The 221,216-nt window shown below is 63.9% G+C and carries 228 protein-coding genes, 7 tRNA genes and 2 pseudogenes (2 of these 237 running past the window's edge); 119 read left to right on the forward strand and 118 right to left on the reverse strand.

Going from position 1 to position 221,216, the window contains the following annotated elements:
• The 3 genes from E0501_RS04350 to E0501_RS04360 form a co-directional block, all read right to left on the reverse strand.
• Positions 1 to 50: the start of a glutamine synthetase family protein gene (locus tag E0501_RS04350; RefSeq protein WP_137700105.1), read on the reverse strand. It extends 1,267 nt beyond the left edge of the window; 50 of the gene's 1,317 nt are visible here — the first part of the coding sequence; its start codon is at positions 48 to 50; the stop codon falls past the left edge of the window.
• 248 nt (positions 51 to 298) lie between these two features.
• Entirely contained in the window at positions 299 to 877 is a 579-nt protein-coding gene (locus E0501_RS04355) for a retropepsin-like aspartic protease family protein (protein ID WP_137700106.1), read from the reverse strand.
• 17 nt (positions 878 to 894) lie between these two features.
• A complete protein-coding gene (locus E0501_RS04360; protein WP_137700107.1) occupies positions 895 to 1,512 on the reverse strand; it encodes a MarC family protein in 618 nt (205 codons plus the stop codon).
• Positions 1,513 to 1,733: 221 nt separating this feature from the next.
• On the opposite strand from E0501_RS04360, the gene E0501_RS04365 reads away from it, so the two are divergent.
• The gene (locus E0501_RS04365; RefSeq protein WP_137700108.1) at positions 1,734 to 2,276 is read left to right on the forward strand and encodes a hypothetical protein; all 543 of its coding nucleotides are present in this window, start codon (positions 1,734 to 1,736) and stop codon (positions 2,274 to 2,276) included.
• An 18-nt stretch (positions 2,277 to 2,294) separates the two neighbouring features.
• On the opposite strand, the gene E0501_RS04370 is transcribed toward E0501_RS04365, so the two are convergent.
• Both E0501_RS04370 and E0501_RS04375 read right to left on the reverse strand, forming a co-directional pair.
• Positions 2,295 to 4,130, reverse strand: a complete 1,836-nt coding sequence (locus E0501_RS04370; RefSeq protein ID WP_137700109.1) for an ABC-F family ATP-binding cassette domain-containing protein — start codon at positions 4,128 to 4,130, stop codon at positions 2,295 to 2,297.
• An 83-nt stretch (positions 4,131 to 4,213) separates the two neighbouring features.
• Positions 4,214 to 5,137: a LysR family transcriptional regulator gene (locus tag E0501_RS04375; RefSeq protein WP_137700110.1), complete on the reverse strand. Its 924-nt coding sequence runs from the start codon at positions 5,135 to 5,137 to the stop codon at positions 4,214 to 4,216.
• A 101-nt stretch (positions 5,138 to 5,238) separates the two neighbouring features.
• On the opposite strand from E0501_RS04375, the gene E0501_RS04380 reads away from it, so the two are divergent.
• The 3 genes from E0501_RS04380 to ndk all read left to right on the forward strand — a co-directional run bounded on the left by E0501_RS04380 (position 5,239) and on the right by ndk (position 8,085).
• On the forward strand, positions 5,239 to 6,219 hold the full coding sequence (locus E0501_RS04380; RefSeq protein WP_137700111.1) for a sterol desaturase family protein: 981 nt from the start codon (positions 5,239 to 5,241) through the stop codon (positions 6,217 to 6,219).
• Positions 6,220 to 6,378: 159 nt separating this feature from the next.
• Positions 6,379 to 7,584, forward strand: coding sequence for a multidrug effflux MFS transporter (locus tag E0501_RS04385; protein WP_137700112.1), 1,206 nt, complete (start codon positions 6,379 to 6,381; stop codon positions 7,582 to 7,584).
• 78 nt (positions 7,585 to 7,662) lie between these two features.
• A complete protein-coding gene (gene ndk / locus E0501_RS04390) occupies positions 7,663 to 8,085 on the forward strand; it encodes a nucleoside-diphosphate kinase (RefSeq protein WP_137700113.1) in 423 nt (140 codons plus the stop codon).
• Here ndk and E0501_RS04395 read toward each other — a convergent pair.
• Both E0501_RS04395 and E0501_RS21650 read right to left on the reverse strand, forming a co-directional pair.
• On the reverse strand, positions 8,082 to 8,414 hold the full coding sequence (locus E0501_RS04395) for a TfoX/Sxy family DNA transformation protein (protein WP_137700114.1): 333 nt from the start codon (positions 8,412 to 8,414) through the stop codon (positions 8,082 to 8,084). The genes ndk and E0501_RS04395 overlap by 4 nt on opposite strands.
• A 39-nt stretch (positions 8,415 to 8,453) precedes the next feature.
• Complete coding sequence (locus tag E0501_RS21650; RefSeq protein WP_268888876.1) at positions 8,454 to 8,576, reverse strand: hypothetical protein; 123 nt, start codon at positions 8,574 to 8,576, stop codon at positions 8,454 to 8,456.
• A gap of 268 nt (positions 8,577 to 8,844) precedes the next feature.
• Between E0501_RS21650 and E0501_RS04400 the strand changes: the two genes are divergently transcribed.
• The 4 genes from E0501_RS04400 to E0501_RS04415 all read left to right on the forward strand — a co-directional run bounded on the left by E0501_RS04400 (position 8,845) and on the right by E0501_RS04415 (position 10,600).
• Positions 8,845 to 8,921 (forward strand) — tRNA-Asp (locus E0501_RS04400).
• Positions 8,922 to 9,029: 108 nt separating this feature from the next.
• Positions 9,030 to 10,133: an RCC1 domain-containing protein gene (locus E0501_RS04405; protein WP_161594551.1), complete on the forward strand. Its 1,104-nt coding sequence runs from the start codon at positions 9,030 to 9,032 to the stop codon at positions 10,131 to 10,133.
• A gap of 126 nt (positions 10,134 to 10,259) precedes the next feature.
• Positions 10,260 to 10,336, forward strand: a tRNA-Asp gene (locus E0501_RS04410).
• Between the two features lie 33 nt (positions 10,337 to 10,369).
• On the forward strand, positions 10,370 to 10,600 hold the full coding sequence (locus E0501_RS04415; RefSeq protein ID WP_137700116.1) for an RND transporter: 231 nt from the start codon (positions 10,370 to 10,372) through the stop codon (positions 10,598 to 10,600).
• Here the strand turns inward: E0501_RS04415 and E0501_RS04420 are convergent.
• Complete coding sequence (locus E0501_RS04420) at positions 10,585 to 11,361, reverse strand: hypothetical protein (protein WP_137700117.1); 777 nt, start codon at positions 11,359 to 11,361, stop codon at positions 10,585 to 10,587. The two genes, E0501_RS04415 and E0501_RS04420, sit on opposite strands and share 16 nt — an antisense overlap.
• Positions 11,362 to 11,513: 152 nt before the next feature.
• Between E0501_RS04420 and E0501_RS04425 the strand changes: the two genes are divergently transcribed.
• Positions 11,514 to 12,389: a glycosyltransferase family 2 protein gene (locus E0501_RS04425; protein ID WP_137700118.1), complete on the forward strand. Its 876-nt coding sequence runs from the start codon at positions 11,514 to 11,516 to the stop codon at positions 12,387 to 12,389.
• Between the two features lie 20 nt (positions 12,390 to 12,409).
• Here the strand turns inward: E0501_RS04425 and E0501_RS21095 are convergent, their stop codons facing one another.
• On the reverse strand, positions 12,410 to 12,547 hold the full coding sequence (locus E0501_RS21095; protein ID WP_161594552.1) for a hypothetical protein: 138 nt from the start codon (positions 12,545 to 12,547) through the stop codon (positions 12,410 to 12,412).
• A 198-nt stretch (positions 12,548 to 12,745) separates the two neighbouring features.
• On the opposite strand from E0501_RS21095, the gene E0501_RS21655 reads away from it, so the two are divergent.
• Positions 12,746 to 13,132: a c-type heme family protein gene (locus E0501_RS21655; RefSeq protein ID WP_137700119.1), complete on the forward strand. Its 387-nt coding sequence runs from the start codon at positions 12,746 to 12,748 to the stop codon at positions 13,130 to 13,132.
• Between the two features lie 11 nt (positions 13,133 to 13,143).
• Positions 13,144 to 13,314 (forward strand): c-type heme family protein, encoded by a 171-nt coding sequence (locus E0501_RS21660; RefSeq protein WP_268888883.1) that lies wholly within the window; start codon positions 13,144 to 13,146, stop codon positions 13,312 to 13,314.
• 42 nt (positions 13,315 to 13,356) lie between these two features.
• Here E0501_RS21660 and E0501_RS04440 read toward each other — a convergent pair whose 3' ends face one another.
• From E0501_RS04440 to E0501_RS04455, 4 genes are all read right to left on the reverse strand, one after another.
• The gene (locus E0501_RS04440) at positions 13,357 to 14,664 is read right to left on the reverse strand and encodes a pyruvate dehydrogenase complex dihydrolipoamide acetyltransferase (protein ID WP_137700121.1); all 1,308 of its coding nucleotides are present in this window, start codon (positions 14,662 to 14,664) and stop codon (positions 13,357 to 13,359) included.
• 11 nt (positions 14,665 to 14,675) lie between these two features.
• A complete protein-coding gene (locus tag E0501_RS04445) occupies positions 14,676 to 16,043 on the reverse strand; it encodes a pyruvate dehydrogenase complex E1 component subunit beta (RefSeq protein WP_137700122.1) in 1,368 nt (455 codons plus the stop codon).
• Positions 16,044 to 16,070: 27 nt separating this feature from the next.
• The gene (gene pdhA / locus E0501_RS04450; RefSeq protein ID WP_137700123.1) at positions 16,071 to 17,081 is read right to left on the reverse strand and encodes a pyruvate dehydrogenase (acetyl-transferring) E1 component subunit alpha; all 1,011 of its coding nucleotides are present in this window, start codon (positions 17,079 to 17,081) and stop codon (positions 16,071 to 16,073) included.
• Between the two features lie 151 nt (positions 17,082 to 17,232).
• Entirely contained in the window at positions 17,233 to 17,544 is a 312-nt protein-coding gene (locus E0501_RS04455; protein ID WP_137700124.1) for an FtsB family cell division protein, read from the reverse strand.
• Positions 17,545 to 17,703: 159 nt separating this feature from the next.
• On the opposite strand from E0501_RS04455, the gene E0501_RS04460 reads away from it, so the two are divergent.
• On the forward strand, positions 17,704 to 19,326 hold the full coding sequence (locus E0501_RS04460) for an acyl-CoA dehydrogenase family protein (RefSeq protein ID WP_137700125.1): 1,623 nt from the start codon (positions 17,704 to 17,706) through the stop codon (positions 19,324 to 19,326).
• The gene (locus tag E0501_RS04465; protein ID WP_235857745.1) at positions 19,326 to 19,775 is read left to right on the forward strand and encodes a PaaI family thioesterase; all 450 of its coding nucleotides are present in this window, start codon (positions 19,326 to 19,328) and stop codon (positions 19,773 to 19,775) included. The genes E0501_RS04460 and E0501_RS04465 overlap by 1 nt, the downstream gene beginning before the upstream one ends.
• Here E0501_RS04465 and E0501_RS04470 read toward each other — a convergent pair.
• Together E0501_RS04470 and E0501_RS04475 are read right to left on the reverse strand one after the other, a co-directional pair.
• Positions 19,772 to 20,551, reverse strand: coding sequence for an SDR family NAD(P)-dependent oxidoreductase (locus tag E0501_RS04470; protein WP_137700127.1), 780 nt, complete (start codon positions 20,549 to 20,551; stop codon positions 19,772 to 19,774). The two genes, E0501_RS04465 and E0501_RS04470, sit on opposite strands and share 4 nt — an antisense overlap.
• A gap of 81 nt (positions 20,552 to 20,632) precedes the next feature.
• The gene (locus tag E0501_RS04475) at positions 20,633 to 21,817 is read right to left on the reverse strand and encodes a phosphoglycerate kinase (protein WP_137700128.1); all 1,185 of its coding nucleotides are present in this window, start codon (positions 21,815 to 21,817) and stop codon (positions 20,633 to 20,635) included.
• Between the two features lie 120 nt (positions 21,818 to 21,937).
• Between E0501_RS04475 and E0501_RS04480 the strand changes: the two genes are divergently transcribed.
• The 4 genes from E0501_RS04480 to E0501_RS04495 all read left to right on the forward strand — a co-directional run bounded on the left by E0501_RS04480 (position 21,938) and on the right by E0501_RS04495 (position 25,621).
• Positions 21,938 to 22,447 (forward strand): peptidylprolyl isomerase, encoded by a 510-nt coding sequence (locus tag E0501_RS04480; protein WP_137700129.1) that lies wholly within the window; start codon positions 21,938 to 21,940, stop codon positions 22,445 to 22,447.
• Entirely contained in the window at positions 22,437 to 22,985 is a 549-nt protein-coding gene (locus tag E0501_RS04485) for a peptidylprolyl isomerase (RefSeq protein WP_137700130.1), read from the forward strand. Before E0501_RS04480 ends, E0501_RS04485 begins: the two co-directional genes overlap by 11 nt.
• Before the next feature lie 85 nt (positions 22,986 to 23,070).
• The gene (locus E0501_RS04490) at positions 23,071 to 24,033 is read left to right on the forward strand and encodes a DUF3179 domain-containing protein (RefSeq protein ID WP_137700131.1); all 963 of its coding nucleotides are present in this window, start codon (positions 23,071 to 23,073) and stop codon (positions 24,031 to 24,033) included.
• Between the two features lie 199 nt (positions 24,034 to 24,232).
• The gene (locus tag E0501_RS04495; RefSeq protein WP_137700132.1) at positions 24,233 to 25,621 is read left to right on the forward strand and encodes a phenylacetate--CoA ligase family protein; all 1,389 of its coding nucleotides are present in this window, start codon (positions 24,233 to 24,235) and stop codon (positions 25,619 to 25,621) included.
• A 253-nt stretch (positions 25,622 to 25,874) separates the two neighbouring features.
• Here the strand turns inward: E0501_RS04495 and E0501_RS04500 are convergent, their stop codons facing one another.
• Positions 25,875 to 26,348, reverse strand: a complete 474-nt coding sequence (locus E0501_RS04500) for a hypothetical protein (protein WP_137700133.1) — start codon at positions 26,346 to 26,348, stop codon at positions 25,875 to 25,877.
• Between the two features lie 26 nt (positions 26,349 to 26,374).
• On the opposite strand from E0501_RS04500, the gene E0501_RS04505 reads away from it, so the two are divergent.
• From E0501_RS04505 to E0501_RS04515, 3 genes are all read left to right on the forward strand, one after another.
• Positions 26,375 to 27,991, forward strand: coding sequence for a winged helix-turn-helix domain-containing protein (locus E0501_RS04505; RefSeq protein WP_137700134.1), 1,617 nt, complete (start codon positions 26,375 to 26,377; stop codon positions 27,989 to 27,991).
• A gap of 230 nt (positions 27,992 to 28,221) precedes the next feature.
• A complete protein-coding gene (locus E0501_RS04510) occupies positions 28,222 to 29,040 on the forward strand; it encodes a class I SAM-dependent methyltransferase (RefSeq protein ID WP_137700135.1) in 819 nt (272 codons plus the stop codon).
• 96 nt (positions 29,041 to 29,136) lie between these two features.
• Positions 29,137 to 29,601 (forward strand): MaoC family dehydratase, encoded by a 465-nt coding sequence (locus tag E0501_RS04515; protein WP_137700136.1) that lies wholly within the window; start codon positions 29,137 to 29,139, stop codon positions 29,599 to 29,601.
• Here E0501_RS04515 and E0501_RS04520 read toward each other — a convergent pair.
• Positions 29,546 to 30,070 (reverse strand): P27 family phage terminase small subunit, encoded by a 525-nt coding sequence (locus E0501_RS04520; RefSeq protein ID WP_328591465.1) that lies wholly within the window; start codon positions 30,068 to 30,070, stop codon positions 29,546 to 29,548. The two genes, E0501_RS04515 and E0501_RS04520, sit on opposite strands and share 56 nt — an antisense overlap.
• A gap of 531 nt (positions 30,071 to 30,601) precedes the next feature.
• A complete protein-coding gene (locus tag E0501_RS21100; protein WP_161594553.1) occupies positions 30,602 to 30,922 on the reverse strand; it encodes a hypothetical protein in 321 nt (106 codons plus the stop codon).
• A gap of 29 nt (positions 30,923 to 30,951) precedes the next feature.
• On the opposite strand from E0501_RS21100, the gene E0501_RS04525 reads away from it, so the two are divergent.
• Positions 30,952 to 31,155 (forward strand): YgaP family membrane protein, encoded by a 204-nt coding sequence (locus E0501_RS04525; RefSeq protein ID WP_137700138.1) that lies wholly within the window; start codon positions 30,952 to 30,954, stop codon positions 31,153 to 31,155.
• 108 nt (positions 31,156 to 31,263) lie between these two features.
• Positions 31,264 to 31,551 (forward strand): DUF1330 domain-containing protein, encoded by a 288-nt coding sequence (locus E0501_RS04530; RefSeq protein WP_137700139.1) that lies wholly within the window; start codon positions 31,264 to 31,266, stop codon positions 31,549 to 31,551.
• A gap of 325 nt (positions 31,552 to 31,876) precedes the next feature.
• Here E0501_RS04530 and E0501_RS04535 read toward each other — a convergent pair whose 3' ends face one another.
• The 4 genes from E0501_RS04535 to E0501_RS04545 all read right to left on the reverse strand — a co-directional run bounded on the left by E0501_RS04535 (position 31,877) and on the right by E0501_RS04545 (position 34,998).
• Positions 31,877 to 32,095: a cupin domain-containing protein gene (locus tag E0501_RS04535; RefSeq protein ID WP_137700140.1), complete on the reverse strand. Its 219-nt coding sequence runs from the start codon at positions 32,093 to 32,095 to the stop codon at positions 31,877 to 31,879.
• On the reverse strand, positions 32,096 to 32,230 hold the full coding sequence (locus E0501_RS21665; RefSeq protein ID WP_268888878.1) for a hypothetical protein: 135 nt from the start codon (positions 32,228 to 32,230) through the stop codon (positions 32,096 to 32,098).
• A 188-nt stretch (positions 32,231 to 32,418) separates the two neighbouring features.
• Positions 32,419 to 33,348, reverse strand: coding sequence for a dienelactone hydrolase family protein (locus tag E0501_RS04540; RefSeq protein WP_137700141.1), 930 nt, complete (start codon positions 33,346 to 33,348; stop codon positions 32,419 to 32,421).
• Between the two features lie 159 nt (positions 33,349 to 33,507).
• Positions 33,508 to 34,998 (reverse strand): winged helix-turn-helix domain-containing protein, encoded by a 1,491-nt coding sequence (locus E0501_RS04545; RefSeq protein WP_205123444.1) that lies wholly within the window; start codon positions 34,996 to 34,998, stop codon positions 33,508 to 33,510.
• A 207-nt stretch (positions 34,999 to 35,205) separates the two neighbouring features.
• Between E0501_RS04545 and E0501_RS21105 the strand changes: the two genes are divergently transcribed.
• Positions 35,206 to 35,376: a hypothetical protein gene (locus E0501_RS21105; RefSeq protein WP_161594554.1), complete on the forward strand. Its 171-nt coding sequence runs from the start codon at positions 35,206 to 35,208 to the stop codon at positions 35,374 to 35,376.
• A gap of 236 nt (positions 35,377 to 35,612) precedes the next feature.
• On the opposite strand, the gene E0501_RS04550 is transcribed toward E0501_RS21105, so the two are convergent.
• Positions 35,613 to 36,956 (reverse strand): amidohydrolase family protein, encoded by a 1,344-nt coding sequence (locus E0501_RS04550; protein WP_161594555.1) that lies wholly within the window; start codon positions 36,954 to 36,956, stop codon positions 35,613 to 35,615.
• Between the two features lie 269 nt (positions 36,957 to 37,225).
• Here E0501_RS04550 and E0501_RS04555 point away from each other — a divergent pair, with 269 nt between their 5' ends.
• Positions 37,226 to 37,972 carry an MSMEG_1061 family FMN-dependent PPOX-type flavoprotein gene (locus E0501_RS04555; RefSeq protein WP_205123445.1) on the forward strand — a complete coding sequence of 249 codons (747 nt, stop codon included), beginning with the start codon at positions 37,226 to 37,228 and terminating at the stop codon, positions 37,970 to 37,972.
• 158 nt (positions 37,973 to 38,130) lie between these two features.
• Here E0501_RS04555 and E0501_RS04560 read toward each other — a convergent pair whose 3' ends face one another.
• The 4 genes from E0501_RS04560 to E0501_RS04575 are packed head-to-tail and all read right to left on the reverse strand — an operon-like array spanning position 38,131 to position 42,847.
• Positions 38,131 to 39,903 carry an SLC13 family permease gene (locus E0501_RS04560; protein WP_137700145.1) on the reverse strand — a complete coding sequence of 591 codons (1,773 nt, stop codon included), beginning with the start codon at positions 39,901 to 39,903 and terminating at the stop codon, positions 38,131 to 38,133.
• 17 nt (positions 39,904 to 39,920) lie between these two features.
• A complete protein-coding gene (locus E0501_RS04565; RefSeq protein WP_137700146.1) occupies positions 39,921 to 41,453 on the reverse strand; it encodes a tripartite tricarboxylate transporter permease in 1,533 nt (510 codons plus the stop codon).
• A 9-nt stretch (positions 41,454 to 41,462) separates the two neighbouring features.
• Positions 41,463 to 41,882: a tripartite tricarboxylate transporter TctB family protein gene (locus E0501_RS04570; RefSeq protein WP_137700147.1), complete on the reverse strand. Its 420-nt coding sequence runs from the start codon at positions 41,880 to 41,882 to the stop codon at positions 41,463 to 41,465.
• Positions 41,883 to 41,902: 20 nt separating this feature from the next.
• On the reverse strand, positions 41,903 to 42,847 hold the full coding sequence (locus E0501_RS04575) for a tripartite tricarboxylate transporter substrate binding protein (RefSeq protein ID WP_137700148.1): 945 nt from the start codon (positions 42,845 to 42,847) through the stop codon (positions 41,903 to 41,905).
• Positions 42,848 to 43,020: 173 nt separating this feature from the next.
• Here E0501_RS04575 and E0501_RS04580 point away from each other — a divergent pair, with 173 nt between their 5' ends.
• Positions 43,021 to 43,767, forward strand: a complete 747-nt coding sequence (locus tag E0501_RS04580) for a YebC/PmpR family DNA-binding transcriptional regulator (RefSeq protein ID WP_137700149.1) — start codon at positions 43,021 to 43,023, stop codon at positions 43,765 to 43,767.
• A 128-nt stretch (positions 43,768 to 43,895) separates the two neighbouring features.
• Here E0501_RS04580 and E0501_RS04585 read toward each other — a convergent pair whose 3' ends face one another.
• Entirely contained in the window at positions 43,896 to 44,591 is a 696-nt protein-coding gene (locus E0501_RS04585; protein ID WP_137700150.1) for a dienelactone hydrolase family protein, read from the reverse strand.
• A 128-nt stretch (positions 44,592 to 44,719) separates the two neighbouring features.
• On the opposite strand from E0501_RS04585, the gene E0501_RS04590 reads away from it, so the two are divergent.
• Together E0501_RS04590 and E0501_RS04595 are read left to right on the forward strand one after the other, a co-directional pair.
• A complete protein-coding gene (locus tag E0501_RS04590; protein WP_137700151.1) occupies positions 44,720 to 45,319 on the forward strand; it encodes a LysE/ArgO family amino acid transporter in 600 nt (199 codons plus the stop codon).
• A gap of 88 nt (positions 45,320 to 45,407) precedes the next feature.
• On the forward strand, positions 45,408 to 46,340 hold the full coding sequence (locus tag E0501_RS04595) for a pirin family protein (RefSeq protein WP_137700152.1): 933 nt from the start codon (positions 45,408 to 45,410) through the stop codon (positions 46,338 to 46,340).
• Here E0501_RS04595 and E0501_RS04600 read toward each other — a convergent pair.
• The 4 genes from E0501_RS04600 to E0501_RS04615 form a co-directional block, all read right to left on the reverse strand.
• Positions 46,324 to 46,857 (reverse strand): helix-turn-helix transcriptional regulator, encoded by a 534-nt coding sequence (locus E0501_RS04600; protein WP_137700153.1) that lies wholly within the window; start codon positions 46,855 to 46,857, stop codon positions 46,324 to 46,326. The genes E0501_RS04595 and E0501_RS04600 overlap by 17 nt on opposite strands.
• Positions 46,858 to 46,864: 7 nt before the next feature.
• A complete protein-coding gene (locus tag E0501_RS04605; RefSeq protein ID WP_137700154.1) occupies positions 46,865 to 47,389 on the reverse strand; it encodes a cytochrome b/b6 domain-containing protein in 525 nt (174 codons plus the stop codon).
• Positions 47,390 to 47,448: 59 nt separating this feature from the next.
• The gene (locus E0501_RS04610) at positions 47,449 to 47,703 is read right to left on the reverse strand and encodes a PepSY domain-containing protein (RefSeq protein ID WP_137700155.1); all 255 of its coding nucleotides are present in this window, start codon (positions 47,701 to 47,703) and stop codon (positions 47,449 to 47,451) included.
• Between the two features lie 151 nt (positions 47,704 to 47,854).
• On the reverse strand, positions 47,855 to 48,376 hold the full coding sequence (locus tag E0501_RS04615; protein WP_137700156.1) for a DUF6647 family protein: 522 nt from the start codon (positions 48,374 to 48,376) through the stop codon (positions 47,855 to 47,857).
• 117 nt (positions 48,377 to 48,493) lie between these two features.
• On the opposite strand from E0501_RS04615, the gene E0501_RS04620 reads away from it, so the two are divergent.
• On the forward strand, positions 48,494 to 49,399 hold the full coding sequence (locus E0501_RS04620; RefSeq protein ID WP_137700157.1) for a DMT family transporter: 906 nt from the start codon (positions 48,494 to 48,496) through the stop codon (positions 49,397 to 49,399).
• Between the two features lie 55 nt (positions 49,400 to 49,454).
• On the opposite strand, the gene choV is transcribed toward E0501_RS04620, so the two are convergent.
• Genes choV through choX form a run of 3 tightly spaced genes read right to left on the reverse strand, consistent with a single transcriptional unit; the run spans position 49,455 to position 52,298 of the window.
• Positions 49,455 to 50,477, reverse strand: a complete 1,023-nt coding sequence (choV, locus tag E0501_RS04625) for a choline ABC transporter ATP-binding protein (RefSeq protein ID WP_137700158.1) — start codon at positions 50,475 to 50,477, stop codon at positions 49,455 to 49,457.
• Entirely contained in the window at positions 50,474 to 51,307 is an 834-nt protein-coding gene (gene choW / locus E0501_RS04630) for a choline ABC transporter permease subunit (protein WP_137700159.1), read from the reverse strand. The genes choV and choW overlap by 4 nt, the downstream gene beginning before the upstream one ends.
• Positions 51,308 to 51,356: 49 nt before the next feature.
• Positions 51,357 to 52,298 carry a choline ABC transporter substrate-binding protein gene (choX, locus tag E0501_RS04635; RefSeq protein ID WP_137700160.1) on the reverse strand — a complete coding sequence of 314 codons (942 nt, stop codon included), beginning with the start codon at positions 52,296 to 52,298 and terminating at the stop codon, positions 51,357 to 51,359.
• 83 nt (positions 52,299 to 52,381) lie between these two features.
• Here choX and betI point away from each other — a divergent pair, with 83 nt between their 5' ends.
• The 7 genes from betI (at position 52,382) to E0501_RS04670 (ending at position 59,137) form a co-directional block, all read left to right on the forward strand.
• Positions 52,382 to 52,966 carry a choline-binding transcriptional repressor BetI gene (betI, locus tag E0501_RS04640; protein ID WP_137700161.1) on the forward strand — a complete coding sequence of 195 codons (585 nt, stop codon included), beginning with the start codon at positions 52,382 to 52,384 and terminating at the stop codon, positions 52,964 to 52,966.
• On the forward strand, positions 52,963 to 54,474 hold the full coding sequence (gene betC / locus E0501_RS04645; RefSeq protein ID WP_137700162.1) for a choline-sulfatase: 1,512 nt from the start codon (positions 52,963 to 52,965) through the stop codon (positions 54,472 to 54,474). The genes betI and betC (E0501_RS04645) overlap by 4 nt, the downstream gene beginning before the upstream one ends.
• On the forward strand, positions 54,471 to 55,109 hold the full coding sequence (locus E0501_RS04650; protein ID WP_205123446.1) for a glutathione S-transferase family protein: 639 nt from the start codon (positions 54,471 to 54,473) through the stop codon (positions 55,107 to 55,109). Before betC (E0501_RS04645) ends, E0501_RS04650 begins: the two co-directional genes overlap by 4 nt.
• 2 nt (positions 55,110 to 55,111) lie before the next feature.
• A complete protein-coding gene (locus E0501_RS04655) occupies positions 55,112 to 55,771 on the forward strand; it encodes a glutathione S-transferase family protein (RefSeq protein ID WP_137700164.1) in 660 nt (219 codons plus the stop codon).
• Positions 55,771 to 57,429, forward strand: coding sequence for a choline dehydrogenase (betA, locus tag E0501_RS04660; protein WP_137700165.1), 1,659 nt, complete (start codon positions 55,771 to 55,773; stop codon positions 57,427 to 57,429). Before E0501_RS04655 ends, betA begins: the two co-directional genes overlap by 1 nt.
• A 143-nt stretch (positions 57,430 to 57,572) precedes the next feature.
• Positions 57,573 to 58,580: an amidohydrolase family protein gene (locus tag E0501_RS04665; protein ID WP_137700166.1), complete on the forward strand. Its 1,008-nt coding sequence runs from the start codon at positions 57,573 to 57,575 to the stop codon at positions 58,578 to 58,580.
• On the forward strand, positions 58,577 to 59,137 hold the full coding sequence (locus E0501_RS04670; protein ID WP_137700167.1) for a hemerythrin domain-containing protein: 561 nt from the start codon (positions 58,577 to 58,579) through the stop codon (positions 59,135 to 59,137). The genes E0501_RS04665 and E0501_RS04670 overlap by 4 nt, the downstream gene beginning before the upstream one ends.
• An 88-nt stretch (positions 59,138 to 59,225) precedes the next feature.
• Here E0501_RS04670 and E0501_RS04675 read toward each other — a convergent pair whose 3' ends face one another.
• The 3 genes from E0501_RS04675 to E0501_RS04685 all read right to left on the reverse strand — a co-directional run bounded on the left by E0501_RS04675 (position 59,226) and on the right by E0501_RS04685 (position 62,206).
• Positions 59,226 to 59,504, reverse strand: a complete 279-nt coding sequence (locus E0501_RS04675; RefSeq protein ID WP_137700168.1) for an anion permease — start codon at positions 59,502 to 59,504, stop codon at positions 59,226 to 59,228.
• Positions 59,498 to 60,985, reverse strand: coding sequence for an SLC13 family permease (locus tag E0501_RS04680; protein WP_137700169.1), 1,488 nt, complete (start codon positions 60,983 to 60,985; stop codon positions 59,498 to 59,500). The genes E0501_RS04675 and E0501_RS04680 overlap by 7 nt, the downstream gene beginning before the upstream one ends.
• 117 nt (positions 60,986 to 61,102) lie before the next feature.
• Positions 61,103 to 62,206 carry a mandelate racemase/muconate lactonizing enzyme family protein gene (locus tag E0501_RS04685; protein ID WP_137700170.1) on the reverse strand — a complete coding sequence of 368 codons (1,104 nt, stop codon included), beginning with the start codon at positions 62,204 to 62,206 and terminating at the stop codon, positions 61,103 to 61,105.
• A gap of 151 nt (positions 62,207 to 62,357) precedes the next feature.
• Between E0501_RS04685 and E0501_RS04690 the strand changes: the two genes are divergently transcribed.
• A complete protein-coding gene (locus E0501_RS04690; protein WP_137700171.1) occupies positions 62,358 to 62,597 on the forward strand; it encodes a YdcH family protein in 240 nt (79 codons plus the stop codon).
• Here E0501_RS04690 and E0501_RS04695 read toward each other — a convergent pair.
• From E0501_RS04695 to E0501_RS04705, 3 genes are all read right to left on the reverse strand, one after another.
• Positions 62,594 to 63,400 (reverse strand): alpha/beta hydrolase, encoded by an 807-nt coding sequence (locus E0501_RS04695; RefSeq protein ID WP_137700172.1) that lies wholly within the window; start codon positions 63,398 to 63,400, stop codon positions 62,594 to 62,596. The genes E0501_RS04690 and E0501_RS04695 overlap by 4 nt on opposite strands.
• Positions 63,400 to 64,797, reverse strand: coding sequence for a helix-turn-helix domain-containing protein (locus E0501_RS04700; protein ID WP_137700173.1), 1,398 nt, complete (start codon positions 64,795 to 64,797; stop codon positions 63,400 to 63,402). Before E0501_RS04700 ends, E0501_RS04695 begins: the two co-directional genes overlap by 1 nt.
• Before the next feature lie 175 nt (positions 64,798 to 64,972).
• The gene (locus tag E0501_RS04705; protein ID WP_137700174.1) at positions 64,973 to 66,205 is read right to left on the reverse strand and encodes a multidrug effflux MFS transporter; all 1,233 of its coding nucleotides are present in this window, start codon (positions 66,203 to 66,205) and stop codon (positions 64,973 to 64,975) included.
• Between the two features lie 258 nt (positions 66,206 to 66,463).
• On the opposite strand from E0501_RS04705, the gene E0501_RS04710 reads away from it, so the two are divergent.
• From E0501_RS04710 to E0501_RS04740, 8 genes are all read left to right on the forward strand, one after another.
• Positions 66,464 to 67,996, forward strand: coding sequence for an acyl-CoA carboxylase subunit beta (locus E0501_RS04710; RefSeq protein WP_137700175.1), 1,533 nt, complete (start codon positions 66,464 to 66,466; stop codon positions 67,994 to 67,996).
• 9 nt (positions 67,997 to 68,005) lie between these two features.
• Entirely contained in the window at positions 68,006 to 68,494 is a 489-nt protein-coding gene (locus E0501_RS04715) for a DUF6497 family protein (RefSeq protein WP_235857746.1), read from the forward strand.
• A gap of 214 nt (positions 68,495 to 68,708) precedes the next feature.
• Positions 68,709 to 68,849 (forward strand): hypothetical protein, encoded by a 141-nt coding sequence (locus tag E0501_RS21260; RefSeq protein ID WP_170222764.1) that lies wholly within the window; start codon positions 68,709 to 68,711, stop codon positions 68,847 to 68,849.
• Between the two features lie 168 nt (positions 68,850 to 69,017).
• A complete protein-coding gene (locus E0501_RS04720; RefSeq protein WP_137700176.1) occupies positions 69,018 to 69,374 on the forward strand; it encodes a hypothetical protein in 357 nt (118 codons plus the stop codon).
• 60 nt (positions 69,375 to 69,434) lie between these two features.
• A complete protein-coding gene (locus E0501_RS04725; protein ID WP_137700177.1) occupies positions 69,435 to 69,791 on the forward strand; it encodes a hypothetical protein in 357 nt (118 codons plus the stop codon).
• 340 nt (positions 69,792 to 70,131) lie between these two features.
• Complete coding sequence (locus E0501_RS04730) at positions 70,132 to 70,341, forward strand: hypothetical protein (protein WP_137700178.1); 210 nt, start codon at positions 70,132 to 70,134, stop codon at positions 70,339 to 70,341.
• A 135-nt stretch (positions 70,342 to 70,476) separates the two neighbouring features.
• Entirely contained in the window at positions 70,477 to 72,522 is a 2,046-nt protein-coding gene (locus E0501_RS04735; RefSeq protein ID WP_137700179.1) for an acetyl-CoA carboxylase biotin carboxylase subunit, read from the forward strand.
• 5 nt (positions 72,523 to 72,527) lie between these two features.
• On the forward strand, positions 72,528 to 73,055 hold the full coding sequence (locus E0501_RS04740) for a hypothetical protein (protein WP_137700180.1): 528 nt from the start codon (positions 72,528 to 72,530) through the stop codon (positions 73,053 to 73,055).
• Positions 73,056 to 73,095: 40 nt separating this feature from the next.
• Here E0501_RS04740 and E0501_RS04745 read toward each other — a convergent pair whose 3' ends face one another.
• Positions 73,096 to 73,539, reverse strand: coding sequence for a DUF4174 domain-containing protein (locus E0501_RS04745; RefSeq protein WP_137700181.1), 444 nt, complete (start codon positions 73,537 to 73,539; stop codon positions 73,096 to 73,098).
• A 174-nt stretch (positions 73,540 to 73,713) separates the two neighbouring features.
• On the opposite strand from E0501_RS04745, the gene E0501_RS04750 reads away from it, so the two are divergent.
• The 8 genes from E0501_RS04750 (at position 73,714) to E0501_RS04785 (ending at position 80,598) form a co-directional block, all read left to right on the forward strand.
• Complete coding sequence (locus E0501_RS04750) at positions 73,714 to 74,655, forward strand: hypothetical protein (RefSeq protein WP_137700182.1); 942 nt, start codon at positions 73,714 to 73,716, stop codon at positions 74,653 to 74,655.
• Positions 74,618 to 76,747, forward strand: coding sequence for a methylmalonyl-CoA mutase (gene scpA, locus E0501_RS04755; protein WP_137700183.1), 2,130 nt, complete (start codon positions 74,618 to 74,620; stop codon positions 76,745 to 76,747). The genes E0501_RS04750 and scpA overlap by 38 nt, the downstream gene beginning before the upstream one ends.
• A gap of 100 nt (positions 76,748 to 76,847) precedes the next feature.
• Complete coding sequence (locus E0501_RS04760) at positions 76,848 to 77,333, forward strand: MAPEG family protein (RefSeq protein WP_137700184.1); 486 nt, start codon at positions 76,848 to 76,850, stop codon at positions 77,331 to 77,333.
• 10 nt (positions 77,334 to 77,343) lie between these two features.
• Positions 77,344 to 77,958: a VOC family protein gene (locus E0501_RS04765; RefSeq protein ID WP_137700185.1), complete on the forward strand. Its 615-nt coding sequence runs from the start codon at positions 77,344 to 77,346 to the stop codon at positions 77,956 to 77,958.
• Complete coding sequence (locus E0501_RS04770) at positions 77,955 to 78,431, forward strand: GNAT family N-acetyltransferase (protein ID WP_137700186.1); 477 nt, start codon at positions 77,955 to 77,957, stop codon at positions 78,429 to 78,431. The genes E0501_RS04765 and E0501_RS04770 overlap by 4 nt, the downstream gene beginning before the upstream one ends.
• Positions 78,432 to 78,485: 54 nt before the next feature.
• A complete protein-coding gene (locus E0501_RS04775; protein ID WP_137700187.1) occupies positions 78,486 to 79,166 on the forward strand; it encodes a molecular chaperone DjiA in 681 nt (226 codons plus the stop codon).
• Positions 79,167 to 79,172: 6 nt separating this feature from the next.
• Positions 79,173 to 80,204, forward strand: a complete 1,032-nt coding sequence (locus tag E0501_RS04780) for an endonuclease/exonuclease/phosphatase family protein (RefSeq protein WP_137700188.1) — start codon at positions 79,173 to 79,175, stop codon at positions 80,202 to 80,204.
• 31 nt (positions 80,205 to 80,235) lie between these two features.
• Entirely contained in the window at positions 80,236 to 80,598 is a 363-nt protein-coding gene (locus E0501_RS04785) for a hypothetical protein (RefSeq protein WP_137700189.1), read from the forward strand.
• 7 nt (positions 80,599 to 80,605) lie between these two features.
• Here E0501_RS04785 and E0501_RS04790 read toward each other — a convergent pair whose 3' ends face one another.
• The 4 genes from E0501_RS04790 to E0501_RS04805 all read right to left on the reverse strand — a co-directional run bounded on the left by E0501_RS04790 (position 80,606) and on the right by E0501_RS04805 (position 84,846).
• Positions 80,606 to 82,144, reverse strand: coding sequence for a trimethylamine methyltransferase family protein (locus E0501_RS04790; protein WP_137700190.1), 1,539 nt, complete (start codon positions 82,142 to 82,144; stop codon positions 80,606 to 80,608).
• Positions 82,145 to 82,370: 226 nt separating this feature from the next.
• Positions 82,371 to 83,210: a TPM domain-containing protein gene (locus tag E0501_RS04795; protein WP_137700191.1), complete on the reverse strand. Its 840-nt coding sequence runs from the start codon at positions 83,208 to 83,210 to the stop codon at positions 82,371 to 82,373.
• Between the two features lie 63 nt (positions 83,211 to 83,273).
• Positions 83,274 to 84,443, reverse strand: coding sequence for a pyridoxal phosphate-dependent aminotransferase (locus E0501_RS04800; RefSeq protein WP_137700192.1), 1,170 nt, complete (start codon positions 84,441 to 84,443; stop codon positions 83,274 to 83,276).
• Positions 84,444 to 84,495: 52 nt separating this feature from the next.
• Positions 84,496 to 84,846: an MmcQ/YjbR family DNA-binding protein gene (locus tag E0501_RS04805; RefSeq protein WP_137700193.1), complete on the reverse strand. Its 351-nt coding sequence runs from the start codon at positions 84,844 to 84,846 to the stop codon at positions 84,496 to 84,498.
• Positions 84,847 to 85,020: 174 nt separating this feature from the next.
• Here E0501_RS04805 and cysS point away from each other — a divergent pair, with 174 nt between their 5' ends.
• The 4 genes from cysS to E0501_RS04825 all read left to right on the forward strand — a co-directional run bounded on the left by cysS (position 85,021) and on the right by E0501_RS04825 (position 89,689).
• On the forward strand, positions 85,021 to 86,415 hold the full coding sequence (gene cysS / locus E0501_RS04810; protein ID WP_137700194.1) for a cysteine--tRNA ligase: 1,395 nt from the start codon (positions 85,021 to 85,023) through the stop codon (positions 86,413 to 86,415).
• A 190-nt stretch (positions 86,416 to 86,605) separates the two neighbouring features.
• Positions 86,606 to 88,216 (forward strand): citramalate synthase, encoded by a 1,611-nt coding sequence (cimA, locus tag E0501_RS04815; protein WP_137700195.1) that lies wholly within the window; start codon positions 86,606 to 86,608, stop codon positions 88,214 to 88,216.
• A gap of 1 nt (position 88,217) precedes the next feature.
• Positions 88,218 to 88,928, forward strand: coding sequence for a class I SAM-dependent methyltransferase (locus E0501_RS04820; RefSeq protein WP_137700196.1), 711 nt, complete (start codon positions 88,218 to 88,220; stop codon positions 88,926 to 88,928).
• The gene (locus tag E0501_RS04825; protein WP_137700197.1) at positions 88,925 to 89,689 is read left to right on the forward strand and encodes a phytoene/squalene synthase family protein; all 765 of its coding nucleotides are present in this window, start codon (positions 88,925 to 88,927) and stop codon (positions 89,687 to 89,689) included. The genes E0501_RS04820 and E0501_RS04825 overlap by 4 nt, the downstream gene beginning before the upstream one ends.
• Before the next feature lie 36 nt (positions 89,690 to 89,725).
• On the opposite strand, the gene E0501_RS04830 is transcribed toward E0501_RS04825, so the two are convergent.
• The 3 genes from E0501_RS04830 to cobA are packed head-to-tail and all read right to left on the reverse strand — an operon-like array spanning position 89,726 to position 93,166.
• Positions 89,726 to 90,952: an MFS transporter gene (locus E0501_RS04830; RefSeq protein WP_137700198.1), complete on the reverse strand. Its 1,227-nt coding sequence runs from the start codon at positions 90,950 to 90,952 to the stop codon at positions 89,726 to 89,728.
• A 40-nt stretch (positions 90,953 to 90,992) separates the two neighbouring features.
• Complete coding sequence (locus E0501_RS04835; RefSeq protein WP_137700199.1) at positions 90,993 to 92,315, reverse strand: cobyrinate a,c-diamide synthase; 1,323 nt, start codon at positions 92,313 to 92,315, stop codon at positions 90,993 to 90,995.
• Positions 92,312 to 93,166 (reverse strand): uroporphyrinogen-III C-methyltransferase, encoded by an 855-nt coding sequence (gene cobA, locus E0501_RS04840; RefSeq protein ID WP_137700200.1) that lies wholly within the window; start codon positions 93,164 to 93,166, stop codon positions 92,312 to 92,314. Before cobA ends, E0501_RS04835 begins: the two co-directional genes overlap by 4 nt.
• Positions 93,167 to 93,374: 208 nt before the next feature.
• Here cobA and E0501_RS04845 point away from each other — a divergent pair, with 208 nt between their 5' ends.
• The 4 genes from E0501_RS04845 to E0501_RS04860 are packed head-to-tail and all read left to right on the forward strand — an operon-like array spanning position 93,375 to position 96,007.
• Positions 93,375 to 93,590 (forward strand): twin-arginine translocase TatA/TatE family subunit, encoded by a 216-nt coding sequence (locus E0501_RS04845; RefSeq protein ID WP_137700201.1) that lies wholly within the window; start codon positions 93,375 to 93,377, stop codon positions 93,588 to 93,590.
• A 7-nt stretch (positions 93,591 to 93,597) separates the two neighbouring features.
• Positions 93,598 to 94,185 (forward strand): Sec-independent protein translocase protein TatB, encoded by a 588-nt coding sequence (gene tatB, locus E0501_RS04850; protein ID WP_137700202.1) that lies wholly within the window; start codon positions 93,598 to 93,600, stop codon positions 94,183 to 94,185.
• Positions 94,182 to 95,165, forward strand: a complete 984-nt coding sequence (gene tatC / locus E0501_RS04855; protein ID WP_137700203.1) for a twin-arginine translocase subunit TatC — start codon at positions 94,182 to 94,184, stop codon at positions 95,163 to 95,165. The genes tatB and tatC overlap by 4 nt, the downstream gene beginning before the upstream one ends.
• Positions 95,162 to 96,007 (forward strand): ATP-binding protein, encoded by an 846-nt coding sequence (locus E0501_RS04860; RefSeq protein WP_137700204.1) that lies wholly within the window; start codon positions 95,162 to 95,164, stop codon positions 96,005 to 96,007. The genes tatC and E0501_RS04860 overlap by 4 nt, the downstream gene beginning before the upstream one ends.
• Before the next feature lie 165 nt (positions 96,008 to 96,172).
• Here E0501_RS04860 and E0501_RS04865 read toward each other — a convergent pair whose 3' ends face one another.
• From E0501_RS04865 to arsB, 12 genes are all read right to left on the reverse strand, one after another.
• Positions 96,173 to 97,375, reverse strand: a complete 1,203-nt coding sequence (locus E0501_RS04865) for a LysM peptidoglycan-binding domain-containing M23 family metallopeptidase (protein ID WP_137700205.1) — start codon at positions 97,373 to 97,375, stop codon at positions 96,173 to 96,175.
• Between the two features lie 57 nt (positions 97,376 to 97,432).
• Positions 97,433 to 98,086, reverse strand: a complete 654-nt coding sequence (locus E0501_RS04870) for a protein-L-isoaspartate(D-aspartate) O-methyltransferase (RefSeq protein WP_137700206.1) — start codon at positions 98,084 to 98,086, stop codon at positions 97,433 to 97,435.
• A complete protein-coding gene (gene surE / locus E0501_RS04875) occupies positions 98,083 to 98,862 on the reverse strand; it encodes a 5'/3'-nucleotidase SurE (RefSeq protein ID WP_137700207.1) in 780 nt (259 codons plus the stop codon). Before surE ends, E0501_RS04870 begins: the two co-directional genes overlap by 4 nt.
• A gap of 142 nt (positions 98,863 to 99,004) precedes the next feature.
• Positions 99,005 to 99,646: an SDR family NAD(P)-dependent oxidoreductase gene (locus E0501_RS04880; protein WP_137700208.1), complete on the reverse strand. Its 642-nt coding sequence runs from the start codon at positions 99,644 to 99,646 to the stop codon at positions 99,005 to 99,007.
• Between the two features lie 31 nt (positions 99,647 to 99,677).
• Positions 99,678 to 99,962, reverse strand: coding sequence for a hypothetical protein (locus E0501_RS21320; RefSeq protein WP_137700209.1), 285 nt, complete (start codon positions 99,960 to 99,962; stop codon positions 99,678 to 99,680).
• Between the two features lie 123 nt (positions 99,963 to 100,085).
• On the reverse strand, positions 100,086 to 101,570 hold the full coding sequence (purF, locus tag E0501_RS04890) for an amidophosphoribosyltransferase (protein WP_193555873.1): 1,485 nt from the start codon (positions 101,568 to 101,570) through the stop codon (positions 100,086 to 100,088).
• Between the two features lie 113 nt (positions 101,571 to 101,683).
• A complete protein-coding gene (locus tag E0501_RS04895) occupies positions 101,684 to 102,247 on the reverse strand; it encodes a CvpA family protein (RefSeq protein ID WP_137700210.1) in 564 nt (187 codons plus the stop codon).
• Positions 102,248 to 102,276: 29 nt separating this feature from the next.
• Positions 102,277 to 103,641: a DNA repair protein RadA gene (radA, locus tag E0501_RS04900; protein WP_137700211.1), complete on the reverse strand. Its 1,365-nt coding sequence runs from the start codon at positions 103,639 to 103,641 to the stop codon at positions 102,277 to 102,279.
• 113 nt (positions 103,642 to 103,754) lie between these two features.
• Positions 103,755 to 104,540 carry a DNA repair protein gene (locus E0501_RS04905; RefSeq protein ID WP_235857747.1) on the reverse strand — a complete coding sequence of 262 codons (786 nt, stop codon included), beginning with the start codon at positions 104,538 to 104,540 and terminating at the stop codon, positions 103,755 to 103,757.
• 102 nt (positions 104,541 to 104,642) lie between these two features.
• Positions 104,643 to 105,092: a paraquat-inducible protein A gene (locus E0501_RS04910; RefSeq protein ID WP_137700212.1), complete on the reverse strand. Its 450-nt coding sequence runs from the start codon at positions 105,090 to 105,092 to the stop codon at positions 104,643 to 104,645.
• A gap of 425 nt (positions 105,093 to 105,517) precedes the next feature.
• Entirely contained in the window at positions 105,518 to 105,793 is a 276-nt protein-coding gene (locus E0501_RS04915) for a hypothetical protein (RefSeq protein WP_137700213.1), read from the reverse strand.
• A 276-nt stretch (positions 105,794 to 106,069) separates the two neighbouring features.
• Positions 106,070 to 107,077 (reverse strand): ACR3 family arsenite efflux transporter, encoded by a 1,008-nt coding sequence (arsB, locus tag E0501_RS04920; protein ID WP_137700214.1) that lies wholly within the window; start codon positions 107,075 to 107,077, stop codon positions 106,070 to 106,072.
• A gap of 484 nt (positions 107,078 to 107,561) precedes the next feature.
• On the opposite strand from arsB, the gene E0501_RS04925 reads away from it, so the two are divergent.
• Positions 107,562 to 107,939, forward strand: coding sequence for a hypothetical protein (locus E0501_RS04925; protein ID WP_137700215.1), 378 nt, complete (start codon positions 107,562 to 107,564; stop codon positions 107,937 to 107,939).
• A 173-nt stretch (positions 107,940 to 108,112) separates the two neighbouring features.
• Here E0501_RS04925 and E0501_RS04930 read toward each other — a convergent pair whose 3' ends face one another.
• From E0501_RS04930 to E0501_RS04995, 14 genes are all read right to left on the reverse strand, one after another.
• Positions 108,113 to 108,859 carry an ABC transporter ATP-binding protein gene (locus E0501_RS04930; protein WP_137700216.1) on the reverse strand — a complete coding sequence of 249 codons (747 nt, stop codon included), beginning with the start codon at positions 108,857 to 108,859 and terminating at the stop codon, positions 108,113 to 108,115.
• Positions 108,860 to 109,016: 157 nt separating this feature from the next.
• The gene (locus E0501_RS04935) at positions 109,017 to 109,799 is read right to left on the reverse strand and encodes an MlaE family ABC transporter permease (RefSeq protein WP_137700217.1); all 783 of its coding nucleotides are present in this window, start codon (positions 109,797 to 109,799) and stop codon (positions 109,017 to 109,019) included.
• Positions 109,796 to 110,833, reverse strand: a complete 1,038-nt coding sequence (alr, locus tag E0501_RS04940; RefSeq protein ID WP_137700218.1) for an alanine racemase — start codon at positions 110,831 to 110,833, stop codon at positions 109,796 to 109,798. Before alr ends, E0501_RS04935 begins: the two co-directional genes overlap by 4 nt.
• A 41-nt stretch (positions 110,834 to 110,874) precedes the next feature.
• Positions 110,875 to 111,663, reverse strand: a complete 789-nt coding sequence (locus E0501_RS04945; protein WP_137700219.1) for a DUF1194 domain-containing protein — start codon at positions 111,661 to 111,663, stop codon at positions 110,875 to 110,877.
• A gap of 51 nt (positions 111,664 to 111,714) precedes the next feature.
• Positions 111,715 to 112,143 (reverse strand): nuclear transport factor 2 family protein, encoded by a 429-nt coding sequence (locus tag E0501_RS04950; RefSeq protein ID WP_137700220.1) that lies wholly within the window; start codon positions 112,141 to 112,143, stop codon positions 111,715 to 111,717.
• A gap of 3 nt (positions 112,144 to 112,146) precedes the next feature.
• Positions 112,147 to 113,634 carry a replicative DNA helicase gene (locus E0501_RS04955; protein WP_137700221.1) on the reverse strand — a complete coding sequence of 496 codons (1,488 nt, stop codon included), beginning with the start codon at positions 113,632 to 113,634 and terminating at the stop codon, positions 112,147 to 112,149.
• 185 nt (positions 113,635 to 113,819) lie between these two features.
• Positions 113,820 to 114,500 (reverse strand): orotate phosphoribosyltransferase, encoded by a 681-nt coding sequence (locus E0501_RS04960; RefSeq protein ID WP_137700222.1) that lies wholly within the window; start codon positions 114,498 to 114,500, stop codon positions 113,820 to 113,822.
• A gap of 79 nt (positions 114,501 to 114,579) precedes the next feature.
• Positions 114,580 to 115,614, reverse strand: a complete 1,035-nt coding sequence (pyrC, locus tag E0501_RS04965) for a dihydroorotase (protein WP_137700223.1) — start codon at positions 115,612 to 115,614, stop codon at positions 114,580 to 114,582.
• A gap of 41 nt (positions 115,615 to 115,655) precedes the next feature.
• A complete protein-coding gene (locus E0501_RS04970; RefSeq protein ID WP_137700849.1) occupies positions 115,656 to 116,621 on the reverse strand; it encodes a phosphoadenosine phosphosulfate reductase in 966 nt (321 codons plus the stop codon).
• Positions 116,622 to 116,743: 122 nt separating this feature from the next.
• Entirely contained in the window at positions 116,744 to 117,793 is a 1,050-nt protein-coding gene (locus E0501_RS04975) for a glycosyltransferase family 2 protein (RefSeq protein WP_137700224.1), read from the reverse strand.
• A gap of 4 nt (positions 117,794 to 117,797) precedes the next feature.
• Positions 117,798 to 118,511: an FkbM family methyltransferase gene (locus E0501_RS04980; RefSeq protein ID WP_137700225.1), complete on the reverse strand. Its 714-nt coding sequence runs from the start codon at positions 118,509 to 118,511 to the stop codon at positions 117,798 to 117,800.
• A gap of 1 nt (position 118,512) precedes the next feature.
• Positions 118,513 to 120,912 carry a glycosyltransferase family 2 protein gene (locus E0501_RS04985; RefSeq protein ID WP_137700226.1) on the reverse strand — a complete coding sequence of 800 codons (2,400 nt, stop codon included), beginning with the start codon at positions 120,910 to 120,912 and terminating at the stop codon, positions 118,513 to 118,515.
• Positions 120,912 to 121,556, reverse strand: a complete 645-nt coding sequence (locus E0501_RS04990; RefSeq protein ID WP_137700227.1) for a sulfotransferase — start codon at positions 121,554 to 121,556, stop codon at positions 120,912 to 120,914. The genes E0501_RS04985 and E0501_RS04990 overlap by 1 nt, the downstream gene beginning before the upstream one ends.
• Positions 121,553 to 122,584 carry a glycosyltransferase family 2 protein gene (locus E0501_RS04995; RefSeq protein ID WP_137700228.1) on the reverse strand — a complete coding sequence of 344 codons (1,032 nt, stop codon included), beginning with the start codon at positions 122,582 to 122,584 and terminating at the stop codon, positions 121,553 to 121,555. The genes E0501_RS04990 and E0501_RS04995 overlap by 4 nt, the downstream gene beginning before the upstream one ends.
• A gap of 239 nt (positions 122,585 to 122,823) precedes the next feature.
• Here E0501_RS04995 and E0501_RS05000 point away from each other — a divergent pair, with 239 nt between their 5' ends.
• From E0501_RS05000 to E0501_RS05040, 9 genes are all read left to right on the forward strand, one after another.
• Positions 122,824 to 123,732, forward strand: coding sequence for an AAA family ATPase (locus E0501_RS05000; protein WP_137700229.1), 909 nt, complete (start codon positions 122,824 to 122,826; stop codon positions 123,730 to 123,732).
• A 62-nt stretch (positions 123,733 to 123,794) separates the two neighbouring features.
• Positions 123,795 to 125,057 (forward strand): vWA domain-containing protein, encoded by a 1,263-nt coding sequence (locus E0501_RS05005; RefSeq protein ID WP_137700230.1) that lies wholly within the window; start codon positions 123,795 to 123,797, stop codon positions 125,055 to 125,057.
• Between the two features lie 116 nt (positions 125,058 to 125,173).
• A complete protein-coding gene (locus E0501_RS05010; RefSeq protein WP_137700231.1) occupies positions 125,174 to 125,725 on the forward strand; it encodes a YeeE/YedE thiosulfate transporter family protein in 552 nt (183 codons plus the stop codon).
• Between the two features lie 3 nt (positions 125,726 to 125,728).
• A complete protein-coding gene (locus E0501_RS05015) occupies positions 125,729 to 126,319 on the forward strand; it encodes a YeeE/YedE thiosulfate transporter family protein (protein WP_137700232.1) in 591 nt (196 codons plus the stop codon).
• 98 nt (positions 126,320 to 126,417) lie between these two features.
• Positions 126,418 to 127,380 (forward strand): XdhC family protein, encoded by a 963-nt coding sequence (locus E0501_RS05020; protein ID WP_137700233.1) that lies wholly within the window; start codon positions 126,418 to 126,420, stop codon positions 127,378 to 127,380.
• Positions 127,377 to 128,378 (forward strand): molybdopterin-binding protein, encoded by a 1,002-nt coding sequence (locus E0501_RS05025; protein WP_137700234.1) that lies wholly within the window; start codon positions 127,377 to 127,379, stop codon positions 128,376 to 128,378. The genes E0501_RS05020 and E0501_RS05025 overlap by 4 nt, the downstream gene beginning before the upstream one ends.
• A 103-nt stretch (positions 128,379 to 128,481) precedes the next feature.
• Positions 128,482 to 128,967, forward strand: a complete 486-nt coding sequence (locus E0501_RS05030) for a (2Fe-2S)-binding protein (protein ID WP_137700235.1) — start codon at positions 128,482 to 128,484, stop codon at positions 128,965 to 128,967.
• 44 nt (positions 128,968 to 129,011) lie between these two features.
• Positions 129,012 to 131,375, forward strand: coding sequence for a xanthine dehydrogenase family protein molybdopterin-binding subunit (locus E0501_RS05035; protein ID WP_137700236.1), 2,364 nt, complete (start codon positions 129,012 to 129,014; stop codon positions 131,373 to 131,375).
• Positions 131,376 to 131,388: 13 nt separating this feature from the next.
• Positions 131,389 to 132,180 carry an FAD binding domain-containing protein gene (locus E0501_RS05040; RefSeq protein WP_137700237.1) on the forward strand — a complete coding sequence of 264 codons (792 nt, stop codon included), beginning with the start codon at positions 131,389 to 131,391 and terminating at the stop codon, positions 132,178 to 132,180.
• Between the two features lie 49 nt (positions 132,181 to 132,229).
• Here the strand turns inward: E0501_RS05040 and E0501_RS05045 are convergent, their stop codons facing one another.
• The gene (locus E0501_RS05045) at positions 132,230 to 132,823 is read right to left on the reverse strand and encodes an SAM-dependent methyltransferase (protein WP_137700238.1); all 594 of its coding nucleotides are present in this window, start codon (positions 132,821 to 132,823) and stop codon (positions 132,230 to 132,232) included.
• A gap of 69 nt (positions 132,824 to 132,892) precedes the next feature.
• Positions 132,893 to 133,471, reverse strand: coding sequence for a translation initiation factor IF-3 (gene infC / locus E0501_RS05050; RefSeq protein ID WP_456237890.1), 579 nt, complete (start codon positions 133,469 to 133,471; stop codon positions 132,893 to 132,895).
• Between the two features lie 173 nt (positions 133,472 to 133,644).
• Between infC and E0501_RS05055 the strand changes: the two genes are divergently transcribed.
• Together E0501_RS05055 and E0501_RS05060 are read left to right on the forward strand one after the other, a co-directional pair.
• Entirely contained in the window at positions 133,645 to 134,430 is a 786-nt protein-coding gene (locus E0501_RS05055) for a translation initiation factor 3 (protein ID WP_137700240.1), read from the forward strand.
• A gap of 169 nt (positions 134,431 to 134,599) precedes the next feature.
• Complete coding sequence (locus E0501_RS05060; protein ID WP_137700241.1) at positions 134,600 to 134,809, forward strand: hypothetical protein; 210 nt, start codon at positions 134,600 to 134,602, stop codon at positions 134,807 to 134,809.
• A gap of 37 nt (positions 134,810 to 134,846) precedes the next feature.
• Here E0501_RS05060 and E0501_RS05065 read toward each other — a convergent pair whose 3' ends face one another.
• Complete coding sequence (locus tag E0501_RS05065) at positions 134,847 to 135,695, reverse strand: ferredoxin--NADP reductase (protein WP_193555885.1); 849 nt, start codon at positions 135,693 to 135,695, stop codon at positions 134,847 to 134,849.
• Positions 135,696 to 135,867: 172 nt separating this feature from the next.
• A complete protein-coding gene (locus E0501_RS21110) occupies positions 135,868 to 136,122 on the reverse strand; it encodes a DUF2849 domain-containing protein (protein WP_161594557.1) in 255 nt (84 codons plus the stop codon).
• A gap of 143 nt (positions 136,123 to 136,265) precedes the next feature.
• Here E0501_RS21110 and E0501_RS05075 point away from each other — a divergent pair, with 143 nt between their 5' ends.
• Positions 136,266 to 136,727, forward strand: a complete 462-nt coding sequence (locus E0501_RS05075; protein ID WP_137700244.1) for an Lrp/AsnC family transcriptional regulator — start codon at positions 136,266 to 136,268, stop codon at positions 136,725 to 136,727.
• Positions 136,728 to 136,754: 27 nt separating this feature from the next.
• Here the strand turns inward: E0501_RS05075 and E0501_RS05080 are convergent, their stop codons facing one another.
• Positions 136,755 to 137,915, reverse strand: a complete 1,161-nt coding sequence (locus E0501_RS05080; RefSeq protein ID WP_137700245.1) for a cytochrome P450 — start codon at positions 137,913 to 137,915, stop codon at positions 136,755 to 136,757.
• A 59-nt stretch (positions 137,916 to 137,974) separates the two neighbouring features.
• On the opposite strand from E0501_RS05080, the gene E0501_RS05085 reads away from it, so the two are divergent.
• From E0501_RS05085 to E0501_RS05110, 6 genes are all read left to right on the forward strand, one after another.
• Positions 137,975 to 139,717 (forward strand): sensor histidine kinase, encoded by a 1,743-nt coding sequence (locus E0501_RS05085; protein ID WP_137700246.1) that lies wholly within the window; start codon positions 137,975 to 137,977, stop codon positions 139,715 to 139,717.
• On the forward strand, positions 139,714 to 140,943 hold the full coding sequence (locus tag E0501_RS05090; RefSeq protein WP_137700247.1) for a sigma-54-dependent transcriptional regulator: 1,230 nt from the start codon (positions 139,714 to 139,716) through the stop codon (positions 140,941 to 140,943). The genes E0501_RS05085 and E0501_RS05090 overlap by 4 nt, the downstream gene beginning before the upstream one ends.
• 322 nt (positions 140,944 to 141,265) lie before the next feature.
• Positions 141,266 to 142,267, forward strand: coding sequence for a TRAP transporter substrate-binding protein (locus E0501_RS05095; RefSeq protein ID WP_137700248.1), 1,002 nt, complete (start codon positions 141,266 to 141,268; stop codon positions 142,265 to 142,267).
• 100 nt (positions 142,268 to 142,367) lie between these two features.
• A complete protein-coding gene (locus tag E0501_RS05100) occupies positions 142,368 to 143,036 on the forward strand; it encodes a TRAP transporter small permease (protein ID WP_137700249.1) in 669 nt (222 codons plus the stop codon).
• Positions 143,036 to 144,400, forward strand: coding sequence for a TRAP transporter large permease (locus tag E0501_RS05105; protein ID WP_137700250.1), 1,365 nt, complete (start codon positions 143,036 to 143,038; stop codon positions 144,398 to 144,400). The genes E0501_RS05100 and E0501_RS05105 overlap by 1 nt, the downstream gene beginning before the upstream one ends.
• A 130-nt stretch (positions 144,401 to 144,530) precedes the next feature.
• Positions 144,531 to 146,414: an SLC13 family permease gene (locus E0501_RS05110; RefSeq protein ID WP_137700850.1), complete on the forward strand. Its 1,884-nt coding sequence runs from the start codon at positions 144,531 to 144,533 to the stop codon at positions 146,412 to 146,414.
• Between the two features lie 110 nt (positions 146,415 to 146,524).
• Here the strand turns inward: E0501_RS05110 and tpiA are convergent, their stop codons facing one another.
• From tpiA to rimK, 5 genes are all read right to left on the reverse strand, one after another.
• On the reverse strand, positions 146,525 to 147,277 hold the full coding sequence (tpiA, locus tag E0501_RS05115) for a triose-phosphate isomerase (RefSeq protein WP_137700251.1): 753 nt from the start codon (positions 147,275 to 147,277) through the stop codon (positions 146,525 to 146,527).
• Between the two features lie 88 nt (positions 147,278 to 147,365).
• The gene (locus E0501_RS05120; protein ID WP_137700252.1) at positions 147,366 to 147,746 is read right to left on the reverse strand and encodes a HesB/IscA family protein; all 381 of its coding nucleotides are present in this window, start codon (positions 147,744 to 147,746) and stop codon (positions 147,366 to 147,368) included.
• Between the two features lie 28 nt (positions 147,747 to 147,774).
• On the reverse strand, positions 147,775 to 148,137 hold the full coding sequence (locus E0501_RS05125; protein WP_137700253.1) for an SUF system Fe-S cluster assembly protein: 363 nt from the start codon (positions 148,135 to 148,137) through the stop codon (positions 147,775 to 147,777).
• 186 nt (positions 148,138 to 148,323) lie between these two features.
• Positions 148,324 to 149,106: an enoyl-CoA hydratase-related protein gene (locus E0501_RS05130; RefSeq protein ID WP_137700254.1), complete on the reverse strand. Its 783-nt coding sequence runs from the start codon at positions 149,104 to 149,106 to the stop codon at positions 148,324 to 148,326.
• Between the two features lie 64 nt (positions 149,107 to 149,170).
• Positions 149,171 to 150,580 carry a 30S ribosomal protein S6--L-glutamate ligase gene (gene rimK, locus E0501_RS05135; protein ID WP_137700255.1) on the reverse strand — a complete coding sequence of 470 codons (1,410 nt, stop codon included), beginning with the start codon at positions 150,578 to 150,580 and terminating at the stop codon, positions 149,171 to 149,173.
• 69 nt (positions 150,581 to 150,649) lie between these two features.
• Here rimK and tgt point away from each other — a divergent pair, with 69 nt between their 5' ends.
• On the forward strand, positions 150,650 to 151,780 hold the full coding sequence (gene tgt / locus E0501_RS05140) for a tRNA guanosine(34) transglycosylase Tgt (protein WP_137700256.1): 1,131 nt from the start codon (positions 150,650 to 150,652) through the stop codon (positions 151,778 to 151,780).
• A gap of 83 nt (positions 151,781 to 151,863) precedes the next feature.
• On the opposite strand, the gene E0501_RS05145 is transcribed toward tgt, so the two are convergent.
• Positions 151,864 to 152,517 (reverse strand): cysteine hydrolase family protein, encoded by a 654-nt coding sequence (locus E0501_RS05145; RefSeq protein ID WP_137700257.1) that lies wholly within the window; start codon positions 152,515 to 152,517, stop codon positions 151,864 to 151,866.
• Positions 152,518 to 152,790: 273 nt separating this feature from the next.
• Between E0501_RS05145 and lon the strand changes: the two genes are divergently transcribed.
• Positions 152,791 to 155,196 (forward strand): endopeptidase La, encoded by a 2,406-nt coding sequence (gene lon, locus E0501_RS05150; RefSeq protein ID WP_137700258.1) that lies wholly within the window; start codon positions 152,791 to 152,793, stop codon positions 155,194 to 155,196.
• A gap of 74 nt (positions 155,197 to 155,270) precedes the next feature.
• On the opposite strand, the gene E0501_RS05155 is transcribed toward lon, so the two are convergent.
• On the reverse strand, positions 155,271 to 155,462 hold the full coding sequence (locus E0501_RS05155) for a hypothetical protein (protein ID WP_137700259.1): 192 nt from the start codon (positions 155,460 to 155,462) through the stop codon (positions 155,271 to 155,273).
• A 253-nt stretch (positions 155,463 to 155,715) separates the two neighbouring features.
• Here E0501_RS05155 and E0501_RS05160 point away from each other — a divergent pair, with 253 nt between their 5' ends.
• From E0501_RS05160 to E0501_RS05170, 3 genes are all read left to right on the forward strand, one after another.
• On the forward strand, positions 155,716 to 156,072 hold the full coding sequence (locus E0501_RS05160) for an HU family DNA-binding protein (RefSeq protein WP_235857748.1): 357 nt from the start codon (positions 155,716 to 155,718) through the stop codon (positions 156,070 to 156,072).
• A gap of 19 nt (positions 156,073 to 156,091) precedes the next feature.
• Positions 156,092 to 156,166, forward strand: a tRNA-Val gene (locus E0501_RS05165).
• Between the two features lie 173 nt (positions 156,167 to 156,339).
• Complete coding sequence (locus tag E0501_RS05170; RefSeq protein WP_137700260.1) at positions 156,340 to 156,915, forward strand: histidine phosphatase family protein; 576 nt, start codon at positions 156,340 to 156,342, stop codon at positions 156,913 to 156,915.
• Positions 156,916 to 157,061: 146 nt separating this feature from the next.
• Here the strand turns inward: E0501_RS05170 and E0501_RS05175 are convergent, their stop codons facing one another.
• Entirely contained in the window at positions 157,062 to 157,526 is a 465-nt protein-coding gene (locus E0501_RS05175; protein ID WP_137700261.1) for a MaoC family dehydratase, read from the reverse strand.
• 99 nt (positions 157,527 to 157,625) lie between these two features.
• Between E0501_RS05175 and E0501_RS05180 the strand changes: the two genes are divergently transcribed.
• Positions 157,626 to 157,701, forward strand: a tRNA-Val gene (locus tag E0501_RS05180).
• Between the two features lie 188 nt (positions 157,702 to 157,889).
• Here the strand turns inward: E0501_RS05180 and E0501_RS05185 are convergent.
• Both E0501_RS05185 and E0501_RS05190 read right to left on the reverse strand, forming a co-directional pair.
• Positions 157,890 to 158,726, reverse strand: coding sequence for a DUF2182 domain-containing protein (locus E0501_RS05185; protein WP_137700262.1), 837 nt, complete (start codon positions 158,724 to 158,726; stop codon positions 157,890 to 157,892).
• 16 nt (positions 158,727 to 158,742) lie between these two features.
• Positions 158,743 to 159,381 carry a DUF1326 domain-containing protein gene (locus E0501_RS05190; protein WP_137700263.1) on the reverse strand — a complete coding sequence of 213 codons (639 nt, stop codon included), beginning with the start codon at positions 159,379 to 159,381 and terminating at the stop codon, positions 158,743 to 158,745.
• A 302-nt stretch (positions 159,382 to 159,683) separates the two neighbouring features.
• On the opposite strand from E0501_RS05190, the gene E0501_RS05195 reads away from it, so the two are divergent.
• From E0501_RS05195 to E0501_RS05210, 4 genes are all read left to right on the forward strand, one after another.
• Complete coding sequence (locus E0501_RS05195; RefSeq protein ID WP_137700264.1) at positions 159,684 to 161,204, forward strand: class I adenylate-forming enzyme family protein; 1,521 nt, start codon at positions 159,684 to 159,686, stop codon at positions 161,202 to 161,204.
• 185 nt (positions 161,205 to 161,389) lie between these two features.
• Positions 161,390 to 161,833, forward strand: coding sequence for a calcium-binding protein (locus tag E0501_RS05200; RefSeq protein ID WP_137700265.1), 444 nt, complete (start codon positions 161,390 to 161,392; stop codon positions 161,831 to 161,833).
• Complete coding sequence (locus tag E0501_RS05205) at positions 161,821 to 165,777, forward strand: VCBS domain-containing protein (protein WP_137700266.1); 3,957 nt, start codon at positions 161,821 to 161,823, stop codon at positions 165,775 to 165,777. Before E0501_RS05200 ends, E0501_RS05205 begins: the two co-directional genes overlap by 13 nt.
• Before the next feature lie 24 nt (positions 165,778 to 165,801).
• A complete protein-coding gene (locus E0501_RS05210) occupies positions 165,802 to 166,275 on the forward strand; it encodes a calcium-binding protein (protein WP_137700267.1) in 474 nt (157 codons plus the stop codon).
• A 57-nt stretch (positions 166,276 to 166,332) separates the two neighbouring features.
• Here the strand turns inward: E0501_RS05210 and E0501_RS05215 are convergent, their stop codons facing one another.
• From E0501_RS05215 to E0501_RS05225, 3 genes are read right to left on the reverse strand one after another with little or no spacing between them, the layout of a single operon-like run.
• Positions 166,333 to 167,130, reverse strand: a complete 798-nt coding sequence (locus E0501_RS05215) for a TIGR03084 family metal-binding protein (protein WP_137700268.1) — start codon at positions 167,128 to 167,130, stop codon at positions 166,333 to 166,335.
• Positions 167,127 to 169,103 carry an acetyl/propionyl/methylcrotonyl-CoA carboxylase subunit alpha gene (locus E0501_RS05220; RefSeq protein ID WP_137700269.1) on the reverse strand — a complete coding sequence of 659 codons (1,977 nt, stop codon included), beginning with the start codon at positions 169,101 to 169,103 and terminating at the stop codon, positions 167,127 to 167,129. The genes E0501_RS05215 and E0501_RS05220 overlap by 4 nt, the downstream gene beginning before the upstream one ends.
• 3 nt (positions 169,104 to 169,106) lie before the next feature.
• Positions 169,107 to 170,726 (reverse strand): acyl-CoA carboxylase subunit beta, encoded by a 1,620-nt coding sequence (locus E0501_RS05225; RefSeq protein WP_137700270.1) that lies wholly within the window; start codon positions 170,724 to 170,726, stop codon positions 169,107 to 169,109.
• Between the two features lie 295 nt (positions 170,727 to 171,021).
• Between E0501_RS05225 and E0501_RS05230 the strand changes: the two genes are divergently transcribed.
• From E0501_RS05230 to E0501_RS05260, 8 genes are all read left to right on the forward strand, one after another.
• Positions 171,022 to 171,906 (forward strand): tetratricopeptide repeat protein, encoded by an 885-nt coding sequence (locus E0501_RS05230; RefSeq protein WP_161594558.1) that lies wholly within the window; start codon positions 171,022 to 171,024, stop codon positions 171,904 to 171,906.
• Positions 171,875 to 172,153, forward strand: coding sequence for a hypothetical protein (locus tag E0501_RS05235; protein WP_137700272.1), 279 nt, complete (start codon positions 171,875 to 171,877; stop codon positions 172,151 to 172,153). Before E0501_RS05230 ends, E0501_RS05235 begins: the two co-directional genes overlap by 32 nt.
• Before the next feature lie 85 nt (positions 172,154 to 172,238).
• Entirely contained in the window at positions 172,239 to 172,460 is a 222-nt protein-coding gene (locus tag E0501_RS05240; protein ID WP_137700273.1) for a hypothetical protein, read from the forward strand.
• A 450-nt stretch (positions 172,461 to 172,910) separates the two neighbouring features.
• Complete coding sequence (locus tag E0501_RS05245) at positions 172,911 to 173,615, forward strand: NAD-dependent epimerase/dehydratase family protein (RefSeq protein ID WP_328591470.1); 705 nt, start codon at positions 172,911 to 172,913, stop codon at positions 173,613 to 173,615.
• The gene (locus E0501_RS21735) at positions 173,599 to 173,829 is read left to right on the forward strand and encodes a Rossmann-fold NAD(P)-binding domain-containing protein (RefSeq protein WP_328591466.1); all 231 of its coding nucleotides are present in this window, start codon (positions 173,599 to 173,601) and stop codon (positions 173,827 to 173,829) included. The genes E0501_RS05245 and E0501_RS21735 overlap by 17 nt, the downstream gene beginning before the upstream one ends.
• Entirely contained in the window at positions 173,826 to 174,818 is a 993-nt protein-coding gene (gene galE, locus E0501_RS05250; protein WP_137700274.1) for a UDP-glucose 4-epimerase GalE, read from the forward strand. Before E0501_RS21735 ends, galE begins: the two co-directional genes overlap by 4 nt.
• On the forward strand, positions 174,815 to 175,141 hold the full coding sequence (locus tag E0501_RS05255) for a hypothetical protein (protein WP_137700275.1): 327 nt from the start codon (positions 174,815 to 174,817) through the stop codon (positions 175,139 to 175,141). The genes galE and E0501_RS05255 overlap by 4 nt, the downstream gene beginning before the upstream one ends.
• Before the next feature lie 41 nt (positions 175,142 to 175,182).
• Entirely contained in the window at positions 175,183 to 175,890 is a 708-nt protein-coding gene (locus E0501_RS05260) for an IS6 family transposase (RefSeq protein WP_137700276.1), read from the forward strand.
• A gap of 52 nt (positions 175,891 to 175,942) precedes the next feature.
• Here E0501_RS05260 and E0501_RS21470 read toward each other — a convergent pair.
• Positions 175,943 to 176,062 (reverse strand): annotated as a pseudogene (locus E0501_RS21470) (IS3 family transposase); the annotation flags it as partial.
• Between the two features lie 251 nt (positions 176,063 to 176,313).
• Complete coding sequence (locus E0501_RS05265; RefSeq protein ID WP_137700277.1) at positions 176,314 to 177,477, reverse strand: acyl-CoA dehydrogenase family protein; 1,164 nt, start codon at positions 177,475 to 177,477, stop codon at positions 176,314 to 176,316.
• Between the two features lie 186 nt (positions 177,478 to 177,663).
• On the opposite strand from E0501_RS05265, the gene E0501_RS05270 reads away from it, so the two are divergent.
• Positions 177,664 to 178,320, forward strand: coding sequence for a winged helix-turn-helix transcriptional regulator (locus tag E0501_RS05270; RefSeq protein ID WP_137700278.1), 657 nt, complete (start codon positions 177,664 to 177,666; stop codon positions 178,318 to 178,320).
• A gap of 119 nt (positions 178,321 to 178,439) precedes the next feature.
• On the opposite strand, the gene E0501_RS05275 is transcribed toward E0501_RS05270, so the two are convergent.
• A complete protein-coding gene (locus E0501_RS05275) occupies positions 178,440 to 179,333 on the reverse strand; it encodes a LysR substrate-binding domain-containing protein (protein ID WP_205123448.1) in 894 nt (297 codons plus the stop codon).
• A gap of 157 nt (positions 179,334 to 179,490) precedes the next feature.
• Here E0501_RS05275 and E0501_RS05280 point away from each other — a divergent pair, with 157 nt between their 5' ends.
• Positions 179,491 to 179,673, forward strand: coding sequence for a hypothetical protein (locus tag E0501_RS05280; RefSeq protein WP_137700280.1), 183 nt, complete (start codon positions 179,491 to 179,493; stop codon positions 179,671 to 179,673).
• A 235-nt stretch (positions 179,674 to 179,908) separates the two neighbouring features.
• Here the strand turns inward: E0501_RS05280 and E0501_RS05285 are convergent, their stop codons facing one another.
• Complete coding sequence (locus E0501_RS05285) at positions 179,909 to 180,154, reverse strand: hypothetical protein (RefSeq protein ID WP_137700281.1); 246 nt, start codon at positions 180,152 to 180,154, stop codon at positions 179,909 to 179,911.
• A gap of 275 nt (positions 180,155 to 180,429) precedes the next feature.
• Here E0501_RS05285 and E0501_RS05290 point away from each other — a divergent pair.
• Positions 180,430 to 180,763, forward strand: a pseudogene (locus tag E0501_RS05290) (integrase core domain-containing protein); the annotation flags it as partial.
• Positions 180,764 to 180,874: 111 nt separating this feature from the next.
• Here the strand turns inward: E0501_RS05290 and E0501_RS05295 are convergent.
• Positions 180,875 to 180,949, reverse strand: a tRNA-Asn gene (locus E0501_RS05295).
• A gap of 79 nt (positions 180,950 to 181,028) precedes the next feature.
• A complete protein-coding gene (locus E0501_RS05300; protein WP_137700282.1) occupies positions 181,029 to 181,940 on the reverse strand; it encodes an MBL fold metallo-hydrolase in 912 nt (303 codons plus the stop codon).
• Between the two features lie 39 nt (positions 181,941 to 181,979).
• Here E0501_RS05300 and E0501_RS05305 point away from each other — a divergent pair, with 39 nt between their 5' ends.
• Both E0501_RS05305 and betC (E0501_RS05310) read left to right on the forward strand, forming a co-directional pair.
• Entirely contained in the window at positions 181,980 to 183,287 is a 1,308-nt protein-coding gene (locus E0501_RS05305; protein WP_137700283.1) for an ATP-binding protein, read from the forward strand.
• A gap of 88 nt (positions 183,288 to 183,375) precedes the next feature.
• Positions 183,376 to 184,842: a choline-sulfatase gene (betC, locus tag E0501_RS05310; RefSeq protein ID WP_137700284.1), complete on the forward strand. Its 1,467-nt coding sequence runs from the start codon at positions 183,376 to 183,378 to the stop codon at positions 184,840 to 184,842.
• A gap of 45 nt (positions 184,843 to 184,887) precedes the next feature.
• Here betC (E0501_RS05310) and E0501_RS05315 read toward each other — a convergent pair.
• The 6 genes from E0501_RS05315 to speB form a co-directional block, all read right to left on the reverse strand.
• Positions 184,888 to 184,961 (reverse strand) — tRNA-Gly (locus E0501_RS05315).
• 38 nt (positions 184,962 to 184,999) lie between these two features.
• On the reverse strand, positions 185,000 to 186,370 hold the full coding sequence (locus E0501_RS05320) for a T6SS phospholipase effector Tle1-like catalytic domain-containing protein (protein ID WP_161594559.1): 1,371 nt from the start codon (positions 186,368 to 186,370) through the stop codon (positions 185,000 to 185,002).
• Between the two features lie 60 nt (positions 186,371 to 186,430).
• Entirely contained in the window at positions 186,431 to 187,114 is a 684-nt protein-coding gene (locus E0501_RS05325; RefSeq protein ID WP_137700286.1) for a hypothetical protein, read from the reverse strand.
• Between the two features lie 13 nt (positions 187,115 to 187,127).
• The gene (locus E0501_RS05330; RefSeq protein WP_137700287.1) at positions 187,128 to 187,532 is read right to left on the reverse strand and encodes a (R)-mandelonitrile lyase; all 405 of its coding nucleotides are present in this window, start codon (positions 187,530 to 187,532) and stop codon (positions 187,128 to 187,130) included.
• A 53-nt stretch (positions 187,533 to 187,585) separates the two neighbouring features.
• Positions 187,586 to 189,628, reverse strand: a complete 2,043-nt coding sequence (locus tag E0501_RS05335) for an ASKHA domain-containing protein (RefSeq protein WP_137700288.1) — start codon at positions 189,626 to 189,628, stop codon at positions 187,586 to 187,588.
• A gap of 181 nt (positions 189,629 to 189,809) precedes the next feature.
• A complete protein-coding gene (gene speB, locus E0501_RS05340; RefSeq protein ID WP_137700289.1) occupies positions 189,810 to 190,769 on the reverse strand; it encodes an agmatinase in 960 nt (319 codons plus the stop codon).
• Positions 190,770 to 190,903: 134 nt separating this feature from the next.
• Between speB and guaB the strand changes: the two genes are divergently transcribed.
• From guaB to E0501_RS05355, 3 genes are all read left to right on the forward strand, one after another.
• Positions 190,904 to 192,352 (forward strand): IMP dehydrogenase, encoded by a 1,449-nt coding sequence (gene guaB, locus E0501_RS05345; RefSeq protein WP_137700290.1) that lies wholly within the window; start codon positions 190,904 to 190,906, stop codon positions 192,350 to 192,352.
• The gene (locus E0501_RS05350) at positions 192,352 to 193,527 is read left to right on the forward strand and encodes an RsmB/NOP family class I SAM-dependent RNA methyltransferase (protein WP_137700291.1); all 1,176 of its coding nucleotides are present in this window, start codon (positions 192,352 to 192,354) and stop codon (positions 193,525 to 193,527) included. Before guaB ends, E0501_RS05350 begins: the two co-directional genes overlap by 1 nt.
• Before the next feature lie 126 nt (positions 193,528 to 193,653).
• Complete coding sequence (locus E0501_RS05355) at positions 193,654 to 195,957, forward strand: hybrid sensor histidine kinase/response regulator (protein WP_137700852.1); 2,304 nt, start codon at positions 193,654 to 193,656, stop codon at positions 195,955 to 195,957.
• Positions 195,958 to 195,966: 9 nt separating this feature from the next.
• Here E0501_RS05355 and E0501_RS05360 read toward each other — a convergent pair whose 3' ends face one another.
• Positions 195,967 to 196,560 carry a sulfotransferase family protein gene (locus tag E0501_RS05360; protein WP_137700292.1) on the reverse strand — a complete coding sequence of 198 codons (594 nt, stop codon included), beginning with the start codon at positions 196,558 to 196,560 and terminating at the stop codon, positions 195,967 to 195,969.
• Between the two features lie 190 nt (positions 196,561 to 196,750).
• Here E0501_RS05360 and recA point away from each other — a divergent pair, with 190 nt between their 5' ends.
• The 4 genes from recA to E0501_RS05380 all read left to right on the forward strand — a co-directional run bounded on the left by recA (position 196,751) and on the right by E0501_RS05380 (position 201,533).
• The gene (gene recA, locus E0501_RS05365; RefSeq protein WP_137700293.1) at positions 196,751 to 197,827 is read left to right on the forward strand and encodes a recombinase RecA; all 1,077 of its coding nucleotides are present in this window, start codon (positions 196,751 to 196,753) and stop codon (positions 197,825 to 197,827) included.
• 152 nt (positions 197,828 to 197,979) lie between these two features.
• Positions 197,980 to 200,655, forward strand: a complete 2,676-nt coding sequence (alaS, locus tag E0501_RS05370; RefSeq protein ID WP_137700294.1) for an alanine--tRNA ligase — start codon at positions 197,980 to 197,982, stop codon at positions 200,653 to 200,655.
• A 1-nt stretch (position 200,656) separates the two neighbouring features.
• The gene (locus tag E0501_RS05375) at positions 200,657 to 200,944 is read left to right on the forward strand and encodes a DUF1330 domain-containing protein (protein WP_137700295.1); all 288 of its coding nucleotides are present in this window, start codon (positions 200,657 to 200,659) and stop codon (positions 200,942 to 200,944) included.
• A gap of 46 nt (positions 200,945 to 200,990) precedes the next feature.
• Positions 200,991 to 201,533, forward strand: a complete 543-nt coding sequence (locus E0501_RS05380) for a histidine phosphatase family protein (protein WP_137700296.1) — start codon at positions 200,991 to 200,993, stop codon at positions 201,531 to 201,533.
• A gap of 6 nt (positions 201,534 to 201,539) precedes the next feature.
• Here E0501_RS05380 and typA read toward each other — a convergent pair whose 3' ends face one another.
• The gene (gene typA, locus E0501_RS05385; RefSeq protein WP_137700297.1) at positions 201,540 to 203,357 is read right to left on the reverse strand and encodes a translational GTPase TypA; all 1,818 of its coding nucleotides are present in this window, start codon (positions 203,355 to 203,357) and stop codon (positions 201,540 to 201,542) included.
• A gap of 132 nt (positions 203,358 to 203,489) precedes the next feature.
• Here typA and argS point away from each other — a divergent pair, with 132 nt between their 5' ends.
• The 6 genes from argS (at position 203,490) to E0501_RS05415 (ending at position 209,106) form a co-directional block, all read left to right on the forward strand.
• The gene (gene argS / locus E0501_RS05390; protein WP_137700298.1) at positions 203,490 to 205,235 is read left to right on the forward strand and encodes an arginine--tRNA ligase; all 1,746 of its coding nucleotides are present in this window, start codon (positions 203,490 to 203,492) and stop codon (positions 205,233 to 205,235) included.
• Between the two features lie 78 nt (positions 205,236 to 205,313).
• On the forward strand, positions 205,314 to 206,315 hold the full coding sequence (locus E0501_RS05395; RefSeq protein ID WP_137700299.1) for an SPOR domain-containing protein: 1,002 nt from the start codon (positions 205,314 to 205,316) through the stop codon (positions 206,313 to 206,315).
• On the forward strand, positions 206,312 to 207,319 hold the full coding sequence (gene nagZ / locus E0501_RS05400; RefSeq protein WP_137700300.1) for a beta-N-acetylhexosaminidase: 1,008 nt from the start codon (positions 206,312 to 206,314) through the stop codon (positions 207,317 to 207,319). The genes E0501_RS05395 and nagZ overlap by 4 nt, the downstream gene beginning before the upstream one ends.
• Positions 207,312 to 208,094 carry a segregation and condensation protein A gene (locus tag E0501_RS05405; RefSeq protein ID WP_137700301.1) on the forward strand — a complete coding sequence of 261 codons (783 nt, stop codon included), beginning with the start codon at positions 207,312 to 207,314 and terminating at the stop codon, positions 208,092 to 208,094. The genes nagZ and E0501_RS05405 overlap by 8 nt, the downstream gene beginning before the upstream one ends.
• A 4-nt stretch (positions 208,095 to 208,098) precedes the next feature.
• Positions 208,099 to 208,782, forward strand: coding sequence for an SMC-Scp complex subunit ScpB (gene scpB / locus E0501_RS05410; RefSeq protein ID WP_407943399.1), 684 nt, complete (start codon positions 208,099 to 208,101; stop codon positions 208,780 to 208,782).
• 108 nt (positions 208,783 to 208,890) lie between these two features.
• Positions 208,891 to 209,106, forward strand: coding sequence for a hypothetical protein (locus tag E0501_RS05415; protein WP_137700303.1), 216 nt, complete (start codon positions 208,891 to 208,893; stop codon positions 209,104 to 209,106).
• A 146-nt stretch (positions 209,107 to 209,252) separates the two neighbouring features.
• Here E0501_RS05415 and E0501_RS05420 read toward each other — a convergent pair whose 3' ends face one another.
• The 8 genes from E0501_RS05420 to E0501_RS05455 form a co-directional block, all read right to left on the reverse strand.
• Positions 209,253 to 210,332 (reverse strand): 2'-deoxycytidine 5'-triphosphate deaminase, encoded by a 1,080-nt coding sequence (locus E0501_RS05420; RefSeq protein WP_137700304.1) that lies wholly within the window; start codon positions 210,330 to 210,332, stop codon positions 209,253 to 209,255.
• 92 nt (positions 210,333 to 210,424) lie between these two features.
• Positions 210,425 to 210,501 (reverse strand) — tRNA-Pro (locus tag E0501_RS05425).
• Between the two features lie 62 nt (positions 210,502 to 210,563).
• The gene (locus E0501_RS21475; RefSeq protein ID WP_235857749.1) at positions 210,564 to 211,466 is read right to left on the reverse strand and encodes a MerR family transcriptional regulator; all 903 of its coding nucleotides are present in this window, start codon (positions 211,464 to 211,466) and stop codon (positions 210,564 to 210,566) included.
• A 12-nt stretch (positions 211,467 to 211,478) separates the two neighbouring features.
• Positions 211,479 to 211,781: an integration host factor subunit alpha gene (gene ihfA, locus E0501_RS05435; RefSeq protein ID WP_137700305.1), complete on the reverse strand. Its 303-nt coding sequence runs from the start codon at positions 211,779 to 211,781 to the stop codon at positions 211,479 to 211,481.
• Positions 211,782 to 211,889: 108 nt separating this feature from the next.
• Entirely contained in the window at positions 211,890 to 212,864 is a 975-nt protein-coding gene (locus E0501_RS05440; RefSeq protein ID WP_137700306.1) for a beta-ketoacyl-ACP synthase III, read from the reverse strand.
• Positions 212,861 to 213,976: a phosphate acyltransferase PlsX gene (plsX, locus tag E0501_RS05445; protein WP_137700307.1), complete on the reverse strand. Its 1,116-nt coding sequence runs from the start codon at positions 213,974 to 213,976 to the stop codon at positions 212,861 to 212,863. The genes E0501_RS05440 and plsX overlap by 4 nt, the downstream gene beginning before the upstream one ends.
• A gap of 26 nt (positions 213,977 to 214,002) precedes the next feature.
• Positions 214,003 to 214,209 carry a 50S ribosomal protein L32 gene (gene rpmF / locus E0501_RS05450; protein ID WP_137700308.1) on the reverse strand — a complete coding sequence of 69 codons (207 nt, stop codon included), beginning with the start codon at positions 214,207 to 214,209 and terminating at the stop codon, positions 214,003 to 214,005.
• A 179-nt stretch (positions 214,210 to 214,388) separates the two neighbouring features.
• On the reverse strand, positions 214,389 to 214,937 hold the full coding sequence (locus tag E0501_RS05455; protein WP_137700309.1) for a YceD family protein: 549 nt from the start codon (positions 214,935 to 214,937) through the stop codon (positions 214,389 to 214,391).
• 81 nt (positions 214,938 to 215,018) lie between these two features.
• On the opposite strand from E0501_RS05455, the gene E0501_RS05460 reads away from it, so the two are divergent.
• The 3 genes from E0501_RS05460 (at position 215,019) to E0501_RS05470 (ending at position 218,157) form a co-directional block, all read left to right on the forward strand.
• A complete protein-coding gene (locus E0501_RS05460; RefSeq protein WP_137700310.1) occupies positions 215,019 to 215,483 on the forward strand; it encodes an outer membrane protein assembly factor BamE in 465 nt (154 codons plus the stop codon).
• A gap of 79 nt (positions 215,484 to 215,562) precedes the next feature.
• Entirely contained in the window at positions 215,563 to 216,297 is a 735-nt protein-coding gene (locus tag E0501_RS05465) for a GNAT family N-acetyltransferase (RefSeq protein ID WP_137700311.1), read from the forward strand.
• A 36-nt stretch (positions 216,298 to 216,333) separates the two neighbouring features.
• Positions 216,334 to 218,157 carry an ABC-F family ATP-binding cassette domain-containing protein gene (locus tag E0501_RS05470; RefSeq protein WP_137700312.1) on the forward strand — a complete coding sequence of 608 codons (1,824 nt, stop codon included), beginning with the start codon at positions 216,334 to 216,336 and terminating at the stop codon, positions 218,155 to 218,157.
• Positions 218,158 to 218,260: 103 nt separating this feature from the next.
• Here the strand turns inward: E0501_RS05470 and E0501_RS05475 are convergent, their stop codons facing one another.
• Complete coding sequence (locus tag E0501_RS05475) at positions 218,261 to 218,980, reverse strand: winged helix-turn-helix transcriptional regulator (RefSeq protein ID WP_137700313.1); 720 nt, start codon at positions 218,978 to 218,980, stop codon at positions 218,261 to 218,263.
• Positions 218,981 to 219,132: 152 nt separating this feature from the next.
• On the opposite strand from E0501_RS05475, the gene E0501_RS05480 reads away from it, so the two are divergent.
• Entirely contained in the window at positions 219,133 to 219,348 is a 216-nt protein-coding gene (locus tag E0501_RS05480) for a tautomerase family protein (protein WP_137700314.1), read from the forward strand.
• A 71-nt stretch (positions 219,349 to 219,419) separates the two neighbouring features.
• On the opposite strand, the gene E0501_RS05485 is transcribed toward E0501_RS05480, so the two are convergent.
• Together E0501_RS05485 and E0501_RS05490 are read right to left on the reverse strand one after the other, a co-directional pair.
• Positions 219,420 to 220,175 (reverse strand): SDR family NAD(P)-dependent oxidoreductase, encoded by a 756-nt coding sequence (locus tag E0501_RS05485; RefSeq protein WP_137700315.1) that lies wholly within the window; start codon positions 220,173 to 220,175, stop codon positions 219,420 to 219,422.
• A gap of 61 nt (positions 220,176 to 220,236) precedes the next feature.
• On the reverse strand, positions 220,237 to 221,216 hold the 3' portion of the coding sequence (locus tag E0501_RS05490) for an AbrB family transcriptional regulator (protein ID WP_137700316.1). 88 nt of this gene lie beyond the right edge of the window; 980 of the gene's 1,068 nt are visible here — the last part of the coding sequence; the start codon falls outside the window, past its right edge; its stop codon occupies positions 220,237 to 220,239.

The raw sequence follows: 221,216 nt of genomic DNA on the forward strand, positions 1-221,216 counted from the left end.
TTGAGATCGGCCGCGCCGACGCGGAAGGTTTGCAGATGTCTGAGATCCATGGATCGCTCGCTTGCAAAATTTGATCAAAATATCGGGGGGCCGGGCGAAAAAGTCCAGCGCTTTCCTGCCGGAAGCGGGGTAAACGGACCGTTCCGTGAGGTTAATGGCGGCGGCTTGGGCAGAATGAGGGGGGTGACTTGCGTGCACCCCCCGGCTGACATCCGGCTGCCGGGCAAATCTTACGATCGGGTTAACGGAAGAGATTAACATGGCGTGCGCATCCGCTCTGGCGATCAGCGCAAAACGCTTAGCGGGTCAGTGTCAGGGCGCCGCCGGTAATCTCGATCTTTGAGTAGCGCTGAAGATAGCTCATCCCGAGAAGCGAGCCATCCATCTGGCCTTCGTTGACATAGGCCAGGAGCCCGGTGTCGCGGATCGGGCCGATGCTGATGCTGTCCAGCCGCACGGGCGCGGTGCGCACTTCGCCATTGGCGGTGAAGGCGCGGCCGACATAGGCCAGATCGGCGGTGTCGATGCCCGCGGCCTCGGCGTCGGACTGGCTGAGCACGATCTCGCTTGCGCCGGTGTCGACGGTAAAGCGGATCGGAGCGCCGTTCACCTCGGCGGTGATGTAGTAATGGCCGTTGGGGGCGCGGGGCAGTTCGATCACGCCCTGATCGGCAAAGACCGATTGCTGCGGGGTGACCGCCTGGCGGATGTCATCCCAGAGCGCGACGACGGCCAGCGCGCCGGCAAAGATGAGGCCCCAGGCGAGCGCCTGCTGCACCATCTTGCCCAGCTGACGGCGGTTCTGGATGAAAAACCAGAACACCAGCACCGAGAGGAGCAGCACGAGATAGGTGAGGGATGCGGGATCGTTCGACATGACAGGGATATAGGGCGTCAGGCGGCGCTGGCAAACCCGTAGGCGGCAAGCCCGTCGAGGATGAACTGCACCGAGAGCGCGGCAAGCAGCATGCCCAGAAGCCGGGTGGCGACATTGATCCCGGTTTTCCCGAGCGCGCGTTCCAGAAGGCCCGAGAGCAGGAAGAACATCAGCACCACCGCCAGCACCGCCGCGACCGTGCCGATCACGGCGGCGAGCCCTGCCACCCCGGGGCGCTGCCCGGCCAGCAGGATGACCGAGGCGATGGCACCCGGGCCCGCGATCAGCGGGATGGCCAGCGGAAAGACCGACGGGTCGGGGGCGTCTTCCTCCTCGGCCTGGCCCTCGCGGCGCTTGGTGCGGCGTTCAAAGAGCATGTCGAGCGCGGTGAGGAAGAGAAGCGCGCCGCCCGCCACGCGGAAGGCGGGCATCGAGATGCCGACGAAGCCCAGCACTGCCTCGCCGAACACCGTGAAGGCGGTGAGGATGAAAAAGGCGATGACACAGGCGCACAGCGCGATGGCGCGGCGCTGCGCGCTGCCCTGGGTCAGCGCGATGAAAAGCGGCGTGAGGCCGACCGGGTCGATCACCACGAAAAGGGTGACGAAGGCGGTAATGAGAAAGGCGGGATCCATGCGCCCAGTGCTAGGCGGGATCGAGTAGGGGCGCAAGGTTCGTATCGCGCCTGGCAACTCCGGCTCTGTCCGAACTGGCGCGCCTGTTAGGTGAAATGCCGGTTCTTGCTGGCGTCGAGGTCTATGGATTGTGCGGAAATTTTCCGGGTTTCGCCCATTTGTTGCCCAGATCGCGGCCTAGCCTGCCAGGGACGCGGGGCATCGGAAAAAGGACGGTTTGCATGTGGGTTCTGGGACAGTCGGCTGGCATCACGCCGACGGCCATTGTCGCGCTGCAATACGCGTTGACACGCAAGGCGCGGATGGCGCGACAGCCGCAGCCCGACTACGAGCGTTCCGGGCGGATCAACGAGGCCCGGGTCGATCGGTTCGGCGAGGCGCTGGGCGCGGTCTTTCCCGCAGCGCTGGCGCGATCCTATGTCATGATCGAGCGCGCGGTGCCTCAGCGCGACTTCGTGCGGCCCGCAATCAGCGATGCGGGTTTCGTTCTGCGCAGTACGGAAAAGCGGGCCGGTCAGCATCTTTACCGGGTCGAGATCGCGCTGGACGAGACGCGGCGCGACGCGATCGCCCGGGCCGAGGCGCTCGCGGGGCGGTTCGGCGCGGTGGAGCGGACCGAGAAATCCTTTGGCGGTGTCTGGTTCGAAAGCGCCGCCTTCGAGGGCCTTGACGGCGTGCGGGAAGCGGCAGGCGATTTTTGCCGCGATATCATGGGCCTGGATGAGCGCGGGCACGTCACCCTGGGGTGGCACCTGGCCGGGTAGGCATCGCCGCGGTCGGGCTCAGCCCTCCGCGGCCTCGAGTTTTTCCAGCGCCGCCATCCACAGGGTTTCGGCGCGCTCCAGCCCCTCCATCACCTCGGCGTATTTCTTCTGCCAGACGGCGGCCTCGGCCGGGTTGTCGTAAAGCTCGGGCTTGGCCAGCTTCTCGGCCAGACGGTCGCGCATGTCGTTGAGCTTGTCGACGCGATCCTCGCATTTGCGCACGTCGGCGCGCAGTGCCAGCACAACATCGCGCGACGGGCGCTTGGGCTTTTCTTTGGGTTTTTCGGGTCTCGCCGGTTTCTCGGGGGCGAGCAGCATCTGGCGGTAGCTTTCCAGATCGCCGTCATAGGGGGTGACGCGGCCATCGCTGACCAGCCACAGCCGGTCGGCGACCAGGGACAGCAGGTGCATGTCGTGGGAGACGAGGATCACCGCGCCGGAATAGCCGGTGAGCGCCTCGACCAGGGCTTCGCGGCTTTCGATGTCGAGGTGGTTGGTGGGTTCGTCGAGGATGAGCATATGCGGCGCGTCGATGGTGGCCAGCATCAGCGAGAGCCGCGCCTTCTGCCCGCCCGAGAGCTGGCCGACCAGCGTGTCGGCCTGTTCGGCGCCGATGCCGAAGCCGCCCAGCCGCGCGCGCAGCTTGCCCGGTGCCTCGTCGGGGCGCAGGCGGCGGATGTGATCGAGCGGGGTTTCGTCGAGATGCAGTTCCTCGACCTGGTGCTGGGCGAAATAGCCCACCCGCAGCTTGGCCGCGGTGGTCATGCGGCCGGCCATCAGGCCGAGCTTGCCGGCCAGCAGTTTCGAGAGGGTGGATTTGCCCATGCCGTTGCGGCCCAGAAGGGCGATCCGGTCGTCCTGGTCGATGCGCAGGTCGAGCCGCGACAGGACCGGCGTGCCGTCATAGCCGACGGCGCCGCCCTCGATCCGGATGATGGGCGGCGAAAGCTCTTCCGGGCTGGGGAAGGAAAAGGCGCGCAGCGCCGCCTCTTGCGGGGCGGTGATGGGTTTCATCCGCGCCAGTGCCTTCAGTCGCGATTGCGCCTGTTTCGCCTTGTCGGCCTTGTAACGGAAGCGATCGACATAGGATTGCAGATGCGCGCGCCGCGCCTCCTGTTTCTTCGCCTCGGCCTCCTGCGCCAGGAGGCGGGCGGCGCGGGTTTCGGCGAAGGCGTCGTAATTGCCCTGGTAGAGCGTCAGCTTGCGATCCTCGAGATGCAGGATGGCGCCGACCGCGCGGTTCAGCAGCCCGCGGTCGTGGCTGACGATCAGCACGGTATGGGGGTATTTGGCGAGATAGCTTTCCAGCCAGAGCGCGCCTTCGAGATCGAGATAGTTGGTCGGTTCATCCAAGAGCAGCAGGTCGGGCGCGGAGAAGAGCACCGCGGCCAGCGCCACGCGCATCCGCCAGCCGCCCGAGAACGCGCTGCAGGGCATCTGCATCTCGTCGGCGGTAAAGCCCAGGCCGCGCAGGATCGCCGAGGCGCGGGCCTCGGCGCTCCAGGCGTCGATATCGGCCAGCCGGGTCTGGATATCGGCGATGCGCGCGGGATCGTCGCTTTCCTCGGCCATCAGCGCGGCGCGTTCGGTATCGGCGGCCAGCACGGTATCGAGGAGCGACACCTCGTTGCCGGGCACCTCTTGCGCGACGCCGCCGATACGGGCGCGCGGCGGCAGGGAAATTTCGCCGGTTTCCAGCGCCAGTTCGCCCCGGATCAGGCGGAAAAGCGTTGTCTTGCCGGTGCCGTTGCGCCCGACAAGCCCCACCTTGTGCCCGGTGGGGATGGTGGCCGAGGCATGTTCGATCAGCGGCCGGCCCGCCACGGAATAGGATATGTCATCAAGACGCAGCATGGCGGCGGAGTGCCAGAGGGGCAGGGGGCTGTCAATCGCGCGCGCAAGGGGGCGGTGCCGTCGCCAGGGGACAAGTTGCGGATCTAGGGTGCGACGATGTGGCGGCGCCCGGCGCCTTCGCTGAAATAGGACCGGCACCGGGTCACGAAGTGACGGACGATCCGGCGCGGGTTCGACTTGTCATAGCCCAGCGCCAGCGACAATGGCGGCAGGTCATCGCCGATGGGCAGCGCGACAAGCGGGTCGCCCGCATAGCTGACATCCGTTGCGGGCAGCATGTTCAGAACCGCACATCCCAGACCCGCGCCAACCAGGCTGCGCACCATTTCGGTGGAGTTGGCATAGGCGATCCTGGCCGGGTTGTGCCCGGCATCGCGGAAAAGACGGCGATAGTAGTCGACGGCAATCGGGCGGTTCAGGACGATGATCGCCTCGTCGGCGAGATCGTCGAGGCGCACGGAGGCCTGCCGCGCCAGCGGATGGTCGGGCGCGGTCAGGCAATAGGCCGGAGCCTCGATCAGCACGTCGAAGGCGACCTGCGGCAGGGCGGCGTCGGAGACGAAGAGGATCGCGTCGAACTCACCGGCCAGGAACCCCTCCTGCGCGCGGTCATTGTCGCATGCCTCAAGGTGCAGTGTCACCTGGCCCTCGGCCCCGGCAAGCTCGGCCAGGATGTCGGGCAGGAAGACCGGGGCGACCGGGGCGTAATAGCCGATCCGCAACTCGCCCGTGAGGGCGGATTGCAGGTCAGACCCTTCGGCCATCACTGCCGCGTACTCTTCAAGGAGATGGGTGAACTTGCGTTCAAGAATCCGCCCGCTGGCCGTGGCGGTAATGCCCCGCGACCGGAACCGGTTGACCAGTGTGAGCTGGAAATGCGCCTCGATCCTGTCGATGGCCGCCGAAACGGCCGATGCCGCAACGTTCAGCTCGTCCGCCGCCTTGGAGATGCTGCCATGTGCCAGAGCGGTGGTGAAATAGCGCATGGATTGGATGGAGACGGCCATGACACCTCGGGAAAACAGATGAAGATCATCATTTCATTCTGTTTTTCACGGGAAGGGCCTTGTGTCAAACTGCGAGGCAGACCTGCGAACAGGGGAACGCCATGTCCGACACCCAGCTAAAGGGCTGGAACCATCTGCCCGATGTCCCGTTGAAGGTTTCGCCCTTCTTCACCTGGCCCCTGAACCCGGTCGAGATGGTGAAATGGGTCTGGAATTCGTGGTTCCTGATCTCGGAAAAGCTCATCATCGTGGGGATTGCCTTTGCCAGCTTCTACTGGTTCCAGCCGCCGCTTGAGGCATCCGCGACGTTCGCGCCTGGCTGGATCGCGCAGATTTACGTGCGGAATTTCCTGCTGGCCCTCGTCGTCGGGGGGGCCTTGCACATGTGGTTCTACACGTTCTCGGCGCAGGGCAGGAAACTGAAATACGATCCGCGGTCGCTGATGGTGAAGGGCAGGCAATTCACCCTGGGCGGGCAGGTGCGCGACAACATGTTCTGGACGCTTGGCACCGGGGTTGCCATCTGGACGGCCTATGAAGTGGTCCTGTTCTGGGCGCTGGCCAATGGCCACATGCCGATGGTCACCTGGGCGGCCAATCCGGCCTGGTTCGTCGCGATCTTCTTCCTGATCCCGATATGGGAAAGCTTCTATTTCTACATCATTCACCGGGCGATCCATATCCCGTTTCTCTATCGCCACGTGCATTACCTGCATCACCGCAACATCAATGTCGGCCCCTGGTCTGGGATGTCGCAGCACCCGATTGAGCAGATGATCTTTCTCGGCTCGGTTTTCGTGCACCTTCTGGTGGGGGCGCATCCGGTGCACATCCTGTTTCACATGCAGTATTTCTTCCTGACCGCGATGACCACGCATACGGGCTTCCAGGGGCTTGTCATCAAGGATCGCAACAGGCTGGCGCTGGGCACGTTCCACCACCAGATGCATCACCGCTATTTCGAGTGCAATTACGGCAGTCTCGAGATTCCATGGGACAAGTGGTTCGGCACGTTCCACGACGGCACCATCGAGGCCAACGAGAAGATGCAGGAGCGCCGAAAAAGGATCATGGGAAAATAGGCGCATCGTCGCGCCGCGCATGGAAGGACCGGGACGGGCATGTCGCCCCGGGACGGTTGCGCCGGCGGGGAACGCGTGGGCCGGTTTGAAGCCGGGTTGCACATGGTGCGGCGCCGCGATACCGCTTGACCATTCGCATGTTAACGGAAATGGCGCCCCATGGCCCAGGCCACAGCACCCGCGCGCACGCCGCCGAGGATCATCACCCTGATCCTGCTGACCTCGATCAGCGTGCTGTCGCTCAACATGTTTCTGCCGTCGCTGAAGCAGATCGCCGAGGACCTGCAGGCCGATTACGGCCTCGTGTCGCTGGCGCTGGGCGGCTACCTGGCGATGTCGGCGGTGTTGCAGATGATCCTTGGGCCGCTGAGCGACCGGATCGGGCGGCGGCCGGTGATGCTGGCCGGCGTGGCGGTGTTCGCGCTGGCCTCGGTCGGGTGTGCGCTGGCCGAAAACGTCTGGGTGTTCCTGGGGTTTCGCATGCTGCAATGTTCGGTCAGCGTCGGCATGGTGCTGAGCCGGGCGGTGGTGCGCGACATGTGCGAGCCACAGGAGGCCGCGCGCATTCTGGGGGTGATCGGCACGGCGATGGCGCTGGCGCCGCTCTTGGGGCCGGTGATCGGCGGGGTGCTGGACGAGGCCTTTGGCTGGCGGTCGAATTTCTGGGCCTTCGTGCTGATGGGCGCGGCGATGCTGGCGCTGAGCTGGGCCGATCTGGGCGAGACGAACCTGCGCCCTTCGGCCAGTTTTTCCGACCAGTTCCGATCCTATCCCGAGCTGTTCCGCGCGGCGCTGTTCTGGGGCTATTGCGTCGTGCTCGTGTTCTCGGTCGGCGGGTTCTACGCCTTCCTGGGCGGTGCGCCGCAGGTGGCCGAGGCGCGGTTTGGCCTGACGCCGGCGCTTCTGGGGATCGGGATGGGCTCGATCTCGGCGGGGTTCATGGTTGGCAATATCGTGAGCGCACGGATGACGCGGGCCTGGGGGATCGTGAAGCTGATGGTGATGGGGCGGTGGTTTGCCACGGTCGGGCCGCTTCTGGCGATGGCGGCGATCGCGCTGGGGGCCGCGCATCCGGCTGTGTTTTTCGCCGGTGCGATTTTCGTGGGGCTGGGCAACGGGCTGACGCTGCCGGGGGCGAATGCCGGGGTGATGTCGGTGGCGCCGCACCTGGCGGGCAGTGCCTCGGGGCTTTCAGGCGCGCTGACGCTGGCCGGCGGCGCCGCGATTTCCACCGCCGTGGGTGCGCTGGTGGCCAATGCCTTTGGCGTTTACGTTCTGTTGGGTTCGATGGCGGTGACCAGTTTCCTGGGCCTTCTGGGCGCCTATGCGACCGGGCGGCTGGAGCGGTTGCGCCCTGACATCTGATCAGTGGCTTTTCAAAGCTCGCGGCCCATGCTAGCAGGGCGCCAAATTCGACACCCACCACATCAAGGAGCCTGACACATGGCACTGGAACGCACGTTTTCCATCATCAAACCCGACGCCACCAAGCGCAACCTGACCGGCAAGATCGTTGCCATGCTGGAAGAGGGCGGCCTGCGCGTCGTCGCCTCCAAGCGTATCCAGCTGACGTTGGCGCAGGCGCAGCAGTTCTATGGCGTGCACAAGGACCGCCCGTTCTTTGGCGAGCTGTGCGAATTCATGATTTCCGAGCCGATCGTGGTGCAGGTGCTGGAAGGCGAGAACGCCATTGCCCGCAACCGCGAGATCATGGGCGCGACCAACCCCGCCGAGGCCGACGAAGGCACCATCCGCAAGACCTTCGCCCTGTCGATCGGCGAAAACTCGGTCCACGGCTCGGACGGGCCGGACACCGCGAAAGAAGAGATCGCCTTCTTCTTCTCGGGGCTCGAACTGGTCGGCTAAGCCTTCCTTTCGATCACGCCAATTGCATCAAGGGCCGCTTCGAGATCGGAGCGGCCCTTGTCGTGTTTGGCGGCCTTCAGCGCGTCGAATGTCTTGCGAAGGGCGGCCTTTTCCGCGCCCTTGCAATCGTTCCAGGGGCGGCCCTGCAGCCCCATGACCAGAACGTAATAACCGATGAAATGCGGCCGGTGGCCGGTTTCCAGCAGCCGCGCATAGGCGGCATCGGCGCCCAGCGCGTGCAGTTCCTCGGCTGAGTGGATCCCGGCGCGGGCAAAAGCGGCCTCCATCGCGGGGCCGAGATTACGGATGGATGAAACGGGCGTTGGCATGACCCGCAGGTTAGGGCCTGCGCGCCCGGCTGTCACGTCTCAGAGCGAGGCGTAATCGGTGATCACGGGGCGGGGTTTGGCCTGCGGCTTGCGCGGCTGGGCCTGCGATTTCGGGGCCTGGGGCGCGGCGGGGGCCGGTTGCGGCGGTTTCGACGAAGCCATCTTGTGCTCCTTCACAGATCAAAAGGGGCGCCGTCCGGCCTTGCGCCGGGTGGCGCGCTGGGCTGTCGGGTCAGGCTGCGGGTGGATCAGGGCAGCTTTCTGGCGGAAATGTGGCGAAAATCGGGCAGGGGGCTGGGCGTGGTGTTTATGCCACGCCGCCCGGGGTGCATTTTTTCGCCCCGAACCCCGATTCCGGTGCTTGACGCCCCGCGCGCGTGGGCCTAAACACGCCTTCACGCCCGGGCCGACCGGCCGGGGCGGGCAGTGGGCGGTTGTAGCTCAGTTGGTTAGAGTACCGGCCTGTCACGCCGGGGGTCGCGGGTTCGAGCCCCGTCAACCGCGCCACCGCTGCTTTGAGAAAGCGCCTCCCGCAGGGGAGGCGTTTTTCGTTTCGGGACCGGATGCTTTTCCTGTTAGGCTGGTTGGGACGACCACCGGCGAGGGAGGCGCATGATGCGGGTCTTGGGGATCCTCGGCTGGGTTCTGATGGCGACGCTCGCCTCCGCGCAGGAGGCGGTTGAGATCGACGTCTCGGAAACGCTGGGCTGTGTGCTTTACGATGACAAATCGGTCTATTGCTTCGGCGAGTATCCGGGTGACGGGGGCGGTCCGCCCTTTGCCGCCTGGCGGGTCGAGGGGCTGCCGCCGGCTTCGGCCATCGCCGTGGGCCGGTTCGGTGCCTGCGCGGTCGACTGGGCCGGGCGGCTGTGGTGCTGGGGGCTGGATTACCAGCGTTCGATGCGGGCGCATGCGCCGATCGTTTCGCACGGACCGTTCCAGGTAGAGGGCCTGCCGCCGGTGCGCGCCGCGGCGCTGGGGTTCAACCATGTCTGTGCGGTGGCGGTGGATGGCCGCCTGTGGTGCTGGGGCGAAAACCCCTGCGGCGAGGTGGGCTGCGGCAACACGGATCGGGTGATCGAGCCGCTGCAGGTGCCGGGGATCCGCGGCGTGCGGTCGCTTTCGGCGGGTGTCAACAATACCTGCGTGGTGCTGTGGGGCGGGCAGCTGAGTTGCTGGGGATCGGACAACCCTACGGAACCGGGCCGCGCCTTTGTCTATGAATCGACGCGGCCGCTGCTGATGAAGCCCAGCTATTTCGGCGCGTTGTCGAAAGTGGCCAATGGCCGCAACTTTGCCTGCGGGCTGGGCGAAGGCGGGCAGGTGACCTGCTGGGGATCGAACCTGATGGGGCAGTTGGGCACCCAGACGCTTCGGATCACCGGCGGGTCCGAGGCGATCGGGATCGGTGAGGTTGCGGGCGTCGGCCAGGCTACGGATCTGGATGCCGATCTTTTCGCCGCCTGCGCGGTTCAGGCCGGCGCGGTGATCTGCTGGGGCACGCCCACCTACGAGGAGCCGTCGCCCGAAACCGTCGCCCTGCCGCCCGAACCGATCCCGGGGATCGCCGGCGCCACCCGCGTCGCGCTGGGCGCGGCCTTTGGCTGTGCCATCGCGGACGGCGAGGTGCTGTGCTGGGGCCTGTCGGAGTTCGAGGGCAGCCCGGTGATCGACGGCATGGCCCCCGACCGGCCCGTACCGGTGCCGGGGTTGCCGTGATGGCCGAGCCTGCGCCTGCCCGGCGTGCCCGCCCCGGCAAGATCTGCACCGCGCGCCGCGCAAGCGCGCAGGCGCGGCAATTGGGGCATTGACGGGGGCGCGGGCAGGCACTATCTGACCCCCAACGCGGTTGTAGCTCAGTTGGTTAGAGTACCGGCCTGTCACGCCGGGGGTCGCGGGTTCGAGCCCCGTCAACCGCGCCATTTTCCCCCCAAACTCCCGAAAAAGGCGGTGCAATGCGGTTTCTCGACAGTCTTTCCTGGACGCTTCTGATTTTCGCGGCGATTTTCCTGGGGCTGGCGCCGTTCACGCCCGAGCCGCATATCTGGGAAAAGCTGAAGATGCTGGCCGCGGGGGAGTTGAGCCGTCCGATCGACATTTTCGATCTGCTGATGCACGGCACGCCGGTGATCCTGCTCGTCCTGAAAGGCGTGCGCGAGGCCACCAAGCCTCAGCCCGGAGAATAATCGTAACCGAGCGCCGACTCCAGGTCGAGATCGAGCTGGGAGAGCATGAAGGCGCGGTCGTCGTTATTGAGCCTTTCGGGGGTTTCGCCGCGTTCATCGACCGAGAGGTTGAAGCGGTTGCCAAGCCGGCGCTTGACGCCCTTGATCCGCTCGCCCTGCAGTTTCAGATCGAACGTGTCGTTGAACCAGGCGGAAAAGCCCTCGGGGTCGGCCTGCACGCGTTCGGCCTGCACCAGGAGCATGTTGCAGTCGCGGTTGAGCATGCCGACAAGGGCCGCCTGTTTCACCCGGCGCAGCTCGAACAGGTTCTGGAAGGCGCGGCCGGTGATCGGGTGGCGGTCGAACTCCATCTCCAGGCCCTCGACGCGGCCGGCGATCTCGGGGTGGATCTCCTCGAAATCGGCGGGGCGGTCGACGATGCCGCGCCAGGGCGCGCGCAGGAACTCGGAAAAGGTGAGCCGCTGCAGCGCGGGATCGGCGTGCCAGGGGCGTTTGTGCATCGAGAGCGCCCAGTTCTCGGCGTTGCGCACGACGCAGACGATCAGGAAATCGCGCGGGATGGCGACCATGTGGGGCGTGGCATGTTTCCAGCCCAGCGCCTCGGTGCGCATGATCTGGGCGTTCTTGTCGATCACCTTGCGCACGAGGTTGGTGGCGCAGGCGCGTTCGCCCAGCACCTGGAACTGTTTCAGCGGCGTGCGGTCCACGCGCCGGGGGTATAGCCCGGTGTCGCGGAACACCTGCGGGATGGTTGCACTCATAACTGCCCGATCCTTTGATCCTGTTGGGGCCACCGCCCCGGGGACGGGGCCCGGGCGCAGAATATTTCATTTCTCATGACGCGGCAAACCCGCTAGTGTCGGCGCGAGGCAAAAAGGCCCCGGAACGTGGGCTGCAAGGAACGAGTGGGCATATGCAATCGAAAGTGGCGGCCGTCACCATGGTGCGCGAGGACCTGTTTTTCCTGCGCGCGTGGCTGCATCATTACGGCGAGGTGCTGGGGCGCGAGAACTGTTACATCGTGAACCATGGCCGGGGCGAGGCGGTGGCCGATCTGGCGGCGGGCTGCAACATCATCGGCATCCCCGGCGACCCGCACAAGAATTTCGACATGAAGCGCTGGCGGCTGCTGAACAACCTCGTGATGGGGCTGCGCAGCTATTACGACCACGTGATCGTGGGCGATGTCGACGAGTTGGTGGTGGTCGATCCGGCCAAGGGGAAAAACCTGCTGGACTACCTGTGGGATGCGCCCATTCGCCGGGTGCTGACGCCGCTGGGCCTGGAGGTGATCCACCGGATCGACCTTGAGCCCGAGGCGGTGGGCGAGCGTATCCTGGGCCCGCGCCGCCATGTGCGGCTGGCCCCGCATTATTCCAAGCCCTGCGTGATATCGGCGGGGACCAAGATCGCCCGGGGCGGGCATTTCACGCAATATGGCAAGCTGATCGCGCCCGATGACCTCTATCTTTTCCACCTGAAATTCTGCGATTTCCCGGAATACGTGGAGGCGATGAACCGGCGCAACAAGGTGACGGGGGATCTGGGCACCTCGGTGAAGGACACGGCGATCGGCCGGCACTGGTTTGCCGAGGCGCGCGGCGAGGATCGCGCGGTGTTCGAGGCCTTTGCCGATCTGGAGATGGTCGAGGGGTTCGACATGGCGCCCTATCGTGCGCGGATGCAGGACACGTTCCGCCCGCGCGGCGATACCGGGTTCTACGAGTTCGACCGGCCCGAATACGAGTTGCAGTTCGAGCTGCCGGAGCGGTTTTTCGGCATTTTCTGAGCGCTGTGCCGTGGCGCGGCCTAAAGCGTGGTGACCTGCACCGGAGCGGGGGCCTGAAGGCCGGCGCCGGTTTGACCGGGTCGCGCGTTGAGCCCGGCCCAGACGAGCAGGCCCGTGGCGGTGAAAACCAGGCAGATCCCGAGGAGTTTGCGTGTCATGGCGCGCCCTTTCGTTGCTTTGGTGCAAAGATGGGGTGGCGCGGGCATGTCATTCAAAAACGTGGGCCGCATGGCGCGGTGTTATCCGATAACACCCTGGCCTGGGGCGGCGCGGCGAATTGCGCCTTGCCCGGTTGGCGGGCATTCGGGCTAGGATAGAGCTGCGCGCGAACGTCTGTTCCGAAACGGGAGGACGAGATGAAAACAGCATGGATGATGGCCGGGGTACTGGCCCTGATGACCGGTGCGGCATCGGCCGCCGACAAGGCGGCGCTCGCCGAGGAAGGCAAGGGCGTGATCCAGGCCTTTGGCGGCGCGTTGAAGGCGGAGCTGCTGGCCGCGGTCGAGGCCAAGGGCCCGGCGCATGCGGTGGCGGTGTGCAACGTGAAAGCCCCCGAGATCGCCGCGAAGGTGGGCGCCGAGAAGGGCTGGAGCGTGGCGCGATCCTCGCACCGGCTGCGCAACCCGAAAAATGCGCCGGACGCCTATACCGACGCCGCGATCAAGGCGTTCCTGGAGCGCGAGGCGGCGGGCGAGAAGGCCGCCGACATGGCGATGGCGGGGATTGTCGAGGAAGAGGGCTAGCAGGTGTTTCGCTGGTCAAGGCGATCCCCACGGGTGAGCTGTGCCTGAACTGCCATGGCGGAGAACAGGTGAAGCCCGAGGTCGAGGAGGTGCTGAAAACGCTATATCCCGAAGACCAGGCGCGCGGTTTTGCCGTGGGCCAGATGCGCGGTGTGTTCACGCTGAAGAAGGTTCTTGAATAGGGGGGCGGTCAGGGTGGGTTGAAAACCCACCCTACGACGCCGTCAGGCCAGCATCGCCAGCGGGTTTTCGATCTGGTCGACGATCACCTGCAGAAGCTGGGCGCCGAGCGCGCCGTCGATCACCCGGTGATCGACGCTGAGCGTGACGCTCATCACCGTGGCGACGGCCAGTTCGCCGTCCTTGCCCACGACAGGTTTCTTCACGCCCGCGCCGACGGCCAGGATAGCGCCGTGCGGCGGGTTGATGACCGCATCGAAATTGTCGATGCCGAACATTCCGAGATTGGAGATGGCAAAGCTGCCGCCCTGGTATTCATGCGGGGCGAGCTTGCGGTCGCGCGCGCGGGTGGCGAGATCCTTCATCTGGGCCGAGAGCGCCGAGAGCGATTTTTTGTCGGCGTCCTGGATGACCGGGGTGAAAAGCCCGCCGTCGATGGCGACGGCCACCGCCACGTCCGAAGGTTTCAGCTTCAGGATCCGGTCGCCGGCCCAGACGGCATTGGCATCGGGCACCGCCTGCAGCGCGTTGGCACAGGCCTTGATGATGAAATCGTTGACCGAGAGCTTGACGCCGCGGCTTTCCAGCCCGGCATTCATTTCGGCCCGCAGTTTCAGCAGCGCATCGAGGCGGATGTCGCGGCGCAGGTAGAAATGCGGGATGGTTTGCTTGGCCTCGGTCAGGCGCGCGGCGATGGTTTTGCGCATGCCGTCGAGTTTCATTTCCTCATACTCGCGGCCTTCGTACATGCGGGCCACGGCCGAGGCATCGGCACCCTGCGGCATGGGCGCAGCAGTGGGGGCAGCGGCAGGCGCTGCCGGGGCGGCTGCGGCGGGTTGCGCGGCGGGCGCCTCGCCGATCACGTCGGCCTTGACGATGCGGCCCTTGGGGCCCGAGCCGGTGATCTGGCTGAGATCCAGCCCCTTGTCGGCGGCGATGCGGCGGGCCAGCGGCGAGGCGAAGATGCGCGTGCCGTCGCCGCCTTTAGGCGCGGCGGGGGCGGGCATGGCGGCGGCCGGGGCGTCGGCCTTGGCCGGTGCCGGGGCCGGTTCCGCCGCGGCAGCAGGGGCCGCGGCCGGGGCGGCCGCGCCGATATCGTCGGCGCTTTCGCCTTCGTCCAGCAGCACGGCGATGGCGGTGTTGACCTTCACGTTCTCGGTGCCTTCGGGCACCAGGATCCTGCCGATCACGCCTTCGTCGACGGCTTCGAATTCCATCGTCGCCTTGTCGGTTTCGATCTCGGCCAGAAGGTCGCCGGACTGCACCGTGTCACCCTCTTTCACCAGCCATTTGGCGAGCGTGCCTTCCTCCATGGTCGGAGAGAGCGCGGGCATCAGGATTTCCGTGGGCATCTCGTCTCTCCTTACCGGTAGGTGACTTGTTTGACGGCCTCGAGCACCTCGTCGGTGGAGGTGAGCGCCAGTTTTTCAAGGTTGGCGGCATAGGGCATCGGCACGTCCTTGCCGGTGACGTTCAGCACCGGCGCGTCGAGGTAATCGAAGGCATGTGTCATGATGTAGGCCGACAGGTGGTTGCCGATCGAGGCGACGGGCCAGCCTTCCTCGATGGTGACGCAGCGGTTGGTTTTCATCACGCTGGCGATCACGGTGTCATAGTCGATCGGGCGCAGGGTGCGCAGGTCGATCACCTCGGCCTCGATGCCGTCGGCGGCCAGTTTCTCGGCGGCCTCGAGCGCGTAGGTCATGCCGATGCCGAAGCTGACCAGCGTGACATCGCTGCCTTCGCGCCAGATACGGGCCTTGCCGAAGGGCACGGTGAAATCATCCATAACCGGCACGTCGAAGCTGCGGCCGTAGAGGATTTCGTTTTCCAGGAACACGACCGGGTTGGGATCGCGGATCGCGGTTTTCATCAGGCCTTTGTAGTCGGAGGCCGAGTAGGGCATCACCACCTTGAGGCCCGGCACATGCGCATACCAGCCGGCGTAATCCTGGCTGTGCTGGGCGGCAACGCGCGCGGCGGCGCCGTTGGGGCCGCGGAAGACGATGGGCGCGCCCATCTGCCCGCCGGACATGTACAGCGTTTTCGCGGCCGAGTTGATGATCTGGTCGATCGCCTGCATGGCGAAGTTGAAGGTCATGAACTCGACAATCGGGCGCAGCCCGCCGAAGGCGGCGCCGACGCCGATGCCGGCAAAGCCGTGTTCGGTGATCGGCGTGTCGATCACGCGCTTGGAGCCGAACTCATCGAGCAGGCCCTGGCTGATCTTGTAGGCGCCCTGGTATTCGGCGACTTCCTCGCCCATCAGGAACACGCTGTCGTCGCGGCGCATTTCCTCGGCCATGGCGTCGCGCAGGGCCTCGCGCACGGTCTGTTGTTTCACCTCGGTGCCCTCGGGCCAGTCGGGCTCGGGGCGCGCGGCCTGCGGGGCGGGTTCGGCCGGTTTGGCGGGCGCGGCCGGGGCAGGGGCCTGGGCCTGGGCCGGTGCGGCGGCGGGGGCCGGCGTGGCCTCGGCGGGCACCTCTTCGCCCTCTTCGACCAGCACGGCGATGGCGGTGTTGACCTTCACGTTCTCGGTGCCTTCGGGCACCAGGATCTTGCCGATCACGCCTTCGTCGACGGCTTCGAATTCCATCGTCGCCTTGTCGGTTTCGATCTCGGCCAGGATGTCACCCGATTGCACGGTGTCGCCTTCCTTGACCAGCCACTTGGCCAGCGTGCCTTCTTCCATCGTGGGCGAGAGCGCGGGCATGAGAATTTCGGTTGCCATTGTCTGTTTCTCCTCGGTCTCGGGCGCTCAGCCCAGCTGCGGCGTCTCGGTGGCGTAGATGTCGGTCCAGAGCTCTTCCGGCGCGGGCTCGGGGCTTTGACGCGAGAACTCGGCGGCCTCGTTGACGATGGCCTTGATCTCCTTGTCGATCGCCTTGAGATCGTCCTCGCTCGCGTGTTTGCCCGAGAGCAGCAGCTCGCGCACGTGTTCGATGGCGTCGGATTTTTCGCGCACCTTCTGCACCTCTTCGCGGGTGCGGTATTTCGCGGGGTCGCTCATCGAGTGGCCGCGATAGCGATAGGTCATCACCTCGAGAATATAGGGGCCCTTGCCCGAGCGGGCGTGGGCCACGGCCTTTTCGCCGGCTTCTTTCACTGCGAGCACATCCATGCCATCGACGATCTCGCCGGGGATGCCGAAGGCTTCGCCGCGGGTGTGGATGTCTTTGGACGAGGTCGAGCGCGTCTGCGCGGTGCCCATCGCGTATTTGTTGTTCTCGATCACGAAGACCACCGGCAGGTCCCACAGGGCCGCCATGTTGAAGGTTTCATAGACCTGGCCCTGGTTGGCCGCGCCATCGCCGAAATAGGTAAAGCAGACATGATCGTTGCCGCGATACTTGTTGGCGAAGGCAAGCCCCGCGCCCAGTGGCACGTTGGCGCCGACGATGCCGTGGCCGCCGTAGAATTCCTTTTCCTTCGAGAACATGTGCATCGAGCCGCCCTTGCCCTTGGAATAGCCGCCCTCGCGCCCCGTAAGCTCGGCCATGACGCCCTTGGGGTCCATCCCGCAGGCCAGCATGTGGCCGTGATCGCGGTAGGTGGTGATGCGCTGGTCGCCCTCTTTCGCCGTGGCCTCGAGCCCGACGACAACCGCCTCCTGGCCGATGTAGAGGTGGCAGAAACCCCCGATCAGACCCATGCCGTAAAGCTGGCCGGCCTTTTCCTCGAATCGCCGGATCAGCAGCATGTCACGGTAGAATGTCTTGAGTTCGTCACCGGATGTATTTGATTTTTTTGTGGTTTTCTTCGCGGCCATGGGGCGGCTCCTCCTTCCGCGGGAAAGTAGTTTAGCTTTAAACTATTTAATACAGCATTCGGCGGCGTCATGCGAGTGGAAATTGGCGAGCGCGGCATTTCGCGTGGGCGCGCGCAGATCGACTGGCGGGATAGTCGCGGATCGCGGGGGCTCAGCGAATGACGATTTCGTCGGCGCGGATATAGCCCAGCACGCTGCGGGCCTGTTCATCGAGAAGATCGAGGTCGAGATAGCTGTCCGAAAGCCGACGGGTGAGATTTTCCATCCGTGCGACGCGCGCTTCGAGCCGCGCCAGCTCGCGCTCCAGATCTTGCTTTTCGGCGATGATCTCGGCCCGGCGGAAAAGGCCATAATCGCCCTGTACGGCGGCGAACGTAAAATACAGCCCCAGCGAAAACGCCAGTGCGAAATACGCGATGCCGCCAAGGGCGGGCCGGTATCCGTTGGGCCTGCGGAACTTCATTCTGCCTCTGCCGATGCGGGCCTTATTGGCCTCGTCTGCCTCGATGCGTGCGATGTTACGCGACGCAACGGAAATACTGCCACAGGTGATTCGCGATGTGAATCCCCCTTTTGTCCGCCGCGCCGATTTGATCTGATTGGCGCCAGGGGAGAGACAGAAATGACACAATCCGACCCGCGCAGCCACCTGCCGACCCACGAGGTGACGAACCAGCCCACAACGCGCGGCGGCGTCGATCTGTGGGCGAGCGACCCGGTTCTGCGCGATCACATGGCCCATGCCGAGGCGCCCGAAGAGGTGCTTGCGGGCTATGGCGCAACGATGGGCGGCGCGGAAATGCGCGAGGCGGGCCAGGAGGCCAACCGCGTGCCGCCCGTCCTTGTCGGTTTCGATCGCGCAGGTCGGCGGCTGGACGAGGTGCGTTTTCACCCGGCCTATCACGCGCTGATGCAGGCGGGCCTTGCGGCGGGGTTTTCCGCCGCCGCCTGGGACGGCACGCCGGGCGGGCACAGCCAGCACGCCGCGATGTGCTACATGACCAGCCAGGTCGAGCCGGGCGTGACCTGCCCGATGGTGATGACCTATGCCGCGGTGCCCGCGCTGGCGCATGCGCCACAGTTGGCGCGCGACTGGGTGCCGAAACTGACCGCGCGCGCCTATGACACCGCCCGCGCGCCGGTGGGCGACAAGCGCGCGGTGACGCTGGGCATGGCGATGACGGAAAAGCAGGGTGGGTCCGACGTGCGTGCCAACACCACGGTGGCCACGCGCGACGGCGATCATTACCGGCTGCGCGGGCATAAATGGTTCTGCTCGGCGCCGATGTCGGACGGGTTCCTGACGCTGGCGCAGGCCGAGGGGGGATTGACCTGTTTCCTGGTGCCCCGCTGGCTGGACGGTGAGCGCAACAGCCTGCACGTGATGCGGTTGAAGGAGAAGCTGGGCAACCGGGCCAATGCGTCCTCGGAGATCGAGTTTCACGACACGCTGGCCCTGCGCGTGGGCGAGGAAGGGCAGGGGGTGAAAACCATCATCGACATGGTGCATCACACCCGGCTGGGCACTTCGGTCGCGCCCGCGGGGCTGATGCGGGCGGCACTGGCCGAGGCGCATCACTGGGTCAGCCACCGCAGCGCCTTCCAGCGCCGGTTGATTGACCAGCCGATGATGCGCGCCGTTCTGGCCGATCTGACGCTGGATTTCGAGGGCGCGGCGGCGCTGGCCTTCCGCGTGGCGCGCGCCTTTGACGGCCAGGCGCCCGAGGACCGCGCCTTTGCTCGTATCGGTGTGGCTCTGGCCAAGTTCCTGGGCAACAAGCTGTGCCCGGGCGTGATCTACGAGGCGATGGAGTGCCTGGGCGGGGTGGGTTACACCGACGACACGCCGCTGCCGATGCTCTTCCGGGAAAGCCCGCTCAACTCGATCTGGGAGGGCTCGGGCAACGTGATCTGCCTCGACGTGCTGCGCGCGCTGGGCCGCGATGCGGCGGCGCGCGAGGCATTGCAGGCCGAGCTGGACGCGGCCCGGGGCGCAAGCCGCGCCTATGACATGGCACTTGACGCGCATCGAGACTGGTGGCCGGGCCTGCCCGACGAGGCCGAGGCGCGCTGGTTCACCGAGAGCCTGGCGACGCTCCTGACCGCCTCGGTGCTGCTGCGCACATCGCCCGCGGCGGTGTCCGATGGCTATGTGCACACGCGGCTGGTCGAGGCCGGGCGCGGGCGCGTCTACGGGGCGGTGACGGCGCTGGACACGCAGGCCATTCTGGAAAGGTTGGGATGATGAAATTCGAAACTTACGGTGACTATGCCGCGCGAACCCGGGCGAGTTTTGACAGGCAGGCGGCGATGCGGTCGATGGGGATCCGCATCGACGATCTCGCGCCCGGAGAGCTGTGGCTGTCGATGCCGTTCAACGAAGGGTTTACGCAGCAGCACGGGTTCCTGCATGCGGGTGTGATTACCTCGGCCATGGACACGGCCGCCGGGTTTGCCGCCTACACGCTGATGCCCGAGGAGGCGGGCGTGCTGACCGTCGAGTTGAAAAGCAGCTTCCTCGCGCCGGCGCGGGGCCAGCGGTTCAATTTCCATGCCCGCGTTCTGAAACCCGGGCGCACGCTGATCTTTACCGAGGCGGTGGCCACGGCGATCGACGGCGAAAACCCGCGTGAAATCGCGCGGATGACCGCCACGATGATGGTGGTGCAGGGGCGCGCCGGCGTGACGGGCTAGCGCCGCTTGCTCCAATAGGTCTGGGTGCCGCGCACCAGCGCCCCGCGCGGCATGAACCGCGTGGAAAAGCCGATGATCTTGTAGAGCAGGCCCGGCACGACCATGCGGCGGCCCGCCTTGGCCCCGCGCCAGCCCGCGCGCGCCACCACGTCCGCGCGCGCCTTGGGCAGCATCCGCAGCGCCAGCGCGTCCTGCATGCCGCCCGCGTCGAAAAACCCGGTATCCACCGGCCCGGGACAGAGCGCGGTGACACTGACGCCGGTGCCCTGCAAATCCTGCCAGGCGGCTTCCGAGAGGTAGAGCAGGAAGACCTTGGAGGCGTGATAGCGCCCCATGCCCGGGCCGGGCATGAAGGCCGCCGATGACGCGACGTTGAGGATCCGGCCCGCGCCCCGTGCGGCCATGTCCACGGCCGCGAGCTTCATCAGGTCGGCGGCGGCGGTCACGTTCACTGCGACGGTCTCACGCTCGCGCCCCCATGTGTCGCCATCCTGGATGCGGCCATGCACGCCGAGGCCCGCGTTGTTGACCAGCACCGCGATCTCGCGCCCGTCGCGGGCCGCGTGCCAGAGCGTTTCGGCGCCATCGGGCTGGGCGAGGTCGGCCGCGAGGGTGACGACATCGCGCCCCCCGTCGCGCAGCTCCTGCGCCAGCGGTTCGATCCGCGCGACATCGCGTGCGCTCAGGATCAGGTCATAGCCGTCGCGCGCGGCTTCGCGCGCCAGTTCCGCCCCGATCCCGCCCGAGGCCCCGGTGACAAGACACCACCCACTCATATCGCACTCCCTTGCTTCATCTTGCCAAAAATACTCCCGCCGGACGCGGTCTGCGGTGATGTCGCGCCGGACGCGTCGGTCTCAGCTTTCCAGCGCGGCGACGCCCGGCAGGGTCTTGCCTTCCATCCATTCCAGGAAGGCGCCGCCGGCGGTGGAGATATAGGTGAAATCCTCCGCCGCCCCGGCCTGGTTCAGCGCCGCCACCGTATCGCCGCCGCCCGCGACCGAGACCAGAGATCCGGCGCGGGTCAGCGCGGCGGCCTTTTGCGCCGCGGCGTTGGTGGCGGCATCGAAGGGGGCGATCTCGAACGCGCCCAGCGGGCCGTTCCAGATCAGCGTTTTCGCCGCCTCCAGCGCGGTCGCGATGCGCGCCACGCTGAGCGGCCCGGCATCGAGGATCATCGCATCCACCGGGCACTCGGTGGCGGGAACGGTTTCGCTGGGCGCGCCCGCGGCAAACTCGCGCGCCACGACCACGTCTTCGGGCAGGATGATCTCGCAGCCCGCCGTGGTGGCCTTGGCCATGATTTCGCGGGCGGTCCCGGCCATGTCGTGTTCGCACAGCGATTTGCCGACGTCGATGCCCTGCGCGGCCAGGAAGGTGTTGGCCATGCCGCCGCCGATCACCAGCATGTCGACCTTTCCCACGAGATTGCCCAACAGGTCGAGCTTGGTGGAGACCTTGGCGCCGCCGACCACGGCCATAACCGGGCGCGCGGGATTGCCCAGCGCCGCCTCGAGCGCTTCGAGCTCGGCCTGCATCAGCCGGCCGGCGCAGGCGGGCAGCAGGTGCGCCAGCCCTTCGGTGCTGGCATGCGCCCGGTGCGCGGCGGAAAAGGCATCGTTGCAGTAGACATCGCCCAGCTTGGCCAGCCGCGCGGCAAAGGCGGGGTCGTTGGCCTCTTCGCCGGGGTGAAAGCGGATGTTTTCCAGCAGCAGCACATCGGCGCCGGCCTGTTCGTCGGTCATCGCCTCGGCCGCTTCGAGCGTTTCGATGAATGCCACCGAGGCGCCCAGCGCCTTTTCCAGCGCGGGCAGGGTGACGCGCAGGCTCATCTCCAGCACGACCTTGCCCTTGGGCCGGCCGAAATGCGCGATCAGGATGGGCTTGCCGCCCCTGCCCAGGATGTCGCGGATGGTGGGCACGATCCGTTCGATCCGGGTGGCGTCGGTCACTTTTCCGTCTTTCACCGGCACGTTGATATCCACGCGGGTCAGCACGCGCTTGCCGGCAAGATCCATGTCATCGAGTGTTTTCCAGCCCATCTGTCCCTCCGTTTTCTTGCCCGCTTCTTTGGCGATTGGGCGCGCGCCCGTCAATGCCCGGCTTGCCGCCGGGGGCAAGGGCGCTTAGGTATCAGCCAAGATCGAGAAGAGGAGAGCCAGATGGCCGAGATCAAGGACCCCGAAAACACCATCCTGATGGAGCTGAAGGGCGGCACCGTCACCATTCAGCTGATGCCCGACGTCGCACCCAAGCATTGCGAGCGCATGAAGGAACTGGCCCGCGCCGGCGCCTATGACAACGTGGCCTTTCACCGCGTGATCGACGGCTTCATGGCCCAGACCGGCGACGTGCAGCACGCCAACATGGAAAAGGACTACAACCCGCGCCGCGCGGGCACCGGGGGCAGCGATATGCCCGATCTGCCGGCCGAGTTCAGCCGCGTACCGCATGCCCGCGGCACGCTGGGGGCCGCGCGCAGCCAGAACCCCAACAGCGCCAACAGCCAGTTCTTCATCAACTTCAAGGACAATGATTTCCTGAACGGCCAGTACACCGTCTACGGCCAGGTGATCGAGGGCATGGAGCATGTCGATGCCATCACCCGCGGCGAGCCGCCCGCGAACCCCGACCGGATGATCAGCGTGAAGGTGGCCGCCGATGTTGCGTAACCTGGCCGTCATTGCCGCGCTCATGGCCACGCCTGCGGCCGCCACCGGCCTGAAGATCGAGGTCGAGGGCGAAGCCAACGGCGTGATCGAGATCGACCTGCTGGAGGAGGTGGCCCCGGGCCACGTGGCCCGCATCACCGAGCTGGCGCGCGCGGGCGCCTATGATGGCGTGGTGTTTCACCGCGTGATCGAGGGCTTCATGGCCCAGACCGGTGACGTTCAGTACGGCCGGATGGGCCAGGACATGCGCAACGCGGGCATGGGCGGGTCGGACATGCCCGACCTCAAGGCCGAGTTCTCGGACGTGCCGTTCGAGCGCGGCGTGATCGGCATGGCCCGCAGCCAGAGCCCTGACAGCGCCAATTCGCAGTTCTTCATCATGTTCGCGCCCGCGCCGCACCTGAACGGCGCCTACACGGTGGTGGGCCGGGTCACCGGCGGCATGGACGTGGTCGACGCGATCAAGCGCGGCCAAGGCCGCAACGGCGCCGTGATCGGCAAGCCTGACGTGATGAAAACGGTCACCGTGACCGAGTAACGCTCAATCCCTGTCACATCCGCGTGTCGGGGGCTGTGCAGGGGCAGGTGATCTGGGCCATCCTTCCGTCAAGGAGGGGTGGCCCATGTTTTTTCGTGTAGTGTGTCTGTGGCTGGTGCTTGGCGCTACGGCGCTGGCCGATCCATCTTTCTGGCGCCATGAATGGCCGGAGACGGATTTTTCCCGAACCGAGATTCCGAACTGGGCCGAGATCATCTCGGGCGGGCCGGGCAAGGACGGCATTCCGGCGCTGTCGGATCCGCAGTTCCTGCCGGCCGCGCAGGAAAGCCGCATCGCCCCGCGCGAGCCGGTAATCGTGGTCGAGATCGACGGTGCCACGCCGCGCGCCTATCCGATCCGCTACCTGACATGGCACGAGATCGTCAATGACACGGTGGGCGGGGTGCCCGTGGCCGTCACCTTCTGTCCCTTGTGCAATTCCGCGCTGACCTTCGACCGGCGGGTGAAGGGGCGGGTGCTGACATTCGGCGTCACTGGCAAGCTGCGCCATTCGGACATGGTGATGTATGACCGCGAGACACAGAGCTGGTGGCAGCAGGCGCTGGGGCGCGGGATTGTGGGCGAGATGACCGGGGCCGAATTGCGGCAGATGCCCGGCTGGATGGAAAGCTGGGCGCAGTTTCGCGCCCGCAACCCCGAAGGGCTGGTGATGGCCGAGCCCGCCCATGCCCGGCCCTATGGCCGGAACCCCTATGCCGGCTATGACAGCGCCGCGCGGCCGTTTCTCTATTCCGGCGCGCGCCCGCCGCATGGCATCGACCCGCTGGCGCGCGTGGTGCGGGTGGGCGCACGCGCCTGGCCGATGGAGCGGCTGCGACAGGCGGGTCGGATCGAAGAGGCCGGCGTGGTGATCACCTGGGCCGCGGGGCAGGCCTCGGCGCTCGATACCGCGCGGATCGGGCAGGGGCGCGACGTTGGCACGATAAGGGTGCGCGATCGCGCCGGGCGCGATGTGGCCCATGATTTGATATTCGCCTTCGCCTTCCACGCCTTCTGGCCCGATGGGGACTGGATGCTGGGACGGTGAAGCGAAGGAGCCGGTGCTTGCCCTTGGCCTGATGCGAAGTGGGCGCCGGGCTCGACTTTCCGGTCTGAGAGTTGGCATTTGCCGCACGCAGTCCCAAGGTCTGCATCGCGGACAAACCGCCCACTCTTGATCGGGGTCAAGGCAAACGCGCAGTGGCGTTACTAGGTTTGAAATCGGAACCAAGGCACAGAGCACGAAAATGACACAGCATCGCTTCAAGCAACTTCGCGACCTGGCAAGCGCCATGAGACTGCATCTGCATTTTCGTGCAATTGAACACGGTACAACGGCGAACTTGGCAGCCTATCAAGAGGAGCGGCTCAGAGACGTGGTCCGCCATGCGGTCAAGCATTCCAAGGCCTATGCGAGGCTCTGCGACGGGATAGACCTTTCAGGTGATTTTGCACTTCAGGATTTGCCGGTAACTGACAAGCGTATGATGATGGATGATTTCGACGACTGGGTGACGGATCCCAGGCTGCAACTGACCGAAATCGAGCGGCAAATTGTCAAGGATCCTGACGAACAGTATTACTTGGGAGAATACCGGATCGTCGCCACGAGCGGATCAAGCGGTCTTCGCGGAATTTTCGTATATGACCGTCATGAATGGCAGGTCGTTATCGCAGCCGCGCTTCGATGGGCTGAAATGTTCGGTGTTTCCCCGATTGGTCTAAGCACGAAGAAACTTGCTTCGGTGAAGGCTGGCTCGGCCACGCACGCGACCTCCCGGCTAGGTCAAAGCATGGCACTGGGAATGCCAAACCTGTTGATGCTGGACGCGACCAAGCCGCTTGACGAGTTGGTTGATGAGTTGAACGCCTTTCAGCCCAAGCTGTTCATGGGCTATGCCTCACTGATCGGTCTCCTGGCAATCGAGCAAATCGAAGGCCGTTTGAAAATCAAGCCTGAAATGGTCGCCAGTTTTAGTGAAATGTTGGGCCCGGACCGGGTCGCGAGGGCGCAGGAAGCGTGGGGGATCACGCCTTTCAACCATTACGGTGCCGCTGAACAAGTCATGATAGCCGCGGACTGCGACAAACATATGGGGCTACATCACTTCGCCGACATGTCCCTGGTCGAAATCGTGGATGAGGAAGGCCGCCCGGTGCCGCGGGGCACACCAGGGCACAAGATCTTGCTCACAAATCTGCACCGCTATGTGCAGCCAGTCATCCGATACGAGATCACTGACCTGGTGACCGAAAAACCCGGTCTCTGCGATTGTGGAAGACCGTTTCCGCTATTCTCGGAAATCGGAGGTCGAACCGAAGACATTATCAGCCTTCCTGCCGCTGACGGTAGCCGAATTTCAATCTCACCGATGCTGATTTTTGACTGCATGATTGGCGACGCAGACGTGGCAGAGTATCAGTATCACGTTGACGGCGATTGCCTGAATGTACGGATTGTTGCACGCGAAGGGGCGCAGAAGGAACGCATCGCGGCAACCTTGCAAAGCTCGTTGGACAAGGCTTTGAGGACTCAGGGTGCTAGCGGTTTCCAAATCGACATATCCTTTCGAGACCGTTTCATTCGGACCGAAGCAACAATGGGCAAGCTTAAACTGACCGGTGCGCCGAGCTAGGAAACGGTCCCGGTGTAATCCGTGTCTTGATCATGTTCGATACCTGCTCAATGCGCTTTCTGTGCGATCGGGCGGCATCGAAGAAGGTCCGCTCCGGGCTCTGAGCCGCCGTTTGCTGTGGTCGCTTAGAATGACTGCTTTGCGGACCAAGCCGTCATTCGTATCGACTGCCTGACTTTATTGCTGATTGTCCACTCCATCCACAGGCGGACCTCGGTCAAAACCGAGGTCCGCGGCATGAGATTTCCCCGGATCAGCTTTCCTGTGCTATCCTGGCAATCGCTTCGACTGTGTCATCATCGTCGAAACCATAGCTCGGCTTCATCGCTTCGATGAAGATCGCGCGAATGGCGGCGTCGAAGCGATCGCCATGCTTTTGAAGCTCAACCACGCGCGCAGCAACATCCGGCGTCAGGATCGAAAGATCGAGTTCATGCTCTCTGTCCACATAGAACGGTTTCGACCATTGGGCAATCGTGCCCTCAATGGCGGCTTCGTAACGGTCCCCGAATTGCGCGAGATACCATACTCGGGCCGCTACATCGGCTGGAAGCAAGGACAGATCATACTTGATCTCGGGTTCACCAGTTGCCAACGTGGCTGCAGTTGTGATGATTGCGGAAAGTGCGATTGTTTTGAACATGGCATCCTCGTGCGATTGTGTTTGACTTTCGGCGCTGCTTCGATCGATGCGGCGTCTGAGCTCACAAAGCGGGATGGCGTGCACGAAAGTCACGAAACGCGGAACGAAAATTGGCGAAATCCAAAAAAAACTATAGAACTAAAGATGTTAGCTTTGACCCCGAAGCCGGGGTGATAACGAATCCAGACGGAACGAAATCGAGTCTTCGCCCGCAAACAGGCCAGGTGCTCTCGATTTTGGCCGTGAACTCTGGGCAGGTAGTGTCCAAAGAATCGCTAATGGATCAGGTGTGGTCCGACACCCATGTTACGGATGACAGCCTTGTCCAGTGCATCTCGGAGATCCGGAAAGCACTTGGTCCGGAGGCGGGCGCTCTCCTGCGCACTGTGCCGAAACAGGGCTACCGCCTAGATGTGTCGCTCGCGCGGCCACGTCGCCCGTCCCTGCTCACGACAGTCCGGATCGCCGTTCTGGCAATCTTAGCTGCTCTCGCGCTTTCGGCGCTACTGCTCACGCCTCGCCAGCAGGCCGCATCGGAGGTCCAGTCGATCGCCGTTCTACCTTTCGAGAACCTCAGCGGCAGTGCTGGGCAGGCCTACTATTCCAACGGCCTCGCCGAGGAGCTCATCGTAAATCTCTCGAGGATCGCCGATCTTAGGGTCGTGTCGCGCGCAGCGTCCTTCTCGGTCGCGCAGAGTGCGAGCGATCCGCGACAAGTCGCCCGGGAATTGGGAGTGTCCTACCTCGTGGACGGTAGTGTGCGCCGCGAGGGTCAGACCCTACGGATCACGACCGCGCTAATCGACGGCGCGAACGGCGAAAACATCTGGGCTGATAGCTATGCGGGGGCCGAAGCGGATGTGTTCGATTTCCACGAGACGGTCCTCTCCGAACTCGTGCGTGTGTTGTCGGTCCGTCTGTCCCAGCAAGAGCGTGAACGCCTGGGAGTTCGGGGCACGCGCGATGTCGATGCCTTTGACAATTACCTTCGGGGCAAAGAGCTGGCCGGCTTCCTGACCGCGAGCCATAATGAACAAGCGGAAGAGGCCTTTGACGAGGCGATCCGACGTGACCCAGATTATGCCGCAGCCCACGCGCAACTTTCGATCGTACTCAGCATGCGGGCCGAGTACGGCTGGGCAAGCGATGTGACGAACACCTTGGCGAGGGCGGTGCTGCATGCGGAACGGGCGGTGGCCCTTTCACCCGATCTGCCCTTTGCTCATTTCGCGCTCGGACGGCTTTTGTCCAGAGGTTTCATCGCGGACCTTGCAGGGGCCAGCGCCGAGTTCGAGAGGGCCATCGAACTCGACCCAAACTACACGGACGCTTACGCTTTTTACGCGATCGTGCAGTTGGCCAATGGACGGGCAGAGGATGGGTTGAACACCATCGCGGAAGCTTTCGCGCGCAATCCCGTTCCCCCGTATTGGTACTATATGCCGCTTGGACTGGCCAACTTCTACCTCGGCGACTACGAAGCAGCGGAGGCTGCGCTAACTGAACTCCTCCAGCGCAACCCGAGACTCCAGAATGCCCTGCGGATCCTGATCGCAACTTATGGTCATATGGGACGGCTGGACGACGCCGAATGGTTGGTCATGGAATACGAGGCCTTGGGCGTCCCCGCCACGATCACCGACATCATGCAGGTGATCAACATCGAACACCCTCCCTACCGAGAGGCGGTCATTGACGGGCTGAGGCTTGCCGGCCTGCCGGAATAGGAGGTCCAAGTCGGCGCCATATACTGAAACATGGTCGCTGGGCTGTTCTGCTTCGGGCTCAGAGTTGCCGTTCGCGCACCTTTGACGCACGACCGCTGAGCGGAAAAAAGACTTCATGAAAATCAAGCGATCGCTGTGTCTAGCTTGCCATCCCGATGGAAAATTGGCCGCCGTTTTGAGCTTCCCTACAACCGTGGTAGCCTCGGAGTAAGAAAAGAGGGGAGGAAAACATGTCCGACTTCGCAGAGTTCGGCGCACGTGAGAAAGAAGGGTGGGCTAACGGTGGCATTGTAGATGCATACATCAAATACTTCGTTCCCATCACGGACCATGTCGGCAACCACATTGCTGAAAATCACATCGTCGCCCAAGACAAAGTTCTCGATCTTTGTTGTGGACAAGGAACTTTAACAGCTGTGATGTCAGAGAAAGGGGCCAACGTTACCGGTTTAGATTTTTCGCCCGAAATGCTTGCAAAGGCTCGCAGGTCTGCGCCGTCTGCAGAGATTGTCGAGGGGGATGCCATGGCGATGCCCTTTGACGATGCCGTATTCGATAAAGTCGTCTGTAATTTCGGCATGATGCACATACCGGATCAACCCAAAACGCTTTCGGAAATTCGGCGTGTTTTGAAACCAAATGGCGAATTCATCATGGCAACTTGGGTTGGGCCTGCCGCGTCGCCAGCATTTGCAGCAGTGTTTGGGGCATTAAAGGCTCACGCTGATTTTTCTGCGGCACCAGCACAACCAGACTTGTTCGCATTTGCAGGTCGTGACTATGCAGAAGCGACTATGGCCGCAGCGAGGCTGGCGTTACTAAATCACGAAACGGTCGATTCTGAATGGGTTCTGGAACAACCGACCGAGTTGTTTGATATTTTTGTTACCGCAACCGTCGGCGCAGGAATGCTAGTTAGAAGCCAGACTGACGAGACGATTGAGAAGATAGCGGCGTCTATTGCTGAGACTGTCAGCAACAAGTTCAGTGACGGTTCAAAGTTCCATGTGCCGGTGCCGGTCGCTGTTATCTCTGCAAAGGCAAGCTGAACAAAGGTCCCGTCTGGACCCAAAGAGGGGCTAAGGAGCCGCCAGTGTAAGCAAACGTTGTTGACGGGCAACTCCCGGTTCACTTAGTCTTTCGCAATGACTAGCGGCAAGTATCTCGACGATCTGTTGGTCGGAGACACCTTTGAAACCGGCGGGATCACTCTAACTGAGGGCGGGATAGTTGACTTCGCACTGGTACACGACCCACAGCCTTTCCACGTGGACAAGGTGGCGGCGGCGAAGTCAATTTTCGGTGGCCTAATCGCCAGCGGTTTCCAAACCATAGCGCTCACCTTCCGACTATTCCGTGACACCGGCGTGCTTACCGGTACCAACTTAGGCGGTCATGGCATGGACGAGGTGCGGTGGCTCGCCCCCGTGCGCTCCGGCGACACGATCCGCGCGCGTGTTACAGTCGAGGCGATCACGCCGTCACGCTCGAAGCCCGACCGGGGAACGGTTCGGTTCCGCTACCAGTCATACAACCAGGACGACGTCGAGGTGCTTAGTCTGACCATGGACCACGTGATGGCGCGGCGGAAAGCAGGCAAATCGGCTTGAAGCAATGGTAGTTGGGTTCCGAACATTTTGATGTTTTGCGTCGAATTGCAGGAGTGGATGATCTCCGTGCTTTTGTCTGCTTAGGGCTCGAAGCAGCCATCCGAGCCCTTTTGCCCAATGGCGGCTCTGCAGTGGCAGTTAACGCCCGAACGCGGAGTTTTTTTTTGGACGGCTTGTCGAACTGCGCAAAGGGATTTTCTGCCTCGGGAATACTTGCCGAAACCTTGGACCGCGCCGCAGCCGTCTGGCCAAACTCGACAAGCAAAGCATGCGCATGACGCATGGCCTCGGAACGCTGGGCAACCTCTGGCCTGGCTTTCCACAGTCCTGTGTCGGATTGAAACGTGCGGCCCTGGTCCTCGATGATCGCCGTCAGTATCTCGACCTCCTCCAGCCGCGATGCCAGCAGGGCCAGCGGCAGCGCGTCAACAGGCGTCGCAAGGCCCATGGCGTCCAAGATCGCGGACAAGCCGCAAACAACTCCGCAGCGCGCTCAGACAGCCATTTAGGCGGCTCTGCGCAGCCGCTCAGCACCGAAGGCGCGTGCCCTTCACCCGGTCAGGCCGGAACGTGCCCTGGACGATCTTCATCTGGTTCGGAAATGGCTTCCTGCCCTTCACAACGGAACCTCTCGAAATTTATCCTCAATTCTGGCGGCGTAAAATCGTGACCCCCCGCGTCGGTCTAGCGCCCGCCACTGGAGCGATCTGACCCGCCCCCCCCCCTCCCCTTTAGGTCGGAGGTGAACGCCACGCGCCGCCTACTGAAGGCGCTTCGCCCTCTCGGGGTTTTGGGCCACTCACCGAGTTTTCCCAAGCGTTGCGGGTAGAAGAAAAGAAACCCAAATGTGCACCCAGTCTTATCGGCCTCGCCAGTTCTTGTTTGTTATTGCTAGCGAAGGAACTGGCGACCGGTCTGTTTTGCTTTGCATGAACGCCCTCAACTGCGAGGAAGGTATCATTATACCTCTTTAGTTTCAAGTAAGGCGCACCTGTTCATGTCAGAGGAACTGTGCTTGATTCGGGCACTGGCTTTCGTAGCCCCCGGGGATGGAATGCGCCGGTTTACGTTGTGCTTTCCACACTGTCCAAATGCCCATTTCATGACCCTCTTTCTGGACAAATGGACAGATTGGACAGGCGTTCAGGACAGCGGGTCGGGCTTCAGCCTGGATCGCAGCCGCTTTATTCAATACGTTAGCCAATGTGATGGCTTTGTGCTCGAAACGGCCGTGCGCTGTGCTTTGGTCTAAGGACTGCTTGCAAGCCAAGCGTTCGTCGAGCAGACCAGCAATATTGGAGAAATCGCGGTTTCCGAGCATAATGTTCCTGCAAAACAATGGAGGGAATCGTGACAGTCGAGCGTTCGATCCTTTTGATTGTTGGTGTCATTGTTCTGGGAAGCGTCTTGCTGGCAGCTTTGCATAGTCAGAACTGGTTATGGCTGACTGGCATTATGGGCGCGCACCTTATTCAGGCCTCATTCACTGGCATGTGCCCGGTTGTCATGACGCTCAAGCGGCTTGGATTGCCGACCAAGGCAGGGTTCGCCTGAAGCCTTTGGGTGATAGCAGAAGTGAGATTTTCCATTTTTCGATGACTGGTCTCGCGCTCGATGCATCAACCCAGCAAGCTTCAAAATTGAAATCTAGGAGTCTCGAAAATGCCGAAGGGCTATCTCATTGCTCATATTCGCGTTCACGACAAAGATGCTTTTGAGGAGTTCAAACAACTTTCCGGTGCTGCGATCAAAGCTCACAATGGCAAAGTTCTGGTCAGGAACCCGTCGCCCGATCATCGCGAGGGCGGTGCAGAAGGCTTGGCGATCGTAATCGAATTTGAAAGCATCGACGCTGCCCGCACTTTCTATGAGTCTGAAGCTTACACCGAGGCTCGTTCGGTGAGAGAAAAAATCTCGGATACCGACCTGATCCTTGTTGAGGGGCTTTAAGTCAAAGACCTGAATGCCGGAATTTCGAAGTTGCTCGGATCGTCTTCTCCGGGCTCTGAGCTGCCATTCGCTGCAACGGTGCCGAACGGCAGCTTAGCGGACGGAGCCGACACTCGACCAATCAGCGCTAAAGACAGCTTCCGGCCCAAAGCTGCCATTCATCACGTGATCGCGACACCGCAGTGAGCCCAATCATAGCGGACTTTCACCGCAAGCGCATTATTCGAGCGCCGCGCGCAGTCAGCCGTGTGGGACCGTATCAAGCGAGGCCGACCTGAATTATCTCAACCAGTTTGCTCGGGGCTATGTGGACCGAGTCTTCCGGCTATTTGACGAAAATTGTATCGGTAGGACCTTCGAACTGCAGAAACAGGATCGTCTCCTCATCGGTCGGGAAGCTGTCCTGGTGGACAAGGCCGGCCTTCTGATACCAGTAGTCACCGGGGGATTGCAGCCGGGCATCAGCCTCGGATTCGCCTTCGGCCCAATGCTTGGAGCCACCGCGCAAGACAAGGCCGTGATATGCGTAGCCGTGTTTGTGCATTCAGCCGGGAAAATGCGGCGCGAATTTCAGCAGGATGGCAGATTCCGCGTTTTGCGGGTCGCCCCAAAGAACCGCCATTTCGATCGGCAGGTCGCCGATGGGCGCAAATCCCACATCGGAAAGGGACTTTGCCATATAGCTGGCGGGGCTTTCGGCGCATGCTGGGGCGACGGCCAGAGCCGTTGCGACTGCAGTTGCCAACCCTAGCGTTTTCAGTGGGATCATTGCTCTATCTCCATGTTTCCGGGGTCAAAGGTGGGGGATCCGCGAAATCGCGGATTACATTGAACGGGCCAGACATGCGCTTTTCGCATTGAGTTGGCTCAGTCGGTTGCCTGGTCGGGCCCGCCAACCGAACCGAAGAATTCTACGACCTCGCGCTCGGCGTCGGCGCGCGCTTCCGGGTCATAATCGTTCTGGGCATAAAACATCGGCTCGGCCCAGTTTGCGCCTCGTATGTCGGGGTTCTTTGCATAGGCGATATTGTCGAAGAAATGCGTGGCCTGAGGGTAGACCTCGAGCCTGGTTCGCGCGTTGTTCGGTTTATTCAAATCGACCAGAGCACGGCATGCTGCCATCGACATGCGCTTGTCGTTGCCCCCGGCTAGGACGAGTATCGGGGCGCCGAGTTTCATGTCCGGAATGCAATGCGGATAAATCGCGGCGCCGGCATGGAACGAGACACCCTCCGCGCCCCGGCTAAAATCGACGTCGAGAGAGCGTTGCACGAACCATCCGCTCATGCCGATGCCAAGCAGTCCGATGCGTTCCCGGTCGACGGCTTCAAGCGTTGAGAGAAAGACAAGCGCGCCTTGCGCGTCGACCAAAAGATTCATCGGCAGGTCATCTCGCAGGATGGTCTCGTTGCGCGACACGAGGCTTTCGACGATCAGTGTAACAAAACCGTTCTCGGACAGGTGGTCGGCCCACGCATCATAGGATGGGCGCGCTTCGACGCTTTCGGGAAGGATAACAATGGCCGGGTGCGGGCCATCGCCCTGGGGCATTGACAACACGCCACTCAAGGTTATCCCCGGCTCAGGTTCAAGGGTCTTTCCTTGCGCCTTTGCGCGTTTGATCCGAAATGCCGAAGGCTGGACCGGAGGCGTCTCGAAGGTAACGCGCTCACCGGCAGAAACCGGCCCCGCGCCGCCAAGGACAACGCCGAGTGAAAGCATCCCTGCCACAAGCGTCATTGCCGCACCGATGCCGATGAACACAAGGCTTCGGAGTATGTCTTTTTGAATCTGCATCACTTATCCCCTTTTCTGGTTGGTGTTCCTCGCCGGGGATCGGTGACACCGCAGCCGTTTTCGCGGCGCATGCCCGGCACCTTGAAACAATTTCTAGGGCCACTGGTGGCGTGGCGCAGGAAATCGGCCTAAAATTCGCCTGAAAGATTCCGAAACTGCTCAGACGGTGCGGGGATAGCCAGCGCGGGTGAGTCGCTCTTCCAGCATGTCGACTTCGTACTGGTCGGTGAAAGGAAGATCGCGGAAATGGGCCAGAGGCAGGTCGTTGCCGGCGATCATGCGCCGGAAATCCTCCGTTTCGGTGATCTTGTCCCGATCCCCGGCGGCCGCGGCATAGACATAACTGCACCAAGGGTCGCCCGGGGCACGCTCATGACCTTCGCGTGCGGATTGCACGGCAGCATCGGTTTGCCCCGCCAACAGCTGTCCCAGTGCCAGAAGCGACAGGTAGTGCGGGTAGCGAGGGTTTGACACGGTGCCTCGTTCCATGAACGTCTGCACCCGCGCGATTCCGGCAACGTGTTCGCCGGAAAGAATTTCACTGAGGGCAATGGTCTGGTGGGCGAGATGGAACACTGGGCTTATGGCCAGCGCTCGTTCGCAATCGGCTCGCGCGCCTTCATGGTCGGCCCGAAGCCACAGCCGAAGACTGCCGCGCGTTCGCATCACGAAATCGATATGCGGGGCAATTCCGACGGCGCGTTCGGCCAGTTCCATGCAGTATTCCGGAGGATCGGGCAGTTTGGAGCGGCTTTCTTGCAGGATTGAAAGCACCGCGGCCGAGGCTCGCATCGCCAGGGCCATAGCGTTTTCCGGTTCGCGTTTGACGGCCAGCGAAAGCGCGTTGCGCGCGACGTCGCGGTTCTGCATCTGTATGCGCGACATGTGATAAGCCGCCTTCGCCATCAGTTCCTGCGTGTCCAGTTCGTCGTCGTCCCGGTCGAGAAAATCCTCGCCCGCATGGTTGAACATGTGAACACGCAGCACATTGCCGATCTTGTCGGTGATCTGACGCGGCAGGCCCTCGGCCTCGTTGATCGGGGTGTTCCAGGTTTCGGCGAAAGCCACGTCGCCGGATCGCCCCCTGATCAGCTGCACGAACACGCGGAGATTTTCACCCGACAGGCTAACGCGGCCATCGATGGTGTAATGAGATGTTTCGCGCTGCTGTTCATCGGTCGTGACGTTGAGCCCGGCGCGGGGAGAAAGGGCAACGATCATCTCCTCCGTGATGACATCGGCTAGCTCGACGGATTGTGGAGCGTCGCCTCTGACACGAAAGGAGGAAATCAGAAGCTTGGGATGCTCGCCTGGGCCGATGGGTTTTTCACGCACTCCATGCAGGCTGTACCCGCGTCCTACTGCGGTCCGCAAAAATTGCCTGTCACGATCGTCCAAGACAGCACGTATGTCCTTGATGCATTGCATCAGGCTGTCGTCCGAGACGAATTTGCCATTCCACACCGCACTGATCAGATCATCCCTTTCCACGGTTTCGCCGTTCCGTGCGGCCAGTTCGACAAGCACGCGAAGAGATTTTTCGCGCAATGCAACAGGCCGGCCGTCCTGATCAATCAAAAGACACGTGCCCGGGTCAAAGATGACATCGCCAAGGCGCAGGCGATTTTGGCAGGCATCAGAGGCTTTCATGGCTCGGTTCTCAGGCAAGGGGATGATACAATAATGCCCGGAGCAATCATTGGCGGCAACGGGTCTTTTTCGTGTCTCAGGTGAATAGCGGTTCGCTCTCTTGGCCTTTCCCATGGTCTCAGGCCTTCCTTGATTTGAAGCCTCGGGAAAACCTGGAGTGAACCATGCTCGAATCCAGAATTCGTGCTCAATCTCCCTGCAAATGCCATGTTAAAACTTGCCGCACGCGTGCGACTGCGCCGCCAGTTGATGAAACGGGAATGGCGCGCTTTGGATTTGAAAACGATGAAATCTGAGAACAGGATGTCGGCTTTTCGCCGAACCGCTTTTTTCCTTCGCAATCGCAGCGAACGACCGCTTTCCGCCCACCAGGTCTGATGATGCGTCTTGGATAGAGGTCTGGATTGGGCTCTGAGCCGCCGTTCGCTGCAACGGTGCCGAACGGCAGCTTAGCGGACTTTTCCGTCGTTCAGTTCTAACTCTTACATGGCTGCTTTCGGTCCGCCTCGACGCTAGCTATCTACAAGACGGCTTCACTTATACGGCCGACCGTACTGTCCCGCGCTAAACCGGATGTCTATATGCATGTGCAGCACCAATTCGTGGAAGCCACACTATTTCCGCAACAGAATTCGCAGATCATGGACTGCGTATCCGGTTGTTCCACCCACGGCTTCTGCAAACAGGAAACCGATAGTGTTCTTGCCATTGGTTAGCACACCTTCGGGCAGTTCGATGGTGACGGATCGCTCTTGCATGTCCGACACAATCTCGGGCGGTAGCGGTACTTCGGTTCCGTTGATTGTCATCACCGCTTCCTCGGTGGCATCGACATCAAATCCTTTCACCCGCACCGCGGCAGATGTGACGCCACTCAGATCAAGATCAACCTCGACCTCCTCATAGGCCCCGGGCTCTCTCGGCCTGAGTTCGATCGTGCCGCGGATCACCCGGACGATCTTGCCATTCGGACCAACCACGCTCTCTCCGCCCAAGAGAACCTCTCGCTCGAGATCGAAGAAGTTCACGGCGTTTTCGAAGAAAATTTTTCGCTTCTGTTTCGCGGTTAAGAACTTAGCCCGTTCGATGGCGGCGATGGACAGGCGAACTGTCTCGGGCCAGATCATCTGGTCCGTACCGAACATAATCCGGTCTTCCAACCGAGCCTGCACCAAGCGCTTCAAATAAGCATTGAACTCGTCTTCTGTCAGCAGCCAGTCGATAGCAGAAAGATCAACATAGACCTGCTGATACTGCATCATCAACGCAATCGTGTCGTCGATATAGGGGTAGCCGCCATGTGCGATATAGACGCGCAGACGCGGGTATTTGACCAACACGTCCTCCAGCAGCAGCGGGTTGCCGAGCCGCATGCGGAAACCTGGATCGCCCCGCTGGGCCGACATCGGCGGCCCGAAGCCCGAATGAAAACTCACCGGCACGTCCATCTCGGCTGCAAGAGCGAAATAGGCATCGAATTGCGGATCATCAGGCGACAGCCCGGCATATTGCGCCGTGACCTCCCCTAGAATACCCAGCGTGCCGTCCTCGAACTTTTGGCGCAACCCGTCCAGATCGGGCCAGCCCTGACGACGCTGATAGACCGGTGTGGTGTAGCGCGGAAACTCGATCCCGCCGATGAACTTGTCCGGCGCACGCTGGCGCCATTTCTCCACTGTCTCCAACTCGCCCGAACCGATGGCGAGCACAATGTTATGGCGTTCCATCTCGGCGAGATAGGCATCGATGGCTTCATCATCACTGCGTGCAGCGGGCACGTTTCGGGTGATCAGGTTCGGTTCGGGCGGATCACCGTATTTATTCCACTGGTACGTATGCATATGGGCGTCGATGATTGGCATGCTCTTCCCGCTCCAGGCAGGAAACCATGTATAGATCGCTGCTGCGCCCGCCAAAACGACCACGCCGCCCAAACCGGCAACAAGTTTCCACCGCATGATTTCCCCCTTCCGAAAAAAACCAGAAATCCAAGTTTGCTTCATTTAGTTGCGAAAAAATCAGACTTTGCCTTTAAATTCATAAGTGTTTCTGGTCCGACGTGTATTGTCCTCGATCAAATCCGGTTCAAACCGGCCAAACCGCGATAAGCCGTCTGCCGTTAGGCGCTTTTCAAGCATAGCGAACGTCCGCTGCCAGCCCTTTGCAACCGATGCGGCGAGTTGGTCTCAAGGCTATTAAGGGCTCTGAGCTGCCATTCGCTGCAACGGTGCCGAACGGCAGCTTAGCGGACGAAGCACCAATTCGCTTCATCTGCGCTAATTTCGGGTTTGAGAAAATGGGCACCTCGGCTACGCTTTTCCGTGAAAAGTTATCAGAGAGCATTGAAATGGAATTTGATGAAGAGATTGAGAGTATTGAGCGGCTCAGGGAACTGCTGCCGACCGAAGGGTTTACCAACACTTTTCTTAAAGTAGCTGACCGATTGAATGAGACAGCGCGGAGATTCATCGAACTTGCGCCGTTTGTTGTTGTTTCGACGAAAGCGTCCGGAGGTTTGATTGATGTTTCGCCCAAAGGCGACCCAGCAGGCTTCGTGGAAGTCTACGATGACAAAACGCTCATTATTCCAGACAGACCAGGAAACCACCGTGTGGATGGCTTTCAAAATCTGCTAGAAGACCCAAATATCGCTCTTCTCTTCGTTGTGCCTGGGCACGGTGACACGCTGCGTGTCGCGGGTAAGGCTCGCATTGTCCGAGACGCTGCGATCAGCAAGCGGCATGCGATCAACGGCAAGGAACCGTTGCTTGCGCTCGTCGTCGAGGTCGAGGAAGCCTTTATGCATTGCTCGAAGTCTTTCATTCGGTCTCGCTTATGGCATCCTGATCACTGGCCTGAACGGAAGTCCGCCCCGACACTCGCTGAATGGGTAATTTCCACAGTGGACCGCGCGCAGACGCTGAAAGAGGTCGAGGATGATCACGCAGCAGATGAATGCACTAGGCTCTACTGAGTTTGTCAGAAAGCAGTCATTAGCTGCACGCGCAAATGCAGGCAAGAAGGGCTCTGAGCTGCCATTCGCTGCAGGCGGCATGGGCGTCCGGTTACGGGCCGGGAACCTCATGGTATGCGGGTCCGGTCAATAATGGCGCCTTGCCCGGCCATCCCACCTTACATCGGCCAGAAGATCAGGATCAGCGGGATCGACACCGCGACCACGATGATTTCAAGCGGCAGGCCCATGCGCCAGTAATCGCCGAAGCGATAGCCGCCGGGGCCGAGGATCAGCGTGTTGTTCTTGTGCCCGATGGGGGTGAGGAAGGCGCAGGAGGCGGCGACCGCCACGGCCATCAGGAAGGGATCGGGCGAGACGCCGAGAGATTGCGCCATCTGGATGCCGATGGGGGCGGCCACGATCGCGGTGGCGGTGTTGTTGAGCACGTCCGACAGCGTCATCGTCACCACCATCAGCACGGTCAGGATCGCCCAGGCGGGCCAGCCCTCGGTCAGCCCGACAAGACCGCCGGCGATAAGCTCGGTGCCGCCCGACGCCTCCAGCGCCGCGCCCAGCGGGATCATCGAGCCCAGCAGCACCACCACCGGCCACTCGATATGGTCGTAAAGCTCCGACAGCGGCACGATACGCAAGAGCACGTAGAGCACCACCACGATGCCCAGCGCGATGGGCAGGTAGACGAGCCCGAAACTGGCCGCGGCGACGGCGGCGCCGAAAATGCCGATGGCCGCCCAGGTCTTGGTGTTCTCGGTCACCGCGAGGCCGCGATCGGCCAGCGTCAGCGCGCCCAGCCAGTCGGTCACGTCCGGCCCGGTGCCCTTGGGCACCAAGAGCAGAAGGATGTCACCCGGAAGGATGATCGTCTGGCGCAGATGCGAGGTGATACGCCTTCCCTGGCGCGAGATGCCCATAACCACCGCGCTTTGGCGCCAGTGCAGACCGATGGATTGCGCGGTCTTGCCGTTGATGCGGCTTTCCGCCGGGATCACCACCTCGATCATGTCGAGCCCTTCGCCCGCGGCCTTCAGCGCCTCTTCGCGCTTCTCGTCCGAGAAACTGAGCGACAGGGCCGAGCGGAACTCGTCGAGCGCATCTGGTGTCGCTTCAAGCACGAGCGCATCGCCGGCCTGCAGGATCGTGTTGCGCGCCCGTCCATAGCGGCGCTTGCCATCGCGAATGAGGCCCAGGATGGCGACATCGGCCTTCTCGGCCTCCTCGTCCAGCTCGCCCAGTCGCTGGCCCACCACCTTGTTGTCCTCGGGCACCGTCAGTTCGGCCACGTATTGGGACAGGTCCTCGACGGCTTTCAGCGCATCGTCACGCTGCGGTATGAGCCGCCAGCCGATCGCGGCCACGAAAACCAGGCCGATGATCGCGGTCAGCGCGCCGACCGGGGCGAAATCGAACATGTGGAAGGGTGCGCCCAGCGATTCCTCGCGGATCGAGGCGATGATGATGTTGGGCGGCGTGCCAATGAGCGTGGCCATGCCGCCCAGGATGGTGGCAAAGGAAAGCGGCATCAGCGACAGGGCCGGTGGGCGGCCTGCCTTGCGCGCGGTCTGGATGTCCACGGGCATCAGCAGCGCCAGGGCGGCGACATTGTTCATGAAGGCCGAGAGCACCCCGCCGATCCCGCCCATGATGGCGATGTGGCTGCCCAGGCTGCGCGAGGCATCGACCAGCGTGCGGGTGATCAGGAACACCGCGCCCGAGCGTACGAGCCCCGCCGACACCACCAGCACCAGCGCCACGATGATCGTGGCGGGATGGCCGAATCCGTCGAAGGCGTGCTTGGTGTCGACCACCCCCAGCACGACGCCCAGCATCAGCGCGGAAAACGCTACCACATCATAGCGCCAGCGGCCCCAGAGCAGCAGGGCAAAGACCCCGCCGAAGAGCGAAAAGAGGATGATCTGATCGTTTGTCATGGGGGCAGGTTAGCCGGTCATGCGTCGGGTTTCGACGGGGAATTTTCATCCGCGTCATGCCCCCGGTCGCGGCGGCGTGCCAGCATCACAGCCGTGACCGCCGCCAGCGCCATCAGCACCAGCGCCACGGGGTAGTTCAGCAGTTTCAGCGGATCGCCGTTCAGAAGCGCCAGCGTCTGCGACAGAGAGATCTCCAGCCGCGGGCCCAGGAAGAAGGCGATGATGAAGACCACCACCGACAGGCCCAGCGCGCTCATCACGAAGGCGAGCAGGGCAAAGACCAGCATCACGCCGACCCCGAACAGCCCGCCCGAGGCGAGCGAGACACCGACGAAACACATCAAGAGCGCCGAGGCGAAGATGAAGGGTTCGGGCGCGGTGATGACCCGCGCCCAGAAGCGCAGGCCCAACTGGCCCACCAGAAGGTTGAGCATATTTGCGATGATCATCGCGCCGAAGAGGCCGTAGATCAGCCGGCCCTGTTGTTCGAAGAGGAACGGGCCCGGCTGCACCCCGTGGATCATGAAGGCCGAGATGATGAGCGCCGCACTGACACTGCCGGGAATGCCCAGCGTCAGAAGCGGGATCATGTTTGCGCCCATGACCGAGGAATTGGCCGCCTCGGTCGCGGCGATGCCGTGCAGGTTGCCCTTGCCGAAACTGGCGGGCTGTTTCGACGCCGCCTTGGCGCTGGCGTAGGACATGAAGGCCGCCGCGGTCGAGCCGATGCCGGGCAGCGCGCCCAGGATCGTGCCGATCACCGCGCCGCGCGCGATGGTGAAGCGGCAGCCCCAGTATTCCGCCCAGCTGACGCTGCGATCCGCGCGCGGCTGGTGGCGCGGCAGGGCGATGGCGGGGCGCGGCCGGCCGCTGGTTTCGCTCAGCCGCCTGAGCAGTTCGGAAATCGCCAGCATGCCGATGGCGACCGACGCGAGCGGCAGCCCGTCGTAAAGCTCGAAATTGCCGAAGATGAAGCGGGGCGTGGCATGTTCGGGATCGGTGCCCACCATCGCCGCCAGCAGCCCCAGCGCGATCGCGATCGCCCCCTTGATGAGCGAGGCGCCCATCAGCCCGGCAATCACGGCAAAGGCCAGCAGCATCACGCCCAGCACCTCGACCGGGCCCATTTTCAGCGCGAGGATCGCCAGCGGCGCGGAGACGGTGATGAGCACGATATCGGAAAACGTATCGCCCGTGACCGAGGAATAGAGCGCCATCTTGGTGGCCTTGAGCGGCTTGCCCTGTTTCGCCAGCGGATAGCCGTCAAAGGCGGTGGCGGCGGCATCGGGCGTGCCCGGGGTATTCATCAGCACCGCCGGGATTGCGCCGCCCACCAGCCCGCCCTTGTTGACGCCGACGAGAAAGCCGATGCCGGCCAGCGGGTCCATGCCGAAGGTGAAGGGAATGGCGATCGCCATGGCCATCACCGGCCCGATGCCGGGCACGGCGCCGACGAACTGCCCCAGCGCCACGCCCGCCAGCACGAAGAGCAGCGTTACGGGCTGGAAGGCGTCGCCCAGCCCGGCGAGGATGATTTCGATTTCAGGCATGGCGCGCGCTCATGGCAGGGGACGTTCGAGCATAATGGCGACAGTGAACCAGATCAGCGCGGGCATGCCCACGACGCCGAGGACGAGCCAGAGCGCCCGGCGCTCATGCGCCAGCCACATCAGCGCTAGTGCCATCACCGGTGCCGTCCAGACGAACCCCAGGCGGGTCATCAGCACCAGCCCGCCCACCAGCACCGCGGCAAAGGCGATGGCGCGGCCCCAGTGCAGGTTGCCGGGCCGCGCATCGCCCACCGGGCGCCACACCAGGGCAAGGCCGCAGAGCACCAGCACCACCGCCAGAACCCGGGGCAGGGTGCGCGGCCTGAGCCAGCCATACTCGACTGTTTCGGCCTGCCAGGGCACGATCACGGCATAGAGCACCACCCCGAACAGGATGAAGAACAGCCCCGTATAGCGGTCTGTCGCCATTGGCCGCACCGCGCCCGTGCTTACTTGCCGAAGAGCTTGCCGGTATTGACCAGCCCGGCCTTCATCATCTCGGCGGTGCCATCGGGGCCGAGGTTGTCGATCGGCGATTGCAGCGCGTTCTGCACCACGGTTTTCACTTCGTCGCTATCCAGCGCGGCGGCCAGTGCCGCGGCCAGCGCGCTGCGTGCCTCATCGGGCGTGCCGGCGGTGGTGGCGAAGAAATAGACCGGGTCGACATAGATGTCATAACCCTGCTCGATGGCCGTCGGCGTGTCGGGGGCATAGCTGTGGCGCACGTTATTGACCGAGGCCAGCATCTTCACGTCACCCGATTCAAGGAAGGGCAGGTGCTCGCCCGAGGCGAAGCTGGCAAGTGCCTGTCCGCCCAGCAGAAGCTTGCTGCTTTCGGCGCCGCCCTTGGTCGAGAGAAACTGGAAGTCGACCCCGGCCTGCTTGCTGATAAAGCGCATCAACAGCTCCTGCGGCTTGGCGCCGAAGGCGATCGGCGCGCCGCCGGCGTCCTTGGCCGCCGCGATCAGCCCGTCAATGTCATCGAACGGTGCATCGCCCCGCGCCACCAGCGCCAACTGCGCGCGGCCCGCGGTGCCGAGATAGTCGAAGCTGTCGAGGTCGAACTTCATCTGTTCGGGGCGGTTCACCAGGTTGACGAACAGCGGCATGTTCACGCCAAGACCCACGATCGAGCCATCGGCCGGACGGTTGGCGATCGCGGTGAACATCGCCACGCCGCCGCCGCCGGGCTTGTTCTCGGCGATCACGTTCCAGCCGGTCTGCTCTTTCATCACCTGGGCCACCACGCGGCCGATCGTATCGGTCGAGCCGCCGGCGCCGAACCCGATCTGCAGCTTCAGCGTGCCGCTGGGGGCCCATTCGGCGCTGGCCATACCGGCCAGCATCATCGCCGCGGCGGTGGCGGCGGATTTCATCCATGTCATCAGTTTCATCTTGTCCTCCCTTGCAGGCGGGCATCGCCCGCGATGTGCCTTTGCGGCTTGTGCGCCGAGTTAGCCACAGAAACATTAACAGCGCAAATTCCGCATGGCGCCCGAGAGGGATTGAACCCGCCCCGCGCCTTCGCCTATAGACACCAGCGCAACAATTCCGTCGGGAGAGCGACATGGCCGGCCATTCAAAATGGGCAAATATCCAGCACCGCAAGGGGCGCCAGGACGCGGCGCGCTCCAAGCTGTTTTCCAAGCTCAGCAAGGAAATCACCGTCGCCGCCAAGATGGGCGACCCGGACCCCGAGAAGAATCCGCGCCTGCGGCTGGCGGTGAAGAACGCCAAGTCGCAATCGATGCCCAACGACAATATCGACCGCGCGATCAAGAAGGCGATGGGCGGCGAGGGCGACGATTACGAGGAAATCCGCTATGAGGGCTATGGCCCGAATGGCGTGGCGGTGATCGTCGAGGCGATGACCGACAACCGCAACCGCACTGCCTCGACCGTGCGCTCGACCTTCACCAAGCACGGCGGCAACCTCGGTGAAACCGGCAGCGTCGGCTTCATGTTCGAGCGTAAGGGCGAGATCGTCTATCCCGCCTCGGTCGGCGATGAGGACACGGTGATGATGGCGGCGATCGAAGCCGGGGCCGAGGACGTGGAATCGAGCGAGGACGGCCATATCATCTGGTGCGCCGACACAGATCTGAACGACGTGTCGAGCGCGCTCGAGGCCGAACTGGGCGAGAGCGAGGACACGCGCCTGACCTGGCGGCCGACGACGACGACCGAGATGGACTTCGACGGCATGCAGAAGCTGATGAAGCTGATTGACGCGCTGGAAGACGATGATGACGTGCAGCGCGTCACCACCAATTTCGAGGCCTCCGACGAGGTGATGGACCAGCTGGCGGGCTAGGAGAGGCGAGGCCGCGCGGCCTCGCGCTACGCGGGCGCGCGCCCGCGTTCCCGGCGCGGATGGCGGTCCCCGGGTCGCCGCGCCATCGCCGATCCGCCCCACGGGGCGGCGACTGGCTGGGCCTGCGTCTATCCCAGCTTCTCGGCGAAGAACCTCTCCATCGCCGCCCAGCTGCGCGCATCGGCACTTTCGGAATAACCCATGCCGGGGGCGTTGGCGCCCGGGTTGGTGAAGGCGTGGCCGGTATGGCCAAAGGCCAGCATCTGCCAGTCGGGGCAATGCGCGGTCAGTTCCTGCGCCAGCGCCACCTTCGCCTCTGGCGGGCAGAGCGGATCGTCCCAGCCGTCGCAGATCAGCATCGCCGCCTGCATGACCTGCGTGCCTTCGGGTGGCGCGTCATAGACGCCGTGCATGGTGACGCCGGCGCGGAACGCGGCCCCCGTGCGCGCCAGATCCAGCACCGCCTTGCCGCCAAAGCAATATCCCACCGCGCCGGTGCGGCCCGCATCGACCATTTCGAGCCCTTGCAGCGCTGAAAGCGCCCCAGCAATCCGCGCGGCCAGCAAGGGCCGGTCACCATTGAGCGCGGCCATGTTCTGCGCCGCCTCTTCGCGGCTGGCCGCCAGCGTGCCGCCACCATAGTAATCGACCCCCAGCGCCACGTAACCCAGCGCCGCCAGCCGGTCGGCATGGCCGCGTTCCATGTCGGAAAGCCCCATGAAGGCCGGCACCACCAGCACGCCCGGGAACGGGCCATCGCCCTTTGGCAGGGCTAGGTATCCGTGGCATTCGGTGCCATCGGCATCATAGATCATCTCGGGCATCGGTGGTCTCCTTTCCGGTTTCGCCGCAGCGTGGCAGAGCCGTGCAGGAATGCAAAGCCCCCGAAACCCCTCTTGCCGGTTGTGCGCGCCTTGGGCATACCCGGGCGGGACCAGAGAGGGGCAGGGACATGCAGGCCGCCATTGCCGGATTCGCGCTGGGCTTTTCGCTCATCCTTGCCATCGGGGCGCAGAACGCCTTTGTCCTGCGGCAGGGCATCCGGCGCGAGCATGTGTTTGTAACGGTTTTCACCTGTGCGCTGTCGGACGCGATCCTGATTGCGGCAGGGGTGGCGGGCTTCGGCGCGCTGGCGCGGGCGATCCCGTGGTTGGAATGGGCGATGCGCGCCTTTGGCGCGGCCTTCCTGATCTGGTATGGCGCGCGCAATTTCTGGTCGGCCTGGCAGGGCGGCGAGGTGCTGGACGCGGGCGGCGAGGCGCGCCATTCCCTGCGCGGCGTGTTGCTGACGGTGCTGGCGCTGACCTGGCTCAACCCGCATGTCTATCTCGATACCGTGGTGCTCCTGGGCTCGGTCAGTGCGCAATATGACGACAAGATCGCCTTCGCGCTGGGGGCGATGGCGGCCAGTTTCACCTTTTTCTTCAGCCTCGGTTACGGCGCGCGGCTGCTGGCGCCGCTTTTCGCGCGGCCCACGTCCTGGCGGGTGCTGGACGTGATCGTGGGCGCCACGATGTGGTCGATTGCGGCGAAACTTCTGATCGGGGCCTGAGACGCGCACAGGGTCTGTGCAGGTGGGCAGAATTGCCCGGCCCGGGCCGCGGCCCCAGTTTTGGTCCAGCGAACAGGAGGAGCATCCCATGAGCTGGAACCCCGCGATCGAACCGCAATGCCCCGCCGCAGGGCGGCTGGACGATATCGAAACGCTGATCATCCCGCGCGCCCGCGACCTGGGCGGGTTCGAGGTGCGCCGGGCGCTGCCCGCGCCCAAACGACAGATGGTCGGCCCGTTCATCTTCTTCGACCAGATGGGCCCGGCCGAATTCATCACCGGGCAGGGCATCGACGTGCGCCCGCATCCGCATATCGGGCTGGGCACGGTGACCTATCTCTATGAGGGCGAGTTCGAGCACCGCGACAGCCTGGGCACCCACCAGATGATCTATCCCGGCGAGGTGAACTGGATGGTGGCGGGCAACGGGGTGACGCATTCCGAACGCACCAGTGCAGCAACCCGTGCCGGGCAATCCAGGCTGTTCGGCATCCAGACCTGGGTGGCGCTGCCCGAGCAGCATGAAGAACGCCCCGCAAGTTTCGAACATCATGGTAAAAAAGCGCTTCCCTTGATCGAGGGAGAAGGCAAGGCGTTGCACCTGATCATGGGCCGCGGCTGGGGCGAGACCGCACCGGTCAGCACGTTTACCGACATGTTCTATGCCGACGTCACGATGCAGCCGGGTGCCATGCTGCCATTACCCGACGATCACGAGGACCGGGGCGTTTACGTCACCCAAGGTGCGGTGAGCATCGCCGGCGAAACCTTCGCGGCCGGACAAATGATGGTGTTCCGCCCCGGCGACGCGATCACGCTGAGCGCCGGTGAACAGGGCGCGCGGATCATGGCGCTGGGCGGCGAGACGCTGAACGGGCCGCGCCATATCTGGTGGAACTTCGTGGCCTCGAGCCGCGACAAGATCGAGGCGGCAAAAGAGGCCTGGGCCGCCGGCGACTGGGAACACGGACGGTTTCAGCTACCGCCCGGCGACGATCAGGACTTCATTCCGCTGCCTTGAGCCCGGGCGTTTCGCCCGCTTCGGCCCCCATCATCGCATCGACCAGAATGCTCATCAGCTCGGCGCGGTTATGGGTGCCGGACTTGCGGCAGATCGCGTTCAGGTGTGCCTTGATCGTGCCCTCGGCATTGCCGCGCAGTTCGGCCATCTCGGAAATCGACAGGCCCTTGACCAGGAAATTGGCCACGTCGCGTTCGCTGGGCGACAGTTTCCAGGCGTCGAAATGCGCCTCGATCACCTCCTGCACGGCGGCGCGCGCCATGCCCAGGCTTTGCACCAGGTCGGCCTCGCGGCGCAGAAGCCGCAGCATCAGGCGCAGCTCGATGGCGATAGCGGCGATCAGCGACAGGGTGGCGATCGCCTCGATCACCAGATGCTTTTCGGCCAGGATCGCGCCGCCCAGCTCGCCGAAATCGGCGATCAGGTCGCTGAGAAAGAAGATGGCGCAGACCGCCTGCACGGCGATCAGCACCATCAGCGAGAGCGGGGTCGTGTGGTTGGTTCGGGTCGGACTCATGACATGATCAACGCTCGGGAATACTCTTGACACCGGTTAGCATGGCGCGCGGCAGATTGACATGGGTGCGTGCGCTTTCGACGAAAACGGCGACAACATGCACAACCACCGAGATCTCGGCCCAGGCCACCGCGGCCTCGTGCAGTTCCTCGGGCCATTCCACGCCCCAGAACGCATCGGTGGTCATCAACCAGCCAGAGAGCCCGATTGCCAAGAGCGTCAGCAGCAGGTTGTAGATCATCAGCGCCCCCAGCGGCGTGTGGCCCAGGTGGATGCGGCGCCGGCCCCGGGCCATGTCGGCCACCTGATCCATCGCCGCCGCGGCGCTGGGCGGGAAATCCGAAAACCGCGCGTGTTTCGTGCCGATCACGCCCCAGATTATGCGGAGGCCGACAAGGCCCAGGACGAACCAGCCGACCCATTCATGCAGTTTGCTGTCATCGTCGATCACCAGCGCGTTGGCGCCAAAACCCAGCACCAGTGACCAGTGAAAGACCCGCACAAGCGGATCCCAAACGCGAATCTGTTTCATCTCGGGGCCTCCTGTCGTCGGGCCCTGGGCGCACAGGGGCTGCCCCGGGCGATGTTGCCTCAGTCGTCGATCTTGGTGCGCACGACGTTCAGCTGCGCATCGAGGTAGATCTCGTACCGGTTGCCGTCTTTCTTGGCATAGGCCTCGTACATGCCGTCTTCGGTCTTGATCTTGCCGACCTCATAGCCCTCGGCGACCAGTTTTTCGCGGATCTGGTTGCGGGTCTGGTCGGTCAGTTGCGCGCTGTCCGAAGCGAAGGCGGCCGAGGTGGTGGCAATGGCAAGGGCGAGGGCGGCTACGGTTGTCTTGAACATGTCTTGGGTCCTTTCGAGGTTTCGGTCCGGGCGGAGGTGCCCGGGGATGACCGAAACCTGGGGCGGGGGGATGGCCGCGTCCACTCAACCCGGGACCGGGTGGGGAAACCGGAACCGCGGTTCAGGCGGTTTATCACCCGGGTTTAGGCGTTCACGGATGAATGTCCTTCGGGCATTGCGCGCGCATGTAGATATCGAACCAGTTGAAACCGGGGTCGATCCCCTGCTGGCGCAGCCATTCGGCCTGAAGCTGGTAGGCATCCCATTCCATCGCCTGCACGCAGGGCCAGTCCGCGGCACCCATCTGCGCGGCATGCACCAGTTCGTGCAGCAGGGCCGAGCGGTCGCGCGGATCGTCCTCGTGCCAGGGCAGGACAAGGTAGATGCGATTGGCCCGGGCGTCATAGGCGGCGCGGAGGAGTTCATCGACGATCAGGTCCTGGCCTTCGTAGGTGATCTCCTGCCCGGTGCGGCAGAAGGATACCGAGGGCGGGGCGGCGTGCAGCGCGCGCACGTCATAAGGGCTGTTCGCGCCGATCCAGTGGATCAGCGTGTCGATGACCGTGTCCGAGGGCGGCGCGCAATCGCCCGGTACCTCGGCCAGGCCGTCCGCCACCACCGCCGGGGCCGGCAGGGCAAAGAGCAGGACGAGCAGGGCAAGGGCGCGGCGCATGGGCCTACCTTCGCAAGCCATGCGGGATTGTCAAACCCGCTTTGCAAATGCCGGGTGGGCGGGGATGTTAACAAGTTATCGCTTGCGGCATTTCGCACTTCATGCCCAGATGCCGCCATGGGAGAGGTTCCGTCAGCGCGCCCCGTGATCGGGGTCATGTGGATGATCGTCACGGGCGTCCTGTTCGTGGGCGTCACGGCGGTGGTCAAGGTGCTGGGCACCCGAATCCCCGCGCCCGAGGCGGCGTTCCTGCGCTACGCGATGGGCCTGATATTCCTGATCCCGATGATCCGGCCAATGCTGCGGGTGCGGCTGAGCGCACGGCAGCTCAAGATCTTTTCGGTGCGCGGTATCGCCCATACGGCGGGTGTGTCGCTGTGGTTCTTTGCCATGGCGCGCATTCCGATCGCCGATGTCACCGCGATGAACTATCTCTCGCCGGTCTATGTCACGCTGGGGGCGGCGCTGTTCCTGGGCGAAGCCCTGCACCTGCGGCGCATCCTCGCGGTGGTGGCCGCGCTGGTGGGCGCGCTGATTATCCTGCGCCCGGGGTTTCGCGAAATCGGGCCGGGGCACCTGGCGATGCTGATCGCGGCGGTGTTCTTTGCCGTTTCCTACCTGACGGCCAAGCGGATGGCCGATGAAACCGGCGCGGCGGTGACGGTGACGATGCTGTCGATCACGGTGACGATCGGGCTGGCGCCGCTGGCGATCGCCAACTGGGTGACCCCCACGCTGCACGAGCTTCTCTTGCTGCTGGGCGTGGCCTTTCTGGCCACGACGGGGCATTACACCATGTCGCTCGCGCTGGAGGCGGCGCCGGTGACGGTAACCCAGCCGGTGGGCTTCCTCCAACTGGTCTGGGCGGTGCTCCTGGGGGCTTTCGTCTTCGGCGAAGGGGTGGACATCTGGGTGATCATCGGCGGGCTGGTGATCGTCGGGGCAATCTCCTTCATGACCTGGCGCGAGGCGATGCTGAAGCGGCGCCTGCGCACGCCGGTGGTGCCGGCGACCAAGTTCTGAGCGGGGAACGCGGCCGCGCGGCCGCGTCGGGCGCCCGCGCGCGCGGGCGCTCACCTCAGCCGCGCGGGTCGAGCAGTTTGGCCAGCACGCCGTCCTTGGTGACCTGGCCGATGATCCGGCCGCCTTCGGCCACGCCTACCGGCGCGCCGGAATGGCCGACCTTGTCCATCACCGTGCGGATATCGGTGTCGGGCGGCACGGTGACCTGCGGCGTGCCCGTCACGGCCTCCATCACGTCGCGCGCGCAGAGCACGCCCAGCGGGTTCATGTGGGCGACGAAATCGGCGACGTAATCGTTGGCGGGGTTCGAGAAGATCTCCTGCGGGGTGCCGCATTGCACGATCCGCCCGCCATCCATGATGGCGATGCGGTTGCCGATCTTGAACGCCTCGTCGAGGTCGTGGCTGACGAAGATGATCGTGCGCTTGAGGGTTTGCTGCAGGTCCAGCAATTCGTCCTGCAGGCGCGTGCGAATGAGCGGATCGAGCGCCGAATAGGGCTCGTCCATCAGGAGGATCGGCGCGTCAGTGGCAAAGGCGCGGGCAAGGCCCACGCGCTGCTGCATCCCGCCCGAGAGATCGCCGACCTTGCGCTCGGCCCAGTCCGCGAGGCCGACGATTTCGAGCTGGCGGTCGACCTTTTCGCGCCGGTCATCGGCGCTCATCCCGCCCAGTTCCAGGCCAAGGCCCACGTTTTCGCGCACCGTGCGCCAGGGCAGCAGGCCAAAGGCCTGGAACACCATGGCGATCTGGCTCAGCCGCATCTCGCGCAGGGTGCGGGCATCGGCATGGGTGATGTCGACCATCTGATCGCCGCGGCGCACGCTGACCTGCCCGCGCACCACCGGGTTGAGCCCGTTGACCGCGCGCAGGAGCGTGGATTTGCCCGAGCCCGAAAGCCCCATCAGCACCAGGATCTCGCCTTCCTCGACCTCGAGTACGCAGTCATGCACGCCCAGCACCTGGCCGGTGCGGGTCTGGATCTCCTCGCGCTCAAGCCCCTGGTCCATCAGGGGCAGGGCGGATTCGGACCTGTCGCCGAAGACGATGGACACCTTGTCGAAAACAACGGCCTTCATTTGCGGTCGATCCTCAGCATCCGGTCCAGCATGATGGCGACCACCACGATGATGATCCCCGATTCAAAACCCAGCGCCGTGTTGACCGAGTTGAGCGCGCGCACCACCGGCACGCCCAACCCGTCGGCGCCCACCAGCGCGGCGATCACCACCATCGAGAGCGACAGCATGATCGTCTGGTTGAGCCCGGTCATGATCTGCGGCAGGGCATAGGGCAGCTCGACCTTCCACAAGAGCTGCCGTGGCGTGGCGCCGAAGGCCTGCGCCGCCTCGATCAGCGGTTGCGGGGTCGAGACGATGCCCAGATGCGTGAGCCGTATCGGCGCGGGCAGCACGAAGATCACCGTGGCGATGAGCCCCGGCACCATGCCGATGCCGAAAAAGACGATCGCCGGGATCAGGTAGACGAAGGTGGGCAGTGTCTGCATCAGGTCGAGCACCGGGCGCATCGCGGCATAGAGCCGGGGCCGGTGCGCCGCGGCGATGCCGATGGGCACGCCCACCGCCATGCAGACCACGCAGGCCGACAGCACCAGGGTCAGGCTCTCGGTGGTCTCCTCCCAGTAGCCCTGGTTGAGGATGAAAAGAAAGCCCAAGCCTACCAGGAGCGGGACCTTCCACCCCCGCTGCAGCACCCAGGTGAGCGCCACGAAGCCAGCCACGACCACCAGTTCGGGCGGGGATTGCAGCACCCACAGGATGCCATCGATCAGCAGCTCCATCGCGAAGGACAGCCAGTCGAAGAACGGCTCGCCGGTTTCCTGCAGCCAGTCGAAGGCGTCCCTGGCGAGTTTGCCGACCGGGATCTTGTTATCTGTCAGCCAGTTCATTGCCGGGTCTTACGGGTGCGGCGGACGTGATGCGCCCGCCGCATGTTCCTTACATGCCCAGCGCGGCGTTCACCGCGGCCACGGCATCGCCACCATCCATGGTGGTCACGCCGTCAAGCCAGGCTTGCCACGCGTCCGGGTTGGCCTTGAGCCAGGCCGCGGCGGCATCCTCGGGGGCCTCGCCATCGTTCAGGATCGCGCCCATGATCTCGTTTTCCATGGCCAGCGTGAACTTGAGGTTGCCCAGAAGGGCGCCGACGTTCTTGCACTCTTCCACATAGCCCGCACGTGTGTTGGTATAGACCGTGGCGCCGCCCAGGTTGGGGCCGAACCAGTCATCGCCGCCGGTCAGGTAGGTGAGATCGAAATTGGCGTTCATCGGGTGCGGCTCCCAGCCGAGAAAGACCACCGGCTCGCCCTTCTTGGTGGCGCGCTCGACCTGGGCCAGCATGCCCTGTTCCGAAGATTCCTTCACCTCGAAGCCCTTCAGGCCAAAGGCATCCTCGGCGATCATGTCCATGATCAGGCGGTTGCCGTCATTGCCGGGCTCGATGCCATATATCGTGCTGTCGAGCGCCTCGGCCTGGGCCGCGATATCGGCGAAATCCTTGATCCCCATCTCGGCGCCCTTGGCATTGGTGGCCAGCGTGTATTTCGCGCCTTCCAGGTTCTCGCGCACGGTGTCGACGGTGCCTGCTTCGCGGTAGGGGGCGATATCGGCCTCCATCGTGGGCATCCAGTTGCCCAGGAAGACGTCGACATCGCCTTCGGCCATGGCGGTATAGGTCACCGGCACCGAGAGCACCTTGACGTCGGTCTCGTATCCCAGCGCCTTCAGCACGGTGGTGGTGGCCGCCGTGGTCGCGGTGATGTCGGTCCAGCCGACGTCGGAAAAGGTGACCGTGCCGCAGGCCGAATGGCTGCCGGCCAGCGCCGGCGCGGCTGCCATCGTGGCAATCGCGAGGGCGGAAAGGGTGGTCTTGATGGTCATTTCGGGATCTCCCTGATTTTTCTTGATTGACGAGTCAATAAAAACGACACAAGCTTTTTGGGCACAGCGAAGTGGACCGCGCGATGCCCAAGCTTGGGATGGAGCCTATCCGACGTGAGGCTCTGGTAAAAGCCACGATTGCCGAGATCGGCGAACACGGCACGCTCGACGTGACCGTGAGCCAGATCGCGCGCCGGGCCGGCATGTCGAGCGCACTGGCGCATCACTATTTCGGCGGCAAGGAGCAGATCTTCGTGGCCGCCATGCGGTATACGATGGGCGTCTATGCCGCCGAAGTGCGCGGCGCGCTGGCCATGGCCGACACGCCCGCTGAACGGGTCGAGGCGATCGTGCGCGCCTCGTTCAGCCCACGCAACTTCCGTGCCGAAACGGTTGCGGCCTGGATGAATTTCTACGTGCTGGCCCAGACCTCGGACCAGGCGCGGCGGCTGCTGAACGTCTATCACCGGCGGCTGCGCTCGAACCTGTGTCACGCGCTGCGCCTGGTGACCGGCGCGCGGGCCTGCGACGTGTCCGAACGCGTCGCCGCCCTGATCGACGGGGTCTACCTGCGCCAGAGCCTGGGACAGGGAACGCCGGACGGGGCCGGGGCGGTGGCCCAGGTCATGGGCTATGTCACGCTCGAACTGGAACAGGGATTATCATGAGCAAACCCAACATCCTGATCTTCATGGTCGACCAGCTGAACGGCACGCTGTTTCCCGACGGACCGGCCGACTGGCTGCATGCGCCCAACCTGCGCAAACTGTCTGACCGCTCGACGCGGTTCGTGAATGCCTATACCGCCTCGCCGCTTTGTGCGCCGGGGCGCGCGGCATTCATGTCGGGGCAACTGCCCAGCCAGAACGGCGTTTACGACAACGCGGCCGAGTTCGCCTCGTCCATCCCGACCTATGCCCACCACCTGCGCCGGGCGGGCTATCGGACCTGCCTGTCGGGCAAGATGCATTTCGTCGGCCCCGATCAGCTGCACGGCTTCGAGGAACGGCTGACCACCGATATCTACCCGCCCGATTTCGGCTGGACGCCCGATTACCGCAAGCCGGGCGAACGGATCGAGTGGTGGTATCACAACATGGGCTCGGTCACCGGCGCGGGCGTGGCCGAGATCACCAACCAGCTGGAATACGATGACGAGGTCGCCTATCACGCGCGTGCCAAGGTTTACGACCTGGCCCGCGGGTTGGACGAGCGGCCCTGGATGCTGACCGTCAGCTTCACCCATCCGCACGACCCTTACGTCGCGCGGCGCAAATGCTGGGATTTATATCGCGATTGCAAGCATTTGGCGCCCGAAGTTCCGGCGATCCCCTATGACGATCTCGACCCGCATTCGCAGCGCATCTTCGATGCCAACGACTGGCGCAGCTACGACATCACCGACGAGGATATCGCGCGCTCCCGCCGGGCGTATTTCGCCAACATTTCCTATATCGACGACAAGATCGGCGAGGTGCTCGAGGCGCTTGATGCGACCCGGCAGGAGGCGATCATCCTCTTTGTTTCCGATCACGGCGACATGCTGGGCGAGCGGGGATTGTGGTTCAAGATGTCCTTCTTCGAGGGTTCTGCCCGCGTGCCGCTGATGATCGCGGCCCCCGGCGTGATGAACCCGGGCCGCGTGGCCGAGCCGGTCTCGAACATCGACATCTGCCCGACCCTGTGCGAGCTGGCGGGCGTGTCCATGGACGAGGTCATGCCCTGGACCACCGGCGAAAGCCTGGTGCCGCTGGGGCAGGGCCGTGTCCGCCGCACGCCGGTGGCGATGGAATACGCCGCCGAAGCCTCTTACTCGCCGATGGTGGCCCTGCGCGCGGGGCGCTGGAAATACACCAATTGCGCGCTTGATCCCGAACAGCTCTTCGATCTTGAGACTGATCCCAACGAGCTGACCAACCTGGCCGAGGATCCGGGTCACGCCAAGGTGCTCGAACTTTTCCGGGTCGAGGCTGCAGCGCGCTGGGATCTTGAACAGTTCGACGCCGAGGTGCGCGAAAGCCAGGCCAGGCGCTGGGTGGTTTACGAGGCGCTGCGCCAGGGCGGGTATTTTCCATGGGATTACCAGCCGCTGCAGAAGGCCAGCGAACGCTACATGCGCAATCACATGGATCTCAACGTGCTGGAGGAAAACCAGCGTTTTCCGAGGGGGGAATGATGCTCAGGGTTTATGGCCGCAACAATTCGGTGAACGTGCAGCTTGTCATGTGGACGGTGCATGAACTGGACATCCCGCACGAACGGCTCGATTTCGGCGCCGGCCATGCCTCGACCCGGTCCGAGGCATTCCTGGCGATGAACCCGATGGGCCTGGTGCCCGCGATCGAGGACGGACCGGTGGCGCTCTTTGAAAGCGCCGCGATCCTGCGCTACCTGGCCGCAAAATACGGCGAGGGCACGTTTTGGCCGGCCGATCCGGTCCTGCGCGGGCCGCTCGACAGCTGGGCGGAATGGGGCAAGAACAGCTTTGCCGCACAGGTGCTGGAGCTGTTCAAATACGACGTGCGCCAGTCACCTGCCACGCGTGATCCGGCCGATCTCGACCGGATCACCGCCGCGCTCACGCCGCTTGCGGAAATCCTCGACACCCGGCTTCAGGGCCGCAAATGGGTCGGCGGTGACGATTTCACCTTTGCCGATATCGCCTGCGGCCACCCGCTGCACCGGTTCTTCACCATGACCTGGCCGCGCCCGGCGCTGCCCGCGCTCGAGGCCTATTACGAACGCCTGCAGGAGCGCCCGGCCTATCGCGATCACGCCATGGTCTCCTACGAGGCGCTGCGGGCGAAATAGAAATGCAGGCAGCGGCGCAGGAACTGACGGTCTATGGGCGGGCCACGTCATCGAACGTGCAGGCACTTTTGTGGGGGCTCGAAGAGCTGGAGCTTGCCTATACGCGCCTTGATTACGGCGAGGTTTACGGGGGCCTCGATACGCCTGCGTTCCGCGCGATGAACCCGCATGGCAAGATCCCGGTGCTGACAGTGGGCGACACCGCGCTTTTCGAAACCGGCGCGATTCTGCGCTACCTCGCCACCCTGCATGGAGATGATAGTTTCTGGCCCGCTGATCCGCTGGCCCGTGCGCGCACCGACATGTGGGCCGAATGGGCCAAGCATGACGTGGCCAAGGCTTTCACCGGCCCGGTCTTCTGGCGCAACACGCGCACCGCGCCCGAACGGCGCGATCCGGCCCTGATCCGCCGCAACCTCGACCGCTTCGAGGCCGAACTGGCCAAGGCCGAGCCACGGCTGGCCCAGTCCGCCTATCTCTGCGGCGATGCGCTCACGCTGGCCGATATCCAGTTCGGCCACGTTCTCTATCGCTATTTCGACACCGAACTCGACCGCCGGGACCTGCCCGCGCTGGCCGCCTATCACGCGCGGCTGGCCGAGCGCCCGGCCTATCGCAAGACGGTCATGGTTTCTTATGACGAGCTGAGGAATACCTTCTGATGCAGGCCGATTACGTCATCGTCGGCGCGGGCTCTGCCGGCTGCGCCATGGCTTACCGCCTGGCCGAGGCCGGGCGCCGCGTCATCGTCATCGAACATGGCGGCACGGATGCTGGGCCCTTCATCCAGATGCCCGCGGCGCTTTCCTACCCGATGAACATGTCCCGCTATGACTGGGGCTACATGACCGAACCCGAACCGGGCCTCGGTGGCCGCCGCCTAGTGGCGCCGCGCGGCAAGGTGATCGGCGGATCGAGCTCGATCAACGGCATGGTTTATGTACGCGGCCATGCCCGCGATTTCGACCACTGGGCCGATGCGGGGGCGGCGGGCTGGGCCTATGCCGACGTTTTGCCCTATTTCAAGCGGATGGAGAGCTGGGACGATGGCGGCCATGGCGGCGATCCAGCCTGGCGCGGTTCGGATGGCCCGCTGCATGTTAGCCGCGGGCCCCGCCGCAACCCGCTCTACCATGCCTTCGTTCAGGCCGGCGCACAGGCGGGATACCAGACCACCGACGACTATAACGGCGAAAAGCAGGAAGGCTTCGGCCCGTTCGAGCAGACCGTCTGGAAGGGGCGGCGCTGGTCGGCGGCCAATGCCTATCTGAAACCGGCGCTGAAAACCGGGCGCGTCAGCGTTGTGCGCGGCCTGGCCACGCGGATCGTGATCGAGCAGGGCCGGGCCACTGGTGTCGAGATCGCCCGCGGCGCGACGCGCGAGATCGTCTCGGCCAGCGCAGAGGTGATCGTCGCCGCCTCGGCCTTCAATTCGCCGAAACTCCTAATGCTGTCGGGCATCGGCCCGGCCGCGCATCTGGCCGAGCACGGCATCGACGTGATCGCCGACCGCCCCGGCGTGGGCCAGAACCTGCAGGACCACCTGGAGGTCTATTTCCAGATGGCCGCCAGCCAGCCGGTCACGCTCTACAAGCACTGGAATCTGGTGTCCAAGGCGTTGATTGGCGCGCAATGGATGTTCACCGGCACCGGGCTGGGGGCGTCGAACAATTTCGAATCCTGCGGCTTCATCCGCTCGCGCGCGGGCGTGGAATATCCCGACATCCAGTTCCATTTCCTGCCCTTCGCCGTGCGCTATGATGGTCGCGCCGCCGCCGAAGGCCACGGTTTCCAGGCCCATGTCGGGCCGATGCGCTCACCCTCGCGCGGGGCCGTCACCCTCAAATCCGCCGACCCGGCCGAGGCGCCGCGCATCTTCTTCAACTACATGAGCACCGAGCAGGACTGGGTGGATTTCCGGCAATGCCTGCGGCTGACGCGCGAAATCTTTGCCCAGGAGGCGTTCAAACCCTTCGTCAAGCACGAGATCCAGCCCGGCGCCGACAAGGTGACGGACGACCAGCTTGATGCCTTCATCCGAGAGCACGCCGAAAGTGCCTATCACCCCTGCGGCACCTGCCGGATGGGGCGCGCGGATGATCCGATGGCGGTGGTTGATCCCGACACGAGGGTGATCGGCGTCGACGGGCTGCGCGTGGCCGACAGCTCGATCTTCCCGCGCATCACCAACGGCAACCTCAACGGTCCCTCGATCATGGTGGGTGAAAAGGCCGCCGATCACATCCTTGGCCGCACGCCGCTGCCGGCCGCCAATGACCGGCCCTGGATTCATCCCGACTGGCAGACCGCGCAGCGCTGACCGGCCGCGCCAGCCGCCGGGCAGGGGCGGGCGGGGCCGCGCGGCCCCGCCGCACGAGGGCGCGCGCCCTCGTGTCCCCGACGCGACGAAACATTTGTCGCGGCCGGGGCAGGGGCCTAGGCTGCAGGAAACGGAGGCAGCGCATGATTTATCCCGAAGACCTCAACGACTGGCACGCGCAGGTCCGCGAAGAGATCATCGACCCCGCGCGCGAGATCACGGATCCGCATCACCATCTGTGGCCTGAACGGCTGGGCAGCCGCTACGAGCTGCCCCAGCTCTGGGCCGATACCCAGTCGGGCCACAACGTCACCCGCACCGTGTTCATCGAATGCGGCGCGGGCTATGACCGCTCCAGCCCCGAACCCTTCGCCCCCGTCGCCGAAACCGACTATGTCGAGGCCATCGCCGAAGAGGCCGCGGGCCATCCCGAGCGGGCGCAGGTCGCCGCCATCGTGGCCCATGCCAACCTGCGCCTGGCCCCCGAGACGCTCAATGCCGTGCTTGACGCGCACCAGGCGGCCAGCCGGCGTTTTCGCGGAATCCGCCACGCCGGCGCCTGGGACGAGGAGCGCGACCGCATCATGTTCCAGGGCCAGCCGATCCCGCATCTCTACCTCGATCCCGATTTCCAGCGCGGTGTCGCGCTCCTGGGCGAGCGTGGACTGACCTTTGACACCTGGCATTTCCACCCGCAGAACGGCGAGTTCCTGGAGCTTGCCCGGGCCTGTCCCGGCACCACGATCATCCTGGATCATTTCGGTACGCCGATGGGCACGGTGCGCTTTGCCGGACTCCGTGAAGACCGTTTCGCCGACTGGCAGCGCGAGATGGCGGCGATTGCCGAGTGTCCCAACGTGGTGGCCAAACTGGGCGGGCTGGCGATGCCGGTGAACGGGTTCGGCTGGGACGGGCGCGACGTGCCGCCAGGGTCCGACGAACTCGTCGAAGCGCAGGCGCATTACTATCACCACATGATCGAGATCTTCGGCCCCGAACGCTGCATGTTCGAAAGCAATTTCCCGGTCGACAAGCTGTCGGTCGGGTACGTGGTCTACTGGAACGCGATGAAGAAGATCGCCGCGCGCTATGACACGGCTGCGCAGGACGCCATGTTCAAGGGCACCGCCGACCGGGTCTATGCGCTTTGAGTGACGCGGCGCTCGATATCGCCACCCGCCACGGGTTGCCGGACGAACTCAAGGTGCTGCTTGAGAAATTCCCGCGCGCGGGCTGGCGCGATCATCCCGCCTTTTCCGATCTCATCGCCTTCTGGCTCGACCGGCACATGATGTTCCGCGAGGTGATGAGCCGGATGCAGAACGCCACGCGCATGCACATCGCCAACCCGCAGGAGCGCTTCGGCACCGAGATTACCCGCTACACCGGGTTCTTCCTCAACCAGCTGCACGAACATCACATGGTCGAGGATCACCATTATTTCCCGCAGCTCAAACGTTTCGATTTCCGCCTCGCGCGCGGGTTCGAGATGCTCGACGCCGATCACCACGCGCTCGACGGGCATATCCACGCGCTCGCCGGGGCGACCAACGCGCTGCTTGAGGATCTCAATGCCGGCCGGGCAGGAGAGCCGGGCCGCCTTCTCGACGTGCACGAAGAATTCGAACGGTTCCTCGAACGTCACCTCACCGACGAGGAGGACGTGATCGTGCCGGTGCTGCTGAAATACGGCGGCGACATGGGGTAGGGCGGTATGCCGCCGCCTTTCACATGTGCAGGACGGCCCTGAACGCTGCTGGCGGGTATGTGCCCCGCCGAATGCAGGCGTAGGGCGCTCACACTGGCCAGATCCACGGAACAAGGAGAAGAACGATCGCCAAGGAAACAACGGTCAGTGGGACACCGGCCCTGACGAAATCCAACAGGCGATAGTTCCCGCGCCCGTAGACAAGAAGCAATGCCGGCTCAAGCGGCGCGATGAAGGACAAGGAGGCCGACAAGGTGACGATGATCGCCAGTGGCCTTGGATCGACACCAAGGTTGTCGGCGAGCGCGATCGCGATCGGCAGCATCGTCAGGGCGGCGGCCGCGTTGGACAGGGGTTGCGTCAGCAAGGTTGCGTCAGCAAGACTGTCAACACCGAGAGCGCAACGAGAACGGCGGGAAGGCCCATCGGCGCGACATGCCGGAAGATCGCTGTCGCCAGCCAATCCGCGGCACCGGTCTGAAGCATCGCGAGGCCGAAACTGGTCATGCCGCCGATCAGGATGAGAACCCGCCACGAGACCATGGCAAATGCATCGCGCAGCGTGAACCGCCCCGACAGGATCAGGCCAAGCACCGCGGCCGTCAGTGCAATGCTCAGGGGAAGCAACCCGGCTGCGGCGATGACGATGGCGCCGATCAATGCGCACAGCGTGTACCACCCCTCGCGCCGCCCCGGCGCAACTGGCTCTTCGTCGCGCGCCAGGTAGATGTCGACATCGGAATCGACCGCCGCGACGCCGTCTTCGCTGCCGACAAGCCACAGGATGTCGCCGGCCCGAAGCCGCATGAGACCCACGAGAGCGGCACGGCCATAACCCGAACGCCTGACACCGACCAACGCCACCTCGGGGGAAAGCTGGCGGCGCGCGCGTGCCACCGAAAGGCCGATCCATTGCGACCCCGGAAGCAGGATTGCCTCGGCGCCGACCCGCCCCCTGGTGTTCTCCGAAAGCCCATCGACGAGGAAACGGTCATCGTCCAGCAGAACCGAGAGTGCGTCGCGCGTCGCCCTTATGATGATCTGGTTGCCTTCATGCACCTTTCGGCGCGGGTGGGCCGCAAGCCGGCCTTCCCCGGCGTCGATGGCAAGCGGTTTGGCGCCGATCTCGGGCAGCCCCAGTTCGCCAATCGCCTTGTCCTCTGCCCGCGAACCGGCTGCAACGACCAGCGCGGCAAGAAAGAGCTCTTCGCCGCCCTCACCGTCGCTCGCCCCGCCGCGCATGGGGACAAGGCGGTTTCCGACCAGCATCATGGTGGCGATACCGGCGACGGTCACTGCCAGCCCGACCCAGAAGAATTCGAACAGGCCGAAGGGGTCGAGGCCCGCCTGGGTGATCGCCCCGCTCATGGCAAGGTTGGTCGACGTGCCGATCAGCGTCGCCGAGCCGCCCATCATCGAGGCGAAGGCGATCGGCATCAGGAAACGCGCCGGTTCGGTTTTCGCCCTGCGCGCCGCGGCGATCGCAACGGGCATCATCACGGCGGTCGTGCTGGTGTTGCTGAAGATCGTCGACAGGGCGGCCGAACCGGCCATCAGGCGCGCCGTAATCGCGGCCGGGGCGCCCTTGAACTGCCCCACCAGGCGTGCGGACAGCCCGATCAACGTGATCGAATACGCGAGCCTGCGCGACAGGACCATCACGCAGGCAAGCACGACGATCGTCTCGCTCGCGAAGCCCTGGAACGCTTCCCGGGCCGTGATGACCCCGGTCGCACCAAGAGCCACGACAAGTCCAAGCGCCGTGATCTCGGGCGGAATGATCTCGGTCGCCAGCAGCACGGCCGCAGCCGCGAAAAGCAAGAGCACGAAGAGGATTTCCAGGGACATGGTCAGGTGCCGTGGCGGACAGATTTCAAGCGTCTATCCTGAAGACTGGTGCAGATTTGTTCAACTGGTCTTCGCCCCAGGTGCCCCGGTTGGCCATGTTTTCGGCGGCTGACCGGTTCAGCTTTCCAACCCTGAGACCAGCCCCGCGTCCAGCGTGATCCCCAGCCCCGGCGCGTCGGGCAGGTCGAGCCAGCCTTCGACCGGTGCCAGCGCGGGGGCGGCCACGATATTGTCGCGCGCCAGCTGCCACATGATCTGGTTACCGTCGTCGAGGTTCGGGATCATCCGCGCGATCGCGTGTTCGGCCGCGGTGGTGATGCCGGTGGTAAAGCTGGAATGGATGCAGATGTTCAGCCCTGCCGCCTCGGCCACCGCGGCGGCCTTCAGCATGTTCTGGATGCCGCCCACCTCGCGCGGGCCGATGCAGATCATGTCGGCGGCGCGGCGCCGGCAGATCTCGTAGACATCCGACAGGGTAAAGGCAGCCTGGTCGGCGACGATCGGAATGCCCACCGATTGCCGCACATGCGCCAGCGCCTCGATCGACCAGCTGGATGTGGGTTGCTCTATGAAATCAATGTCATAGGGCTCGAACTTGCGGCACATCCGGATCGCGCGATAGGGGTCCCAGCCTTCGTTCGCATCCAGCCGCAGCCGCGCATCGCCGATCTCGGCGCGCACCGCGCGCACGATTTCCAGATCGGCGGCCTCGTTGCGGCCCACCTTCAGGTAGAACACCCGCTCTCCGGCGGCCGCGCCCCGTGCCGCGTGGCGGGCCAGCTCCTCGGGCGTGTCACCCTGCAGGAAAAAGAAATAGCCCACCCGCCGCCGCTGCGCACCGCCCAGCAGATCATGCACCGGGCGCCCCGAGAGTTTGCCCATCGCGTCCCACATCGCGAAATCCAGCCCCGACAGCATCTGGTTCGCCGCGCGCTGCGTGTTGGCGCCAAACGCCATGTAGCATTCGCGCAGCACCCGCTCGCGCAGCACCGCGGCGTCGAACACGCTTTCGCCCAGCAGCACCTGCGCCAGACGCTTCAGGATCAGCACGCTGGCGGCCTGGTCGGGCGCCACCGTCGCCTCGCCCAGCCCAACGGTGCCATCCGCCAGCTCCATTTCGATCAGGTTGACGTGGAAGGCACGCCGCACCCCTTGCGTCCAGTGATAGGGCTGGGCCAGCGGCAGGGTGAGGGGGCGAATGCGGATATCTTTGATCTTCATGGCCCCAGCCTGCCCCGAGTCTGCTTGCATGGGCCAGAAAAACCCGACATATGCGGCCCGAACGGCGCCGCTTTTGATCCGAGTCAAAGCCCGGACGGCGCCGCGGCGCCTAATCTGGCCGCCGGATCATGAGACAAGAGGAGAGACGCGCATGTCGCACACCCCGCACGAGCTGCACGAGGAATTCCCGGAATTCGCCGAAAAGATGACGGAACTGAAAACCTCGGACGCGCATTTCGCGAAGCTTGCCGACGAATATCACGAGTTGAACCGCGCCGTGCACCGCGCCGAAACCAATGTCGAGCCGATGGAAGAACTGGCCGAGGTCGAGTTGCGCAAGAAACGCGCCCACCTGAAAGACGAGATCTACGCGATCCTGTCCAAGGGCTAAGGCCTGTCGTGGCGGTCGATGAACCGCCACATCACCGGCAGGGTATCGCTGCGCCACAGATCGGTGTGGCCGCCACCCGGCACGGTCAGGAATGTCTTTATCCGAGCAGGGGCGGCAGCGAAAAGTTGCCGCCCCTGGCTGATCGGGATCACGGCATCGCGGTCGCCGTGCAGCACCAGCAGCGGCGCGCGCAACGCCCCCGCCTTCGACAAGCTGTCAAACTTTGCCCGCATCCGGTCCACCAGTGATTCCATCTCGGGATAGGCGCTCAGCGCGACGTCGCGGATCGAGGTGAACGGCGCCTCGAGGATCACGCCAGCAGGCATCTTGCGGCTGTCCGCCAGCATCCCCACCGCCACGCCGGTGCCCAAGCTTTCGCCATAGATCACCACCGGCGCATTGCCCGCATAATCGTTGATCCGGGCAAACAGGCGCCGCGCATCAAAGATCAGCGCCACCTCGCTCGGTCGTCCGCCCGAGCCCGACGACCCGCGATACCCCATGGCCACCACACCATAGCCGCGGTCCAGGAAGCGCCGGAACCGCCCGCTGCGCAGGGCCAGGTTCCCGGCATTGCCGTGGAAATAAAGGATCACCGGTTTGCCCGGCTTCGGGGCGGCCACCCACAGGATCAGGTTATGCCCGCCGCTGGGAAAGATCACTTCACGAAGCCGCCGTTCGCCCGCCGCCGCCGGGGCCACCCGCGTGCCATCGAAGCCGAAGACCATATCCTGCTCGATCCGGTCGATCGCTAGCCACCCGCCCAGGGCCACCGCCGCCAGAAGGCTCACGACCTTCAGCATCAGCCAACCTCGTAAGGCAGCACGCCACGCGCGTTCGCGTCGATCGACAACCGCCGTTCCAGCGGCGGGACCGAGCGTTGATGGCAATGCACGCGTTCGCAGATGCGGCAGGAAATGCCGATGGGTTCGAAATTCTGGCGCTCGCTCACATCGAGCCCGTCGGCGTAGACCAGGCTGTCGGCATGGCCCACCTCGCAGCCCAGCGCGATGGCAAAGCGGCGCACCGGCGCGCCGAACCGGCCGCCCGGCTTGCTGACATCGCGCGCGATCGAGATGTAGCGCACGCCGTCGGGCGTTTCCGCAAGCTGGCGCAGGAACCGCCCGGGCGTCTCAAACGCGCGGTGCACGTTCCACAGCGGGCAGGCGCCGCCGAAGCGCGCGAATTGCAGCCGCGTGGCGCTGTGCCGCTTGGTGATCGTGCCGGCCTGATCGACCCGGACAAAGAAGAACGGCACGCCCTTGGCGCCGGGGCGCTGCAGCGTGGAAAGGCGGTGCGCCACCTGTTCGATCGACGCGCCGAAGGTGGTCGACAGCCGTTCAAGATCGTGGCGCGTTTCGCGCGCCGCCGTCAGGAACGCGGTATAGGGCATCAGCGCGGCCCCGGCGAAATAGTTGGCCAGCCCGATTTTCGCGATCTGGCGCGCCTCCTCGGACTGGAACCGCGCCAGGTCCAGCGTCGCCTCCAGCAGCTGGTCCTGTTTCAAGAGCGCCACCTGAAGCAATAGCTGGAAACTGCGGGTTTCCGGCGCGGCCCGCGCCGAGAGCGTCAGCCGGCGTTCGTCGGGTTCGAACCGGCGCAACACGTCGCTGTCGCTTTCCTGCACGGTGATACCTTCTGCGCGCAGGCTCTGGATCGCATGCGCGGCAATGCCGCCGGGGCCCGCCCCCTGGGCAAAGCGTTCGGCGGCGCGGTCGACCGCGTCGATATAGTTGTCGCAGTAATGGAAGAAATCGCGCACCTCGTCCCAGGGGCTGGCCTGCATGCGCGCATCCTCGCGTCCTAGCGCCTCATCGAGGCTCGCCAGCCGTTCGTGGGTCTGGCGGTAGGCGCGGTGCAGTTCCAGAAAGGCGCGCGCCAGCCCTGGTGCGTTCGACGCGGTCAGCCGCAGATCGGCCAGCGGCGGCGGGTCCTCGGCAAAAACCGGGTCGGCCATCGCCTCGCGCATGTCACTGACCAGCCGCTCGCTATCGCCGCTGGTCAGTTCGGTCACGTCAAAACCGAATTCCTGCGCCAGCGCCAGCACCACGGTGGTGGAGACCGGGCGCTTGTTGTTTTCCATCTGGTTCAGATAGGGCAGGGACACGCCCAGCTTGGCGGCAAAGTCCTTCTGCGTCAGGTTCAGTCTGCGCCGCGTCTCGCGCAGCTTGGCGCCGGCATAGATTTTCGGGTTCGCCATTTTCGGCTCCGCTGTGGTCGCTTTGCAAACTAGGTATTGCAAATTTCCAAACTTGCAAAGCACCGTGCGCAGGGGTCACGATTTCCGCGTCAGCCGGGGCCGAATGTCCCGGCAGCCGGATGTCAGCCGGGCGGTGCACGCATGTCACCCCCGATTCTTGCCCGGGGCCAAAGGGTTAACGTTCGTCGATCCCGGCCGCGCCAAGCCGCGCCGCGCGGCGCATCACCAGCAGGATCGCCACGATCCCGGCGGCCGTGATCAGAAGCTGGATCAGCACCAGCGGCGCTGCCGTCTGCCCGCCCTGAAGCGCCCAGCCCGCCAGAGCCGACAGGCCCGCGCCACCGCCCAGCATGATTGCGCCGCCCAGCCCCGAGGCCGTGCCGGCAAGATGCGGGCGCACCGACAGCGTGCCCGACACCGCGTTGGGGATCGACATGCCGTTGCCAAAGCCCACCGGCACCATCAGGCCAAAGAACACCGCCGCCGATTGCTGCCCGCCCAGGGCCAGCACGTAGGACAGCGCAAGCGAAACGAAAATGATCGTCATTCCAAAGAGATACATCCTGTCCGAGCCAAGCCGCGTGGACAGGCGCGCGGCGGCGAAGTTGCCGAAGAAATAGCCCACCGACGGCGCCGCGAAATAAAGCCCCAGCTCCTGCGGTTCGAGGTGGAACACATCCGTCGCCACGAAAGGCGCGCCGCCCAGGTAGGCAAAGAACGAGCCCGACGAGAAGCTCGCCGCCGCGGCATAGCCCCAGAAGCGCGGGCTGCGCAGCAGTTCGGGCATTTCGCCATATTGCTGGCCCAGCGTGATCTCGCGCCGCTGGGCGGTTTCGCCGAGATCCGCCCAGGCCATCGCCAGCGCAACAAGACCGGCGGCAAACAGCACCCAGAAATTCGCGTGCCAGCCGTAATGCTGTTCCAGGTAACCGCCCAGCGTCGGCGCGACCATCGGCACAACCGCCATGCCCATGGTGACATAGGCGATCTTCGCGCCCGCCTTGTCCGCTGGCGTGGTATCGCGCACCACCGCGCGGCTCAGCACCATGGTGACGGCGATGAAGGCCTGCAACATCCGAAATACCAGGAAAACCGTGGTGTTGGGCGCGAAAATGCAGCCCAGCGTGGCCAGCAGATAGGCCACGATCGAGCCCAGAATCACCTGCCGCCGCCCGTATTTGTCCGAGATCGGCCCGATCACGATCTGCAGGACCGCGTTGACCAGCAGGTAAAGCCCCACCGACAGGCCCATGATTGCCGGCGTGGTGTTGAAATAGGCGGTCATGCCGGGCAGGGAGGGCAGGAAGAAATTCATCGCCAGCGCCGAGATCCCGGTCAGCATCATCAGCGTCCCGATATGGGGCGGGCTGGTCTTGTCCAGGAATCTGACGGGGCGGTGCGCTTGCATGACGATGTTTTCAAAATGGCGATAATCAACGGGGGCGGCGCGGCGAAAAACGGCTGCGCCTTCCCAGTGCGCCGAGTTCACCAGCTTCGATCGGGATTGACCAGAGCGGCGGGCTGATTTCACCTTATGCCGTCGCGGCATTTGCATTTTCGCATTTTGCGAAATGATTGTTTCCATGAGTTTGCAAATTTGCCGAATTTCGCTTCCGCGCGCGCGGGCCGCTGGATATGGTGCGCCAAATTCGCAAGGGGGACTCCCATGAAAGACATCCTTCAGGAACTCGACGATCGCCGTGACGTGGCCCGCCAGGGCGGCGGCCAGAAACGGATCGAGGCACAGCATTCCAAGGGCAAGTTGACGGCCCGTGAACGTATCGAACTGCTGCTCGACGAAGACAGCTTCGAAGAATTCGACATGTTCAAAACCCACCGCTGCACCGATTTCGGCATGGAAAAGCAGAAACCCTATGGCGATGGCGTGGTCACCGGCTGGGGCACGATCAACGGCCGCATGGTCTATGTCTTTTCCCAGGATTTCACCGTCTTCGGCGGGTCCCTGTCGGAAACCCATGCCGAAAAGATCTGCAAGATCATGGACATGGCAGTGCAGAACGGCGCACCGGTGATTGGCCTCAACGACTCGGGCGGCGCCCGCATCCAGGAAGGCGTGGCCTCGCTCGCCGGCTATGCCGATGTGTTCCAGCGCAACATCATGGCCTCGGGCGTGGTGCCGCAGATCAGCGTGATCATGGGGCCCTGCGCGGGCGGGGCGGTCTACTCCCCGGCGATGACCGACTTCATCTTCATGGTCAAAGACAGCTCCTACATGTTCGTCACCGGGCCCGACGTGGTGAAAACCGTGACGAACGAGGTGGTGACCGCCGAAGAGCTGGGCGGTGCCTCGACGCATACCAAGAAGTCCTCGGTCGCCGATGGCGCCTTCGACAATGATGTCGAAGCCCTGGCCGAGGTCCGCCGCCTGGTCGATTTCCTGCCGCTCAACAACCGCGAAAAACCGCCCGTGCGGCCGTTTTTTGATGAGCCCGGCCGGCTGGAAGAAAGCCTCGATACGCTGATCCCGGAAAACGCCAACACGCCCTACGACATGAAGGAGCTGATCCTGAAGATCGCGGACGAGGCCGATTTCTATGAAATCCAGGAGGATTTCGCCAAGAACATCATCACCGGTTTCATCCGCATCGAGGGCCAGACGGTGGGCGTTGTCGCCAACCAGCCGATGGTGCTGGCTGGCTGTCTCGATATCGACAGCTCGCGCAAGGCCGCGCGTTTCGTGCGTTTCTGCGATGCCTTCGAGATCCCGATCCTGACGCTGGTCGACGTTCCGGGCTTCCTGCCGGGCACCAGCCAGGAATATGGCGGTGTCATCAAGCACGGCGCGAAACTGCTCTTCGCCTATGGCGAGGCGACAGTGCCCAAGGTCACCGTTATCACCCGCAAGGCCTATGGCGGCGCCTATGACGTGATGGCCTCGAAACACCTGCGCGGCGATTTCAACTATGCCTGGCCCACCGCCGAGATCGCGGTGATGGGCGCCAAGGGCGCGACAGAGATCATCCACCGCGCCGACCTGGGCGATGCCGAGAAGATCGCGGCGCACACCAAGGACTACGAAGACCGCTTTGCCAACCCCTTCGTGGCGGCCGAGCGTGGCTTCATCGATGAGGTGATCATGCCGCATTCCACGCGCAAGCGGGTGGCCCGAGCCTTTGCCGCGCTGCGCAACAAGAAAATCCGGAACCCCTGGAAAAAGCACGACAATATCCCGCTCTGAGGTTTCGTCATGCTGTCGCGCACCCTGATTGCCCGTCACACGGGCCGCACGCCCCCGGCCGGAGGAGCCAGCATGTCCTGCTGGGGCCGGTGGGCCTGTGCGTTGGCGCTGGCCGCGGCGGGGGCTGCGGCGGGGGCCGGCGGGGCAGGGGCGGCCGACCGCGCGCCCGTGCCACCGCTGCCCTCCGGGCTCGAGGCGCGCCTTCAGGAGGTCGTGCTCGATGTGAAGCCCGACGGGCAGCTTGACTATGCGCGCTATCGTTTCGTCGCCGACGCGCTTGTGGCCGAACCCGATTTCGACCTGCTGCTGAGCGACCTGGAATTCCTGTGCAACAGCTACGCGCTGCCCGATCTCACTGCCAGCGTGGCACGCTATGACCGGATCGTCATTTCGCTGGCCGACCGCGAAACCGAACTGGGCGTGGCGAGCCCCGACGCCACCCAGTTTTTCGAGCTTTACCGCGTCGAGAACGGGGCCTGCATCTGGGAGGCATTCTGATGCGGCCACAATATCTTGCGGATTTCCGCTCAGGCGGAGGTGGATATGAGGCTTTGGCGTCACAACCGGCAGTGATCGCTGTGGAAAAGTTTCTTTTCACCGGAGATTCGGATAAGGTGGCGCAGGCTTTCCTCCGGGAAGGTCTTACCTCGTACGAGGGGCAGAAAGGGCGCTTGCGTCCTGACATGTCCAAAGCAAGAGACAGGAGAAACAGATGTCGAAAGCCATCAAGAGCGTTCTTGCGCTTGGCCTGGTTGCCTTCGTGGCAGCTTGCGCTCAGCAAGAAGAAGAATACGTCGTGGTCGAACCCGAGCCCATCTCGGTCGAGCCGACCTACACCGGCAAGTACAAGTAACCGGTACTCGGGACGGGCGTTCGCGCCCGTCTCCTTCCGGCCTTGGCACCGGGCCGAGACGGATACTGGAATTGATCAGTATCAACGACGCGCCATAAACCAACGGTATATTGCGCCTATTCCCGCCACTCAGAGCGGGGCATCTCACAAAAAATCAGGAGGTGTGTCTTGTTCAAGAAATCGGTTTTCCTTTCAGGTTTGGTTTTCGCGGGTCTGGCGGCCTGCACGCAGCCCGAAGCCGTTCCGGTTGGTCCCGAGCCGATCGCGGACAAGTTCGGCGTCCTGCACTGCCCGGACGGATATGTTCTGCAGGGCAATCAGTGCATCATGCTCACAAGCGCCGTTTCCGCGACATCTGACGGAACCAGCACGTCGTCCAGCACGGCCTCTGCAACCGGCACGGCGCCTGCAACTGGCACGACTGGCAACCAGAACCAGAACCAGAATACCAACCAGAACACCAACCAGAGCCAGACCGGCAACCAAAGCCAGACTGGCAACCAGAGCCAAAACCAGAACGGTTGATGGCTTTGGTGCGGTAGGGCGCGGTACGCGGCGGCTGCGCTCCCTGGAAAGGGGGGCGCCATGCTGAAGCATCGCGGCTTTCCCGGGCGCCTGCCCGGGACCGATTTCCAGTTCACTATTCGCAGGGCCAATCCGCGCGGCGTGACACCATTGACTGCGCGCGAACGCTATCGCGATCGCCGGCCGGCCGACCGTGCTGCCGACCTCGGGTTCATGGCGGCACTCTGGGACTTTTTCGGCGAAGAGCCGTTCGAGCGCGGCAATCTCGATGCAGGGCGGCTCAGCTGGTTGTTCGGGCGCGAAGTGATTCCCGCTGAAGATCCGTTTGATCCGGCCAGTTACGAGGCCCTGCTGCGCATCGATGTCGAGGCCGCGCGAGAGGCGTTTCCCGAGGTTTTCGAGGGAGAATCGGCATGATCTTGCGCAACCATGCCGCGTTTGGGCGGGGATCAGCCCAAATTCCGCCGCTTGGCGCAGGCCGCTTGGCACGGGGCCGCATTGGCGACAATCCTATCGTTGTAGTGGCGGTCTCAAGCGAGACCGAGACGCATTGTCTGAACCGTTACCCTTCCCCTAAGGGGCGGACTGGCTGTCCCCAAGGCCGTCCGCCCCGTTTTTTTGCCCGCATGACAAACGGTTACGCGATTGGGCGAACCCTTGCCGATGCCGCGAAAGTGAAAAGAAATTTCTTCACTTTCGACGTGAAAACCCGCATTTCCGAAGCAATAACAATCAATTCGGAAAGAGGCACGACATCATGCAAACACCAATCACGATCCGCGCGCTCGCGCTTGTCGCTCTGGGCACCGTTGCAGCCTGCGGCGACACCGCTGTCGAACAGGCCCTCATGGGGGGCGGAGCCGGGGCGGCCACGTCTATCGTGCTGGACGGCAATGTCGCGACCGGCGCGTTTGTCGGCGCCGCGGCCAACGTGGCCTACTGCCAGAAATATCCGACGCGCTGCTGATCCTGCGCGCCTGACACCGGCTTTCGGGCCATCACTCACATCCACGGCCATCGCGGGGTATCCCCGCGGTGGCCGTTTTGCTGCGACCGCTTCGGGGGGCGTTCCCCCGCAGCCAAGAGACGGAAGGGACGACAGATGTTCAACAAGATCCTGATTGCTAACCGGGGCGAGATCGCCTGCCGGGTGATCAAGACCGCCCGCAAGATGGGCATCCAGACGGTGGCGATCTACTCGGACGCCGACAAGAACGCGCTGCATGTGCAGATGGCCGACGAAGCGGTGCATATCGGCCCGCCGCCGGCCAACCAGTCCTATATCGTCATCGACAACGTGATGCGCGCGATCAAGGAAACCGGCGCCGAAGCGGTGCACCCGGGCTATGGTTTCCTGAGTGAAAACAGCAAATTCGCCGAAGCACTTGAAGCGGCCGGCGTGGCCTTTGTCGGCCCGCCCAAGGGCGCGATCGAGGCGATGGGCGACAAGATCACCTCGAAGAAAATCGCCCAGGAGGCCGAGGTTTCGACCGTGCCGGGCTACATGGGCCTGATCGAGGACGCCGACGAGGCGGTCAAGATCTCCAACGAGATCGGCTACCCGGTGATGATCAAGGCCTCCGCCGGCGGCGGCGGCAAGGGCATGCGCATTGCCTGGAACGATGAGGAAGCGCGCGAGGGCTTCCAGAGCTCGAAGAACGAGGCCGCCAGCTCCTTCGGCGATGACCGCATCTTCATCGAGAAATTCGTCACCCAGCCGCGCCATATCGAGATCCAGGTGCTGTGTGATGCCCACGGCAACGGCATCTACCTGGGCGAGCGCGAATGCTCGATCCAGCGCCGCAACCAGAAAGTGGTGGAAGAGGCGCCCAGCCCCTTCCTGGATGAGGCGACCCGCAAGGCGATGGGCGAACAGGCCGTCGCCCTGGCCAAGGCGGTGGGCTATACCAGCGCCGGCACGGTGGAATTCATCGTCGACGGGCAGAAGAACTTCTACTTCCTGGAAATGAACACCCGCCTGCAGGTGGAACACCCGGTCACGGAACTCATCACCGGCGTCGATCTGGTGGAACAGATGATCCGCGTCGCCGGGGGCGAGAAGCTCTCGATCACCCAGGCCGATGTGAAGCTGAACGGCTGGGCGATCGAGAACCGGCTCTACGCCGAGGATCCCTATCGCAACTTCCTGCCCTCGATCGGGCGGCTCAGCATGTACCGCCCGCCGGCGGAAATTGCCGCCGGCCCGCTTCTGCGCAACGGCAAGTGGCAGGGCGAGGCCCCCGAAGGCCCGACCGCCGTGCGCAACGATACCGGCGTCTATGAAGGCGGCGAGATCAGCATGTATTACGACCCGATGATCGCCAAACTCTGCACCTGGGCGCCGACCCGCGAAGAGGCGATCGAGGCGATGCGCATCGCTCTCGACAGTTTCGAGCTGGAAGGCATCGGTCACAACCTGCCATTCCTGTCGGCCGTGATGGATCACCCGAAATTCATCACCGGCGACATCACCACCGCCTTCATCGCCGAGGAATATCCCGATGGCTTTGACGGGGTCGAACTGCCCGAGCTCACGCTGCGCCGCATCGCCGCCAGCGCCGCCGCCATGCACCGCGTGGCCGAGATCCGCCGCACCCGCGTGTCGGGCCGGATGGACAACCACGAACGCCGTGTCGGCACCGATTGGGTGGTCAGCCTGCAGGGCGAAAGCTTCCCGGTCACCATCGCCGCCGATCACGACGGCTCGACCGTGACGTTCTCGGATGGCTCCTCGCACCGCGTGACGGGTGCCTGGACCCCGGGCGACAGCCTGGCCGAGATGACCGTCGATGGCGAACCGCTGGTGCTGAAGGTGGGCAAGATTACCGGCGGTTTCCGCATCCGCAGCCGCGGCGCGGATCTCAAGGTGCATGTGCGCACCCCGCGCCAGGCGGAACTGGCCGCCTTAATGCCCGAGAAACTTCCGCCTGATACATCGAAGATGCTGCTTTGCCCGATGCCGGGCCTGATCGTGAAGGTCGATGTAGAAGTGGGGCAGGAGGTTCAGGAGGGCCAGGCGCTCTGCACTGTCGAGGCGATGAAGATGGAAAACATCCTGCGGGCCGAAAAGCGGGCCGTTGTCTCCAAGATCAACGCCGGCCCGGGCGACAGCCTGGCCGTCGACGACGTGATCATGGAGTTCGAGTAGGGCTCTTGGGCGTTGCGGCGCATATCGCGGGCAAGCGGGCGCGGCAGGGCATGGCCCTTGCCGCGCTCGGGTTCCTGCTCGCATGCGACCGCCATTCCGAGGCCGAGGCGAAAGCGCTTGCCTCGCAATGGTTCGAACTGGGGGAAACGCTCTATTTCAATTCGCAACGCGGCTGCACCGCCGCCGTCTACCGCGCCCGCACCGGCGAGGTGAAATCGCGCGTGCCACTGTTTTCCAGTGTCGGCGCGGTGTTTGCCAGCGCGGCGCAGGACCGTGCCTTTGCCCTTTCTGTTCCCGATACTTCGGCAGATGCGCTGTTCCTCGAGATCATGAATGCCGACCGGCCCACCGGTGTTGCCGTGCAGGCGATCGGCGTGGGCGGCAAGCCCTGCATGAACGATGAGGCCCGCGCGGCGTTCTATGCCGCGCTGACCGCGGCACCCTCGGTTATGGTGTTCTCGCGGGCCGACGGCGCTTTTGCCGTGCTCGACCCGGTGCGCCGCACCGTGGTTCTGACCAGTGGGGATGTCTGATGGCACGTGCCCTTGGCATCACCTCGCAGGCGCCGCGCGCCTATCGCCCGCGCCGCATGTCGATTTCCTGTTGGCGCAAAGGCATCTTGTCGATCGAGCGAGAGATTTCCCGCACGTTCCAGGGCAGCGGTTTGCGCAGGTATACGTTGCCATCCTTGCCCACCAGGACCAGCATGAAGCCCCGCGGCCGGAATTTCACGCGCAGCTCGCTGGCCTCGGCCGGATCGGTGTCGAGCAACAGCACCACGTCACGCTCCAGCAGATCCTCGGGCCGCTCCGACAAAAGCCGCATCTGTTCGACGAAACGCGGGTCGCCGGGACTGTCGGCAAACACTACCAGCACCCGTTTTTTCCATAGAAATTGGCTCAAATCCATCTCGTCGACCTGCGGGGCAAGCGGGGCGACGCTGTCGGTCACGCTCTCCTGCGCGGTGGCGGGAAGCGCGAAAAACGCCGTGATAACAAGGGCCAGGATCGGTTTCATCGGTTCTCCTCAGGCCCAAGATATAAGTCCCTTGGCGGGGAATGCGACCATTGAATGCACAGGCGGGGGAAAAATCCACCCCGTTAAACGCTTTGTGAGAATTGGAGGCACAGGATGCACGTGCTGACCAATCGACCGCTTTCCGCGGTCCTCATTCACAAGGCCGCTGCCATCATGGACGTCATCCTGCATATCGGGGCGCATCGCACCGCATCCACCACGCTTCAACACTACCTGCGCGCCAACCTGCACGCGCTGCGCGATCAGGGGATCGGGTTTGTCGGCCCGCGCAGAACCCGCGATGACGGCCTGCTCAGCGGTATCCAGCCCGACGGGGCAGGCGCGGCGCAACCGGACCAGGCGCGCCGCCGGATCGCGCGGCGCTGCGGCAGGGCGGCGAAATCCGGTCTTCGCCATCTTGTCATCAGCGATGAAAACATGCTGGGCAGCGTGCGCCGCAACCTGCGCCAGCGGATGTTCTACCGCGATGCGGGCGCGCGGCTGGCGCGTTATGCCGACGCCTTCGACGGTCGGGTGGCGCGCGTTGTGCTTTCGCTGCGCGGTCTGGACGCGTACTGGACCTCGGCTCTGGCCTTCGGCGTCGGGCGGGGGCGCCCCTTGCCCACGCCAGGCGATCTCGACCGGCTGGCGCAGACGCGCCGCAGCTGGCGCAACCTGGTCGAGGAGACGGCGGCGGCCTTCCCGGATGCCGAGATCCAGCTGCACAGTCACGAAGATCTGGCCGGCCGGCCCGAGCGGCGGCTGTGGCACATGGTGGGTGGCGGGATCGAGCCACCGATGAACGCGGCGCGGCTCTGGCTCAACCGCGCGCCGGACCTGCCCGAACTGCGCCGCCTGCTGGCCGCGCGCGGCGAAAACGCCGAGACCCTGCCCTCGGGCACGGGCCGTTGGGCCCCGTTCGACGCGGCGCAGCTGGCCGCGCTGCGCGAAACCCATGCCGATGACATGTTCTGGCTGCGCGCCGGGGCAGACGGCACCGCAAAACTGATCGAGGAAGCGAACCCGGACCAAGGCGGGACCAACCTGCCGGACGGGACCAAGACAAGAGGACAAAAGGATGACGGACAAGACGGACGCATGGCGCGCGCTGGCTGAGAAAGAGCTTCGCGGGCGCCCGCTCGACGATCTGACCTGGAACACGCTGGAAGGGATCGCGGTCAAACCGCTCTATACCGAGGCCGATACCGCGGACCTGCCGCATATGGGCAGCCTGCCGGGGGCAGAGCCCTTCACCCGCGGCGTGAAGGCGACGATGTATGCCGGCCGGCCTTGGACGATCCGGCAATATGCGGGCTTTTCCACCGCCGAAGAGTCGAACGCCTTCTACCGCAAGGCGCTGGCCGCCGGGCAGCAGGGCGTTTCGGTTGCCTTCGACCTGGCCACGCACCGCGGCTATGACAGCGATCACCCCCGCGTGGTGGGCGACGTGGGCAAGGCCGGCGTCGCCATCGACAGCGTCGAGGACATGAAGATCCTGTTCGACGGCATTCCGCTCGACAAGGTGTCGGTCTCGATGACGATGAACGGCGCGGTGATCCCGATCCTGGCCAGCTTCATCGTCACCGGCGAAGAGCAGGGCCATGACCGCAGCGTTCTCTCGGGCACCATCCAGAACGACATTCTGAAAGAGTTCATGGTGCGCAACACCTATATCTATCCGCCCGAACCCTCGATGCGGATCATTTCGGACATCATCGAATACACCTCGAACGAGATGCCGAAATTCAACTCGATCTCGATTTCCGGCTATCACATGCAGGAGGCCGGCGCGAACTTGGTGCAGGAGCTGGCCTATACCCTGGCCGATGGGCGCGAATACGTGCGCGCGGCGATCAATGCCGGCATGGACGTTGACAAGTTCGCTGGCCGCCTGTCGTTCTTCTTTGCCATCGGCATGAATTTCTTCATGGAGGCGGCCAAGCTGCGCGCCGCGCGCCTCTTGTGGCACCGCGTGATGACCGAGTTCGGCGCCAAGAACGAACGCTCCAAAATGCTGCGCACCCATTGCCAGACCAGCGGTGTCAGCCTGCAGGAGCAGGACCCCTACAACAACGTCATCCGCACCGCCTATGAGGCGATGGCGGCGGCGCTGGGCGGCACGCAGTCGCTGCACACCAATGCGCTCGACGAGGCGATCGCCCTGCCGACCGAGTTCTCGGCCCGCATCGCCCGCAACACCCAGCTGATCCTGCAGGAGGAAACCGGCATCACCAATGTCGTCGATCCGCTGGCCGGCTCCTACTATGTCGAGAGCCTGACCAACGAGCTGGCCGAGAAGGCTTGGGCGCTGATGGAAGAGGTCGAAGAGATGGGCGGCATGACCAAGGCCGTCGAATCCGGCATGCCCAAGCTCAGGATCGAGGAATCCGCCGCCACCCGCCAGGCGATGATCGACCGTGGAGACGAGGTGATCGTCGGCGTCAACAAGTACCGCCGCGAGACCGAGGATCCGATCGACATCCTCGATATCGACAACCAGAAAGTGCGCGAGGGCCAGATCGCCCGGCTGGAGAAAATCCGCGCCGAACGCGACGAGGCCGCCTGCCAGGCCGCTCTCGACGAACTGACACGCCGCGCCAAGGACGGCGGCAACCTGCTCGAAGCGGCGGTCGAAGCCGCCCGCGCCCGGGCCTCCGTGGGGGAAATCAGCATGAGCTTGGAAAAGGAATTCGGCCGCCACCGTGCCGAGGTGAAAACCCTGGCCGGCGTCTACGGCGCCGCCTACGAGGGCGACGAGGGCTTTGCCGCGATCCAGAAATCGATCGAGGCGTTTGCCGAGGAAGAAGGCCGCCGCCCGCGGCTCCTGGTCGTCAAGATGGGCCAGGACGGCCATGACCGCGGCGCCAAGGTGATTGCCACGGCCTTTGCCGATATCGGTTTCGATGTCGATGTCGGTCCGCTTTTCCAGACACCGGAAGAGGCCGCGCAGGACGCCATCGACAACGATGTGCATGTTGTCGGCATTTCCAGCCAGGCCGCGGGCCACAAGACGCTGGCGCCGCAGCTGATCGAAGAGCTGAAGAAGAAGGATGCCGAGGACATTATCGTGATCTGTGGAGGGGTGATCCCGCAGCAGGATTACGAGTTCCTGAAAAAGGCGGGCGTCAAGGCGATCTTCGGTCCCGGCACCAACATCCCGCATGCCGCGCAGGAAATCCTCGATCTGATCCGCGCCGCGCGCGGATAAGCGGGCAGGGGGGGGCTGTCTGCCCCCCCTGGTGCAAATTGCCCTTGCAATTTGCACCACCCCCCCCCGAGGATATTTGCAGCAAGATGAAGGAGGGGGCATGTCGATCCGTGCAAAGATCATTCTGGGCCAGGTGATCGGTCTGGCCTGGGCGGTCACCGTGGTCTGGCTGCCGATGACTATGTCGGCGCCCTTCATGCCGCTCAACACCGTGATGATCACCGCGCTGATGCCCGGCGGTCTCGTGCTACTGGCGATGGTGTCGATGATCGCGCTCAGGCGGCTGTTCGATTCTTCGGTGATCGCGGGCGGCGCGCTGCATCCCGGCTCGCGCGCCGAGATCGATCAACGCGCGCTTTCGAACACGTTGGAACAGCTCGTCGTGGCCATCGTGCTCTGGCCCTTCGCGGCGCTGACGCTGGGCGGGTTCGTTGTTTTGTGGATGGGGATCAGCTTCGCGCTCGCGCGGCTGGTCTACTGGCTGGGCTACCATGTCTCGCCGCTTGTCAAGTCGGTGGGCTTTGGCGCAACATTCTATCCGACGGTTCTCGCCACGCTGTGGGCCGTGCTGAAATGGGCAACATGAGGGGGCGTTGATGCTGAAACTCGATCACCTGGCCGTGGCCTGCACCGACCTCGAAGAGGGGCGCGCCTATGTCGAGGCGACGCTGGGCGTGCCGATGCAGGCCGGTGGCAAGCATGTGAATTTCGGCACCTACAATTACCTGATGGGGCTCGAGGACGGCGTTTATCTCGAGGTCATCGCGATCGACCCCGACGCGCCTGACCCGGGGCGCCGCCGCTGGTTCGACCTGGACGATTTCTCCGGACCGCCGCGGCTGACCAACTGGATCTGCCAGACCGGGGATATCGACGCGGCGCTGGCGCTTGCGCCCGATGGTATGGGCGCGCCGCTGGATCAGCGCCGCGACGACCTGACCTGGAAAATGGCCGCGGGCGAAGAGGGGCATTTGCCGGTGTCCGGCGGGTTCCCGGCGGTGATTTCCTGGGGGGACACGCCGCACCCGTCCACCCGGCTTGCGCCCACCGGCGTGCGGCTGGAGCGGCTGGTCATCACCAACCCCGAGGCTGAACGGCTGACCCGCGTGCTCGAACCGCTCCTGTCGGATGCGCGGATCGTAATCGAAGCGGGCGAGAAGGCGCTGCGTGCCGAGTTCTCGACACCCTTGGGCAGGCGGGTCCTGGAGTGATCCGCCCGGCCGAGCCGCGCGATGCCCCGGGTATCGCCGCGATCTGGAACCACATCATCCGCGACACCACGATCACGTTTACTACCGAGGAAAAGACCGAAGCCGGGCTAGTGGCGATGATGGCCGAGCGCGCGCCGGGCTTCCTCGTGGCTGAGGAGGCGGGCGAGGTGCTGGGGTTTGCCACCTATGGCACCTTCCGCAACGGCCCCGGCTATGCCCATGCGCGCGAACTGACCATTCAGCTGGGCCCCGGCGCGCGCGGCCGCGGCGTGGGCCGCGCCCTGATGAATGCGCTCGAGGACGCCGCGCGCAGTGAAGGCGTGCATGTGCTGATGGCCGGGATCAGCGGCGCGAACCCCGGCTCGGTCGCGTTCCACGCCCGTCTGGGGTTCGAGACCTGCGGTACGATCCGCGAGGTTGGGCACAAGTGGGGCAACTGGCTCGATCTGGTCCTGATGCAGAAAATTCTCTGACCCGGGCGCAGTTTGCGCCCTGACAGGGCCGGGCGGAGCGGGTAGGGTGCGCCCATGTCGATCTGGTCCCGTATCACGGCCGCTGTTTCCGCGCTGGCCAAGGGTGAACCCCTTTCGGCGGTGTTCGAGCATCTGCGCACGCCGCCCGAGCGCTCGGTCGCCTTTACCATCGCGGTGATCGCGCTGGGCGCTAAAATGGCCAAGGCCGACGGCCAGGTGACGCGCGACGAGGTCACCGCCTTCCGCGAGGTGTTCCAGATCGCGGAAGAGGACACGGCGGGTGCGGCCAAAGTGTTCAACCTCGCCCGGCAGGACGTGGCCGGCTACGAGGATTACGCCAGAAAGATCCGCGCGATGTTCGGGGACGGCTCGGAAACGCTGTGCGACCTGATGGAGGGGCTGTTCTATATCGCCATGGCCGACGGTACCTATCACCCCAACGAGGACGAGTTCCTGGCCCGTGTCGCCGGCATTTTCGGCCTGCCCGAGGCCAAGTTCCGCAGGCTGCGCGCACGTTTCGTGCAGGATGTCGAGCCCGACCCCTACGACGTGCTGGGCGTGGCCCATGACGCGCCGCTCGACAGCATTCGCGAGGCCTGGCGCACCCAGGTGCGCGAAAGCCACCCGGACCGGCTGCTGGCGCGCGGCCTGCCCGAAGAGGCGATGAAACTGGCCGAGAAGCGGATGATCGCCATCAACCACGCCTGGGAGGAGATCCGGAAGGAAAGGGCCTGAGCCGCCATGCGCATCGCCACCTACAATGTCGAATGGTTCAACAACCTCTTTGACGACGACGGCCATCTTCTGATGGATGATGGCTGGTCGGGCCGGCAGGACGTTACGAGGGCCCGGCAGATCGAGGCGCTGGGCGTGGTCTTTGCCGCCATGGATGCCGACGCGGTGATGGTGATCGAGGCGCCCGACCATAACGGCACACGCAACACCGTCCCGGCGCTCGAAGAGTTCGCCCGCGCCTTCGACCTGCGGGCGCGCCGCGCGCTGGTCGGCTTCGAAAACGATACCCAGCAGGAAATCGCCCTGATGTACGATCCGGATGTGCTGAGCGTCCGGCACGACCCGCAGGGCGACGCGACCGGCAAGAAGGGCGCCCGCGGTGCGCCGCGCTTCGACAGCGTCTTCCGCATTGACCTCGATATCGACGCAACCGAGGACCTGGTGCGCTTTTCCAAGCCCCCGCTCGAGGTGGCGGCGCAGACGGCGGACGGCTTCGCCTTCCGCCTCATTGGCGCGCATCTGAAATCCAAGGCCCCGCATGGCGCGCGCGGCAAGGATGCGATCATGCGCGCGGCGATCCAGAACCGGCGCAAGCAGCTGGCCCAGGCGATCTGGCTGCGCCGCCGGGTCGAGGAACACCTCGAGGAGGGCACGCCACTCATCGTGCTGGGCGATCTCAACGACGGTCCGGGGCTCGATGAGTACGAGGGCCTCTTCGGCCGCTCCTCGGTCGAGATCGTGCTGGGTGAACATGACGGTATCCCGCTCTATGACCCGCATGCGCGCCTGGCGCTGCAACGCCTGATCGGGGCCCAACCCACCTCGGCGCGGTTCTACATCGCCGATCATCATCGCTATCTGCAGGCGCTGCTGGACTACATCATGGTGTCGCCCGATCTGCGCAGCCATGCGCCGCGCTGGCGGATCTGGCATCCGTTCGACGATCCCGATTGCTGGCATGTGCCGGAGCTGCGCGAGGCGCTGATTACCGCCTCCGATCACTTCCCGGTCACGCTCGATCTCGATCTGCCGTCTTAAATTTATGACCCGGAATGACTATATTAGGAACATGAGGAAAATCGCTCTCATCACCTGTGCTGCTATTCTCGTCGCACCCCTTCACGCGCAAGAAGCCGAAGATGACGGCTTTTCGCTGATGGAGGAGGGCGCGAAGCTTTTCATGCGGGGCATCATGCGGGAAATGGAGCCCGCGCTCGACGATCTCAAGAAGTTCTCCGAGGAGATCGAGCCGGGCCTCAGGCAATTCGTCGAACAGATGGGCCCGGCGCTGGGCGAGTTGATGGAAAAGATCGACGATTTCACCGCCTATCATCCGCCCGAAATCCTGCCCAACGGCGATATCATCATTCGCCGCAAGACCCCGCTGGAACGCGAGATGGAAAAGCAGGACGGCGAAGAGATCGAGCTCTGAGCCGCGCCTATCCTGGCAGGTGAATCCTGAACCTTTCCCGGATCGCCCGGTCAAGCATCGGGTCGAACCGCGCCGCCGACGGTTCGGCCAGGATCGCCTCTTTGCGTGCTGTGGCCTTGCCGATCAGGTCCGGCTTGCCCTTTTCCTCCCACTCCTTGGGCGATGTCCGGTCGCCAAGGCTGGGATAGACGTGATCGGCCTGCATCCGCGCCAGTGTCGCGCCGGTGCCCAGGTAATGGCCCGATCCGCCCAGGCAGACCTCGCGCATCTGGTCCAGCGCCAGGGTTTCGTCATCCACCTCGATCCCGCGCACGCAGCGCAGCGCCTGGCCGATCAGGTCATCGCCTAGGATCAGGCTTTCGTGGCAGAAGCCCAGAAGCGAAGCATGCATGCCCGCGGCCTCGTAAACCATGTTGAGCCCCGCCAGCCCCGCCATCACGTTCGAGCACATCTGCTCCCACCCGGCCTGCATGTCGGGCAGTTTGCTGTCGGCAATCCCGGCCGCGGCGCCGCCGGGCAGGCCATAGAACCGGTGCATCTGCGCACAGCCTGCGGTCAGCAGCGCCTGCTCCCCCGATCCGCCGGTCATCGCGCCGGTGCGCAGGTCCAGGCCAAAGGGCCAGGTGCCGAAAATCGCCGGGTGGCCGGGTTTTATCGCGTTCACATAGATCACGCCCGCCAGGCACTCGGCCACCGCCTGCACGATCGCGCCCGCCACGGTCGACGGTGCGGTCGCGCCTGCCATGCCCGCGCTTAGCAGCAGAACGGGCATGCCGCCCGCGATTACCCGCTCCATCACAAGGCAGCTTTCGGTGGCGAATTTCATCGGCGGCACGACAAAACAGTTCGAGTTCGACACGAAGGGCCGCGCCCGCCAGGCATCCTCGCCGCCAGCGATCATGTGCAGCATCTCCAACGCGTCATCCACGTGATCGGCCTCGGTGAACGAGGTGCCCACATGCTTCGTCGTGCCGGCGCAGCAGGCATAGACCGTGTTCAGGTCCATGTCCCGATTGTCCTCGATATCGCGGCAGACCATCGGGCGTTGCAGGAAATGGATATTGTCCAGCCGGTCGGTGATACGGGCGGCATCGAACAGGTCCTGCGCCGTGCTGTGGCGATAGTTGCGGCCTTCGACATCCACCATGCTCACCGCCGCTCCGGCGGTGCCATAATGCACCCGCGCGCCCGACAGCGTCAGGTCATGCGCCGGATCGCGGCCAAACAGCGTGATGTCGCGGGCGGCCTTGGCCAGCATGTCCTCGACCAGCGCGGGCGAAAACCGCAGACGCCCGTCATTGCCCAATACGGCACCGGCCGCGGTCATCACCTCGATGCCGGATTGCGGCGCATCGGCCAGGCCGATCTCTTCCAGTGCCTGCAACGCGGCGCGGTGGATGCGGGTTTCATCCGCTTCGCTCAGCGGGCGATAGAGCCCGCCTTCCAGCCCGGGGCGGATCGGGCGAATGGCCTCGCTCAGCGGGGCCTGCCGGGCGGCGCGGCGGGCGGTGCGGCCGCCGCTGCGGCGTAGGGTGCGTGTTGTCATGTGGTAAAGTCCTTGAAGGTGTTCGAAACAGGGTCAGTTGCGAACACCGCCCGGCCGTCCCCGTGCCGCACGGCCACGCTCTGCACCGATGGTGCGCGTGACCAGCGAAATCATACAGGCGGGATCTTGCATCCAGGCCCCTTCCGTCAACATGGGGCCCAGTTTTGCGGGCTGGCGCGTGGCGTCTAACCCGCCTGCGACATTCTGTCGTTTTCAGACCTTTGCGCTACCACCGCCCCGAGGCACCACCGCCCCCCGAGCTGCCGCCGCTGAACCCCGAGGAGGACGATTTCGACGATCCCAGCCGGGAAATCGAATATTCGTTCTCCTGGGCATAGTCGCAGTTCTGGCAGCGGATGACGCGGCGGCCCCGGCCGGCGCTGTTGCGGGTGGCGGCCATGATGGTTTCGCGGGTCACCGACAGCATGCGCTGGCCGCATTGCGGGCAGCGCCCCATCGCCGTGATCCGGTCCTTCAGGCTGCGCCAGAGGATCATCAGCACGAAGGGCGCAAAAAGCAGGCTGGCCCACCAACCGCTAATGCCGCCGCTGCTCTCGGGCGGGGCGGCGCCGGCGTGAAAGGGGCGGGCGATGGTCTCGATCGTGCGGGTCACTCCCGCGCGGATTCCGGCCTCGTAACGGTCTTCGCGGAACGCCGGCAGCACCGCGCGGTCGATCACGTCGCGCGCCTGGCGGTTCCATTCGTTGTTGTATCCCTTGCCCAACTCCAGCCGCACCTCGCGGTCGCCATGCAGGACCAGCAGAAGAATGCCGTCATTGCGATCCGCGTCGCCGATGCCCCACTGATCGAAAAGCCCCGCGGCAAAGGTTTCAAGGTCCTGGTCGGGGGCGAAGGGCTCCTTGCGCGACAGCGTCACGACGGTGAATTCGATGCCGGTATCGGCACGCAGGCTGTCCAGGTCTGCACCGATCTCGGCCTCGGCCTCGGGGGGCAGAAGCCCGGCGAAATCGTTGACGGTGATCGTTTCAGGGTCGGGATAAGTCTGCGCAAAGGCCAGGGCAGGCACGGCCAGCACCAGCCACAGCGCGGTCAGAATACGTTTCATGATCTATCTCTCGGTCAGAAAATTCCTGATCGAAGGATAGGCGCGGCAGGCGCCGCCGGGCAATCAGATTTGTGCGCCCGCGAAATCCACCACATCACGCAGCGCGGTCTCGAAACGCGTATCCTCGATCGTCATCGCCACCCGGACATGCCCTGCCGCCGCCGCGCCAAAGCTCTCGCCGGGCATCACCGCGATGCGCCGCTCCTCCAGCAGTTTCTCGGCGAAGCCCGTGCCGCTCATCCCCGTCGCGCGGATATCCAGCATCAGGTACATCGCGCCTTCGGGGCGCACCGCGCGCACCGCGTTCTGCCCCTCCAGCACCTTCAGCGCGATCTCGCGCCGCCGCTGGAAGGGCGCGGCCACCCCGGCCTCGAACCCTGCGCCCTGCCGCAACGCGAACAGCGCCGCCTCCTGGATATAGCCCGCCACGCCATAGGTGGTGTGGGTCGAAAGGTTGATCATGTGGCGGATCGCCTCTTCGGGCCCCACGACCCAGCCGATCCGGCTGCCCGTCATCGCATGGCTTTTCGACATCGAGCCCACGACCAGCGTGCGCGCCGCCATCCCCGGGATGGCGCGGATCGACAGGTGCTGCCCCGCCCAGATCTGGGTGTCATAGACCTCGTCCGAGATCACCCAGAAATCACGTGCCTGCGCCACCCCGGCGATGCCCTCCAGCGTTTCGCGGGCATAGACCACCCCGGTCGGGTTGTTGGGCGTGTTGATCATCAGCGTCGCGGCGCCCTCGGCCACCGCGTCGATATCGCCCGCGTCGGGCTGAAAGCCCGCCTCGGGCCGCGCCGCCACGGGGCAGGGGATCGCGCCCGCCGCCCGGATCGTGCCGGGATAGGTGGCATAATAGGGATCGATGAACAGCGCCCTTTGTCCCGGATCGGTCAGCGCCATATGCGCTGCGAAAAGGCCCGATTGCCCGCCGGGTGTCACCAGCACATTGTCACGGGTCGTCTTCACGCCACTGGCGGCTTCGACCCGCGCCGCGATCTCGTCGCGCAGCGCCGGAATGCCGGGAATATCGGCATAACCCGTATGCCCCGCCGCCGCCGCGCGGTGCATTTCATCCAGGATCGACAAGTCGGTGCCGATATCATGCTCACCGATGGTCAGTTCGACCACCGGCTCGCCCGCGGCCTTCATCGCGCGGGCCTTGAAGAACAGATCCCACCCGCCCGAGCCGTCCGGCGTCAGCGTGGTGATGCGTTTCGACAAAGCCATGCGATTCCCTCCTGCAATCCTGCGGGCAAGGCACCGCGCTGGCGCGGGAATGTCAATCCGGTCGCGCGGGCAGGGCGGCTTGCGCCTTCTGCGGCAGACCGGCGCGGATCGTGTCATAGGCCACGCCCAGCCGGTGGCGCGCCTCGGCCTCGTCGAAGCTCTCGAAGGGCAGGTTCACCCAGGAGCGGTGGAAATAGGGCGCCTTCACGCCCACGCCCGCCTCGATCAGCATCTGCGCGGTCTCCACGTCGGGGCATTTGAGCGACACGCCTTCGCCCTTCGCGCCGACCGCGGCGAAAATCTTGCCACCCACTTTCCACACGTCATGCCCCGGCCCGAACGGGGCCGAGCATTCCGCGCCGGGAAAGCCGGCGCAGATGCGGTTCACGATGTCGCGGCTCATGGCACTCTCCCTCTTGGCAGGGAACAGCCTATCACGTAATGTCATGCCCATGAACGGAACCTGCATCATTACCTGCTGCATTATCGGCTGACATCGTCAGGCGGGCCGTTCTTCTGTTTCCATCCAAGATCGAAGTTGCTAAGCCCGCCGCGAGGCCGCGCGCGTGAGGGCAACATGACCGAGATTAAACTCTACAACACCCGGACCCGGACCAAGGAAACCTTCCAGCCGATCGATCTGTCGAACGTGCGGATGTATGTCTGCGGGCCCACCGTCTATGACCGCGCGCATCTGGGCAACGCACGTCCGGTGGTGGTGTTCGACACGCTCTTCCGGCTCCTGCGGCATGTCTATGGGCCCGATCACGTGACCTATGTGCGCAACTTCACCGACGTGGATGACAAGATCAACGCGCGCGCCGCCCAGTCCGGCCGCCCGATCTCCGAAATCACCGCCGAGACGACGCAATGGTTCCTCGATGACATGGCCGCCCTCGGCGCGCTCGAGCCCACGCACATGCCCCGCGCGACGCAGTATATCCCGCAGATGATCGCCATGATCGAGGACCTGATCGCAAGCGGCCACGCCTACGCGGCCGAGGGGCATGTGCTCTTCTCGGTCGAAAGCTACAAGGACTATGGAGCGCTCTCGGGCCGCTCGGTCGATGACATGATTGCCGGCGCCCGGGTCGAGGTCGCGCCCTACAAGCGCAACCCGATGGATTTCGTGCTGTGGAAACCCTCCACACCCGATCTGCCCGGCTGGGACAGCCCCTGGGGCCGCGGCCGCCCCGGCTGGCATATCGAATGCTCGGCCATGTCCTACGAGCTTCTGGGCGCATCCTTCGACATCCACGGTGGCGGCAACGACCTGATGTTCCCGCACCACGAAAACGAAATCGCGCAAAGCTGCTGCGCCCACCCGCAGGGCGATTTCGCCCATGTCTGGATGCATAACGAGATGTTGCAGGTTGAAGGCAAGAAGATGTCCAAATCCCTGGGCAATTTCTTCACCGTGCATGACCTGCTGGAGCAGGGGGTGCCGGGCGAGGTGATCCGTTTCGTCTTCCTGTCGACACACTACCGCAAGCCGATGGACTGGACCGCGAAGAAGGCTGCCGAGGCTGAAAAGAAACTTGCTCAGTGGTTTCGCAGAACTGATGGTGTCGACGCTTCCACAATAGTGCCGTCTCGCGCTTTGGCTGCCCTCGCAGACGATTTGAACACGCACTTGGTGCTGTCTGAAATGAACAACATGTCAGCCCCGCAACTTAAGGCAACTATGCAGTTACTTGGGTTTCCAAATGCCGAAGATGTCGATTGGTTCCGGGAAAGGGCGTCAAAGATGTCAGGCGTGGCTTCCAGTTTCGGGCACAGTTTGGAACAGCCGCTGCTTCGCGAATTGATGGACCGTTGGCAGCGGTTTCGTAATGAAAAGAACTACGAAGCGGCTGACGAATTGAAAGGCCAAATCGAAGCTGTTGGCGTGAAACTGGTTGCAGGGCCGGATGGGCCGCAAGCGACGCTGGAAAAGGACTTCGACCCCGCCAAGCTGGAGGCCCTGAAATGACCCGTCCAGCGCGCGAAACAGAGGTTTGCCCCCGGCCCGCGGGTGGGGGCGTATTCGCCCCCGCCCTGGGGGGCGGGTCGGGGGCGAACCGGATCGCAGGCGATCCGGAGGAAAACCTGCACTGTGCAACGCAAGCGGGGCGGCCGGGCGCTGCCCGTGACGCAAGCGTCCCGGGCAAAGGAATGCACCGATGACTGACCGTCTCTACATCTACGACACCACGCTGCGCGACGGGCAGCAGACACAGGGCGTGCAGTTCTCGACCCCGGAAAAGCACCAGATCGCCAAGACGCTCGATGCGCTGGGCGTCGATTACATCGAAGGCGGCTGGCCCGGCGCCAACCCCACCGACAGCGAGTTTTTCGCCGAGGCCCCGAAAACCCGCGCCACCTTCACCGCCTTCGGCATGACCAAGCGGGCCGGGCGCTCGGCCGAAAACGATGACGTGCTGGCCGAGGTGATGAACGCCGCCACGCCGGCCGTCTGCCTTGTCGGCAAGACGCATGATTTCCACGTCGAAACCGCGCTGGGCATCACGCTTCAGGAAAATCTCGAAAACATCCGTGCCTCGGTCGCGCACATGGTGGCGCAGGGGCGCGAGGCGCTTTTCGATGCCGAGCATTTCTTCGACGGCTACAAATCGAACGCGCCTTATGCGCTGGAATGTGCGCTCGCGGCCTACCAGGCCGGCGCCCGCTGGGTGGTGCTGTGCGACACCAACGGCGGCACCCTGCCGCCCGAGATCCACGATATCACCCGCGCGGTGATCGAGGCTGGCGTGCCCGGCACCCACCTTGGCATCCACACCCATAATGACACCGAAAACGCCGTCGCGGGCAGCCTGGCCGCCATCGACGCGGGCGCGCGGCAGGTGCAGGGCACCTTGAACGGGCTGGGCGAACGCTGCGGCAACGCCAACCTGACCACGCTCATCCCGACGCTTCTTCTGAAAGAACCCTATGCCAGCGCGTTTGAAACCGGCATCACCCATGATGCGCTGAAAACGCTCACCCAAGCCAGCCGCCAGCTCGATGACATCCTCAACCGCGTGCCGATGCGCCAGGCGCCCTATGTCGGGGTCTCGGCCTTTGCGCACAAGGCGGGGCTGCATGCCAGCGCCATCCTCAAGGATCCCACCACCTATGAGCATATCGACCCCGAGGCGGTGGGCAACGCCCGCATCATCCCGATGTCGAACCAGGCCGGCCAGTCGAACCTGCGCCGCCGCCTGGCCGAGGCCGGGATTGAGGTGGAGAAAGACAATCCCGCGCTCGCCCGCATTCTTGAGGAAATCAAGCGGCGCGAGGCCGAGGGTTATACCTATGACAGCGCGCAGGCCAGTTTCGAACTTCTGGCGCGGCGCGAACTGGGCCTCATGCCCGAGTTCTTCGAGGTGAAGCGCTACAAGGTCACCGTCGAACGCCGTAAGAACAAGTACAACCGCATGGTCTCGCTCTCCGAGGCGGTCGTGGTCGTGAAGGTCGACGGCGAGAAGAAGCTCTCGGTCTCCGAAAGCCTTGACGAGTCCGGCTCCGACCGCGGCCCGGTGAACGCGCTCGCCAAGGCGCTGGGCAAGGACCTTGGCCGCTACCAGCAGGCGATCGACGATATGCATCTCGTCGATTTCAAGGTGCGCATCACCCAGGGCGGCACCGAAGCCGTGACCCGCGTCATCATCGACAGCCAGGACGGGCAGGGGCGACGCTGGTCCACCGTCGGCGTCAGCGCCAACATCGTCGATGCCTCCTTCGACGCGCTCCTAGACGCGATCGACTGGAAACTCCTGCGCGACGGGGCCTGAGATGGACATGACGGCTTTCTTCAAGCTGCACAGCGGGCTTGATCGCGAAGGCCCCGGCCACCCCGACGAAATTGCCTGGGCGGTCGAGCAGGTAGGCGCTTCCGGCGCCGCCCGCATGCTCGATGCAGGATCGGGCCCGGGCGGCGACGTGCCGGCCCTGCGCACCGCCATGCCCGGGGCGACCATCCTGGCCGTCGACAGCCACGCGCCCTTCATCGACGATCTGAACGCGCGCTTTGCGGACGATCCGCAGGTCACTGGGCAGGCAGCCGACATTATGACCGCCCAAGGCCCGTTCGATTTCATCTGGTGCGCCGGCGCCATCTACTTCGTCGGCGTCACCGAGGCGCTTTCCGGCTGGCGCGCCGCGCTGGCGCCGGGGGGCGCAATCGCCTTCTCGCAGGCCTGCCTCTTCCGCCCCGATCCGCCCGCCGCTGTCGATACCCTGTTCGAAGGCTATCCCGTCACCGATGAGGCCGGCATCAAGGCCCAGGTCGCAGCCGCGGGATATGATCTGCTGGCCACCCGCCCGGTCTCGGACGCGGCCTGGGAGGCCTATTTCCAGCCGATGGAGACCCGCATCGCCGCGCTGCGCCCCGACGCCGATCCGGCCCTGAACGCGGTTCTGGACGACGCCGAAACCGAGCTCGCCACATGGCGCGCGCACCGGCGCGACTTCGGCTATCTCCTCTGCGTGGTGCGCCCGGCATGAGTGACGATATCGCCGCCTGCGCCGAAATCGTTGCCCGGGGCGATCCGCACCGCTTTCGCGCCACCATGGCCGCCCCCGTGCCCGCCCGCGAAAAACTCTTCCCGCTCTACGCCCTGAACGTCGAGGTTTCGCGCGCGCCTTGGGTCACGGCCGAGCCGGGCATCGCAGAGATCCGCCTGCAATGGTGGATCGACGCCCTGAACGAAATCGCCGCCGACGGCGTGGTGCGCCGGCACGAGGTCGTCGTGCCGCTGGCGATGCACCTGGCACCCGACCAGGCCCGCGCGCTCGTCCCGCTGGTCGAGGCGCGCAGCTGGGACATCTACAATGATCCGTTCGAGACCTCAGCGGCATTGATGGCCCATATAGCCGATACGTCGGGGCGGTTGATGGAAACCGCCGCTGGCCTTCTGGGCCCGGGCGCCGAGGCCCCCGCGCGCGAGGCCGGGCTGGCGCTCGGACTGGCCAACTGGTTTCTCGCGGTGCCGGCGCTGACGGCGGCAGGCCGCCGCCCGCTGCCCGATGACAGCGACGCGGCGCTCACGGCGCTGGCCGAAACAGGGCTCGCGCATCTCGAAAACGCGCGCCGGGCCAGTATCCCTGCGGCTGCGCGGCCCGCCTTCCTGCCGCTGGCCGGTGCGGCGCGCATCCTGCGCAGGGCACGCAAGGCCCCCGCGCGCATTCGAGATGGCGGCCTCGCCGTCAGCCCGTTCCGCGAAAGGCTCGATCTCATGAAAGCCGCTCTGACTGGCCGTTGGTAGCCGCTTACCAAGCCTGGCGGTCGCTTGCTGGCGATCTCAGACGTATTCGTCTTCGCGCCGGAACCACATCCAGATCAATGCGCCGCCGGCCAGCATCAGGAACGGCGCCATCGCCAGGTTCACGCTGGCCCAGCCCGCCATCGCATCCCCGCCCGAGCAGTTCATCAATCCACCGCTCGCCAGCGAGGCCACGGTCACACCGCCAAAGACGATCAGGTCGTTCATCCCCTGCATCCGGCCACGCTCTTCCGGCGCGTGCGATGCGGCCAGCATCGTCGTCGCCCCGATGAAGCCGAAGTTCCATCCGATCCCCAGCAGGATCAGCGCGATATAGAAGTTTTCCAGCGCCACGCCCTGCAGTGCCACGGCCCCGGCGCCCGCCAGGATCACCAGCCCGGTCGCGACGATGGTCTTTACCCCGAACCGCGCGATCAGGTGGCCGGTGAAAAAGCTGGGGATATACATGGCCAGCACATGCGCGCTCACGATGTCGGCGGCCGTGCCGGTCTCGAAGCCGCAGCCCACCACGGCGAGCGGCGTCGATGTCATCACCAGGTTCATCAGCGCATAGGACACCATCGCACAGATCACCGACACGGCGATGATCGGCGTTGCGATCAGTTCCTTGCGTGTACGCCCCTTGGGTTCGCCCTCTTTCGGGACGGGCGGTTTCGGGATGTCGAGGAACAGAAACAGCGCCGAGCCCAGTACATTGGTCAGGATCACCGCCATGTAGGTGCCCATGAACGGGATCACCATCGCATCCGCCGTCACCTTCACGATCTGCGGCCCGATGATGGCCGAGGCCAGGCCGCCCGCCATGACATAGGAAATCGCCTTCGGCCGGAACGAATCGCTGGCGGTATCGGCGGCGGCAAAGCGGTAAAACCCGTGCGCCGACATGTAGACCCCGGTCAGAAGAGACCCGGCCAGGAAAATTGGAAAGGACGCCTGGTAAAGGCCATAGGCCCCGACGACGCCGCCCAGCGCCCCGAAACCCGCGCCCACGAAAAACCCGGTGCGCCGGCCGAACTTCTGCATGATCCCCGACACCGGCGTCGCCGCCAGCATCGAACCCAGAACGATAAGCGAGATCGGCAGCGTGGCGAAACAGGCATTGGTCGCCAGCGACTGGCCGGCCAGCCCGCCGATGGTGAAAATCATCGGCATCTGTGCGCCCAGGATGGCCTGCGCCAGAACAAGGATCACGACATTGCGCTTGGCGCGGGTGTCGTCATGGGGCTGTGTTGCTGCGTCTGTCATGCAGGCGGCTTACTGTGAAGCGGGGATGCCGTCCAGATGGTCATTGCGTCACATCATCGGCGGGTGGGCCGGCCCCGTCCGTCGCCCGGTCGATCAGATGCGCATATGACCCGCAGACGCGCCCCTCGCGCAGCCCGATTTCCCCCAGGTCCTTGCCATCCGCATCCCGCGCAGCAAAAAGCGGCGCACCACGCGCCGAAAGCTCGGTGGAATAGTGGAACTCATGCGCCGCATAGCGCCCCGCAAACGGCCCGCCCAACGCCTTCAGGTGGCGATAGCCCAGGTGCAGTTTGCGCGTCGCGAACGAGGTTTCCAGCCGCAACAGCCCGGCCATTTCATGCCGGGTGCCCTCGGCATCGGTCAGTCCGTCGCCCAGAACCATGTAGCCGCCACATTCTCCATATATTTCAATGGATTGAGCGGCATTTCTCAGGCTGTTTAGGAAGCTTTCGTTGCCGGCGATCCGCCCGGCATGCAGCTCGGGATAGCCGCCCGGCAGAAACACCGCGTCCGCATCGGGCGCCGGGTCGTCATTGAGCGGCGAAAACGGCAGGAGTTCGGCGCCCGCCGCCCGCCAATCGTCCATCAGGTGCGGATAGGCAAAGGCAAACGCCTCGTCCTGCGCCACCGCGATGCGCTGGCCCAGCGGCGCGATCGGCGAATAGCTTTGTGCGGTCAGGTCCAGCGGTCCGCCCTCGGCAATCGCGTCAAGGTCAAGCCCGCGTTCCAGGATGTCGGCCACCTGGTTCAGCCAGCTCTCCAGGTCGGCGCGTTCCCCGGCCTGCACCAGCCCCAGGTGGCGGCTGGGATGGGCGAGGCGCGGATCGCGGCGCACCACGCCCAGCACCGGGGGCAGGGCGCGCCCCGCCGCCGGGCGCGCCATCACCGCCCGCAGGATCGCCTCGTGCCGGTCCGAGCCCACGTTGTTCAGGATCAAGCCCTTGATGCGCAGCCGGGTATCCAGCGTGGCAAAGCCCAGCACCTGCGCCGCGACGCTGGCGGCGGTTCTGGCGCAATCGACGATCAGGACGATGGGAATGCCGAACCGCGCCGCCAGGTCGGCGGCCGAGCCCACCTGCGTGGCGCCGGCGCCGTCAAACAGCCCCATCGCCCCTTCGATGACCAGCGGCGCGTCGCCCGCCAGCAGCGCGGCAAGACGCCCGTCCTGCATCGCCCAGGGGTCGAGGTTGGGGCAGGGCCGGCCGGTGGCCGCCTCGTGAAAGCGCGGGTCGATGTAATCGGGGCCGATCTTGGCCGAGCGGACATTGCGGCCCATCCGCGTCAGCGCGCGCAACAGGCCCAGTGTGATCGTCGTTTTGCCCGCACCCGATCCGGTGGCCGCGATCAGAACAGCGCGGCTCATGCCTGCTCGGCGGGGCGCCCTCGGCCCAGCGGGTCCAGGTCGCGCGGTGCCTCGCCCCGCATCAGCGCCTGCCAGTCCAGCACCTGCCGCATCAGCACGGCGCGGCCCACGCACAGTATCGCCGGCGGTTCGAAACCGCTGGCCTCGATGTCCGCGGCCATCCGGCCCAGCGTGGTTTCCAGCACCTTCTGCTCGGGCGTCGTGGCCTGCGCCACCACCGCCACCGGCTCGTCGCGGCTGCGTCCGCCCTCCATCAGCGCCTCGGCAATGCGCGCGGCATGTTTCATGCCCATGTAGATCACCAGAACCTGAGCCCCCTTCGCCAGCGCCCCCCAGTCGAGCGAGGCAGGCGTGTTGCCCGACTGGTCATGGCCGGTGACGAAGGTCACCGCCTGGTTCACATCGCGATGCGTCACCGGGATGCCGGCATAGGCCAGCCCGCCGATGCCCGCGCTGATGCCGGGGATGATCCGCACCGGCACGCCATGCTGGATGAGCGTCTGCGCCTCTTCCCCGCCGCGCCCGAACACGTAAGGATCGCCGCCTTTCAGCCGCAGCACCTTCTTGCCCGCCCGCGCAAGCTCCACCAGCCGCAGGGAAATGTCACGCTGCCTGGCCGAAGGCTTGCCGCCGCGCTTGCCGGCATATTCATGCTCGGCCTGCGGCGCCCAGCGCAGGATCGCCTCGTCCACCAGTGCGTCGTAGATCACGATATCGGCCTGGCGCAGCGCGTTGAGCGCGTGCAGCGTCAGCAGCCCCGGATCGCCCGGGCCTGCGCCGCACAGCCACACCCAGCCCGGCGCCATGTCGGGCCAGTCATGATCGGGCAGGGGCACAGGTGAATCGCTCATGGCGCCGTTATCATCCCTTTCGCCCGCCGTGAAAAGGCGGCAAAGCGCGCAGTCGGCCCCCAAACGCGACATTCCCGGGCTAAGAAAATTGCCCAAATCCTGCTCATCTTGGCCTATTGCGTCTTTCATCCCGGCCAGCAAGCGACTAGATAGCAAAGCAGCAAGTCACCGAGGCTGTCACTCCAGCCCCGGAGTAGGGAGAGAACACATGCTCAACAATATCGGCCTTCCCGGCCTCCTGCTCATCGCCGTCGTCGTGCTCGTGCTGTTTGGCCGTGGCAAGATCAGCTCGCTGATGGGCGAGGTCGGCAAAGGCATCACCGCGTTCAAGAAGGGCGTGAAAGACGGCACCGAAGAGCTTGAGAACCAGGCTGCCGACGCCGCCAAGGACGTCACCCCCGAAGACGAAAAAGACAAGGTCTGAGCCCTAGATGTTCGACCTCGGCTGGACCGAGCTTCTGCTCATCGGCATCGTCGCGCTGATTGTCGTGGGTCCCAAGGATCTGCCCATCCTGTTCCGCAAGGTGGGTGAATTCGTGGGCAAGGCCCGCGGCATGGCGCGCGAGTTCAGCCGCGCCATGGAAGAGGCGGCCGACGAATCCGGCATGAAGGATACGGCGAACTCCCTGCGCTCGCTCGCGGACCCCAAGAAGATGGGCCTCGACGCGGTCAAGGACGCCACCGATTTCGCCAAGTGGGATCCCGACAGCGAAACCGCCAAGCTCGCCGCCGAGCGCCAGGACGCCAAGCGCAAGATCCAGGAAGCCGCCGCCAACAAGGCCGCCGCCCGCCAGGCCGAGGAAGCCCGCGCCGCGCGCGAGGCGGCCGAAGCCGCTGACAAGCCGGCCGAGAAACCGGCCGCGAAAAAGCCGGCAGCCAAGAAGCCTGCCAGCAAGTCGGCCGCGACCAAATCGACCGCCGCGAAGAAGCCGGCGGCGAAGAAACCGGCGGCTAAGAAGACCGCGGCGAAACCCGCGGCCAAGAAAACAACGTCCAAATCGACCGGATCCAAATCATGAGCCAGCAAGACGCGCATGAAGAGATCGACGACAGCTCGGCCCCGTTGATCGAGCACCTCGCCGAATTGCGTGACAGGCTCATCCGCTCGGTCATCGCCTTCATCATCGGCATGGTGATCTGCTTTTCGGTCTGGAACCCGATCTTCAATTTTCTCACCCAGCCGCTTTGCGATGCGCGTGGCGCCATGGGCGATGATTGCGGCCTGATCCTCATCAAGCTGCAAGAGGGCTTTTTCGTCGCCATCTCCATCTCGCTCCTGGGCGGGCTGGTGCTCAGCTTTCCCTACATCTCCTACCAGATGTGGCGCTTCGTGGCGCCGGGCCTCTACAAGTCCGAAAAGAACGCTTTCCTGCCGTTCCTCGTGGCCTCGCCCTTCATGTTTTTCCTAGGCGCGGCTTTTGCCTTCTACGTGGTCACGCCGCTCGCCTTCGACTTCTTCCTTGGCTTCCAGCAGGAAGGCACGCTTGTCTCCGAAGGGGGCGTGGAATCCAACACCACCGCCGGTATCGCCTTCCAGGGCTCCGCCCAGGAATACCTGCGCCTGACGATCAAGTTCATCGTCGCTTTCGGCCTGTGTTTCCAGCTTCCCGTTCTGCTCACGCTGATGGGCAAGGCCGGGCTGGTCAGCTCCGAGGGGCTGGCCAACGTGCGCAAATACGCCGTCGTCGCGATCCTGATCCTGGCCGCTTTGGTTACACCGCCCGATGTCATCACCCAAGTCATCCTCTTCATCGTGGTCTACGGCCTTTACGAGGTCTCGATCTTCCTCGTTCGCCGCGTCGAAAAGAAACGCGAAGCCGAGCTCAGGGCCCAGGGCCTGTGGTTCGAGGACGATGACGAGACCGAGGCCGAAGAAGAGGCCGACCTCTCCGAGGATGTCTACGGCGAGGGCGACGAATTCGAGGATCCGCTCCTCGATGAGTTCGACGCCAATGACGAAGACGACGAAGACCCGGGCATGGTGGACAAGACCAAATGAGCAAGAAGGCCCTGAAGCGGATTGCAGCGGCGCTGGAACGGATGTCGCCCGCGCCGCTCGACGCGCCCGATTTCGACGCGGCCGATGCCTTTCTCTGGCATGTAGAGCCCGACCGGCTGGAACCCGTGCCGCGCATTTCGCGCGTCGATCTGGGGTTGCTGGTGGGCGTCGATCGCTCGCGCGATACGCTGCTGGCCAATACCATGCAATTCGCCCGTGGCCTGCCGGCCAACAACGCGCTTCTCTGGGGCTCGCGCGGGATGGGGAAATCCTCGCTGGTCAAGGCGGTGCACGGCGCTGTCGTGGCGCAGGAGCTGCCATTGAAGATCGTCGAGTTGCAGCGCGAAGACCTGCCCTCGGTGGGCCGTCTGCTCAACATCCTGCGCTCGGCGCCTCAGATGCGTTTCCTGCTCTTCTGTGATGACCTGTCGTTCAGCCATGACGACCAGCACTACAAGTCGCTCAAGGCCGTGCTCGATGGTGGCATCGAAGGTCGGCCGGAAAACGTGGTGTTCTACGCCACCTCGAACCGCCGCCACCTGATGCCCCGTGACATGATCGAGAATGAGCGGTCTTCCGCCATCAATCCGTCCGAGGCGGTCGAGGAGAAGGTCTCGCTGTCGGATCGGTTCGGCCTGTGGCTGGGCTTCCACCCCTGTAGCCAGGACGAATACCTGTCGATGATCCGCGGCTATTGCGACCATTACGGCATCCAGATTTCCGACGAGGACCTGCGCGCCGAAGCGATCGAGTGGCAGGCCACCCGCGGCGCTCGCTCGGGCCGGGTGGCGTGGCAATACGTGACCGATCTCGCGGGCCGCAAGGGCGTCAGGCTGGGTTGAAACGGCCCGGGGCACCTCGGTACCGTACGCCCGGTTAACCGAAAGCGTTAAGACATGGTAAAGTTTCCCCGGCAGCCGGATGTCAGCCGGGGGGTGCACGCATGTCACCCCCTGATTTCGCGCGCTCCCGGCGGCGTTAACCCGCCGGGACCGTCTGGTCAGGGATTATTGAAGATAGGGCAGGGGATCGACGCTCTCGAGGCCCTTGCGCACCTCGAAATGCACGTAGGAGCTCTGACCCGCAGGGATGCTGCCGAGCTTCTGCCCACGGCGCACCTTGTCGCCTTTCTTCACGGCGATGTTGTCGACATTGGCATAGACCGTGGTCAGCTCGTTGGCGTGCTTGACCAGGATGATCGGTACGTCGTCGGTGTCCTGAGTGATGTAGATGACGCTGCCCGCCTCGGCCGCGCCAATGGCGGTTCCGGCACCGGCGGCGATGTCGATGCCGTCGTTCTTACCCTTTGAATATTCACGGATAATCTTGCCCTGTACGGGGTAGCCCAACTTGCCCTTGCTGGCCTGGGACTGGCCCAGGTCCGGGGCTGTTACGGGTTCCTGCGCCTTGGCCTGGGCAACCGGTTTTGTCGTCTCCGCCGGCAGGGGTTGTGTCGCGCTCGGTGGCGTGGGCGTGGGCGTGCCCGCGCCCGGCATTTCCGTCTCCGTCGTGCCGGCCGCGCGCTTGGGTGCGGGGGTGTCGGGCACCGGAATCAGCAGGAACTGGCCTTCGCGAATCGCAAAGTCGCTGCCCAGCCCGTTCCACTCGGCCAGCGAGCGCACGCTGACACCGTATAGCCGCGCAATCGTATAGGCCGTCTCACCCCGCACCACCTTATGCCGTTTGGGCTCTAAGCCTCTGGCAATATTAGAGTTTTCTGCGCTCGACGCCGGCGCCAGCGCGGTCGTTTGAACTCGTTGCTCGCCGGCGCGGTCGATCGCGCCGCCGGCCAGCGTGGTGATGTCCACGCCCGGCGGCTGGATCGGCCCCGTCGTGGGCGAGCCCGTCGCCGGCGACGGTTCCGCCACCCGCCCCGGCAGCGCCACGACCTCTCCGGGTCGCAAATTATCGTTTACCTGCAAACCATTATACCTTGCCAGCGCAGCCGCATCCGTACCCACCCGGGCCGCGACATCAGCCAGCGTGTCGCCACGGCGCGCCACAGCGACCTGGTAGTTCGGGTAGGAAATGATCCCCCGGTCGTCCGGCCGCGGCCTGTCCGCCGTCGCCGTGCGCGCCGCCTCAGCCGTATTCAACCCGGCTCCGAACGCGCCCCGCAGATCCAGGTCCAGCGGTTCGTCACAGCCCGCCAGAAGCGCCAGGGCGCTGCTCAAGAGAAAAACCCGGCCAGCGGGGTGCTTGATACTCATCTCGACATCCTCATGCTGCCCCATGTAGCCCGGGGCTTCGCTTCTACGTGTCCCGCGTCAGGTGTCCTTGCCAAGCCCTTCCAGCAGGGGCACGAAACGCACCGGTCTTAACTCATCATACTCGAGCCCGTTATCCGTGCGCGTCACCTTGATCAGGTGCTGCACCGCGTCCGACTGGCCCACCGGCACAACCATGATACCCCCGATTTTCAGTTGGGCCAAGAGCGGGCCTGGTGGGTCTTCCGCAGCGGCAGTCACGATGATGCGGTCAAAGGGTGCCTGCTCGGGCAGGCCAAAGCTTCCATCGGCGGTCATTGCTGTGATGTTGGTCAGGTCGAGATCGCGGAAAATCTCGCTTGCTTCGCGCACGAGTCGCCGATGTCTGTCCACTGTGTAGACGCGCCGCGCCAACTGGCTGAGTATGGCAGCCTGATAGCCGGACCCGGTTCCAACTTCGAGTACCTTGTCCCGAGGGCTGACGCCCAGTGCCTGCGTCATAAGGCCGACGACGGAGGGCTGCGATATAGTTTGCCCGCAAGCGATCGGAAGGGGCATATCCTCGTAAGCCCGTTCAGCGAAAAGTCCGCGAACGAAGGGGCCCCGGTCGATGGTTTCCATTGCCGCGAGAACACGCGTATCGGTCACGCCCTTCGATCTGAGGGCAAATAGGAACTGCATCTTGCGTTCCGCGCTGTCGTCGAAGCCGCTCATTCGATTGCCTTGAAATCTTCCATGCAATCATGCGCGGTCAGGTCGGCGCGCATCGGCGTGACCGAAATATACCCTTCGAGGTTGAAGGCGGCATCGCTGCCCGGTTCGGTCGGCCTGTGCTGTTCGCCACCGCTGACCCAGAGGAATTTGCGCCCTGAGGGAGAGTGATGCGGTTCGACCGTGAAATGCACGTTGCGGCGATAGCCCTGCGTCGCCACGCGTGTCCCAAGGACGTTGCGGGCCGACACGGGCGGAAAGTTGATATTGTAGAAAAGCCGGTAGTCTGGCTCGGCGTCCGGTGCGGCATCAAGAATGCGGCGGATCAGGCCGGCACCGTGCACGCGCGCGGCCTCGAACGGGTCATCGGCATGAAAGTTCTGCGGCCCAAGATACTGAGACAGGGCAAGAGATGTAATGCCTTGAAGTGCCCCCTCCATCGCGCCGCCAAGCGTGCCTGAGTAAAGAGCATTCTGTGCCGAGTTGTTGCCCCGGTTCACCCCCGAAAGGATCAGGTCGGGGCGATCCTCGAGTACGTCATGAAGCCCGGCCATGACGCAATCCGCGGGGCTGCCCTCGGCGGCATAGCGGCGATCGTCCAGTTTCGCGATCATCATCGGGTGGGTGTAGCTGATGCAATGCGCAACTCCGGATTGTTCGAACGCAGGAGCAACGGTCCAGACCTCACCGTCGGGGCCGGCCAGATCCGTTGCGATCTCGTGCATGACCTCAAGCCCCGGAGCATTGATCCCGTCGTCATTCGTGATGAGGATGCGCATCTGTCGTCCTTCTGTCTGTCTTTGGTTCTATAGCGTCTAGGTTGCCCGCAGAACCAGACAATTTGCCCATTCCCATCAGCCCCTGCACGGGTTCGGTTCAGGATGTGCTAAAAACTCTTCACCCGGATGGGTGCGGGCCTTGTTAGCCAATCAGCCCGATAAGGCGCTTGGCTTCTTGGCCCGGCGTGGGCAGCGCGTCGCGGTCTTCGCCCGGGAAAAAACGTGCCCGGGTCGCCGAGCCCATTGGGTTAGGCTGGAGCACATGCACATTCGGGCCTGACTTGGCAGTTTCTGCGGCCCAGCTGTGCGCCAGGGCGATTTGCGCAGCCTTGGTTGCGCCGTAGGCCCCGAAAAATTTCTGTCCTGCGCGCGGGTCATCAAAGAAAAGCGCCGTACCTTTGTCGCCCAGCAGGGGGGCCACATAGGTGATCAACACGCCAGTCGCGGTCACGTTGATCGATACCGACTTGTCCCAGTCCTTGGCGTCGATATGGTTCGCCGGGGACAGCGGGGCCGCGTGTATTGCCGTATGCGCCCAGATGTCGATGCTGCCCCACCGGTCGTAAATGCTGCGGCAGAGTTGTGCCATGGCATCGGGGTTGGTGATGTCCATCGGCGCCAGCGTGGCGTGGCCGCCCATGGCCTGGATCTTGTCGTCCAGTTCTTCAAGGGCGCCGGTGGTCCGTGCGACGGCGACGATGTGGTGGGTTTCAGCCAGAGCAAGGGACAGGCCCGCGCCAAGACCGCGGGATGCACCGGTGATAAGGGCTATTTTCGTGTTCATAGGCGCGGTTTGGGCGCATTGAACGCCAAGGTCAACCCCCTGTGCGTGCGCCCGTCGAGCGCAAACGCGGTTGAGTGATGCGACGGGTATAGCCGGCCTTCTGAACCAGAACACCATCAGATGAAATCGCTGTGATCCGACCACCTTCTAGCGGATCGCCAACGCTGAGTCTCGCGACGCTACCATTTGCCAGGCGTAGCAGCGCCCCGGGGTTTTCTGCTTCGCCAAACGTGCCAAGTAAAATCGTTTCACGCGCGGGGATTCGCGCGGATTGCGTCGCAATTTCGCCCGCGCGGCCAGGTTTGGGTTGCGCCATTTCGATTGTCTCTTCCGATTTGGATTTGGGAAGAGCCCCGTTAATCGGATTCCAGGCTGGCCGAAAGCGGCCTTGCAGTGAATGGCACGCTGGCAGGCGCAAAGCCGCTCAGCTGACCCATGGTCACTCGGCGGCTTTCAGCTCAAACCCTTTTTCGATCATGTCCGAGGGGGCAACCGGGTATTCGCCCGAGAAGCACGCATCGCAATATTGCGGGCTGTCGGCGTCACGACCCGCAGCTTCGCCGACCGCACGGTAAAGGCCGTCAAGCGAAATGAACTTGAGACTGTCGACGGCAAGGTGTTCGCGCATCTCCTCTTCGCTCATCGTCGCGGCAAGGAGTTTTTCGCGCTGCGGCGTGTCGACGCCGTAAAAGCATGGCCAGGCCGTTGGCGGGCTGGCGATGCGGAAATGCACAGACTTTGCCCCGGCATCGAGGATCATTTCCTTGATCTTGCGGCTGGTGGTGCCGCGCACCACGCTGTCATCGACCAGAACGACCCGTTTGCCTTTGATCAGGGCACGGTTGACGTTGAGCTTGAGCCGCACACCCATGTTGCGGATCTGCTCGGTCGGTTCGATGAAGGTGCGCCCCATGTATTGGTTGCGGATGATCCCCATGGCGTAGGGAATGCCGCTTTCTTGGCTGAAGCCAATCGCAGCCGGGGTGCCGCTGTCTGGCACCGGGCAGACGATATCGGCTTCGGCGGGCGCCTCGCGCGCCAGTTCAACTCCGATCTGCCGTCGTGTTTCGTAAACCGAGCGCCCGCCGATGATGCTGTCGGGGCGGGAAAAGTAGACATGTTCGAAGATGCAGAAACGTGGCTTCTGCCGCCGGAAGGGAAAGTGGCTTTCTACGCCGTCCTCATTGATGACGACCATTTCGCCCGGAGCGATCTCGCGTTCGAATTCAGCGCCGATGATGTCAAGGCCGCAGGTCTCGGAACTGAGAACCCAACCGTCCCCGATGCGGCCCAGAACCAGCGGGCGCACACCCAGGGGATCGCGCACGCCGATAAGCTTGGTGCGGGTCATGGCAACGATGGAAAACGCGCCTTCGACCCGTCGCAGGGCATCCTGCATCCGTTCAGGTATGTTTCGTTGAAGAGAACGCGCCATCAGGTGAATGATGCATTCGCTGTCCGACGAGCTTTGGAAAATCGAGCCACGCTCGATCAACTCGCGCCGCAGGGCGTCGGCGTTGGTGATGTTGCCGTTATGCGCGATTGCCGCGCCGCCCATTGAAAACTCGCCGAAGAACGGTTGAACATCGCGAATTTGCGCCGCTTTCGATCCGGCCGTGGAGTAACGCACGTGGCCGATGGCCAACGGTCCGGGCAGGGTTTCCATCAGGGACTGCTTGGTGAAGTTGTCACGCACATAGCCGAAGCGACGGGCGCTGTTGAAGCCCTGTTCGGGGTCGTGACTGACGATGCCGCCAGCTTCCTGGCCACGGTGCTGCAAGGCATGCAGCCCAAGCGCCACGAAATTGGCGGCGTCGGTGACACCGATCACGCCAAAGACGCCACATTCTTCCTTGAGTTTGTCGTCGTCGAACGGGTGCGCGGGGGGCAGGGGGCGGGACAAGTCGGGCAGCTCCGAATCCATCAGTTCGCTTGTCTCCCGTCATAAGGGGTCATGCCGCACATGTCACGAAAGGATCACATCCGCGCGCATGCGTCGAATTGCACCGGGCGCTGCATGCGGGCGAAACCGCCTGCTTACTGCTCTGGTTGGCTGCATACGCCGACCAGTTCTTCGTACTGGCGCGTGATCCACCCCAAGGCTTCCTCCGGATTGCCCTCTTCGATGCGCGATGTCATCCGGCCGAACACCCGATGCGAGCGGCTGTCGTCGATCATCTGGATGTCCTGGCTGGTGATCACGGTTTCGTAGACGAAAAACGCGATCGCCACGAGCAGCACACCACGCGCCACACCAAACAGGAAGCCAAGACCCTGGTCGAGTCCGCCGAGCGCCGATCGCTGTACGAGCGAGGAAAACAAGGGTGTAAACAGCGAGGCAATCACAAGCGCGACGGCGAAAACAGCTGCGAAAGCCCCGATCATCGATAACTCGCAGCTGTCATTCAGGAACGATCCGATGACCGGGACTTCCTTGATCAGCGGTTGGACCTGAGGGGCGAACATGAACGCCAGAAGCGCGGCCACGATCCAGCCGGCGATGGCCAGCGCTTCGCGCACGAAACCGCGGGAGTAGGCCAGAAGCGCCGAGATCACGATAACCAGGGCGACAACGCCGTCGATGATGGTAAAGCCTTCCATGTCCGTCCTTCTTCTTTTTCTCGGCCGGATCAGCCGGCACCGAACACTTCGCCCACGAATGTCGTAAGGTCCCCCATCCTGGTCAGGCGAAGACCGTCCACTCCAGCGGATTTGCCCCCCGAAGGCGTGATGGCAGACGTGAAACCAAGTTTTTGCGCTTCTTTCAACCTGTTTTCCGCCTGACTGACCGCGCGAAGTGCGCCCGAAAGGCTGATCTCGCCGAAGACAACCGTGTCTGCGGGCAGGCTGGCGTCTTCGCGTGCCGAAAGCAGGGCGGCCGCCACGGCAAGATCAGCGGCAGGTTCGGTGATCTTCATGCCGCCCGCGACGTTCAGATACACGTCAAGCCCGGCAAACGGGATGCCGCATCGCGCTTCGAGCACGGCGAGGATCATTGCCAGGCGTCCGCTGTCCCACCCAACAACGGTGCGCCGAGGTTGCGAAAGTGAAGAGGGCGCGACAAGCGCCTGAAATTCAACGAGAACAGGCCGCGTTCCCTCGATGCCGGCAAAGACAACGGATCCGGGTGAGGGATCGCCGCGTTCGGACAGGAAGAGTGCCGACGGGTTCAATACTTCGGACAAACCATTGCCCGTCATTTCGAAAACGCCGATTTCGTCGGCCGGACCAAAACGGTTTTTCACGGCACGAAGGATGCGAAACTGATGCCCACGCTCGCCTTCGAAGTACAGGACCGTGTCTACCATGTGCTCGACAACGCGCGGACCGGCGATCTGTCCCTCCTTGGTGACGTGACCCACGAGAATCACGGAAACTCCCATGCGTTTGGCGAAGCTGGTAAGTTCATGCGCCGCGGCGCGTACCTGGCTGACAGAGCCGGGGGCGCTGTCGACATTGTCAGCCCACATTGTCTGGATCGAGTCGATGATCGCCAGACCCGGTCGCTCAGCCTCGAGCGTGGTCAGGATGTCACGCAGATTGGTCTCGGCAGCGAGTTGTACCGGCGCGTCGGACAGATCCAGGCGCGCGGCCCGCATGCGAACCTGGGCACTGGCCTCCTCGCCCGAAACGTATATCGTTTTCAAGCCCTTGCGGGCAAAGTGGGCTGCTGCCTGGAGCAGGAGCGTGGATTTTCCGATACCCGGATCGCCGCCAACCAGAGTAGCCGAAGCCGGTACGAGGCCGCCACCAAGGACGCGATCAAGCTCTCCCAGGCCGCTCTCGGTGCGTGGAGGTGGGGCTTCCACTGCGCCGAGATCGCTGAGCGTTATCGAAGTGCCGCGCTTTGCCCCAAGCGATTTGGAGGTCGGTCCCGAGGAAAGCGGACGTTCTTCCACGATCGTGTTCCACTCTCCGCAGGCATCGCAGCGGCCGGACCACTTGTTGAATGTTGCGCCACAGGCGGTGCAGGAGAAGCTTGATGATTTTGCCATGCTTTGGGTGATGCATGAGCACGCGCGCTGCGTCAAACCTCAAAGTGCGTCCAACGCCGGCGACGTAGTTGAGAGGTATGGTCGCGGGGCGGCTGTCCGCAACGGTGGTCGTTCTATTCAGCCGCGCGGGGCAAGTCGATTACCTTGCGCTTTCGCTCAATCGTTTCGATGCCCATCTCCGGGAGAATGACAAGAAATTCATCGCGCAGCCGCTCCAATTGTGCCGCCGCGACGCTTTCTTCCAACTCCAACTGAATAAGCCTGTGCTTGAGCTCGTTGTGGATGGTTTTTGCCTCGTCTAGACGCTTGTTGAACCGTTCCACTTCCTGTTGACGCTGCCGCAGGAAGTCGCGCGCGCGCACGACGTTTTCGTCGGAATACGTCTCCGCGAGGTCGCGGGAGATGTAACTCATCCGAGCCGCCAATTCGAGGAGTTCGGGTTCCATCTGCTCGAGATCGGGATGAGCGCGCAGGTATGTCAGGCGTTCACGCATCGTCTCGAATTCGGAGCTCAGACTGAACGTCCCGACCCTGTCTGCTGCGTGAGCATGGTGGTAGGCCCGCGCAACGTCTTCAATTCCAATGGAAAAATCCCGGTGTGATGTTTCAAGCGCCATGACACGGCGCATGGATGAAAGGAAAGAAGCCAGCAGAACTGCAAGGATGGTGAGTCCGATTTGTGCATACATGCCCGCGTTTTCCACGGTTTGCCTACCCATCATGACCTGCAGTTCAATCCAGGGCCAATAGCCAATAGCTGACAGGGCCGTGGCTGTCAAAAGTGCAAACGATAACAATAACATAAGACCAAAAGCCAGCCGGTGATTGAGAAACGAAAATATGGTTGCGGCGGCGCGGGTGTTGGGACCATGACATCGCCCCAGGAAGTCGAGTAACATACTACAGCGGCGAGAATACGCCCATCGGCAGAAAAAACCCCCGAAAAAATCAAGCCGCAAGCGAGATTGCAGGGCTCCCGGAATCCCGATTGTTTCCCGATTCTATACAGTCTGCCCAAAACGGCCTTTTCGTTCCGTCAGAAGGCCGATGGCAAGGGAGGTGAGGATGCAGGCGGTGAAGAGATAGAGGCCCCAGGCGGTTTCGATCTTGCCGAACCCGATTCCCTTGCTCAGCGTGATGTAGAGCGCGATGAGAAAAACGTCGGCCATCGCCAGCTTGCCCAGGATATGCAGTACCGGCAGCAGTTTGTTCGACAGGAGGCCGAAATGCAGAAGGCCCAGCCCGATGGTTTTCATGTAGGGCGCGAAAAGCGCGAAGAAGGTGACCAGGAGCGCGAGGAAAACATCCGACTCCCACAGGCTTTGCAGCCCCGAGATCACGCTGATTTCCGACAGGCCGAAGAGCGGCAGGCCCAGCCCGGCGCGCATCAGCGGCGCGAACCACGCGATTGGAAACAGGATGATCAGCGACAGGTTAACAAGGCGCAGCATGGGGCCTCCACGGGCAAGAAACGGGCGCAATTCCTGCTACCTAGGGGGGCAGAGCGGGGCTGGCAAGCGCCGGGTTAACCATTTTTCGGGGTGAAAACAGGGGGGTGACATGCGTATGACTCCCGGCTGACATCCGGCTGCCGGGTGTAGCGCTTGCCGGGAATCGGGCCGGATGGGGCGTTCGTTACCCCACCGTGACGATCGGTTAACGAACTACCTCATGGGGCAAAATGGCAATGGGTTTTCGCATTTTTCAGTAAGGCCTCAAAGGTCACAACGAAACACGCCAGGCCTCGGTCCGCACCTGTCCCTTTCTTTCTGGCGGGGCAACGCGGAGGGCAGCGAGGGCGTCGAGTCTGCGGTCCCAAAGCTGGCATGCGAATATCTTGTAACGAACGGCGGCTAAGAGCCGAACGCGGACTTGTCTATTCCCGACGCACAATTCTACCGACAGCGGCGGTCACGATGAATATCAAGGCAAGAGGGACCCATGTTCCGATCGGACTTGTGAACATTTCAAAGCTTTTCTCAATAAACATTGCCACGACAAACACATCGAGAAAAACCGCGACGCCCAAAAACGTCAGTGCCGTCGCGACAGCGCCAAACTGTGCAAACCAGCGGTGATAGAACCAAGCGGCTATGGCCGCTCCAACTGGCGCGCCGATTGCATGAAAAACCAAAGTCGCATCCATGCTCATTAGCGATCTGCCCACCGCAATCAGACCTCCGCAATACGCCCAAAGGAGTACTGCGAACCCGACTAGTATCAATAGACTCTTCGATTTGCCCATGAGAGTTCCTTTCGGACCTACCCTGACGGGACGCCTATTAAGTCCCTGCGCACATCTCAGCTTACCTCAAGATCAGCCGCAATTCTTGCCCAGAAATGTCTCCGCCAGCCTTTCGTTACCGAGGCTCCGGCAAATTTCTTGCACATGATCCGCCCGCCAGCTGCTCGCGTAGCAAGGCGGATGCTATGCAAAGCTACTTCTTGTGCGGTTTGCAAAAGCCACCAGTGAGAGCATCACTGGGACCTCGACAAGAACTCCGACAACTGTAGCAAGTGCTGCGCCCGAGTTAAGGCCGAATAGGCTGATCGCAACGGCGACAGCGAGTTCGAAAAAATTGGAGGTTCCGATCAGGGCGCAGGGTGCTGCAATCCTGTGTGGAACGCGTAGGGCGTAAGCCGCGGCATAGGCCAGTGCGAAGATGCCGTAAGATTGGAGAAGAATTGGTGTCGCAATCAGGACGATGACCTGCGGGCGCTCCAGAATGACCTGACCTTGGAGGCCGAAAAGGATCACCACTGTCGCGATCAGGCCCACGACGGACCAAGGTTTGATCCGCTCGCGGAAAGCCTCGATCCGGGACGAACTTCCCAGCCGCTTCCGAGTCCAGATACCCGCGGCCAGCGGCAACGCGACAAAGAGGATCACAGAGAGCACAAGCGTCTCCCAAGGCACCTCAATATCGGTAACCCCGAGAAGAAAGGCGACTATGGGCGCAAAGGCGAAAACCATGATCACGTCATTCACTGATACTTGAACGAGCGTGTAGCTTTCATCACCACGGGTTAACTGCGACCAGACGAAGACCATTGCCGTGCAAGGCGCCGCGCCGAGCAGGATGAGTCCTGCAATGTATTGCTGAGCATCTTCGGGTCCGATTAGATCTGCGAACACCACCTCGAAAAACAACACGCCAAGCGCTGCCATTGTGAAAGGCTTGATCAGCCAGTTCACCACAAGCGTGATGGCCAAGCCCTTGGGCTGCTTCAACACGTCGCGCAGACTGCCTGGATCGACACCCACCATCATTGGGTAGACCATCGCCCAGATCAGGAGCGCGACGACTAAGTTCACGCTGGCAACTTCAGTAGCCGCGACCGCCTTGACCAAAGTCGGCGCGGTACTTCCGATTAGGATACCGCCAGCCATAGCCAGCGCGACCCAAACGGAAAGATACCTCTCGAAGATACTCATGGTCTGATCGATACGGTTCCGGCCAAAAGAAGTCGAGAGGTTGCATGGGTCTGGGCGGATAAAACGACCGCTTTGTCCCGCAAAGCAGACGCCCTTCGAGATTGCAGCGAACGGCATCTTTGAGCCCGTAGCGGGAGTCCATATGGCTTTCCAAAATCTATTCCGGCAATCCAGCCAGGGCGGCGGTGCGATTTTGCCTGAAATGGACCGGTTTGGACAGACTGCGCGCCGGGGTGAAGGCAGGGGGGGGGGATGAGGACTGACACGTTGCCCAGTACCACTGGAGCACAGCCGATCAAGTTGCCCCGATTAATGGTACTTGCAGTGTCCTTTGAGATCACTGAAAGTTCGAGACTACGGAACGTTTGGTTCTCTAAACCTTCGACCTGCCAACTTGAAAAGCAGAGGAACGATGTTCGCAAGGGTCAGATCGAGGCATAGCGACTGCGAAAAGCCGCAAATGCCTCTTGCGCATACAAAGACCTTGCTGGTCGCCTTGCTTTTTCTTGGGTTGCCGGTGGCGCAGGGCACCCCATCTGCAGCAGAAGAACAGAATTTTTCCTATTCGCGTGATGCACAAAAGCCCTGGGCGAGTGTTGAACCTAACTTTGGCCTTCCACTGACGCATCCGAACCAAAAGACAGAGACCTATTTCCGTAAGCGATCATACGATGCTTCCCGTTCTGGAAGTGAAATCATTCTGCTTGGTCGCTTCGGGATCAGAACGGATGGACAGGTTTGTCTCCACCTAAGTTTTGATGAAACCGGTTGCAGGGTTTTTGTCGAAAACCGCGGACTGAAATTCATGCTGAACGAGGAGGGACACAGGTTCCCGGTTACCCTGGGCTTGCGGGCGAAATAGGTTGCCCTGCGTCTCGCCCTCGAGTGTGGGCATGGCTGCCGGAAACAGCCGGATCCCGCGGGTAGAGCCAACAGCAGAAATATCCGCAGTGCCACCGTGCGGGCGCATCCGATTTGGATATGGATCATTTGCCACGGGGCCAAACGTCCACACCAAGACTGAGTGGCTTCAAGTCAGCGCACCGCTTCGATCGGGCCTTCGGCGCGGCCGTGGATGAACTGATCGAGATAGGGATCGCCGGAATTGTCCATCTGTGCGACCGGGCCGGTCCACTTGATGACGCCGTCATGCAGCATCGCCACGTTGTCGGCGATGGCGCGCACCGAGGACATGTCGTGGGTGATGGTCATCGCGGTGGCGCCCATTTCGGTGACGATTTCGCGGATCAACTCGTTGATGACGCCGGCCATGATCGGATCGAGCCCGGTGGTGGGTTCATCGAAGAAGATGATCTCGGGTTCGGCGGCGATGGCGCGGGCGAGGCCCACGCGTTTCTGCATGCCGCCCGACAGCTCGGCCGGGAAGAGATCGGCCACCTCGGGCTTGAGCCCGACGCGGCGGAGCTTCTCGATGGCGATCTCGCGCGCCTCAAGCTTGGGGCGTTTGAGCGAACCGCGCAGCAGGCGGAAGGCGACGTTCTGCCAGACGGTGAGCGAGTCAAACAGCGCGCCGCCCTGAAACAGCATGCCGAAACGAGCGAGGAAGGCATCGCGGTCGCCGGTGTTCACATCCTGCCCATCGACGCGGATGGTGCCGCTGTCGGGCGTGACGAGGCCGAGGATGCATTTCAGCAGCACCGATTTGCCTGTGCCCGAGCCGCCGATGATGACCATCGAGGTGCCGCGGGGAATGGAGAGGTTGACCCCGCGCAGCACCTTGTTGGAGCCGAAAGCCTTGTGGACGTCAGTGAGCTCGATCATGGGCGGTGCCCGTGGTTGGCGTTGACCGGGGCGCTGCCCGTCGCCATTGGACACTCGGACCAATGGCGCATCCACAGGTGACCCGCGGAGTATGTCCGGCAAGATGAAGCGGGGGCGCGGTGCAGGCCGCAGGGGCGGGATATGAGAGCGATCCGGATCATGCCGAGAAGAACAGTTCGGTCAGGATGTAGTTGGCGGCGAGGATCAGCACGGAGGCCGCGACCACGGCGGATTTGGTCGCCCGGCCCACGCCCTGCGCGCCGCGGCCGGAGTGCATGCCGTAGAAACAGCCCATCGTGGCGACGATGAAGCCGAAGACCGCGCCCTTGATCAGGCCCGAGATCACGTCCCAGGCTTCGAGAAAATCAGCGGTGTTTTTCAGGTAGGCGGCGGCGTTGAACTCGAGCCGGGTGATGCCGACGAGATAGCCGCCCATGATGCCGATGGCATCGCCCACGCCCACCAGCACCGGCAGCGCCAGCGTGGCGGCCAGAACGCGCGGCAGGGTGAGGTATTTCATCGGGTGGGTCGAGAGCGTGACAAGGGCGTCGATCTGCTCGGTCACTTTCATGGTGCCGATTTCGGCGGCGATCGAAGAGGCGACGCGGGCCGCGACCATGAGGCCGCCCAGAACCGGGCCCAGTTCGCGCGTCATGCCGATGGCGACGATCGAGGGCACGACGGATTCAGCATTGAAGCGCGAACCGCCGGCATAAATCTGCAGCGCCAGCGCGCCGCCGGTGAAGAGCGCGGTGAGGCCCACGACGGGCAGGGACAGCCAGCCGATCTGCAGCAGCGCATGCAGGAATTCGCGCCCGTAGAAGGGCGGGCGGAAGAGATGCGTGACGGTGGAGATGGCAAATAGCGCCACGCGCCCGACCATCGCGAGCATGCCCAGGACCGTGCGACCGAGCCGGGCAAGGGGGGCGGACAGGCTCATCCGCCGATATAGCGCCGGTTGTAGCGCGCCCCGAGCGAGGTGAGGATTTCATAGCCGATGGTGCCGGCCATGTCGGCGATATCATCGACCCCCTGGTGTTCGCCGATCAGGGTAAGTTCGGCCGGGTCCTCGTCCAGGTGGGTGACGTCGACGCCGATCAGGTCCATCGAGACGCGGCCGAGGATCGGACAGGGGGTGTCACCGAAATGGAACTGGCCGGTATTCGACAGGATGCGGTGGATGCCATCGGCATAGCCGCCCGACACGGTGGCGACGCGGGTGGGGGTGCTGGCCGTCCAGCTGTTGCCGTAGCCCACGGTTTCGCCCGGTTCGAGATCACGCACCTGGATGACCGGCAGGTCGAGGCTGACCACGGCGCTGGCGAGGTCGAAGGGGCGGCCGCCGAAAAGGCCCACGCCGGGGCGGGTGAGATCGAAGTGATAGTCCTTGCCCAGCAGAATGCCGCCCGTGGCCGCGAGCGAGCGGGGGATCGAGAGCCCCTCGGTCATCTCGATGAACTGGCGGAGCTGTTGCTGGTTCATGTCGTGATTGGGTTCGTCCGCGCAGGCGAGGTGCGACATTATCAGCGTCGGGTTCTGCGCCACGGCGATCTCGCGCACGGCAGCCCACTCGCCGGGCTCCATCCCTAGGCGGTTCATGCCAGTATCGAGCTGGATACCGAACGGCGCGCCGGGCAGCGCCTCGACATGGCGCAGGAGCTGGGGAAAGGAGTTGATCATCGGGGTGAGGGCGAGATCGGCGATCATGTCGGTATCGCCGGGCATGTGGCCGGACATCACGTTGATCTCGGGGCCCGGGCCCAGGGCGTGGCGCAGGTCGGCGCCTTCCTCGGCCACGGCGACGAAGAAACGGCCGGCGCCGGCGCGGGCCAGCGCGCGTGCCACGCGTTCGATGCCGAGGCCATAGCCGTTGGCCTTGACCACGGCACCGGTTTCCCCCGCGCTCATCCCCGCGAGAGAGCGCCAGTTTGTTGTGAGCGCGTCGAGATCGATTGTGAGTTTGCCGGTCGCCATGACGGGTTCATGCCACGGTTTGGCGCGGGGTCAAGGGGAATTCAGGGTTCCTGCCAGTAGCGGTTCATGTTCCGCTCCCAGATTTTTTCGCCGATCATGCAATCATAGGCCGCGGCGGGGAGGACCCTGGCGCGGGGCGCGCGCGGCAGGCCGGCGATTTCCAGAACCAGCTTGCGGCGCACGGCGGTGGCAAATTCCGACCAGTCATAGACCGGGATGACGAAGGCGCCGGGCCCGCCGATGACGCAGTTGCGATAGTAGGCGTCGAGATCGGCGATACCCCACATGTCGGAGAGCGCATCGCGGGTCATCAGGGGCAGGCCGTTGATGATGATGCCCCGCGAAAGCACCCGGTCGCGGGCGGCGGTGACGGGCGGGCCGGAGTTGTTGGGGCCGTCGCCCGAGACGTCAATGACGCGGCGCAAGCCTTTGAAATCATTTTTTGAAATCGAGCGCTCCGCCAGCAGGAGCGCCGACGAGATCGAGGTGCGGCGCAGGTTCTGCTCGAAACTGGAGGTGATCGTATCGGCCACCTGCGCGGCATCGGCGGGGGTGGCGATGCGGGTCCAGGGGACGACGGTGTTGTGGCTGCCGGCGCCGGCCCATTCGACGTAGGTCACGGCGATGGTGCCGATCATGCCGCCGGTGATCGCCTCCATCACGTCGGGGCTCTGCAGCGCCTCGGCATAGCCGCGGCGCTGGATTTCCAGCTCGGCCAGCGACATCGAGCGGGAGACGTCGACGGCGAGGAACAGTTCTACGTCAACCTCTTCTTCGGCGCGTAGGGGCGCGGAGATGAGGGAGAGAAGAAGAAGCAGGACTGCACGCATGCACCTATTGAGGCGCGGCGGGGCGGTACTGTCGAGTCACATTTGCGCGGTTCAGGGCATCTGAGCGGTCGAGTGCCACCAGATGCGTACTTCGGTGGCGCGCCCAGCGGCGTCGAACCGGCCAATGAGCGTTCCATCGAGAATCATGCGCGGCAGCGGGTCACCGGGTTGGCGATCGGGCAGGCCGGTGCCGGTGGATTTGGCCCAGATTTCAAACAGCTCTTCCGAGGCGACCTGGTATTCGACATGCCAATGGGCAAAGCCGCCGTCCGGGGTTTCGCCCAGCACCGTGTTGGTGTGCGTGATATCCTGCTGAAGCTTGATCCGGTCCCAGTAGGTTTTGCGCAACTGCCAGCTGTCCTGACACTGGAACGGCGTATTCCAATATTGACCGTCCGGCGTGAACAGATCGGCGAAGCCTTCGCTGTCCTGGCCTTCCCAGACCCGTTTGTAGGCGGACATGAAGGCATGGATCGACATGGCTCAGAACTCCTGATCGCTGCCCTGCTGCCAGGGTTTGACAAGGTTGCCGAAGCGGGTGAATTCGCTTTCGAAGCTGAGCTCGACCGTGCCGATGGGGCCGTGACGCTGCTTGCCGATGATCACCTCGGCCTTGCCGTGCAGGCGCGCCATGCGGTCCTGCCATTCGGCCATTTCGTCGAGCCGTTCATCAGACGGCTTTTCACGTTCGACGTAGTATTCCTCGCGGAAGACGAACATGACCACGTCGGCGTCCTGCTCGATCGAGCCGGATTCGCGCAGGTCCGAGAGCTGCGGGCGCTTGTCGTCGCGGCTTTCGACCTGGCGCGAAAGCTGCGAGAGCGCCAGCACGGGGATATTGAGCTCCTTGGCGATGGCCTTGAGGCCCATGGAAATCTCGCCGATCTCCTGCACGCGGTTGTCGGACATGCCGCGCACGAGCTGCAGGTAGTCGACAATCAAGAGGTCGAGCCCGTGCGTGCGCTTGAGCCGCCGCGCCCGCGCGGCCAGCTGCGCGATGGGGATGGCAGCGGTGTCGTCGATGAAGAGCGGGCAGGCTTCGAGCTCTTTCGCGGCATCGACGAAGCGGCGGAATTCGCTTTCGTCCATGTCGCCCTGGCGGATCTTGTGGCTGGAGATTTCCGAGGCCTCGGCGAGGATCCGGCCGGCCAGCTGTTCGGCGCTCATCTCGAGCGAGAAGAAGCCGACGACGCCGCCTTCCACCGCGCCCTCGGTGCCATCGGGGCGCAGGCCGCGGCGATAGGCCTTGGCGATGTTGAAGGCGATATTGGTTGCAAGCGAGGTTTTCCCCATCGAGGGACGACCGGCGAGAATGAGCAGGTCGGACTTGTGCAGCCCGCCGAGCTTGCCATCGAGATCGATGAGCCCCGTGGGCACGCCGGCGAGGCCGCCTTCCCGCTGGTAGGCCGCGTTCGCGACGTTAACAGCGTCTGTTACTGCCTTGAGAAAGCTTTGAAAACCGCCTTCGGACTGGCCCTGCTCGGCAAGCTTGTAAAGCGCCTGTTCGGCCTCGACGATCTGTTCCTTGGGTTCCGAGGCGACATCGACCTTGGCGGCCTTGGCCGAGATGTCATGGCCCAGGCGAATGAGATCGCGCCGAACGGCGAGATCATAGATCATCTGGGCATAGTCCTTGACCGCGAAGGCCGAGATCGCCGCGCCGGCGAGACGGGCGAGATAGGCCGGGCCGCCCAGCTCTTTCAGGCCCTCGTCATCCTCGAAGAACGCCTTGAGCGTCACCGGCGAGGCGAGATTGTTCTTGGCGATCCGCGCCGCGGCGGTTTCGAAAATGCGGGCATGGACGGGATCGTAGAAATGCTGCGGGCCGATGATCGCGGCGACGCGGTCGTAGACATCGTTATTGGTCAGGATCGCGCCGAGCAGCTGCTGCTCGGCCTCGATCGAATGCGGCATCGTGTCGGGGTTCTGGATCTCGGCCCCGGTCGGATTGAAGGCTGCGACTTCGTTCATGATTCCACTCTGATTTCCCCGGGACGTGACATACGCAATCGCCCGCGGCGAGGGCAAATTGTATGTTTGTGTGGGTAGTTTGTGGATAAACCCGGGCCACATGATCTTGACGCATGGCGGCGCCTCGCGTCAAGATTTCGTGGTTTTTCGGCGAGAACCCGCCTTGGGTGACGTTACGGAAACCTTTACGGCGCCTTGTGGTCGTCCTGCCATTTGCGCGGATCGTTGAGAAACGCCTCGACGCCCGCGAGGGTTTCCTCGTCGAAGGCGCCTTGCGCGCGGGCCTCGGCCAGCACGTCCCACCAGGTGCAGAGGTAATGCAGGGCGACGCCGTGATCTCCCAGTGTTGTCTCGGTTTCGGGGAAGATGCCGTAATAGAAGATCACCGCGGTGTGGCCGCAGGTGGCGCCGGTGTCGCGGATTGCATCGACGAAGGAGAGCTTGGAGCCGCCATCGGTGGTCAGGTCCTCGACCAGAAGCACGCGCTCACCCTCGGCCATCGCGCCCTCGATCCGGGCGTTGCGGCCATAGCCCTTCGGCTTCTTGCGCACATAGGTCATCGGCAGGGCCATGCGTTCGGCGACCAGTGCGGCAAAGGGGATACCCGCGGTTTCGCCGCCGGCGACGTTGTCGAAGGCCTCGAAGCCTGCGTTGCGCATCACGGTGACAGTGAGAAAATCCATCAGCGTGGAACGGATGCGGGGAAAGGAGATGAGCTTGCGGCAGTCGATATAGGTGGGGCTGGGCAGGCCGGAGGCCAGCGTGAAGGGCTCGCGCGCGTTGAAATGCACGGCCTGGATTTCGAGCAGCATGCGGGCGGTGAGGCGGGCGATTTCTTCGCGCGGGGGGTAAGAGGACGGGATCATTTTGCGGGCCTTTGTGCTGGTGGCGAGACCCGGGGGCGCTGCCCCCGGACCCCCGGGATATTTGCGGCAAGATGAAAGATCAGGTCACGGACCAGTGCACCGGGAAGCCCGGGTCGAAGACGGTGACGGGGCCATCGCCGGTTTCGATCCTGGCGGGCCAGGTGACCGGGGCGCCCCTGGTCAGGGTGATGGTATCCTCGTTGACGGGAAGGCCGTAGAAGGCGGGGCCGTGGAGCGAGGTGAAACCTTCGAGCTTGTCGAGCGCGCCGGCCTTTTCGAACGTGTCGGCGAGAATGGAGAGCGCATTGGGCGCGGTGAAGCAGCCGGCCGAGCAGCATTCGCTTTCCTTGGCATGGGTGGGGTGCGGCGCGCTGTCGGTTCCGAGGAAATAGCGGGGATCGCCCGAGGTTGCCGCCTTGAGGAGGGCATCGCGGTGCTCGCGGCGTTTGAGGATCGGCAGGCAGTAGTAATGCGGGCGCATGCCGCCGACGAGCATGTCGTTGCGGTCGAGGACCAGGTGCTGGACGGTGATCGTCGCGCCGAGATCGGTGTCGTTCGAGGCGACGTAGTCGGCGCCGTCGCGGGTGGTGATGTGTTCCATCACGACGCGCAGGCCCGGGGTCGCGCGGCGGACCGGGTCGAGCACGCGGTCGATGAACACGGCTTCGCGGTCGAAGATGTCGATGTCGGGGTCGGTGACTTCTCCGTGCACGCAGAGCGGGCAGCCGATTTCGGCCATCCGTTCGAGCACCGGGCGCACCTTGTCGAAGTCGCGCACGCCCGAGGCGGAATTGGTGGTGGCGCCGGCCGGGTAGAGCTTTACGGCGGTGACGAGGCCCGAGGCATGCGCGGCAGCGAGATCGTCGGGGTCGGTATCCTCGGTCAGGTAGAGCGTCATCAGCGGGGTGAAATCGGCGCCATCGGGTATGGCCGCGAGGATGCGATCGCGATAGGCGGCGGCATCGGCGCCGGTGACCACGGGCGGCACCAGGTTGGGCATGATGATGGCGCGGGCGAAATGCCGGGTGGTTTCAGGCAGGACGCCCTGCAGCATCGCGCCGTCGCGCAGGTGCAGGTGCCAATCGTCGGGGCGGCGGATGGTGATCTGTTGCATGCCCGCCGATTAGCGCAAAGCGGGGCGGCTTTCCAGTGGGCTTAGAGCCGGGCGGGCGGAATTTCGAAATGACCATTCTTCGCCTCGCGCTCGAGTTGTTTGAGGCGGCGGGCGAAGCGGGGCGCCTGGTCGAGGCGGCGCAGCACGTTGCGGCAGACCATGGTGGCCAGCCAGGGGCGGTCCTGCTGATCGATGGCGGCGAGCACCCCGCGCAGGTAGGGCGGGTGGGTGCGGCGCGCGCGCAGGAGGCGGGCAAAGCCGAGCGTGTCGAGCTTGCCGGTGCCGGCCTTGTGGAGGAGCGGCAGAAGCGCCTGCATCTCGATCAGTTCGGACTGGACGGCGGAGCCCATGTAGCGCAGGCGGAATTTCTGCACGTTGGGGCGGGTGAAGAGCGCGGTATGCATCGCGTCGAGCTCGACCTCGGGGTCGTAGAGGATGAAAGCGTGGTCGGCGGCATCGATCATGTCGGGGGCATAGCCGTAGCGATCGGTGAAGGAGGTGCGGCGCATATGCGTGAAACGGTCATCCCATTCAGTCACGCGCGGATCGAGCGTGGCCTGGGGCTGGATCGCGACCACCGTGGCGCCGGGGGCGGCCACCGAGAAGGCGGCGGCGGCATAGCCGCAGGGGCCGGCGCCGTAGAAAAGGATATTGTCGAATTCGTCGAAGAACCCGTCATCGATCAGGCGGTCGAAATAGCCATAGACCTGGGGATCGCGGAACCAGGTGTCGCCTTCGGAGATGAGCGAAAGGCAGGACCAGCCGAGCGATTTGACCGTGTCCCAGCCCAGCGGCTGGCCGGTTTCGGACAGCGCCTGGATGCCCTGGATCGATTCGAATGTGACGAGCAGGGTGGAGCCGGCATCGACGAAGGCGGCGAGGTGGCGCTTTCCAAGCGGCTGGAAATGGCCCTGCTCTTCGGCCACGTCGGCGAGACGGGTGAGCCACTCGGCCTTGTCCAGCCCGGCCATGGGCGGCGCTTCGAATGTGTTCGGCGTATCCTGCATCTTGACTGCCTTTGCCACGCCGGCGCGTTGGCGCACCGGTCCTTGTTTGGGGCAAGGGATAGGTGGGAAATCAGGCGGATTTTGGGAAAAACCGTGGGGTTTTCGGGCTGTTTCCGCGCCAACTACTGGCCCTGGCGGGCGCGCGCGGCGTTGGCCTGCTGCAGCAGGAAGCGCGCGGCATCGGGCGATACCGGCCGCGTTGGCGGGGTTTGCAACAACCGCCCGAAGAGCGCGCGATAGGGTTCATCTGCCAGCAGTTCGAGGAAGCGCGCCTTGCGCCAAGCGACGGCAGCGGCGTGCAGGTCGGCCAGCTGCGGGTCGGCCTTTAGCGCGCTGAGTTGCGTGCCGCGCGCGGGCGCGAGCGCCGAGATCGTGGTGTCGGTTTCGATGTTGTAATTGCGTTCGACCCAGTAGTCGATGTCGAGCATCTGGCTGTCATGCACGGCGCGGCCGCGATCGGCCTTGATCACGAAATTCTCCATCGAACCAAGGGGATAGTGGTTGAGTTGGGCGAGTGCATAATTCGGGCGGCCGAAGGGCGAGAAGATCTGGCGCTTGTGAAACTGCGGTGGCAGTTCGCGGCCTTCGCCATCGAACCAGCGGGCCTGGTGCAGGCGGTCATGATCGGGGCTGCGGGGGCGGTGCACGCCGAGCTTGGCGTAGGTGCCATCATTGCGGAACAGCGTCTTGAACATCGACGCGCGCCAGGGCCAGTGCAGGATGGCGGGGGCGGCGCGGGTGAACTGCTCGGTCACCGGGATATCCTGGAAGCGGACGATGTCGGAGGAGCCGAAAAGCCGCCAGGTGAGGGTGATCGCGGTGGCATGGGGCAGGGCGGCCAGCAGGGCGGGGATGGTGTGATCGCCCACGTGGATATTGATGAATTCATCGACATCGAGCGTGATGATCCAGTCGGCCGCGCGCACCTGCGCTGTCTTGTCGGCCAGTTTCATCGCGGTGAACTGGATACCGCCCTTGTCATGCGGGCCGTCGTTGCGGATGTGGGTGAGCCAGCCCATTTCGGCCAGCCGGTCGAGCATGGTATCGGTGCCGTCGTCGCAATCGTTCGAGAAAACCAGGAAATCGGTCACGCCGGCCGCGCGATGATGGGCCAGCCATTCGAGAAGAAAGGCGCCTTCGTTGCGGACGGTAAGAACGGCGAGGATTTTCAATGGCTTACCATTCGCGGCGGAAAACCACGACCTTGCGGTGCGACCAGCGCGGGAAATAGGTGAGCCCGGCGCGGTGCATCGCCTCGAACACGGCGCGAACGCCGGGGGCGCCGATCCATTGCGGGTGCAGTTCCAGAACGGCGGCGCGCAGCCCGTCATAGTTCAGAGCGGGCAGGATATCGGCCTCGGCGCCTTCGATGTCGCAAACGAGCACGTCAGGTTGCAGCGTGGCAAAGGTTTCGTTGATGTCGCGTACCTCGACCTTTTCGACCGAGGTGATGGCGGCGGTGTTGGTGGCATCCTTGTCGAGCGAGGAGGCCAGCAGGTTCTGGCGGACGTAGAAATCGACCGGCGCGGAGGTCTGGGGCGCCAGGATGGCGTTGTGCACGGTTACGTTGGTGACGTTGTTGGCGGCATGGGCCGAGCGGATGTAGTCGATCAGGTGGGGGTTGGCCTCGAAGGAGTGGATTTCCTTCACCGGTTTCTTGGCGGCGATCAGTGTCGAGATGTAGCCGATGCCGGCGCCAAGCTCGATCACCGTGTCGCCTTCGCGGGCGATCTTCATCACCGCGTCGGCCTCGAGCCCCTCATAGGTGTTCTGGCGCAGGGCCTTGCGGATGCGCGGCCTGTTTACCGCCGGATGCTTGGGGAATTTCAGGCCGCGTGACATAATCACGGCTTGGGCCTCGGCCGGTGCGGTGGGGGTGCTTGCGTCCATGTCAGCTCTCCATGTCGAGAGCGAGGGCGTAGGCGACGCGCTCGATCTCGGTCAGTTTGATTTTCAGAGCCTGGTCGTAAAGCTCCTGAAATTCGGGGATTTCGTGCAGTTCGTCGGCCTTGGCCCGGTGCCAGGCGAGGCCCTTTTCGTGCCAACCGCGCAGTGTTTCATCGGCCATCAGGCGGTCGTATTCCGCGCGCAGGCGCGGCGTGTTGCGCTTGATCGTGATGTCGCGGAAATCGGACCAGTCCATGCGGATCCAGTAGTTGAGCCCGATCGAGCGGTCGACATGCAGCGCGCGGCCGCGCTGGCGCTTGATCAGGAAGCTTTCGGCCGAGCGGAGCGCGTAGTGGTTGAGCTGAAGCAGATCGTAACCGATTGATTTCTTAGAGTTTCGCCAGCCCTTTTCGGCGGCTTCGCGAGTCATGTCCTGGCCCGATCCATTGACCCATTTCACCAGTGACCTGAAGCCATCATCGAGTTTGTTCGGCCGGTGGCACGAGATCTTCTCATACGCGCCGATGTTACGGAACATCGTCTTGAAACCCCATACGGTGTGGGGTTTGGGGCAGAATTTCGGGGCGCAGGTATCAAACTGCTCGATCACGAACTCATCCCTGAGGTCGCGCACGCCGTTATGGCCGAAGAGTCGCCATGTCATCGCGACATTGGTGGCATCCGGCACGCGGTCGAAGAAATCGGCCAGGGTGCCGTTGCCGCAGCGCACGTTGATGAATTCGTCGACGTCGATATGGATGATCCATTCGGCGTTCCTGATCACGTCTTCCTTCAGCGCCTGGTTCAGCGCGTATTGCTGGGGCGAGTTGCCCTTCCAGGCGTCGTTATTGCGGTGCTGGAGCACGCCCATGTCCTGCAGCCGGTCGAGGATTTCGCTGGTCCCGTCGGTGCAGTCATTGGTGTAAATCAGAAAATTGTCGACGCCCATGGCGCGGTGATAGGCCACCCATTCGACGATGTAGGGGGCCTCGTTCTTCATGCAGCCGACGATCACGTTGCCGGAATTGCCCGGCGGCAGGTCGCGCGGGGGGATGGGCGCATAGGCGGCGGCAAGCTCTTCCTCGTTGACCATGCCCATGCGGTTGTGCGGCGCGAAGGACGAGCTGCGCAACTTGGCGAAGTTCTGCTTGGCCAAGGGCGGCATGATTTCCTGCGCCACGGGGCTGAGCCCGTCGCAGGCGCCCTGCGCGGCGGCTTCGGTCGGGGCGGCTTCGGTCGGGGCGCTTTCGGGCGGGGTCTGTCCGTTCAGCCGGGCCAGCGCGGCCATCTTGGCCTTGCGTTCCTCGCGGGTGGCCTTGTCGATGCGCCACATGAAGCTGAGCAGGTATTGCGAGGCGCGGTAGCCATTGCCGGGATCGGCCTCCTGCCAGGAATCCTGCGCGGTGTCAGGGGCGAGGCAGGCCGCGCTGAGCGCCGGGTGATCCAGGAGTAGCTGGGCGTTCTGACCGGCGAAAGCCGCGGAAATCTCGGCCAGGGAGCCAGGATCAATTGGTGCGCCTTCAATACTGATTTCATTGATGAATTTCCGCCATAGCATGCGCGGCAGGATGCGTTTCCGGCCGGCCAGAACCTTGAGCAGCAACGCGTTGAGTTGCCGTGCACGGGCGAGCCAGGCAGCCGAAGGTTCGGTCGGGATGTCCTCGGGCTCGGCCTTGCCGATGGTGGGTTCGATGCCGAAGCTGTCGCGGATCTCCTCGGTCACTTCGGGGCCATAGAAACGCACGGCGTCATAGGGGCGCAGGGTGACGGAGCCGGCACCGAACACGCCCTCCCAATGCTGCACCAGCCGGGCGTAATCGAGCCAGAAGGGCGGCGCCTGCGTTTCGAGGAACTGGCCCGCCTGCGGGTCGATTTCATGCGCATCAAGCAGCGCGTCATCCCACCAGTCCTGCGTGCCGGCCATTTCGAGTTCCATGTCGAGCGGGGCCGCACGGCCTTCGAGCACCTGTTCGCCGTAGCGCCGTGCCAGCAGCCGCGCCTGTTCATCCACATGGGCCACGATGCGGATGTCATCGGAAAGCGGCGCCAGCAGCGACTTCAACCGCTCGATCTCGGATTTGCGGGCGAGTGAACTGCCGAGCTGGCTGGCCGAGAGGATCAAGAGCTCGGGGCGGTGGGCCTGCACTTCCTGCGCCAGGCCCGCGGCCACCTCGTTGAAGAGGCCGGCCTGGGCCTCGAGGGTGATGTAGCCGCGGTTGAAGCGCAGCGGGTCGATGTGCAGCGGATCGGTTACGGCCATGAACAGCCGGGTGTGGTTCTTGGGCCCGGGCGAACGCGGATATAGGATGCCCTTCGAGATCAGCTGCTCGCGCTTGGAATCGAGCACCTGTTGCAGGCGCAGCGCGCCCACCTGTTCCATCCCGATATGCACAACGATACGCATCACGCCACCCTGGGTTTCGATGTCTTGCCGCCATCATTGGCATTGAGTCGTCCCCACCACGGCAACTCGCGCCCGAGAAATTCGCCAATCTTCGCCGGCGCGCCGGCATCGGCCACGTCATATTCGAGAAAGGCGCTGTCGCCCTCGAACACCTTGCGCAGGAAGGCGTGATGCGCGGCGATCCACCTGGCGCGTTCATGCGTCGTCTGGCCATAGCCGCGCGGCAGGCCCGGCACGGTCGAACGGGGCAGGCGTTCGGTGCCCATGTCCGACCACCGCAGCATGCTCATTGCCTGGTCTTGCGGATCGCGCGCGGAGGCGAGGAAGCGCACATCGGGGTGATGCTGGCGCAGCGCGTCGATGATGCCCCAATCTGTCTGCGGCCAGATCGAATGGCCCTTCCGCATCATGCTGATCTCGGTGAAGGCGTTGAATTCGGTCAAGGTTTCCAGCGGATCGCCCGAGGCGAAATAGCCCTTGTACATCTGACCGGCGACGAACCGGCCGCGCAGCGCGGGCTGTTCGGTGTCGCGGCGGCGAATGCGATAGTCGGCCACCCTGAAGCCGGCCTTGCGCAGTGCCTGGGCCAGCGTGGTGGTGCCCGATTTCGGCAGGCCGAGATTGATGACGATCGGATCGTTCATGACGCGAGCCCCAGTTCGATCAGCATCGCCTCTTCCTGCGGTGGCAGTTTCGAGGCCGATTTCAGCTGGTCGCGCATCTCGCGATAGGCCGCCTGCGCCAGAAGCGTATCGCGCTTGGCGATGTGAAGGGCCACGGCTTCGTTATGCAGGGCCTTGATTTCGCTGTCGCTTTTCAATTCATCCAGCGCCGTTTCCAGCGCCGGAAGATAGCGGTGGATCGAGGTGTCGAGAAATGCATCGTCATTGCGCTCGCGCCAGTAGGTGTCATCGAAGGCGCGGTTTTCGCGGTTCACGTCACCGCGGTCATTCTTGACCAGGTAACTGTCGAGCGAGCGCAGCGCATAGTGGTTGAGCGTGGCGAAAGCCCGCGCGCCCTGGGCCGGGAACTTGCGGATGCGGCGCGGATTGGCCGCCACGAGAAAGCGGTGCGGCACGTCCCGCCCCGAGCCGTCGGTCCAGGCGGGGCGTTTCTTTTTCGGCAGCTTGTCGCGGAAGAACGGGCGATGGGCGCCATAGTATTTCAGCGGGAAATCATGCCGGACCAGCGATTTGACCTCGATCGCGGTTTCGCCGCACCACAGGTCTGGATTGTGGCTACGGGTGAATTGTTCGATCACGGGGCGATCCTCGAACGCCTCGATGTCGCAATTGGCGAAGAACTGGAAGGTGAGCGAGATCGCTTGCGGATTGCCGCAGGCCTCGATCAGCGCCGGGATCGTGTGATCGCCCACATGGATGTTCAGGAACTCATCGACATCGGCGATCCAGACCCAGTCGGCCTCGGTCACGATTTCGCGTTTCTTGGCGTCTTTCAGCGCCTCCATCTGGTAATTGCGCCCCTGCGCCGGGTTGGGCAGGTGCTGCACCAGCCCGCGCGCCTGCAGCGCATCAAGCAGCCGGTCGGTGCCATCGGTGCAGTCATTCGAATAGAAAAGGTGATCGGTTACGCCGATCAGCCGGTTGAAGGCGATCCATTCCAGCAGGAACGGGCCTTCGTTTTTCACACATGTCACGGCCGTGATACGCATTACTGCATCTCCGCCGCGCCGGTCACCCTGCCGCACTTGGTAATCATGTCTGCCCGCCTTTTGCGTCCGGTTCGCCCGGAAGTCTTAGCATCGTTTTCTTTAACAATCAGAATCGCAGATGCGGGCGGATGCGTCAATGCAGCGCCGCTCCGGGCCGGCGGGTGACGCATTTTCGCGACAGGTTGCGCGCTTGACCTCGCGGGCGCGTCGTGCAGTTCTGGGCGCAAGGGAGAACAGGCATGAGCGAGATGAAGTCCATCGACGACGTGCAGGCGATGCTGGCCGGGCAGGATTACGTCTGCGGCCGGTCGCTGGCCACGGTCGCGTTCCTGGCGATGAAACTGGGCCGGCCACTGTTCCTTGAGGGCGAGGCCGGCGTCGGCAAGACCGAGATCGCCAAGGCCATCGCCAGCGGGCTGGGCCGGCGGCTGATCCGCCTGCAATGCTACGAGGGACTCGATGCGGCCTCGGCCGTCTATGAATGGAATTTTGCCGAGCAGATGATCGCCATCCGCGCCGCCGAGGCTGCGGGCGGGGCCGATGCCGATATGCTCAAGACCGAGCTTTTCACCGAGGATTACCTGATCGAACGGCCGCTCCTGCAGGCGATGCGTCCGCAGGTGGGCGGCGCGCCGGTGCTGCTCATCGACGAGCTCGACCGCACCGACGAGCCGTTCGAGGCCTTCCTGCTGGAGGCGCTGTCGGATTTCCAGGTGACGATCCCCGAACTGGGCACGATCCGCGCACCCGAACCGCCGATCGTGATCATCACGTCGAACCGCACGCGCGAGGTGCATGACGCGCTCAAGCGCCGCTGCCTCTATCACTGGGTCGATTACCCGGGCTTCGAGCGCGAGATCGAGATCCTGCACGCCCGCGCGCCCGAGGCCGCCGAGGCGCTTAGCCGCCAGGTGGTGGCCTTTGTCCAGAAACTCAGGACTGAAGACCTCTTCAAGAAGCCGGGTGTGGCCGAGACCATCGACTGGGCGAAATGCCTGCTGGCGCTCGACGTGCTCGACCTGAGCCCCGAGGTGATCGCCGATACGCTGGGCGCGATCCTGAAATACCAGGACGACATCCAGAAGCTGCAGGGCTCCGAGGCCAAGCGCATCCTCGACGAGGTGAAATCTTCGCTCGAACCGGCCTGATGCTTCATCTTGCCTCAAATACTCCGGGGGTGTGGGGGCAGCGCCCCCACGCAGGGTGACGCATGGCCGAACTTCCGCCACTCGAGCTTCCGGACAATCCCAGGCTAACCCATAACATCACCCATTTCGCCCGGGCCCTGCGCAAAGCCGGCCTGCCGATCGGACCGGGCCGGGTGATCGACGCGATCCGCGCGGTCGAGGCGGCGGGTTTTACCGACAAGAGCGATTTCTATTGGGTGCTGCACGCCTGTTTCGTCAACCGCCCCGAGCATCGGCGCGTCTTTGCCCAGGTGTTCCGGCTCTACTGGCGCGATCCGCGCTACATGGAGCACATGATGGCGATGATGCTGCCCGCCATTCGCGGCGTACAGGAGGAACGCAAGGCCGAGGCGGGTGAAAAGCGCGCGGCCGAGGCACTGCTGGACGGCGTCGAGCAGGAGGCGCCGGAGCGGCCCGAGGGCGGCGACGAGGAGGTGCAGATCGACATCGACGCCTCGATGACCATGTCGCGCGAGGAACGTCTGCGCACGCTGGATTTCGAGCAGATGAGCACCGAGGAGATCGCCGAGGCCAAGCGGATGCTGGCGCGGCTGACGCTGCCGGTGAAGCCGATCCCCACGCGGCGCGGAATGGCGTCGATCCAGGGGCGGCAGCTCGACTGGCGGCGCACGCTGCGGGCGGCGATGCGGCAAGGGGGCGAGCTGCGCAAGTTGCAGATGAAGGCGCCGCGACCCAGGTGGCCCAACCTGGTGGTGCTGTGCGACATTTCCGGCTCGATGAGCCAGTACAGCCGCATGGTGCTGCATTTCCTGCACGCGGTCGCCAATCACAAGGGCGCAGGCTGGGCCCGCGTGCATGCCTTCACCTTCGGCACGCGGCTCACCAACATCACCCGCCACCTGGCGACGCGCGACGTGGATCAGGCGCTGGCCGCTGCGGGCGCCGAGGCGCAGGACTGGGAAGGCGGCACGCGCATCGGCGAATGCCTGCACGCGTTCAACCGCGACTGGAGCCGGAGGGTGATGGGGCAGGGCGCGGTCGTGCTCCTGATCACCGACGGGCTGGACCGCGACGATGCCGACCTGCTGGAAAAGGAGATCGAGCGGCTGCACCTCAGCGCGCGGCGGCTGATCTGGCTCAACCCGCTGTTGCGCTGGGACGGGTTCGCGCCGAAAGCCGCGGGCATCCGCGCGATGCTGCCGCATGTCGACAGTTTCCGTGCCGGCCATTCTATCGCCACGCTGGAGGAACTGGCCGGGGCGATCTCGCGCACGGATGACGCGGGCGAGAAAGCGCGGCTGATGGCAATGCTTGCCGAGGGCTAGACCAGCGCGGAACACCGACATCAAAAAAGTGACACTCCCGCGCATGTTCTGCGGTTTACATGTATTCCGGAAACAAAATATAATAAAATCGGAATGTGAAGTAAGAGGAAAGTCAGATGACATTGAACTGGAGAGCAGGGGGCCTGTTGCTGGGCTTCGTTTTCTTTCTGGCGGTGCTTCTGGTGAAGCCGATCGGGGTGTCGACGCAGTTCGTCATCCTGAACGGGCTCATCGGGGATACCGTGAACGCGGAACTGGTGACGAAAACCGAGGAGGGTTACACCTCGACCAATGCCTACCTGGCGAAGTCGGGCGGCAAATATGCCAAGTCAGTCGCCAATCCGCTGAACTATTCGTTCGTCTTCGTGCTGGCAATGATGGCGGGCGCCTTCCTGTCGGCATTGGCGCGCGGCGGCGCGCCCCGGGACGAGCGCAAGCTGCCCGCGATCTGGTACGCAAATTACGGCGATACGCCGATGAAACGCTATGCGGTGGCCTTTCTGGGCGGGTTCATCGTGCTCTACGGCGCGCGCCTGGCCGGCGGCTGCACCTCGGGTCACATGATGAGCGGCATGATGCAGACTTCGCTGTCGGGCTACATCTTTGCCGCCGGCGCGTTCGCCGCGGCGATCCCCGTGGCCATGATGATGTATCGCAAGGAGGGCTGAACCATGTCGTCGATTATTTTAGCCATCGTTATCGGCGCGGCCTTTGGCGCCGTGCTTGACCGGATCGGGGCGACCAACCCCAACTGGATCGGCAAGATGCTGACCCTGACCAACCTGCACCTGATGAAGACCATCCTTCTGGCCATTGGCACGGGATCGGTATTGATGTTCGCGGGCCAGATGCTGGGCCTTGTGGATGTGGGCCACATGAGCGTGAAGGCCGCCTATTTGGGCGTCTTCATCGGCGGTCTGCTGCTGGGCACCGGCTGGGCCATGGCGGGCTATTGCCCGGGCACGGGTGTGTGCGCCGCAGCCAGCGGGCGCAAGGACGCATGGTTCTTCATCGCCGGGGGGCTCCTGGGCGCCGCGGCCTACATGGTGACCTATCCGGCGTGGAAAGCCAGCGGCATGCTGGACAATATCGCCGGCGGCAAGGTGACGCTGGGCACGGTGCCGGGATCGAAATTCGACGGCATCTGGGCGGCGCAGGGCGACATCCTGGGTATCCTGCTCGGTGCGGCGTTCATAGTCATCGCATTTCTCTTGCCCGAGCGGCTGGCCGGGCGCGGCGAGGCGATTGCCCCGGCCGAGTGAATTTTGCCGGATAACCGATTTGAGAGCGGCTGCCCCTTGCGGGTGGCCGTTTTCTTTTGTTTGCTGCGCCGGGGGCCCGGACACGGGGGGAGAGAGAGATGGACCGCTTCGACAATATCCCTGAAATCGCGCTCGACTGGGTGAAGGCCGGCCGCAAGGTCGCGCTGGCCACGGTGGTGGAAACCTGGGGCAGCGCGCCGCGCCGCGTGGGCAGCCAGCTGGTGATTTCTGACGAGGGCGCGATCGAGGGGTCGGTGTCGGGCGGTTGCGTGGAAGGCGCGGTGGTGGTCGAGGCGATCGAGGCGCTGGAGGACGGCCAGCCCAGGATGCTGGAATACGGCGTCAGCGACGGCGATGCCTTTGCCGTGGGGCTGGCCTGCGGCGGCACGATCCGGGTGATGGTCGAGCCGGTGGGCCCGGTCCTGCCGCTGGAGGTTCTGGAACACCTCGTGGCGGCGCGCGCCGCGCGTGAGAAGGTGGCGGTGGTCTCGGCGCCGGACGGCGGACCGAGACGGCTGGTGCGCGCGGGGTTCGAGGACCGGTTCCGCATGGATCGTTCGGGCTTTGAGGCGGATGGCACATTCGTCACCATCCACAATCCGCCGCTGAGGATGATTATCGTCGGCGCGGTGCATATCGCGCAGGCGCTGGTGCCGATGGCGCGTCTGGCCGGATTCGACCCGCTGCTGGTTGAGCCGCGCCCGGCTTTTGGGTCGGCCGAGCGGTTTCCGGGCGAGACCATCCTGGACGACTGGCCCGACGAGGGCGTGCGGGCGCTGGGGCTGGATGCGCGCACGGCGCTGGTGCTCTTGACACATGATCCGAAACTGGATGATCCGGCGCTGATGGCGGCGCTGCGTTCTGAGGTGTTCTACGTTGGCGCGCTGGGCTCGACCCGGACGCATGCGAAGCGGGTGGCGCGGCTGGAGGAGGCCGGGTTTTCGGCTGATGAGATCGCCAAGATCCACGGGCCGGTGGGCCTGGACATCGGCGCGGCGAGCCCGGCCGAGATCGCCGTGTCGATCCTGGCAGAGACCATCAAGGTGCTGAGGACGGGATGAAGTTCGGACCGGTTGCCATAAACGCTGCCGAGGGCGCGATCCTGGCGCATTCCGTGTCGCTGGGAAAGAAGCGGCTGCGCAAGGGGCAGGTGCTAGAGGAAAATCACATCTCGGCGCTGAGAAAGGCGGGGCACAAGCAGGTGATCGTGGCGCAGCTGGATGCCGATGACCTGCACGAGGATCAGGCAGCGCTGACCGTGGCCAAGGCGCTGATTGCCGGAAATGGCGCGGGGTTGCGCCTGACGCGGGCCTTTACCGGCCGGGTGAACGTGATGGCCGAAGGGCCGGGCGTCGTGGTTCTGGACGAGGACCGGCTGCGCGACCTGAACCGGGTGAACCCGATGATCACGGTGGCCACGGTGCCGCCCTACCAGCAGATGGCCGAGGGCGGCATGGTGGCCACGGTCAAGATCATTTCCTACGGCGTGCCGGGGGCGGATGTGGGCAAGGCGGTGGCGCATGGACGCGGGGCGCTGCGGCTGGCGCGGCCGGTCATCGACAGTGCAAGCCTGATCGTCACCGAGATCGAGGGTGGCCCGGGGGAGAAGGGCCGTGACGCGATCGAGGCGCGGCTGAACGCGCTGGGCGTGGAGCTGGCCCATGTGCAGCACGTGCCGCACGAGACCGGCGCGCTGGCTGATGCGCTGGGGCAGGTGCAGGACGCGTTGACGCTGATCCTGACCGGATCGGCCACGTCCGACCCGGCAGATGTGGGCCCGGAAGCGGTGCGGCGCGCGGGCGGCAAGATCAAGCGCTTCGGCATGCCGGTGGACCCGGGCAACCTGCTGTTCCTGGGCCGGCTGAACAAGCGGCCGGTGATCGGGCTGCCGGGCTGCGCGCGTTCGCCCGCGCTTAATGGTGCCGACTGGGTGCTGAGCCGGGTGGTCTGCGGTGTAGAGGTCGGTAACAAGGATATCGCGGCGATGGGGGTGGGCGGATTGCTCAAGGAAATCCCCACGCGGCCGATGCCGAGGTCGGGCAAATCGCGCGAAACGTGACGCCGCGAAAAACCGCGGGGCGGGAAAAAAACCGGGTTCTCAACGCGGGTGAGCCGTGCTTAACTCGCTCCAGAAGAAACAAAATCTAAATAGGGAGGAGCCGATGCCACAGGTCAGCATGACCGTGAACGGCAAGCCTGCGTCCGGCGAAGTGGAAGGACGCACGCTGCTGAGTACTTTTCTGAGAGAGACCCTGGGTATGACCGGCACACATGTCGGTTGCGATACCAGCCAGTGCGGCGCCTGCGTGGTGCATGTGAACGGCGATGCGGTGAAATCCTGCACCATGTTCGCGCTGGAAGCCGAGGGCGCCGACGTGGCCACGATCGAGGGCCAGGCGGCCGCCGATGGGACGCTGAACGCCATCCAGGCCGCGTTCCAGGAGCATCACGGGCTGCAATGCGGCTTCTGCACGCCGGGCATGGTGATGTCGGCGGCGGCGCTCTTGAAGGAGAATCCGAAGCCGAGCGAGGCGGAGGTGCGCAAGTACCTGAGCGGGAACCTGTGCCGCTGTACCGGCTATCACAACATCGTCAAGGCGATCATGGCCGCATCCGGCCAGGACGTGGGCGCAATTGCCGCCGAATGACGTGTAGGCGGGACCGAACCCGCCACCCAAAGGGAGGAAATCAAATGCCAGCAGATGGAGGCATCGGCGCAGCGACACCGCGGCGCGAAGACGTGCGGTTCCTGACAGGAGCCGGTAACTATACTGACGATATCAACATGCGCGGTCAGGCCTATGTGGCCTTTCTGCGTTCGGATGTGGCGCATGGCAAGCTGAAAAAGGTCGACACCGGCGCCGCCGCGGCGATGCCAGGCGTGATCCGCATTTTCACTGGCGAGGATTTCGAAGGCGTCGGTGGCATTCCCTGTGGCTGGCAGGTGACCGACCGTCATGGCGAGCCCATGCAGGAGCCGCCGCAGCCCGTTCTGGCGCAAGGCAAGGTGCGCCATATCGGGGATCGTATCGCGGCCGTCGTTGCAGAGAGCTTGGAACAGGCCCGCAACGCAGCCGAAGCCATTGTGGTAGAGATAGAAGACCTGCCCGCCGTGGTCGACATGAAAAAGGCACTGGAGCCGGACGCGACCAAAGTGCATGACGACCTCAAAAACAACCTTTGCTACGACTGGGTTTTCGGGTCAGACGACGCGGCGATCGAAGGGGCCTTTTCGAAAGCGGCCCATGTTACGACATTGGAACTTGTGAATCAGCGGCTTGTCGCCAATCCAATGGAGCCACGCGTCGCAATCGGCGATTATGCGTCGCACAGCGATGAAAGCACTCTCTACACCACTTCGCAGAACCCGCATATGATCCGGCTTCTGATGGGTGCGTTCGTTCTGGGTATCCCCGAGCATAAGCTGCGCGTCGTGGCCCCGGATGTTGGTGGCGGTTTCGGCACAAAGATCTTCCACTATGCTGAGGAGGCTTTCTGCACGTTCGCAGCGAAAGCCTTGCACCGACCTGTCAAATGGACATCGAGCCGGTCGGAAGCATTTATTTCGGATGCGCAAGGGCGCGATCACGTCACCAAGATCGAACTGGCTCTGGACGCCGAAAACAATTTCATCGGGCTGCGAACCGACACGTTGGCGAATATGGGGGCCTACCTGATGACGGTTGCGCCAGCCGTGCCGACCTATCTTCATGGCACGCTTATGGCTGGATGTTACCGGACGCCAGCGGTTCAGGTGAATGTCCGTGCGGTTTTCACCAACACGGTGCCGGTGGATGCCTATCGCGGTGCGGGGCGGCCAGAGGCCACCTATCAGCTTGAACGCCTGATCGACAAGGCGGCGCGCGAACTGGGTGCTGATCCGATCGCGCTCCGGCGGCAGAATTTCGTTACCGAATTTCCGTATACCACTCCGGTTGCGGTTCAGTACGATACCGGCAATTACCACGGCACCATGGATGTACTCGAAAAGATCGCCGATATCGCCGGTTTCGAGAAGCGCCGCAAGGACAGCGAGGCCCGCGGCAAACTGCGCGGGTTCGGGATCAACTGTTACATCGAAGCCTGTGGGCTTGCACCCTCGCATCTGGTCGGACAACTGGGCGGCCGCGCTGGCTTCTACGAAAGCGCGACAGTGCGGGTAAATGCCACTGGTGGCTTGGTGGTGATGACCGGCTCGCACAGCCATGGTCAGGGGCACGAGACGTCTTTTCCGCAAGTCGTTGCAGACATGTTGGGCATCGATCCGTCGATGATCGAACTGGTCCATGGCGACACGTCCAAGATTCCGATGGGCATGGGGACTTATGGCTCGCGCTCTCTCTCGGTGGGCGGTTCGGCTATTTACCGTGCAACGGAAAAGATTATTGCCAAGGCCAAGAAGATCGCGGCCCATCTGATGGAAGCCTCGGAGGCGGATGTGGAGCTGAAGGACGGCCAGTTCAGCGTTGCGGGCACCGACAAGTCGGTGGCTTGGGGCGATGTCACGCTGGCTGCTTACGTGCCGCATAATTATCCGCTGGAAGATATCGAGCCGGGGCTGGAGGAAACGGCGTTTTACGACCCGTCGAATTTCACCTACCCGGCGGGCGCCTATGCCTGCGAGGTTGAGGTCGACCCCGACACCGGCAAGGTGGAGATCATGAGCTTTGCCGCGGCCGATGATTTCGGTAATATCATCAACCCGATGATCGTCGACGGCCAGGTGCATGGCGGGATTGGCCAGGGGATCGGCCAGGCGCTGCTGGAAAACTGCGTCTATGACGAAACCGGTCAGCTTCTGAGCGCATCCTTCATGGATTACGCGATGCCGCGCGCCGATGATGTGCCGTTCTACGCGGTGGATCATTCCAGCCAGACGCCCTGCACGCATAACCCGCTGGGCGTGAAGGGCTGTGGCGAGGCCGGGGCCATCGGATCGCCGCCGGCTGTCGTCAACGCGGTGGTTGATGCGCTGCAGTCGGGCGGTCACAAGGTGGACCATATCGACATGCCGGTATCGCCCGCGCGCGTCTGGGCGGCGATGAACAACGCATAAGGAGGACTGAGAAATGTATGCATTCGAATTTGAACGGCCCTCCACGGTTGCCGATGCGGCCAAGGCGCTGGGCGAGGAAGACGCGCAGGCGCTGGGTGGGGGGCAGACCCTGATCCCGACGCTGAAGCAGCGCCTGGCGATGCCGTCGAAACTGGTGAGCCTGAGCGGCATCGCCGAGATCAAGGGCGTCTGCAAAGCCGATGACGGTGCGCTGTGCGTGGGGGGCGGGACCACCCATGCCACCGTGGCCAGCGAGGCCAAGGCGGATTACCCGGCACTGGCGGCGCTGGCCGGCAATATCGGCGATCCGGCGGTGCGCAACCGTGGCACCATCGGCGGCAGCATTGCCAACAACGACCCGGCGGCCTGCTATCCGTCGGCGGTGCTGGCCAGTGGTGCGACGGTAGTCACCAACAAGCGTGAAATCGCGGCCGACGACTACTTCCAGGGGCTCTTTGAGACCGCTCTCGACGAAGGCGAGATCGTCACCGAGGTGCGCTTCCCGGTGCCGGAGAAGGCCAGTTACCAGAAGTTCGAGCAACCGGCTTCGCGCTTTGCGCTGGTGGGCGTGTTCGTGGCGAAATACGCCGATGGCGTGCGTGTCGCGGTGACGGGGGCGAGCGAAAGCGGCGTGTTCCGCTGGAGCGAGGCCGAAGCGGCGCTGTCGTCGAACTTCGCGCCCGAGGCGCTGGACGGCATGGCGCCGCCCGCCGATGGCATGATTTCCGACCTGCATGGCAGCGCAGACTACCGCGCCCACCTGGTGGGCGTTATCGCGCGGCGCGCGGTGGCAGCGGCCAGCTAAGCCATTGAAATAACGGGATGAGCGCGGGCCTTCGGGCCCGCGTTTTCGTTCAGGCGGGTTTGCGCGCGATGAAGTCGATCAGCGCCGACATGCCGGAATGGCCGCGACCTTCCTGAACCTCGCGCTCGTATTCACGGCATTCGAGCACCTCCCAGCCCGGAAAGCTTTCGCGCAGGGTCTTGCAGGTGTACATGTTGCGCACGTCGGGCGGCCCGCCGGTGCCGTGCTGGATCTGCTCGGGCGTGTAACCATGCAGAAGGACAATGCCGCCGGGTTTGGTGACCCGTTGCATCTGGCGAAAGAGTTTGCCGCGTTCGACCGGGCCGACGAACTGGATGAAGATGCCGGCAACGATGTCGTATTCGCCTTCGAAATCCTGGGCCAGAACGTCGAACTGGCGAAAATCGACGCTCACATCGCGTTCGGCGGCCAAAGCGCGGGCTTTCCTGATCGCCGAGGGCGCGAACTCGAGCGCGGTGACCGCGAGGCCCTTTTGCGCCATGAAAACCGAATTGCGCCCCTCGCCATCAGCCACCGAGAGCGCCGAAAGCCCCGGCGCGAGATAAGTTTCATGATCGCGCAGGAATTGCGCGGGCTCTTTGCCGAAGACATAGTCGGGGGTCGAGAAGCGTTCTTCCCACATTTTCGAAAACCCTTTCCAAAACAAAACGCCCCGCGCGGGCACGGGGCGTCTCACATGTCTGACTGCCGGTTACTTCTGCGGCAGCGGCGCGATCATCATGATCATCTGCCGGCCTTCCATCTTGGGCATGTTCTCGATCTTGCCCAGTTCCTTGACGTCTTCGGCCACGCGTTCGAGCAGCTCGCGGCCGAGGTTCTGGTGCGCCATCTCACGCCCACGAAACCGCAGGGTGACCTTCACCTTGTCGCCTTTTTCAAGGAATTTCACCACGTTGCGCATCTTGACGTCATAGTCGTGCGTGTCGGTGTTGGGGCGGAACTTGACCTCTTTGATCTCGATGGTCTTCTGCTTCTTCCGCGCCTCGGATTCGCGCTTCTGCTGTTCATATTTGAACTTGCCGTAGTCCATGATCTTGCAGACCGGCGGGTTGGCATTCGGCGAAATCTCGACCAGGTCGAGACCGGCCTCTTCGGCCAATTCGATGCCCCGTTCGGGGGTGACCACCCCGACGTTTTCGCCATCTGCGCCGATGAGTCGAATTTCGGGGGCGCGAATCTTGTCGTTGACGCGGGGGCCAGTATCGCGCGTGGGCGGCGCGTTGTGAGGTCTGCGGGCTATGGTTTTGTTCCTTCGATTGTTTTCACGGATTTTGGTTGTGCAAGGTAAACTTGCCCGCGCGGCGTTTCAAGCGGCAAAATTCGGCCGGAAAGGGCCGGTTTGGGTGGGAATTCCCCTTGCGGCTTGCGCGTGCATCACGCATCTGCGAAACGCGTAACGCCTGTGCAAAAATGCGAGGCAAATGAGTGAAGAGGACCAGGACCATGAAGAATTTTCTGTGGGTCGTGCTGATCGTGATCGTGCTGGCCGTAGGCTATTTCGTCTATAGCGGCCAAAGCGTTGAGGAGACCGTCGAGTCGGTGACGGAAACCGCGACCGAGACCGCCAGCACCGCCACCGAGGCCGCCAGCGAAGCGGCCAGCGCCGCCACCGAGGCGGTTGGCGAGACGGCGGCAGCGGCGACCGAAGCTGCCGGCGAAGCTGCTGAAAACGTTTCGGAAACTGCCGAGCAGGCCGCGAACGCGGTTAGCGAAGCGGCAACCGCAGCGACCGAGGCGGCCGGCGAGGCGGCAACCGCAACGACCGAGGCGGCGAGCGAAGCGGCAACGGCTGCGACCGAAGCGGCGAGCGATGCGGCAACGGCTGCGACCGAGACTGCAGGAGATGCAGCAGAGGCCGCCAGCGAAGCCGCAACGGCAGCGACGGAAGCAGCCAGTGATGCAGCAGAATCGGTGGCTGACACGGTGACCGAAGCCGCGGAGCCCGTTGCCGATGAGGCTGCGCAAGTGGCGGAAACCGCAGAAGAAACTGCGACGGAAGCGGCCGGCGATGCGGCAGCGGCAACAGATGCGGTAGAGCCGGAGGGGATCGAGAAATACCTGACACCGGATGCGTTCGACGCGGAAAAGGTGAAGGAATTCATCGACCAGTCCGACAAGATTTCGGCACCGATCAAGACGATCATCAAGGCCGGGATCGACAAGGCGGTCGAGGATCCGTCACGCATTCCGAACCTGATCGAACAGATCAAGGGTTACCTGAAACTCTGAGGCGCGGCACACCGAGAGACGAGCCCCGTCCGGTCCGCCCGGGCGGGGCTTTTTCTTTAGCGCCTTCGCTGGCCGGGCTTACGGGGAAAGATGCGGCTGGGCGATCCGTCTTATGATCGCCCCAATGCTGTGCAGACATGCATCACCGAGCCGGGAGAGGAAAAGCCGGATGCAGGAAAGCGACAAGGGTTGGGGGAAATTGGTCGAGTTCATTCTGTCGGGTTCGCCGGGCGCATGGGTGCTGTGGGCGGTGCTGGCCTATGGTGTATGGGCCACGTTCTATACGAACTGGCGGGACCACGATGGCGGCATGCCGTGGCATCAGCGCAAAGAGGACGGCAGAAAGCGGCGCTGGTTCGACATGCGCCGGATCGACTAGTCAGGCCTGAGCCGGGGGCAGGTTGCGCGCGCCTGCCTTAGTCCAGAAACGCCTTTTCGACCACGTACTGCTTGGGGTCCGAATTGGCGCCTTCCTCGAGACCCATCTCCTCGAGCATCTCTTTCAGTTCGAGGTTGAAGGCAAGGTTGCCACAGATCATCGCGCGGTCGGTTTCGGGTTTGATCGGTTCGACGCCGAGATCGGTATAGACTTCGCCCGAGCGCAGAAGATCGGTGATCCGGCCCATCTTGGGGCTCTCTTCGCGGGTGGTGGTGGGATAGTATTTCAGCTTCTCGTGGAAGCCTTCACCCATCAGTTCGGCCAGCATCTCGTCGGTGCGGATATTTTCGATCAGTTCCTTGCCATATTGCAGTTCGCCCACTTCGCGGCAGGTATGGGTGAGGATGACCTCGTCATAGTCTTCGTAGGTTTGCGGATCACGCAGGAGCGAGGCGAAGGGGGCGATGCCGGTGCCGGTGGCGAAGAACCACACCCGGTGGCCGGGCAGGAGTGCGTCATGCACCAGCGTGCCCACGGGTTTGGGGCGCAGGATGATTTCATCGCCCGGCTGGATATGCTGAAGCCGCGAGGTGAGCGGGCCGTCTTGCACCTTGATCGAGTAGAATTCCAGTTCTTCATCCCAGGAGGGCGAGGCGATGGAATAGGCGCGCAGGAGCGGCTTCTGTTTGCCGGTGTTGGGATCGGGGTCGTCCATCAGGCCGATCATAACGAATTCGCCCGAGCGGAAGCGCAGCGAGGCGGGCCGCGTGACGCGGAAAGAGAAGAGCCGATCAGTCCAGTGCTTGACGAAGGTCACGGTCTGGGCGTCGGGCAGGGCGGGGGCTTTGGGCGCCTTGGCGGCTTTGGTCTCGGTCACGGGGATCAACTCGGTCTTATTGTTGGTGGGCAAACGGGTTGCCCCTGCATATCAGGTCGACCGGGTTTTTGAAGGTATATTTGGGGTGCGTCTTTGATCTGGCGCAAATCCGTTGCCGATAAAGCCCCCGCCCGGCGTCGGCGGCCGCGCAGGGGCGTCGTGGCCCGAGTAGGGGATGGTTTTACTCGGCCGCGATATGGTTGCTCAGCGGCACGGGGCCGTGATCGGTGATCTGGACCGGGGTCAGCGCCGGGGCGCTGACAAGGCGGGTTTGCCGGCTGGCCACGAAAAGCCGGAAATCGGCATGTTCTGCGTCGTCGATGAACTCGGCCTGGAGGATTTCGGCGCTCCACTCATCGCAGCCGGTGAGATAGACGGTTTCGCGCGTGGCCTGCGAGATGGCCGAGACGACGTGGAACTGGGGCTGTTGCGACATCGGAGGTCTCCTGTTGCGTTTCGCTTTCCTGCAATTTAGGAAATTGTTCCATATGAAGGCTAGATGTGCGAAGAAATAAGAACATATGTTTCTGCCGCGAATGGGAGCGGCGGCTTTGTTCGGAAATGACGGGGAGAATGGGAATGGCGGTCCGGTTGGACGATCTGGACAGGAAAATCCTTGTCGAGCTGCAGCGCGATGCGGGGCAGTCGCTGGACGAGATTGCCCGCAAGGTGGGCTCATCCAAGACGCCGGTTTGGAATCGGGTAAAGAAGATGCGCGAGGCGCAGGTGATCCGGCAGCAGACGGTTCTGCTGGACGCCGAGTCGCTGGGATTCGAGGCCTGTTTCTTTGTCCTGATCCGCACCAGCGAGCACGAGGCGGAATGGCAGGCGAAGTTCCTGAAGGCCTTGCAGGACCGGCCCGAGGTGCAGGAGGCGCACCGGCTGGCGGGCGATATCGACTATATCCTGAAGGTGCGGGTGAAGAACGCGCGCGCCTATGACGTGTTTTACCAGGCGCTGATTTCCGAGGTGAAGGTGCATAACGTCACCGCGCTTTTGTCGATGGAAGAGATCAAGGCGACCGTGGCGCTGCCGTTGTGAGGTGGGGGTGCCGGGCTGAAGCCCGGCCTACGCCTGCACCATCAGGCGCGCGAGGCCATGGAAGTGGTAGCTGTCGGCATAGGCGGGTGCTTTGGCGAGGCGTAGGTTCGGGCAGCGGTCGAAGAGCATGGGCAGGGCGATCTGCAGTTCGAGCCGTGCAAGCGGCGCGCCGACGCAGAAATGCACGCCGCCACCGAAGGAGAGGTTGGTGGTGAGCGCGCGGGCGGGATCGAAGCGGTTCGGATCGGGCCAGACGGCCGGATCGCGATTGGCGGCAGCCAGCAGGAGGCCAACCTGATCGCCCCGGCGGAAGCGGTGGCCGAAGGCAGTGAAATCCTCGTAGGCGTAGCGGGTGAACATGTGCAGCGGCGGATCGAAGCGCAGGGTTTCCTCGATCGCGGGGTCGGAGGGGGGCGTGCCCTGTTCGAGCAGGGTTTTCACCGCGTTGCCGAGGCTGTGCACCGTGGCTTCGTGCCCGGCATTCAGAAGCAGGATGCAGGTGGTAATGAGTTCGTCCGTACTCAGGTGTTCACCGGCTTCCTCGGCGGCGATCAGGTGAGTGATGAGATCGTTGCGCGGGTCGGCGCGGCGGGCATCGATATGGGCGCGCATGAAGGCGGCGAACTCTGCGGCAGCGGTGGCGGCGGCGTCTTCGTCGGCGCGGGTGCGGCGGGCCTGGTACAACGCCACCATGGCGTGAGACCAGTCGAGCAGTTGCGGCGCCATCTCCTCGGGGACGCCGAGGAGGCGACAGATGATGCGCACGGGGATGGGCGTGCAAAAGGCCGGCAGCAGGTCGAAAGGGCCCGAGGGGAAGGTATCGATCAGGTCATGGGTCAGTTGGGTGATTTCGGGCGCCAGTGCCTTGATGCGGCGCGAGGTGAAGGCGCGCAGAACAAGCCCGCGCAGGCGGGTGTGGCGGGGCGGTTCAAGCTCGAGCATGGAATGCGCCTCGATCGCGTAGAAGGGGCGCAGGTGGTCGGGGATGGAGGGCGCCAGTTGGGGCGGGCATTCACGGCCCATGCGCCTGTCGCGCAGGAGCGCGTGGACGGCTGCGTGCGAGACAGCGCAGGGCAGGCCGTAGTCGGCCCAGAAGAACAGATCACCGCCCGCGCGGGCGCGGTCATAGAACGGGTAGGGGTTCTGAACGAACCCAGGGTCGGAGGGATCCTGCGAAAGCGTCTGCATGGGCGGTATTTGCCGCCAAGCGTCTGGTCATTGCAAGCGGCGCGCGGTTAAACAGGAGCATGGAACACGGGGTTCTGAGACGGGCCATCCTGGCCCTGGGCTTTCTGGGCGCGGTCGCGGCGATGACGGCGCTGGTCTTTGCCTATGGCGAGCGGCAGGCGCTGGAGCAGGTGGCGCAGCGGGGCGAGGCGGACCTGGCGCTGGCCGCAGACCGCCTGACCGGGCAGTTGCAACGCTACCAGGAGATGGCGGTGCTGATGGCGCCGCATCCGGTGCTGGAGGCAGGCAGCCGGGCGGAGCGCGACGCGCTGTTGCTGTCGGCCTCGGACAAGACGGCGGCGCTGAACCTCATCTATGTCGATGCGCAGGGCCGGGTGCGGGCCCGGGCCAATGCGGGCGGGCCAGGCCAGTTGGTGGATGCGCCATGGGTGGAGCGGGCGATGCAGGGTGCTCTGGGCTCGGGCAACGGGCTTTACGGGGACGAGGGGCGGCGGGCCTATTTCTATGCCGCGCCGCGCTTTGGCGCGGATGGCAGGGTGGCCGGTGCGCTGATCGTCGTCGTTGACCTGGACAACCTGGAAAGCGAATGGCGCGGGTCCCGACCGGCGGTTCTGTTTACCGATGCGGGTGGGCAGGTATTCGTTTCGAACCGTTCCGAACTTCTGTTCTGGGTGCGGCCGAAGAACGAGCCGGGGCTGCGCCCAGCCGAGGGCGCGGCACCTGAATTTGGCGCCAGTCTGCGCGGCGGGTTCGAGATCTGGCAGATGGAGTGGGGGCCCTATATCCCGGCGCGGGCGCTGCACCTGGTGCGCGACTTGCCGGTGATCGGCATGCGCGCCGAGGCGCTGGTGGATACCGGCCCCGCCCGGCGGATTGCCGGGTTGCAGGCGGCGGTGTTCGCGGCGCTGTGGCTGGCATTTGGCGCGCTCTTGTTCCTGGCAATGGAACGACGCCGGGCCCTGACGCAGGCCAACCGGCAGTTGGAGGCGCGGGTGGTGGCACGCACGGCTGAGCTGTCGCAGACGAACGAGGCGCTGCGCCGCGAGGTGCGCGAACGCGAAGAGGCCGAGGCGGCGCTGCGCCAGGCGCAGGCCGAGCTGGTGCAGGCCGGCAAACTGAGCGCGTTGGGGCAGATGAGCGCGGGGATCAGCCACGAGCTGAACCAGCCGCTGATGGCGATCCGGCAATTCGCCGACAATGGCACGGTTTTCCTGAAGCGAGGCAAGCCCGAGATGGCGGCCGAGAACCTGGGCCGGATTTCGGGGCTGGCCACACGGGCGGCGCGGATCATCCGGAACCTGCGCGCCTTTGCCCGCAACGAGAGCGAACCGATGGGGCGCGTGGACCTGTCGCAGGTGATCGACAGCGCGATAGAGCTGACCGAGGCGCGGCTGGCCCGGGATGGGGTGGAGATGGACTGGCGCCGGCCCGACCATGCCGTTCTGGCCTATGGCGGCGAGGTGCGGCTGACGCAGGTTTTCGTGAACCTGATCAACAATGCCGCCGATGCAATGGCGGGCCAGGTGCGTGCCCGGAAGATCGCGATCGGGATCGAGGAGGGCACAAGGCTGAGCGTGACGGTGCGCGACACGGGCCCCGGAATCGAAGATCCCGAAAAGGTGTTCGAACCGTTCTACACCACCAAGGAAGTGGGTGGTGACGAGGGCATGGGATTGGGCCTGTCGATTTCCTATGGCCTGGTGCAGAGCTTTGGCGGCAATATCCGGGGCAGCAATACCGGGGAGGGCGCGCTGTTTACCGTTGAACTTGAGCGCTGGCGTGAAGAGGAGGCGGCGGCGTGACTCGCAAGGTTCTGTTCGTCGATGACGACGCCGCGGTGCGCGAGGCGATGCGCCAGACGCTGGAACTGGGCGACCTGGAGCCGGTCGTGACGGGCAGTTTCATCGAGGCCAAGGATCATATTGCGCCCGGATTCGAGGGGGTGATCGTCAGCGACATGCGCATGCCCGGGCGGGATGGGTTTCACCTGCTGGACTATACCCACGGCGTGGACCCGGACCTGCCGGTGATCTTGCTGACCGGCGAGGGCGACATCCCGATGGCGGTGAAGGCGATGGGGCAGGGTGCCTTCGGGTTCCTGGAGAAACCCTGTCCGCCGACCGACCTTCTGGCCGAGGTCGAGCGCGCGCTGAAAACCCGCGCGCTGGTGCTGGAGAACCGCCGATTGAAGGCGCAGCTGGAGACCGGCGATCCGGCCGCGCGGATGCTGTTTGGCGACTCGGCCAGGGCGGAAGAGCTGCGCGCGCGGGTGCGCAGGGTGGCGGCTACCGGTGCCGAGATCCTGGTGCACGGCCCCCCGGGCAGCGGCATTTCCAAGGTGGCCGAGGTGGTGCACCTGATGAGCCCGGTGGCCGCGGGGCCATTCGTGAAGCGCCCGGCGGCGGGCCTGTCGGCCGAGGCGCTGGACGATCTGTTCCGCACGGCACAGGGGGGCTCGGTTTTCCTGGACGAGGTGCAGGAAATGCCGCGCGAGACCCAGTTCGCCGCGCTGGAGCGGATCGGGGCGGGCGCGGGCGTGCGCGTGATCGCGGGATCAAGTGCCGACCTGGGGGCCCGGGTCGAGGCGGGCGGCTTCAATGCCGAGCTGTTTTACCGGCTGGACGTGATGCGAGTGCGTGTTCCGGCGCTGAAGGAGCGGCCGGAGGACATTCCGGTGCTGTTCCGGCACTACGTCGCGCAGGCCGCCGAGCAGGCGGGCCTGCAGGCGCCGGACGTAGCGCCCGAACATCTGGCCGCGCTGATGGCACAGGATTGGCCCGGCAATGCCAGGTCGCTCATGAGTGCGGCGATGCGCTTTGTACTGGGCATGCCCGAGGAAACGCAGGATGGCGCGGAGCTGGGCCTGGCAGAGCAGCTGGCCCGGGTTGAACGGTCGCTCCTGGTGGCAGCGCTGGGGCGGCAGAACGGCAGGGCAAGTGCGGCGGCCGAAGCGCTGAAGCTGCCGCGCAAGACCTTCTACGACAAGTTGGCGCGCTACGGGATCAAGCCCGAGGATTACCGGCGCTAGGGCGTATCCCGGACGTGCGGAGCGGGGGCCAGCCCCCGCACCCCCGAGGTATTTTCGGTCAGATGAAGCAGGGGATTCGGCCCACGCGATCTGTGCGAAAATCCGCACAGGCGGGGTGACACATTGTGCGGAATTCCGCACGCGGCAAGTGCCGACGACCTACGCACACTTATCAGAAAACTGCTAAGTATCAGAAACACAATATAAATACATGTCGAAAAGATGCCGAGCGCTACGGGCTTGCCCAATCGACACGCGATCGTGAGCATGGCCGCATGTGCCCAAGCCTTGGGCTTTGTGATTAATTTCTGGGAGGAAAGAAATGAAATTCCTGACTGCTGCTGCCACCGCGCTGGCGTTGACCGTGACCGCGGGCGCGGCCACCGCGGCCTGTGATGACGGCGAGATCGTCGTCAAGTTCAGCCACGTGACCAACACCGACAAGCACCCCAAGGGGATTGCAGCGTCGCTTCTGGAAAAGCGCGTGAACGAGGAGATGAACGGCAAGATGTGCATGGAGGTCTTCCCGAACTCCACGCTTTACAATGACAACAAGGTATTGGAGGCAATGCTGCAGGGCGACGTGCAGCTGGCCGCGCCGAGCCTGTCGAAATTCGAAAAATTCACCAAGCAGTTCCGTCTTTTCGATCTGCCCTTCATGTTCAAGAACATCGACGCTGTCGATGCCTTCCAGAACGGAGAGCACGGCCAGGCGATGCTGGACAGCATGCAGCGCCGCGGCCTGCAGGGGCTGGCCTTCTGGCACAACGGCATGAAGCAGATGTCGGCCAACAAGCCGCTGATTTCGCCGAGCGACGCCAATGGCCTGAAATTCCGGGTGCAGAGCTCGGACGTGCTGGTGGCGCAGATGGAAGCCATCGGCGGCAACCCGCAGAAAATGGCCTTCTCGGAAGTCTATGGCGCGCTTCAGCAGGGCACCGTGGACGGACAGGAGAACACCTGGTCGAACATCTATGGCAAGAAGTTCTTCGAGGTGCAGGACGGCATCACGGAAACGAACCACGGCGTGATCGACTACCTGGTGGTGACCAGTGTCGACTGGCTGGACAGCCTGGAGCCCGAGGTGCGTGATCAGTTCCTGACCATCCTGAAGGAAGTGACGACCACGCGGAACTCGGAATCCTTTGCCGTGAACCAGGCCGCACGCCAGTCGATCATCGATGCGGGCGGCACCATCCGCGAGCTGACGCCGGAGCAGCGCCAGGCTTGGGTCGACACGATGAAACCCGTCTGGGACAAGTTTTCGGGCGATGTCGGCCAGGACATGATCGAAGCCGCACAGACGATCAACGCGGGTATGTAACCGCGGGCGAGCTGACACTCACGTAAACAGGCGGGCGGGCCGTTCGGGGAGATGGCCCGCCCGCATCATAAAGACATCTCGACACGGGGGAGGGACCGGGATGGCGCATCGCAAGCTGTCGCTGACCGATCAGATCGAGGAAACGCTGATCGCCGCGATACTGGGCCTGATGACGGTAATCACCTTTGCCAATGTCATCGCACGTTTCGTTTTCAATTCGAACATCCTGTGGGCGCTGGAACTGACCGTGTTCCTGTTTGCCTGGCTGGTACTTCTGGGCGCATCCTATGCGGTGAAGACACACAGCCACCTGGGCGTGGATGCCATCGTCAACATGGTGGCGCCGCCGGTGCGCAGGGCGATGGCGCTGATCGCGGTTGCCTGCTGCCTGGCGTTTTCGCTGCTGCTGGTGAAAGGCGCCTATGACTACTGGTCGGTCTTTGCCGAGCTGCCGCCGACGAGCGGCCGCTGGTTCCCCACCGGGTTCGAGGACAAGTTCCGCGGTCAGGGCTGGTACGAGGTGCAGGACATTCCGATGATCGCGCCGCTGCGGTTCCTGGAGGACTGGATCAACCTTGGTGAATCCTACGAGAAGATGCCGAAGGCGGTTCCTTACCTCGTGCTGCCGGTTTCCATGCTGCTCCTGACGTTCCGCTTCGCGCAGGTCGCCGTGCAGGTCTGGCAGGGCCGGATCGACCGCCTGGTGGCCAGCCACGAGGTTGAAGACGAGCTTGCCGAAGCGCGGGCCAAGGCCGGGGGGACGAACTGATGGAAGTAGTTCTTCTTTTCTCGATGGTCGTGGGCCTGCTGCTGATCGGGGTGCCGATCGCGGTGGCGCTGGGGCTGAGCTCGATTCTCTTCCTGCTGTGGTTCTCGGATGCGACCATGGCCAGCGTCGCGGGCACGCTGTTCGAGGCCTTCGAGGGGCATTACACGCTGCTGGCCATTCCGTTCTTCATCCTGGCATCGAGCTTCATGACCACGGGCGGTGTCGCCCGGCGAATCATCCGCTTTTCCATCGCCTGCGTGGGGCACCTGCCGGGCGGTCTGGCCATTGCCGGCGTATTTGCCTGCATGATGTTCGCCGCGCTATCGGGCTCGTCTCCGGCCACGGTTGTCGCTATCGGCTCGATCGTGATCGCGGGGATGCGGCAGGTGGGCTATTCCAAGGAATTCGCCGCGGGCGTCATCTGTAACGCGGGCACGCTGGGCATCCTGATCCCGCCCAGCATCGTGATGGTGGTCTATGCCGCGAGCGTCGAGGTGTCGGTGGGCCGGATGTTCCTGGCCGGTGTCATCCCGGGGCTTCTGGCGGGCCTGATGCTGATGGTGACGATCTATGTCATGGCCAAGGTCAAGAACCTGCCCAAGGGTGACTGGCAGGGCTGGCGCGAGATCTGGGAGTCGGGCCGCGAGGCCGGCTGGGGCCTTTTCCTGATCGTCATCATCCTGGGCGGCATCTATGGTGGGGTGTTCACCCCGACCGAGGCCGCGGCGGTGGCGGCGGTCTATGCCTTCCTGATCGCAAGCTTCATCTACCGGGACATGGGGCCGCTGGCCGATGGGCGCGGCAATGTGCTGACGCGGCCGCAGGCGCTGCTGACGGCGTTTTTCCATCCCGACACCAAGAAGACGCTCTTCGAGGCGGGAAAACTCACCGTCACGCTGTTGTTCGTGATCGCCAACGCGCTGATCCTGAAACATGTCCTGACCGAGCAGCAGGTCCCGCAGCATATCGCCGGGGCGATGTTGAACGCGGGGTTCGGCCCGGTGATGTTCCTGATCGTGGTGAACGTGATCCTGCTCATCGGCGGGCAATTCATGGAACCCAGTGGCCTTCTGGTGATCGTGGCGCCGCTGGTGTTTCCGATCGCGATCGAACTGGGCATCGATCCGATTCACCTGGGCATCATCATGGTGGTGAACATGGAGATCGGGATGATCACGCCGCCGGTTGGTCTGAACCTCTTCGTGACCTCGGGCGTGGCGGGCATGCCGATGATGGGCGTGGTGCGCGCGGCGCTGCCGTTCCTGGTCGTGCTGTTCGTGTTCCTGATCATGATCACCTACATTCCGTGGCTGTCGACCTTCCTGCCCAACACCTTCATGGGGCCGGAGATCATTACCAAGTAGCGAGGGACCAGGGTAAACGAGTGGGAAAGGCGGCCTTTCGGGGCCGTCTTTTCTTTTGCGACGAAATTTCGTTTGGCGGAAACGGGTTGCGCCCATATTCTGATCACTGAATGAGATGGAGGGGCAGGACATGGAGCCGCTGGCGCTAAACTTCGAGATGACGGTGGTTCTCGGAGTGCTTGGCCTGACGGTCGTCCTGTTCGTGACCGAGCTTTTCCGGATCGATTTTACCGCGATCCTGATCATGGTTCTGCTAGGTATCCTGAGCCAGTTCCCCAGCATGGAGAACCTGGCCGACCCGCAGCACCTGTTCGATGGCTTCGCATCGAATGCGGTGATCTCGATCATCGCGGTGATGATCATCGGGGCGGGCCTGGACCGGACCGGGCTGATGAGCAAGGTGGCTGCCACGATCCTGAAATATGGCGGACGCACCGAGACGCGTATCATCCCGATCATTTCCGGCACGGTGGGCTTCATCTCGTCCTTTATGCAGAACGTGGGGGCGGCGGCGCTGTTCCTGCCGGTGGTCAGCCGCATTTCGGTGCGCACCGGGCTGCCGCTCAGCCGGCTGCTGATGCCGATGGGGTTTTGCGCCATCCTGGGCGGCACGATGACGATGGTAGGCTCGTCGCCGCTGATCCTGCTGAACGACCTGATCCACACGGCCAACCAGAGCCTGCCGAAACATAACGAGATGGAGCCCTTCGGCCTCTTCTCGGTCACCCCGGTGGGCGCGGCGCTGGTGGTGACGGGGATCCTTTATTTCGTCCTTTTCGGGCGCTGGATACTGCCTTCGCGCGAGACGGGCGGCGACCGGACGTCGGGGCAGGCGGTGGGCGCCTACCTGAAACAGACCTATGGCCTGAAATCCGATATCGTCGAGGTGAAGTTCCCGGCGGGCAACCTGCTGGAAGGGCAGACCTTTCGCGACATCATGCAGGCGCACAACCTGTATATCATCGGATCCGCCCGGGAAGGGCGCCGCTATATGACGCCGCCGGTGGACACCAAGATCGAAACGCCCTGCCGCTTGGCGATCCTGGGGCGGCGCAAGGTGATCGAGGAAGTGGCCGGCTGGTACGGGCTGGAGGTGCTGGGCGACCTGGATGTTTTCGCCGAGGATTTCGCCCCGACGGTGGCGGGGGTCGGCGAAGTCGTCGTGCCGCCCAATAGCCCGGTGGTCGGCAAGACGCCGCTCGAGGTGGCGCTGCGGCGCACCTACGGGATGAGCCTTCTGGCGGTGCACCGGGCCGGGCAGACCTATAGCCTCGTGGAAACCCAGGAGCATTCTGCCGATGACATCCTGAACATCCCGCTGCAGGCCGGCGATACGCTGGTCGTGTTCACCACCTGGGAGGCGCTGGCGCGACAGAGCCGCGGGCGGGATTTCGTTATCGTCACCTCGGATTTCCCGCGCGAGGAGATGCGTCCGAAAAAGGTGGGCTGGGCGCTAGTCTTCTTTCTGATATCGCTGTCGCTGATCCTGTTCACCGATGTGCGGCTGTCGCTGGCGCTGTTGACGGGCGCGGCGGGTATGATCGCGACGAAGGTTTTGCGGATCGACGAAGCTTATGAGGCGGTGAGCTGGCAGACGGTGTTCTTGTTGGCGAGCCTCATTCCGCTGGGCCAGGCGGTGCAGCATACCGGCACGGCGGCGTGGATCGCGCACCAGGTGGTTGCGCTGTTGGAGGGTTGGCCGATCTGGTCGCTGCAACTGGGCGTGGCGATCCTGTCGACGATCTTTACGCTGGTGATGTCGAACGTGGGCGCGACCGTGCTGCTGGTGCCGCTGGCGGTGTCGATCGCGGTGGCGGCAGGCGGGGATCCGGCGATCTTCGCGCTGACGGTGGCGATCTCGACCTCGAATTCCTTCCTGATCCCGACGCACCAGGTGAATGCGCTGATCATGGGACCGGCGGGTTACAAGGTGGTGGATTTCGTCCGCTCGGGGGGGGTGATGACAGTGCTGTTCCTGATCGTTTCGATGGTGATGATGAACCTGGTGTTCTGAAGACCCGGAGCGCCTGGGGCGCGCAGTTTGGGTTTGCGTTCAGGCCACGCAGGCCTTGGGGGCGCTGCCCCCAAACCCCCGAGGTATTTCCGGTCAGATGAAGCGGGGGATCAGGCGCTTTCTTCCAAAGCCTTGATAATGGGCGAAAAATCGGTGGCCTTGAGAGAGGCGCCGCCGACAAGGGCGCCGTCGACATTGGGCACGCTGAAGATTTCGGCGGCGTTGTCGGGTTTGACGGAGCCGCCATAGAGGAGGCGCACGCCGCGGCCGACATCGGATCCGAAGCGGCTTTCGAGATGGGTGCGGATGAAATCGTGCACCTCGCCGATCTGGGCCGTGGTGGGCACCTTCCCGGTGCCGATGGCCCAGATGGGTTCATACGCGATGACTAGGTTTTCGGCGGTGGATTTGTCGGGGACGGAGAGGGAGAGTTGACCGCCGATGACATTGAGCGTGTTGGCGGCTTCGCGCTGGGCGAGGCTTTCGCCCATGCAGATCACCGCTGTGAGGCCGGCGGCATGTGCGGCGCGGGCCTTGGCGCGGACGTCTTCGCTGCTTTCCTCGTGATCCTCGCGGCGTTCGGAGTGGCCGAGGATTACTGCGGAAGCCCCTGAATCGGCAAGCATTTCCGCCGAGATATCACCGGTATGCGCGCCCGAGCGTTCGGCGTGGCAATCCTGCCCGCCGATGGCGAGCGGGCTGCCGGCGCAGACCTGCGCTGCGGCCGCGATCAGCGTTGCCGGGGGGCAGATCAGCAAGTCAGCCGCGGGATCGGGATGGGCGGAGGCGAGCGCCGTGAGCTCGGACAGCGAGGCGGTGAGCCCGTTCATCTTCCAGTTTCCGGCGGCCAGTTTGCGGCGCATGTATCCCTCCCGACTTGTTGGTTCGCGCTATCATCGCGGGGAATGCGCGCCGGTCAAGGGAAGCGATGTCGCGGGCTCAGCCCCGGGCCTAGTCCGCGTCACGTTCGGCCTGCAAATCATCGATATCTTTGAATTTTATCGACTCTCCGCAGCCGCAGGCATCTTCCACGTTGGGATTGTTGAACACGAAACCAGACTCGAGCAGAGAGGTCTGGTAGTCGATCTCGGTGCCGAACAGGAACATCTGCGCCATGGGGGCGATCATGACGCGGGCGCCGTCCTGTTCGACGACCTCGTCATTAGGATCGACCGTGTCGACATATTCCATGGTGTATTCCATGCCCGCGCAGCCGCCTTTCTTGACGCCGATGCGCAGGCCCTGGTGGCCCTCTTTCGCCATCAGCCTGGCGATCTGGGCAATGGCGGCCGGGGTCATCGTCACGGCCTGTTTTCCGGGGATGCCGAACATGAGCTTCTCCTTCCAGTCCGTTGATTTACTACATGAAACCCAGCTCGAGCCGGGCCTCGTCGCTCATCATTTCCATGCCCCACTGGGGCTCCCAGGTGAGCTCGACATCGACCTGTTTGACGCCGGCCAGGGGCGAGATCGCCTCGGCCACCCAGCCTGGCATATCACCCGCCACGGGGCAGCCCGGAGCGGTCAGGGTCATGATCACGCGCACCTCGTTCTGGTCGCTGATGTCGATCGTGTAGATCAATCCCAGATCATAGATATTCACAGGGATTTCAGGGTCATAGACAGTGCGGCAGGCCTCGACCACCGCGTCGTAGAGCGGGTGGTTCACGGTCGAGGGCGCAATAAGCGGCGTGCCTTCGAGCGGCTCGGGCTGTTCGGTCATGGAGGGCCTCGCGTATTTCCTGACGAAACATATAAGGTTTCAAGTCGCGCGCGTAAAGAGACAGCGGGTTAACATCGGCGTGCTCCCCGATTCCGGGGGGTGATTTGCGTGCACCGCCCGGCTGACATCCGGCTGCCGGACAAGACGGGCGGGATTAACGCGCGTTAAGGTTAACGCGGCGTACGCTCAGCCGGACCAGCGCGAGTCTTTTTCATGCGCGATGCGGTTGGGATCCATGAAATGGCCGATCATGGTTTCGGTGGCCATGTCGTAGGCGGCGGGCAGGTCGAGATCGAGATGGCGGTAGGTGGTCAGCTTGCCCGCGGCGATCGGGCCGGGGTTGCGGGTGGCCAGCGTGGATGCGAAATCCATCACCCGGGCGCGCAGCTCGGCCGGGTCGGTGATCTCGTTGACGAGGCCGGCGCGCAGGCCCCAGTCGGCGGGTTTGGGCGTGCCCGAGAGCAGAAGCTCCATCAGGTGCTTGCGGCCCACGGCGCGCGACACGGCCACGGCAGGGGTAGTGCAGAACCCGTTGTTCATCACGCCGGGCAGGCAGAAGGCGGCGTTGTGCGAGGCAAATGCCAGATCGCAGGCGGCGACAAGTTGCAGGCCGGCGGCGGTGGCGATGCCATCGACCATGGCGATGGTGGGCCGGGGCGAGTAGGTGACGTCCTGCATCATCCGGGCGCAATCGGCGAAGAGCTGGCGCAGGTAAGCCTCGCCATGGTCGTCATTGGCGCGGTGGCGGGCGATTTCCTTCAGGTCATGACCGGCGCAGAAGATATGGCCGGGCCCGTCGATCACGATCACGCGGGCCTCGGCGTTGTCGGCCGCTGCGGTGACGGCATCGTGCAGGGCGTTGATCAGGGCGAGGTTCAGCGCATGGGCCTTGCCATTGCCCAGCGTAAGCGTGAGCACGCCGTCTTCGAGCGTTTCGGTGACGAGATCGGGGGCTTGCATCTGGTTCATCGCGGTCTCCTCCTGCGGGCGGAGAGTGCCCGCGAGAGGCGGCCGGCACAAGGGTTTCGGTGCGTCACGCGCCCTTTGCGGCGGATTTCCGGCGACGGATCGGGGTGGGGCGCACGCGGCGCTCGATTTCCTCGTAGAGCTTTTCCACCACGTTCTTGCCCGTGGAGGTTTCGATTCCCTCGAAGCCGGGCGAGGAATTGACCTCGAGCACCTTGGGGCCGGTGTCGGAGCGCAGGAGATCGACGCCGGCCATGTTGAGATCGAAGGCGCGGGCGGCGCGGATCGCGGTTTCGCGTTCCTCCTTCGAGATGCGCACCGACTTGGCGCTGCCGCCGCGATGCAGGTTCGAGCGGAAATCGCCTTCGGCGCCGGTGCGTTTCATCGAGGCCACCACCTTGCCGCCAATCACGAGGCAGCGGATGTCCTCGCCGGCGGATTCCTTGACGAAATCCTGCACGAGGAAGTTGGCCTTCAGCCCGCGGAAGGCGTCGATCACCGACTCGGCGGCCTTTTTCGTTTCGGCCAGGACGACGCCCTTGCCCTGGGTCGATTCCAGCAGCTTGACGATCAGCGGCGCCGAGCCCACGAGCTCCATGAGATTGCGCGTGTCCTTGGGCGAGGCGGCGAAGGCCGTGTTGGGCATGCCGATCTTGGCGCGCGCCATCAGTTGATGGGCATAGAGCTTGTCCCGGCTGGCCGAGATCCCGGCCGAGGAATTGACGCAGAAGGTGCCGATGGTTTCGAACTGGCGCACGACCGCGGTGCCATAGGGCGTGATCGAGGCGCCGATGCGTGGGATGACGGCATCGTAGCGCGGCAGGCGCTTGCCATCGTAATGCACCTCGGGCGCGAGCGCGTTGATCGCCATGTAGCAGCGGGTGGTGTCGATCACCTCGACCGTGTGGCCGCGTGTTTCGCCTTCTTCGACAAGGCGGCGGGTGGAATAGTTGTCTTCGCGGCTGAGCACGGCGATGCGCAGGGCGCGGTTGGGCGCCTCGTGGCGCATGCGGGCGGTGTGGTAGACCTCGTAGCTGAGCTCGGGCTGGAGGAAACGCTCGGTGGCGATGATGGTGATATGATCGAGCAGCGCCTGCCGGCCAAGCAGCATGCGGTTGGCCATGCCCGCGCGGTTGGTGAGCGTGATTTCGACCGGCCAGGTTTCGCCGCCCACGGAAATGGGCGTTTCGATGACATAGCGGTGTTCGCTTTCGCCGTTGGAGCTTGTCACCTCGCGGCGGTCGATGATCGGCGCCGAGCAGGGAATGACCAGGTCATCGCGGCCGGGGATCGGGTGCAGGGTGAAGCGCACCTTGGGTTTGGCATGGGGGCCGAAGGTTTCGATGTCATAGGCATGCAGGGCCGAGGTTTTCGCCCCGGTGTCGACCTTGGCCTTGAGCGCGGGCAGGCCGAGCTCGGGCAGGGCGACCCATTCTTCCCAGCCGAACTTGAGGATGCGGGGGGATGGATCGCTCATGCGGTTCTCCTTGGCAAAGGCGGGGCATCATCTGTAAAGAGGCGGCCTGATACCGCCCGGGAGCATCTTATGGCAACCAAATTCGACTTCAACCTGACGGCCACGGACGGCGCGGCGCGCACGGGCGTGATTTCCACCCCGCGGGGTGAGATCCGCACACCGGCCTTCATGCCGGTGGGCACGGCCGCGACGGTGAAGGCGATGATGCCGGAATCGGTGCGCGAGACGGGCGCGGATATCCTGTTGGGCAATACCTATCACCTGATGCTGCGGCCCGGCGCGGAGCGGATCGACCGGCTGGGCGGGTTGCACCGGTTCATGAACTGGCCGCGGCCGATCCTGACCGACAGCGGCGGGTTCCAGGTGATGAGCCTGAGCGGATTGCGCAAGCTGACCGAGGAGGGGGTGACCTTCAAGAGCCATATCGACGGTTCCAAGCATCACCTGACGCCCGAGCGCAGCATGGAAATCCAGCGCCTGCTGGGCAGCGATATCGTGATGTGTTTCGACGAATGCCCGGCGCTGCCCGCGGACCGCAGGCGGATCGAGGAGAGCATGCGGCTGTCGATGCGGTGGGCGGACCGCTCGCGAGAGGCGTTCGGGGACCGGCCGGGGCATGCGCTCTTCGGGATTATGCAGGGCGGCCTGGAGCGCGACCTGCGCGAGGAAAGCGCAGAGGCGCTGAAAGGGATCGGCTTTGACGGCTATGCGATCGGCGGTCTGGCCGTGGGCGAGGGACAGGAGGCGATGTTCGGCTGTCTCGACTATGCGCCGGGGTTCCTGCCCGAAAAGAAGCCGCGCTACCTGATGGGGGTGGGCAAGCCTGATGACATCGTGGGCGCGGTGAAGCGCGGCGTGGACATGATGGATTGCGTGCTGCCGTCGCGGAGCGGGCGGACCGGGCAGGTGTTCACGCGGCGCGGCGTGGTGAACATCAAGAACGCGCGGCACGCCGACGATCCGCGGCCGCTGGACGAGGCCTGCAGCTGCCCGGCATGCCGGAACTATTCGCGCGCCTACCTGCATCACGTGTTCCGGGCGCAGGAGATCATTTCCTCGATGCTGCTGACCTGGCACAACCTGCACTATTTCCAGGAGATCATGGCCGGCATGCGCGCGGCGATCGCGGCGGGCAGGTTCGACGCCTGGGAGGCTGACTTCCACGCGACCCGGGCCCTGGGCGATGTCGACCCCCCTTGACGGCGGCACGGCGCTCGGCTGCGCCATCGCCCCGCCCGCCGTCCTGTATGCCTCCGGCGGGGATATTTCCGGCAAGATGAAGTTTAGGCGCTGCGCGCGGTCGGTGCGGGGGCGTCCGCTTCGTTGCCCTGGGCGCGGGTAAGGCGGGGCGCGTCGGCGCCAAGCAGGCCAAGCGCGTCGGCGGTGGTGATGGCGGTGCAGAATTCACCGTGCAGGTTTCCCACGGACATGGCGTGCACCAGTTCGGGATCGCGGTCGATGCCGTTGAGGTCGGCATGGTTGCAGGCAGCGCAGGCATCGTGCACGAGATAGGTGTCATAGCCCATGTTGCCGGCCATGCGCGTGGTGGTTTCGACGCAGAAATTGGTGAAATACCCCGCGATCACCAGCCGCGAAATCCCCGCGCGGCGCAGTTGCAGTTCGAGATCGGTGCCGATGAAGCCGGAATTGACCGATTTCTCGATCACGATATCGCCGGTGGCGGGCTCGAGCCCGTCGATCTGGGCGCCCGAGGGCAGGGCGAATTTCAGCGGGCTGTCGGGTTCGATGCTGTCGTGGCGGGTAAACGCCACGCGGCGCCCGGCGTTGCGGAAGGCGGCGAGCAGCGCGCGCAGGTTGTCATCGCAGCCGGGATTGTTCATCCGCCCGGTAGCCCCGCCCCAATGGGCAAGATCATGCACGCCTTTCTGCACGTCGATGAGCAAGAGCGCGGTGTCGGGTCCGAATTGGGCGATCATGGGGGTGGGTCTCCTGTGCGGTTCGGGGGCAGGATAGCGCCGTCGGCGGGGGTGTCACGGGAGAAAATTTTCACCAGCCTTAACCGCGAGGCCAATCGCCGCTTGCGGGCCGGCACGCGGGCAGGCATGCTGGGGTGAAGGTTGAGACCGGGCCGTATTGAAATCGACAGGCCGAGGCCCCAATTAACCTTTCGGAAACGCGGAGGCGCCGCGTGCTGCCTGATGAGGGGCCCGGCGCCTTGCCAAGAACAAGGAACAGATCCAATCATGAGCATGCAAGAGCCTCTGAACACATCCTATCCGGTGCTGCCGCTGCGCGATATCGTGGTGTTCCCGCACATGATCGTGCCGCTTTTCGTCGGGCGCGAGAAATCGGTGCGCGCGCTGGAAGAGGTGATGGCTGATGACAAGCAGATCCTGCTGGCCAGCCAGATCGACCCGACGGTGGACGACCCCACCACGGATGGCATCTACAAGGCCGGGGTGCTGGCCAACGTGCTGCAGCTGCTGAAGCTGCCGGATGGCACGGTGAAGGTGCTGGTCGAGGGGCAGGCGCGGGTGCGCATCACCGAATACCTGGAAAACGAGGAATTCTTCGAGGCGAGCCCCGAATACCTGACCGAGATGCCGGGCGACGCGGCGACGATCGAGGCACTGCACCGCACGGTGACGACCGAGTTCGAACGCTATGCCAAGGTGCGCAAGAATATCCCCGAGGAAGCGCTGAGCGCGGTGAGCGAGGCCGACGATCCGGCGAAACTGGCCGACCTCGTGGCCGGGCACCTGGGCATCGAAGTGGGCCAGAAACAGGAGCTTCTCGAGACGCTGAGCGTGAGCGAGCGGCTGGAGAAGGTCTATGGCCTGATGCAGGGCGAGATGAGCGTTCTGCAGGTCGAGAAAAAGATCAAGACGCGCGTGAAATCCCAGATGGAGAAGACGCAGCGCGAATACTATCTGAATGAGCAGATGAAGGCCATTCAGAAGGAGCTGGGCGACGGCGAAGAGGGCGCTAACGAGATCGCCGAGCTGGAAGAGAAGATCTCCGGGACCAAGCTAAGCAAGGAGGCCAAGGAAAAGGCCGATGCCGAGCTGAAAAAGCTGAAGAACATGAGCCCGATGAGCGCCGAGGCGACGGTGGTGCGCAACTATCTCGACTGGATGCTGAGCATTCCGTGGGGCAAGCGCAGCCGCGTCAAGAAGGACCTGCACAAGGCGCAGGAGATCCTGGATACCGATCACTATGGCCTGGAGAAGGTCAAGGAGCGGATCGTGGAATACCTGGCGGTGCAGCAGCGTTCGAAAAAGCTGAAAGGCCCGATCATGTGCCTTGTCGGCCCGCCGGGCGTGGGTAAGACCTCGCTGGGCAAATCGGTCGCCAAGGCGACGGGACGCGAATTCATCCGCATTTCGCTGGGCGGCGTGCGCGACGAGAGCGAGATCCGGGGCCACCGCCGGACTTATATCGGCTCGATGCCGGGCAAGATCATCCAGGCGATGAAGAAGGCCAAGACCAACAACCCGCTCATCCTGCTCGATGAGATCGACAAGATGGGGCAGGATTTCCGCGGCGATCCGGCCAGCGCGATGCTGGAGGTGCTGGACCCGGAACAGAACTCGACCTTTGTGGACCACTACCTGGAAGTGGAATACGACCTGTCGAACGTGATGTTCCTGACCACGGCCAACAGCTATAACATGCCGGGGCCGCTGCTGGACCGGATGGAGATCATCCCGCTGGCGGGCTATACCGAGGACGAAAAGCGCGAGATCGCGCGGCAGCACCTGGTGCCCAAGGTCGTCACCAATAACGGCCTGAAGAAGGGCGAGTTCGAGATCGACGACAGCGCGCTGACCGCGATCATCCGGCATTATACGCGTGAGGCCGGGGTGCGGAACCTGGAGCGCGAGATCGCCAAGGTGGCGCGCAAGGCGGTGACCAAGATCGTCAAGGGCGAGGATGAGAAGATCGTCGTAACTGGCGAGAATATCGACGATTTCCTGGGCGTGAAGAAGTTCCGCTATGGCCTGGCCGAAGAAAAGGACCAGGTGGGTGTCGTCACCGGGCTGGCCTATACCAGCGTGGGCGGCGAGCTTCTGAACATCGAGGCGCTGCGCCTGCCGGGCAAGGGCCGGATGAAGACCACCGGCAAGCTGGGCGATGTGATGAAGGAATCGATCGACGCGGCCAGTTCCTATGTCCGCAGCATCGCGCCGCAGATCGGGGTAAAGCCACCGCGGATGGACAAGTGGGACATCCACGTGCACGTGCCCGAGGGCGCCACACCCAAGGACGGGCCCTCGGCCGGTCTGGCCATGGTCACGGCGATCGTCAGCGTTCTGACCGGCATTCCGGTGCGCAAGGACATCGCCATGACCGGCGAGGTGACGCTGCGCGGCAATGCACTGGCCATCGGCGGGCTGAAGGAGAAACTTCTCGCGGCGCTGCGGGGCGGCATCAAGCGGGTGCTGATCCCCGAGGAGAACGAGAAGGATCTGGCCGAGATCCCCGACAACGTGAAGGAGGGGCTGGAGATCATCCCCGTCAAGCACGTGTCGGAGGTTCTGAAGCTGGCGCTGGTGGATACGCCCGAGCCCATCGAGTGGGACGAGGAGGCCGAAGAGGCCGCGGCCGCGGCCGCGCTGGCCGAGACCGGTGGGGCAAGCGCCACGGCGCACTGAGCCCTCTCACAGCAGTTGAAAAGGCCGCCCCGGCAGGGCGGCCTTTTTTCGTGCCGGCAAAAAGATGCGGGCGGTCAGTCGGACGTTGCGGCAGCCATCACCGCGGCCAGGAAGAGGATCAGCCCCGTGCCCGCGGCCGAGGATGTTGCCGTGGTTTCCGAGACGATGAGATCGGTTTCGACAACCGGATCCCCGAGGCTGCCGGCGAGCGCCGGGCCGGTGGCGAGCGTTGCGGCCAGCGCCGCGGGCAGGATGATGCGTTTCATGATTTCCCCCAAGGTTACTATCAACAGGAAAAGGCTAGGGATTGCAGGGTCATCATGCAACTTTGACTAGATATTGCGGTGCGTTTTCGTTAACCTACCAGAAAACGAAGCCAAAAAAGCAACGAGGCAGACCGAGATAGCGACAACCAAGACGAGCAAGTCGACTCGCCCGACCAAGTCGACGAAGACGACCGCAGGCAAGACGACGACCGGGAAAACGGCCAAGGCGCCGACACCCCGCAAGACGATCAAGGTGACACCGAAACCGGTGGCCAGCACGCCGGAACCGGTAGTGGTGCAGGAAACCAAGCCCGCCACGGTGTCGGCTGCCATGCGCAAGAAGGGACTGGTGGACGCCGTGACCGAGCGGTCGGGGGTGAAGCGAAAGTTCGTCAAACCCGCCATCGAGGCGGCGCTGGCCGAGATCGGCGAGGCGATCGCCGCGGGGCGCGACCTGAACCTGCCGGGTCTGGGCAAGATCAAGGTGCAGCGTAGCAAGAAAATGTCGAACGGCGATGTCTATATCACGCGCATCCGCCGGCCGCTGGCCAACACCGATGCGCCCGCCGGGGATGATCCGAAAGACCCTCTTGCAGAGGCCGCCGAGTGAGGCTAAAAGCCCGTCCACCGGGTGATTAGCTCAGTGGTAGAGCGCTTCGTTCACATCGAAGATGTCAGGAGTTCGAATCTCTTATCACCCACCAGAATTCCGAAGGCGCGCTCTTTCCGGGCGCGTCTTCTTGTTTTTGGGCCTGACCAACGCGCGTCGCCTTTGGCGCCACGCTGGGTCAGGAGTTCGAAACTCTTATCACCCACCAGAATTCCGAGGGCGCGCTCTTTCCGGGCGCGTCCTTTTGCGTTTGGCTGAGGAGTTGCCATGACGGATTATCCTACGCTTTACCTTCTGCGCCACGGCCAGACCGACTGGAACCGCGACCGGCGGGTGCAGGGGCAGATGGAATCGGACCTGACCGAACTGGGGCGGGGCCACGCGGCCGCGCAGGGGCGGATATTGCAGGCGCTGGAGCTGCCCGAAGGGATTGCCGCCTATTGCAGCCCGCAGCGGCGCACGCGCCAGACCGCCGGGATCGCGCTCGGCGCGGTTGGGCTGGAGCCGGTTTACGACGACCGTCTGAAAGAGGTCTACCTGGACCGCTGGGAGGGGCATCTGTATGCCGATCTGGCCGCGCAGGAGCCCGAGACTTTCGAGGGCCGTTCGGTGTTCGAACTGTGCCTGATCGGGCCGGGCGAAACCGAGGCCGACCTGCGGGCGCGGATCGGGGCGTTCCTGCGTGAGTTGACCGGACCCGCCGTGGTGGTGAGCCACGGCGTGGCGCTGACCATCCTGCGCGGCATCGTCCTGGGCGTGGGCATGGAGGAAATGATTGCCATGCGCCGCGACCAGGGCGTGGTGCTGGAGTTGCGTGACGGGGTCGAAGTGACCCACCGCTAGCATATGTGGAGGCGCCCCCGTGGCGCGGCCCCACCCACCCACCCGCCGCGCCACGGGGGCGCGAAGCGCGCCATATCGGAGCTTGCGCGCGATGCGGGCGTCGGATTCGAGTATTTTTCCAAGAAAGAGCGGAGGAGCGGGCGCGTTCAGAGCCGCATCAGGTAGGTCTGGTGGCCGTCGCAGACGAGCGTGCCGTCCTGTTTGTGAATGCTGATTGCCAGCGTGATCGTGCCGGTGGTGCTGCGTTTTTCCATCGCCGTGATCTCGAACGCGGGATAGAGCGTATCGCCGCAATAGACCGGCGCGAGAAAGCGCGATGATTGCGAGACGAAGCCGATCAGCCCCTCGCCCATCTGGTGGGCGAGGGGCGCAGCGCCGATCGCGGCCTGGATGAGCGTCTGGTAGCCATGCGCCATCAGGTCGCGATGGCCGAGACGTTCAAGATAGGCGCGGTCATAGTGGATCGGATGGTTGTCGCCCGACGCGGCCTGGAAGGCGGCGAAGACGCCTTCGGTCATGGTGCGCGAGGGGGCGCGGAATACCTCGCCCAGCTGAAAATCGTCAAACGGACGGGTGGCGTGGGTCTGGTGTTGCGTGGGATCGAAGGTCATGAAAGCTCCGGTTTGCTGCGGCTCTGAGCCAAGCGGGCGGAGGCGCGCGCGTCAAGGGGCTTGCACGGGGGCGCGGGCCGGGGTAATGAGCCGCGCGCGGGGTCGTTAGCTCAGTTGGTAGAGCGCTTCGTTTACACCGAAGATGTCGGGAGTTCGAGTCTCTCACGACCCACCATAATCCCACCGTTGTGATTTGTTTCGGTGCATTGGTTCCGGCTGCTGGCCCGACCGACGCGCATCGCCTGCGGCGCTACGCTGGGTCGGGAGTTCGAGTCTCTCACGACCCACCATTCCCCCACAGTCGAATTGCCATGCCGGGGGGCGAGGACCGTGTGGCTGTGTCCGTCCTGGCCGTGGCCCGCGTTACATCGCGGGCCAGACCGAGGTGGCAACCAGATAGGCCCCGACCAGGAACAGAACTACGCCGCTACCCTTGTTCAGAAGGTCGGGCCGTGGCGCGAGTTTTTCAGCCAGCACGTAAAGCGCCAGGCCGACGATCCAGTAGAGGTTCATGATCCCGCCGACAAAAAGCAGCGCCATGAGCGCCCAGCAGCATCCCAGGCAATAGGAGCCGTGATGCATGCCCATGACCAGGGCGCCCGAAGCGCCGGGGCGGCGGTGCGCCGAAAGGAACTCGGCCGGGCTCCGGCAATGGCTGAGGCAGGATTGCTTGAGGGCGCTGAACTGGTAGAGGCCGGCCAGGATCATCACTGCACCGGCAAAGCTGCGTGACTTGATCGTCATCATCGCGGCGCTTGTGAGGCCGGTCGCGTCTCCGGCCCATTGCAGGCTGGCCGCAACGGCGGAAAACGCCGCCCAGGCGAGAAGGTATCCGGCGAGGAACACCAGGCTGAACAGGCTTGTCCGGGCGCGTTCGGGCCCGGTTTTCTTGATGGCCGCGAACAGCAACAGCATGGGCGCCACGCTGGGCGTCATCATCGCGATCATCATGATCCACCACATCAGGAAAATCAGGACCGCGTATCCAAGCGTCCATTGCGGTGACATGCCCATCGACATCGGCTGGCCGATGGGGCGTGCCATGCGTGTCATTTCCAGAGCGGACATGTTCATGCCAACTCCGAAGATCGTGTAAAGGCCGGCGAGGAGCACCACGGCGGCCACGGCGACAAGGACAACCCATTTGTCGCGCGCAGCCAGCCGTTCGACGCCGCCGGGCATCGGGTTTGTATCGCTCATGACGGGTTCGTGGCGCTCAGGCGCGCACCACGCCCTGTCCGGTGAGGTGCAGCTGGGCAACATGGGCATGCGTTGCGGCGTTCTTGAGAAGCTCGATCTCGCCCCCGTTTGTCGTGGTGCTGCCCGAGGCCATGAAGGCTTCTTCGAATTCGAAGCCGTGCGGCAGCTTGATACTGATCAGGTGCGGGTCACCCGTAATGATATTCGGGATCGGTTCGACCTCGGTCTCGAAGACGCCGGGCACCTTGATCGATCCCTTGGCGCTGTCTTCGTCGAAGGTCATGTCGATCGGCAGGTAGAGCGTGTCGTGCTTGTTGGGGGCCATGGCGCTGAAGACATACCACATCGTGGCCATCTCCTCGGTATCCTGACCGGTCATGATCGCCTCGAGCGCGGCGCGTTGCTCGGGGCTTGCTTTCTCGTCGATGATGAGTTGCATCTCGCCGTTGCCTTCATGGATGGCGCCCGGCCATTTGTAGATGCCCGCCGCTCTCAGGCCGCTCAGATCGATATCGCCGTAATGACCGTCTTCGATTTCGAAAGCAGCGGCGGCTTCGCAGGTGCCATCGCTCGGAGCCTGGCTGAACTGGCAGGGGCAGCCGAAATTGCAGTTGCAATTGGCAAGTTCCAAAGCTTTGATTTTCCATTTTTTCATGATTTTTCTCCTCATTCCAATGGGCGTTAATACCCGTGTCTTTGCCCGTTGGGCCGACCTTGCCTGAGAAGATGCCAAATTTGTTTTCGTGACCCGGAAAGTGGGGAGATGAAAATGAACAAAATTAACATAACACTTTCGTGCCTTCGCGGCAAAAAGCCGGAAGTTGAAAATGCAAAGGTCCAGATCAACCGAGCTTCGGCCCTTTGCTGAGGGGCGTCACAGGACGTTGCGGCACGGAGATGCCGGTGATGGTGACTCTTTCGCGATGGCGCGGCAAAGTCGCGGCAAGGGAGAGAGAGATGAATCGACTTCACGAGCTGTTGGAGGCTGCTGCAGGGGCGCGGGGCGATCTGCCGGGCGTCATAGACCATGATGATCGCCAGTATGACTGGGCGCAGATGAAGGCGGGCGCGGAAGCGGCGCGCGATGCGTTGCAGGCGCGCGGGGTACGGCCGGGCGACCGGGTGGTCATCGTGCTGGAGAACAGCGCGGCGATGGTGGCCTATCTTTTCGGCTGTTCGATGATGGATGCGATCGCCAGCCCGGTGAATGCGCGGCTTTCCGAACCCGAGATCGACCGGATCGTGCGCCATTCCGATGCGGCGGCCGTGGTGATGACGGTGGAAACCGGCGACGCGCCGCGCGCCCATGCCGCGCGGCTGGGCGCCGAGGAGGTGCCGGGGCCGGTGGGTACGGTGGCGATCCTGGCGCGCGAGGGCACCACGCCCGAGCCGGTGCACGAGGCCGCCCGGCACCAGGTGGCGATCCTGCTTTATACTTCGGGGACGACGGGCGTGCCCAAGGGGGCGATGCTGAGCCACCGGGCGTTCCTGAATTCTGCCGCGGCCTCGGAACACCTGCGCGACCTTGTGGCGAGCGACATGACCTACCTGGCGCTGCCGATGAGCCATGTGTTCGGCCTGGCCACGATCCTGGCGATCACCAAGTCGCAGGGCGCGGTGCGGCTGGAGGCGCGGTTCGACGTGGCGCGGCTTTTCGAGGCGCTGAAAACCGATATCACCGTGCTGCCGGCGGTGCCGCAGATGCATGCGCAGCTGTTTCACTATGCGCGCAAGCATGGCATGCAGCGCTATGAGAAGGGGCTGTTGCGTTACACGTCTTCCGGGGGCGCGCCGCTTGATCCAGCGTGGAAGCGCGAGGCCGAGGCGTTCTATGGCGTGGCGCTGCAGAACGGTTATGGCCTGACCGAGACATCCTCGGGCGTGTGTGCCACGCGCAACGAGAAGGGCGACCCGGACAATTCGGTCGGCGTAAAGATGCTGGGCAGCGAGGTGCGGGTGAACACCAATGCGCCGGGATCGCACCCCGAGGAGGGTATCGGCGAGGTCGAGGCCGGCGGGCCGCAGGTGATGCTGGGTTATTTCCGCGATCCCGAGGCCACGGCGGCGGTGATGACATCCGATGGCTGGCTGCGCACCGGTGACCTGGGCCGGTTCGACAGCCACGGGCGGTTGCACATCGTGGGGCGCACGAAAGAGCTGATCATCCATTCGGGGTTCAACGTCTACCCGGCCGAGGTGGAGGCTGCGATGACCGAGCATCCCGACGTGATCCTGGCTGCGGTGGTTGGTCGCCCGGTCGAGGGCAACGAGGAGGTGCTGGGCTTTATCACCACGGCGCCCGATGCGGGACTGGACGAAGAAGGCTTGCGGCAATTCCTGCGCGACCGGCTGGCGCCCTACAAGGTGCCATCGCGGATCGTGGTGGCCGATGCGCTGCCTGCGGCGCCGACCGGCAAGATCCTGAAATCGACGCTGGTTGAGCATTTTTCCCACGCGCTGGACAGCGCGGCCGACTGATCCGATCGTTCGGGTATGCGAAACGCTGTGTTCACCCGGCGGGGCAGGTTTTCCTTGCCGATGGCGGTATCGCGCGACATAGTGCTGGTACGGTTGCGTGGCCCATTTTCAGGGTTCGTTGGTATAGAGTTTTTTAGGATCAATATTTTGTGAGGAATTGATGTGCGTTTTTCGTTCTTTGGCCGTTGGTTGAACACTTCCGACATGACGGTTACCGGGTCCAACCGGGGGGAGTTCATCCGCACCCGGGGCCGGGGGGCAATGATTTCGTCGATGCGCGCGGCGGCAATGACCGTATCCTGACGAATCGTGGCGACGACACGGTTCTGGCCGGCGACGGCAATGACCTGGTGCTGAGCGGAGCGGGCGATGACAGCGTCGATTGCGGCGCGGGCCGGGATTACGTGTTGACCGGGTCTGGGAATGATTGGGTCGACGGCGGCGACGGGAACGACATAATCCGTGCAGGCAGTGGCGACGACACCGTCGATGGTGGCGCGGGCCGGGATTACGTCTTTGCCGGGCAGGGGAACGACACGCTGACCTTCACGCTGGAGAACGGGAGCACGAGCCCCATGGCTGGCCCGACTATTACGATGGCGGCTACGGTACGGACATGCTGGTGGTGAACCTGACGGCAGCGCAATATACCGATGCCGCGCTGCAGGATGAACTGGCCGGTCTGCTGGACATGGCCGATGCGGGCGGCCTCGGATACGGAATGCAGTACCTGTCCGCGCTAAACCTGCGCATCCGCGGGATCGAGGCGGTCGAGATCTATGTCGATGGCGTGCCGACCGATCCGCGCGATCCGGGCGCGCCGAATCTGGTGGCGGAGGATGATGTCTTTTCCACCGGCGAGAACACCGTGCTGGCGGAAGATGTCGCGACCAATGACAGTTACCCGGCGGGGGCGGTGTTCAGCCTGCTGACGACCGTGTCCTCGGGGGTGTTGACGCTGAACGGGGATGGCACTTTCTCCTTTGATGCCGGCAGCGATTTTGACGCCTTGGCCGTGGGGGATACCGCGGTCGAAAGCTTCACCTACAGCGTGAGCGCAGGCGGAAGCAGCGCCACGGCGACGCTCACCATCACCGGCACGAATGATGCGCCGGAGGTGGCCGCGGCGCTCTCCGCATCGGCGGCTGAGGATGATGCGGAGTTTACGCTCGACCTGCTGGCTGGCGCCATTGATGCCGATAACGGCGCGACGTTGAGCGTGCAGAACCTGACAGGCCTTAGCACGGGGCTGAGCCTTGTCGGCGGCACGCAGGTTGCGGTGAACCCGGCGCATTCGGTGTTCCAATCGATCCCGGAAGGCGATACCCGGACGATCACGCTGACTTATGACATTGTCGATGAGCATGACGCCAGCGTGCCGCAAACCGCCACCATCACCCTGACGGGGACGAACGATACCCCATTCGTGGTGGGCGCGCTGAACCAGACACTGGCCGAAGATAGCCTGTGGATGGATTTCAACCTGCTGCAAGGGGCGCTTGACCGTGACGCGGGTGATACGCTTTCGGCGGTCAATGTTTCGGCGCTGCCGGCGGGTTTCAGTCTTTCGGGGAACAGTCTCATCGTCGACCCGGCCGATGCTTCATTCCAGAGCCTGAACGTCGGTGACAGCGTGACCCATGTCGTCAACTATGACGTCGAGGATCAACTTGGCGCGTCCGTTCCTCAAAGCGTCACGGTGACCATCACCGGTACGAACGATGTGCCAGAAGTGGCTGCGGCACTTTCCGCGTCGGCGGCTGAGGATGATGCGGTGTTTACGGTCGACCTGCTCGATGGCGCGTCGGGCGTGGACGCGGGCGCGGTTCTGAGCGCCACCAACGTCAGCGGCGTGCCCGCCTGGGCGGCGCTGGTGGGCAACAGCCTGGAGGTCGATCCCGGCCATGCCGACCTGCAATCGCTGAACGTGGGCGATACGGCGACGGCGGTGGTCAGCTACACCGTCGAGGACGAGCATGGCGCGAGCGTGCCGCAGACGGCGACGCTCACCATCACCGGGACGAACGATGCGCCCACGGTGGCGTTTGCATTGGCCTACAGCGCGGCGGAAGACAGATCACCCTTCGATATCGACCTGCTTCTGGGGGCTGATGATGTTGACGATGGCGCGGTGCTTTCGATCATCAACATGGATCCGATTCCGGCCGGGTTTTCCCTTGTCGGCAATACCCTGACCGTGGATGCCGGGGATGCCGCGTTCCAGTATCTCGATCTTGGCGAGACCCTGGCTGTCACGCTGAATTTCGAGATCAGCGATGAAAATGGCGGCACGGTGCCCCAATCGGTTACCGTGACGTTCCTTGGCCGCAACGACGCGCCTGTCGTGTCGGCCGAGTTGACGGGCACGACGAACGAGGACGTGTCCGGCTTTACTGCCGACCTTCTGGAGCATGCCTCGGATGTCGATGCGTCCGAAGTGATCTTTGCGCAGAACATGGTGCAGACGGCGGGGCGGGCGACACCGTTCAGCGTCCTTGGGAACGAGATCACCATCGATCCGTCGGGGTTCCAGGATCTTGCCTTGGGCGAGAGCGAGACGGTGAGCTTCAGCTATGAGGTGTCGGATGGCGATGTGGCGGTGCCGGCCACCGCGACCTTTACCATCGAGGGGCGCAATGACGCGCCGATGGTCAACGGCACGGTCGATTTGCAGCTGGCCACGAACGGCACGGCATTCAGCCTTATGCCGGACCCGGGGCTGTTCACCGATGTCGACGCGAGCGACACGCTGACGATGAGCGCGCAACTGGTGGGCGGATCGCCGCTGCCGTCCTGGCTGAGCGTCGATCCGGGCACGGGCGAGTTGAGCGGCACGCCGCCAAGCGGGGCGGGGCTCTATCACATCGAGTTAACCGCGACGGACCCGCATGGCGAAAGCGCGAGCACGCAGTTCTGGCTGGCGCAGACCGATGCCGTGCTGACCGGCACGCCGGGCCGTGACACCCTGACCGGAACGAACGCGCCGGAAATCCTGCTGGGGCTGGAGGGGAACGACTCTCTCAGCGGTGGACGCGGTGATGATATATACATTATCCGCGACGGCGAAGACATTGATTTTATTGAAGATAACGGTTTCACCGGTGCGGACAAACTGTTCCTGCCGGGGCTGACGCCGAGCGATGTGGAGCTGGACCGGCTTGGCCCGGGAAGCTCGGATCTGGCTATCCGCAAGGATGGTGAGTTGATGGCCATCGTCAAGCGCGCGCTGGATGGCGATGCCGGCGACACGATCGCAGAACTGGTCTTCGAGGATGGCACCACAATGACGGTGTTCGAGATCCGCGACCTGTTTCTGGCACAGGATCAGGGCACGGGCAATGACCGCGTCTTTGGCTTTGCCGGCGATCAGACGATCGACGGCGGGGAAGGCAACGATTACCTTTCGGGGCGCGGGGGATCGGACACCTACGAGTTCGAAGCCGGCGACGGGCGCGACGTGGTCTGGGATGACGGGTTCGGCTCGACCGACGTGGTGCGCTTCCTCGACTATGCCTCGACCGATGCGAGCTTCATCTCGAAGCCGGGCGACCGGAGCACGGTGATCATCGATTTCGGCAATGGTGACAGCGTGGAACTGCGCAACGCGGTGGACACCAACGCCAGTTACGAGATCGAGCAGGTGACCTTTGACGGTGATGGCGTGACCTTTACGCCGGAACAACTGCGCCAGTTGCTGATCCATCAGTCCGAGACCGCGGGCGACGACTCGATTGTCGGTTTCGGCCTGAACAACGAGCTCGAGGGCGGTCTGGGCGATGATTTCCTGACCGGCAAGCGCGGCTCGGACACCTATGTGTTCAACATGGGCGGCGGGCGGGACCGTATACTGGACGATGGGTTCAGCTCGACCGATACTCTGCGCTTTACCGATTACGCGCTGGCCGATGCGACGTTCAGCCGGGTGGCGGGCTATGCCAATGACGTTCTGATCAGCTTTGCCAATGGTGACAGCGTGACGATCATGGGCGGCTTCGACGGCGGCGCCACGAACGGGATCGAGCGGATCGAGTTCCTGGGATCGGGCGGACTGGAGCTGCTGACCCAGCCAGATGTGCGCGCAACGATCCTGTCGAGCGAGCCGACGTCGGGCGATGATGTGATCAGTGCCGATTTCAGCACGAACGATACGGTGAACGGTGGCGCCGGGAACGATTTCCTGACCCTGGGCCGCGGGTCCGACACCTATGTGTTCGAAGCCGGGGGCGGGCGCGACCGGATCTTTGACAACGGGTTCAATGCGACGGACGTTCTGGACCTGACCGATTTCGTGATCGCCGATGCCAGCTTCCGGTTGCGCGAGGGCCAGCCAGAAAAACTGGTCATCACCCTGCCGGGCGGTGACGAGGTGATTGTGATCGGGCAGACCGGTACGGCGGGCAATATCGAGCAGTTCGTCTTTTCGGACGGCACGCTGAGCTATGCCGATATCCTGGCCAGCCCGGCCTTTACCGGCGCGCCGGGGGATGTGTTCACCGGCACCGCCGGCGCCGACACGCTGAGCGCCAATGGCGGATATGACCACCTGTTCGGGCTGGGTGGCGACGACACCTAAGAGTTCGACGCGGGCGACGGAAGGGTGGAGATCGAGGAGAACGGCAGTTTCGGTGGCACCGACCAGCTGATCTTCACCTCCTATGCCTCGACCGATGCGACCTTCAGCATGGTGGCGGGCGATCCCGATGACCTGGTGATCACGCTGCCGGGTGGCGACGAGGTGCTGGTGCGCAATGGCCTGGGCAGCAGCGCGGTGGACCGGATCGAGCAGTTCGTTTTGAACGGCGATGCGACGACATTGTCAGCGGGCGATCTGCGGGCGCTCTTGCTGGCGCAGCAGCAGACCGCGGGCGACGACGTGTTCAACGGCCGTGACATTGCCGAGGCTACCTGGAACCGTCTGGTGCCGGGCAGCGATGACCTGCTGGTCGAGTTCGTCAATGGCGATAGCGTTCTGGTGATCGGCGGAGCGTCGAACAGCTTCAATGACCGGATCGAGACTTTCACCTTCGACGATGGCAGCCTGACGCACACGGATGTGTTTGCGCTGATCTGATCGGGTTCGAAAAGCGAAAGAGGGCCGCGGTGTTTGCCGCGGCCCTTTTGCATGGCCCTAACGCGCGCGGTGGCGGCTGCCGGGGGCGGGGGGCGTTTCGGGCGGACCGGCGAAGCATTGCGCATGCGCCATCCAGGTTTCGGCGACAGGACCGGTGACGCGGAGCGCGGTATCGGCCAAGGCGCGGGTCTGCGTGACAACGGCGGCGAAATCCACCGCCGGGCCGGTGATGGTGTTGGCCGGGTCTTCGCCATAGTCCCATACGGCGCCCGAGGGGGCGGTGAGCGTGACGCGCGGCATCGCTGCCGGCACCGGCAGGCCATGCACTTGGTGCGACCAGCCGAAGGTGTTGATGCCGAGGACGACGATGTTGCGGATGCGGTCGGAGTCTTCGCGGGCGCGGCCCAGAAGGTCGAACACCTCGAATCCGTGGGCCCAGGTTTCCATCTGCCGGGCGGTCATCGACGAGCGCGCCGACATCGACGGGCCCACCCAGGGCAGGCGCGCCTTCGGGTCCATCTGCTGCCAGCGCTGGCCAATGTCGCGGGCCAGCGCGATCCAGGCGGCGCGCAGGTCGGGGCCGCGCGCCGTGATTTCGGCGTTTTCGATCTCGCGCAGGGTGCCGCCGCGTTCGAACACGGCCATGACGCGCGCGGCGAGATCGGCAAAGGCGGCTTCGTCCTGCGCCGAAAGATCGGCGGCGCGGTTCCAGAAATGCAGGTGCACGAGAACGTCGTTGATCGTCCAGCCCTTGAACTGGGTCGCGGCATCGAAGGCGCGCGCATCGAGATCCGCGATGGCGGCGTGCAGGACTTCGGATTCTTTGAGAAAATCGGCGGCTTGGGTGAGGGTCATGTGTCCTCCGCGATGCGGGCGATGAGGGCGCCGGTGGTGAGCTGATCACCTGGGGCGACATGCAGTTCGGCCAGCGTGCCATCGGCGCCGGCGGTGAGTTGATGTTGCATCTTCATCGCTTCCAGCACGGCGATGGTCTGGCCTTTGGCGACGGTGCTGCCCAAGGCGGCCTCGACCGAGACGACGCGCCCCGGCATCGGCGCGGTAATCTGGCCGGGGTGGGCCTCGGCCCCGTCGCTGGCCCAGGGGCAGTGGCGCGCGGCGTGCAGCGTGGCCGTGCCCAGTTGCAGGTAGAGCCCGCCGGTGCCATCGGGAGCGGTAAAGGCGCGGTGGCGGGTGCCGTCGATAAGCACGGTCAGGCGGCCCGCGTCGCTGGACAGGACGGTGATCTCGTGCGGCTGTTCGCCCGTGACGGTCCAGTGATCGGGCCCGTGACAGCGGGCCTGCAGGGCGTGCGTGGTGTCGCCGGCGGAAAGATCGAGCGGAATAGGTAAGCCGCCATCGGAGGCAAAGCCCAAGAGCGTGTCGTCAGGGAGCGACGAGACCGCGTGGGCCGTCTGCATTTCCGAGCGCAGGAGCAGGGCCGCAGCGAGCGCGAGAATGTCGCTGGCGGGCGGTGTCGCGCGCAGGCCATCGGGAAACTCGGTGTCGAGAAAACCGGTGGTGGCACGGCCTTCGGCGAAAGTGGGCGTGTCGAGGATGGCCGAGAGGAAACCCGCGTTGGTGGTGAGGCCAAGGCAGGCGGTATCGGCAAGCGCCGCGCGCAGCCGCGAGAGCGCAGTGGCGCGGTCGGGGCCGTGGGCAATGATCTTGGCCAGCATGGGGTCGTAATATGGACCGATGTCCTGACCCTTGGCGATGCCCGCGTCAGTACGGATGCCATCGCCCGCAGGCGGTGCCCAGAGCGCGACTGTGCCGGTGGCGGGCAGGAAGCCGTTGGCGGGGTCCTCAGCATAGAGCCGGGCCTCGATCGCGTGGCCGGAAAGCGTGACATCGCCTTGCGAGAGCGGCAGGGGGTCGCCCTGCGCTACGGCGATCTGAAGGGCGACGAGATCGAGCCCGGTGACAAGTTCGGTGACCGGGTGTTCGACCTGTAGCCGGGTGTTCATTTCGAGAAAATAGAATCGGCCATCCTCGTCCAGCAGGAACTCGACCGTGCCGGCGCCGAGGTAATTGACGGCGCGGGCGGCCTCGACCGCGACAGCGCCCATCGCGGCGCGCATCTCAGGGGTGAGGGCAGGGCAGGGGGCTTCTTCGAGCACTTTCTGGTGGCGGCGCTGGACCGAGCAGTCGCGTTCGCCGAGATGAAGCATGGTGCCGTGGCTGTCGGCAAAGACCTGGATTTCGACGTGGCGGGCATTCTGAATCGCGCGTTCGAGAATGAGCTTGTCCGAGCCGAAGGCATTCTGCGCCTCGTCGCGCGCGCGGGCGAGGGCGGCGGGCAGATCGGCCGCGTCACGGACAAGGCGCATGCCGCGCCCGCCGCCGCCGGCCGCCGCCTTGACCATGACGGGAAAGCCGATCGCCTGGCCCTGCGCGATCAGGGCTTCGTCGGATTGATCGTCGCCGTCGTAGCCCGGCACGCAAGGAACGCCGGCGGCCTGCACCGCCTGCTTGGCGCGGGCCTTGTCGCCCATGATCTCGATCGCGTCGGGGGAAGGGCCTATGAAGGTGAGACCGGCCGCGGCCACCGCGCGCGCGAAATCGGCGTTTTCAGACAGGAAGCCATAGCCCGGATGGATGGCCTGTGCGCCTGTTGCGCGCGCGGCGTGCAGGATGGCCGACGCGTTCAGGTAACTTTCGCCGGCCGAAGCGGGGCCGATGCAGACCGCCTGATCGGCCAGCGCGACATGCGGGGCGTCCGCGTCGGCGGTTGAGTGCACGGCGACGGTGATGAGGCCGAGCCCGCGCGCGGTGCGGATGATGCGGCAGGCGATCTCGCCCCGGTTGGCGACAAGAAGCGTGTCGAACATGGCTCAGATCCTTGCCACGCCGAAGGCATTGGGGCTCAGGCTGCGCGTACGGGCCTCGTGGCAGGTGTCGAGGCAGAAGGCGATGACCTTGCGGCTGTCGCGCGGGTCGATCACGCCGTGATCGAGCACCTGGCCCGAGGTGTAGAACGGGTGGGCCTGGCTGTCGAAGATCTGCTGAATCCGTGCCTCCTGCGCGGCGAGGCGGGTTTCGTCCACCTCGATCCCCTTGCGCGTGGCACCGGCGCGGGCGACGGCGGACATGGTGCGCGCGGCCTGTGCCCCGCCCATCACGCCCGAGCGTGAATTGGGCCAGGCGAAGAGGAAATCGGGCTCATAGGCGACGCCACACATGCCGTAATTGCCGGCGCCGAAGCTCGATCCGCAGTAGAGCGTGATCTTGGGGACGCGGGCGTTCGAGACCGCCTGGATCATTTTCGAGCCATGCTTGATCATGCCGGCGCGCTCGTACTCGACGCCGACCATGTAGCCGGTGGTGTTGTTGAGGAAGAGAAGCGGCGTACCGGCCTGGTCGCAGGCCTGGATGAAATGGGTGGCCTTGGCTGCGCCGTCGGGGTCTATGGGCCCGTTATTGGCGAGGATGCCGATGGCGTGGCCGTGCACGGAAGCCTGGAGGCAGAGCGTGGCGGGGCCGTAGCCGGGTTTGAATTCGTCGAAATCCGAGCCATCGACCAGCCGCGCGACCAGTTCGCGCGCGTCATAGGGCGTGTGCAGATCGGTGGGGATGATGCCGGCTATTTCGTCGGGATCGTGGGCCGGGGCGGCGTGGGGCCGGGGCGCACGCGCCGGCATGTCGCGGTTCCAGTCTAGCCGGGCGATGACGCGCCGGGCCTGGGCGATGGCGTGCACGTCATCTTCGGCCAGGTATTCGACGAGGCCCGAGGTAGTGGCATGCATTTCAGCGCCGCCGAGGTCTGCATCCGGGGTCTTTTCGCCGGTGGCAGCAAAGACCAGCGCGGAGCCCGCCAGCGCGGCCATGCCGTTAGATTTCACGCCGATCACGTAGTCCGAGAGGCCCGGCATGTAGGCGCCACCGGCGGTCGAGGGGCCGTGCAGGATGGCGATGGTGGGCAGGCCCGCGGCCGAGAGCCGGGCGAGGTTACGGAAGACGGCGCCGCCGCGGGCCCAGTCGCCCACGCGGTAGTTCATCAGGTTTGCGCCGGCGCTTTCGACCAGATGGACGAAGGGCAGTTTCTGGCGCAGGGCGATGTCCTGCATCGAGAGCATCGCATCAAGCGACTTGGGCGAGAGCGCGCCCGCGTTAATGCCGCTGTCATCGACCACGACCATGCAGCGCGTGCCCGAAACGAAGCCGATGCCGCCGATGAAGGTGGAGCCTGGAATGGATTTCTCCGGATCGTCCGTATCGGCGAGGTAGCCCGCGAGGCTGTGCAGCCGCAGAAAGGGCAGGCCGGGATCGAGCAGGTGGGCCAGCCGTTCGCGCGGGGTGATCTGGCCGCGTTCGTGGAAACGTGCGCGGCGTTCCTCGGACTTGCGGGCGGTGCGATCCTCGAGCGCGCGCAACTCGGCTATGGCGGTCAGCATGGCGGCGCGGTTGACGTCATATCCCGGCGAAGATGGCGTGAGGGTCGGTCCGTTCCACATGTCGCCCCTCCCAAGGCATGATGGCTGGGCACGACGATAGGAAGGGCGCGCGCGCAGGGCAAGCAGGGGCGCACGCGACGTGGCGTTTCGAGCCCAGGGGACCTATGAGATGGAGGACGGCCGGGTTTTGGAATGGACGTTCCGGGGTCTGCGGGTGCGTGCGCTCGTCCTAGGATTGTTGAGTTGTATCAAAGACATTTGCGGAACATGGACTAGACTTTGCGTGGTCAAGTATTCTGTTATTGCTTTGCGGAATACGGGCCAAGGCGATTCCGGCACAAGAGGACGACACCGCATGACGAAGGCTGAAAGCATCACAACTCGGGTGGGTAGGGCAACGCATATTCGTGCGGCGCTTGGTGCCATGCTGATTGCCAGTGCCCTGTCGATGGGTGCTGCAGGCTATGCACAAACCGCGGTGGATGCCGTGCCCGCGGTGGAAGAGGCCAACAATGCGCTGTGGTCGGACCCAGATGCGGAAACCGTGGCGCGCGCCCGGCAGGTGCTTGAGGCTGCGGCGGCCGGCGGTGACAGCGAGGCCCGGTATCGCCTGGGGCAGCACCTGCTGAATGGCTGGGTGCTGGAGCGCGACACCGAACAGGGTTTGGCATGGCTGGACCGCGCGGCGAAGGCGGGCCATGCCGCAGCCCAGGCGGAACTGGGCCAGGTTTACCTGTGGGGCAAGCTGGTGCCCGCGGACCCGGACCGCGCCGAGGAGTTGCTGGCCGCCGCGGCGGACAAGGGAGATGTCACGGCCCAGCGTGTGCTGGGCGAGCAGTTGGTGGGAGGCTGGACCCTGCCGCGCGATGTGGTGCGCGGCCAGAGCCTGCTGGCGCAGGCAATCGCGCAGGGGGATGCGGCGGCGCATGTCGCGCTGGGCAAGCTGTTGATGTACGGCACGGGGCTGGACATGGACAAAGCCCAGGCACTGGCCCATTTCGAGGCCGCCGCCGAGGGCGGCAATGGTCACGGGCTGGCCGTGTATGGCGAAGACCTGATGTGGAAGTTTACGGCGCCCGAGGATGCGGAGGCGATGCTCGTGCGTGCCGGTGAGATGGGCGCGAGCGAAGCCTGGGTCGCGTTGGCGCACGGGGCCATGTACGGCTACCTGGGCGGCGGGTCGGTGTCGCGCGCGAAGTTCGCCGGTTATGCCGCCAAGGCGCGCGGCGGGCGAGGATGAAATCGAGGTCTACGAGGCCACGCGCAACATGTGGGGAATCAACATGCGCGCCGACGGGCCCGAGACGATCGCCCGCCTGCGCCATGCCGCCGACGGTGGCAACGCGGCAGCGGCCGGGTTCCTGATCGAGCTATTGCAGGATGGCAATGATCTGAACCTGCGTCGCGATCTGGACGCCGCCGGGGAAGCCCTGGCGCTCTATGGCAAGCTATTGAGTGAAAAGGCGCGCAGGAGCAATATGCGCTGACGCTGAAGGCGGCGGGGGCAGAGGGGCCGGAGGCCTATGCGGCGGTGGCCGAAGCCTATGCGGCGCAGCCACAATTGGTATCCGCATGGTTCGCCCAGGAGATCATCAAGGCCACCCCCAACGTCGCCTTTACATCCTTCAGCGCCGGTTCCGCGACGCGGGCAGCTATGCCGGTCCGCTGGACGGTTATGCGACACGCGAGACCTTGCGGGCGGTTTACAAGGCCTGCCTGAAACTCGACCGGTCCGAGCGCTGCGACGACAGCGTGATGCGGCCCGACATTCTATCGGAACTTCTGGTGCGTTAACCAACGGTAAGGATGTGGGACCGGTGCGGGCAACCACGATTGCAGAGCATGGCAAAACGCGAATCGGTCACAGCGGAAATCCTGCCTTTTGAGAAGGTTACCCAGCGTAAGTCGTTCAATTTTACAATCTTAAATTGTGATCTTGAGCGGTGAGTCGGCGTATAGGTGGATAGCTGCGCAGGAAAATTAGACAAATGGCGAAACTGTGCAGGTAAGACCGCGCAGAAATGTTTAGAGTTAATGTCTTTCAGACTGGTTAGTTTAAATTGGGAAAATTGGGGGCTTCTCCGGCGGAGCCTGCGGCCGAGTTTCGGCAGATTGGGGAAACGACATGATTGAACGAAAGACATTTCATCCGGAATTCCGGGAAGACCTGTCTCAGGAGACCGGAAAGACCGTCTTGGTAGCGGGGGGACGGGATTTATCGGGTCAAATCTGAGCCATCGCCTGATTGAACAGGGCGACAGGGTAATCTGCGTCGACAATATGGAGACGGGGCGGCACGAGAACATCGCTGCGTTGCTGGCCCACCCGAGTTTCAAGTTTTTCAGGTACGACATCATCGAGCCTTTCTCTGTCGCGGGACCAGTGGACCGGATTTACAACCTGGCCTGTCCCGGCTCGCCACCGAAATACCAGATCGATCCGATCCATACGTTCAAGACGTCGATCATCGGCGGGATGAACCTGCTTGAACTGGCCGAGGAGAAATCGGCGCGTATCCTGCAGAGTTCGACCTCGGAGGTGTATGGTGATCCGGATATTTCGCCGCAACCCGAGGACTACCGCGGACTTGTGAATACTGTCGGCCCGCGTGCTTGTTATGACGAGGGCAAGCGCTGTGCGGAGACGCTGTTTCATGAAATGCACGAGCGGGCAGGCGTCGATACGCGGATTGCACGGATATTCAACACCTATGGCCCGCAGATGGACCCCGAGGATGGACACGTGGTGTCCAACTTCATCATGCAGGCCTTTACCGGCGAAGACCTGACGGTGTATGGCGATGGCCAGCAGACGCGGTCTTTCTGTTATATCGAGGACATGCTGGACGCGTTGACCGCATTGATGGAAGCAGACGAGGTGATCAGTTCGATCGAAGACCCTGTAAACCTTGGCAATCCCCGGGGAATTCACGATGCTGGAACTTGCTGATCTGGTCCTTGAGTTGACCGGGTCGCAGTCGAAACTGGTGTTTTGGGACCTGCCGGTCGATGATCCGCGCCAGCGGCGGCCGGACATTACCCGGGCCGGGAAACTGCTGGGCTGGGCGCCCCGTGTGCCGCTGCGCGACAGATTGGGCCCGACCATTGCATATTACCGAAGCGAGTTGGCGCGCCGGCAGTTGGGTTTTGGGGATGTTGCTTGAAACCAAGTGGTAACCAGTCGGTTCTTGTTACGGGCGGCGCGGGATATATCGGCAGCCATGCATGCAAGGCGCTGGCGCGGGCGGGGTTCCGGCCGGTGGTCTATGATAACCTGTCGCGCGGGCATGCCGACGCGGTGAAATGGGGGCCGCTGGTCCAAGGAGACCTGAACGATACCGCGCTGCTGAGCGAGACGTTGAGGGCCCACGAGATCGATGCGGTGATGCATTTCGCGGCCTTCGCCTATGTCGGTGAAAGCGTGAGCGACCCGGGGCTTTACTATGCGAACAATGTCGGCGGGATGATCTCGCTCTTGTCGGCGATGGCGCAGGAAGGCGTGGGCCGGATCGTTTTTTCGTCGAGCTGCGCAACCTATGGCATCCCCGAGCGCCAGCCGATTTCGGAGGAGGCGCCGCAGGAAACGATCAACCCCTATGGCCGTACCAAGCTGATCTGCGAGCGGATGCTGCGCGATGCGGCGGCGGCCACGGGTCCGCGTTATGTTGCGCTGCGCTATTTCAACGCCGCGGGGGCCGACCCCGAGGGTGAAATCGGCGAGCGCCATGACCCGGAAACGCATATCCTGCCGCTGGCGCTGATGGCGACGACCGGGCAGGCGGAGTTGCAGGTATTCGGAACGGATTACCCGACGCCGGACGGCACCTGCATTCGCGATTACATCCATGTGGACGATCTGGCCCGGGCCCGTGTTCTGGCGGTCGAGCATCTGCTGGAGGGCAAGGAAAGCCTTGCATTGAACCTAGGAACCGGGCAGGGCCATTCGGTGATGGAAGTGATCAAGTCAGTCGAACGCGTGACCGGGCGCGCGGTGGCCTGGAAGGCCGCGCCGCGTCGGGACGGCGATCCGGCCGAACTGACGGCGGATCCGTCCCGCGCGGAACAGGTGTTGGGGTTTCGCGCGCAGTATACCGACCTTGATGAGATCGTGGCGCATGCCGCGCCATGGTTTGGCCAACCCGGTGGGAAATGAGCTCGGCGCGAAAGCATCACCCGACATCTGATCCGCGCCCGTTTCTCGAACCCATGTTCAGCGGCGCGGGCGCGCTGAAATATTACGCGATTACCGGGCTTTGGCTGTTGGCTGCCGGGTGGTTCTGGGCATGGTGGCTACAACCCGAACACCTGATTGCCCCGGTACGTTTCTGGATCGTGACGGCCGGGATGCTGTGGATCTGGGGGATGCAGCTATACTTCGTGCAGGTGTTCCTGCAGGCGCGGCGCCCGGCAGCGCCCGATCCGGTGCCGGGGCAATGGCGCGTTGCGATGATCATCACGAAGGTCTTGTCAGATTAACTTGGCTTGAGGCGGGCAGGGTGCTTTCGTAGCCTTTGACGATGATCATACGCTCCCCGATCAAGTACTTCAAAACCAGCCCCGAGGTCATCCGCTTGGCGGTGATGCTCTATGTTTGGTTTCCGCTATCGCTCAGAAACGTCGAAGACCTGCTGCACGAGCGCGGCATCGACGTCAGCCATGAAACCACTCGGTTCTGGTGGAACAGGTTTGGTCCGATGTTTGCCTCTGAGATCCTGCGGCGGCGTGTTCAGCAGCTGCGCGCCTTTTCCCGATGGCAGTGGCAAGTGGACGAGGTCTTCGTGAAGATCAACGGTGAGCGGCACTACCTCTGGCGAGCCGTTGACCACGAAGGTGAGGTGCTGGAAAGCGTTGTCACCAAGCGGCGCAACAAGCGCGCTGCATTGAAAATGCTTAGGAAATTGATGCGGCGGTATGGTCCACCGGAAGTTCTTGTCACCGATCGGTTTGCTTCATACAAGGCTGCACTTCGCGATCTGGGTTGCGATGATCTGCAGGCTTGCGGTCGCTGGCTCAACAACCGCGTTGAGAATTCACATCTACCATTTCGACGGCGAGAAAGGGCGATGCAGCGCTTTCGGCGAATGCGAAGTCTGCAGAAATTCGTGTCCGTCCACTCTTCCGTCTTCAACCACTTCAACCAAGACCGCAGCCTCTCCAAACGGGATCATTTCAAACGCAACCGAACCGCTGCTCTGGCCGAGTGGCGCGGTCTCTGCGCGGCATAATGGACAGTGCCACTGTCCTTGCAGAGACGAGTTCGAATTAGTCTGCACCACCCTGTTCAACAACGCCGATCTGTCCGATCGCGTTGAGACAGGGCATACCTTGTCCCATCAGAACCTCAACCTGCCGTGACTTCGAGACAATCTCTTCGAGCTTTGGTCGCCTGTTTGCCATTCTTGGTCGTCCATTTCCTAAACATAGCGGTGGACCAGTTCAGTTGGGGAGGCTTAGGAAGCACGTCCTTAAACTTGCCACAAACCTTCGAGGCCCAAAGGCCACGAAGAAACTAGTAAATCGAAAAAAACGGAACAACAAAGATATTCACCGTAGAGGGGCGTCAATCTGCTCTGTTGACGAAGCTGTCGCTGAGTCAAAGCATTACTTTGGTTTGAACGTAACTTCGTCCGATTAAGTTCCTGCAGCCGTCAAACTCGAAATGAGAGCGGGTCAAGGTCGTGCCGCACGCGTCCAACAAATTCGAAACCATCGCGAGAACCCGCGATGTGATGGATCAGACAATTGGCATCTCGAAATATCCGCTGAATAACACCTGAACGCTGCAGTGCACTCGCTCCGGCTACGTCATATGCCGACCGGACGATAGCCGTGCCCTGACGAACTGCCGTTAGCGCCGCGAGGCGCATTTCCATTCGCGCACCCGCTGTAGGCTTGCCTGATTTCATTCCTTCAGCCCAAACGCTGTCTGCCGAACGGTCAAGGCCCGCCCGAAGGCAAAAAAGCAGGCCTTCAGCTTCTTCCAACGCCCGCATCACGGATGGTTTGGCTATTGCCGGCGCTCCGGTAAAGCGATTAGTTTTCTCGCCGAGTTCCGTTCTCACCGCATCTATCGCAGCACGAGCGAGGCCCAGATGGATGGACGCCACGCTGGTGGAAATCAACCATGCTCCGTGACCCAGAAATCCGCGTTTGCGCCCCTCGACCGGCGTAGAATCCGGCCAGCGATAGATTCTTTCCTTGGGAACGAAGACATCGTCATAGACGATTTGGTGGCTGCCGGTGGCTGCAAGACCCATCGGGTTCCAAGTCTCGACAATATCCGCCTGAGCGCGAGGCGACAGAACCGAAATCATCCGAACACCATTTGGCGCATTGGCATCCTGCAGTAGCAGATCGCCACCGACATAGGTTGCCGCCAGACATCCGGACGCGAAGCCCCAAGTGCCGGATATCCTCAATCCCTCGTCTTCGCTTGCGAAGTCCAACCGGCCCAGGTTGCTACTTGCCACGCAAGCCTTTGGATCGGAGAAAATTTCTTCTACCAATTCGTCCGACCCGTTTGCAGCGACAACCGCGGCTGCCATGGCCCAATGTGACGCGACCCATCCAGCGGATGCATCTGCTGCAGCTATCTCGCTCCCTAATTTGATCCAATCAGCGAGAGTGCCGCCAAGCCCCCCGATCTCTTCGCCGAGCAATATCCGTCCTACGCCGATTTCGAGCATATCATTAGCAAGTTCGCTCCCGATCCAGCGCCTTTCTTCTGCATCTGCTGCGCCATCGTGCGCCTTTTTGATCACGCCCGGCAGAGCAGCCCAAAGATCCTCTAAAGTACGTGCCTGTTCAGCCACCTTTCAAACTCCCTTTTCAAAGTCTTACCCGGGTCTTTTGCCAACGATCAGGAATATCAACCCGCAAATCAAGTTCAGTTTCTGAACTTGCCTGATGCCGCATTCCAGGCGACGATATTGAAAAGATCAGGGGGGAGCGCGCGGAAAGTGCCGGACTCGATTTACAGCCAGTTCTGCCCAGTTGCGATGGCCACCGAAATACTTGGGTCGCGCTGGACCATCATCTTGATCCGCGAGCTTTGCGCCGGATCGACGCGGTTCAATGATTTACGTCGCGGCGTGCCTCGCATGTCTTCGGCACTGCTTACCAAACGCCTGCGCGAACTCGAAAACCATGGAATAGTCGAGCGAAGGGCCACTGATAACAGCGCCGGGCAATTCGAATATCATCTGACCGACGCTGGCAAAGCCCTGACTGACATCATTGTTGCCATTGGCATTTGGGGGCAAAAGTGGATCAACGCAGAGCTTCAGCTGAACAACACCGACCCTTCTTTGCTGATGTGGGACATGCGCAGAAGTATCCGTCGGGATCTGCTCCCTGACCGGCGTGTCAATGTTCAGTTCGAATTCACGGATGTTACACCAAGAGAAGCACAGTGGTGGGTGGTTTGTGACCCGGACCAAGGCGTCGACTTGTGCCTAAATGACCCTGGCTTCGACGTCGATCTCTATGTCGTGACCGACATCAAGACGATGACGGCAATCTGGATGGGGTTAGAGTCGGTTTCAAAGGCTTTGGAAGTCGACAAGCTCCATCTCAGCGGCGATACCGAGGTTGCCAACGCTATGAGTGAATGGCTGGGACTAAGCCTTTTTGCTCCCTACCCAAAAGAGAAATAGTGCGCGAGGAAAACTGTCCGAACTGCCGCTGACGCTTTATGTGGATTGATGTCCGCTCTGGGCTCAAACCTGCCGTTCGCTGCGATCTCCATGAACGGCTTCTGTGCGCGAAAGGCCGCTCAGCCGAGCCCAGCCTTGCGAAGGTGCACAACAGTGCCAGGGCTCTCTTCCGCCGCCATCTCCTCAAACACCCAGTCGCGAAAATCAACGATCTTGCGGCTGAACCGGCGGCTCTTGGGATAGGCAACGGAATAGATCACCTTGTCCTGCGTTTGCTGCGGGAACACCTGTTCAAGCCGGCCCGCCGCGAGATCATCCTCGACGAGAGCTTTGTAGGACAATGCGACACCCTGCCCACGCTCGGCGGCCGTAATCGCCAAATCGCAATAGGCAAAGGCTGGTCCTTTTGTATGGTCAACGCCCTCTATTCCTGCGCTCGCGAGCCATTCTTCCCAACAGTCATCGGTCTCATCCCTCAGGAGCGTTTCCTCCTTTAGACCCGCCGGCCCGGTCCTTCGGAGCCGCTCCGCTTTTTCGGGTGCGCAGACGGCGACTTTGGGCGTGGACATGAAAGGCTCGACCACGACCCCCTCGACAGGGGCGGCACCCCAGTGAATTTCCACATCATGCTCGCCCCGCGAAAAATCAGTCGGCGGCAACCCTGTCGAAATGACGAGTGACACACCATGGCGGGCGGTGAACCGGTCCATCCGCGGTGTGAGCCACCGCGCAGCGAAGGTTGGAGTCGCCCGCACTCTCAGGGCTCCACCTGCCTCATCAGAGACATTACGCGTCGCTTCTTCGAGCCCATCCATCAGGCCGGAAAGCGACTCCAGGTAGAACCCGCCGGCCCGTGTCAATTCAAGCCGGCGTGGACGTCTGACAAACAGGCTCGTATCCAAAAACTCTTCAAGTTGGCGAACCTGATGGCTAATTGCGGACTGGCTTATACCCAGCTCCTTCGCGGCATCGGTAAAGCTCAAATGTCGCGCGGCGGCTTCGAACGCCCGCATGGCGGAAAACGGCGGTAATCTTCGCATCTTACACCTCCTGTTCTCGGCGGAGCGATGATTTTTTTTCACGCCCCCATGAAAAGTATATATTTGTCAATAGCTTAGCTATGAATATCCTGTTGGGCATAGCAAATCAACAGGAAAAAGGAACTCAGCAATGAACCGCTTCGCTCTCAAAACCGCCGCCGCAACCTTTGCATTCACGCTCATCGCAGCGACCGCACAGGCCGCAGATACCTGGAGCACGACAAAGATCGGCACCCAACCCAGCGGTCATGGCGCGGTCATCTCGTGGCCTTGCCCGGGCTACCCGATGCCCGGCGATACGCTTTCGTCGTAATTCAGGGTCGGGCAGCGGCGGCTGAACCGCCGCTTGCCCCTAACCGATTTACTTCGGGCGCCAAGGCTTAAGTTGGTCTCAGAACCGTCGTTTGTCGTGATTGGATCGAATACCCGCTTTGAGATTTAAACCAGTCCGATGTTTTCCATACACCTATTGCCCGGGGATTGGTTCAAAATCACAAAAGATCGCAAGACAAGGCCACCTGTGAAGGTGGCCTTGTCTCGCCATGTGTTCAAGGCAGGCGGAACGCCACCAACTTCGCCGATACGCCCCGATCTGCCTTGCGCGAGCCTCGGTGGTAGAAGGCGGCGTTGGCCTCGTCGCGGGTGATGCCCATGTCGTCAAGTCGTTCGTCCGGCATGTTGCGTAGCTTGTGCGAGGCGCGATAGGCGGCGTTGCGATCGGCGAGCCAGTTCAAGGCGCGCAGCCAGATTGGAGTGTTGGGGGCGCGGCGGGCGGTGTTGGTCTCTGTGTGCATTTCTTGCTCCTATTGGCTTTCGTTTCGATGGACCTAGATTGCCCCCCGTCCGCAAGAACCCCGCAAAACCTGCGGACCAAAAAACTTCCTTCAGCGCAAAATTCGCGTAAAACCAGCAGCGAGAAACGCAAAAACCCTTTGAATACGTCATATGGCCACCCCGAAGACTGAACATCCATGCCTCAAACTGGTGCTGAACGGGGTGTTTTCGGCGCGCGACGCATCGGGTCGTGAACTTGCCGGGTTCTCGCGCCGTGGGCAGGCTTTGCTCGCTTATCCTACGGGGCGCCCCTGCCCTTCATCCGGTCAGACAATGGGCCTGAGTTCGTCGCTCAGGCCATCAGAGACTGGATCGCAGCGGTTGGTTCGCAGACAGCCTGCATCGAACCAGGAAGCCCTTGGGAGAATGGATGCTGCGAAAGCTTCAACGGCCGGTTCCGAGACGAACTGCTCAACGGCGAGATCTTCTACACCCTACGTGAAGCACAGATCATCATCGAAGAATGGAGGAAGCACTACAACACCAGGAGACCGCACAGTGCATTGGGATATCGCCCGCCGGCCCCGGAAACCATCATCCCGATGGAACCAAGGCCAATCATGCACTAACAATCAACTTGGACCAGTCAGATTGGGCTGCTCAGGGCGTTTTGGATTTTTTAAGCTGCGGTTGCTCAACAAAAAAATCCCTCTAAGGCGCTGACCTTAAAGGGCTTTTTATGGCTCCGGCGGTAGGGATCGAACCTACGACCAATTGATTAACAGTCAACTGCTCTACCGCTGAGCTACGCCGGAACACAGGCGGTCATTTAGCAAAGCCGGGCGGGGGCGTCCAGAGGGTTTCGTGACAAAAATTCACGGGCCCGTCCCGCGGTCACGAGAGCACGAATTCGGCATCCGCCGAGAGATGGGGGTGCGGTGTAACACGCCTTTTGCCGGTGAGATCGACCAGGTGGGCGAACACGTTGCGGGTGGCCGCGCCGAGGAGCGCCTTTGGCGTGTCGGTGTAGATGCGCTTTGCCAGGTCGAAAGCGGTGGCCGGGCCATCGGCCAGGGCCGCCAGGATTTCGGCTTCGCGCCCCTGGCGATGCGCGATCAACCAGTCGAGCCGGGCGGCGGGATCGTCGATCGGCGCGCCATGGCCGGGGTGGAAGACACGCCAGTCCGACTGCCGGAGCCGCGCGCAGGAGGCCATGAAATCGGTCAGGTCGCCATCGGGGGGCGAGACGAGCGAAGACGCCCATCCCATCACGTGATCCCCGCAGAAGAGCGCATCGTTCCATTGAAAGCTGAGGTGATTGCCGTAATGGCCCGGCGTGTGGATCGCGCGCAGCGCCCAGCCATCGCCCGCGACCGTTTCGCCATCCTCGACAATCACATCCGGGTGGAAATGCGCATCCACCCCTTCGCCGCCGCCCGCAAGCCCCTGGTCGGCCAGCTGGTGCATCACCTGCGATCGTCCGGCCTGCCAGTCTCCGAAGGCCAGAACCGGCGCGCCGGTTTCCCGCGCGAGGGCGCGTGAGAGCGGCGAATGATCGACATGCGAATGGGTGACGAAGATATGGGTGATTTTCTGGCCGGGCCGCAGGGCAGCCAGGATCGCGGATAGATGCGCATCGTTTTCCGGCCCCGGATCGATCACCGCCAGGCCGCGCGTGCCCAGCAGATAGGTATTGGTGCCGCGATAAGTCATCGGCGAGGGGTTGGGGCACAGCACGCGCGTGAGCCCGGGCTCGATCTCGATTGCGTCGCCGGGGGCGGGGTTGAAATCGTCGGGGGCTTGCATGGCTCTTCCTTGTTGCGCGGACCGGATGTAGGAATAGGCATGTTTTTCGGATGGCTCAAACAGTATATGCCGCGCTCGCTTTACGGGCGGGCGGCGCTAATCCTCGTGCTGCCGGTGGTTCTGTTGCAGCTGGTGGTTTCGGTGGTGTTCATCCAGCGCCATTTCGAGGGCGTGACGCGGCAGATGACCGAGACGGTCAGCCGCGAATTGCGCCTGGTGATCGGCGCGGTCGAGGCCGGAGAGATCGACGCCACCGGCGGGCCGCTGACCGAAACGCTGGAAATGACGCTGGCGCCGCGCAGCCGCATGGAGGTTCCGCGGGAAAACCTTCGTCGCTGGTATGATTTTTCCGGGCTGATCATCATCGACGAGCTTGAACAGCTGTTGCCCGAACTGATGGTGCTGGAACTGCCCGACGACGATGACGTGCGTGTCTTCGTCCGCACCGAAGCCGGGCCGCTCGAAGTGGAGTTCGACCGGTTGCGGGTCTCGGCGCGCAATCCGCATCAGCTTTTCGCCAACATGCTGTTCTTTGGCATCCTGCTTACGGTGATCGCGTTCATCTACCTGCGCAACCAGCTGCGTCCGATCAAACGGCTGGCGCGCGCCGCCGAGGCCTTCGGCCGGGGCCGGCATGTGCCTTACCGGCCCTCGGGCGCGATCGAGGTGCGCGCGGCCGGCAACGCCTTTCTTGACATGCGCGCGCGGATCGAGCGCCAGATCGAGCAGCGCACGCTGATGCTCTCGGGGGTGAGCCACGACCTGCGCACGCCGCTGACGCGTCTGCGGCTGGGCCTGTCGCTTCTCGACGAGGAGGACCGTGCGCCGCTCGAGCGCGACGTGGACGAGATGCAGCGGCTCCTGGACGAGTTCCTGTCTTTCGTGCGCGATGCCAGCGAGGGCGAGGCCGAGCCGACCGACCCGGTGGCGCTGGTGCGCGACCTGGTCGAGGATTGCCAGCGTGCCGGCCAGCCGGTCGAACTCAGCCACGCCGCGGGTGAGGGCGAGGTGGCACTGCGCCCGGTGGCGATGCGCCGCGCGGTGGAAAACCTGATTTCCAACGCGGTGCGTTACGGCAGCCGGGCCGACGTGTCGGTGGAACTGACCGACAAGTCGCTGCGCATCCGGGTCGAGGACGATGGCCCGGGCATCCCGACGGACCAGCGCGAAGAAGCCATGCGCCCCTTCACGCGGCTCGATGAGGCGCGCAACCAGAACAGCGGTTCGGGGGTGGGCCTGGGCCTGTCGATCGCGGTCGATGTTGCGCGTGCCCATGGTGGCGTGCTGCGCCTTGGCCAGAGCGATACGCTGGGCGGGCTGCGCGCGGATATCGTGATCGCACGGTAGTCGGAGAGCCGGTCTTGCTCTTGCGCCCGGTGTGCATTGGCGCAAAGCTCACCCGGGTAAGGGTATTGACGCTGGGAGGAGCCACGCCATGGCGGGTCAGACAGGTGATAAGCCGAATATTCTGTTGATCATAGCAGACCAGATGACGCCGTTCATGCTGGAAGCCTGCGGCCATGTGGGCGCGCGCACCAAGCACATGTCGCGCCTGGCCGAGCGGGGGGTGCAGTTCAACACGGTCTATTCGCCCAGTCCGATCTGCGTGCCGGCGCGGTCCTGTCTGATGACCGGGCTGCTGACCTCGACGACCGGATGCTATGACAATGGCGATCCGTACCCGAGCTTTGTTCCGACCTTCGCGCATTACCTGACCAATGCCGGATACGATACGGTTCTGTCGGGCAAGATGCATTTCATCGGCGCCGATCAGCTGCACGGGTTCAATCGGCGGCTGAATACCGACATCTACCCGTCGGGGTTCATCTGGTCCTATCCGCTGCTGCCCGAGGACGACCCCGAGGCAATGGCCTTTGATTTCGCGCCGCAATACCAGGCCGAGAATATCGGGCCCGGCTGGTCGACCGAACTGCAATATGACGAGGAAACGCAGTTTCGCGCGCTGGAATACCTGCGCCATGCGCCGGAAGGGCCGTTCATGCTGACCGTGTCCTTCACCAATCCGCATCCGCCCTACAAGGTGCCGCGCAAATACTGGGAGATCTATGCCGAGGCCGAGATGCCGCTGCCGCATTATCCGGACGACATGGATGACAGGTATTCGGATTTCGACAGGGCGTTCCTGCGCTGGTACGGGCTGGACCGCAAGGATATCCGCGACCCGCGCCACCTGACCGCGATGCGCCGCGGGTTCGCGGCGCTGGCGCATTACGTCGACGACAAGGTCGGCGAGCTGCTGGACGTGCTGGAGGAACAGGGGCTACGCGAAAACACGATCGTCATTGTCACTTCGGACCATGGTGAAATGCTTGGCGAGAAAGGTCTGATCCAGAAGCGCAGCTTCTACGAATGGTCCTCGCGCATCCCTCTTATCATCGACTATCCGGGCGCCGCGCCCGCCACGGTCGACACGCCAGTTTCGCTGATCGATCTTCCGGCGACGCTCATTGACATAGCGGGCGAGACACCTGTGCGGCCGCTGGAGGGGCGGTCACTGTTGCCGGCGATCATGGGGGAGGCGCTGGACGAGGTGCCGGTGATCTCGGAATACCACGGTGAGGGCATCATGCGACCGAGTTTCATGATCCGACAGGGGGATTGGAAATATCACTACTGTCACGGCTCGGCGCCGCAGCTTTACAACATGCGCGAGGACCCCGGTGAATGGGCCAATCTGGCTGGACAGCCCGAGGTGGCCGCGATCGAGGCCGAGTTGAACGCGATCGTGACGGGCGGGCGGTTCGACCTGGAGTTCATCGCGAAGGACGTGTGGGGCAGGCTGGCGCAGAAACAGGTGGTCAACGCGGCGATGGCGGCGAATGGCACGGCCTGGGACTATACGGTGGAGCAGAACGCAAGCGGGCAATATGTCAGGACATAACGGCCGGTCGGCGTATCCGGGTGACGCTGCTCATTTTCTGAAGGCTGGAGCGGGTAGCGGGAATCGAACCCGCGCGTTCAGCTTGGGAAGCTGACAGGCTACCATTACATCATACCCGCCTGAGCCGGAGTTGAGATAGCGCGCGTGTGGGACGCGGTCAATGGGGCGCGTCGGTTTTCGGCGGCAGGTTGGGCGGATCGTAATCCGGGTCACGGTCGTGGCGGGTATAGGCGCTGTCGTCGACGCTGTGATGGTCGGGCACGTGGCGGGGTTCCATCAGCGGCAGGTACCATTTCCAGATGCCGCGGCGGTACCATTTGACCGGCCCCGCCTCGCGCCGTTTGAGTGATTTGGGAAACACCTCGAGCAGGAGCCAGACCGGGGAGAGCCAGCCGGCGAGATAGGAATTGTGGATCGGCGCAAGAGGTTCGGGCCGGGCATAGGGCAAGCCGCCGGGCGTTTTCGCGTCCGGGTCATCGCCTTCGAAATAGCGTTTGCGCGCGCCGCGTTTCAGCCGCAGCCCGTATTGCCGGGGCCCGGGCAGGGCCGAGCGGCGCGCTTTCTTGCGATGGGCGTTGTCTTCCTTGTCGGCCTGTTTTTCCAGCTCGGCCAGGGTGTCGAGCGTCCACAACAGCGTGAGCTTGCCGATCCCGCTTTCATCCTCGGGCGGGGAACCGCCGATATCCGAGTGATAGCCGGGGAACCAGCGCTGGCGGACATACTGCGTGCGGCGCATCTTTTCGTTGCGGAAATTGTTGCCGAAATAGGTATGCGCGTCCTTGCCGGTCTCGTCCCAGGCTTGCACGCGGAACATGGTGCGGCGTTCATCGAGCGCCAGCGCATGGGTGACAAGGCGCACCGAGACATTGGCGTTGACGCTGGCATGCGTGCCGAGCTCGGCCAGGCTGCCATATTTGCGGAAGTTGAACCATGGGCGGCGAAAGCGGACCATCGAGGAGACCGTATCAAAGAGCAGCAGGGCGCGGATGGGTGCCGGGGACGGTTCGAGCACGCGTTCGTATTCCCTGAGCGCCTGAAACACCTTGTCGTCGCGGGTAGTTCTTTCGAAATCGGTGACCCGGCGATAGGCGCGAAAGACCGGCGCGATGAGGTGCAGGCGATCCTCGTCCACGAGGCCGAAATTATGGATGAAGCCGGCCAGCACACGTGCGGCATAGGCGCCGCGGGAAAAGCCAACCAGATAAATCTGGTCATTCTCGGCGGCGTCCCCGGAAAGACCTGGGTGTTCACTCTGTTTGCGCTCTTTCGAGCTGTAGGTGCGGCACAGGTAGCGATAGGCCGAAAGCACGTCATCCTCGAGCCCGAAGCCGAAGGCCTGGCCCAGGAACCCGTAAAGGAGCTGGCGCGCGCGGCCGAGGAACTGAGGCCCGTCATAGGTGCCCACACCCATGACGTAACGCGCCTTCTGAGTCTTCTTGTCGAGCGCCTTGTAGAGTTTCAGCACGTTGGTTTCGCGGTCGCCGATCTCGTTCGCGGTGCCGTCGATGCAGACGATGATCTTGGTCACGAAATGCTCTCCCTGAATAGTGTCAGGGTAGAGCAATTGGCCAGGTTTTCAATCTTGCGGTCAACTGGGCGCAAACAGAAGCGGCAAACGGGCGGTTCCCCAGACGATGTGCCAGAGCAGGTAATATCCAAGTCTCGCACCGAGCGCGCCCCACAACCCGTAGAGACGCATCAGAGCGATCTGGGCAAGGCTGAAAGCCGTAAGTTGAAGACCCATATAGGCGGTCCGGCCAAGCGGAGCATGAGGGTCGAACGCGATTTGGACGGCCGGTTCGATCACGGCCGCGAGCGCGGCTGCGCTCCAGAAGGCGAGGTGGGGTGATGCACGCGGCGCAAGGCGCTGGAAGAGAGCGAAGAGCAGGCCGAGTGGAATGACATGGAAAAGACATTCCGCGAAGAATGCGATGGCGCCGTAGAAAAACACGCCTTGTGGCAGCGCGACGTTGATGTCGTGCGGCCAGGGGGCGGCGATGTCGACAGCGATCGTGGGCACGGCAAATCCCGCGCCGACGGCCAGGATCAGGCCCGGCCGCAGTCGCTGTCGGCGGCCGATCTGGCCATGACGGGCGAGCAAGTTGATGGCAAGGGGCGCTGCGATTGCGGTAAGCGGCAGCACCAGCAGGGGCGGCAGTTCGCCCATGTAGGGCGCGAAAGGGTTGCCGGGCCACAGTCTGCTGAGCAGGACCGCAACGATCGCAAGCCCGGCAGCGAGAGCGATGTCGACCAGGCTGCGATGGGGGCTCAACAGCACCGCGATGTTACTCTGTCTGGGTCAGGTAATCCGCGTCCGAGACCTTTTCGAGCCACGTGGCTGCGCTGTCGCCGTCTTTTTCCTGGATGGCGATATGGGTCATCGCGCAGTCGGGCGAGGCCCCGTGCCAGTGCTCTTCGCCCGGGTCGAACCAGACCACATCGCCGGGGAAGATCTCGTGCACCGGGCCGCCGCGGCGGCCGATGCGGCCCTTGCCGGCGGTCACGATCAGCGTCTGGCCGTAGGGGTGGGTGTGCCAGGCGGTGCGCGCGCCCGGTTCGAACGTGACGGTGAGCGCGGCGACGCGGGCCGGGCTGGCCGCCGAGATCACCGGATCGAAGCGGACGGTGCCGGTGAAATAGTCGAGGTTTGGCTGTTCGGACGGGCGCGATCCTGCGCGGTGGATATGCATGTGGGTCTCCCTGGCGGTTCCGGGGTCAGCCTAGGGCGCGCGGGCGGCCTTGCCTAGCCCCGCCGGCGCCGGCGGCGGCGTCCGCCCGCATCGCCTTCATCGCCGCCGGTGTTGAAGCTGACATCGGGCAGATCGACGACGCTGCGCAGGATCGGGAAGGGCTCGGCCGAGTTGGGCAGCGCCGAGGCATTGACGAAATGCTCCTGGAAGCGCGGCTCGACCGCGGTTTCGATCTTGACGATGCGGCGCACGGTTTCCTCGATCTCGGCGCGCGCGTCGGTGTTGAGAAGCGCGATGCGCGCGCCGGTGCCCGCGGCGTTGCCGGCCGATGTCACCTTGTCGAGCGGGCAGTCGGGGATCATGCCCAGCACCATCGCGTGCTTGGGCGAGATATGCGCGCCGAAGGCACCGGCCAGCACGATCCGGTCGACGGTATCGGTGCCGAGCTTGTCCATCAGCAGGCGTGCGCCGGAATAGAGCGCGGCCTTGGCCATCTGGATGGCGCGGATATCGGGGTTGGTGATGGTGATCTGCGGGCTGTCTTCGGACCCCTGCCAGAGCACGTAGGAATGGGTGCGGCCGTCGGCGATGCAGCGGGGCGAGCCGGTCTGTGCGGCCGAGCCGATCAGGCCGGACGCATCCAGGAGGCCCGCCATGCGCATCTCGGCAATCGCCTCGATGATGCCCGAGCCGCAGATGCCGGTGATGCCGGTGGTAGCGATGGCCGCGGCAAAGCCGTCCTCGTCCGACCACAGATCGCAGCCGATCACGCGGAAGCGGGGCTCTTTCGTGGCCGGGTCGATCTCGACCCGCTCGATGGCGCCGGGCGCGGCACGCTGGCCCGAACTGATCTGTGCCCCCTCGAAGGCGGGACCGGTGGGCGAGGAGCAGGCCAGCACCTTGTCGCGGTTGCCGAGCTGGATTTCGGCATTGGTGCCGACATCGACGATGAGCACCAGGTCTTCGGATTTGTCCGGTGCCTCGGACAGGGTCACGGCGGCGGCGTCGGCACCGACATGGCCGGCAATGCAGGGCAGGATGTAACTGCGTGCCGCCGGGTGCAGGGTGAGATCGAGATCCGAGGCACGCAGGTGCAGCGCGTCCGAGGTGGCGAGTGCGAAGGGGGCCTGGCCCAGCTCATAGGGATCGATGCCGAGAAAAAGGTGATGCATGACCGGGTTCATCACGAAGACCGCGTCCATGATCAGGCCGGTGTCGATGCCTGCCTCGTCGGCGATCTGCGCAAACAGCGTGTTCATGCCGTCGCGCACGGCCGCCGTCATCTCGGCCGCGCCGTTGTCGTTCATCATCGAGTAGGACACACGGCTCATCAGGTCTTCGCCGAAACGGATCTGCGGGTTCATCAGGCCGGAGGAGCCTATGACCTCGCCCGAGCGCAGGTCGCAAAGATGCGCGGCGATGGTGGTGGAACCCAGATCGACGGCGAGGCCATAGATCGAGCCTTCGTAGAGCCCGGGCCAGAGATGCATGATGCGCGGGGCGGCGTCGCCATCGCCCATGTGCAGCGCCACCGTGACTGACCAGTTGCCCTTGCGCAGGATCGTCTGAAGCTGGGCGAGAATGTGAAGATCGGCCTTCACGTCCTTGATGTCCCATTGCTTTGCCAGCGCGCCAACAAGGCGTTCGAGATCGCCCGAGGGATCATGCATGTCGGGTTCCTGCACCTCGACGTAGAAGAGCCGGATTGCCGGGTTCATTACGATATCACGCGCTTCGGCGCGTTTGCGTACGACCTGCTTGTGGACCTGGGATTCGGGCGGCACGTCGATCACCACGTCCTTCTGGATGGTGGCCTGGCAGCCGAGACGGCGGCCCGGTTTCAGGCCGCGCTTGTCATCGTAGCGCTGTTCGACCGCATTCCATTCGGAGAGCGCATCGGACGCCACGGTGACCCCGTGCTTGGGAAACTCGCCATAGGACGGCGTGATCTGGCATTTCGAGCAGATGCCACGCCCGCCGCAGACCGAATCGAGATCGACGCCGAGCTGGCGCGCGGCGGTCAGAACGGGCGTGCCCACCGGAAAGCGGCCGCGCTTGCCCGAGGGGGTAAAGATGACGAGGGGGTCTTTGCTCATGGCCTGTGCCCTTGTTGTGTTGCGCAGAGAATAGGGGCTTTGCTGCCGGGGAAAAGATGTGGAGCGGCATAATCTTTTCCGGTTGCGGCATTTTTCGGCCGCTTGCTCTGGCAGGACCCGAAGGCATGAGGGGCCAGCCCCTCACACTCCCCGAGGTATTTGGGGCCAGATGAAGGCCGGATCAGCGAAAGCCCCTTGCGTGGAAGACGAAGCCCAGAAGGTTGAGCAGCACCTGGGCGGCGAGGATCGCGGTGGAGCCGGTGGGGTCGTAATCCGGCGCGACCTCAACAAGGTCGATGCCCACGACATCGTGGTGCTTGGCGACTTCCTGCAGGATTTCGAGCACATCGTAGTAGAGAAAGCCACCGTGGCTGGGCGTGCCGGTTCCGGGTGCGATCGACGGGCAGAAGCCGTCGATGTCGATGGTAATGTAGACGCGCGCGCCCCTGGGGATGCGTTTGGCCACGCCCCTTGGGCCGAGCGCACGGGCCTGTCGGACGGAAAGGATGTCCGACCCCATGGTGCGCGCGTCGTCATAGCCCTCTTTCGCGGTCGAGGAGACGTTGCGGATGCCGACCTGGGTGAGGCCTGTGACATATTGCTTTTCGGCCGCGCGGCGCATCGGGTTGCCGTGGCCGAAGCGGACGCCGTGGCGCTCATCGACGAAATCGAGATGCGCGTCGATCTGCAGGATATGGATGTCGCCCTGATCGTCGAACGCGTTGATGCAGGGGATGTTGACCGAGTGGTCGCCGCCGATGATGACCGGCAGGGCGCCGGCGGCAAGTGCAGCGCGCACGCCGGCCTCGATATTTGCGTGGGATGCCATCGTGTCGGTATGGACGATATCGGCATCGCCCATGTCGACCATGCGCACCGAGCCGGGCAGGTAGGTGGCATCGTCCTCGTGATCGTAGGCGCCGGCATGGCCGAAGGAGAAGAGGGTGGAAGCCTCGCGCACGGCGCGGGGGCCGAAACGCGCGCCAGAGCGCCACTGCGTTCCGAAGTCGAACGGCGCGCCGAGAATGGCGATATCCGCGTTGATCTGTGACCAGTCCTCGATATAGGGGCGTTTGCCGAAGGTCGAGATGCCGACGAAGGGCAGGTTCAGCCGGCCGGTTTCATAGCCATGTCCGCTCATTTCATGGTCTCCGCGTGAATTCGGGCGGAGCGTGGCCGGGTTTGCCGCAGCGCGCAAGCGCGAATTGCCCTTTCCCCCGCGCCCTATCCATGCAATAGGGAAGCGCCAAACGATCCCTGCCATGGAGAGGCCCGATGGAGATTCGTGAGGCACTGACCTTCGATGATGTACTGCTTGTTCCCGCCGCGTCGAGCGTGCTGCCCAGCACCGCCGATACGCGCACGAAGGTGACCAATACGATCTCGATGAATATCCCGCTTCTGAGCTCGGCCATGGACACGGTGACCGAGGCGCGCATGGCGATCGCCATGGCGCAGGCAGGGGGCATCGGGGTGATCCACAAGAACCTGAGCGTGGACGAGCAGGCGCGCGAAGTGCGGCGGGTGAAGCGGTTTGAATCCGGCATCGTCTACAACCCGGTGACGTTGCGCGCCGACCAGACGATCGCGGATGCGAAGGAGCTGGTCGAGCGCTATAATTTCACCGGCTTCCCGGTGGTGGACGAGAAGGGCCATATCGTGGGGATCGTGACAAACCGGGACATGCGGTTTGCCAATTCGGACGACACACCCGTCAGCTTGGTTATGACATCGGATGATCTGGCGATGCTGGCGGAGCCGGCCGATCTGGACGAGGCAAAAAGCCTGATGCGGGCTCGGCGGATCGAGAAACTCTTGGTGCATGATGGCAAGGGCAAGCTGACCGGGCTGCTGACGTTGAAGGACACCGAGCAGGCGGTGCTGAACCCGTCGGCCTGCAAGGACCAGCTGGGCCGGCTGCGCGTGGCCGCCGCGACGTCAGTGGGCGATGCCGGGTTTGAGCGCAGCGAGGCGCTGGTCGATGCGGGCGTGGATATCATCGTGGTCGACACCGCGCATGGCCATTCCGAGGGGGTGATCGAAGCCGTGGGCCGGGTGAAGAAGCTGTCGAATGAAGTGCAGGTGATTGCCGGCAACGTGGCGACATCGGAGGCGACCAAGGCGCTGATCGCCGCGGGGGCGGACGCCGTCAAAGTGGGCATCGGGCCCGGCAGCATCTGCACCACGCGGATGGTGGCGGGCGTGGGCGTGCCGCAGCTAACCGCGATCATGGAATGCGCCGCTGCTGCCGGCGACGTGCCGGTGATCGCCGATGGAGGCATCAAGTTCTCGGGCGATTTCGCCAAGGCGATCGCCGCGGGCGCATCCTGTGCCATGGTGGGCAGCATGATCGCCGGCACCGACGAGTCCCCCGGCGAGGTGATCCTCTACCAGGGGCGCAGCTTCAAGTCGTATCGCGGCATGGGAAGCCTGGGCGCGATGGCGCGCGGCAGTGCAGACCGGTATTTCCAGAAGGACGCGGCCAGCGACAAGCTGGTCCCCGAGGGGATCGAGGGGCAGGTGCCCTACAAGGGGTCGGCGGGCGCCGTGATCCATCAACTGGTCGGGGGTCTGCGCGCCGCTATGGGCTATACCGGCTGTGCCACGGTGGAGGAGATGCGCAGGAATTGCCGCTTCGTGAAGATCACCGGCGCCGGGCTGAAGGAAAGCCACGTTCATGACGTGCAGATCACCCGCGAGAGCCCGAACTACCGGATGGCCTGATGACCCCTGGTGCGCGGGTTCAGGCGGCGATCGAGTGTCTTGAAGCGATACTCGCCGGAGAGCCGGCCGAGAGGGGGCTGACCCGCTGGGCGCGGCAGTCGCGCTTTGCTGGGTCGAAGGACCGCGCGGCGGTGCGCGATCACGTTTATGCCGTGCTGCGCCGGAAAAGGGCCTGTGCTGCCGCGGGCGGTGGTGAATCCGGGCGCGCGCTCATGTTGGGACTTATGCGATTGGAAGGCGATGATCCGGCAGCGCTGTTCAATGGGCAGGGGCATGCCCCCGCACCGTTAAGCGACGCGGAAACTGCCATGATCGCAGCGCCGCTGCCCGCATTGCCGGAACCCGAGTTGCCGAGCTGGCTGGTGCCGCGGCTGGAGGCGCAATATGGCGTCGACCTGCCAGAGCAGCTGGCCGCTTTGACACAGCGCGCACCGGTTTTCCTGCGGGTCAACCTGCGCAAGTGCAACCCGGAGCAGGCGCGCGCGGCTTTGGCCCGTGAAGGGGTGGTGACGCAACCCGAACTGGGTGCCCGGACCGCGTTGCGCATCACCGAAGGCGAGCGCATGCTTGTGCGGACGCAGGCCTATGCCCAGGGACTGGTCGAATTGCAGGATGTGTCGAGCCAGGCGGCGATGGAGACCCTGCCGCTACGTGATGGTATGCGCATTCTCGATTATTGCGCCGGGGGCGGGGGCAAGACGCTGGCGATGGCGGGCCTGGTGCAGGCGCAGTTCGCCGCCCATGATGCAGCGCCGGGACGCATGCGCGACCTGCGCGAGCGGGCGGCGCGCGCCGGGGTGGCGGTGGACATCCTGAGCGGCGCGGAGTGCGCGCGCGCGACGCCCTTCGATCTGGTGCTATGTGATGTCCCCTGTTCGGGGTCGGGCACTTGGCGCCGCGATCCGGACGCGAAATGGCGCTTTACGCCCGAACGTCTGGCCGAACTGAATGCCACCCAGGATGAAATTCTCGACACGGCGGCAGGCTTCGTGGCGGGCGGAGGTGTTCTGGTCTACGCGACCTGCTCGATCCTGCGGGAGGAGAACACAGACCAGATCGAGGCATTCACGGCCCGGCATCCGGACTGGGAAATTGCATTCCAGCGTCAGTGGCGGTTAAGCGCAGCCGGCGACGGGTTTTTCGTGGGCCACCTTACGCGCGCAGCGGGATTGTAACAAACAACCCAAGCGAGTAATCTGATCACGCTTAACGCCCGGTTAAGTTTTCCCGATGCACATTCGGGGAAGACGGAATCGCCCAGGGGAGCTTCAGTGCCGCATGCCTCGATCACGCCCGGACCCATGACGCGGGCCGCGATGCGCCTTGCGCCGCGCACGGGTGTCCTGGCGATCCTAGCGGCGCTGTTCTGTGCGGCGGCCGTTCTTGGCGGGCAGGGCGCGGTGAAACTCGTCTTTGCCACAATTGGTGGCGCGCTGTTGTCTTTGATCGGGGTGATCCACGTGCTGATTTGGCAATTCCGGCGTGCCCACCAGCGTGCGCAGGAGGCGATTTCGGAGTTCGTCTGCCACGATGCAGCGCCGTGTTTCGTGACCGACGACGAGGGCAGGCTGTGGTATGCGAACCATGCTGCCGAACGGCGCTTTGACACCGCTGCCGAGACGTTGGCAGGTGTTCTCGAACAGGTTTTCGCCAACCCATCGGCCGTGCTTTACCGATTGCAGAAACGTGCCGAAACAGGGGGGGCGGCGCGTGAGGACGTGGCTACCCGCCGCGGCCATGTTCGGCTGGCGGCGCATCGGTTGGGCCATGGCGGCGTGCTTTGGCGTATCGAGGAAATGGGCGACCGGTCAGCCCGTTCCAGCGATGCGCTGCACGTGCCGGCGATCACCGTCGGCCGCAACAACGCGGTGCTGTTCATGAATGCGTCGGCCCGGCAGCTGATCGGCGAACGTGTCAAATCGCTCGACCGGATTTTCAAGCAGTTGCCCGTGCAGTCGGGCGTGGTCTACGAGATTGCCACGAGGGACGGGCCGCAACGTTGCTTGGTGGCCGAAGTCACGCATTCTGCCGGGCGGCGCGAATTGTATCTTGTTCCGGTACCTGCCGAAGCGTCTGCCGAAACGGCCGAAGCGGCCCGGAATGGGGAGCCAGGGGACAGCTGGCGTCGGTTTGAAGCGCTGCCGGTGCCGTTGCTGCGGGTATCGCCCGATGGCGAAGTGTTGGAATCGAACCGGCTGGCCCGCGACCTGCTGGGGGTGCAGGATTGCGCCGGCCTGCATCTGTCCACCCTGATGGAGGGTCTCGGCCGCTCGATCACCGACTGGCTCGGGGAAGTCGCCAGGGGCCGCGAGGCGAATGCGAGCGAGTTTCTGCGCGTCTCCCGCAACGACCGGGAGACATTCGTTCAGGTCATGCTCAAGCGCGCCGCCGATGCCGGGGACAGGGCGCTGATCGCGGTTCTCAATGACGCGACCGAGTTGAAAACCCTGGAAATGCAGTTCGTGCAAAGCCAGAAGATGCAGGCGATCGGGCAACTGGCCGGCGGCGTGGCGCATGATTTCAATAACCTGCTCACGGCGATCTCGGGACATTGCGATCTTCTGCTTCTGCGCCACGACCAGAGCGACCAGGACTACAACGACCTGGTGCAGATCAACCAGAACGCCAACCGGGCCGCGGCGCTGGTGAGCCAATTGCTGGCATTCTCGCGCAAGCAGACACTGCGCCCCGAAGTACTCGATCTGCGCGATACGCTGTCGGACCTGACCCATCTTCTGAACCGGCTGGTGGGCGAGAAAGTAACGCTGACGCTGGACCATGACCCGGCCGATCATCGCCTGAGAGCTGACAAGAGGCAGCTGGAGCAGGTGGTGATGAACATCGTGGTGAATGCACGCGATGCCATGCCGGGCGGTGGTGAAATCCGGATCGCGACGGAAAGCCTGGTGCTCTCCGAGCCGATGCAACGGGACCGGGCGGTCGTCCCGGCTGGCAGCTTTGTGCAGATCCTGATCCAGGACCAGGGCAATGGCATTCCGCCCGACAAGATGCAGAAGATATTCGAGCCTTTCTACACGACCAAGCGCACAGGCGAGGGCACGGGTCTGGGCTTGTCCACGGCCTATGGGATCGTCAAGCAGACGGGGGGCTTTATTTTTGCCGATAGCGTGGTCGGCGAGGGCACGGTGTTCCGGCTGATTTTCCCGACCTACGAGGAGGCGGTGGACGCCCCGGCGGCGCCTCAGCAGGAGACGGTACCCGACGCGCCGACGCGTCACAGCGATGCGGTGATCCTGCTCGTTGAGGACGAAGCGCCGGTTCGTGCCTTCGCATCGCGCGCGCTGCGGCTGCGCGGCTATACGGTACTCGAGGCGGAATCGGCCGAGGATGCGCTGAAAACGCTGGAGGAAACCGATCTTCACATCGACATCTTCGTCACCGACGTGGTGATGCCCGGCATGGATGGTCCGAGCTGGGTGCGCAAGGCGCTCGAAAGCCATCCCGGCGTGCGCGTGGTGTTTGTGTCCGGATATGCCGAGGATGCCTTTGGCGAGGGGCGGCCGAAGATTCCCAACTCGGTGTTCCTGCCGAAACCGTTTTCTCTGACCGAACTGACCGAGATCGTGCAGCGCCAGCTGCATTGAGCAGATCTGTCAGGCGAGACTTTCCCAGAGGTCGAAATCTGCGGCGCAGGTGTGGCGCAACCGCGCGGCGCGCGCCGGGGCGAGCGACAGATCTGCCGAAGGCGAAACATTGAGCCGGGGCAGGGTGATGCCTTGGCCCAGGCGCTCTTCGAGATAGGTGATGAGCCCGTCGAGCGACTCATAGCGGAAAATCCGGTCTACCGACGTTCCGTTGGGCCGGGGTTCGAGGAACTTCGATTGCGCCCCCACATCGGCAAAGGCCGGACGGGGATCGCTCAGGTACCCCTCGACAAAATCGTCGAAACTCATCCCTGCGGTCGAGGCTGGCCGACCATTCATGAAAGGGCGCTGCCGGTAGCGATACCAGCTGCCCAGCCAGCTGACAGGCTCGCGCATCACCGCAATGACTTCCATGTCGTCGCCGACGAATTTCTCGATCATCGGACGAAAGAAGCGATTGTAGCGGTAGACCGGCGCATGCTTGAGTTCGGGCGGATCGAGCACGGCGATCGCGGCATGCGGCGCAAGCGCCTGCTCGATGGCCGTTGTTCCGGTCTTGGGAACCGACAGGAACACGAGCTTTGCCTTTGAAAATACGAGCATTTTACGTTGCTTCCCGGTCTGCTGATCTTTTTCTGTCCGACGTAAACTACTCTTTAACGCTTTAGCGAAAAAGTGGGGAACAGGAAAATTTAGGTTGAAATGTTCTCTTTTTGATCTCATACAGAACAAGAGGTGAACACGCAGCAGCGATTGCCGCCCGTGACAGGGTGTGAAATAAGGAAACGAAACAATGGCAACGGCAGAACTTCTCCAGATGGACGACAAACGCAACGCGGACAAACAAAAGGCGCTGGACAGTGCGCTGGCGCAGATCGAGCGGCAGTTCGGCAAGGGCTCGATCATGAAGCTTGGGGCCGACAACCCGGTTCAGCAGATCGAGGCGACCTCGACCGGTTCGTTGGGCCTCGATATCGCGCTGGGCATCGGTGGGCTGCCCAAGGGCCGTATCATCGAGATTTATGGCCCGGAAAGCTCGGGCAAGACGACGCTGACGCTGCATTGCGTGGCCGAGGAGCAGAAAAAGGGCGGTGTCTGCGCCTTTGTCGATGCCGAACACGCGCTTGACCCGCTTTATGCCAAGAAGCTGGGCGTCAACCTCGACGAGCTCCTGATCTCGCAGCCCGACACCGGCGAACAGGCGCTGGAGATCACCGATACGCTGGTGCGGTCGGGGGCCGTCAACATGGTGGTGGTCGACTCGGTCGCGGCACTGACCCCGAAGAGCGAACTGGAAGGCGACATGGGCGATTCGAGCGTGGGCGTACAGGCCCGCCTGATGAGTCAGGCAATGCGGAAGCTGACAGGCTCGATCGCGCGCTCGAACTGCATGGTGATCTTCATCAACCAGATCCGCATGAAGATCGGCGTGATGTTCGGCAGCCCGGAAACCACGACGGGTGGCAACGCGCTGAAGTTCTACAGCTCGGTGCGGCTCGACATCCGCCGCATCGGCGCGGTCAAGGACCGCGACGAGGTGATCGGCAACCAGACCCGCGTGAAAGTGGTGAAGAACAAGGTCGCACCGCCCTTCAAACAGGTCGAGTTCGATATCCTCTACGGAGAAGGCATCTCGAAGACCGGCGAGCTTCTCGACCTCGGGGTGGCTGCGGGTATCGTGCAGAAATCGGGCGCGTGGTTCAGCTATGGCGACGAACGTATCGGCCAGGGCCGCGAGAATGCCCGCCAGTTCATGAAGGATAACCCCGAGATCGCGCTGGAAATCGAGGACAAGATCCGTGCCGCGCACGGGCTTGATTTCGATATGCCCGAAGGGGGCGACGACGAGGACGCTTTGCTGGATGGCTGAAACCGTCCAGTCCGCATGTTTTGATGGCCGCCCGGTAATTCGGGCGGCCATTTGCATAAGCACCGTCCGCGGCATGAAGGGCTGTGGACAGGCCGGGGCTTGGCGGATAAACCGCTGGTCAACCTGAGACCCTTCGCAAGAGGCCACGCCCGATGCCCAGCCTGAACGACATCCGTTCGACCTTCCTGAACTACTTTGCCAAGAACGGGCACGAGATCGTCCCGTCGAGCCCGCTTGTTCCGCGCAATGACCCGACGCTCATGTTCACCAACTCGGGGATGGTGCAGTTCAAGAACTGCTTCACCGGGGTGGAAAAGCGCGATTACGTCCGGGCGACCACGGCGCAGAAATGCGTGCGTGCTGGCGGCAAGCACAATGACCTGGACAACGTCGGCTATACCGCGCGTCACCACACCTTCTTTGAAATGCTCGGAAATTTCAGTTTTGGCGACTATTTCAAGGAAATGGCCATTCCCTATGCCTGGGAGCTGGTGACGAAAGAACTCGACATCCCGGCCGACCGCCTTCTGGTCACAGTGTATCACACCGATGACGAGGCCGCCGAGATCTGGAAGAAGGTCGCAGGTCTTCCGGACGAGCGGATCATCCGCATCCCGACCAATGACAATTTCTGGATGATGGGCCCGACGGGCCCCTGCGGCCCCTGCACCGAGATTTTCTTTGATCATGGAGAAAAGTACTGGGGCGGCCCTCCGGGCACGCCGGAAGAGGATGGTGACCGTTTCGTCGAAATCTGGAACCTCGTCTTCATGCAGAACGAGCAGTTCGAAGATGGTTCGATGAAAGAGCTCGACATGCAGTCGATTGATACGGGCATGGGGATCGAGCGGGTTGCGGCGCTGCTGCAGGGAACCAATGACAACTATTCTACGGATCTGATCCGCGCGTTGATCGAGGCAAGCGCCGACGCAACCAGCAGCGATCCGGACGGGCCGGGCAAGACACATCACCGAGTGATCGCGGATCACCTGCGCTCGACCAGTTTCCTGATCGCGGACGGGGTGATGCCCAGCAATGACGGGCGCGGTTACGTGCTGCGCCGGATCATGCGGCGCGCGATGCGCCATGCGCACCTGCTGGGCGCCAAGGATCCGGTGATGCACAGGCTGGTGCCGGCGCTGGTGCACCAAATGGGGGCGGCCTATCCCGAGCTTGGCCGGGCGCAGGCGCTGATCGAGGAAACGCTGGAACTGGAAGAAACCCGGTTTAAGCAGACGCTGGACCGTGGCCTGAAGCTGCTGGACGAGGAGCTGGACGGTTTGGGCGAAGGCGCTCCGCTACCCGGCGAGGCGGCGTTCAAGCTCTATGACACCTACGGATTCCCGCTCGATCTGACCCAGGACGCGTTGCGCGAGAAGGGCCGCGAAGTCGACGTGTCGGGCTTTGACGCGGCGATGGCCGAGCAGAAGGCCAAGGCGCGCGCCGCCTGGGCGGGATCGGGCGAAGCGGCGGATGCCGCGGTGTGGTTCGACCTGGCCGATAAGCATGGCGCCACGGATTTCCTGGGCTACGACACCGAGGAAGCCGAGGGCCAAGTCCTGGCCATCGTCAAGGATGGTGTCGAAGTGAAGGCGTTGAACGCCGGCGAAGACGGCTGGGCCATTCTGAACCAGACGCCGTTTTATGCCGAAGCCGGTGGTCAGGTGGCTGACCACGGCTATGTCCGGCGCCTGGCGAATCTGGATGATGTGAGCGCTGTGACGGACGTGCAGCGTTTCGCCGATGGCAAGCTGATCGCCCACCGCCTGACGCCGGAGCGCGGCAAGCTGAGCGTGGGCGATACGGTCGAGCTGGAAGTCGATCACAAGCGGCGCAGCAAGGTGCGTGCCAACCACTCGGCTACGCACCTGCTACACGAAGCCCTGCGCGTTCACCTGGGCGATCACGTGGCGCAGCGTGGATCGCTCAACGATGAGGACCGGCTGCGGTTCGACTTCAGCCATGCCAAGGGGCTGAGCGAGGACGAGCTGCGCCTTGTGGGCGAAGAAGTAAACGGCTTCATCCGCCAGAATACCCCGGTCAGCACAAGGATCATGACGCCCGACGATGCCCGGGAGATCGGTGCGCAGGCGCTCTTTGGCGAGAAATACGGCGACGAGGTGCGTGTGGTGTCGATGGGACGTGCGCCCACCGGGAAGGGCGCGGATGGCGAGACCTACTCGATCGAGCTGTGCGGTGGCACGCATGTGCAACAGACCGGCGATATCGGGCTGTGCGTGATCCTGAGTGACAGCGCATCGAGCGCAGGCGTGCGCCGGATCGAAGCGCTGACCGGGGCGGCCGCAGTGCAGCACCTGGAGCGCCAAGCGGCGCTGGTGGACGAGATCGCCGACACGGTCAAGGCGCAGCCGGGCGATCTGGCCGCGCGGGTCAAGGCGTTGATGGATGAGCGCAAGGCATTGCAGAACGAAGTGTCGCAGCTGCGCCGCGAATTGGCCATGGCCGGTGGGGCCGGCCAGGGCGGCGGGGCCGAGGCCCGGGACGTGAACGGCGTGGCCTTCCTGGCGCAGGTGCTGTCGGGCGTGAGCGGCAAGGACCTGCCTGCGCTGATCGATGAGCACAAGGCGAAGATGGAAAGCGGCGCAGTGCTTCTGATCGCGGATGCCGGCGGAAAGGCCGCGGTGGCCGCGGGCGTGACGGCGGACTTGACCGACAAGCTGTCAGCGGTCGATCTTGTACGCGCGGCCGTGGCCGAACTGGGCGGCAAGGGCGGCGGTGGCCGGCCCGACATGGCCCAGGGCGGTGGCAAGGATGCTGGCAATGCAGAGGCTGCGATCAAGGCGGCGGAAGCCGTGATAGGAGACTGAGATGGGTGCGCTTTGGATTGCACATGTGACGGTGACCGATGCTGAGGCCTATGGCAAATACGCCGAGCTGGCCGGCCCCGCGATTGCCAAGCACGGTGGTGAGTTCATCGCCCGGGGTGGGCGGTTCGTTCAACTCGAGGGCAAGGAACGGCCGCGTAACGTGGTGGCGAGGTTCCCGACGGTCGAGGCCGCAGTCGAGTGCTATCACAGCCCGGAATACCAGGAGGCCCTGAGCCATGCGCGCGGCGCATCCGAGCGCGAGCTGATGGTGGTCGAGACCTCGGAATGATCTGACAGGCCGCGCAGGGCGTACCCCGTTTAAATGGGAGAGCGCTATGTTTCGGTATCTGATGATCTGGCTGCTGGCCATCCTGCCATTCGCGGTAGCGGCCGACGACTGGGATGCGCTGAAGCGCCCGGATGCGATCGTGCTGATGCGCCACGCGCTGGCGCCGGGCGGGGGCGATCCGGCGGGGTTCAGGCTGGACGATTGCACGACGCAGCGAAACCTGGATGAGCGTGGACGCGACCAGGCACGGCGGATCGGTGCCGAACTGCAGGAGCGCGGCGTCGGTTTCGATGCGATCTGGTCGAGCCAGTGGTGCCGGTGTCGTGAAACGGCGGATCTGCTGCAGCTTGGCGATGTTGCCGAGGTGCCAGCGCTCAATTCATTCTTTCAGAACCGCGAGCGGCGCGGGCGGCAAACCCACGACGCATTGGCGCTGTTGCGGGAAAGCGATGGGCGGCGCCTGCTGGTCACCCACCAAGTGAATATCACTGCGCTGACCGGGGTTTTCCCGCGCTCAGGCGAGATCGTGGTGACACAGATGCGCAACCGGGCGCTGGAAGTCACGGGCCGCATACTGATCGACCCGTGATACTTGTCAGCCCTGTTTCGACATCCGTTTGCGCTCATGCGGATCAAGATAGCGCTTGCGCAACCGGATGGCGTTCGGCGTGACCTCGACCAGTTCATCGTCGTTGATATAGGCAATCGCCTCTTCCAGCGAGAAGATGGTCGGCGGGGTCAGGCGGACGGCCTCGTCCGAGCCGCTCGCGCGCACGTTGGTGAGTTTCTTGCCCTTGAGCGGGTTCACCTCGAGATCGTTGTCGCGCGAATGTTCGCCGATGATCATACCCTGGTAGACCTTGTCCTGCGGGTTAATGAACATCCGTCCGCGGTCTTCGAGGTTCCAGAGCGCGTAGGCCACGGCCTCGCCATCCTCCATCGAGATCAGAACGCCTGCGCGGCGGCCCGGGATCGGGCCCTTGTGCGGTGCCCAGCCATGGAATACGCGGTTCAGAACGCCGGTGCCGCGCGTATCGGTCAGGAATTCACCGTGATAGCCGATGAGCCCGCGCGAGGGCACATGCGCAATGATCCGCGTCTTGCCGCTGCCTGCAGGTTTCATCTCTACGAGGTCGCCCTTGCGCGGACCGGTGATCTTTTCGATCACAGCGCCGGTATAGTCGTCATCGACGTCGATCGTGACCTCCTCGATGGGTTCTAGTTTCTGGCCGTCATCCTCGCGCATGAGGACCTGAGGGCGTGAGATGCTGAGTTCGAACCCCTCGCGGCGCATGTTCTCGATCAGAACGCCCATCTGCAGTTCGCCGCGCCCGGCCACTTCGAAGGCTTCACCGCCGGGGGTGTCGGTCACCTTGATGGCGACGTTCGACTCGGCCTCTTTCATCAGACGCTCGCGGATGACGCGCGATTGCACCTTTTTTCCGTCGCGGCCCGCCAGCGGACTGTCGTTGATGCCAAAGGTCACGGAAATCGTGGGCGGGTCGATGGGTTGGGCCGGGATCGCATCCTCGACGGCCAGCGCGCAGATCGTATCGGCCACGGTTGCCTTCTGCATGCCGGCGAGGCTGACGATGTCGCCGGCCACGGCTTCGTCGATGTCCTGCATCTGCAGGCCCCGGAAAGCCTGGATCTTGGTCACGCGGAACTGTTCGATCTTCTGGCCGATACGCGAGAGCGCCTGCACCGTCTGACCCACCTTGAGATGGCCGGATTCCACCCGGCCGGTCAGGATGCGGCCGACGAAGGGATCCGAGCCCAGGGTGGTTGCCAGCATGCGGAAATCTTCGTTCACATGGGCCTGCTGGCGCGGGGCGGGCACGTGGTTGATGATCAGGTTGAAGAGCGCGTGCAGATCCTTGCGCGGACCGTCGAGCTCGGCATCGGCCCAACCTGAGCGGCCCGACGCGTAAAGATGCGGGAAATCGAGCTGGTCATCGTTGGCATCGAGCGAGGCGAAGAGATCGAACACCTCGTCCAGGGCGCGGTCGGGCTCGGCATCGGGCTTGTCGACCTTGTTCAGTACAACGATGGGTCGCAGACCAAGTGCCAATGCTTTCGAGGTGACGAATTTCGTCTGTGGCATCGGGCCTTCGGCGGCGTCGACGAGCAGGACAACGCCATCGACCATGCTGAGAATGCGCTCGACCTCGCCGCCGAAATCGGCGTGGCCGGGGGTGTCGACGATATTGATCCGCGTGCCCTTCCATTCGACCGAGGTCGGCTTGGCGAAAATGGTGATGCCGCGCTCGCGTTCGAGATCGTTGGAATCCATCGCCCGTTCGGCGACGGCCTGATTTTCGCGGAAAGCCCCGGATTGCTTCAACAGTTCGTCGACCAGCGTTGTCTTGCCGTGGTCCACGTGGGCGATGATCGCGATATTGCGCAGGTCCATGCTCGTCCTTTCCAGATGGTTGGCAGGCGCGTAGCGGGTTGCGCGGGAAAAGGCCAGAGGGAAAGAGCGCGGGCGGGTTGCGGCGTGGCCCGGTTGTGATAAATGCAGGCCCAAAGCAGCCAGGATGATGCCATGAACCTCTTTTCCGATATCCGCGGTCTCGTGATCGACAGTCTCGGCGCGATGCAGCAGACCGGGGATCTTCCCGGGGACCTCGACTTTGCCAATGTCACGGTCGAGCCGCCGCGCGATGCGGCGCATGGCGACATGGCGACGAATGCCGCGATGGTTCTGGCAAAGCCTGCCGGAAAGAAACCGCGCGACATCGCCGAGGCGCTGGCCGGGCGGCTGACGGCCGATGCCCGGATTGTCAGCGCCGAAGTGGCGGGCCCGGGGTTCCTGAACCTGCGTCTGGATCCTGCGGTTTGGCAGGGTGTGCTGCGCGCGGCCCTGGAAGAAGGCGCGGACTATGGGCGTTCGCAGATGGGGCAGGGCAAGCGCGTCAACGTGGAATACGTGAGTGCGAACCCCACCGGCCCCCTGCATGTTGGCCATACCCGCGGCGCGGTGTTCGGCGATGCGCTGGCCAGTCTGCTTGATTTCGTGGGCTATGACGTGACCCGCGAATATTACATCAACGATGGCGGCGCACAGGTGGATGTGCTGGCACGGTCGTCCTATGAGCGATACCGCGAGGCCTGCGGGCTGGAGCCCGAGATCGCCGAAGGGCTCTACCCGGGTGATTACCTGATCCCGGTGGGCGAAGCGATGAAGGCCAAATACGGCGAGAGCCTGCTGGACAAGCCCGAAGGCGCATGGCTGGACGAGGTGCGCGAGTTCGCCACCGAGCGGATGATGGACCTCATCCGCGAGGACCTGGCCCAGCTTGGCGTGAAGATGGACGTGTTCTTTAGCGAGAAATCGCTTTACGGCACGGGCCGGATCGAGGCTGCGCTGGAGGCGCTGCAGAACAAGGGCCTGATCTATGAAGGCGTGCTGGAGCCGCCCAAGGGCAAGGTGCCCGAGGACTGGGAACCGCGCGAGCAGACGCTGTTCCGCTCGACCGCGCATGGCGATGACGTGGATCGCCCGGTGAAGAAATCGGATGGGTCCTGGACCTATTTCGCGCCGGACATTGCCTATCACTTTGACAAGATTTCCAGGGGCTTCGACGCTCTTATTGATGTGTTCGGCGCTGATCACGGCGGCTATGTCAAGCGCATGAAGGCGGCGGTGTCGGCGCTGTCGGACGGCAAGGTGCCGCTGGATATCAAACTCACGCAGCTGGTGAAGCTTTTCAAGAATGGTGAGCCGTTCAAGATGTCGAAACGCGCGGGCACCTTCATCACCCTGCGCGACGTGGTTGACCAGGTCGGCCCCGACGTGACGCGGTTTCACATGCTGACGCGCAAGAACGACGCGCCGCTGGACTTCGATTTCGACAAGGTGATGGAGCAATCGAAAGACAACCCCGTTTTCTATGTGCAATACGCCCATGCGAGGGTGCATTCGGTGTTGCGCAAGGCCGGCGAGGCGGGGATTGCCGTGGGCGAGGCGACGCTGGGTGCGGCAGACCTGGGCAAGCTGGATCACGAGGCCGAGCTGGCCGTGGCGAAAAAGATCGCCGAGTGGCCGCGCCTGGTGGAAACCGCCGGCCGCGTGAACGAGCCGCACCGGGTGGCGTTCTACCTTTATGAACTGGCCAGCGAGTTTCATTCGCTGTGGAACCGGGGCAACGACGAACCGGCGCTACGCTTTCTCCAGGAGGGTGATGCCGCAACAAGTCAGGCGAAAATCGCCCTGGCGCGGTCCGTGGCCGTTGTTATTTCTGCAGGGCTTGGTATTCTTGGCGTGACCCCGGTGGAAGAAATGCGCTGATAGGCAAGGCGCGCGCCGCGGGGGAGGCAGTCAAGATAACCCCGGCGGCAATGTATCGCCCGGGAAAGCGAGGCGAACATGGCGGATATTCCTGCAGGCGGCCCCTATGCCGGGCCGGATCGGGCGGATTACACCACACAGGGCCGCGAAAGCGCGGTCAAATCATTGGGAACCTTTGCGAATTACGCCGGTGCGGCGGTATCGCTGGCGCTGATCGTGGGGGTCAGTGTCTGGGGCTACAAGATGCTGGCGCGGGATGTGAGCGGCGTGCCGGTGGTGCGTGCGGCCAGCGGCAAACCGATGAAAGTGCAGCCCGAGGATCCCGGTGGGCGCCCGGCACTGCATCAGGGCCTTGCCGTAAACAAGGTTGCGGCCATCGGCGTGGCCGAAGCGCCCGCCGACAAGTTGATCCTGGCGCCGGCGCCGGTGGACCTGTCGGAGGACGATGCGGCGATGGGCACCGTGGTGGCCGCCGATGTCGTGACGGCGCCGAAGGTGGAGCCTGTGGCTGCGACTGCTTCGGAAGAGGGCGCTTCGCCACAGATGACTTCGATCCGGGCCCTGGCTGATAAGCTGTCGGCAGGGGCCGATCCGCTGGAGAAAACAGAACAGGCTGAACCCGAAACGGTACAGACGGTTGCCGCGGTTGTGCCGCCGAAACCCGAGCCTGCGCCCGAACCCGCAGTTGCGAAGCCCGAGATCAAGGGCGGTTTGAAATCCTCGCTGCGCCCCGTGTTGCGGCCCGGCGGCCTGAAGGCCACACCGGCGGCGGCGGTGGCGGCACCGCAGGCCGAGGCGGCGCTGGAGGTGGAACCGGCCAGCATTCCCGCGGGTACGCGGCTGGCCCAGTTGGGCGCTTTCGAAAGCCCCGAGATCGCCCGCCAGGAATGGGATCGCCTGGGGCAGAGGTTCGGCGATTACCTTGAGGGAAAACAACGCATTATCCAGAAGGCACAAAGCGGTGGACGGACCTTTTACAGGCTGCGCGCAATGGGCTTTGCCGATCTCAACGATGCGCGGCGTTTCTGTTCTGCGCTTGTGGCCGAACGCGCCGATTGCATCCCGGTGACCACGCGTTGAGCAGCTGGGGGGCGACGATCCTCGACGCCGAGGGCCTGAGGCTGACGGCCGAGGAGAAAGCATTTTTCCGGAAGGCCGATCCGTTCGGCTTCATCCTGTTTGCACGCAATGTCGAAAGCCCCGAGCAACTGCGCGCGCTTTGTGCCGAAATGCGCGAGGCGGTGGGCCGCGAGGCGCCGATCACGATCGATCAGGAGGGCGGCCGGGTGCAGCGCCTGCGCGCGCCGCTGTGGCGCGAGTGGCTGCCGCCGCTGGAGCATGTCGACCGTGCGGGCGACGGGGCTGAGCGGGCGATGTACCTGCGCTACCGGATCATCGCGCACGAGCTGCGGGAGGCCGGGATCGACAGCAATTGTGCGCCGCTGGTCGATGTGGCGCGGGCAGAGACGCACCCCTTCTTGCGCAACCGTTGCTATGGCGACGATGCCGGGGCGGTGGCGCGGATCGGGCGCGTGGTGGCGCAGGCGCATCTGGATGGCGGTGTGCTGCCGGTGGTCAAGCATATCCCCGGGCACGGCCGCGCGGTGAGCGACAGCCACTATGAGCTGCCCCGCGTTGGGGCGGTGAAGAGTGACCTGCAAGAGACTGATTTCAAGCCGTTTTCAGATTTGAATGATATGCCGCTCGGGATGACGGCGCATGTGGTCTATGACGCGCTGGACGCGACGCCTGCGACCCTGTCAGAGACTGTGATGAGCGTGATCCGCGACGAGATCGGGTTTGACGGTTTGATCATGACCGATGATATCTCGATGAAGGCGCTGCAGGGCGATCTGGGCGATCTGAGCCGGCGGGCGATCGAGGCGGGATGCGACGTGATCCTGCACTGCAATGGCACGCTGGAGGAAAAGCGGCAGGTGGCCGAGGCGGCCGGGCGCATGGGCGTGCAGGCGCAGGCGCGGGCCGAGCGGGCGATTGCAGCGCGCAAAACCCCCGATGAGATTGACATTGCGGCGCTGGAAGCCGAACTTGAGGCGCTTTTGAACGGGCGCGTGGATGGCTGAGGAAGAGTTTCAGGAAGACGAGCAATCGGTTGCCGAACGGCTGGCGGCCGAGGCGCTGATCGTTGATGTGGACGGCTTCGAGGGGCCGCTTGACGTGCTGCTGACGCTGAGCCGCACGCAGAAGGTGGACCTGCGCAAGATCAGCGTGCTGCAACTGGCCCAGCAATACCTGGCCTTCGTGGAGAAGGCCAAGCAGTTGCGCATCGAACTGGCCGCCGATTACCTGGTGATGGCGGCCTGGCTCGCGTTTCTGAAATCGCGGCTTCTGCTGCCGCCGGACCCGGCCGAGGAGGGACCCAGCGGCGAGGAGCTGGCTGCGCACCTGGCGTTCCAGCTAGAGCGGTTGCAGGCGATGCGCGACGTGGCTGCACGGCTGATGGCGCGCGACCGGCTGGGGCGCGATTTCTTTGCCAGGGGCATTCCCGAGGATGTGACGCGGGTGAAGCGGGTGAGCTATACCGCAACACTCTTGGACCTGATGCAGGGCTATGCCCGCATCCGCACGCGCGACGAGTTCCGCCCCTTCGTGATGGACCGCGACAAAGTTTGGACCATGGAGCAGGCGCTGGACCGGATGCGGGGCCTTATTGGTTTTGCCGGGACCTGGACGGATATTTCAAGCTACATGCCGGACGGATGGGACGCGGACCCGGTGCGTCGGCGATCGGCCACGGCGGCGACATTCGCGGCCTCGCTGGAACTGGCGAAAGAGGGCAAGGTGGAGCTGCGCCAAGCCGAAACATTTGCCCCGATCCAGTTGCGACGGAAGGATTAAGATGATGTCGGAAGGCATGGAAAAGGAAGAAGAAGAGGGTAAGGGGGAGCAGGAGGAGAGCCTGTTCGAGGCGCCGCCCATCGCCGAGCAGGAGCGCATGGTCGAGGCGATCCTGTTTGCCAGCGCAGAACCGGTGACGGTAAAGGAGCTCAATGACCGGATGCCGCATGGCGCCGACGCGGCCGAGGCGCTGGTGCATCTGCGCAAGCGCTATGAGGGGCGCGGCGTACGTGTGGTGAAGGTGGGCGACGCCTGGGCGATCCGCACGGCGCCCGACCTGGGTTTCCTGATGCAGAAGGAAACGGTCGAGACCCGCAAGCTGAGCCGGGCGGCGATCGAGACGCTGGCGATCATCGCCTATCACCAGCCGGTGACCCGTGCCGAGATCGAGGAAATCCGCGGAGTGAGCGTGAGCCGGGGCACGGTGGACTTGCTGCTGGACATGGAATGGATCCGCTTTGGCCGGCGCAAGATGACGCCGGGGCGGCCGGTGACGTTCGTGGTGACACAGAGCTTCATGGATCATTTCGGACTTGAGAGCGCCCGCGACCTGCCGGGCCTGAAAGAGCTGCGGGCCGCGGGCCTGCTGGAGAGCCGCCCGCCGCCGGGAGCGATGCCGCAGCTGGGTGAGGGCGAGGACGACGAGGACGAAGCGGCGGAAGGGCAGAGCGAGCTGTTCGAGGACTGAGACAGCGTAGCGGCGCTGGGTTGCGGTTTGGAAAACGCCGCGCACTGTGCCATACTTCTGGCAAGATGGCCCGGTAGAAGGGCCGCGAGGCAAAGGCAGGAGGGCGCCATGAACGCCAACCAGATCATTAACATGATTGCCCGGATGTTCATTCGGAAGGCCGTGAACAAGGGCATGAATGCGGGCATTAACCGTATGGCATCAAAGGGAAAATCCCAACAGGAAATGACCCCGGAAGAGCGCCGCACGGCACAATCCGGCAAGCAGGCGGCACGGCGCGCGCGCCAGGCGATGCGTATGGGGCGCCGCATCGGCAAGATGTGAGCACAACGCTTTCCTTATGAAAACCTGACGCGCCGTCCCGCGCGGTTAACGCGATTTTTCGCCGAAAAATCGGGGGGTGACATGCGTGCACCGCCCGGCTGACATCCGGCTGCCGGGTGCGGTTTACCTATCGTTGACGAAAAGGGTTAACCGGGCGCGCGGAAGTGTTTCGAGAGCTTGAGCCCCTGGCCCTGGTAATTCGAGGCGATGCCGGCGCCATAGAGCTGCGCCGGAACCTGGGCCATGCGTTCATAGACCAGTCGCCCGACGACCTGGCCATGTTCCAGCACGAAGGGAGATTCGTGGCAGCGCACTTCGAGTACCCCGCGTGACCCGGCGCCGCCGGCCTGGGCATGGCCGAAGCCCGGATCGAAGAAGCCCGCGTAATGCACCCTGAATTCGCCCACCATCGCCAGGAAGGGCGCCATTTCGGCGGCATAGGCGGGGGGGATATGCACCGCTTCGCGGCTGACGAGGATGTAGAAGGCGCCGGGATCGAGGATGATCTGGCCAGAGGCGGTGCGGATCTCCTCCCAGTATTCGGCGGGATCGTAGAAGCCGATGCGATCGAGGTCGATCACGCCGGTATGCGGCTTGGCGCGGTAGCCGACGAGCGTGCCCCGGGCGGGTTCGAGATCGACCGAGAAGCCGAGGCCTTCGTCGATCACTGCCTCGCCGTCGACGAGCGGCATGTCTGCATGCAGGGCGCGCAGTTCGTCATCGGAGAGCACGGCCTGGCCTTCGCGGAAGCGGATCTGGTTGAGGCGCATGCCGGGGCGGACCAGCACCGAGAAGGAGCGTGGACAGATCTCGGCATAGAGCGGGCCGGTATAGCCGGGCGCGATGCGGTCGAATTCCTCGCCGCCATCGGTGATGGTGCGGGTCAGGAGATCGAGCCGGCCGGTCGAGCTTTTGGCGTTGGCGACGGCGGTGACACCGTCGGGAAGCGACAGCGATTCCATCAACGGCACCACATAGACGCAGCCCTTTTCCAGCACCGCGCCATCGGTGAGGTCAATCTGGTGCATCTCGAATTCGGACAGGCGTTCGGTGACGGTGCGGCCATGCCCGGCGAGGAACGAGGCGCGCACGCGCCAGGCGCGGGTGCCAAGGCGCAGATCGAGGCTCGCGGGTTGCACCTGTTCGGGCAGTACGGCGGGGGTGGCGGCAATCTCGCCGCTGTCGATCATCGCTTCGATCTGCTGGCTGGCCAGAACGCCGGTCATGTCATCCTCCCGCAGGGTTTCGGTAGGAAATACATGGCCCCGGGCGGGGGTGAAAGCCAAAATTTCAAGGCGGGTTTGGGGGAGGCGTGTGATGGTCGGGCTAGCAGGATTCGAACCTACGACCTCCCGTCCCCCAGACGGACGCGCTACCAGACTGCGCTATAGCCCGACGGTGTGGGACTACATAGCGGTTTTGCGCGCGGGGGCAAGTGGGAATTGGGGCGTGCCGGATTATTCTTTGCCGGCAAGCCGGTCATGATGCGTGGCGAGGCGATCGCGCAGGGCAATGGCCTGTGCCAGTGCGGCCTCCGAGAGCGGGCGGCCCCTGCGTGCGGCGATGGCCGACAAGAGACCCGGCGGTGCGGAAATCTCGGAGTCGGCGGGGTCGGGCGGCAGGTCGATCTGTGCCGGGCGGAGCGGTTCGGGTTCCGGCTCGGATTCTGGTTCCGGTTCGGCGGCGGCTTCCGGCTCGGGCGGCAGGTTGTCCTCGGCCGCCGCTTCGGGAGCGGGCGCGGACCGGTGCAGGAAAGCAGGCAGGGCGGGGGCCTCGGCCGGTTCTTCGGCTTCCGCCGCGTCGCTCTCGACTTCCTCTGCGGGTGCGGCGTCGGGCGCGGAGCCTTCGGGCACGGATTCGTCGGGGGCCGATGCGAAATCCTCGAGAACCGAGGTGTCGGAGGCCGGGGTGCCGGGCAGGCTTTCGTCTTCGGAGGGGGCCGCTTCGGTTGTGTCGGATTCGGCCGTCTCTGCCGCCGGGGTCTCTTCCGTCTCGCTGCGCTGGAACTGGATGACCGAGCCTTCGTCCGCGGCGGCGGGCGTCGCCGTTTGGGTGGGCGACGCATCGACTGTTTCGCCTTCTTCGCCAATGGGCTGGGAAAGGCCGGCGACGTATTTCACCCCCTTTTCCCGCAGCATTTTCTGGACGCCCTTGATGGTCATTCCGTCGTCATGCAGCAGTTTCTTGATGCCGCCGATCAATTCCATGTCGGCGGGCCGGTAATACCGTCGCCCGCCGGCGCGTTTCACCGGTTTGATCTGGCTGAACTTGCTTTCCCAGAAGCGCAGGACGTGGGCCGGCGTTCCCAGCCAATCCGCGACTTCGCTGATGGTGCGGAAGGCATCGGCGGATTTGGCCATGTCCAGCGTCTCCTAGCGTTTGTTGCCCTCGGCGACGCGCTCTTTCATCAGGTGCGAGGGGCGGAAGGTGAGCACACGGCGCGGGTTGATCGGAACCTCTTTGCCGGTCTTGGGGTTGCGGCCCATGCGGGCGGCCTTTTCACGCACCGAGAAGGTGCCGAAAGACGAGATTTTCACCTGTTCGCCGCGCACCAGCGCATCGGACATGTATTGCAGGACGGTTTCCACAAGCTGTGCGCTGTCGTTGCGCGACAGGCCGACCTCGCGAAAGACGGATTCGGTCAGGTCCATGCGCGTCAGTGTTTTCTCGCTCATTGCTAATCCCCGGGCTGTTCTAGGTTACCTTAGGGGCAAGGAAATTTCCGAGTCAATATCAACGGCTTGTCCGGGGGCTTTTAAGTGCGGATTTGCCGGGCGCGCGGTTCACCAGCGCAGAACCACCGCGCCCCAGGCCAGCCCGCCGCCGATCGCCTCGGTTACGATCAGGTCGCCCGGCTTGATCTGGCCGCGTTCCGCGCCGACCGACAGGGCCAGAGGGATCGAGGCGGCCGAGGTGTTGCCGTGGTCCTGAACGGTGACGATGACGCGCTCCATCGGGACGCCCATCTTCTTGGCCGTGCCCTTGATGATGCGGATATTGGCCTGGTGCGGCACGATCCAGTCGACCGCATCGTCGGACAGTCCGACCTTGGAGAGTGCGGTATGCGCGGTGGCGGTGAGCTTGTCCACGGCCTGGCGGAAGAGGGGGTTGCCCTGCATCCGCAACTTGCCGGAATGGCCGGTCGAGGACACGCCGCCATCGACATAGAGCATGTCGCGGAAGCGGCCATCGGAATTGAGATCCGCCGACAGGATGCCGCGATCGGAGGTGTCGCCGGTGCCGTCCTGCGCTTCGAGTACCAGGGCGCCGGCGCCATCGCCGAAGAGCACGCAGGTGGAGCGATCCGTCCAGTCCATGATGCGCGAGAAGGTCTCGGCGCCGATCACCAGGACGCGTTTGGCCTGGCCGGCGAGGATGAGCGCGTTGGCGTTGGTCAGGGCGAAGACGAAGCCCGCGCAGACGGCCTGAACGTCGAAGCCGAAGCCGCGGGTCATGCCGAGCCCGTCCTGCACCATGGTGGCGACCGAGGGAAAGGTGAGATCGGGCGTGGAGGTGGCGACCACGACGGCGTCGATGTCATCGGGTCCGCGGCCCGCGGCCGTGAGCGCACGACGCGCGGCGGCGATCGCCATGTCCGAGGTGGTTTCGCCTTCGGCCGCGAAATGGCGACGTTCGATCCCCGAGCGGGTACGGATCCACTCGTCGGTGGTGTCCAGGGTTTCCTCGAACGCGGCATTGGGCACGATGCGTTCGGGAAGGTAGTGGCCCACGCCCGTCACGACGGCCCTGACGCTCATTTGTTTTCTCCGTCCTTGTCATCGACCGCGCTGTCGCTGGCCAGCATGGTGGCCGAGGCGATGCGCGCGGCGAGCTTCTGCGAGAAGTTGCTCTCGGCCAGCTGGTAGGCGAGCTTGACCGCCGCGGCCACGCCGGTGGCGTCGGCGCCGCCGTGGGATTTCACCACGGTGCCGTTGAGGCCGAGGAACACGCCGCCATTGACCCGGCGCGGATCGATTCGCTTTTTCAACCGCTGCAGTGATGTATAGGCCAGAACCGAGGCGAGGCGCGAAAGCGGCGTGTACTTGAACGCTTCGCGCAGGAAATCGCCAATGAGCGAGGCGGTGCCTTCGCCGGTCTTCAGCGCCACGTTGCCGGTGAAGCCGTCGGTGACGATCACGTCGCAGCGGTCGCCGGGGATGTCGGAGCCTTCGACGAATCCGACATAGTCGAACTTCGCGGCCTCGGCGTTTTCGGCGATGAGATCGTTGGCGGCCTTCATTTCGGGGCGGCCTTTGAACTCTTCGGTGCCGACATTCAGGAGGCCGACGCGCGGCCGGGGCAGGTCGAGCCCGTTGCGGGCATAGGAGGCACCCATCAGCGCGTATTGCAGCAGGTCACGCTCATCCGCTTTCACGTCGGCGCCGGCATCCAGCATGACGTTGAATTCCTGCGGGTTGCGCGAGGGCCAGAGCACGGCGATGGCGGGGCGGTAGACGCCGGGCAGCTTGCGCAGGCGCACGACCGACAGGAGCATCAGCGCGCCGGTATTGCCGCAAGAGACACAGACCGTGGCCTCGCCGCTGCGCACCGATTCAAGCGCGGACCACATCGAGCTGTCGCGGCGCGAGCGCAGAACCTCGCCGGGTTTGTCGTCCATTTCAACGACACCCTGGGCATCGCGAATCTCGCACCGGCCAGCCAGGTGTTTGCGGCGCGCGACCAGCGGGTCGAGCGTGGCGCGTGGGCCATGCAGGATGAACCCGGTGTCGGGATGGTTCTTGGCGAAACGAGAAATGCCGGCAACCACGGTTGCCGGCCCCTTGTCGCCGCCCATGGCGTCGACCGATATGATGATGCGCCCGGCGCCCGAGACCGTCCCCGTATCGGAGTTGTCCTGAGATTCGCTCATGCGACGGGCGTCCCCGGAACGCCGGCTTAGGCCGCGTCTTCGTCCAGGTCGACCTCGTCCACCATGGCGACGATTTCACGATCGTCGTAGTGCCCGCAGGAGGGGCAGACATGGTGCGTGCGCTTCAGCTCGCCGCAGTTGGAGCATTCGTTCGGGTTTGCGGCAACAAGCGCGTCATGTGCACGGCGATTGTTGCGGCGCGATTTCGAGACTTTGTTCTGTTGGACAGCCATGTCACAACCTCAATTCCGTTGCGGGCCACCGGCCCGGTGTTTCCTATGGGCAAAACGCCCCTTTCGCGGGTGTCCGTGGCTCATATTCCTATCGAGCCGTTCTGTCCAACCCTAATTTCGCAAGAAGCCGGGAAAATAGTCGGAATCGCGCATGGTGCAAGCGGTTTTTTGCACCTGCATCATTCATCCTTTTCCAGCTTGTCCCTGAGCGACGCGAGGCCGGCAAACGGGCGCGCATCTTCGTCGCGCATCGGGGCTTTGCCCGGCTCGGTATAGACCGCTTCGCCGAGTTCGGCGCCATCGGCGCGCGGATAGAGCGGCAGGGCGAGCGCCAGCGCCTCGATCATTGCTTCGGTCACGTCGATTTCATCGCCCAGGCGGTTGATCGTCTCATCCTCGGGCATCTCGACCTCTTCGCCGGCGTCGTCCTCGGGCAGGTGGGCAAGGTATCGGCGGTGCACGTCTTCCTCGATCCGGGTGGTGACGGGGGCGAGGGTGACGACGCAGGGCTGCACCACGGTGGCGCCAAGATGCGCGTCAAGCCGCCAGTCGCGCCGGCCATCGGCGGTGATGGTGCCGGTGAACGACAGTTTGCGCAGACCATCGAGGCCCAGTTCGGCGGCGATGGCGGCCAGTGCATCTGCATCGGGGCGCAGGGCGAATGTGGTTTCGGAGGTCTGCGACAGGTCGGAGACGCGGAAACGGGTGGCAGGGGCGGAGCGTGTCATAAGCTTACATTCTTGAACCGGGGGTGGGGGTGTTGTAAGCGGGATAAAAGGCGCGATCCGCCAAGGCAAGGGGGCAGCAATATGGGCATCGGAACAAAGGCACGCATCACGGCCGCCTGTCTGGGGTTGATCCTTGTCTCGGGGTGCGCGGAAATCATCCGCAATCACGGTTACGTTCCGGCCGAAGCCGAGTTGCAGGAAATCACCGTCGGCGTGGATTCACGCCAGACGGTCGAGGATGTGCTGGGCGCACCGTCGTCCTCGGCGCTGCTGCAGGGCGGCGACATCTACTATGTCCGCAGCCAGGTACGGCATTTCGGGGCAATGCGACCCAAGGTGATCGACCGCGAGGTCGTGGCGATCAGCTTTGACGAGGCCGGGGTGGTGCAGAATATCGAGCGCTTCGGCCTGAAGGACGGCCAGGTTGTGCCGCTGGCACGGCGGGTGACGAGCTCGTCCGTGGAGGGCAAGGGCTTTATCCGGCAGCTGATGGGCGCCTTTGGCAACTTCAGCCCGACGCAGGCCTTCGGCGGCACGCGCAACTGAATCTGGTCATGAAACTGTCATAGCTTGTGTGCGAAACGGGCTGCACGTATCGTGATGTGCAGATCCCGGGAGCGGTTCAATGGTGCGGGCATTGGTGAAAGGGCGGTATCGCGCCCGGCTGGCCGAGAGCGCGGCGGATATCGCCGCAGTTCAGGCGTTGCGCCACCGCGCGTTTTTCGGAGACGAAGGCCTGGATGCAGACCGGTTTGATGCGATCTGCGCGCATTTCCTGATCGAGAATGCGAAAACCGGTGCATTGGTTGCCTGTTTCCGCATGCTGCCACTGACCTGCGGCGGCGAGATCGGGCGAAGCTATTCAGCCCAGTATTATGAATTGTCGGCGCTTGAGGCGTTTGATGGCCCGATGGTGGAGATGGGCCGCTTTTGCATTGCGCCGGGGCAGAGGGATGCGGACATCCTGCGCGTGGCCTGGGGTGCGATGACGGCCTATGTCGATGAAAACAGGGTGGAATTGCTGTTTGGCTGTTCGTCTTTCGCCGGCATCGACGAAACTCGGTATCTCGATGCCTTTGCCTGGCTGAAAGAGCGGCACTTGGCGCCCAAGCGGTGGCTGCCGCGGGTGAAGGCGCCGGAGGTGTTCCGCTTTGCCGCGCGGTTGCGGCGCAAACCCGATGCCAAGCGCGCGATGCGGGGCATGCCGCCCTTGTTGCGCAGCTACCTGATGATGGGCGGCTGGGTGAGCGATCATGCGGTGGTGGATGCGCAGATGGGGACGCTGCATGTCTTTACCGGGGTCGAGATCGGGCGCATCCCCGATGCACGCAAGCGGCTGTTGCGCGCAGTGGCAGGGTAGCTTGACCCAGGTCGCGCGGCGCGGTAGCGGGACGGCATGGCGCGTGCTCCTTTACTGCAACTGACCGATATTTCGCTGACCTTCGGCGGTGAGCCGGTTTTCGACGGGCTGAGCCTGGTGATTCAGCCGGGCGACCGGGTGGCACTGGTGGGGCGCAACGGATCGGGCAAGTCGACGCTGATGAAGGTGATGGCCGGGCTGGTGGAGCCCGACCGGGGCGAGCGGGTGGAGGGCCCCGGTGTGAGCGTGGGCTACATGGAGCAGGAGCCCGAGATGAAGGGCTTTGCCACGCTGGGCGATTATGCGGCCAGTGGCCTGGAACCCGGTGAGCTTTACAAGGTGGAGCGCGCGGGCGAGGGGCTGAAATTCGATCCCGCGCGCGCGGTCGGCACCGCCTCGGGCGGGGAGCGGCGGCGGGCGGCGCTGGCCAAGCTGATGGCCGAGGCGCCGGAACTGATGCTGCTGGACGAGCCGACGAACCACCTGGATATCGAGGCGGTGCTGTGGCTGGAAGCCGAGCTGAAGGCGACGCGGCGGGCCTTTGTCCTGATCTCGCACGACCGCGCGTTTCTGCGTGAGTTGACGCGCGCAACCCTTTGGATTGACAGGGGAATGGTGCGTCGGCAGGAAAAGGGTTTCGAGGCGTTCGAGGCCTGGCGCGACAAGATCTGGGAAGAAGAGGACCAGGCGCGCCACAAGCTGGACCGCAAGATCAAGTCCGAGGCGCGCTGGGCTGTGGAAGGCATCAGCGCGCGGCGCAAACGGAACATGGGGCGCGTGCGGGCGCTGGCCGACCTGCGCGCCGAGCGCGCGGCGCAGATCAGCCGCCAGGGCGCGGCGTCGATGGCGCTGGAGGCAGGCCCGAAATCGGGCCGCAAGGTGATCGAAGCAAAAGGTATTTCAAAGGCTTACAACGGAAAGGTGATCCTGTCGGGCTTTGATCTGACGGTGATTCGCGGCGATCGGGTGGCCTTTGTCGGGCCGAATGGCGTGGGCAAGACGACGCTGCTCAAGATCCTGATGGGTGAAGTGGCGCCGGACGAAGGAAGCGTGAAGCACGGCACCAACCTGGTGCCGGCGGTGTTCGACCAGGCGCGCGCGCAGCTGGACCCGGAGATGAGCCTTTGGGACAGCTTGACAGGCGATCCCGACATGCGGGTTTCGGGCAAGGCCGACCAGATCATGGTCCGCGGTCAGCCGAAGCACGTGGTGGGATACCTGAAAGAGTTCCTGTTCGACGAGCGGCAGGCGCGGGCGCCGGTCAAGTCCTTGTCGGGAGGGGAAAAAGCCCGGCTTCTGCTGGCCAAGATCATGGCCAGGGAAAGCAACCTGCTGGTGCTGGACGAGCCGACGAACGACCTGGATGTCGAGACGCTGGACCTGCTGCAGGAGTTGCTGGACAGCTATGACGGCACGGTGCTGCTGGTCAGCCACGACCGCGATTTCCTGGACCGGGTGGCGACGATTACCGTGGCGATGGAGGGGGGCGGCCGCGCCACCGTCTATGCCGGCGGATGGAGCGACTACCAGGTGCAGAAAACCGGGGCTGACGGTGTTCAAGCCCCAGAAAAGAAAGAAAAATCCAAGTCGATCCAACCGAAATCCGAGGCGACCAAAACGCAGAAACCTGGGCTGAGCTTTACCGAAAAGCACCGGCTGGAGGAATTGCCGGGGGTGATCGAGCGGCTGGAGGCGGAGATTGCCAAGCTGGAGGAATTCCTGGCGCAGCCGGACCTGTTTACCCGCGAGCCGGTGAAATTCAAGAAGGCGACGGAGGCCCTGGTCGAGCGGCAGGAGGCGCTGACCGCGGCCGAGGAGGAATGGTTAACGCTGGCTGAAAAGGCGGAAGCTGAAGGTTAACATGGGCCAAGATCCGGGGGGTGATTTGCGTGCACCGCCCGGCTGACATCCGGCTGCCGGGCAGAGCGTTAACACGATCCCGTTTTTCGCTGCGCCGACGGCGTCAAACGGTCCTGCGCATCGCCTCGCTGCGGGGGGCATCGACGCAATCGGCAAAGCTGCTTTGCCGCAGCCATTTCGTCAGGGTGCGTGCCATCAAGTCATGCCCGATGAGGGCTATCCGGCCGCTGTCGATTTCTTCGTCAAAGCTGGTGTGACCCATCCAGGCCGATGTCAGGTCACGCAGGTTGCAGACAACGTAGAGGTCAATGTTGAACTTCGGATCGGTATAGCACAGGTCGATTTCCTCACCGGGTTTCGACACCAGCCAGTACTTGGCGCTGTCGTTCGGGGGGTCGTTCAGCAGGAACTGGATGACGCTTTTGCGCTTGGGCAGTTGCAACTGGTCGATCTTGCCGCGGATTTTCCACATCAGGAGCCGGGCATCGAGGTGCTGAAGCGAGACGTTGCAGTCGATATGGCGGTGGGCCCATTCGCCAAGCCCGGTGATCAATGGCTGTAGTTCATCGGCCACCGGGGTTGTGAGATACTCGGCGTGGCCGCCTGTCGCGGCGTCCCGACGCGTAATGAGGCCGTTGGCCTCCATCTCTTTCAGGCGCTTCGATAAAAGGCCCGGTGACATGCCCGGAACGCCGCGCTGAATCTCGTTGAAGCGGGTTGAGCCGGACCACATTTCACACAGCAAGAGCATGGTCCAGCGTGGTTCGAGCAGACTGGCCGCCATCGCGACGGGGCAGAACTTCGGATAGGTCGTATCGGACATGAAAGCACCTCCTGCCCCAGCTAAGCATTGTCGCCTGCGTGGCGTCTACTGCACAAACTGTAGTGGATTTCCTGCATTTTCAGAACTGGCTGGGGTCCGGGCGGCGGTGGGAGAGTGGGTTTTATCAGTTCAGCAAGGAAAGGAGACTGATGATGCCACTGGTGGATATCGAAGTGATCGAAGGCGTTTTCGACGACGAACAGAAGGCGCAAATGATCGAGAAAGTGACCAATGCGATGGTCGAGGTCGAAGGCGAAAACATGCGCGGCGTGACCTGGGTGCGCGTGAAGGAAGTGCGCAGCGGCCAATGGGGGATCGGTGGCACCACCCCGAGCGCAGCCGATATCAAGGCGATGGCCGCCGGATAGGGCCGCCTTCGACAAATGAAAAGGCCGGGCGCCTGCGGGTGCCCGGCCTTTTGACTGTCATATGAAAGGCGTTACTGCATGCGCAGGGCGCCGTCGATACGGATGACGGTGCCGTTCAGGTAACCGCATTCGACGATGAATTGCGCCAGGCGGCCGTATTCGTTGGGGTCGCCCAGGCGCTGCGGGCAGGTGACGTCGGCGGCGAGCTGGTCCTGAACCTCTTGCGGCAGGCCCATCAGCATGGGCGTGGCGAAGATGCCGGGTGCGATGGTCATCACCCGAATGCCGTTGCGGGCGAGATCGCGCGCCATGGGCAGGGTCATGCCGACGATGCCGCCCTTGGACGAGGCATAGCCGACCTGGCCCTTCTGCCCGTCGAAGGCAGCAACCGAGGCGGTGTTGATGATCACGCCGCGGGCGCCATCGTCATCGGGATCATTCGTGGCCATTTCCGCGGCGGCAAGCCGCGCGACGTTGAAACTGCCTACGAGGTTGATGTCGATGATCCGCTTGTAGTGGTCGAGGCTGTGCGGGCCTTCCTTGCCCAGCGTCTTTTCGGCGGTGCCGATGCCGGCGCAGTTGACCGCACAGGTAATGCGGCCCATCGCCTCTTTGGCCTTGGCGACGGCGGCGGCGACGCTGTCCTCGGAGGTGACATCGGTTTCGGCGAAGGTGGCGCCGATTTCTTTCGCGACGGCTTCGCCGCGCGCGGCGTCGCGGTCGAGCAGGGTGACCTGCGCGCCGGCGGAGAGGAACTGGCGGGCGGTGGCCTCGCCCAGGCCCGAGGCGCCCCCGGTGATGATGGCAGCGGTGTCGGTCATTTTCATGGGCTGGGTCCTTTCGGAATGAATTGAACAGATGTTCAGTAACCTGCGCGGGGCGGACTTGTCAAAGGCGGTCGTGGAGGCCGGGCAGGTGGCGGGCCGCGACGCCCATGGCAAGCACCGTGACGGTGAGGCGGATGATGTGATGCAGGGTGACGAAAGCCGGGTTGGCCTGGATCGAGAGGGCAATGAGCGCCATCTCGTTGATTCCGCCGGGGGCATAGGTGATCAGCAGCACCTCGAACGGGTCGCCGGTGACGAGACGGACAAGGATGGAGAGCGTTGCGCCAATGGCCAGCATCACCGCGACCGAAATCGCCGAGAGCCAGAGCCCGCGCAGCAGCAACTGGCGGCTGAAGCCGGTGAAGCGCATGCCGAGTGCCGCGCCGATCACCACCTGGGCCACTTTGACCAGCCAGTCAGGCGGGCTGAGCGGGTAACCGGCGAGGTTGAGACCGGCCGAAAGCAGCAGCGCGCCGGTGAGCTGCCAGGCGGGCAGGCGGAGGGCGTAACCGGCAAGGGTGCCGGCGATGGCGGCGGCAATGACCAGCGGCAGCTGGGTGAGATCGGCGCGCGGCGTGTCGAAGCCAATGCCCGACGCGCTGCCCACCGGGTAGCCATGCCAGAGCGACAGCGCCAGCGGCACGAGGCCGATCACCAGGATGATGCGCAGGAACTGCTGGGAGATCAGAAGCTGCACATTGGCGCCCGAGGCTTCGCCCATGGTGATCGATTCGATCAGCCCGCCGGGCGCGCCCGAGAAATAGGCGGTGGGCGCGTCAAACCCGCCGATGCGGCGGAAGATCAGGTAATTGGCCCATTGCGCCAGGATGACAAAGATCACGACGCCGGCCATCGACACCGCCATGCCGGGGATCGAGGCGACAAGCTCGGGCGTGACCTGGGTGCCGATCAGCATGCCGATGAGCGCGATGAAGAGAATGCGGAACTTCATCGGGAAGTCATAGCCGGCCGGTAGGCGGTGGGGCAGGAAGATGGCGACGATGGCGGTGGCGATCAGGCTGCCCAGCAGGTAGGGCAACG

The organism is Marimonas lutisalis (assembly GCF_005434965.1).
Classification (GTDB): Bacteria; Pseudomonadota; Alphaproteobacteria; order Rhodobacterales; family Rhodobacteraceae; genus Marimonas_A; species Marimonas_A lutisalis.

Excerpts from the sequence above, each read along its gene's own strand:
- E0501_RS04395 (WP_137700114.1), bottom strand. The coding sequence starts at position 8,414 with ATGCCAACGCCCGTTTCATCCATCCGTAATCTCGGCCCCGCGATGGAG.
- E0501_RS21320 (WP_137700209.1), bottom strand. The coding sequence starts at position 99,962 with ATGGCGCAACCCAAACCTGGCCGCGCGGGCGAAATTGCGACGCAATCC.
- E0501_RS05260 (WP_137700276.1), top strand. The coding sequence starts at position 175,183 with ATGATCATACGCTCCCCGATCAAGTACTTCAAAACCAGCCCCGAGGTC.
- E0501_RS04830 (WP_137700198.1), bottom strand. The coding sequence starts at position 90,952 with ATGACAGACGCAGCAACACAGCCCCATGACGACACCCGCGCCAAGCGC.
- E0501_RS05475 (WP_137700313.1), bottom strand. The coding sequence starts at position 218,980 with ATGTCCGATACGACCTATCCGAAGTTCTGCCCCGTCGCGATGGCGGCC.
- E0501_RS04480 (WP_137700129.1), top strand. The coding sequence starts at position 21,938 with ATGGCCGAGATCAAGGACCCCGAAAACACCATCCTGATGGAGCTGAAG.
- E0501_RS04705 (WP_137700174.1), bottom strand. The coding sequence starts at position 66,205 with ATGCAAGCGCACCGCCCCGTCAGATTCCTGGACAAGACCAGCCCGCCC.
- E0501_RS05455 (WP_137700309.1), bottom strand. The coding sequence starts at position 214,937 with ATGACACGCTCCGCCCCTGCCACCCGTTTCCGCGTCTCCGACCTGTCG.
- E0501_RS05420 (WP_137700304.1), bottom strand. The coding sequence starts at position 210,332 with ATGACCGGCGTTCTGGCCAGCCAGCAGATCGAAGCGATGATCGACAGC.
- E0501_RS04475 (WP_137700128.1), bottom strand. The coding sequence starts at position 21,817 with ATGGGCTGGAAAACACTCGATGACATGGATCTTGCCGGCAAGCGCGTG.
- E0501_RS04465 (WP_235857745.1), top strand. The coding sequence starts at position 19,326 with ATGAAATTCGAAACTTACGGTGACTATGCCGCGCGAACCCGGGCGAGT.
- E0501_RS05110 (WP_137700850.1), top strand. The coding sequence starts at position 144,531 with ATGGAGCCGCTGGCGCTAAACTTCGAGATGACGGTGGTTCTCGGAGTG.
- E0501_RS05240 (WP_137700273.1), top strand. The coding sequence starts at position 172,239 with ATGGTTCGCCCAGGAGATCATCAAGGCCACCCCCAACGTCGCCTTTAC.
- E0501_RS04775 (WP_137700187.1), top strand. The coding sequence starts at position 78,486 with ATGTCGATCTGGTCCCGTATCACGGCCGCTGTTTCCGCGCTGGCCAAG.
- E0501_RS05025 (WP_137700234.1), top strand. The coding sequence starts at position 127,377 with ATGAAGTTCGGACCGGTTGCCATAAACGCTGCCGAGGGCGCGATCCTG.
- E0501_RS05125 (WP_137700253.1), bottom strand. The coding sequence starts at position 148,137 with ATGACCGAACAGCCCGAGCCGCTCGAAGGCACGCCGCTTATTGCGCCC.
- E0501_RS05360 (WP_137700292.1), bottom strand. The coding sequence starts at position 196,560 with ATGCTCGTATTTTCAAAGGCAAAGCTCGTGTTCCTGTCGGTTCCCAAG.
- E0501_RS04695 (WP_137700172.1), bottom strand. The coding sequence starts at position 63,400 with ATGCTGAAGGTCGTGAGCCTTCTGGCGGCGGTGGCCCTGGGCGGGTGG.
- betI (WP_137700161.1), top strand. The coding sequence starts at position 52,382 with ATGCCCAAGCTTGGGATGGAGCCTATCCGACGTGAGGCTCTGGTAAAA.
- E0501_RS04990 (WP_137700227.1), bottom strand. The coding sequence starts at position 121,556 with ATGAACGATCCGATCGTCATCAATCTCGGCCTGCCGAAATCGGGCACC.
- E0501_RS04490 (WP_137700131.1), top strand. The coding sequence starts at position 23,071 with ATGTTTTTTCGTGTAGTGTGTCTGTGGCTGGTGCTTGGCGCTACGGCG.
- typA (WP_137700297.1), bottom strand. The coding sequence starts at position 203,357 with ATGGACCTGCGCAATATCGCGATCATCGCCCACGTGGACCACGGCAAG.
- E0501_RS04510 (WP_137700135.1), top strand. The coding sequence starts at position 28,222 with ATGTCCGACTTCGCAGAGTTCGGCGCACGTGAGAAAGAAGGGTGGGCT.
- choX (WP_137700160.1), bottom strand. The coding sequence starts at position 52,298 with ATGACCATCAAGACCACCCTTTCCGCCCTCGCGATTGCCACGATGGCA.
- E0501_RS05105 (WP_137700250.1), top strand. The coding sequence starts at position 143,036 with ATGGAAGTAGTTCTTCTTTTCTCGATGGTCGTGGGCCTGCTGCTGATC.
- E0501_RS05190 (WP_137700263.1), bottom strand. The coding sequence starts at position 159,381 with ATGAAAAAATGGAAAATCAAAGCTTTGGAACTTGCCAATTGCAACTGC.
- E0501_RS05220 (WP_137700269.1), bottom strand. The coding sequence starts at position 169,103 with ATGTTCGACACGCTTCTTGTCGCCAACCGGGGCGAGATCGCCTGCCGC.
- E0501_RS04535 (WP_137700140.1), bottom strand. The coding sequence starts at position 32,095 with ATGCACAAACACGGCTACGCATATCACGGCCTTGTCTTGCGCGGTGGC.
- E0501_RS04580 (WP_137700149.1), top strand. The coding sequence starts at position 43,021 with ATGGCCGGCCATTCAAAATGGGCAAATATCCAGCACCGCAAGGGGCGC.
- E0501_RS04730 (WP_137700178.1), top strand. The coding sequence starts at position 70,132 with ATGCAAACACCAATCACGATCCGCGCGCTCGCGCTTGTCGCTCTGGGC.
- E0501_RS04560 (WP_137700145.1), bottom strand. The coding sequence starts at position 39,903 with ATGACAAACGATCAGATCATCCTCTTTTCGCTCTTCGGCGGGGTCTTT.
- E0501_RS05030 (WP_137700235.1), top strand. The coding sequence starts at position 128,482 with ATGCCACAGGTCAGCATGACCGTGAACGGCAAGCCTGCGTCCGGCGAA.
- E0501_RS04825 (WP_137700197.1), top strand. The coding sequence starts at position 88,925 with ATGAGTGACGATATCGCCGCCTGCGCCGAAATCGTTGCCCGGGGCGAT.
- E0501_RS04460 (WP_137700125.1), top strand. The coding sequence starts at position 17,704 with ATGACACAATCCGACCCGCGCAGCCACCTGCCGACCCACGAGGTGACG.
- E0501_RS04415 (WP_137700116.1), top strand. The coding sequence starts at position 10,370 with ATGCGGTTTCTCGACAGTCTTTCCTGGACGCTTCTGATTTTCGCGGCG.
- E0501_RS04575 (WP_137700148.1), bottom strand. The coding sequence starts at position 42,847 with ATGAAACTGATGACATGGATGAAATCCGCCGCCACCGCCGCGGCGATG.
- E0501_RS04530 (WP_137700139.1), top strand. The coding sequence starts at position 31,264 with ATGCCGAAGGGCTATCTCATTGCTCATATTCGCGTTCACGACAAAGAT.
- E0501_RS21650 (WP_268888876.1), bottom strand. The coding sequence starts at position 8,576 with ATGGCTTCGTCGAAACCGCCGCAACCGGCCCCCGCCGCGCCCCAGGCC.
- E0501_RS04860 (WP_137700204.1), top strand. The coding sequence starts at position 95,162 with ATGAGCAAGAAGGCCCTGAAGCGGATTGCAGCGGCGCTGGAACGGATG.
- E0501_RS04865 (WP_137700205.1), bottom strand. The coding sequence starts at position 97,375 with ATGAGTATCAAGCACCCCGCTGGCCGGGTTTTTCTCTTGAGCAGCGCC.
- E0501_RS04425 (WP_137700118.1), top strand. The coding sequence starts at position 11,514 with ATGCAATCGAAAGTGGCGGCCGTCACCATGGTGCGCGAGGACCTGTTT.
- E0501_RS04715 (WP_235857746.1), top strand. The coding sequence starts at position 68,006 with ATGCTGTCGCGCACCCTGATTGCCCGTCACACGGGCCGCACGCCCCCG.
- E0501_RS05470 (WP_137700312.1), top strand. The coding sequence starts at position 216,334 with ATGGCGCGTGCTCCTTTACTGCAACTGACCGATATTTCGCTGACCTTC.
- E0501_RS05460 (WP_137700310.1), top strand. The coding sequence starts at position 215,019 with ATGGGCATCGGAACAAAGGCACGCATCACGGCCGCCTGTCTGGGGTTG.
- E0501_RS05080 (WP_137700245.1), bottom strand. The coding sequence starts at position 137,915 with ATGCAGACGCTTTCGCAGGATCCCTCCGACCCTGGGTTCGTTCAGAAC.
- recA (WP_137700293.1), top strand. The coding sequence starts at position 196,751 with ATGGCAACGGCAGAACTTCTCCAGATGGACGACAAACGCAACGCGGAC.
- E0501_RS04600 (WP_137700153.1), bottom strand. The coding sequence starts at position 46,857 with ATGAGTCCGACCCGAACCAACCACACGACCCCGCTCTCGCTGATGGTG.
- E0501_RS04380 (WP_137700111.1), top strand. The coding sequence starts at position 5,239 with ATGTCCGACACCCAGCTAAAGGGCTGGAACCATCTGCCCGATGTCCCG.
- E0501_RS04680 (WP_137700169.1), bottom strand. The coding sequence starts at position 60,985 with ATGTCCCTGGAAATCCTCTTCGTGCTCTTGCTTTTCGCGGCTGCGGCC.
- E0501_RS04995 (WP_137700228.1), bottom strand. The coding sequence starts at position 122,584 with ATGCGTATCACGGCCGTGACATGTGTGAAAAACGAAGGCCCGTTCCTG.
- E0501_RS04360 (WP_137700107.1), bottom strand. The coding sequence starts at position 1,512 with ATGGATCCCGCCTTTCTCATTACCGCCTTCGTCACCCTTTTCGTGGTG.
- E0501_RS05230 (WP_161594558.1), top strand. The coding sequence starts at position 171,022 with ATGACGAAGGCTGAAAGCATCACAACTCGGGTGGGTAGGGCAACGCAT.
- E0501_RS05235 (WP_137700272.1), top strand. The coding sequence starts at position 171,875 with ATGCCGCCAAGGCGCGCGGCGGGCGAGGATGAAATCGAGGTCTACGAG.
- E0501_RS04590 (WP_137700151.1), top strand. The coding sequence starts at position 44,720 with ATGCAGGCCGCCATTGCCGGATTCGCGCTGGGCTTTTCGCTCATCCTT.
- E0501_RS04750 (WP_137700182.1), top strand. The coding sequence starts at position 73,714 with ATGGACGTCATCCTGCATATCGGGGCGCATCGCACCGCATCCACCACG.
- E0501_RS04820 (WP_137700196.1), top strand. The coding sequence starts at position 88,218 with ATGGACATGACGGCTTTCTTCAAGCTGCACAGCGGGCTTGATCGCGAA.
- E0501_RS04405 (WP_161594551.1), top strand. The coding sequence starts at position 9,030 with ATGCGGGTCTTGGGGATCCTCGGCTGGGTTCTGATGGCGACGCTCGCC.
- E0501_RS04620 (WP_137700157.1), top strand. The coding sequence starts at position 48,494 with ATGGGAGAGGTTCCGTCAGCGCGCCCCGTGATCGGGGTCATGTGGATG.
- E0501_RS05275 (WP_205123448.1), bottom strand. The coding sequence starts at position 179,333 with ATGCGGGCGTTCGAAGCCGCCGCGCGACATTTGAGCTTTACCGATGCC.
- radA (WP_137700211.1), bottom strand. The coding sequence starts at position 103,641 with ATGGCAAAATCATCAAGCTTCTCCTGCACCGCCTGTGGCGCAACATTC.
- E0501_RS05055 (WP_137700240.1), top strand. The coding sequence starts at position 133,645 with ATGAAGAATTTTCTGTGGGTCGTGCTGATCGTGATCGTGCTGGCCGTA.
- E0501_RS04545 (WP_205123444.1), bottom strand. The coding sequence starts at position 34,998 with ATGAAAGCCTCTGATGCCTGCCAAAATCGCCTGCGCCTTGGCGATGTC.
- alr (WP_137700218.1), bottom strand. The coding sequence starts at position 110,833 with ATGGCGACCGGCAAACTCACAATCGATCTCGACGCGCTCACAACAAAC.
- choW (WP_137700159.1), bottom strand. The coding sequence starts at position 51,307 with ATGAACTGGCTGACAGATAACAAGATCCCGGTCGGCAAACTCGCCAGG.
- E0501_RS04800 (WP_137700192.1), bottom strand. The coding sequence starts at position 84,443 with ATGGCTTTGTCGAAACGCATCACCACGCTGACGCCGGACGGCTCGGGC.
- E0501_RS05185 (WP_137700262.1), bottom strand. The coding sequence starts at position 158,726 with ATGAGCGATACAAACCCGATGCCCGGCGGCGTCGAACGGCTGGCTGCG.
- E0501_RS05035 (WP_137700236.1), top strand. The coding sequence starts at position 129,012 with ATGCCAGCAGATGGAGGCATCGGCGCAGCGACACCGCGGCGCGAAGAC.
- E0501_RS05130 (WP_137700254.1), bottom strand. The coding sequence starts at position 149,106 with ATGAACCAGATGCAAGCCCCCGATCTCGTCACCGAAACGCTCGAAGAC.
- E0501_RS04370 (WP_137700109.1), bottom strand. The coding sequence starts at position 4,130 with ATGCTGCGTCTTGATGACATATCCTATTCCGTGGCGGGCCGGCCGCTG.
- E0501_RS04805 (WP_137700193.1), bottom strand. The coding sequence starts at position 84,846 with ATGAGCCGCGACATCGTGAACCGCATCTGCGCCGGCTTTCCCGGCGCG.
- rpmF (WP_137700308.1), bottom strand. The coding sequence starts at position 214,209 with ATGGCTGTCCAACAGAACAAAGTCTCGAAATCGCGCCGCAACAATCGC.
- E0501_RS05155 (WP_137700259.1), bottom strand. The coding sequence starts at position 155,462 with ATGAAACGCATCATCCTGCCCGCGGCGCTGGCCGCAACGCTCGCCACC.
- cobA (WP_137700200.1), bottom strand. The coding sequence starts at position 93,166 with ATGAGCGATTCACCTGTGCCCCTGCCCGATCATGACTGGCCCGACATG.
- E0501_RS05060 (WP_137700241.1), top strand. The coding sequence starts at position 134,600 with ATGCAGGAAAGCGACAAGGGTTGGGGGAAATTGGTCGAGTTCATTCTG.
- E0501_RS04550 (WP_161594555.1), bottom strand. The coding sequence starts at position 36,956 with ATGCGGTGGAAACTTGTTGCCGGTTTGGGCGGCGTGGTCGTTTTGGCG.
- E0501_RS05205 (WP_137700266.1), top strand. The coding sequence starts at position 161,821 with ATGCTGGTGGTGAACCTGACGGCAGCGCAATATACCGATGCCGCGCTG.
- E0501_RS04905 (WP_235857747.1), bottom strand. The coding sequence starts at position 104,540 with ATGTTACTCGACTTCCTGGGGCGATGTCATGGTCCCAACACCCGCGCC.
- E0501_RS05000 (WP_137700229.1), top strand. The coding sequence starts at position 122,824 with ATGAGCGAGATGAAGTCCATCGACGACGTGCAGGCGATGCTGGCCGGG.
- E0501_RS04765 (WP_137700185.1), top strand. The coding sequence starts at position 77,344 with ATGCTGAAACTCGATCACCTGGCCGTGGCCTGCACCGACCTCGAAGAG.
- E0501_RS21095 (WP_161594552.1), bottom strand. The coding sequence starts at position 12,547 with ATGACACGCAAACTCCTCGGGATCTGCCTGGTTTTCACCGCCACGGGC.
- E0501_RS04565 (WP_137700146.1), bottom strand. The coding sequence starts at position 41,453 with ATGCCTGAAATCGAAATCATCCTCGCCGGGCTGGGCGACGCCTTCCAG.
- E0501_RS05270 (WP_137700278.1), top strand. The coding sequence starts at position 177,664 with ATGGCCACCGAAATACTTGGGTCGCGCTGGACCATCATCTTGATCCGC.
- E0501_RS05375 (WP_137700295.1), top strand. The coding sequence starts at position 200,657 with ATGGGTGCGCTTTGGATTGCACATGTGACGGTGACCGATGCTGAGGCC.
- tatB (WP_137700202.1), top strand. The coding sequence starts at position 93,598 with ATGTTCGACCTCGGCTGGACCGAGCTTCTGCTCATCGGCATCGTCGCG.
- E0501_RS04835 (WP_137700199.1), bottom strand. The coding sequence starts at position 92,315 with ATGAGCCGCGCTGTTCTGATCGCGGCCACCGGATCGGGTGCGGGCAAA.
- pdhA (WP_137700123.1), bottom strand. The coding sequence starts at position 17,081 with ATGGCCGCGAAGAAAACCACAAAAAAATCAAATACATCCGGTGACGAA.
- choV (WP_137700158.1), bottom strand. The coding sequence starts at position 50,477 with ATGAAGGCCGTTGTTTTCGACAAGGTGTCCATCGTCTTCGGCGACAGG.
- E0501_RS04935 (WP_137700217.1), bottom strand. The coding sequence starts at position 109,799 with ATGAGCCTGTCCGCCCCCCTTGCCCGGCTCGGTCGCACGGTCCTGGGC.
- E0501_RS04880 (WP_137700208.1), bottom strand. The coding sequence starts at position 99,646 with ATGAACACGAAAATAGCCCTTATCACCGGTGCATCCCGCGGTCTTGGC.
- E0501_RS05440 (WP_137700306.1), bottom strand. The coding sequence starts at position 212,864 with ATGAGCGTCAGGGCCGTCGTGACGGGCGTGGGCCACTACCTTCCCGAA.
- E0501_RS05415 (WP_137700303.1), top strand. The coding sequence starts at position 208,891 with ATGAACGCCAACCAGATCATTAACATGATTGCCCGGATGTTCATTCGG.
- E0501_RS04470 (WP_137700127.1), bottom strand. The coding sequence starts at position 20,551 with ATGAGTGGGTGGTGTCTTGTCACCGGGGCCTCGGGCGGGATCGGGGCG.
- E0501_RS04615 (WP_137700156.1), bottom strand. The coding sequence starts at position 48,376 with ATGCGCCGCGCCCTTGCCCTGCTCGTCCTGCTCTTTGCCCTGCCGGCC.
- E0501_RS04960 (WP_137700222.1), bottom strand. The coding sequence starts at position 114,500 with ATGATCCCGTCCTCTTACCCCCCGCGCGAAGAAATCGCCCGCCTCACC.
- E0501_RS04515 (WP_137700136.1), top strand. The coding sequence starts at position 29,137 with ATGACTAGCGGCAAGTATCTCGACGATCTGTTGGTCGGAGACACCTTT.
- E0501_RS05330 (WP_137700287.1), bottom strand. The coding sequence starts at position 187,532 with ATGCATATCCACCGCGCAGGATCGCGCCCGTCCGAACAGCCAAACCTC.
- E0501_RS04375 (WP_137700110.1), bottom strand. The coding sequence starts at position 5,137 with ATGGCCGTCTCCATCCAATCCATGCGCTATTTCACCACCGCTCTGGCA.
- E0501_RS04785 (WP_137700189.1), top strand. The coding sequence starts at position 80,236 with ATGAGGAAAATCGCTCTCATCACCTGTGCTGCTATTCTCGTCGCACCC.
- E0501_RS04540 (WP_137700141.1), bottom strand. The coding sequence starts at position 33,348 with ATGCAGATTCAAAAAGACATACTCCGAAGCCTTGTGTTCATCGGCATC.
- E0501_RS04455 (WP_137700124.1), bottom strand. The coding sequence starts at position 17,544 with ATGAAGTTCCGCAGGCCCAACGGATACCGGCCCGCCCTTGGCGGCATC.
- E0501_RS05170 (WP_137700260.1), top strand. The coding sequence starts at position 156,340 with ATGACGGATTATCCTACGCTTTACCTTCTGCGCCACGGCCAGACCGAC.
- E0501_RS04845 (WP_137700201.1), top strand. The coding sequence starts at position 93,375 with ATGCTCAACAATATCGGCCTTCCCGGCCTCCTGCTCATCGCCGTCGTC.
- E0501_RS04760 (WP_137700184.1), top strand. The coding sequence starts at position 76,848 with ATGTCGATCCGTGCAAAGATCATTCTGGGCCAGGTGATCGGTCTGGCC.
- E0501_RS04970 (WP_137700849.1), bottom strand. The coding sequence starts at position 116,621 with ATGCAGGATACGCCGAACACATTCGAAGCGCCGCCCATGGCCGGGCTG.
- E0501_RS05305 (WP_137700283.1), top strand. The coding sequence starts at position 181,980 with ATGTTTTTCGGATGGCTCAAACAGTATATGCCGCGCTCGCTTTACGGG.
- E0501_RS05045 (WP_137700238.1), bottom strand. The coding sequence starts at position 132,823 with ATGTGGGAAGAACGCTTCTCGACCCCCGACTATGTCTTCGGCAAAGAG.
- E0501_RS05075 (WP_137700244.1), top strand. The coding sequence starts at position 136,266 with ATGGCGGTCCGGTTGGACGATCTGGACAGGAAAATCCTTGTCGAGCTG.
- E0501_RS05085 (WP_137700246.1), top strand. The coding sequence starts at position 137,975 with ATGGAACACGGGGTTCTGAGACGGGCCATCCTGGCCCTGGGCTTTCTG.
- E0501_RS04930 (WP_137700216.1), bottom strand. The coding sequence starts at position 108,859 with ATGATCGAGCTCACTGACGTCCACAAGGCTTTCGGCTCCAACAAGGTG.
- E0501_RS21110 (WP_161594557.1), bottom strand. The coding sequence starts at position 136,122 with ATGTCGCAACAGCCCCAGTTCCACGTCGTCTCGGCCATCTCGCAGGCC.
- E0501_RS05480 (WP_137700314.1), top strand. The coding sequence starts at position 219,133 with ATGCCACTGGTGGATATCGAAGTGATCGAAGGCGTTTTCGACGACGAA.
- E0501_RS04655 (WP_137700164.1), top strand. The coding sequence starts at position 55,112 with ATGCAGGCAGCGGCGCAGGAACTGACGGTCTATGGGCGGGCCACGTCA.
- argS (WP_137700298.1), top strand. The coding sequence starts at position 203,490 with ATGAACCTCTTTTCCGATATCCGCGGTCTCGTGATCGACAGTCTCGGC.
- E0501_RS05195 (WP_137700264.1), top strand. The coding sequence starts at position 159,684 with ATGAATCGACTTCACGAGCTGTTGGAGGCTGCTGCAGGGGCGCGGGGC.
- E0501_RS05255 (WP_137700275.1), top strand. The coding sequence starts at position 174,815 with ATGAGCTCGGCGCGAAAGCATCACCCGACATCTGATCCGCGCCCGTTT.
- lon (WP_137700258.1), top strand. The coding sequence starts at position 152,791 with ATGCAAGAGCCTCTGAACACATCCTATCCGGTGCTGCCGCTGCGCGAT.
- E0501_RS05465 (WP_137700311.1), top strand. The coding sequence starts at position 215,563 with ATGGTGCGGGCATTGGTGAAAGGGCGGTATCGCGCCCGGCTGGCCGAG.
- E0501_RS04445 (WP_137700122.1), bottom strand. The coding sequence starts at position 16,043 with ATGGCAACCGAAATTCTCATGCCCGCGCTCTCGCCCACGATGGAAGAA.
- ihfA (WP_137700305.1), bottom strand. The coding sequence starts at position 211,781 with ATGAGCGAGAAAACACTGACGCGCATGGACCTGACCGAATCCGTCTTT.
- E0501_RS04725 (WP_137700177.1), top strand. The coding sequence starts at position 69,435 with ATGCTGAAGCATCGCGGCTTTCCCGGGCGCCTGCCCGGGACCGATTTC.
- scpB (WP_407943399.1), top strand. The coding sequence starts at position 208,099 with ATGTCGGAAGGCATGGAAAAGGAAGAAGAAGAGGGTAAGGGGGAGCAG.
- E0501_RS05335 (WP_137700288.1), bottom strand. The coding sequence starts at position 189,628 with ATGAGCAAAGACCCCCTCGTCATCTTTACCCCCTCGGGCAAGCGCGGC.
- E0501_RS04650 (WP_205123446.1), top strand. The coding sequence starts at position 54,471 with ATGATGCTCAGGGTTTATGGCCGCAACAATTCGGTGAACGTGCAGCTT.
- ndk (WP_137700113.1), top strand. The coding sequence starts at position 7,663 with ATGGCACTGGAACGCACGTTTTCCATCATCAAACCCGACGCCACCAAG.
- betC (WP_137700284.1), top strand. The coding sequence starts at position 183,376 with ATGGCGGGTCAGACAGGTGATAAGCCGAATATTCTGTTGATCATAGCA.
- E0501_RS05485 (WP_137700315.1), bottom strand. The coding sequence starts at position 220,175 with ATGAAAATGACCGACACCGCTGCCATCATCACCGGGGGCGCCTCGGGC.
- E0501_RS04780 (WP_137700188.1), top strand. The coding sequence starts at position 79,173 with ATGCGCATCGCCACCTACAATGTCGAATGGTTCAACAACCTCTTTGAC.
- E0501_RS04595 (WP_137700152.1), top strand. The coding sequence starts at position 45,408 with ATGAGCTGGAACCCCGCGATCGAACCGCAATGCCCCGCCGCAGGGCGG.
- E0501_RS04790 (WP_137700190.1), bottom strand. The coding sequence starts at position 82,144 with ATGACAACACGCACCCTACGCCGCAGCGGCGGCCGCACCGCCCGCCGC.
- pyrC (WP_137700223.1), bottom strand. The coding sequence starts at position 115,614 with ATGCAACAGATCACCATCCGCCGCCCCGACGATTGGCACCTGCACCTG.
- E0501_RS21655 (WP_137700119.1), top strand. The coding sequence starts at position 12,746 with ATGAAAACAGCATGGATGATGGCCGGGGTACTGGCCCTGATGACCGGT.
- guaB (WP_137700290.1), top strand. The coding sequence starts at position 190,904 with ATGGAGATTCGTGAGGCACTGACCTTCGATGATGTACTGCTTGTTCCC.
- surE (WP_137700207.1), bottom strand. The coding sequence starts at position 98,862 with ATGCGCATCCTCATCACGAATGACGACGGGATCAATGCTCCGGGGCTT.
- speB (WP_137700289.1), bottom strand. The coding sequence starts at position 190,769 with ATGAGCGGACATGGCTATGAAACCGGCCGGCTGAACCTGCCCTTCGTC.
- E0501_RS05120 (WP_137700252.1), bottom strand. The coding sequence starts at position 147,746 with ATGTTCGGCATCCCCGGAAAACAGGCCGTGACGATGACCCCGGCCGCC.
- E0501_RS05225 (WP_137700270.1), bottom strand. The coding sequence starts at position 170,726 with ATGTGGAACGGACCGACCCTCACGCCATCTTCGCCGGGATATGACGTC.
- E0501_RS04420 (WP_137700117.1), bottom strand. The coding sequence starts at position 11,361 with ATGAGTGCAACCATCCCGCAGGTGTTCCGCGACACCGGGCTATACCCC.
- E0501_RS04690 (WP_137700171.1), top strand. The coding sequence starts at position 62,358 with ATGTCGCACACCCCGCACGAGCTGCACGAGGAATTCCCGGAATTCGCC.
- E0501_RS05145 (WP_137700257.1), bottom strand. The coding sequence starts at position 152,517 with ATGATCGCCCAATTCGGACCCGACACCGCGCTCTTGCTCATCGACGTG.
- betA (WP_137700165.1), top strand. The coding sequence starts at position 55,771 with ATGCAGGCCGATTACGTCATCGTCGGCGCGGGCTCTGCCGGCTGCGCC.
- arsB (WP_137700214.1), bottom strand. The coding sequence starts at position 107,077 with ATGAGTATCTTCGAGAGGTATCTTTCCGTTTGGGTCGCGCTGGCTATG.
- E0501_RS04710 (WP_137700175.1), top strand. The coding sequence starts at position 66,464 with ATGAAAGACATCCTTCAGGAACTCGACGATCGCCGTGACGTGGCCCGC.
- plsX (WP_137700307.1), bottom strand. The coding sequence starts at position 213,976 with ATGAGCGAATCTCAGGACAACTCCGATACGGGGACGGTCTCGGGCGCC.
- cimA (WP_137700195.1), top strand. The coding sequence starts at position 86,606 with ATGACTGACCGTCTCTACATCTACGACACCACGCTGCGCGACGGGCAG.
- E0501_RS05040 (WP_137700237.1), top strand. The coding sequence starts at position 131,389 with ATGTATGCATTCGAATTTGAACGGCCCTCCACGGTTGCCGATGCGGCC.
- E0501_RS21260 (WP_170222764.1), top strand. The coding sequence starts at position 68,709 with ATGTCGAAAGCCATCAAGAGCGTTCTTGCGCTTGGCCTGGTTGCCTTC.
- scpA (WP_137700183.1), top strand. The coding sequence starts at position 74,618 with ATGACGGACAAGACGGACGCATGGCGCGCGCTGGCTGAGAAAGAGCTT.
- E0501_RS04915 (WP_137700213.1), bottom strand. The coding sequence starts at position 105,793 with ATGAGCATGGATGCGACTTTGGTTTTTCATGCAATCGGCGCGCCAGTT.
- E0501_RS04700 (WP_137700173.1), bottom strand. The coding sequence starts at position 64,797 with ATGGCGAACCCGAAAATCTATGCCGGCGCCAAGCTGCGCGAGACGCGG.
- E0501_RS05355 (WP_137700852.1), top strand. The coding sequence starts at position 193,654 with ATGACGCGGGCCGCGATGCGCCTTGCGCCGCGCACGGGTGTCCTGGCG.
- E0501_RS05095 (WP_137700248.1), top strand. The coding sequence starts at position 141,266 with ATGAAATTCCTGACTGCTGCTGCCACCGCGCTGGCGTTGACCGTGACC.
- E0501_RS05395 (WP_137700299.1), top strand. The coding sequence starts at position 205,314 with ATGGCGGATATTCCTGCAGGCGGCCCCTATGCCGGGCCGGATCGGGCG.
- tgt (WP_137700256.1), top strand. The coding sequence starts at position 150,650 with ATGGCAACCAAATTCGACTTCAACCTGACGGCCACGGACGGCGCGGCG.
- E0501_RS05020 (WP_137700233.1), top strand. The coding sequence starts at position 126,418 with ATGGACCGCTTCGACAATATCCCTGAAATCGCGCTCGACTGGGTGAAG.
- E0501_RS05300 (WP_137700282.1), bottom strand. The coding sequence starts at position 181,940 with ATGCAAGCCCCCGACGATTTCAACCCCGCCCCCGGCGACGCAATCGAG.
- E0501_RS04945 (WP_137700219.1), bottom strand. The coding sequence starts at position 111,663 with ATGCGTGCAGTCCTGCTTCTTCTTCTCTCCCTCATCTCCGCGCCCCTA.
- E0501_RS05285 (WP_137700281.1), bottom strand. The coding sequence starts at position 180,154 with ATGCACACAGAGACCAACACCGCCCGCCGCGCCCCCAACACTCCAATC.
- E0501_RS04665 (WP_137700166.1), top strand. The coding sequence starts at position 57,573 with ATGATTTATCCCGAAGACCTCAACGACTGGCACGCGCAGGTCCGCGAA.
- E0501_RS05100 (WP_137700249.1), top strand. The coding sequence starts at position 142,368 with ATGGCGCATCGCAAGCTGTCGCTGACCGATCAGATCGAGGAAACGCTG.
- E0501_RS21735 (WP_328591466.1), top strand. The coding sequence starts at position 173,599 with ATGCTGGAACTTGCTGATCTGGTCCTTGAGTTGACCGGGTCGCAGTCG.
- E0501_RS04735 (WP_137700179.1), top strand. The coding sequence starts at position 70,477 with ATGTTCAACAAGATCCTGATTGCTAACCGGGGCGAGATCGCCTGCCGG.
- E0501_RS04485 (WP_137700130.1), top strand. The coding sequence starts at position 22,437 with ATGTTGCGTAACCTGGCCGTCATTGCCGCGCTCATGGCCACGCCTGCG.
- purF (WP_193555873.1), bottom strand. The coding sequence starts at position 101,570 with ATGGATTCGGAGCTGCCCGACTTGTCCCGCCCCCTGCCCCCCGCGCAC.
- E0501_RS04870 (WP_137700206.1), bottom strand. The coding sequence starts at position 98,086 with ATGAGCGGCTTCGACGACAGCGCGGAACGCAAGATGCAGTTCCTATTT.
- alaS (WP_137700294.1), top strand. The coding sequence starts at position 197,980 with ATGCCCAGCCTGAACGACATCCGTTCGACCTTCCTGAACTACTTTGCC.
- cysS (WP_137700194.1), top strand. The coding sequence starts at position 85,021 with ATGACCGAGATTAAACTCTACAACACCCGGACCCGGACCAAGGAAACC.
- E0501_RS04950 (WP_137700220.1), bottom strand. The coding sequence starts at position 112,143 with ATGTCGATCCATGCCTTCATGTCCGCCTACAAACGGGTCTGGGAAGGC.
- E0501_RS05010 (WP_137700231.1), top strand. The coding sequence starts at position 125,174 with ATGACATTGAACTGGAGAGCAGGGGGCCTGTTGCTGGGCTTCGTTTTC.
- E0501_RS04585 (WP_137700150.1), bottom strand. The coding sequence starts at position 44,591 with ATGCCCGAGATGATCTATGATGCCGATGGCACCGAATGCCACGGATAC.
- E0501_RS05215 (WP_137700268.1), bottom strand. The coding sequence starts at position 167,130 with ATGACCCTCACCCAAGCCGCCGATTTTCTCAAAGAATCCGAAGTCCTG.
- E0501_RS04985 (WP_137700226.1), bottom strand. The coding sequence starts at position 120,912 with ATGCGTATCGTTGTGCATATCGGGATGGAACAGGTGGGCGCGCTGCGC.
- E0501_RS04955 (WP_137700221.1), bottom strand. The coding sequence starts at position 113,634 with ATGAACGAAGTCGCAGCCTTCAATCCGACCGGGGCCGAGATCCAGAAC.
- E0501_RS04570 (WP_137700147.1), bottom strand. The coding sequence starts at position 41,882 with ATGGCGACAGACCGCTATACGGGGCTGTTCTTCATCCTGTTCGGGGTG.
- betC (WP_137700162.1), top strand. The coding sequence starts at position 52,963 with ATGAGCAAACCCAACATCCTGATCTTCATGGTCGACCAGCTGAACGGC.
- E0501_RS05405 (WP_137700301.1), top strand. The coding sequence starts at position 207,312 with ATGGCTGAGGAAGAGTTTCAGGAAGACGAGCAATCGGTTGCCGAACGG.
- E0501_RS21100 (WP_161594553.1), bottom strand. The coding sequence starts at position 30,922 with ATGCTCGGAAACCGCGATTTCTCCAATATTGCTGGTCTGCTCGACGAA.
- E0501_RS05175 (WP_137700261.1), bottom strand. The coding sequence starts at position 157,526 with ATGACCTTCGATCCCACGCAACACCAGACCCACGCCACCCGTCCGTTT.
- E0501_RS04440 (WP_137700121.1), bottom strand. The coding sequence starts at position 14,664 with ATGCCCACGGAAATCCTGATGCCCGCGCTCTCTCCGACCATGGAGGAA.
- E0501_RS05350 (WP_137700291.1), top strand. The coding sequence starts at position 192,352 with ATGACCCCTGGTGCGCGGGTTCAGGCGGCGATCGAGTGTCTTGAAGCG.
- E0501_RS04365 (WP_137700108.1), top strand. The coding sequence starts at position 1,734 with ATGTGGGTTCTGGGACAGTCGGCTGGCATCACGCCGACGGCCATTGTC.
- E0501_RS04910 (WP_137700212.1), bottom strand. The coding sequence starts at position 105,092 with ATGCTGCGCCTTGTTAACCTGTCGCTGATCATCCTGTTTCCAATCGCG.
- tpiA (WP_137700251.1), bottom strand. The coding sequence starts at position 147,277 with ATGCGCCGCAAACTGGCCGCCGGAAACTGGAAGATGAACGGGCTCACC.
- E0501_RS05380 (WP_137700296.1), top strand. The coding sequence starts at position 200,991 with ATGTTTCGGTATCTGATGATCTGGCTGCTGGCCATCCTGCCATTCGCG.
- rimK (WP_137700255.1), bottom strand. The coding sequence starts at position 150,580 with ATGAGCGATCCATCCCCCCGCATCCTCAAGTTCGGCTGGGAAGAATGG.
- E0501_RS21105 (WP_161594554.1), top strand. The coding sequence starts at position 35,206 with ATGTTAAAACTTGCCGCACGCGTGCGACTGCGCCGCCAGTTGATGAAA.
- E0501_RS04895 (WP_137700210.1), bottom strand. The coding sequence starts at position 102,247 with ATGGAAGGCTTTACCATCATCGACGGCGTTGTCGCCCTGGTTATCGTG.
- E0501_RS04355 (WP_137700106.1), bottom strand. The coding sequence starts at position 877 with ATGTCGAACGATCCCGCATCCCTCACCTATCTCGTGCTGCTCCTCTCG.
- E0501_RS05005 (WP_137700230.1), top strand. The coding sequence starts at position 123,795 with ATGGCCGAACTTCCGCCACTCGAGCTTCCGGACAATCCCAGGCTAACC.
- E0501_RS04385 (WP_137700112.1), top strand. The coding sequence starts at position 6,379 with ATGGCCCAGGCCACAGCACCCGCGCGCACGCCGCCGAGGATCATCACC.
- E0501_RS05280 (WP_137700280.1), top strand. The coding sequence starts at position 179,491 with ATGAACCGCTTCGCTCTCAAAACCGCCGCCGCAACCTTTGCATTCACG.
- E0501_RS04605 (WP_137700154.1), bottom strand. The coding sequence starts at position 47,389 with ATGAAACAGATTCGCGTTTGGGATCCGCTTGTGCGGGTCTTTCACTGG.
- E0501_RS21665 (WP_268888878.1), bottom strand. The coding sequence starts at position 32,230 with ATGGCAAAGTCCCTTTCCGATGTGGGATTTGCGCCCATCGGCGACCTG.
- E0501_RS04610 (WP_137700155.1), bottom strand. The coding sequence starts at position 47,703 with ATGTTCAAGACAACCGTAGCCGCCCTCGCCCTTGCCATTGCCACCACC.
- E0501_RS21475 (WP_235857749.1), bottom strand. The coding sequence starts at position 211,466 with ATGGCCAAATCCGCCGATGCCTTCCGCACCATCAGCGAAGTCGCGGAT.
- E0501_RS05015 (WP_137700232.1), top strand. The coding sequence starts at position 125,729 with ATGTCGTCGATTATTTTAGCCATCGTTATCGGCGCGGCCTTTGGCGCC.
- E0501_RS04795 (WP_137700191.1), bottom strand. The coding sequence starts at position 83,210 with ATGAAACGTATTCTGACCGCGCTGTGGCTGGTGCTGGCCGTGCCTGCC.
- E0501_RS04495 (WP_137700132.1), top strand. The coding sequence starts at position 24,233 with ATGACACAGCATCGCTTCAAGCAACTTCGCGACCTGGCAAGCGCCATG.
- E0501_RS04980 (WP_137700225.1), bottom strand. The coding sequence starts at position 118,511 with ATGGACGCAAGCACCCCCACCGCACCGGCCGAGGCCCAAGCCGTGATT.
- E0501_RS04745 (WP_137700181.1), bottom strand. The coding sequence starts at position 73,539 with ATGAAACCGATCCTGGCCCTTGTTATCACGGCGTTTTTCGCGCTTCCC.
- tatC (WP_137700203.1), top strand. The coding sequence starts at position 94,182 with ATGAGCCAGCAAGACGCGCATGAAGAGATCGACGACAGCTCGGCCCCG.
- E0501_RS04685 (WP_137700170.1), bottom strand. The coding sequence starts at position 62,206 with ATGAAGATCAAAGATATCCGCATTCGCCCCCTCACCCTGCCGCTGGCC.